This window comes from Domibacillus sp. F004 (genome assembly GCF_057814295.1).
The window spans coordinates 317,920-548,605 of sequence record NZ_JBVATB010000002.1; the positions used below are offsets into that span (position 1 = coordinate 317,920).

The following is a 230,686-nucleotide window of genomic DNA, read 5'->3' on the forward strand; positions in this document are numbered from 1 at the left end:
TTATATCAGCACGGCTTTATTATGTTTTGTTTCAATGGGAATACTATTCATCAAACCCTGGTGCTATCATTCAAATTTGGAACGGCGGCATTGCGATTCACGGGGCTCTTATCGGGTCCGTTATTACAACGATTATTTTTGCTCGAAAACGAAATATTTCATTTTGGAAAATTGTTGACATTGCGGCACCGTCCATCATTCTCGGTCAAGCCATTGGCCGGTGGGGCAACTTTATGAATCAGGAAGCACATGGTGGTGAAGTAACGAGAAGTTTTCTTGAAAACATGTATATGCCGGAATTTATTGTGAATCAAATGTACATTAACGGATCTTATTATCATCCGACCTTTTTATATGAATCGGTTTGGAACCTTATTGGCTTTGCGTTTCTCTTGCTTTTGCGAAAAGTGAACTTGAAACGCGGTGAACTGTTTTTAACATATGTCATCTGGTATTCAATCGGCCGCTTTTTCATTGAGGGACTGCGGACAGACAGCTTAATGTTGACGGACTTTTTGCGTATTGCGCAAGTGCTCTCGCTTATCTTAATTGTCCTCGCCGTAGCGCTGTTCATTTATCGCCGCTTTACATACCGTCTTCCCTCTTACAATGATCCATCGAATGAAGGGAAGATTGTATCTTGAAACAAACGATTCTAAAAGGACTAATGACGGGATTAAAGACAACATGGAAGCTCGGAAAAGTCATCTTTCCCGTTACATTGATCGTAACCGTTTTACAATTCACACCTTTTTTGCCGTGGATCATTCAAATGATCAGCCCGATCATGGGTATTTTCGGTTTGTCGGGCGATGCAGCTATCCCGCTTGTGCTCGGCAATATGCTGAACTTATATGCGGCGATTGGTGCCATTCTCTCGCTTGATTTAACCGTAAAAGAAGTCTTTATATTAGCAATGATGCTGTCATTTTCACACAATTTATTCATTGAATCGATCGTAGCATTAAAAGTTGGCGTGAAAATATGGATTGTATTGGCTGTTCGTCTCGGTCTGGCGTTCATGGCCGGTGTAATCATTAACCTGGTCTGGCACGGCGGAAGCGAACTGGCTCAGTATGGCATGGTGCCAGCAGCAGAAAGTCAGCCTGAAACATGGAGTTCGATTTTTCTTCTTGGAGTGGAGAAAGCCAGTTACGGTATCTTGCAGCTGGCGGTTATTGTTATTCCGTTAATGGTTATGATACAAATAGCAAAGGATTTAAAATGGCTTGATTCGTTTTCGCGGGCAATGGCACCTGTTACACGTTTTCTTGGCATGAAAGAGAATACGTCGATGACACTTGCATCCGGCTTGTTGTTTGGTCTTGCAATGGGCTCGGCTGTGATGATTCAAGCGGTGGAAGAAGATGGCGTCAGCCGGAAAGATGTGACGATTGCGTTTGTTTTTCTTGTCGCTTGCCACGCTGTAGTAGAAGATACTCTTATTTTTATTCCGCTTGGGATTCCAGTGCTGCCGCTCTTTTTTATCCGGATTGCGACAGCGGTAATGTTAACACTTGTCATCGTCCGGCTCTGGAATCGGACTGAAGCTGGGCGGAGAAAGGAAGCTACTTATATATGAAAAATATTACAACGCTTTTGTTTGATTTAGATGGGACGTTAATTAACACAAATGAATTAATCGTAGAGTCATTTTTACATACACTCAATCACTATTATCCGGGCCAGTACAAACGAGAAGATGTTTATCCGTTTATGGGTCCGCCGCTTATCGACACGTTTGAACAAATTGATAAAGAGCGGGTAATGGAGATGGTCGCACATTACCGGAAATTCAACTTGGAACAGCATGATTCCCTCGTTACGGAGTTTCAAGGTGTGTATGAAACGATTCGTATTCTGCACGAAAACAATTACAAACTGGCGATTGTGTCAACGAAAATACACGATACGGTTATTCAAGGCTTAAAGCTAACGCATCTTGATCCATTTTTTGATGTAATTATTGGACTTGATGATGTGGAGAACGCAAAGCCGCATCCAGAGCCTCTTGAAAAAGCCCTTGCCGCTCTTGGCTCAAAACCGGAAGAAGCGATTATGGTCGGTGACAACTACCATGATATTGAAGGCGGTCAAAATGCGGGAGTGATGACGGCAGGTGTTGCCTGGTCATTAAAAGGGCGCGACTTTTTAAACGAGTACAACCCGGATTTCATGCTTGAATCCATGGCGGACTTGCTTGAAATTTTGAAAATCGGAGCCGAAAATAAATGAGACGAACGAAGCGGTACAGACTGGAAGGCGACAAAAATCCGCTGTTCCATATATACGAAACCGTTTCGTTTTGGAAAACGTTTAAAAATACAGTCGTCATTGAAATCGGCCGTTTTACGCCAACGGCACGTCTGAAAAACGCGTTGTACCGCCGTTTGCTTAAGATAAATATTGGCGAAGGCAGTGCGCTTGCGTATAAAGTAGTGCCGGATATTATGTTTCCAGAGCACATTGTGATTGGCACTAATACGATTATCGGCTATAACACGACGATTCTCGCGCATGAATATTTAACGGATGAATATCGGATTGGTTCGGTTGTCATTGGAGACAATGTGATGATCGGCGCCAATTGCACGATATTGCCTGGTATCGAAATTGGCGATGGAGCGGTTGTGTCAGCGATGACACTTGTGAATCGCGATGTACCGGCCGGTGCGTTTGCTGGTGGAAATCCAATGATTGTTAAACCCGATTCAACGAAAAGTTGAAACGGGTTTTTTATACGTTTATTGTGTGCTTTCGAAACTTATGATGATTTAACTCGTATTGAAAAGGGATACTAAAAGGGAGGGATTGGTGTGGAAGGGAAATTGATTGAAGAAAATGTAAATATCTTGCGCAAAACGGCAGGAAAATGGATGGATAAGCGTCTTGTTTTACTGACAGCTGCCCAATTCGCAGCAAGAAAAGAACTCATTGACGGACAGGCATTTATGTTTTTATCCAATAAAATTAAAAAAACAGAATCTGTTTTTTCACCGCTTAGAACGATTCACTTTCCAATGACAGGTCTCCTGCTGACAAAAGAGGGGGATCCGAATGAAGCGTTGGAAAAGCTGCTTCTTCATTATAAAACACTCCGTTCAGTAGGTCTTCGTTCTTCTGCCTACACGTACATTGCTGCTTTTTTAGTAGAGGATTCGACGAAACCTGAACGCATAAAAGAGATTTTTGAGGAAATGAAACGATATCACCGTTTCTTAACGTCGTATGAAGATTATCCAGCGGCTGTTATTATGGCAAAGCGGCCGGAAAGCGCGGTGGAGCTCGTTGACGCAGCTGAAATGTATTACCGTTTTTTGAATGAAAAGGGTTTTTGGAAAGGGAATGACCTTCAGTTTTTAGCGAATATGCTCGTGATGGATGGACTGTTTCGCAAACCGTCGGCAGAAGCAGTCCTTCATGCAAAAAGAGAACTGGACATGCACGGATTGAAGGTAAAGGCCATGCATTATCCCGCAATAGGCATCATCGCGCTTTCAGGAAAAATAGAGGAGACCGTACAGATTGCTCGGGAATTAATCGATATGAAAGTATTTAAATGGTCCAAGGAAATGGCGATCATTGTGGCAGCGATTTTTGCTTCACAAGCATATATCGATTCATCAGCAGGGCTTACAACAGCCGTTCAAGCAATGATTCAGGCACAACAGGCAGCAATAGCGGCTGCCACAGCTGGAGCAGTTGCAGCATCTTCTTCTAGCAATTAAACAGGTTGAGAGAAATCCGTTTTTTTTGGCCTTGACGTGAATTATGAGAACCGTTAAAATACAAATAATAAGTCTTTAGTATATTAGCGAACTAAAGTGAAAATGGAAAATAATGATAGATTGGGTGATGAGATGTCGAAACTGTTAATGTTCGAAAAGCCAGTTGGAATGCGGGATACGCTGCCGCACATTTATGAAACAAGACGAAAATTAAAAGAAGCTGCGGAACAGGAAATGAGAAGCTGGGGCTATCGTTTTATTCAAACACCGGCGCTTGAATACCATGAAACAGTCGGCGATGCGTCGGCCATTTTAGACCGCCAGCTTTTTAAGCTGCTTGACCAGCAAGGCAATACGCTCGTACTGCGTCCGGATATGACGGCACCAATTGCACGTGTTGCCGCATCCAAACTGTTAAAAGAGCGTATTCCATTACGTCTTGCTTATTCAGCAAGTGTATACCGTGCGCAGCAGCGTGAAGGTGGCCGTGCCGCCGAGTTTGAGCAAATTGGTGTGGAATTGATTGGTGACAATACAATGAGCGCAGATGCGGAAGTGATCGCGTTGCTCGTATCGGTTATGAAAAAATCAGGCTTGGAAAATTTCCGGATTTCTCTTGGCCATATTCGTTTTATAGATGAATTATTTCGGCAAATTCTCGGGACAGAAGAGCGTTCTGAACAGCTTCGCCGCTTTCTTTATGAGAAAAATTATGTCGGTTATCGCGAGCACATCACAAGCTTGCCGCTGTCCTCGATTGATAAACAGCGACTTTTGCAATTTTTAAATTTGTCGGGTGATATTGACTGTCTTGATGAAGCCATGAAATTAGTCGAAGGAAGCGCGGGAGGCGCAGCGCTTAATGAATTAAAAACGGTGTATAACCGGCTAAAAGAATACAATGTTGATCAATATGTAACGTTTGATTTACCGCTCGTCAGCCATATGAGCTACTATACGGGACTTGTATTTGAAGTATATGCAGACGGAGTAGGCGCTCCTGTCGGAAACGGCGGCCGCTACGATAATTTATTAGAAAAGTTTGGTCAGCCAGCTGGTGCGACAGGGTTTGGCCTTCGTGTAGACTTTTTGCTTGAGGCACTGGAGCAATTGGAAGAAGAAGAAGGTGTTCATTGTATTTTATTCAGCAATGAACGACGCGTTGAAGCCATTGAAGAAGCACAAAAACGCCGTGCAAACGGAGAATATGTTCTTTTACAGGATGTTGCTGGTGTAAAAGATGTCGATACATTCACACAAACGAGTAAAAATGTAACGTTTTTTGTGGGGAAATCAAGTAATGGAGGTAAAGGTTAATGTCAATGTTAACGATTGCGATGCCAAAAGGCCGTATTTTTGAAGAAGCAGCGGCGCTTTTACAGGAAGCAGGCTATCAGCTTCCGCCAGAGCTTGATGAATCACGAAAACTGATTATTGAAGTACCAGAAGAAAATATGCGCTTTTTCCTTGCAAAGCCAATGGATGTGGCAACCTATGTCGAACATGGCGTCGCGGATGTCGGTATTGCCGGCAAAGATGTGCTATTGGAAGAAGAACGTGATGTATATGAGCTGCTTGATTTGAAAATCAGTCCGTGCTATTTAGCTGTTGCCGGTCTTCCCAATACATCGTTAAACGAAGTCGCGCCGAAAATTGCGACGAAATATCCGAATGTCGCCTCGACGTATTTTCGCGGAAAAGGCGAACAAGTTGAAATTATTAAGTTAAATGGTTCTATTGAATTAGCTCCATTAATTGGCTTATCAGACCGTATTGTCGATATTGTCTCAACCGGTCAAACGTTAAAAGAAAACGGCCTTGTTGAGTATGAAACGATTGTTGGCATTACGTCCCGTCTTATTGTGAATCCAGTCAGCTATCGGATGAAAAATGCCGACATTTCCAAACTGGTCACCCGTTTAGCGGATACGATTGCAGAAACGGCGGTGCAGTAACAGATGATTAAAGTGGAGCGGATCACAGCCGGATTGTCTATTAAACGATCCGTTGACGCGGGAACAGAAGAACAGCAGAAGATCGTTCATGCTATTATTAATGAAGTAAAAGAAAAGGGCGATCATGCACTTTTGGCGTATACGGAAAAATTTGATGGAGCAAAATTAGTCAGCTTAAAAGTAACACAGGAAGAAATTAACGAAGCATACGAGCTGCTTGATCAAGAGATGATTCCTATCATTCGTGAAGCAGCCGACAATATCGCGTCTTTTCATGCGAAGCAAAAAAGGGAGACATGGCTGTATACAAATGCAGACGGTTCCATTCTCGGACAGAAAATGACGCCGCTTGATTCAGCAGGTGTTTATGTCCCGGGCGGTACAGCCGCGTATCCGTCTTCTGTTTTAATGAATGTTATGCCAGCAAAAACAGCCGGTGTTGAGCGAATTGTCATGGTGTCTCCACCCGGACCGGACGGAAAACTGCCAGCAGGTGTGCTTGTGGCGGCGGACATTGCTGGCGTGAAAGAGATGTATAAAGTCGGTGGTGCGCAAGCAGTGGCTGCTCTTGCCTATGGAACAGAATCCATTAAGGCTGTTGATAAAATTACTGGACCAGGCAACATATTTGTCGCACTCGCAAAACGGGAAGTATTCGGTGATGTAGATATTGATATGATTGCAGGGCCCAGTGAAATTGCCGTGCTCGCTGATGAAACGGCTTCTGCGAAAGAAGTGGCAGCGGACATGCTGTCACAGGCAGAGCATGACAAGAGAGCATCTGCTGTACTCGTGACGACTTCACAAGGATTGGCACAGGCAGTCGCCAGTGAAATTGAGGAGCAGCTCCTATCGTTGCCGCGTTCTGAAATAGCCCGTGCGTCGATTGAAGATTACGGAGTGATATACGTAGCGGAAACAATGGAAGAAGCCATTCAAACAATTAATGAATTAGCTCCCGAACATCTTGAAATCATAACGGATGGGGCCCTTGGTCTCGTGAAGGATATTAAGCATGCAGGAGCGATTTTTGTCGGACGTTATTCATCGGAGCCGGTTGGCGATTATTTTGCAGGTCCGAATCATGTATTGCCGACGAATGGTACAGCCCGTTTTTCCAGCCCGTTATCTGTGGATGACTTTATGAAAAAATCGAGTATTATTATGTATAGCAAGCAGGCATTCGATCAACATGGAGCAAAAATTGCTGCATTTGCCCGGCTTGAAGGATTAGAAGCACATGCCCGCGCGATTGAAGCGCGTAACACTTAAAAAAGAAAGAGGGTTCATAATGGGGAATCGCTATGCAGAATTGCAGCGTTATACAGGTGAAACGAAAATTGATCTCGCATTTGAGGTGGACGGTGAAGGAAAGTCAACTATTGACACTGGTGTGCCATTCATGAATCATATGCTAGACCTTTTCACGAAGCACGGTCATTTTGATCTGACAGTGAAAGCAGATGGAGACGTTGATGTGGATGATCATCATACGACAGAAGATCTTGGTATTGTTCTTGGCACGGCACTTAAGAATGCGCTTGGAGATAAAAAAGGCATTAAACGATATGGCAGCTTTTTCGTGCCGATGGATGATGCACTTGCGCAAGTTGTAGTTGATCTTAGCAATCGTCCTCATTTTGAAATGCGTGGTGAGTTTCCGACGCAAAAAGTCGGTACGTTTGATACGGAACTTGTATATGAGTTTTTATGGAAATTTGCTTTGGAAGCACGCATGAACTTGCACGTCATTATTCATTATGGCCAAAATACGCACCATATGATTGAAGCGGTTTTTAAAGCAATGGCGCGCGCAATTGATGAAGCGACAACCCTTGATCCCCGTGTGAAAGGTGTTCCGTCAACGAAAGGGATGTTGTAAATGATAGGCATCATTGATTATGGAATGGGCAATTTATTCAGCGTCAGCAAAGCGCTTGAGCGAATTGGGGTTCCATATATAATCAGCGAATCACCAGAAGAATTGAATAATACGAAAGGGCTCCTGCTGCCAGGTGTTGGCGCTTTTAAAGATGCAATGGCCAGTCTGCAGGAAAAAAAGCTCGATCACTTTATTCATCGTTATGTGGACAGCGGCCGTCCATTTCTAGGTATTTGTCTCGGCATGCAGCTTTTATTTGAAGAAAGTGAAGAGAATGGCCTTTTTAAAGGGCTTGAATTGTTAAAAGGGCGCGTTGTGCGTATTCCGGATCGGGATGTCGATGGTGAAAGGCTAAAAGTGCCGCATATGGGCTGGAATAAGCTTCACTTTCATCAAGAAGCACCTGTGCTGCAAGACATAGAAGAAGGATTTGTTTACTTCGTCCACTCATACTATGTAGACAGCATCGATAAGGCTTCACTGCTCGCGAGCGCCGCTTATGGTGTTCAGGTGCCTGCAATTGTCGGCCGTGACAACGTATTTGGCATGCAGTTTCACCCGGAAAAAAGCAGTGAAACAGGCATGCAATTGCTTGCCAATTTTGCAAAAGCGATGGAACGATCGGAGGAAATAATATGAGTTTTACCATTTACCCGGCCATTGATATGCGCGGCGGAAAGTGTGTCCGTCTCGTACAGGGCGATTACAATCAGGAAACGATCTATGGGGATTCGCCGTTTGATATGGCAAAATCATTTGTAGAGCAAGGTGCAGAATGGATTCACATGGTCGATTTGGATGGGGCAAAAGATGGCCAGCGTGTGAATGACAAGTTCGTCATTGAAGCGGCACAAAAACTTTCTGCCCGTGTTCAAATTGGCGGTGGTATCCGCACAGAAGAAGATATCCGTCATTATCTGGATAACGGCGTCGACCGCGTTATTATTGGCAGTCTTGCTGTAAAAGAGCCGGAACTCGTAAAACAATGGCTCGGTACATATGGAAATAAAATTGCGATTGGTCTTGATGCAAAAAATGGCTATGTAGCAACACATGGATGGTTGGAAACGTCGACGATGAAAGCAGTGGATCTTGCAAAAGAATTTGCGGATGCAGGTGCAGAAACGTTTATTTTTACCGACATTGCCAATGATGGGATGCTCTCTGGTCCAAATACAGAAGCGACAGCAGAACTTGCGCGTGTGACAGGGAAAAGTGTTATAGCATCAGGTGGTGTTAGTTCACTTGAAGATTTGCGCGAACTGGCAAAATTTGAAGCAGATGGCTTATGTGGCGCTATTTGCGGAAAAGCCATTTACACGGGCCGTTTTAGTGTGAAGGAAGCACTGGAGGCAGCGAAATGATGACAAAACGTATTATCCCATGTCTCGATGTAAAAGAAGGCCGTGTCGTAAAAGGCATTCAATTTGTTGAATTACGTGATGCAGGCGACCCGGTTGAACTGGCTCGTGTTTATGATGAACAAGGGGCAGATGAACTTGTTTTCCTCGACATCTCTGCGTCAGTTGAAGGGCGGAAGACGATGGTGGACGTTGTGCAGGCTGTTGCGTCAGAACTGGCGATTCCATTTACAGTCGGCGGTGGAATTAACGCACTCGATGATATGAAAAGGATTTTACGTGCAGGAGCAGATAAAGTATCATTGAATACAGCGGCTGTAAACAATCCGGATTTAATCAATGAGGGGGCAGCCTTTTTCGGTTCACAATGTATCGTCCTTGCCATCGATGCAAAATACGACGATGAACTAGGCACATGGCGCGTATATACGCATGGCGGCCGGACACCAACAGAGCGAAACGTTATCGACTGGGCGAAAGAAGCGGTGGAACGGGGTGCTGGTGAAATTTTGCTGACGAGCATGGACGAAGATGGAAGCAAAAAAGGCTTTGATATTGCACTCACAAAAGCCGTTGGTGATGCCGTTTCTGTTCCGGTCATTGCATCAGGGGGCGCCGGTAATGCAGAGCACTTCTTAGATGTATTTAAAGAAGCGAAAGCAGATGCAGCGCTGGCCGCATCGATTTTCCATTATAAAGAAACAGGTGTCGGAGAAGTGAAACAATTTTTAAGAAACGCGGGGGTGAACGTCAGATGATTGAAGAAGTAAAATTTGATGAAAAAGGACTCGTGCCTGCGATTGTGCAGGATGCGACAACATACGAAGTATTGACGCTTGCCTATATGAATAAAGAGTCGCTTGAGAAAACGATGGAAACAGGCGAAACATGGTTTTATAGCCGTTCACGTGAGGAACTATGGAATAAAGGGGCAACAAGCGGCAATACGCAAAAAGTCGTGTCGATGCAATTTGACTGCGACAAAGATGCGATCGTTGTTAAAGTAGAGCCTGCAGGACCAGCATGCCACCGAGGCACGACAAGCTGCTTTGATGAACCATTTTATGGCGATGAAAGCGGATCATTGCCTTATTCGATTTTACAGCAGCTTGAGCAAGTAATTGCTGACCGCGAGCAAAATCGTCCAGAAGGTGCATATACGACGTATTTATTTGAAAAAGGCGTCGATAAAATATTGAAAAAAGTCGGTGAAGAAGCATCGGAAGTCATTATTGCGGCGAAAAACCGTGATAAAGAAGAGTTGCAGTGGGAAGCAGCGGATTTGATCTATCACTTGCTTGTTCTGCTCCGTGAGCAAGATCTGCCGCTTAATGATGTGCTATCTGTGCTGGCGCGTCGTCATGAGGGTAAAGGAAAAGAATAAATGAAGCCGGTCCGATTTAGGGCCGGCTTTTTCTCTCTATTCTTTCAGTGCGTACCTATGGTATAATACATAAGTTAATCATATAGAACGTACGGAGGATTTTCATGGGAAATGACTCAATTAGCTGGAAAGAAAGCGGGAAAGTTGTCCCCTTTTATCCAACGGGAGAGTTTTACTATTCAAAAGGAATGAAGGCACTTGAAAAAAGAGAGCTGGCAAAAGCGAAAAAATATTTTTCACGGGCAATCGATTTAGAACCACTTGAACCGATTATCGCCTGTCAGCTAGCTATTGTGGAAACAGAGCTTGGTCATTATGAACAGTCGATTGGGCTGCTTCATTTTGTGCTGGATGATCTAGATCCAAATATGAGCGAGTGCCACTATTTTTTGGCCAATAATTATGTGCATATCGGTTCGTTTAAAGATGCATTCCGCCATGCACAAGCTTATTTAGATGCAAATGAAGACGGCGAGTATAGCGACGACGCAGAAGATTTGCTAGATTTAATTACGTTTGACAGCGAAGAAGCTTTTGACGATTTGTATGAGCAGGATGAAATGATAGAGCTGCAAGAAGAGGCACGCTTTTTGCTTGAAAGCGGTCACTTTGCGAAAGCAGCTGCTCATCTTGAAGAATCGGTAAAAAAGTATCCTGATTTTTGGGCAGCATACAATAATTTAGCACTTGCTTATTTTTATCTGGGAAAGACTGAAAAAGCGCATCACATGTTGAATGATGTACTGAAGAAAAATCCGGGCAACTTACACGCGATCTGTAATAAAATCGTGTTTTATTTTTATGAAAAAAAGCAGGAACAACTTGATTTTGTAGCGGATCAGCTGGCAAAAGTCCAGCCGCTTCATCCGGACCAGCAGTTTAAACTTGGTGCAACGTTTGCCCTTATTGGCCGCTATCAAGAGGCTTACAGATGGCTGAAAAAGCTTTATAAAAGTGGATACGAGGGGGAAACGGAATTTTATTACTGGCTGGCATATGCTGCGCATTTTACTGGACGTAATGAAACAGCGCGCAAAGTATGGAAGAAAGTCATCCAAAGCAATCCGGAAAAAGAAGGGCTTGAACCATGGAATGGTCTTCAAGAAGAGGGCGAAATTCAGCGGAATCCAGAAGAGATTGTCCGGTATTTAAATGGAGAACGGGATGAAGAACGATTATTTGGTATTTTCTTATTATCACTTGCAGGTGACCAAAAAGAAGTGATGACGCATCCTGAATTTTGCGACATTGATTATTTGGAGCCGCATGAGAAAATTTATATGGCGGATGTGCTCGGTATGCCGGTGAACCATTCGCTCTTTAATCACATTAATACACGTTTAGCGCACGATACAGCTCTTATATTGTATCGGCATTTCCGGCCGCTCAAGAGCGAAAACGCAGGTTTATTTATGATCTGGTTTTCCATCTTTTTAGAGCTTCAAAATCATCCTACAAAGCTAACGAAGCCTGAAGCCTTGGCGGCGGCCGTAGAATATGTATGGCGGAAATTGCGCAGTGAACCCGTCAGCCAGTCAGAGATGGCTAAGCAGTATGGTGTCTCTGTTTCAACTGTACAGAAATACGCCAAATTTATTCGAGAACATCTTTTGTGAGCATAATAATAGACGGAAATGCTGAATTTAAGTACGATGAAGGTATAAATTGAACATACATTTACACGTATCGTTTAAAAAGCGAAGGAGAGTTGATGATGGCTGCTACTGAAGAAAAGATCTATGACGTAATCATTATCGGTGCCGGTCCAGCGGGAATGACGGCGGCTGTTTATACATCGCGTGCTAATCTTTCTACACTTATGATTGAGCGTGGTGTGCCAGGCGGACAGATGGCGAATACAGAAGAGGTCGAAAACTATCCGGGCTATGATCATATTCTAGGTCCTGAATTGTCGACAAAAATGTTTGATCATGCAAAGAAATTCGGTGCGGAATATGCATACGGCGATATTAAAAAAATTATCGATGGCAAAGAATATAAAACGATTGATGCGGGTTCAAAACAATATAAAGCACGGACCATTATTATTACAACAGGTGCACAATACAAAAAAATAGGTGTACCGGGTGAAAATGAGCTTGGCGGCCGCGGCGTATCTTATTGTGCAGTATGTGACGGTGCCTTTTTTAAAGAAAAGGAACTTGTTGTGATCGGCGGCGGAGACTCTGCTGTTGAAGAAGGCGTCTATTTGACGCGTTTTGCGAAAAAAGTGACAATCGTGCATCGCCGTAATGAATTGCGCGCACAAAAGATTTTACAAGACCGTGCCTTTGCAAATGAAAAAGTAGACTTTATTTGGAGTCATACGCTAAAAGAAATTCATGATAAGGACGGTAAAGTGGGCAGTGTGACACTTGTTTCGACAGAAAATGGAGAAGAGCAAGAACTCCAGGTTGATGGTGTCTTCGTATACATTGGGATGCTGCCGCTGACAAAGCCATTTCTTGACCTTGGCATTACAAATGAAGAAGGCTACATTGTAACCAATGAAAAAATGGAAACGAGCATTCCGGGTATTTATGCAGCAGGCGATGTTCGTGAAAAGATGCTTCGCCAAATTGTGACAGCAACAGGTGATGGAAGTATTGCGGCACAGTCGGCTCAGCACTATATTGAAGAATTGAAAGAAGAAATGGGCGTTAAAGCGTAATCTTTTTTTACACAAGCGTAATCCTTTTGAAATATGTAAGTGGTATAATGAAAGATGTAATTAGACTGCCCCCTGCAGATTTTTTTACATTGCGCTCGGTATTGCCCGAGCGCTTTTTGTATGCGTGAAAATACTTGAGGCACGATTCAGCTGCCTGTCGCCCCTGACCAGCCGCTCTCCGCTTTTCTTTGTGTCTAGCTGCGAGCGCCAGAGGCTCGGGGTCATAAGTCAGCCTGTCTGCGTGGCAAAGACTGCCACTTCGACAGTCAGCTTTATGCCTGTCGCCTCTAAACGGGCGCTCTCCGCTTTTCAAATAAACACCCGGCAGCGTTGCAGTTCTTACAGCATAACTATATAATAAAGGAAAGTAATGTTGGACTGACTTTGGGTGGGGGTGTTATTGTGCAACGAGTCACAAATTGTGTGTTAATGAAAGATGGACAAGTACTTTTAATGCAAAAACCGCGTCGGGGCTGGTGGGTGGCACCTGGCGGGAAAATGGAACCAGGTGAATCTGTCCGGGATGCGGTCATTCGAGAATATCGTGAAGAAACAGGACTTTATTTACGCAATCCAAACGTAAAAGGGATTTTCACCTTTATTATTAAAGACGGCGATAAGGTGCTGTCTGAATGGATGATGTTTACCTTTTTTGCTGAGCAGGCAGATGGTTTCGTGCTGTCAGAAACGAGAGAAGGAACCCTTCATTGGAAGTCGGTGGAGGAATTAAAAGAACTTCCAATGGCAGAAGGAGATCGCCACTTGCTGGAGTATATGGTACATGGAACGGGACTGTTATACGGCGCATTTACCTATACACCCGATTTCAAACTGATTTCATACCGTCTCGACCCGAGTTGATGAACAGAAAGGGGAATGATCATGGCAAAGGATGTACAACTCGTTATTATTACAGGAATGTCAGGTGCCGGTAAAACGGTGGCAGTCCAAAGTTTTGAAGACCTCGGTTTTTATTGTATGGATAACTTGCCGCCAACGCTTCTCCAGCCATTTTTAACATTAATAAAAGATTCCGGACAGCAGTTGAAAAAAGTAGCAATCGTTATGGATATGCGCGGCCGTGAATTTTTTGATCATTTATCGACGGCCCTTGAGGAAGCAGCAGAAACACTTAATGCAGCGCCAAAAGTGCTGTTTTTAGACGCCGAAGATGAAGTTCTTGTCAGCCGGTATAAGGAAACGCGCCGGACGCATCCCCTTTCACGTGATGACCGCCCGCTTGATGGCATTCATCAAGAGCGTGAACTGTTGAATGACTTGCGCGGCCGAGCCCACATGATTTTAAATACATCAAAGATGAAGCCGAAAGATTTACGCGAAACCATCATGCGTGAATTTTCGCCAGATAAGCAAGCGTCCTTTACAGTAAATGTGATGTCCTTTGGGTTTAAGCACGGTTTGCCGATTGATGCGGATCTTGTTTTCGATGTGCGTTTTTTACCTAATCCGCATTACATTGAACATATGAAACCACGGACAGGGCTTGATACAGATGTAGCAGAATATGTAATGAAATGGACAGATACGCAAAAGTTTCTTGAAAAAGTGTCCGATCTTCTCACATTTATGCTGCCCCATTATAAAATGGAAGGAAAGTCACAGCTCGTCATTGCGATAGGCTGTACGGGAGGTCAGCATCGTTCAGTTGCCCTTTCTGAATACTTGGCAAACTATTTTGCCGACGGGTACAAGACACGGGTTACTCATCGCGATATAGATAAGCGAAAGGCAGCGCAGTCATGATGAACGATCCGCAGCCAAAAGTTGTCATTATTGGCGGTGGAACCGGGCTATCTGTTTTACTTCGGGGATTGAAGCGTCATCCAATTGACTTGACTGCGATTGTTACGGTGGCTGATGATGGCGGGAGCTCTGGGCGACTGCGAAATGAGTTGAATATTCCGCCGCCAGGAGATATTCGAAATGTACTCGCAGCCTTATCGGATGTGGAGCCGCTTGTCGAATCCCTTTTCCAGCATCGGTTTTCAACAGAAAATGAACTGTATGGCCATGCGCTTGGCAATTTAATGATTGCAGCCCTGTCCTCCATTACCGGTGATTTCGGCCATGCGATTCAAGAAATGAGCCGTGTATTAAATGTGCGGGGCAAAGTGCTGCCAGCTGCGAATGAAAGTGTTATTCTCCATGCGGAAATGGATGATCAGTCGATTGTGTCAGGAGAATCACAAATACCTTATTCCAGAAAGAGAATTCGGCGTGTATTTTTAACTCCAGAGAAAATTAAACCCCTTCCAGAAACGATTCGTGCCATTCAGGAAGCCGATTTAATTATTATCGGTCCAGGCAGTCTGTACACAAGTATATTGCCGAATTTATTAGTACCGGAACTCGGTGAAGAAGTGTGTACAGCAAAGGCACAAAAAGTTTATATTTGCAATTTGATGACCCAAGCAGGAGAAACGCTCGATTTTACAGCAGCCGATCATGTTAAAGCAATTTACGATCATATGAAATGCTCGTTTATTGATACGATTCTTGTCAATAAAGAACCAATCCCGGATCGTATTCAAGAAATTTATAAAGAAGAAATGGCAAAACCAGTTGTGTACGATGTGACGAAACTGCAATCAATGGGACTTAATGCCATCATTGATGATATTGTCACGTATGATGGCAGTATTATTCGGCATGATACAGCGAAAGTAGCTGAAATATTAGTGCGTCTCATCCCAAAACGGTAAGCGGACATCACGAGAGGAGTGGTGATGTTGTCTTTTGCATCAGAAACGAAAAAAGAACTGACCACCATAGAAACGAGCGGATGTTGTGCGAAGTCAGAATTATCCGCGCTCATTCGTATGAATGGCTCGCTGTCATTTTCCAATAGGCAGCTTGTCGTTAATATACAAACAGAAAATGCGGCCATTGCCCGGCGTATTTATGTGTTAATTAAACGAAATTATGAAGCAGTAGTAGAGCTTCTTGTCCGTAAAAAAATGAAATTGAAGAAAAACAATGTCTATATTGTCCGGTTAAAGGAAGCGGCAAAAGAAATACTCGATGACCTTGCTATTGTTGAAAAAGGTTTTTCATTTGTTCATCATATTTCTGATAAAATTATTAACAAGGACTGCTGCCGGCGTGCCTATTTGCGAGGTGCCTTTTTGGCCGGCGGATCTGTCAATAACCCGGAAACATCCTCTTACCATTTAGAAGTGTCTTCTCTCTATCAAGAGCATAACGAAGCACTGTGCGAATTGATGAATCGATTTCATTTAAATGCCAAACCGCTTGAACGAAAAAAAGGGTTTATCACTTATTTGAAAGAAGCCGAAAAAATATCTGATTTCTTTAGCGTTATTGGAGCACATAATGCATTAATGCGTTTTGAAGACGTGCGTATTATTCGGGATATGCGCAATTCTGTAAATCGGCTTGTAAACTGTGAAACAGCGAATTTGAATAAAACGATTGGCGCGGCATTGCGCCAGGTTGAAAATATAAAATATATTGATAAAACGATCGGACTGGGTATATTGCCAGATCGGCTTCGTGAAATTGCAGAACTGCGCGTCCTTCATCAAGATGTGACGTTAAAAGAGCTTGGAGAAATGGTATCAGGAACAACGATTAGCAAATCAGGTATTAATCATCGTCTGCGCAAAATAGATGAAATTGCTAATAAAATTCGAGCTGGAGAGCTTACAGCAGCCGAAAAATAAAAAAAGGAGTGTATAAAATGGTTGAAAAAAAAGTAAGCGTTCAGTTAAAATCAGGACTGCAGGCAAGGCCAGCTGCCTTATTTGTACAGGAAGCAAATCGATTCAGCGCCGAAATTTTTCTTGAAAAAGACGGCAAAAAAATTAATGCTAAAAGCATTATGGGCATTATGAGTCTTGCGCTAGGACGTGGTGCAAGTGTTACGATCAGTGCTGAAGGACGGGAAGAAGCAGAAGCCATCGAAACATTGGCATCCCTTGTGGAACGGGAAGAGTGGGTATAGGAAGCTTAACATCTTTTCGATAGATGCGCATGAATGGACGTCTTCACATAGAAGGCGTCTTTTTTGTTTAATACGCACGTATAGGAGCTGTAAACGTATACGCATGTTCCGAAAGCTTTTTGGTTAAATTAAAAATGAATCTTATGACAAGAGGAGGGAAAATCGGTGGAAAAAGAGAGCACACATGATTTTATCGAAAAATTAAATGATACAAAGAAAAAAGACGAACGGAATAAAAAGAGGCAAGGTAACGGCCATCCCGAAAAAAAATTGCCGACCAAACAGCAATAACTAACCCTTATTGAACTACCCACCACTTAGTTAACGCTTGAAGTGGGGGATTCCTACGAACACCAGTGTATCCACCAGTTATTGAGTAGGCTCTACCCGTAGTCCCTACGGTGAAAGCAAAATATCTTGTACGTTGACTCACCACACGCCCTACTTTAGCTTGGTTTTCGCCACTTCGGTACGTGTGGATACGATTAGAACGTTGAAGATTTTACATGACAGATGAGTTTCCTGTCACCACCTCATATCTTCAGTTTTCAAAGAACAACTTGTACAGAAATACTATACCATACAAACAGGTGTTTCACTACGCAAAAAGGCGATTCATCTCCCACCTATTCATTGGGTCTATTGCCCTTCACATTCCTTGAGGTGGGAGTCTTCTCGCTTAAAATGATAAATAGTAAAAATAACCCCCTTTCATTTTCGTGAAAGGGGGCTGTTCTTTATTCGAATTTTACTTTTTTGGATATCGATTTTGATTTATTCGTTCTCGCTTTGGTCTTAGTTGAGCGAGTTCAGCTAATTCACGGGCATATTCTTCATTTACTGTATTTGATTTTATGTTTAAGTTTTTTGCTGTATGGGCTAAATGTTTTCCGTTGTTACTGCCTGTTTTATGATCGTTTCTTCTCATCATGATTAAGCCCTCCATTCAAATAGTTCGTTCTTTTTAATTGAAGAAGTACTTTTCTTTCTTTTCCTTACGTGTCCGTTGTTCTTTGGTTCGATGCTCTCATGCGTTCTTGAGGATGTGTATTAATGGTGCCGTCTGCTCGTTTGGAAGCAAATTCAGGCTTAGCTCGTGCTTTCCCTGCTTCCCCTTTCATCGATGTAATCGAGAAATTTTTCGCTTTATTCCTCATCATTTCCCCTCCAGACACGTATTAGATGCACGCGTTTCCGCGTATGACTAGTATGGGAAAAGGAAATAAAATTATCACAGGACTCTCCATAAAAATGATGGAAAAAACGCCGTGAATTAGGAACATTTATATAAAAGCGGACACAAAAAGACCATTGTGTCTTAAAAACACAATGGCCATCGTAAACATTGACGCCCTCGGCAGGAATCGAACCTGCATTTCAAGCTTCGGAGGCTTGCGTGCTATCCGTTGCACCACCGATTCATAACGATAAAGGATTCAGCTACTGTTCGTAGGCCTCCACGTTGTTTTATCCGCAGGCGTTTCGCGGTATTCGTTCCGAACGCCTCTTTTCGGTATCATAATAACTGATAAGGCGCATGCTGTCAATGAAGACATAAACGTTGCACGATAAAAAACTAAACAACAAAGAGGAAATTTACGACATGAAGATTTACTGAGGTCGAGAGCTACCGTCATACAGGCGATGAATGGACGCTGGAACACAATGCGACCGAGAGAATTAAGAAAGAAATCGCCGAATGGTCGGCCGACACGGAAAAGACTAAACTACGGCTTTAAAATGGGCAGAAGGCGATCACGCTTCATAAAGAGAGGTTTGCCGTCCTTACATCGGAGTAACAGTGCATAAAAAAAGGCCGCATGAGAGCCGCGGCAAAACAAAAATGTGTAGAAAGGTGTAGATAAGACCATGTATTAAACGTTACCCGCCACGGCGGAAATGTAAACCAATATTTCGAAATTTTTGGAATGGTTACGTAAATATGTAAGAGTTGGGCGCCATTTCAACGATTGAGAACTCCGGGGGGAAGTCGCTGAAATGGCGCTTGATCATTTAAATTAGTATTTCACGAATGAAGCACCAACAATGATTAAAAGAATAAACAACACTACAATCAGCACAAAAGAGCTGCCGTAACCGCCGCTGTAACCACTCATATCATCTCATCTCCTTTACAGAAAGGTAGCGAAGCAATTATATAAATCAATGTTTATTAATTGATCTATAATAATTGTTCTATGTTATAGAGTATGAACAGAGAATCGTATTGGATTAAGCATTTGTCCTCACTGATAATCTTTTTTGTGAAAGAGAATAATAGGTTGACTCGTTTCATTGGCATCACGAAGGTCCTGTCTCGGCCTTCTGCAGAATCAACGTCAGCAAAGGCGCAAGAATGCGCTGAAAGTCGACGCAATCTAACGACATCCAACACGTAACAAATGCAGTCGTGTCAAGGGTTCAAGGCATGTTTGCGTTTTGCGTGTACGTCATTCCTTTTGGTATGGTATGCGTATCGAACGTAAGGAGGAAGTTGCCATGAGCAAGAATAAGAAAAATAAGCTGAAGACACTCGATGAGAAGTTAGCGCAGAAATCGAAAAAGCCTGACTTATTGAACACTGTTCAGTTTAAATGATTCATCCAAGCAATTAACCCTTCCTTTGTAACAAAACCCAGTTCATTAATGTACGTTCATTAAGATCTTCATTATTACGTTTATAAACAATTGCCCTAATGTATTTTCCCGTCAGTCAATCTTGTTAAGTAATGAATACGATTGAATAACTTGTTGGAGTGAATCGAATAATTCCCCCAAGATAGGTCGGAATATATGCCATAACTGCTGTCAAAAACTTCTGAGCGTCATTCGCCAACTGCCGGGGTAAAAAATTCCACAATAATTTTTGAAATCACAGGGGTTAAACGTAGGCAGCTGCCCGTTCCATTACCGTAGAATCGACTGCGGTTATCCTACCGTGGTTTACAGCCATTCAACGTAGGCACAGCACCGTTTGTTGTATTTGTTTAATATAGGAGGAAATTAAAGTAGCCCGCCGGGGATTACTCCATGCGGGTTTCGGTCGCTTCAATACAATTAACGGGTATTGCCGTATTAGCCTTCGCAATTAATTTTATTAAATGGCTGCGATCGATGAGCTTCACGTTGGTTCTATCCGCCAAATTGCAGGCGTTTTTTGTAAACGTATTGTTTGTTATCACCCAAGCTTCGGTTGTACCATAGTAGCCTCTTGCACTGCTCACTTCCTGTATTGCGGACACGCCGACCGTACTTTTATATCTTTTAGCCTGGACAGCGATGGCCCTGCCTTCTTTCCGTAGTATTAAATCCGCGCCGTAATCGCCACTTGCTGGGGTGTATTGAACCTTGTAGCCCATTTTCTCAAACAATACCCCTAAGTAATTCTCGAAATCGGTTCCTTGCATGACATCAATTTCTTTAATACCTAATTCAAGTATTTTTTCCCTTGCTAATTCCTTTGCGTACCAACGGAAACCAAAATATAAAGCAACAATGGCAAGGATAAACATTATAGGCTTGATAAAAAATTCTATATATTCCAGAAGCACCAACGCCATCACTATAACAATAATAGATATTGCAGTTTTATCGTTAAATCCGAATCCCCGCCTTCTTGCCATCAGTGCCAGCTCCCTTATTTACGATTTAATTTCTATTTTTTACGATTACACAGGTATTTATTCAAACAAAAAACGCCGTAATCGCACTGAGCATGGCGTTTCTTTTCGTATTCTTATCGTCGTGGCGCCCAGTTGTTCATGTTACTTTCGAGCCGTAACGTCATTATCTCACTAATATCACTAATACCAAGAGCTGTAGCAATCCGTTCTATTCCTTCTCGTAATACTGAATTGTGTAAGGTGATAGCCCTTTAAGGCGGGAATGTTTATAAAACGACTCGGCAACGTCCCAATAATTCAACGGTTGCTTGGTCGCGCGGATGGGTTTTCGGAGTGCTGCGGTGGTCTTTTCATGGCGGAATGGCCTCCTCGCTGTTTTAGCGTAGGCGTATCGGGGGTAGTAGAATACCGGAGTGAAACGAAAAAAGTCCCTACGTTTAAATAACGTAGAGACTTACTATCCTTATCGTATGACGCCCTCGGCAGGAATCGAACCTGCATTTCAAGCTTCGGAGGCTTGCGTGCTATCCGTTGCACCACGAGGGCATTAACAGTACATTTCAAAATTATAGAGGAATGCAGCAATAAATGCAATCTTTAATTGAAAAAACATTCACAAATAGAAAAAAAACGTTGTTTAGCAGGAATTCTACAGGGAAAAGAAGAAAACGTACACAACAGCAGAGCATTATATTTGACCATCATTGACCTTAAATTGTATGATGATTGTACAGAACAACAATTAAAAGGAGGAACCATTTATGAATTTAATTCCTACAGTTATTGAACAAACGAACCGTGGCGAGCGTGCGTACGATATTTATTCTCGTCTGTTGAAAGACCGTATCATTATGCTTGGCAGCGGGATTGATGATAACGTGGCAAACTCAATTGTCGCGCAGCTTCTTTTCCTTGAAGCCGAAAACCCTGAAAAAGACATTTCAATATACATAAACAGTCCGGGCGGCAGTATTACAGCCGGTATGGCGATTTATGACACGATGCAATTTATTAAACCGGACGTACAGACAATCTGTATTGGTATGGCTGCATCAATGGGTGCGTTCCTGCTTGCAGCGGGTACGAAAGGAAAACGTTATGCGCTTCCGAACAGTGAAGTCATGATACATCAGCCGCTCGGCGGTGCACAAGGTCAGGCGACGGAAATTGAAATTGCGGCAAAACGCATTTTATTCCTTCGTGAAAAGTTGAATGGTATTTTGTCAGAGCGTACAGGTCAACCGCTCGAAGTCATTTCACGCGATACAGACCGCGATAACTTTATGACGGCCGAGCGTGCGAGAGAATATGGTCTCGTCGATCATATCGTGACACGCAGCGAAGCAGCAACTAAAAAGAACTAAGAGGAAGGCCTGCATCCAAGCAGGTCTTTTTTTTTTTTGCGTCTATCTGTATAATAGGCAGGAAGGGGGAGACACAGATGGATAGGCAGATGAAACCCGGTTTGTGGCAGCAGCAGTCAATTAAGCTTGCCATGACGCAGGAATTGACACAGGCGATTGCACTTCTTCGATATTCGACGCAAGAATTGACTGAATTTTTGGAATCGAAAGTAGTGGAAAATCCGTTCATTCAGCTTGAAGTGCCGGAATTGAAAGCGCTTAATAAAAAAAGTCGGTCACATAGTTTAAGAGACCGATCAGAAGATAGAAACTGGATTGAACATATTCCGGATTCTACTTATACAATTATTGATCATTTGAATACTCAATTTCAATTGATCAAATTAACAAAATTACAGAAACAAATTCTTGATTTTTTACTTCATAATATAGATGAAAACGGATACATGGAAATGAACGAGACGGATGCTGCTAGACAGCTTGCTGTAGAAAAGAAGGAAGTCACTCATATGATGAATATGATTAAGAGGATGGAACCTGTGGGTGTTGGTGCACGGGATTTGCGCGAGTGTTTATTAATGCAAATTGAAAACCGCCTAGATGGGCCATTCCTTGCCGAAGTCATACTACGTGATCATTTTATTGAATTTGCCAATAAAACGTGGAAACCGCTTGCTAAAAAACTAGGTGTGGAAATGAATGAAATCCAACAAGCAGCTGATTTCATTAAAACATTGAATCCGAAGCCTGCTGCCTGTTTTCACTGTGCTTCATCATCGTATGTTCATCCAGATCTAGCTGTCCAAGTGGCTGGTGAAAAGATTGAAGTTCATCTTTTGGAAGATGATTTACCAAAAGTCGTTTTTCAGCGGGACTATTTTGATAAAATGGCTGTCCATTCTGATAGAGATATGAAAAAGTTTATAAAGGACAAAGAGAAGGACTATCAATGGCTATTAAAAAGCTTGAAGCAGCGTCAGCAAACGATTCAGCGTGTTGGACTGAAGATTGTTGAAAAGCAACGGGCTTTTTTCTTTGAAGGGCCCGGCTCTTTACAGCCGCTGACAATGAAAGAAGTGGCAGAAGAGCTCCATATTCATGAGTCGACGGTTAGCCGGACGGTGAGGGAAAAATATATGCAGACGCCTTTTGGAACATACGAATTGAAATTTTTCTTTCCGTCTGGGCTGGCAGCTGCACAGTCAGATGGGGAAACAACGTCATCCAATCAAGTAAAAGCGCGTATGGAAGCACTTGTATTAACTGAAGATAAAAGAAAACCAATGTCTGATCAAGCGATTTGTACTATACTAGAAGAAGAAGGAATGACGGTTTCAAGACGAACGGTAGCTAAATACAGGGAACAGCTTCAAATCCCGTCATCGGCGAAGCGGAAAAGATATGATTGAGGTGAAGGACGTGGATGTTTATTTTTATACGCGGCCAAATTGTCATTTATGCGAAGAGGCAAAAGTGGTTATACAGCATGTGAAAGACGAAATGGATTTCACGCTGTATGAGCGGAATATCGATGAGCGCGATGAGTGGACAGCGGAGTATGGATTAATGATTCCCGTGATAGAATGCGGCGGGGAGATGATCCAATACGGACGCATTGACTATTTCACAGTCTTTACAAAACTAAAACAAAACCTTAACAAATAAATAAAAAATAAAAATGGTATCTTTCATTGATTTTTGAATAGCACCCTGCTACAATAATTTTGAAGGCAGGGAAATTTTTTTCGGGTAAGTGGGACGCATTAAGTTTTTGATGGGACGAAACAAAACCCGAAAACCGAAGAGGAGCGCCGAATATGAAACCGATCTTAAGTATTCAACAGCAGCTCGTACCGGACCTGCTTGACGTAATGCAAAAACGCTATCGACTTTTGCAAGCTGTCAGAATTGCGGGAACGGCGGGACGAAGAACATTAGCCCAGTCGCTTGGCATGACTGAGCGTGTTGTGAGAAGCGAAGCGGAGTTTTTGAAAGAACGTGGATTACTTGATTTTAGTGCAGCAGGCATGAAAATGACGGAAACAGGTATGGACATTGTGAGAGAGTTAGAAGAAATGATGCTCGAATTAAGGGGCATTGATGCGATGGCAGAAGAACTAAGGAACCGCTACAATTTGTCGAATGTCGTCATTCTTCCGGGCAACTGTGATGAATCAGCCTTTGTGAAGAAAGCAATTGGGGATGCATGTGCAAGCCGAATAAAGAGTCATCTTAGTGGGGAAACTATCATTGCTGTAACAGGTGGCTCAACGATGGCAGAAGTAGCACGGACAATGAAACCGGATTTCGCGGAAGGAAAGCAAGTATTGTTTGTGCCGGCACGGGGCGGAATTGGTGACGATGTCCGCAATGAAGCCAATACCGTTGCTGCTTTAATGGCACAAAATACGAACAGTTCGCACCGTGTCTTGTACGCACCAGAGCGAATCAGCCCCGATGTGCGAGAGTCACTTCTTCAAGAGCCGGCTATTAAAGAAGCGGTTAACATGATTCAATCAGCAGATATTGTCCTTCACGGTGTCGGTGATGCCCTTGCAATGGCTAAAAGGCGTAAAACACCAGATGCTGAATTAGCTAATTTGGAAGAGAAGGAAGCCATTGCAGAAGCATTTGGCTACTATTTCAACAAAGATGGCGATGTAATTCAGAAATTGTCGACAATCGGGTTGAAACTAGATGATTTACAACGTGCAAAAGTCGTCATTGCAGCAGCAGGCGGCGCTTCAAAGGGAAGTGCGATTCGTTCTTATTTAAACGGATCACCCAAACTGGATATACTTGTCACGGATGAAGCAGCAGCACGAGTGCTGCTGGAGCAATCATAACTTACATACATTTTAGGAGGAACTAACTCATGACAGTAAAAATTGGAATTAACGGATTTGGACGTATTGGACGCCTTGTTTTTCGCGCAGCTCTTAAAAACCCGGAAGTGAACGTAGTAGCAATCAATGACCTTACAGATGCAAACATGCTTGCGCATCTATTGAAATATGATTCCGTTCATGGAGCTCTTGATGCAGAGGTAACAGTTGACGGCGACACAATCGTGGTAAACGGAGAGCGTGTAAAAGTAACAGCTGAGCGTGAACCTGCGAAAATTCCTTGGGGTGCAGCTGGCGCTGACATCGTTGTAGAATCGACTGGCCGTTTCACAAAACGTGCAGACGCTGCGAAACATCTTGAAGGAGGAGCTAAAAAAGTCATCATCTCTGCTCCAGCATCCGGTGAAGATATTACAATCGTTATGGGTGTAAATGAAGATAAATACGATCCAGCAAATCATGATGTTCTTTCAAATGCATCTTGTACAACAAACGGTCTGGCTCCATTTGCAAAAGTATTAAATGACAAGTTTGGTATCGTACGCGGAATGATGACAACGATTCACTCGTACACGAATGATCAACAAGTTCTAGACTTGCCGCATGCAGACTACCGTCGCGCACGTGCAGCAGCTGTAAATGTTATTCCGACAACAACGGGTGCAGCGAAAGCCGTTGCTCTTGTAATCCCTGAGCTAAAAGGTAAATTAAACGGTATGTCTATGCGTGTTCCAACACCAAACGTATCTGTTGTCGACCTTGTTGCTGAACTTAAAACAGATGTTACGGCTGAACAAGTAAACGAAGTACTTAAAGCGGCATCTGAAGGTGAATTGAAAGGCATTTTAGCATACAATGAACTTCCGCTTGTATCTTCTGATTATAACGGCACGACTGCATCTTCTACAATCGATGCGCTTTCTACAATGATTATAGAAGGCAACATGGTGAAAGTGATCTCTTGGTACGATAATGAGAACGGCTACTCTAATCGCGTAGTAGATCTTGCTCAATACATTCATTCAAAAGGTCTTTAATAAAAAGATACTGTTTTTTCAGACTAATAGTTGGAAAATAACGGTTCACCGTCTATAATGAAGAAGTGAAACGGGGAGAGGGGTACAATCCCTGCTCCCCGTTTTTATTTAAATAACCCCTATTTACGCTTTTAATTACAACTGGAGGTCTTTTTAATGAACAAGAAAACGATTAAAGATCTGGATCTGAAAGGAAAGCGTGTCTTTTGCCGCGTTGATTTTAATGTGCCAATGAAAGACGGCGCAGTGACAGACGATACACGCATTCGCGCAGCTCTTCCAACGATTCAATATTTGTCAGAGAAAGGCGCAAAAGTGATTTTAGCAAGTCACCTGGGCCGTCCAAAAGGTGAAGTAAATGAAGAAATGCGTCTTACAGCTGCGGGTAAACGCCTGGAAGAATTGCTAGGACAATCAGTTACAAAAACAGACGAGGCGTATGGCGACAGCGTAAAAGAAGCTATTTCACGTTTGGATGAGGGTGATGTCCTTCTTCTTGAAAACGTCCGCTTCTACAAAGGGGAAGAAAAGAACGACGATGAGCTTGCAAAGCAATTTGCTGAACTTGCTGATGTATATGTCAATGATGCGTTTGGGGCAGCTCACCGCGCACATGCATCAACAGAAGGAATCGCGAAATATTTGCCATCTGCAACCGGTTTTTTAGTGCAAAAAGAATTGGATGTTCTTGGAAAAGCATTGTCTGAGCCTGAACGTCCTTTCACCGCGATTATCGGCGGTGCGAAAGTCAAAGATAAAATCGGTGTGATCGATCATCTGCTTGATAAAGTGGACAACTTGATTATCGGCGGCGGACTTGCGTATACATTTGTAAAAGCGCAAGGATATGAAGTTGGTAAATCACTACTTGAAGAAGATAAACTGGAGCTTGCGAAACAGTTTATGAAAAAAGCAGAAGAAAAAGGCGTGAAATTTTTAATGCCTGTTGATGTGACAGTTGCTGATGATTTTGGCGAACATGCGAATACGAAAATCGTTCCAATCAGTGAAATTCCGGCAGACTGGGAAGCGCTTGATATTGGTCCGAAAACAATTGAGCTTTACAAAGAAACCATTCAAGAGTCTAAACTTGTCATTTGGAATGGTCCGATGGGTGTATTTGAAATTGATAAGTTCGCAACAGGAACAAAAGGAGTTGCACAAGCGCTTGCAGATTCGGATGCTTATTCAATTATCGGCGGCGGTGATTCAGCAGCAGCTGTTGAAAAATTTGGTCTTGCAGGCGAAATGAGTCATATATCTACAGGCGGCGGAGCAAGCCTTGAATTTATGGAAGGAAAGGCTCTTCCAGGCGTAGAGGCAATTGACGAAAAATAAATCACGGATTTTAAGGGGGATTTTTTAACATGCGTAAACCTATCATTGCAGGAAACTGGAAAATGAATAAAACATTAGTCGAAGCACTTGAATTTGCAAATAGTGTAAAAGAAAAAGTACCGGCGTCCGCTACTGTTGACAGTGTTATCGGTGCACCAGCACTTTTCTTAGGACAGCTTGTTGAAGCGGTTGAAGGCACAGATGTGAAAATTAGCGCGCAAAATGCACATTTTGAAGAAAGCGGTGCATTCACAGGTGAAACAAGCTTGAAAGCGCTCGCTGATTTAGGCGTTTCTTACGTTATTATCGGCCACTCTGAGCGTCGTGAAATGTTCAATGAAACAGATGAATCCGTAAACAAAAAAGCACGTGCAGCATTTAAACACGGTATCGTTCCAATTGTATGCTGTGGTGAAACGCTTGAGCAGCGCGAAGCAGGCGAAACGAACGATTTTGTAGCCGGTCAAATTAAAGCAGCGCTTGAAGGTTTAACAGAAGAGCAAGTAAGCAATACCGTTATTGCATACGAGCCAATCTGGGCAATTGGTACAGGCAGATCTTCTTCTGCACAAGATGCCAACGAAGTATGTGCGCATATTCGTGAAACAGTGCGCGGTCTTTATTCAGAAAAATCTGCTGATTCAGTCCGCATTCAATACGGAGGCAGCGTAAAACCTGAAAACATTGCTGAGTATATGGCAGAGCCGGATATCGACGGAGCACTTGTTGGCGGCGCAAGCTTAGATGCAGCTTCTTATTTGGCACTATTGGAGGCTGTGAGCAATGGCTAAAGGACCGGTAGCGCTTATTATTCTCGACGGGTTTGCTTGTCGGGAAGAAACAAGCGGAAATGCGGTCGCACAGGCGGAAAAACCAAATTTCGACCGTTACTGGAATAAATTCCCGAATACACATTTAATAGCAAGCGGTGAAGCAGTCGGTCTTCCGGAAGGCCAGATGGGTAACTCGGAAGTCGGCCATATGAATATCGGTGCCGGCCGTATTGTCTATCAAAGCTTAACGCGTATTAACATCGCGATTCGCGATGGTGAGTTTTTTGATAACGAACAGTTTTTACAAGCAGCGGCATATGCAAAAGAAAATGGCACAGCTCTTCACTTATTTGGTTTGCTCTCAGATGGCGGAGTACATAGTCATATTGAACATTTAAAAGCATTGCTTGAATTTGCGAAGCGTCAAGACGTTAAAGATGTATACGTTCACGCCTTTTTAGATGGCCGTGACGTTGGACCTCAAACAGCAAAAGGCTATATTGAAGATGTACAAGCGAAAATGGATGAACTCGGTGTTGGCCAGTTTGCAACGATTTCCGGCCGCTACTATGCGATGGATCGCGACAATCGCTGGGATCGCGTTGAAAAAGTATATCAGGCCATTGTTTACAATGAAGCGCCAATGTTTGAAGACCCCATTGAAGCATTAGAGGCTTCCTATGCGGCAGGTATACACGATGAGTTTTTTGTACCTGTTGTTATTAAAGGAAAGAGCGGAGAAACGATTGCGAAAGTGAAAGACAAGGATGCGGTCATTTTCTTTAACTTCCGTCCAGACCGTGCGATTCAGCTCGCCAATGTATTTACAAATGAAATGTTTCGTGAGTTTAACCGGGGCGATAAACAGCCGAAAGACTTATTTTTTGTGTGCATGACACCGTACAGCGAATCCGTAAAAGGTGTGATTGCCTATAATAAAACGGACTTGTCGAATACAGTAGGTGAAGTTCTTTCAAAACATAAGCTCCGCCAACTCCGCATTGCGGAGACGGAAAAATATCCACATGTCACGTTCTTTATGAGCGGTGGCCGTGAAGGTGAATTTCCAGGTGAAACACGCATTTTGATCAATTCGCCAAAAGTGGCAACATACGATTTGAAACCGGAAATGAGTGCATATGAGTTGACGGACGCGTTGCTTGCAGAAATTGAAGGGGACAAACAGGATGTGATTATTTTAAACTTTGCCAACCCGGATATGGTCGGTCATTCCGGATTGCTGGAGCCGACAATTAAAGCCATTGAAACGGTTGATCAATGTTTAGGCCGAATAGTAGACTTAATCTTGTCAAAAGGCGGGACAGCGATTATTACGGCGGATCATGGGAATGCTGATGAAGTCGTGACGATCGAAGGCAAACCAATGACAGCCCATACAACAAATCCGGTGCCGGTGATCATCACAAAAGAAGGCATCGCTTTGCGAAACGGCGGTATTTTAGGCGACTTGGCACCGACAATGCTTGATTTATTAAATATCGAACAACCGGCTGAAATGACCGGAAAAACTATTATTGAAAATTAAAGGAGAGAAAAAACAATGCCAGTAATTACAGATGTGTATGCACGCGAAGTACTTGATTCACGCGGAAATCCAACAATTGAAGTAGAAGTATATACAGAGTCCGGTGCATTTGGCCGTGCGCTCGTTCCTTCAGGCGCTTCAACAGGTGAATATGAAGCTGTTGAACTTCGTGATGGCGACAAAAGCCGTTACCTTGGAAAAGGCGTTGAGCAAGCTGTTAAAAACGTAAATGAAACGATCGCTCCTGAAATCGTTGGCAGTTTCGTTGTAACGGATCAAATGGGCATTGATAAAGCGATGATTGAGCTTGACGGTACAGAAAACAAAGGGAAACTAGGCGCCAATGCCATTCTTGGTGTATCTATGGCCGTTGCACATGCAGCAGCAGATTATCATGGTGTATACCTTTATGAATACCTTGGCGGTGTAAACGGTAAGCAGCTCCCAGTTCCAATGATGAACATTGTGAATGGCGGGGAACATGCGGATAACAATGTGGACATTCAAGAGTTTATGGTTATGCCGGTTGGCGCACCAACATTTAAAGAAGCCCTTCGCATGGGTGCTGAAATTTTCCATAACTTGAAAGCTGTTTTACAAGAAAAAGGTTTGAACACAGCAGTAGGTGATGAAGGTGGATTTGCGCCAAACCTTGGCTCAAACGAAGAAGCTCTTCAAACGATTATCGAAGCAATTGAAAGAGCAGGCTATAAACCAGGTGAAGAAGTCAAACTAGCTATGGATGCTGCCTCTTCTGAGTTCTACAACAAAGACGACGGTAAATACCATCTTTCCGGTGAAGGTGTTGTGAAAACATCGGCTGAAATGGTTGATTGGTATGAAGAAATGGCAAACAAATATCCAATTATTTCAATTGAAGACGGTTTGGATGAAAACGACTGGGAAGGCCACAAGCTATTGACGGAGCGCCTTGGCGATCGTGTACAGCTTGTTGGGGATGATCTTTTCGTGACAAATACGAAAAAATTGTCTGAAGGTATTAAAAACGGTGTAGGAAACTCGATCCTCATTAAAGTAAATCAAATTGGTACCTTAACTGAAACATTTGATGCAATTGAAATGGCGAAACGTGCCGGCTACACAGCCGTTATCTCTCACCGTTCTGGTGAAACAGAAGATGCAACGATTGCGGACATCGCTGTTGCAACCAATGCTGGGCAAATTAAAACAGGTGCTCCATCACGTACGGATCGTGTGGCAAAATACAATCAGCTTCTTCGCATTGAAGACAACCTAGCGGATCTTGCACAGTATCTTGGAAATGACACATTCTACAATTTGAAAAAATCAGAGTAAACAGGAAGTCCGGGCGGCCGCCCGGACTTTTTGCTTAGACATTTTCAATAAAAGGCAGATTATGATATAATGCGGTTATCTACACGTTCGTTAATGGAGGTAAGTAAATACATGCATACATTGATTTTAGTGCTGCTCATCATTGTTTCAATCGCACTCATTGCTGTTGTTCTTTTGCAGTCAGGAAAAAGCGGGGGATTATCCGGTGCAATTTCCGGTGGTGCGGAGCAGTTGTTTGGCAAACAAAAAGCGCGCGGAATTGATCTTGTGTTTCATCGTCTAACCGTAGTCCTATCCGTGCTGTTTTTCGTTTTAACGATTGCGCTCTCTTATTTTGATTTGTAATAAAAAGGCGATTCAGCGGAATCGCCTTTTTTTTTTCGGGTTCACAAGACAAAAGAAAGGAAATTATTTATATGAGACTCTCCATACCTAAACCATTTACCTTTGAATCAGGAAAACGAGCGGTTCTTTTGCTGCACGGATTTACAGGTAATTCTGCTGATGTACGCATGATTGGGCGTTTTCTTGAGAAAAATGGATATACATCGCACGCGCCACACTACAAAGGACATGCGGTCCCGCCCGAAGAGTTAGTAAAAACAGGCCCTGCAGACTGGTGGCAGGATGTTGAAGCCGGTTACAATCACCTGTTGAATAGGGGCTATGAAGAAATTGCCGTCTGTGGGCTGTCGCTCGGCGGTGTTTTTGCCCTCAAACTCGGTTATACTAAACCTGTAAAGGGTATTATTTCAATGTGTGCGCCGATGTCGATGGAAGATGAGGCGACGATGTATAATGGTGTTGTCGAGTACGCGCGTGGCTTTAAAAAATTTGAAGGGAAATCAGCGCAGATCATTGAAGAAGAAATAGAAGCATTTAAACAAACACCAATGAAAACGCTGAATGCTTTACATGAGTTAGTTCAAGATGTCCGAAACCACATCGACCATATTTACGCACCGACATTTGTCGTACAGGCACGCTTGGATAAAATGATTGATACGAACAGTGCACATATCATTTTTGACAGTGTGGAAACAGATGAAAAGCAAATAAAATGGTATGAACAATCCGGTCACGTCATTACGCTTGATAAAGAAAAAGAGCAGCTGCATGAAGACATTCTCAACTTTCTTGACCGTCTTGACTGGACCGTGTAAACCGAAATGGAGGGGTCTCCCAAATGGATCAGCACATACAAGAAAATGTCGACCGCTTGTTGACATACATGAAAGAAGAATCGTATAAGCCGCTCACCGTGCAGGAACTGGAAGAAGTACTTGGTATTGAAGGATCAGACGGTTTCCGTGACTTTGTAAAGTCCCTTGTGTATATGGAAGAACGCGGCCTTGTTGTTAGAACACGTGCGAATCGGTATGGGCTGCCCGAGAAAATGAATCTTGTGCGCGGGAAAATTTCCGGCCATGCGAAAGGCTTTGCTTTTTTGATACCTGATGAGCAAGGTGTGGATGACGTCTTTATTCCGCCGCATGAAATAAATGGAGCGTTAAATGGCGACACCGCACTTGTGAGAGTAACGAAAGAAGATCAAAGTGGAACGCGGCGTGAAGGCACAGTCATCCGTATTTTAGAGCGCGGCAAGACAGATATCGTCGGGACGTTCATCGACAAAAAAAGCTTTGGTTTTGTGGAAACAGATGATAAAAAATTCAACGTTGATATTTTTATTCCGAAAGAAAAAACAGCGGGTGCAGTTGATGGACATAAAGTCGTTGTTCATATTACGCGCTGGCCTGAAGGCAGACAATCGGCTGAAGGGGAAGTGATCGAAATTATCGGTCATAAAAATGACCCGGGTGTCGATATTATGTCAATTATTTATAAACATGGATTGCCTCAGGAGTTTCCGGATGATGTAATAGAACAGGCAAATAGCGTACCGGAACAAATTGAGGAACAAGATATAAAAGGGCGGCGTGATCTTCGGGATGAGGTTATTGTAACGATTGACGGCGCTGATGCGAAAGACCTTGATGATGCCGTCAATGTCACGAAACTGGAAAACGGAAATTACAAGCTCGGTGTTCATATTGCTGACGTTAGTCATTACGTAACCGAAAATTCCCCCATTGACCGTGAAGGATATGAGCGAGGGACCAGTGTGTACTTGGTGGACCGTGTGATTCCGATGATCCCGCACCGTCTTTCAAATGGGATCTGTTCATTAAATCCAAAAGTGGACCGGTTGACATTATCATGTGAGATGGAAATTAATGCAGCAGGCGAAGTTGTCACCCATGAAATTTTTGACAGTGTGATTCGTACAACAGAGCGGATGACGTACTCGGATGTGAACGCGATTTTAGTGGACAAAGATGAAGAGCTGCGTGCAAAATATGAGCCGCTTGTCCCCTTATTTGAACGAATGGAAGAGTTAGCCGAAATTTTGCGGAATAAACGGACTGAGCGCGGTGCGATTGACTTTGATTTTAAAGAAGCGAAAGTCATTGTGGAGGAAGACGGACATCCAGTGGATGTTATTATACGTGAGCGTTCCGTCGGTGAAAAGCTCATTGAAGAGTTTATGCTGGCAGCCAATGAAACAGTCGCCGAGCATTTTCACTGGATGGATGTGCCATTCCTTTACCGGATTCATGAAGATCCGAAAGAAGAAAAATTGCAGCGCTTTTTTGAGTTTTTAACGAACTTTGGCTTAAATGTAAAAGGAACAGCTAATTCTGTTCATCCGCGTGCGCTGCAAGCCATTATTGAAGGGGTAAAAGGAACGCCAGAGGAAACCGTTATTTCAACCGTTATGCTTCGTTCTATGCAACAGGCAAAATATAATCCGAACAGTCTTGGCCATTTCGGTTTGGCAACGGAATTTTACACACATTTTACATCGCCGATTCGCCGTTATCCGGATTTGATTGTTCACCGCCTCATTCGAACGTATTTAATTAATGGGGATCTTACGCGGCAAACGAAGGAGAAATGGGATGCAAGGCTATCGGAAATTGCCGATCATACCTCCAGTATGGAACGCCGTGCGGTCGAAGCTGAGCGTGATACGGATGAGCTGAAAAAAGCGGAATACATGCTTGATAAAATTGGTGAAGAATACGATGGTGTTATTAGTTCTGTAACGAATTTCGGGATGTTTGTGGCGCTTGATAATACAATTGAAGGGCTCGTTCATGTGTCCTACATGACAGATGATTATTATCGTTATGATGAACGTCATTTTGCAATGATCGGTGAGCGGACTGGAAATGTATTCCGAATTGGTGATGAAATTACAGTGCGCGTTCGTGACGTGAATAAAGAAGAACAGTCCGTTGATTTTGAAATTGTCGGCATGAAAAAACAGCGTGAGCGTCCAAAGCGTGAAGATATGGCCCGTTCGAAAAAACCGCGCGGCCGTGGCAAAAAGGAACGGCCAGAAGGAAAAGAGATCAAACCAGAGAAAAAAACGGCGCGTTCTGATGGGAAAAACAGCGGCGGTGAATGGTCAACACAGTCATCTGTGAAAAAGAAAAGAAAACGCAAATTTTATGAAGGTGTACCAAAGAAAAAGAAGCAGAAGTAAAAAAGTGAGGGGAACGAACCAATGCCAAAGGGAGAAGGAAAAGTGATTGCGCAAAATAAAAAAGCGCGTCATGACTATTTTATTGAAGAAACATATGAAGCAGGCATGGTGCTGTTAGGAACTGAAATTAAAGCAATCCGTGCGGGACGAGTGAATTTAAAAGATTCATTCGCCCGCATTCGGAATGGCGAATTATTTGTTCACAACATGCACGTCAGCCCGTATGAGCAGGGGAATATTCATAATCATGACCCAATCCGTACGAGGAAGCTTCTTTTGCATCGAAAACAGATTAATACGCTGATCGGTGAAACGAAAGAAGCAGGGTATTCGATTGTGCCGCTTAAAATTTATTTGAAAGACGGCTATGCCAAAATGCTGATCGGCCTTGCAAAAGGGAAAAAGAAATATGATAAACGTGAAGACTTGAAGCAGAAAGAAGCGAAGCGCGATATTGACCGTGCATTCCGTGATCGTCAAAAAGGTTGATTAGATGATCATTCTATGTTAGAATGAATCTTGTCACAAAAAAAGCAGAACAATCAGCTGCAACTTTAATCCGGGGACGTTACGGATTCGACAGGGGTAGTTCGAGCCTGGGCTGCGGGTCAGAGGGTCGGCTCTGTCAAAACGCACTTGCCTATAATAACTGGCAAACAACAAACACAACTACAAGCTGCCTAATTAAATTTAGGTTAGCCTGTGCTCCTCCCGCTGTTGTCCGTGCAGTCGGATCAGGGGCCCACTTTAAGCGGACTACGCTCGATTCCTCCGTCTGGGGATGACAGAAGAGAACAATCAGACTGGCTGATCCAAAGGCCTGCCGTTCGGCAAATGGATCAGCGAGACATTAAATAGTACGGCTACACCCGTAGACGCTCAGGTGCCGTTATCTTTGGACGCGGGTTCGACTCCCGCCGTCTCCACCAAATACATACTAAATATGTCCTGGTGGATTCTTTTATAAAAGAAAGCATAACATGTCTTGTAAAAGGACAAGTTATGCTTTCTTTTTTTATTCTTCATTTTGTAAAACTGTTTCTTCTGTCTTGCCTGCAAGCTTTACATCCGAATGATAGGCTGCCCGGCAAATAAGGTGCCCCGCAACGGGTGCGGTTAAATATAAAAAGACAATGCCGAGCACAAGCCGAACACTTATATAATGTTCGGTAGACCAGAAAAAAAGAAATACGCCTGTTAGCGTGAGTAAAACGGCAAGTGTTGAACTTTTTGTTCCGGCGTGTGAACGAGTATACACATCAGGCAAAATGACCATCCCATAAGCACTGATGACAGCGGCAATACTTCCAAGTAACACCATCAAGGCAGCGATCAATTCAACGATCTCGTTTCCGGTCAATGATGACCCCCCTCTCAATATATTTTGAAAAGGCGATGGTGCTAATAAAAGCGAGAATCGCGATAATCAAAATAACTTCCAAATACGCTTTCGTCTGTAAAACGACACTTAGCACTGCGACAATAGAAATAAGATTAACACCGATCACATCGAACGCGACAATACGATCCGGCAGCGTCGGTCCTTTTAAAATGCGGAAAAGCACAAGCAGAATGGCGATGCAAAACAGAACGATTGCGGTTACGAATATGAGGTTAATCATGGACAAGACACCTCCAAAATCACTTTTTCATACATCTGAATCGATTTTAATAACATTGGTTTCGAATCTTTCACATCCATGGCGTGAATCGTAAGCACATTCCCTTCCGGTGAAATGCGCAGGACGACAGAGCCAGGCGTTAAGATGATGAGAAGAGCAAGTGCTGTTACTTCCCAATCACTCTGAAGTTTTGTTTTATACAATAAAACCCCCGGTTCAAACGTCTTGCTTGGAATTAAAATTTGTTTCATGATCAATAGGCTGGAAGTGAAAAGCTCATAGTTAAAAATGAAGATTAATTTTACTATGGAAAAGACACGCTTCAAATAAAAGGGTGTTCCGAAAAAACGATGCATCAAAAACAAAATGAAGATACCAATTAAAAAACCGGATAAAAAGGTGGGGACTTCAATTGCATCTTCATCTTTTAAGAAGACCCACAAAACGGCGATTAATAAGTTTAAAAGAAATTGCAAATACATCTTATTCCACCTCCTTTATGAACAAACCAATCAATCATTGTTTAGCGCCCCCTCGATGTAAAGATGCGGGTTCGTTAACACGTTTGCGGCTTCTGTTACATAAGGGGAAACAGCACCCATGCCTAAACCTAATCCTATTGTGAACAGGGCTAAAAGAAGACAAGGAGCTAACATTCCTTTTGATAAATACACTTCGTTCTTTTTAAGAATCGATGTTTCGCCCCAAAACATATGCAAAAAGATGCGCAGCAGCGAATACAGTACGAACAAACTTGATAAAAAGGCTATCGAAACCATTACATATTCACCGGCGACAAGGGCTCCTTTTCCAATTAAAAGCTTACCGACAAACCCGCTGAATGGAGGGACACCCCCTAAAGATAGAAGAGTGATGAGGAAAATCCACCCAAAAAGCGGGTAGTTTGTCATTAAACCGCTCGCTTCATTAAATCTTGTTTTCCCCGTCAAATAAATCACTGTTCCGATCATCAGAAATAATAATCCTTTCACGAGAATATCATGTACGAGGTAATAGATGGAGCCTTGAATCGATTCTACGTTATTGGAAGCCAGTCCGACTAAAATAAATCCAATGGCAATAATAACGTTGTACGCTGCGATTTTTCGCACATCTCTATACGCAATGGCCCCGATGCTGCCTCCAATCATCGTGATCATCGCCATCACGCCAATGATCGTATGGGTAATTGATGGCTCATGGTAAAACAATAAAGTGAAGGAGCGGAATAATGCATACACGCCTACTTTTGTCAGCAGCGCTGCAAATAGGGCGGAGACTGCTGTAGGCAATGCTCCATAAGAACCAGGGAGCCAGAAATAAAGAACTAACCCTGCTTTGAGGGAAAAAACGATCAAAAACAAAATGCTGATCGTTGTCAGCAGCGGAGGCTGTCCCGCTTCTGCAATACGCTGGGATAAATGAGCCATATTCAGCGTTCCGAGCGTACCGTATAAATAGGCAATCCCCAGCAAGAAGAGCCAGGAAGACAAAATGTTAATTAAAATGTATTTAATTCCTTCTGTCAGCTGCTTTTTCTCACTTCCAAGTGTCATTAATACGTAAGAGGCAAGAAGCATCACTTCAAAACAAACAAATAAATTAAATAAGTCCCCTGTTAAAAATGCCCCATTAACGCCGGCGATCAGCAATAATAAAAAGGGGTATAAAAAGAACTTTTCTCTTTTTTCATCTTTGGCAAAAGCAGCATACAATAAGCAAAGAATAGTCACAAGTGAAGATGTTGTGACGAGCAGCATCGCAAACGCATCCGCTACAAAGGTAATACCGAATGGCGGTGCCCATTCTCCGAAATTCAGACGTAAGATGCCTTCATCCATCACTTTTTCTAAAATCCAAAGACTGATTAGAAATACGACGGCCATTGTCACCACACTGCCCCATCGTTGAACGTTCGGACTTGAACGAAAGAAAAGCAATAAAACAGCAGCGATGATCGGGAGGATCATAGGAAATACTAAAATGTTATTCATCATTCGTCCCTCTCATTTCGTGCAAATTATCTGTTCCCGTGCTTTGGTACGTACGATACATAAGAGTAAGGAAAAACGCAGTGACGGCAAAACTGATGACAATGGCCGTTAAGATGAGGGCTTGTGGAAGTGCGTCCACATAAGTGTCAACTTTCCCCCCTAAAATAGGCACGCCTCCTTTTTTTAATCCGCCCATTGTCATGAGCAGCAGATGGATAGCATGAGAAAGAATGGCGCTGCCTAATACGACTCGAATCACATTTTTTGAGAGGAGCAAGTAAGTGGCAACAGAGACAAGTACACCGACTAAAAGAGTAATCATCGTTTCCATCTTACACATCCTCACTTATACTGACCATGATCGTGATGACGACACCAACAACACCTAATGCAACACCTGATTCAAATAATGTGACGGTTGCAAGCTCGGTCTTCCCGAAAACAGGGAGATCGAAGTAGGCAAAAGATTGGCTTAAAAACGAACTTCCGAATAGAAGGGAACCCATGCCAGTGAAGATCGCGATCAAAACACCTGCAGCTGCAACCAGTTTATAATCGAGTGGAATTCCTGCATTGACGGATTCCACATCAAAGGCTAAATACAAAAGGACGAAAGCGGATGATAAAGTAAGTCCGCCGATAAATCCGCCGCCTGGATTGTGATGTCCTGATAAAAATAAATAAACACCAAATGTTAAAATAATGAATACAGCGACTTTTGATACGGTTTGTAAAATGACATCATTTTCAATCAATTTTATCCCCTCCTTGTGGTGCTTTTAATTTGACGAGAGTGTAGACGCCGATGCCCGCTATAAACAGAACGACTACTTCTAGCATCGTATCGAAGGCACGGAAATCTCCTAAAATAGAATTGACGATATTTCGTCCACCTGCCAGTTCATATGAGTCTTTAAAATAGCTAGAGATCGATTCAAATAATTTGTTTCCCTGCACAGATAACGCAATCAATACCGTTAGCGCACCCATGCCGATGGAAATGACGATTTTAGGAAAACGGACTTTCCATGAACGATCCTCTTTTGACCACTCAGGCAAATGATGGAAGCAAAGGAGAAATAAGACGGTTGTAACGGTTTCAACGACAAGTTGCGTCAGTGCAAGGTCCGGTGCCCTAAATAGGACAAAGAACACGGCGATCGAATAACCAAGAACACCGTTTAATAACGTAGCGGTCATGCGGGACTTCGCAAAAAGAATGCCGATTGCTGCGATGCTCATGATCCCGACAAAGATCCCTTCATATAAAGTGACTGGCGCATCGTTAGAAGGATCAAAGACGATGCTCCCTGATAGAAAGAGTGTGCCGCCTGCCACGAGCAAGAGAAAACCAAAGATATAATAAAGATAGTTTGGCAAAAATCCTGTCATATAACGGTCTGTTGCTTTTTTTGCTCCGCTTTCGCTAGTCGCCAACATCCACTGATACCCGCGATCAAGACTCCGGTTCACAGGAAATAAATCATAAATAACATTCCAGAAGCGATAGGTTTTCAGGAGAATAATTCCAAGGATGACAACGCCTGCTGTCATCCATAACTCTGCGTTGAATCCATGCCAGGCAGAGATTTCAGGAATGAACCCTTCCATGTTGCGATACGTAGGAAGAATGCCGTTCATTGCGGGTGTGAGTAAGTATTTACTTAACAGGTTCGGGAAGAAAAACAAGAGAATGACGAACGTACACAGTATAGCCGGCGATAATAACATTCCTATCGATGCTTCGTGCGGATCTTTCTCCAGCCTTTCACGGCGATACGGTCCGAGGAAGGTCCGGAAGACGATCATCATGGAATAAATGAAAGTGAAAATACTTCCTACCCAGGCGATGATCGGAAATAAGAGACCCCATGTATCCATAGAAAAAATCGACATTTCATTGGCTGTTAATACAGCGGTAAAAAACATTTCTTTACTTAAAAAACCATTAAATGGCGGCAGTCCGGCCATTGAAAAACTGCCAATGACCGATAAGGTGAACGTAATCGGCATGAGGGAAAGTAAGCCGCCTAGTTTACGGACATCCCTTGTCCCTACTCCATGATCGACAATCCCGACCACCATGAAAAGCGCGCCTTTAAACATGGCGTGATTGACAAGGTGAAAAAGAGCCGCAAAGATCGCATAGGTATAAATGATGGAATCGGTAGAAGCGCCTCCCTGCAGCGCTGCAGATCCGAGGCCAAATAAAGACATCATTAACCCTAATTGGCTAATTGTCGAATAGGCGAGCAGTGCTTTTAAATCATTTTGTCTAACAGCTGTAAAGGAACCCCAAAACATCGTGAATATGCCTACACCGCTCACAAGCCAGAACCAGGTCGCTTCGCCGCCAAAAACAGGTGTAAAGCGGGCGACTAAAAATAATCCTGCTTTGACCATCGTTGCAGAGTGCAAATAGGCACTGACTGGAGTTGGTGCTTCCATTGCATCCGGCAGCCAGATATGGAATGGAAATTGGGCCGATTTCGTAAAGGCGCCAAGCAAGATTAACACTAAAGCTGGAACAAATAAGTCGTGATCTTGAACCAGGTCTCGCATTGCAATGATTTCTTGCACACTGTTTGTCGCGGTCATCACTTGCAGCATGATGAACCCGACAAGCATGGCAATACCGCCCCCGACCGTAATCAAAAAGGATTTTTGAGCACCATAACGGGATTTTTTCCGGCGGAACCAAAAGGCAATAAGTAAGAATGAAGAAATACTTGTTAATTCCCAGAATAGGTACAGCACCATTAAGTTATCAGATAACACAACTCCGAGCATTGCCCCCATGAAGAGCAGTAAGTAAGCGTAGAAATGGGAAAGGGATTCCTTTTCTTTCGATAAATAAAAAATGGAATACAGAACGACTAAGCTTCCAATCCCTGTAATTAATAAGGTGAAAATGAGACTGAGACCATCTAAATAAACAGCAAAATGGAGGTCTAATGCTCGAATCCAGGCGACAGAGCCTGTGATCGTTTTATTGGCGGAAATCACTGGGATTTTTGAAACGAAAAAACTAAATAATAGGATGGGGACGGCAAGTACTACCCATCCAAGATGCAGTTTTGGGAATTGTCTCCCGATGATCGGGATCAGAAAAGCGGTTAAAATAGGGATGAGAATAAAAGCATGAATCGAAATCAAACAAGTTCCTCCTTACTTTTTTGATATCATTTATGTCGTGAAAGAATGTAATCAGTTTTAAAACCGAACTTGATTAAAAAACAATTATTTCCTTGTAAGCAATGATAAATTGGGGAATATAAATAAAGTAAAATACCATTAAAAAATTTAGGGGTTGAAATTTCGAAAACTCCGTTATATTCTAATCATTTGGGACACAAAAATATCTTTTCGTATTTGTTTTCATTTCAGGACTTAAACATATATAAAGTGAACAAAAGTTATCAAAAATGATATATAGAGGTGTAATTGTTATGAAAAAATTGAGAGCTCGCATGGATGAGAGTATTTTAGTCTGTGTATATTATGGGCCGAATGGTGAGCGTCTAATTAAGCGCGGATGCAAACTGGCAAATATGCTTGATTGTCCGCTTTACATTCTGACGGTTGATTCGCTGCCTCAAGAAGAATTAAGTGCAGACAAAGCCGCTTATATTGATCGATGGAAAGCTCTCGCGGAAGAGCACGATGCGGAAGAGTTAATCATCCGCGACAATGAAAAGAGAGCACCTGTAAAAGTGATTGCTGAAGTTGCCCGTGAATTAAATATTACCCAAATTATTTTGGGGCAGTCCCCTCAAAGTCGTTGGGAAGAAATTAAAAAGGGATCTTTTGTCAACACTTTATTACGTGAAATCTCATTTGTCGATTTTCATATTGTGTCGATCGACCGCTCTGTTGAAGACGAGGACAATCTTTTTGATAACGGAACAAGAGCTTATTTAGTAAAATCCAATGAAGAATACCGCATTAGCTTTATCTATTCTGATGAAGTCATTCATGAAGGAATCTTTTACAAAGAAACCGGGACGGATTTTAATAATGGTGTATTCAAATTCATTAAAGACAATAAAACGTGTCAACTTCATGTAACTGACGATCGAATTACAGAGCCTACTTCTATTCACGCGTCTATTAAGGAAGAGATCTTTAAACATAAAGAATAAAAGAAAAGAACCATCTTGTTTTAAAAGCCTGCGAAGAAAGAAGCAATTTTCTCTGCAGGCTTTTTTTGTATGGGTTGTTAGAAGAAAGGCTATAAGTTTACATCTATTTTTTGGTCGGTAGCATCTATGCCGATATAACGAAATGTTTCTGAAGGAGTAGCATGATGAAACCGGGCTTGAATCAGGGAAATAGCCACCCCTTTTATATAGGCATGATAGCCAAAGGTTTTTCTCAGCGTATGAGTGCCAATCTGATCCTGTATCCCCGCTTTTCTTGCCGCATCGTTGATGACACGATAGGCGTGTTGACGCGAAATGGGCAATTCACTTTTGGGTGATTTGAAAAGATAATCATCCATCGTCGTTGTATGTTGTTGCAAATGAAACGTTAAAGCGGATTTCACTTGATCATTCAAATAAATTGTTTGATCGTCTACATGAAGAAATGAAAAGATTGTTCCCGACTCGTCTACCAATTGATTGATTTTTAAAGACAGAAGCGTGTTAATTTTAAGTCCAGTATTGATACCTAATACAAACAAGACAAAGTCCCGACTTGAGTGTTTTTTTAAACTTTCCTTCATTAATTGTATTTCATGTATGTTTTTTATCGGGTTCACATATTCCACTGTCTTCTCTCCTTGATGTTACTTAATATAATGATATCATCCCATTAAGTAACATTCAAATGATAAGTGGGGACAAACTGCCCGTAAAGGCCCGATTGGTTCGGCCCATGCTGAGCCTGGTCACTCAGGTATTGCCGCAGGACGTGGCGCTCCTGAGTTCCTGGGAGGTAGCGGAGCGCAGACTAAGAACGTCACTTCCTGTGAGGCTGAAACCTCCACTGATGGAAGATTCACTTTGTTATACTTAGCAAGCTAAAGTAACGAAAACAGACTTGCCGCTACGGGCAAGTCTGTTTTCGTTACTTTAATCTTTTTTGCAGACCAAATTGTGCGTTCAGTTGTCCTTTAATCATACTTCGTTTCAATTTATCTTTATCAGGTTTCTTTTTCATTTCTTGTCTAATTTCAAATGTACGTACACCGTCCTCCATTTGATTAGCAATATCCATCAATGTTTCTACGTCGTCGAATGAGTATTTGCGTGTGCCGCGGTCTGACCGCTCAGGGAAAATGAGCTTCCGTTCTTCGTAGTAGCGTATTTGCCGTTCGGACAACCCTGTTAGCTCGCTGACAATCCCGATCGTAATGACCTTTTTCGTTTTGTATGTTTTTTCTTCATCTGTCATACACTCACCTCGAATTGGATTGTAAATATAGTATATCGAGTTTAATCAATAAATGTAACGCTATTATGTTATATAATATAACTATTTTAAAAACAGTGTTAGATTATATGACATTTATCATGACGATCTCTTTTTCCTTTTCTATAATCAATTGTATCAACAGCCACTGAGGAGGATGTTTTATGAATCAAGAAAAAGTCGTTATGATTGGAAATGGAATGGCTGGTGTCCGTTCGATCGAAGAAATTTTAAGCGTCCGACCGGATCACTTTCATATAACAATTTTCGGAACAGAACCGTATCCAAACTACAACCGGATTCAACTGTCAAAGGTGCTGCAGGGAGATACGGCCATCTCAGATATTACATTGAATGACTGGAACTGGTATGAAGATCATAATATTACGTTTTATTCAGGCGAAACAGTCGTTCACATTAATACGAAAGAGAAATTTGTCCAAACAAACAAAGAACGCAGCGTTTCATACGATAAATTAATTATCGCAACAGGCTCACTCCCGTTTATCATTCCGGTGCCGGGATCAGATAAAGAAGGCGTAACTGCATTTCGTGATATTCAAGACTGTGAAAAAATGATTGAGTGTTCAAAAGTATATAAAAAGGCAGTTGTTATTGGCGGAGGGCTGCTCGGTCTCGAAGCGGCACGCGGGCTATTACATCTCGGAATGGATGTTCATGTTATTCATCTTTCGGATTGCTTAATGGAGCGGCAGTTGGATGAAACGGCCGGCAAAATGCTGCGAAAAGAGCTCGAAAAACAAGGAATGAAATTCTTAATGAATAAACAGACCGCAGAAATTATTGGCGGTGACCGTGTTGAAGCAATCCGTTTTGTTGATGGAGAAGTCATTGATGCAGATCTTGTTGTAATGGCAGCAGGCATTCGTCCAAATACAGGGCTTGCGAAAGAAAGCGGTATTGAAGTAAATAGGGGAATTCTTGTTAACGATTATATGGAAACGAGTACTCCGAATGTATATGCAGTGGGAGAATGTGCAGAACACAGAGGAGTTGTGTACGGCCTCGTTGCACCGCTCTATGAGCAAGGGAAAGCAATGGCTGCCCATATTTGCAGTGAACAGACGCGGGGATATGAAGGTTCTGTATTATCTACTCAATTAAAAGTATCCGGTGTCGATGTGTTTTCTGTTGGTGAAATTGTAGAAGACGAAGAGACAAAAACGATTAAAATGTTTGATGACTGGAAAGGTGTTTATAAAAAAATCATCATTCGTGACGGGAAAATGACCGGCGCCGTGCTATTTGGTGACACGAGTGAAGGATCAAAGTTGTTGAACCTTATTAACAAGCGGGCAAATGTAGAGGAATATATCGATACTGAAGAAGCAGCAGAAAGCATGACAGCGACGATGGCGGATAGTGAGCTTGTCTGCGGCTGTAATGGTGTAGCGAAAGGGACGATTAAAGAGGCGATCAAGAAGCTCGGTTTGACGACATTTGAAGAAGTAAAAGCATGTACGAGTGCATCCCGTTCATGCGGCGGCTGTAAACCGCTTGTTGTCGATATTCTGACGCATACACTCGGTGACAAGTTTGAAAAAGCGGATCAAAAAGAACCGGTTTGTGTTTGTACAACGTTGTCACGTGATGATGTCGTAAAAGCGATTCGTGAAAAAGGGCTGACATATACGCGCGAAGTGATGAATGTACTTGGCTGGAAAACAGAAGACGGCTGTTCGAAATGCCGGCCGGCACTTAATTATTATCTTGGCATGATCAACCCGACTGAATATGAAGACGAGAAAGAATCACGTTTCGTCAATGAAAGAATGCATGCAAATATTCAAAAAGACGGTACTTATTCAGTCGTTCCCCGTATGTACGGAGGTGTTACGTCAGCGGCCGATCTTCGGAAGATTGCGGATGTAGCCGACAAGTATAAAGTGCCGCTTATTAAAGTAACCGGCGGACAGCGGATTGATTTGTTCGGTGTGAAAAAAGAAGATTTGCCGAACGTATGGGCCGATCTTGATATGCCGTCGGGTTACGCGTACGGAAAAACATTACGTACCGTAAAAACATGTGTTGGTGAAAGCTTCTGCCGGTTCGGGACACAGGATTCAATCGCAATGGGGATCGCCATAGAGAAAAAATTTGAACGAATCGGTACGCCGCATAAAGTGAAAATGGCCGTTTCAGCTTGCCCGCGTAACTGTGCGGAATCCGGTATTAAAGACATTGGTGTCGTTGGTGTAGACGGCGCCTGGGAAATTTATGTCGGCGGCAACGGCGGTACGCATTTACGGGCAGCAGATTTATTCTGCAAAGTGACGACAAATGAAGAGGTAATGGAAATGATTGGGGCATTCATGCAATATTACCGTGAAGATGCTGCCTACCTTGAGCGTACATCAGTCTGGGTGGAGCGTGTCGGACTTGACCATATTAAAGAAGTACTGGCCGATAAAGAAACGCGCGACGCTCTAAATGCTCGAATTGATGAAGCGTTGTCCGTTACAAAAGAACCGTGGAAAGAAGTAATTGAAAGTAAGAAAATTCGCAAGGAACTATATGAGACAGTCCGTTTAACAAAATAAGGGGAAGGAGAAAGGACAATGAAAATAAAAAAAACACTTGAGCAGATAAAGGTAGCCGTTTTGGATGAAATGCCTGAAAAAATTGGGCGGACTGTTCAAGTGGGTTCACTTGAAATTGCTTTGTTTAAGCTGGCGGATGGCAATGTTCGTGCTATTGAAAACCGGTGTCCCCATAAAGGTGGTGTGCTTGCAGAAGGAATCGTCAGCGGCGAGCATGTTTTTTGCCCGATGCATGATTGGAAAATCTGTACGACGGATGGAAAAGTTCAGTCACCCGATATCGGCTGTGTGAAAACATTTGATGTAAAAATTGAAGATGGCAATGTGTTTATTTTAATTTGAATAAAAAGGGGGCAGAATAGATGGGTGAAGTGTATCTTGTTGGGGCGGGACCAGGGGATCCGGAATTAATCACGGTAAAAGCACTAAAAGCAATTCAAGAAGCAGATGTCATTCTTTATGATCGTCTTGTTAATAAACAGCTGCTCGATGCAGCAAAACCATCTGCTATCCGAACTTTTTGTGGAAAATATCCTCAATGCCATACAATGAAGCAGGACCGGATTAACCGGCTTATGGTGAAATACGCTGCGCAGGGGAAAGTGGTTGTACGCTTAAAAGGCGGAGACCCGTTCGTCTTTGGCAGAGGCGGGGAAGAAGCGGCGTATTTAACAAAGTTTGGTATCAAGTTCCACGTTATTCCGGGTATTACAGCGGGTATCGCTGCTCCTGCTTATGCCGGCATTCCGGTAACGCACCGTGAATTTGGAAATTCTTTTGCAGTAATCACAGGTCATCAGATGAGCGGGAAAACGGAAGTGAACTGGGCGCATTTAGCAACAGCAGTCGATACAATTATCATCTATATGGGCATGAAGAATTTATCGAATATTTGCGAGGCATTAATGAAAAATGGGCGGAACGGCAAGACGATGGCTGCGATTATTGAACAAGGGACGACGGCGAATCAACGTGTTATCACTGCTCCTCTGAATCTTATTGCAGAAGTGGCGGAAAAGAGTCCACTTGGAAACCCGGCGATTATTATTGTTGGCAATGTAGTAAAATGCCGGGAGTTACTGCAGCAGCAAGAAGGAAGAGTGGCGGCCTATTAAACAGTCAATAATGACCCCGGCAAAGCGAATTTGCTGGGGGTTTTTTTGTCTGAGCGCATATATAATTGACGGATTATCATTCATCCTGTAGAATTACCTTTAATTCGAGATAAAAATGGAGGGGTTTAAATGAAACATCTTTTTCACGAAGGGAAAAATGAGAACATATTACTTTTGCTGCACGGGACAGGCGGCACAGAACGGGATTTACTGCCGCTTGCACAGGCTGTTGATCCGGAAGCTTCTGTATTAAGTGTACGCGGCAACGTACTGGAAAATGGGATGCCCCGGTTTTTTCGACGTTTAGCGGAAGGGATTTTTGATGAAGAGGATTTAATTTTCCGTACGAAAGAACTGAATGAATTTCTTGATGATGCATCAAAACAATATGGGTTTAGCCGTGATTCAGTCATTGCGATCGGCTATTCAAATGGGGCGAACATTGCAGCAAGTTTGCTTTTCCATTATGAAAGATCATTAAAGGGAGCTATTTTACATCATCCAATGGTACCGCGCCGCGGGATAGAGCTGCCCGATTTAACCGGTGTCCCTGTTTTTATGGCAGCTGGAAAAAATGATCCGTTATGTTCGCCAGAGGAAACAGAAGAGCTTCAGCAGCTGCTCGAGCATGCAGGAGCAAGAACGGCTGTACATTGGGAGCAAAATGGCCATACGCTGACGGGAACAGAAGTACAAGCAGCTGCAGATTGGTATAAAAAGAATACTTAAAGAATGCGTGAATGACGCATTCTTTTTTATTTTGACATAAATGAAAAAGAATGTAATGTTAGTAGTACATATGGATCATGGGAGGCGAATGATGAAAGAAATAATCATAAGACATGTTGTCGATCAAGAAGGAAGAGTCACCATTCCAAAAGGAATCCGTAAAAAGCTGAACATTCAAGGATCAGACTGGGTTGCAATCGCTTATGAGCAAGAACGCATTATTATAAGAAAATATGAATCTCATTTTGATGGAGAGGAAAAAACGTGTCTAATGACAGGGACGATATCAAAAGACCATCGACATTTTAGCGGAGGGATTGTGCTTAGTAAAGAAGGAGCAATTTGGCTGATGGATGAAATTCAGTCTTATTGGATAAAAGTTGGCATATAATGCGAAACATGCTATTTTAAAGAGTGGAAATCACAAGAAGGAGCTATCATATGGAATTTATTACTCTTTTAAAAGCAATTATTCTTGGCTTGGTTGAAGGATTAACAGAGTTTGCGCCAGTATCATCAACAGGGCATATGATTATCGTTGATGATATGTGGCTGCAATCACAAGTATTTCTAGGGAAATATGCAGCAAACACGTTTAAAATCGTTATTCAACTCGGTTCTATTTTAGCGGTTGTTGTTGTATTTAGAAATCGATTTATTGACTTACTCGGGTTAAACAAAGAAACACGCGGACAAGGCGGAAGGCTTCGCTTAACACATGTGATCGTCGGCTTGCTTCCAGCGGGTGTGCTAGGCGTTCTGTTTGAAGATTATATTGATGAACACTTATTTACAACGGAAACGGTGTTAATCGGTCTTGTTGTCGGTGCGTTTTTAATGATTGCAGCAGATTTAATTGGCGGCCGTAAAAGAAAAATAGAAACTGTCGACCAAATTACGTATGGACAAGCGTTATCCGTCGGACTCATTCAATGTTTATCGCTGTGGCCGGGCTTCTCTCGTTCAGGCTCTACCATTTCAGGCGGCGTGCTGCTTGGCATGAGTCATAGAGCCGCAGCTGATTTTACGTTCATTATGGCCGTACCGATCATGTTTGGCGCCAGCTTTTTGTCCCTCTTGAAAAATTGGCAGTATTTTACGATGGACGCGATGCCATTTTTCGTGGTCGGCTTTATTAGTGCGTTCGTTTTTGCCCTTATATCCATTAAATTCTTCTTGAAATTAATTAACCGTATTAAGCTCGTTCCGTTTGCTATTTATCGGATTGTACTGGCTGCTGTTATTTATTTCGTTTTTCTTTAAGTGGCGCTGTTTGATTTGCGCCATTAGGGCATGATAAGATAATAGAACGAATTGAAACCGCAGGCAGTCGTCTGCGGTTTTTTTACAACGGAGGAAAATAGATGAATGAAACGAAACTGGATCAGTTAAAAGGAATCACTGCCGGTGTGAACCTCGACAACGGAGATGATTTTGCCTATTCAATGGAAGAATTGAAAAACCTTGCAGAAGCGTGCGGCATTGAGGTACGGGGTGAACTGACGCAAAACTTGCCGCGTATTCATTCGGCGCTTTACATGGGGACTGGCAAAGTAGAAGAACTGAAATCGCTTGCTGAATATAAGGAAGCAGACGTCGTCATTTTTGATGGGGAATTATCTCCGTCGCAAATTCGGAACTTGGAAAAAGAACTCGATTGTGAAGTAATTGACCGGACGATGCTCATTCTTGATATTTTCGGACGGCGGGCAAAAACGAAAGAAGCGCAGCTGCAAGTAGAGATGGCGCGTCTTCAATATATGCTGCCACGTCTTGTCGGTACGTACATTGCGCTCGGACGCCAAGGCGGCGGATCAGGTTTTAAAAACCGTGGGGCGGGTGAAACGAAGCTTGAGCTTGATCGGCGGAAAATTGAAACGAAAATTGCCTATCTCAGCAAAGAACTTGCGAAAATATCTGAACAGCGTACTGTGCAAAGGAAGCAGCGCGAGAAAAACAATATGCCGGTTGCCGCGCTTGTCGGGTATACGAATGCGGGCAAATCGACCGTCATGAATGCGATGCTGCAAACATATGTGGGCGGCGGGTCAGAAGTATTTGAAAAAGACATGCTGTTCGCCACACTCGATACGTCTGTCCGGAGCATTACATTGCCGGATAAAAAAGAGTTTTTACTGGCGGATACAGTTGGATTCGTTAATAAACTCCCCCATCATTTAGTAAAAGCATTCCGCTCGACGCTAGAAGAAGCAGCGGCTGCGGATTTGCTTATTCATGTTATTGATGTGTCTAGCCCGCAGTACCAAACGATGATTGATATTACGGAAAAAACACTTGTTGATATCGGTGCAAAAGATATGCCAGTTATTTATGCGTACAATAAAGCGGATCTTGCGGGCATTGATTATCCGGGAGCAGCCGGCAATTCAGTGTATTTATCCGCAAAAGAACGCGCAGGTATTTTGGAATTGACGGAAGTGATGAAAAGTCATTTGTTTAAAGATTACGTCCGCTGTGAATTGTTGATTCCATATGATGAAGGAGAAGTCGTCTCTTATTTCAACGAACAGGCCACGATTTTTGAAACGGCATATGAAGAAGAAGGAACGAAACTGGCTGTTGAGTGCCATCGATCGGATTATGAAAGATATAAGTCGTTTGTCGTAAAATAAACGATGAAAACAGACCTTTGTTGCAAAGGCTGTTTTTTTTGTTCACTTTATTTATAAGAAGAAATTTAGACTAAAAAAACCTTTTCCATCTAGGAAATGATTGCGATATCACATATGGAAAATTCGATCTTATTTCTTTTGGGAAAGGAGCTCATGAGACAGATCCTAAATAGCTTTCATCAGTTTGCAACACCGCGCATCTTCATTACGGAAAGAAAGAGCGGATGGAAAATGATTTCTATCGGAAAATATATTGACAATGAAAATCGTTATCATTTATAATAAGGTTATGAAAATAATTATCAATTGAATTGAAGGAGGAAGTCAATGCCTGTAGAGAGATAAAGACGCTTTTCATGCAACTATACATCGCAAAAAGCATTAAATCCATGAATGAGATGTTCACACTTGCGCCATTAAAAGAGCGTGTTTAACGGACAACTACTTGCATCGACAAGTTCTTTCCCTTAAAATAAATTGAGAAGCTGTCAAAGGAGAATGATGATGTATAAGCTGGATGACTCGCTTGGATATAAGCTGTTTCAAGGCTCGCGGAGTATGACAAACCGGCTGAACCATTATTTTCGCTTGAAAGGGTATCCGATTACGCATGAGCAGTGGCAGGTGTTAAGCCGGCTTTATGACCGTGATGGGCAGACACAGCAGTCGCTTGCCGTGTTAAACGAGAGAGATGAACCGAGCGTCTCACGGATTGTGGCGAATATGGAGCGGAACGGACATATTGTCAGAAAGCCCCATCCAACTGATAAGCGGGTAAACCTCGTGTTTTTATCAGATGAAAGCAAGCGGATGAAAGATGTTTATATTGCAATAGCAAAGCAGACAATTGCCGATGCCTCTGTCGGTATTGACCTTGAAGAATTTGGAAGAACACTAAGGATATTGGATCAAATTCGCCGAAACTTATCTTGAAAGTACATTGCCGGTTTGCAATCGGCAACTATATTTTTCCTTTCAATTGAGAATGAATTTCTCTATCGTTATTTCTTTGACAGCAATACGAAGGTTAGGACATGTTATGAAAAAACGTTATTTAGTCATAGTGCTCATTTTATTATCAATTGCCTCGTTATTCGTTGGTGTCACAAACATTTCACCCTTTGACTTGTTTCGCTTTGACGACCAACAAACGCAAATTTTCTGGCAAAGCCGTGTCCCAAGGCTGATCAGTATTTTAATTGCAGGTGTAACGCTCAGTATTAGCGGATTTATTATGCAGCAGTTAAGCCGCAATAAATTCGTATCCCCTACAACTGCAGGAACAATGGATTCAGCCCGATTCGGAATCTTAGTTTCGCTTATTATCTTCACGTCAGCGAGTCCGATTGAAAAAATGATTGTGGCTTTTGTTTTCTCGCTGGCCGGCACATTTTTATTTATGAAAATTCTTGACCGGATTAAAATGAAAGATCCGATCTTTATCCCGCTCGTCGGATTAATGTTTGGGAATATTATCAGCTCCATTACGATGTTTTTTGCGTATAAGTATGATTTAATTCAAAATATGTCCGCCTGGCTGCAGGGAGACTTTTCAATGATTACAGCTGGCCGCTATGAAATGCTTTATATAAGCATACCACTTGTCGTTCTTGCGTACATATTTGCAGACCGTTTTACGATTGCTGGCATGGGAGAAGATTTTGCCCGCAATCTTGGCTTAAATTATAAGCAAGCGGTGAACATTGGTCTTGTTATTGTGGCTTTATCCACGACCATTGTGGTGTTAACAGTAGGGCTTATTCCGTTCCTCGGACTTGTCGTACCTAACATTGTTTCTATTTATAGAGGAGACAATTTAAAAAATAGCCTGTTTGACACAGCGCTTCTCGGCGCAGTATTCATTTTGTTTTGTGACATTCTTGGCCGCATTCTCATCTATCCATATGAAATTCCGATCGGCCTTACAGTCGGCGTTATCGGAAGCGGATTATTTATTTACTTGTTGATGAGGAGACGGGATTATGCGTGAAAAAAGCAAACTGATACTGTTGTTGATTTTGGCAGGCGCTTCGATTGCCGGGTACATGTTCATTGAACTCGGACCTAATTGGGATTACGCGCTGCCGCGCCGTGCGGAAAAGATTGCGGCTATTGTATTGACCGGAACGGTTATTGCCATTGCCACATTGTTATTTCAAACTGTCACGAACAACCGGATTTTAACACCGAGTATTATAGGCCTCGACTCGCTTTACATGCTTGTTCAGACAACGCTCGTGTTTTTCCTCGGTTCTACAAGTTTGACGGTTATGAACAAACAAATAAACTTTGCGATTTCAATCGGTTTTATGGTTGTTTTCGCCCTGATTTTATACCGGCTATTGTTTCGCCGTGAAGGGCAAAACATTTACTTTTTACTGTTGCTTGGTTTAATTTTCGGTACATTCTTCGGCAGTTTTACATCGTTTATGCAAGTACTTATTGATCCGAATGAATTTCAAATTATTCAAGACCGGATGTTTGCGAGCTTTAATAATGTTCAGACGGAAGTACTCTTGATGGCTGCCGTTTTAACCGGTGTGACGCTGCTTTATTTACTAAAGTTTGTGAAGTATTTGGATGTGCTTTCGCTTGGAAAAGAAACAGCAATCAACCTTGGCGTTGAATACGATTACACAGTGAAACGGCTGCTCGTCATTGTAGCCATCCTTATTTCTGTCGCAACGGCTCTTGTTGGGCCCATTACATTTCTCGGATTGCTCGTCGTGAACGTCGCTTACGAAATGTTTAAAACATACAAGCATTCCACGTTAATTTTTGCATCTGCACTCGTGTCAATTGTTGCACTTGCAGGAGGACAAATGCTCGTTGAACATGTCTTTACATTTTCAACGCAGCTTAGTGTCATTATTAACTTTATCGGTGGCATCTATTTTATTTACTTACTACTAAGGGAGAGTCGGACATAATGGTTGAAGTACAATCGGTCTCGAAATCATACGGATTGAAAGCAGTTGTTGATAATGTGTCAGTCAATATTGAAAAAGGCAAAATCACATCATTTATCGGTCCAAACGGTGCGGGGAAGAGTACACTCCTTTCCATTATTAGTCGTCTTCTCTCTGCCGATACAGGGGAAGTGCTGATCGACGGGCAAAAAGTGAAAGAAACGAAAAGCCGCGATCTCGCCAAAAAAATAGCGATTTTAAAACAGTCCAATCATTTAAGTTTACGCCTTTCTGTCCGTGATCTTATTTCATTCGGCCGTTTCCCGTATTCACAGGGGAAACTGACGGAAGAAGATCAAGTGTTCATTGATGAAGCAATTCGCTACATGGAACTTGAAGATATGCAGGATAAATATTTAGATCAATTATCCGGCGGGCAAAAGCAGCGGGCATTCATCGCCATGACGATTGCTCAGGATACGGAATATATTTTGCTTGATGAGCCGCTGAATAACTTGGATATGAAGCACTCTGTTCAAATTATGAAAGTGCTCCGCCGTCTTGCAGATGAGCTTGGCAAAACGATTTTAATCGTTATTCATGACATTAATTTTGCCTCTGTGTATTCAGATTACATCGTTGCGCTTAAAGACGGCAAAATTGAAGCACAAGGAACAGTTAATGAAATTATTACAAGCCTTACATTAAAGCAGATTTACGGAATGGATATGCCAATTAAAGAAATTAATAACCAAAAAATTTGTGTGTATTTTAGCTAACAAGGAGACGAAATGAAAATGAAAAAGTATTTACTATTGATTGTTATGGCACTGTTTTCCATGATTGCGGCAGCCTGTAACGCCTCTACATCGAATGAAGAAAATGCAGAACCAGCTGAAAATGATGAAAAACCGACAGAAGTAACAGTTACTCATGAGCTTGGTGAGACGACCGTTCCTGTTAATCCTGAAAAAGTAGTCGTGTTTGACTTTGGTTCACTTGATACGATGGCGGAGCTTGGTATTGAGCCAGTTGGTCTTCCGAAAGAAAACATTCCTGATTATTTGTCAAAGTTTGAAGATGAAAAATACACAAACACAGGCAGCTTGAAAGAGCCTGACTTTGAAAAAATTAATGAATTGGCACCGGATTTAATCATCATTTCCGGCCGTCAAATGGACCTTTATGATCAATTTGCTGAAATCGCTCCGACGGTTTACCTTGCAGTGGATACAGCGAACTACATGGAGTCCTTTAAATCAAATGCTACGACGATTGGCGAAATCTTTGGCAAAGAAAAAGAAGTAGAAGAGAAATTAGCGACAATCGACGAAAAAGTAGCAGCATTGAACGAAAAAGCGTCAACGATGGAAGGAAATGGACTTGTCATTCTGGCAAATGAAGGAAAAATCAGTGCGTACGGTCCAGCATCACGTTTTGGTATCATTCATGATGTATTTGGCGTAAAACCGGCAGATGAAAACATTGAAGTATCGACTCATGGACAAAGTATCTCTTTTGAATACCTTGTTGAAACAGATCCGGATTACTTGTTTGTCGTTGACCGCGGTGCAGTCGTAACAGAAGGGGAAGGTGAATCTTCTGTGAAGCAAGTGGTTGAAAACGATCTTGTGAAAAATACGAAAGCAGTAGCGAACGACAATGTAGTCTATCTTGATCCTAATGTATGGTACTTGTCAGGCGGCGGACTTCAGTCTGTTCTTGAACAAGCTAATGAAATTGAAAAAGGAATTACAGAATGATGAAAACAGCGATGACAGAAATGTCATCGCTGTTTTTTTGCGGTTAACGTAAAAGTTGTCCCTAGTTGTGATGTTTCTTTCAATGTTAAGTCGCCTTCCATCGCCCGTGCGAGAAGTTGACTAAACGGAAGCCCAAGTCCGAGTCCGCGCACTTTAAACTTTTTGTTTTCACCGCGGTAAAAACGTTCGAAGATGAGCGTTTGCTCAGATGCTGGTATCCCGATTCCCGTATCAATGACATCAATGGAAGCAAATTCTTCATTATCGTGCACACGTATTGTCATCCCTCCGGCATCTTCAATCGCATGAGCTGCATTGTTCAGCAAATTCATCATAATTTGCCGGAAACGAACAGGATCAGTCAAAATGCGTATATCATGGTCCGACGGATAAAAATGGACAGGAATACCACCTGGATTACGCGCCAAATTCCATTCATGCACGATGTCGCGCGTCAATTTGTTTATTTCATGAGGTGAAGGTGAAACAGGAAGTACATCCGCTGCAAATGTATTAAATTCGAGCAGATCATTAATCATTGTCTGCAGCCGCTCTGTTTCATTTAATGAAATCGTAATAAACTCTTGTGCTTCATGATCCGTGACGACGCCATCTTTTACCGCCTGTAAAAGGCCGCTTATAGAAGTGACCGGTGTTTTTAGTTCATGCGTGACACCGGCAAGAAGTTCCGCTCGTATCGATTCAAGCTGCTCAAGGCGAATGGCCATATCGTTAAAGGATGTAACAAGATCATACACTTCCTGTTCTTTCGCTTTAGACGGCATGAGTGACACGCTGTAATTGCCATCACGAATTTCCTTCGCAGCAGCAGCAGCTTCACTAATGGGACGGGCGAGACGGCGCGATAAAATGTAAATCGCGGCCCAGCCGAGCAATCCGCTTCCTAAAATAAGTAAAGCAAGAAGCCGGTATTCTTCGTTTAAATCCGCGAATTCACCTTCAGGCTGAAGCATAACGACCCATCCGAATGTAACATTATTGACGGTAATTGGCTTTTTAATTAAATAAACAATGGTGTGATCGTCATTCATACCGGGAAAGGTCTGCACGTCCTGTTTCTTTTTTAAAATCAGATTTGGAAAAGAGTCTTTACTGTATAAGTCATGATCGCTTGCCGACAAAATGACGCCGGTTGCATCCGTAATATAGATAGAAGGGGGGGCCTCCATATTCATCAGTTCATCACGCGCCTCGATCATATCATCATCAATATACGTATTGGATCTATTGCCATCTTCCTGGCTTCCGGCAATCCGGATGGCAAGTTCCGCTGCAAGAAATTCTGATACATCAAGCCTGTTTTCGATCGTCGTATGCCGAATCCAGACGACAGAAAGCAAGGCAAGTATAAGCAAGCCAAGTGCCAGTGTGATGGCATAGCGTGTCGTCCAGTAGCGGAGGAGCGAAATACGCCGCTCTTTACTCTTCCACAACAAACTGATACCCCAATCCACGCAGCGTTTTAATTTCTCCCTCAGTTGATGGCCATTTCGCCAGCACTTTCCGAATCCGCTTTATCGATAAGTCAACAGCCCGGTCACTGCCTTCGTAATCGTGTCCCCACACTTCATCGAGCAGATGCTCCCGTGTAAATGTGCGGTTCGGTGCAGCGGCTAAAAATAAAAATAACGATAAATCACGCGGTGTGAATGTAACGTCTTTGCCAAAGAGCGTGATACGATGCGCTTTAAAATCGATCGTTAAGCTTCCATATGTATGGGGCGTTTCCTCCGTGGGCTTTCCTCCGTCATCAGCCCGGCGTAAAACAGCTCGTACACGTGCGACCACTTCATCTGCGATAAATGGCTTTGCAATGTAATCATCCGCACCGCCATCAAGCCCATCCAGCCGATAATTCACGTCATTCAGTGCTGTTAGCATAATGACTGGACACATACTCTCCATACGAATTTCTTTTAAAACGGCCCAGCCATCCTTTTTTGGCATCATCACGTCAAGCAGGACGAGAGACGGGGAGTGTGTATGAAATTTTTCGATTGCTTCTGTGCCACTGTAAGCCTGTATAACGTGAAAGCCCGCTTTCGCTAAATAGACTTTTAGCACTTGGCTAATCGCCGGTTCATCTTCAGCAACTAAAATCGTCTGCATTTTCAACACCTCATTTTGGTTAAATTATACAATGAAAATCATTTGAACGTGAACAAATAAGTACAAGTGTAATGAAATCTACTTGATCATAAATGATTTCACCCATACAAATTAAAAAACCGGTCATTAGCCGCCCGGTTTAATAAAATCCATTCAGTTGTACAGCCGCTTCGGGATTTACCTCTGAAATAGATGCAATAATGTCTCTCAATCGTTTTCCTTCTGTGTTAATACCAAGATGAGCTGCCGTACTGTAAACATTCCGTTCATGTGCTCTTTTTACTTCGAGGCGGATGGTTTTTTCATCTTTTCCGTCTGTTTGAATGTTAAGTGCTGCTGCCTGATTTTGCAGTTTGGCCAGCCGTACCTTTTTCGCTGCTATCTCTAGATTATCGCCTTTAATATTAATACCGAGTGCCAATGCTTGTTCCTCAATGACATCTGCAAAATTTTTCGTTCCGGTTCGTGTTACGGATGGTGCCACCTGTTCTTTTATAAGTTGTGGAGAAGCCGCTTGAGCTGGAGAAGAGGGAACACCGCTTAAAATCGTAATCGATAGGGCGCCGGTCATAACATATGACATGGTCTTCTTCTTCATGATTATTCCTCCTGATTTGTATGTACACTTTATTTAATACTTTCATTGTATAAAAGAAATGTGTCAGGTCAATGTCAAATAGGCAAATTTTCGATGTATTTCATCAACAATCTAAATATTTCGTATTAAAATGAGAAAAAATACATAAATTTACACGTTTTTTAAAGGAAAAAGGGGGAATAAGACGAATAAAAGAAAATGAGGAAAGGCTTATATACAGAAATCCCTTTATCCATATATAATTCAATTATATACATGTAAGGGATTTTATCTCATAAAAGGAGAGTTCATGGAACCTATGTCTAAAGAACAGTACATATTGCTTGAAGTAATGCAAGAAGCATGTTCACATGGCGAGCAGAAAGATATGGACCTTACAGCAATACTCAATTTGATTACAGAAAAGCTAGCGCCGGTTATGAAGCCGGAATAAAGCAGGAGACTTGTTCTCCTGCTTTTTATTTTGATTTCTACTGGCGGTGTCTTTACGCTAAAATAGGTAATAGGATGATAAATAGTAAGTATGATTGGTGGAAGGTGTGGCGAAATGAAAACAGATTTATTTATTATCGGCGGGTTTCTTGGAAGCGGAAAAACGACGCTGCTTGTACAGTTGCTCGAAAAAGAGAAGCAGGCGGGCCGTAAAGTGGCTGTATTAATGAATGAGATTGGTTCTATGTCTGTCGATTCAGCGCTGCTTGGAGAAGATACCGCGGTGCGCGATATGCTAAATGGCTGTATTTGCTGCACGATTAAAGATGAAATAGAAGTCGAATTGCTGACACTGTATAAAGAGCATCGCCCAGATGTGATCTATATCGAGGCGACAGGTGCTGCTCATCCGATGGAAGTATTGGATGCGTGCACTTCGCCAGTCATTGCGATGCAGATTGATGTGAAGGGGATCATTACGCTTGTTGACTGCGCACGATGGATGGAACGAAACCGTCTGCCGATTGCCCATCGTAAGCTGATGGAAGATCAGGCGCGATGGAGTGATGTAGTCGCGCTGACGAAAACTGACTTAGTATCGCTTGAAGCCCTCACTGAAATAAAAAAAGAGATTCAGTCATTAAATGAAAAAGTAGTTTTGCATGAAATGATATTTGGGAAAACGGATGAAGAAATGATATTTGGCAATGGCGGCAGTAATTCAGATGGCGGCCATCATGCTCACCATCATTTGCATGTCCGGACAATGGCGTATGAATTTACAAATCACGTGCCGCGCGCTGAATTTACAAAGTGGGTAGCTGGTTTGCCAGATTCGGTTCTGCGAATAAAAGGATTTATGAAATTTGAAGATTCAGGTGATCGTCCGGAATTGTTTCAATATGCGTACGGTGTGCCTTTTTTTCAGCCACAGCCGATTAAACGCCCGTCTGTTATCGTCGTGATTGGTGACGAGCTTGATACAGAACAGCTGAAGCAAGAGTTGGAGCGTTTAGACGGTAAGCTTTTTTAATCTGGATCTATACTGAAAACAAGATATTTGCATGTCAAACAAGCCGGTCTGCTTATGCGAACCGGCTTGTTTGTTTTTTATCGTGAATTAACGGGCAGGTTGATTTCACCAAAGTTATATCGAAACAATTATTAAGATTCGGGGATAATGGTCACGGCTATCGTGCGTGTAGGGGTATCAGAATTTTCAGTATTTCTTTGATAATATTTGAGCATTAAGTCATTTAATTCATTTTGGAAATTTTCGAAGAGCTGGTCGTCAATTTTTAATTCTAATAATGAAAAGGTTGACCGATCATCTGAATCATGTTTTTCTTCTAATAAGGAAAGATACGTTTGATACTGGGTCAGCAAGGAAAGTTGGTAATAAGAAATATAATTGAGTTTTTTCTCTATCGATAATTCTTTCCATTCTTCTGCATCCAAACGAGCAGCATCTTCGTTAAGAACATAATATTTTTCAAATACAGATCTGACTTTTTTTTCTTTAACAATCCTTAGTACGCCAGCGTCTAGCAGTACTTGGATGTGTCTATATAGCGTTGCCTGGGGTACATCTTTAATGATTTTCAGCATTTCAAGAGGCGTCAGCCCATTTTCTTTATTTCGCATAAGGGCTTGAGATATCTTCATTCTTACTGGGTGCATTAAAACATCAGCTTTATTGGTCATTTTATCTCCTTCTAGAATAAGAGCTTCTACAGCATTGGTTTATAAAATAGTATATCATTATTTGTAATGATAACATTATCAATATAAATAACAAATGCAAAAAATCCAATATTGTGTTATCGTTATCGATAATGATAATAAAATAAATTTACTCATAAAGGAGATGAACGTTTTGCAACTTCACTATGGATTGGACGAATTAAAAAGTATCGATTGGACAGCAATATTGCCGATTCTTTTGCCATTTATAGCGGTGGCCCTTATCCTCATCCTAATCGCACTCATTGATTTATACCGGCACCGCAAGACGAGAAGTAATGTTTTCATGTGGACACTGATCATTTTGTTTTTCAATACAATCGGTCCGATTTTATATCTCGCAGTAGGAAGAAAGGATGATGCAGTATCATGAAACTGGAAATTAAGAACGTTACTAAGAAGTTTAAGGAAAAATCGGCCGTCAGCCAATTTTCAATGGAGCTCGAAACGGGGCAATGTGTAGGTTTGATTGGGCCAAACGGAGCCGGTAAATCTACCTTAATTAAGATGATCGCAAATATCCTCCGTATAGATGAGGGGGAAGTTCTTCTTGATGGAAAAAACATTTCAAAAATGAAGCGCGAGATAGGTTATTTACCCCAGTATCCAAATTTTTTCCCATGGATGACAGCGAAAGAAACGCTTCTGTTTATGGGGAAGCTTTCGAATATCCCGAAAAAAGAATTACTGGAAAAGATTCCAGTCATTATGGCGAAAGTCGGGCTCGCCGGTGAAGAAAATGTGAAAGTTCGGACGTTTTCAGGAGGAATGAAGCAGAGACTTGGCATTGCACAGACACTTCTTCATCAACCTTCTTTTATTGTTATGGATGAACCGGTTTCGGCATTGGATCCGATCGGCCGAAGGGAAGTCCTGAATTTGATCCAGGAAATTAAAAAAGAAACGACTATTTTGTTGTCCACCCATATATTAAGCGATGCAGAGGAAATATGTGAACGGTTCGTCATTATCAAAAATGGCCAGAAAATAGAAGACACAACGATGGCAGAATTGTTAAGCCGGAACCGTGAACCGGCTGTCGTCATGGAAATCACTCCGAAAGACCAGCAGTGGGTTCAATTAGTTGAACGGCTTCCATTTGTGAAGAAAACAGAAATGATTGGAAATAAAGTAAAAATTACAGTCGACAGCATTGAGAAGCATAAAAATCTATTGCTGAAAAATGCACTGGATAACGATGTGGATCTCATTCGATTCGAAGTAGGCAGCAGCGATACGCTTGAAGAAATTTTCTTGAAATTGGTGGTGGGTGCATGAATGCCATGATTGTTTTAATAAATAAAGAGTATGTTCAAATGATTCGTGACTTTAAGATTATTTGGCTGCCGCTCGTGTTTATATTTATAGGTGCCACCCAGTCAGTAGTTACTTATTACCTCCCGTCTATTTTGGGAGCACTAGGCGGAGGCCAAGGCATTACAATTGACCCGGCGATGGTTCAACAGGAAGGCGGACAGGTGATGGCGGCAACACTTGGCTCCCAATTTGATCAGCTCGGTATTATGATCATTGCTATTTCTATGATGGGCGTTATTCAAGCAGATAAAGCCAATGGCATGCTTGCCTTTATTTTGACAAGACCTGTCACGGTTTGGTCCTACATCGGCGGGAAAATTGTCTCGAATTATTTGTTTGTAGCCGTGAGCGTGACCTTAGGCTATTTTATTTCGTACTTATATGTCAGCTATTTATTTACAAGTGTGCCGACCTCATATTTACTTAAAGCATTATTAATCTATCTAATCTGGGTACTTTTTATGGTCTCCTTTACAGCTATGATCAGTACCATATTCAACGGGCAAGGTATTATTGCTTTAATTAGCATTGTTTTCCTTCTGGTGAGCCGGATGATCACCGGGCTGCATCCGATGATTGATTTGCTGAATCCGGCTAGCATGAGTCAACACGCTGCGGAAACACTGATCACAGGGTCTACCCAATCTAGCTTGAACGGCAATCTGTTTATTACAATCATCTGGGCTGTGCTGGCAATGGCAGTCGCGTATTATTGGATTTCTCAAAAGAAATTTCATCAGGATTAAAAAGACGGGAGGGTGAAACCGTTGTTAACTATTGCGAAAAGGTAATCATTTTTATCTCAACGATCATCGCGATAACATTTTGCGCATTATTAAAACGACAATGCAAGTGGATATGTTGAATGAAAAAAACGTACGGCTAGTCTAGCTTGTTGTTCTTACGGCTGTAAGAAGGCTTTAACGATACAATTAAAAAGAGCTGTTTATCTAACAATCTTAGACAAACAGCCCTTTTATTCATGTTAAGCAGGCAAGCTTTTCAAATAGTCGCGTACTTCTTCGGGGGATTTTGCATTGGCGCTGTGAAGATGAGCCAATTTTTCGCCATCTTGGAACAATAAAAGACTTGGAATGCCCATTACATCGTACTTTTCTGCAATGTCTGAAAAATCGTCCCGGTTGATTTTCGCCCATTTATATTGTCCGTAATCTGCAATAATGTCGTCAATAAACATGTCCATACGTGTGCAGTCCGGACACCAGCCGGCATAAAATTTAACGATAACCGGTTCGCTGCTGGCAACCAGCTGCTCAAATTGATCGCTTGTTTTAATTTCTTCCATCTCAAACATCCTTTCTATTTTGCAATATCGTTATTGTAGCACGTCTATGTCTATTTCATGTAGAATTTTGCTTTTGAACCGTTTGACTGTTGTACAATGCCGCAATAACGTTATAATAATAGTTGGTCTATTTTGAGAAGAAAGAGGAAATTATATGAATACTGAACAACCATCCAGCCGCATTGATTACGGTTTGTTTTTAATATTGTTTATGCTGTTCGTTGTCAGCTGCGTCGCGATTTACAGTGCACAGACGACCGGACAATATGATACAAACTTTGTCGTCCGGCAAGTTGTCTGGTATATGGTCGGCCTCGGTATTATTGCGCTGTTTATCCGCTTTGATTCGGATCAATATCATGGCATGTCATGGTATTTATATGGTATCGGGATTATTCTATTGGTTTTTTTAATTATTGCACCATCATCCATTGCACCGACCATTAACGGAGCCAAAAGTTGGTATAGATTCCCGGGTATCGGACAAATTCAGCCATCCGAGTTTTTTAAAATATTTCTCATTTTGACGCTATCGCGCATCATGGTAAATCATCATGTGAAAAATCCGATTAAGACCATTCAAAGTGATTTTATGCTGCTCGTAAAGCTTGGAGCCACGACGGCTGTACCGCTCCTGCTCATTATGCAGCAGCCCGATCTTGGGACATCGCTTGTGTTGATTGCCATTTTGCTTGGTATGATTTTCGTCTCAGGCATTACGTGGCGTATTTTAGTACCGCTTTTTGGCAGTGCGACCGCCTTGATTACACTTATTTTTTATCTTATGCTTTGGCACCCGGCGATTTTGGAAAAATACCTTGGTGTCAAGCAGTATCAGTTCGGGCGCATTTATGCATGGCTTGACCCGTATAACTATGAAAGTTCCACTGGCTTCCATTTAACAAGATCATTGCTTGCAATTGGATCCGGTCAAACGATGGGAAAAGGATTTGGTTTCCGTGAAGTTTATTTGCCGGAAAGCCATACGGATTTTATTTTCAGTATTATTGGGGAAGAGTACGGTTTTATTGGCGCATCAATCGTTGTCAGCTTATTTTTCGTGCTCATTTACCATATTACAAAACTCGCTTTAACGACGAAAGTGCCGTATTATTCGTATATGTGTGCTGGCGTCATCGCGATGATTACATTTCATGCGTTTCAAAACATCGGCATGACGATTGGTTTACTGCCCATTACCGGTATTCCATTGCCGTTTATTAGTTACGGAGGCAGTTCCCTTATGGGAAATATGTTTGCCATTGCGCTCGTTTTTTCCATTACCTTTAATGAACGTCATTACATGTTTTCATCAGATAATCCGTAACCCGCCATTTGTGCGGGTTTTTTTGCTTTCCGGGGATACAGCAGAGGATTATAATGGAAGAAGAAACACGAATGGGGGAGTTAGGATGGACGTTTTGTCGGAGTCAGGTATTCGGCGTCGTTATGTGCGTATGGCGCTTTCAATGCTTTTCGTTTTCCTTGTTGTAGGAACGGGAGCCTATTTTTATATGCAAAATAAGCAAGATGAGATGATAGAAAAGCGTGAGCAACTCTATCATAAACAGCTGGTTTTAGAAGACTTACGCGATACGTTGAATGATCTGTTTTTCCGGGCACGCGGTTATTACGCTTTTCAGAATGAGCGTGAACGAACGCGTGTTTATGAGGATATCGAACAAGTAAAAGAAATACTAAATGAGTTAGAAAAGTGGAAACTTACATCGCAGGAAAAGCAGCTAACAAATGAATTAGCCGATTTTCTTGTCATTTACGAAAATAAGACATTTCCGGCGGCAGTTGCATTTGTGGAAACGCGTGATTACGAAGGACTGAGCGGGCTTTCAAACAGCGGATTGATGGATACGGTCAACCAGTTTATGGCCTATACAAAAGAGTATAAAGTAACGATTGATAATGAACTTGAACAGCTGTCATCACAGATGCTGAGACAATCCAATCAGTATACCGTTTCGATGATGGGCTTTGTTGTTTTATTATTTGCTCTTATTTCTTTTATTATTTGGCGTACGATCAATGACATTGTCAAGCCGCTTGAACATATGCGGAGTGTGGCAGATGACTTTGCTGCTGGAAAAATTTTTTCGCTGATCCCGTTCAATAGAAGGGACGAGATCGGAGTGTTATCTTCTTCTTTTGCGGAAATGATTCAAACCATTCAACATAAAGAAGAAGAGCTCACTGCTCAAAACGAAGAGTTAATGATGCAGCAAGATGAGCTAGAGGAGCGGCAGTTGAAAATGGAGGAGTCGCTTAGGGAAACAGAACGAACGAAAGAGCGGCTCGAGCATTACAACGAGCTTAATCACGTGCTGTCTTTTTCATTGGACAAGCAGGAACTGACGGATTCTGTCCTTCGTTATTTTGATGAGGTGTATGAAATAGATCTCGGCCTGTTCTGGCTGCGGGAAAGCGGCGAGCACGCACTAAAAGGCTTTACAGCTGTTATGTTCAACGACTTTAAGGAGAACCGTATCGACTATATAGATCGACGATTGGAAGAAACACCTTATTTTATAGTGAAAAGGGAAGCTGTACATGAAAAAGGACTTGCGAACGAGAGTGTGTATGTACACGATTATTTCTCATGTATAAGAAATCCAGCTGGCGGCGCTATCGCCTTATTTGGATGCTCAAGAATTGGCCGTTGTTTTTCCGATCAGGAGCAGGAAGATTTATACGGGCTGTTAAACCGTGTTTATTTGGCGATTGAACGTATTCAGCTTTATGAACAGGCGGTGCGGGAGCGGACATTGAATGAAAGTATCGTCAATAATATTCACGAAGGCATTCAGTTTATTTCCTACGAAGGAGACATGGTGCAGCATAACAAAGCTCTTGATGAATTAATGGACTTCGGTGTGATGTCGGAAGAGACGCTCGTTTTAAGAGAGGAATGGCTGGATACGTTTACGAAGAAAACAGAAAATCCAGAAGAGCTTAGGGGATTTTTTGAAGGTTGTTTGGCAGATCAATCAGATGAATTGCGTCACTTTTCTTATGTTATTCAAGGGAGTAAAGAGCGTGTGATGGATGTATACAGCACATCTATTATGTTAGATGGAGAGAAGAAAGGGACTATTTTCGTGCACCGGGACATTACGCAAGAACATGAAGTGGATAAGATGAAGACAGAGCTTGTCAGCACAGTAAGCCATGAACTGCGTACACCGTTATCGAGTGTGCTAGGGTTTACGGAATTACTGATGACAAAGGAACTAAAGCCGCTAAAGCAAAAGCGTTATTTGGAGACGATCTATAAAGAAGCACAGCGATTGACGAACTTAATTAATGATTTTCTCGATTTGCAGCGGATGGAATCAGGCAGCCAAGTGTATAACATGTCGGCAATAAAAATGAATGAAGTAGCTGTTGAAATAACCGCACAGTTCCGGTCCAAAACATCCCATGATTTTACGATTGTAGATGAAGCCACTGATGTAACGGTGTATGCAGACCGGGAACGGATCATCCAAGTGATGACAAATGTTATGAGCAACGCGGTGAAGTTTTCACCAGAAGGCGGGCAAGTGACCATTATGCTGAAAAATGAACAAGACCATTTAGCGGTATTGGTCTGCGATCAGGGGATCGGCATTCCGGCAGAGGAAATCTCGAAGCTATTCACAAAATTTCAGCGTATTGACAACAGTGCCAGCCGAAAAATTGGCGGAACGGGCCTCGGGCTTGCCATTTGCCGTGAAATTGTTGAAAAGCATGGCGGAAAAATATCGATCGAATCGGATGAAGGAAAAGGGACAACAGTCAAGTTTACGATACCGCTCGCTCATCCGAATAAAAATGAAGCCATTGCACAGGAAACACTAGAAGGGCGCGATACGGTGATGCTTGTAGAAGACGATACAAGTCTTGCCATGCTTCTTTCAGAGGAATTGAAAATGAAAGGGTTCGCGGTTATTTATCATTCAAGCCCCAAATCAGCATTTGAAGAAGCGAAGCAGAGGCCGCTTACCGGAATTGTGATTGATATTATGCTAGGGGAAGAACTGGATGGCTGGGATCTTGTTCACATGCTAAAAGAAGATGATCGAACGAAGAATCTACCGATTATCATCTCATCGGCGCTTGATCGGGCAGATGAAAAAATGCGCACATATGACATTGAACATTATTTGACGAAACCGTATCCGCCTAATCAACTTTCAGAAACGGTGTTAGGCTTTTTACATACACCGGTTCAAGACGGGAGAATTTTGTATCCTGACGAGGAACAAGGTGGTGCTGACCATTAAAAAATATCTTTTGATATTGATTGGGTTGCTTGTCATCGCGCTAATCCCACGCATCATTTGGGAGTTTCTTCCGGAACATGAAGGAGACATCGTCATACTTGATAAAACAGTACCGACAGTAGACCGTCGGGAGCATCGCGGTCTATCGTGGCTGCTGAATCATTACCGGTACACAGGTGCAGGCGATGAAAAGGATTATTACGGTTACGTGCCTGAAAAAAAAGAAGCAAGGCCGTTGCCAGATGATTTAGGCGATACAAAATACATTTATGTGGCAGATACGTATGGTGTTTATAACGAAAGTGGAGAGCGGCCGCGGTTAGTTTATGGCGGTCTGCAAGCAGAAGAATGGGATACGATTAAACAGCATCTATCAAAAAAAGAGACGACTCTTATCATGGAATTTAATACGCTCGCCTCGCCGACTTCAAAAGACGTGCAGAAAGATGCCACCGCATTTCTCCATGTGCAGCCAACCGGGTGGACAGGCCGTTGGTTTGATCAATTAAAAAAAGACAATCCAGAAATAAATGCGTCACTTATCGACCAATATGAATCAGGTGGACATGAGTGGACATTTGAAGGAAGCGGATTTGTTCTCGTTCATGAAGAGGATGAGAAAGTGATTGTTTTATCAGATGAAGCGGGTGATGTGTCAGGAGATGGGATTTCACTTTCCTTTACAGAGAACGGAGAAGCGATGACCGGATTAAAAGAAAGTGCTGCGTACAGATACTGGTTTGATATTACGGCACCTGTTTATCCGGAAGAAGTAATGGCGAATTACGAGTGGAGTTTGTCGACAGCCGGACGTGAGAAGCTGAATGAGGCGGGAATACCGGTTTCATTTCCAGCAGCTGTACATCATAGGAATGGGTCTTCTCATATTTTTTATTTTGCTGGTGATTATGCAGATATTCAAAGTGTTTCATCTGTTCACAGGTACGCCGGTTTTGCGAAAATGCGTGCAGCATTAACACCGGCATCTGTTTATCCAGATGAAGCGTTTTATTGGAAAACATATGTGCCAATGATGAAGGCGATTATGGAACTTGAAGCACCAGAGGCACTAGATAAACAGGAAACGGCTAAAGAAAATGGGCTTTCCTTAACATCATGAAAAAACGATTTGCAAAAGAAGACAAGTGAGACATCCGCCTAAGTGAAACACTTAGGCGGATGTTTTTCATGTTTCAAATATACTTTCAACGAGGTTTAGCAGCTCCATCGGGCTGAATGGTTTTGACATAAAGTATTGAGCACCATTTTGCATTGCCCGCTCGCGGTCCGTTTCTTGTGCTTTCGCTGTCAGCATGAGAACAGGGATCTGAATGGATGCGAGCTGCAGTTGTTCCAGCACTTCCATCCCGGTTAAATGAGGCATCATGTAATCAAGAATGACAAGATCGTATGAACCGTTTAATAGTTTATCCAGCGCTTCACGCCCGTCTTCTGCTTCATCGATTTCAAATCCTAAATCGGAGTCTTCCAGTGTATCTTCAATAAGCATCCGCAGTATGTCTTCATCATCTGCAATTAAAATCTTTTTCATTTTCTAACGCCCCCTTCGTTATTAGCTTGAAATTCCTTTTCGTTTCATATCGCCCCAGTGCTGCTTTTTACGCACTGTTGCGATTAATCCTTCTACACGCCAAATAATCATTAACGGCCGATACCAGAAAGTTTCGGACAGCGCCCATACATAAAGTGTAAGTAAATCTGAAACCTTTGGATATTTTCCAAGTGTTAATTCTTCAAGTAAAACGGCAAGTGCTGAAATGAGTGACCCGTAAGAAATCGTAACGAGAAACATAATTCCAGCCGTTTTCGGATCGACAAGAGAGAAGAACAAGCCGCCGACAATGATAAAGTAACCGGCCAATTCAAATGCAGCTCCTAAAAGTTCCACGAATAAAAAGTAAGGCATAGAGAGAAGGCCGATCGATCGATAGGCTGGATTAAACAACATTTTTTTATGAAGGAACAGTGTCTCTGTCAATCCGCGCTGCCAGCGAATCCGTTGGGAGCGTAGAACGGCGAGTGAATCGGGCGCTTCTGTCCAGCAGACAGGATCCGGAATGTATTCAATTCGCTGATTTGACTTTTCTTCCTGTAAAATGCGATGAAGGCGGACAACGAGTTCCATATCTTCACCGACTGTTTTTTTATTGTACCCTCCAGCATAGATAACTCTTTCTTTGTTAAAGAGGCCAAATGCTCCTGAAACAATGAGCAGCATATTCATTCGGCTAAAGCCAATTCGTCCAATTAAGAACGCCCGAAAATACTCAATGACTTGCATGAGGACAACCGGACTGCGCGGCAAAATAATTTGCTCTACTTTGCTGCGGGAAATAATAGAACCATTTGCAATACGAACGGAGCCACCGGTTACAATCACCTCACCATTTGAATCGATAATCGGCTTCATTGATTTTAAAAGGGCATCTTGTTCCAAGATGGAGTCACCATCAATAGCACAAAAGTATGGGTAGGTAGACAAATTAATACCTGCATTCAGTGCATCTGCTTTGCCGCCATTTGCTTTTTTAATAAGACGAATGTGTGGAAATAAATCAGATTGATAACTTGCTAACACTTTTTCGGTCTCCAAATATTTTCTAAGGGCAAAAGGCACTTCTTTCATTTGAAATTCTTGGATCATTTTTTCCGCTGTTGCATCTTTTGAACCGTCATCAATGACGATGATTTCAAACTGTGGGTATTCAAGCGCGAGCAGCGATCGAACGGTACTGACCACACCGACTTCTTCATTATAAGCCGGGACGAGCACGGAAACAGGAAAAGTCTGTTCATTTACAGCTAAATTTTTAACGGATTCTCTTTTATCAAGTTGGCCTTCGTACCATACTTTGCGCAGAGCGATGAAAAAAAGAACAACGTAACTTAAACTAGAGAGAAGCATATAAGCAATGACAAGCCATGAGAGCACAAGAAAAAAAGAAAGGTCAGCATTCATCAAGATTGTCCCCCCGACTGAATTGTAAGCCACTGCTTGGCCATGTCGCGTGCATATTGGTCTTCATGATTGTCTGAAAAATAAGTGAGCAGCAGTTCGCCGTCCCCAAAATGAGTAAAAGCTTCGGCAGCAGAATATCGAACCCACCAAACTGGATCGCCAAGCAAGCTGCGAAGCTTCGGTTTAAAGCGTTCAAGGGTCATTACACCGGCGATCCGGGATGCAAACATTCTTTCCGTCCAGTTGTCAGAATGAAAAAAAGGTTCTAACGCATCTGGTTTGTCCATATAATGTAGACGGAATAATGTTTTTAATGACTGAATTCGTATTTCGGCTATCGTACTCTGCAGTTCGTGCTCGACGTGAGGAAGGAAAGAAAAAAGTCTCGCACTCCCAATAAATGCAATAGCAGATAACTTGATTGGAATGAAGTCGTCTGCTAACGCCTTTTCTACTTCCTGTTCTATCAACTTTCGATCCAGACGGCTAAATAGATCAAGGTAAAGACGGATAGGAACATCTGGATATTGTTTTAAAAAGCCAAGTACACTTGTTTCATTTAGTGAAGCGAGTGTAAGAATCAGTTGCTGTGTTTCCGCATCCAGCTTTTTGACTGTACGTAAACGTTCCAGAAGCAGCGGGGTCAATGAATGCATATTAAACTCTTCAATATAATAAAGAGTGTTTATCCTTTTTGCCCGGTTGTTTTTTTTCAATACAGCTGTGTAAGGACCGCTTAAATAGGCTTCAGATAACACGTTTACTTCCTGAGAAAAAGAACCATCTTTTATAACCGCTACGTAATAAGTTAATAGTTTTTCAACAAGAATAGAAGGATAGCGGCTCGTCTCCAGTTGATCGATTAATCGATGTTGATCATGCCTCGTCATATAGGACGCAAAGCAGTCAAGAAGACTATTGTACAAATGATTAATTTCTTTTTCATATGAATTATTTCGCCATTTACGGATAGATAAAAAAGCGAGCAGCGCCATTTGCAAAAAAATCAATCCGACGATAGAGATGATGACGGATAAAATCATTTCATTAGTCTTTCTGTTAGCCGCTGTACGCGGGCAAGTACTTCTTGAGAATGAAAGGGTTTGACAATGTAGTCGTCCGCTCCTTTTTTTAACGCTAAAATAATATCAGATTCACTCGTTCTCCCGGTCAGCATAGAGACGATAATATTGTCATCGGGATATTGCTTCCGCAAAGTGGCAAGTACTTCAATTCCGTCCATTTTAGGCATAATGCCGTCAAGCAGAATCATATAGTTTTCATCCGGCTTGTACCAGTCGGATTCGAGGAAAGAATAACCATCCGGGTATTCATGGACGACGATATTCATATCACCAGATGTCCAGTTTGAAAACTGCTTGACAAGCATAGTCCGCACGAGGAGGTCATCATCAATAATGATGACGTTGAGATGGCGTTTTACATCGCTGTTGTTCAGCTGGTAAATCACGGTTTGGTTTCGTCCATTCCGCTTCGCTTGATAAAGCGCCTGATCTGCTTCATTTAAAAGCACCTCTTGATTCACGCGGTATTCAGAAGCACCGGCTGAAAAGGTGGCGAAAAAAGATTCGCCCGACGGTGCAGCAAAGGGTGTATTCGCCATTTTTTCATGAATTCGTTCCATTAAGGCCATGGCTTCATCTGTTGTGGTATCTATGAGTAACAGCGCAAACTCTTCGCCGCCGTAACGAAAAAAGAAATCCGTTTCCCGCTTCATCTTTAACACGATCCGGCTGAATGAACGCAATATATCGTCACCCGTTGGATGTCCGTAACGGTCATTCACCTTTTTGAAATGATCAAGGTCCATCATCACAAGTGTAAATGAACGGCGTGATCGCTCAGCGATGGCAGAAAGGTGTGAAAATGTGTCATTAAATTGGCGGCGGTTGCCTGCTCCTGTTAATTCGTCCATGGAAGCAGACTGCCAGATGGCTTTTTTATACTGCAGCCGGTTACGGATATAGGAGATAAAGACACTCATGTCAATAGGTTTAGTAATAAAATCCATCGCCCCCATGTTATAGGCACCAATGATGTTGTCTTTTGAATCGTCTACACTGACGATTGCAATTGGCACGTAGCGTGAACGGGCGATGTCGCCAATTTGTGCAAGAATGTCAAATCCTTTCATATCCGGCAGCTGAATATCAACAATCAACATATCCGGCAGGAGTGTATAAAATAATTCCAACCCTTTTTTTCCATCAAGTGCGACCATAACTTGTATACTATTTTTTTCTAAATTTTCTTTTACGTAAGAGACAAATTCCAAGTCATCATCAATAATGAGGACGAATGAATTGTGGTATTCAGCAGACGGCATACTGGCAGGTGCAGGCACTTGAATAGGCGGGAGATCTTGATCGAAAAATTTTCGCATGAGCGAAATAAAATTTTTTAAGGAACGGACAGGGATCGCTGTATCGCTCGTTTCTGTTAATGTTTCCATCTGGGAAGAACAAAAATGAGCCAGATCTGTCATGCCGATCGTACCCGAAGTCCCTTTCATTGTATGTAAAAAACGGTATAGTTCCTTTTCCATAATATGTTCATGGTCAGACCAATTGGAAAACGTTTTTTCCATACGCTGCATGAGCATGGAACGGTAATCATTTTGAGCCATTTTTATTTAACCCCTTGAAAGCAAAATAGTAAAATATGCATTATTCTCATAATTTTCATTATACTATATCAATCATGTGAAATTGAACTAGTTTCCTACTATCCATTTTTTGAAAAAAGGAGAGAATAAACGTCATGAAAGCAATTCAAACAGCGCTCATCGGTTACGGTCTGTCAGGTTTAACATTTCATGCACCATTCCTAAAGACAATGGACGATTTTTCAGTTGTGAAGATTCTGTCTACTAATGAAAAAAAGGTGAGAGAAGATTTTGAAGATGCAGAAGTGACAGCGGATTTTGAATCAGTCATCCGTGATGAGAAGGTAGAACTTGTCATTATTACGACGCCAAATGCACTTCATTTCGATATGGCAAAACGCAGTATTGAGGCAGGCAAACACGTTATTATTGAAAAGCCGATGGTCATTGAAGCGGCGAAAGGGGACGAGCTTGTCGAGCTTGCAAAGAAAAAAGGTGTCATTCTAAGCGTGTATCAAAATCGGCGTTATGATGGGAATTTTTTGACGGTGAAAAAATTAATAGACGACGGGACGCTTGGCGATGTAAATACATATGAAGCAAGGTTTGATCGTTTCAGCCCGTTGCTTGTCGGCGGCTGGCGCGAAAAAGCGGAGCCTGGAGCAGGGGTGCTGTATGATCTTGGCGCTCATTTAATCGATCAAGCACTCTATTTATTCGGTTGGCCAGATTCGGTGACAGCAGATGTGCAAATGCAGCGCGAAGGCGCAAAAACAGATGATTATTTTCATCTGGTTTTGGCATATGGGGAGAAACGTGCCATCTTACATTGCGGGCTGCTGGCATTTGAGCAGGGACCCAAGTATAAAGTACATGGCCATAAAGGGACGTTTATTAAATATGGGGAAGACAGTCAAGAGAGTGAGTTGAAAGAAGGCAGACTGCCGGAAGGAGCAGCCTTTGGAACGGACCGGGTAGAACTTTATGGCACGCTTTATACAGAAAAGGGTGAAGAAAAAATTGTGACGTTGCCTGGGGCGTATGCGAACTACTACAAAGAGATTTACGACTGCATTCGAAATGGAGCAGCCTGCCCGGTGCCGGGAGAAGACGGCGTAAAAACAATCCGTGTTATTGAAGCAGCGATGAAAAGCAGTGAAGAGAAGCGCACGGTGAATTTGTAGGGAATAATAAAATGCGCCGGCAGTTGTAGCGGCCGGCGTTTTATTATGCTTTTGGAAAGTCGAGATCCCAGATAACGCCGAACTTGTCCTGTACTTTGGCGAATTTCGAGTTCCAAAATGTATCTTGCAGTTCCATATGGGCGATTCCGCCTTCTTTAAGCACGTTATACACTGATTGAATGGCTTCTTCGCTTTCAAATGTGACAGCAAGGGATACATTATTGCCGATATTTACAGGGTGTTCTAAAAAGGAATCCGATACCATGATAAGGAAATCGCCTTTGCTAAATCGGGCGTGCATAATGCGTTCTGCCGCTTCAGGCGGCGTCGGAAAATCAGCTTCCCCGAATGTTTGAACACCTTGAACTTCGGCACCAAATGCTTTTGCATAAAAATCAATGGCTTCTTTTGCATTGCCGTCAAATGTTAAATAAGGGGTTACTTGACCTTTCAAAGAAATCGCTCCTTCCTAATATATACATTGACTATAATGGACTGTTTCTTCCTTGGTCAAATTTGAAACAAATTATTAAAGGAGTTTCTAGATCGTGCGGCAAAATAGTAAGGTAGAAAAAATAATGGATCAAGGCCCTAAAAGGATGAGTGATCTTCTTTATGATGGGGAATACAGTATATAAAGGACAGGCAGTAATACGTGTAAAAGCAGCCGCTGTTGCACATTGGTGAGCGCCAGTCATGAAAAAACAATAGAGAATGAGGCGATCAAATGAATGTGACCGTTTGGAACGAATACCGTCATGAAAAGACAAAGGCATCTGCAAAAGATATTTATCCAGAAGGCATTCATCAAGTCATTGCTGGTTTTTTAAAGACAGACGGTATGAACGTTAAAACAGCGACACTGGATGAAAGAGAACATGGATTAGCAGAAGAGGTGCTGAACAGTACAGACGTATTAATTTGGTGGGGACATGTGGCGCATGAGGAAGTGGGGGATGCGATCGTTGAAAAAGTAAAGCAGCGTGTACTGGATGGCATGGGGCTAATCGTTCTTCATTCTGGCCATTTTTCGAAAATTTTCAAAACATTAATGGGTACAACATGCGATTTGAAGTGGCGTGTAGCAGACGAGAAAGAACGGATTTGGGTGATCGATCCAGCACATCCTATCGCGGAAGGAATCGGCGAATATTTTGAACTTGAACAGGAAGAAATGTATGGGGAACATTTTGACATTCCCACACCGGACGAACTCATCTTTATGAGCTGGTTTGAAGGCGGAGAAGTGTTTAGAAGCGGCGTGACGTATAAGCGTGGCAACGGTAAAATCTTTTATTTCCGTCCGGGACATGAAACATACCCTACATACTATAACGAAAACGTCCAGACGGTCATTAAAAATGCAGTGAAATGGGCCGTGCCAGTGAAACGGAATCGCCCGGTTTACGGAAATGCAAAACCAATTGAAATGGTAAAAGGGGAATGAAGAGATGAAAAAGATTAAAGTAGGCGTAATCGGATGCGGAAGCATTGCAAGACATCGCCATATTCCAGAGTATGCGATGAACAAAAACGTGGAGCTCGTTGCCTTTTGTGACATTGTGAAAGAACGTGCTCAAGGATTTGCGGATGAATACAATGCAAAAGCATACACAGACTATAAAGAATTGCTGCAGAAAGCCGATGTGGACGCAATTAGTGTTTGCACACCAAATTCGCTTCATGCACCGATTTCCATTGCGGCGCTTGAAGCCTTCAAACATGTTCTTTGCGAAAAACCGATGGCAACATCCGCTGAAGAAGCAGAGGGGATGATTGCAGCGGCTGCATCGAGCGGAAAGAAATTGATGATCGGGCACAATCAGCGCTTTGTCCCGTCTCATTCAAAAGCACGCAGTATAATTGAAAGCGGGGCTCTCGGCAAAATTTATAGTTTCCGCACAACGTTTGGCCATGGCGGTCCGGAAAATTGGAGTGCAGACGGATCAAACAGCTGGTTTTTTGATAAAGACCGCGCGTTTATCGGTGCTATGGGCGATTTAGGCGTTCATAAAACAGACTTGCTCCGCTATTTGCTCGGTGAAGAATTTGTGGAAGCAGCAGCCTTTGTTGAAACATCTGCGAAACAAAACTCAACTGTGGATGATAATGCAGTTTGCATTTTGAAAACAGCAAATGGCATTATCGGTACACTTGCGGCAAGCTGGGCGTATAACGGCTCCGAAGACAACTCGACGGTATTGTATGCAGAAAACGGTATTGTACGTCTAGAAGATGATCCGAATTATTCGCTGATCGTTGAATATAAAAATGGCAACAGCGAGCGTCACAGTTTAGGCGCTATTCAATCAAACGCAGAAGGAAAACAGACGAAGACACAAGTGGTTGAACACTTTATTGAAAGCATTTTAAATGACAGCGAGCCCCTAGTGAATGGAGAGGAAGGAAAAAAATCACTAGCTGTTATTCTTGCGGCATTAGACTCATACGCAAAAAAACAAATTGTGCCCATTTAAGTAGAGGTGTAGAAGATGACAAAGTTGAAAATTGGGGTTCTGGGAACCGGCGAAATTGCGAAAGGACGACATATTCCAGCATTCCATCATGTAAAAGAAGCGTCCATCGTAGCTGCTATGGATATAAATGAAGAGCGGGCACGAGACGTAGCCAATACATTTAATATTGAACATGTATACACAGACCTTGATGACATGCTAGGAAAAATTGATGCGCTCCTCATTACAACACCGAATAAATTTCATGCACCAGCTGCGATTCAAGCACTGAATGCAGGTGTACATGTGTTATGTGAAAAACCAATGGCGTTGAATACAAAAGAATGTGAACAGATGATTGCAGCGGCAGAAAAGTCATGCAAAACGCTCACAATCGCTTATCACTATCGTTTTATGAAAGAAGCACGTGCAGCAAAACGAATTATAGAAAGCGGTGAAATCGGTGAACCACTCGTTATCCGTATTAAGGCCATGCGCCGCCGGAAAGTACCCGGATGGGGTGTATTTACAAACCGTGACTTGCAAGGCGGTGGCGCATTAATTGACTACGGCTGCCATTTGCTTGATCTAGCCTTATGGCTGACCGGCAGTTCAAAACCAACGGAAGTAAGCGGGACAACATACAATCATTTAAGTATGCAAAAGGATCAGGTAAACGAATGGGGCACGATTAATCCAGCCACATTTGAAGTGGAAGACCATGCGACAGCCTTTATTCGTCTCGAAAACGGTGCAACGGTTATGCTTGAAACATCATGGGCGGCAAATATTTTACAGGATGAGGAGACCGTTAGTATTTCCGGTACGAAAGGCGGGTTGGATGTGTTTCCACTGCGCGTTAATAAAGCGGAAAATGGTGTTTTGCTGAATAAGGACGTTACATGGATGCAGGACGATGGGCCATTTGAAATTTTGCAGGCGCAGCATTTTGTACAGTGCTGTCTTGGTGAATGTGTTCCACTTTTTGATGCATATGAGTCGATGTATGTTTCAAGAATCATGGAGTCCGTTTATGAAAGTGCAAAAATCGGACACAGTATTCAAATAAAGCGATAAACGAAGGAGCGATGGGCGTGAGACTTGGTGTATTTACTGTATTATTTGGAAACAAATCATTTGAAGAGATGCTCAATCATGTAAAAGCGTCAGGACTTGATGCTGTTGAGATTGGTACAGGCTGTTATCCAGGCAATGCACATTGCCCACTGGATGAACTGTTAGAAGACGAACAAAAACGTCACCACTATTTAGAATCAGTCACATCACGTGGCCTTTCGATCAGTGCATTTAGCTGCCATGGCAATCCGCTTACACCGGATAAAGCATTTGCAGAAGAGTCTGACAAGGTGCTCCGCAAAACGATTAAACTGGCTTCGCTTCTTGGCGTACCGGTCGTCAATGCGTTTTCCGGAACAGCTGGCGATTCAGAGGAAGCGAAACAGCCGAATTGGCCGGTCGTACCGTGGCCAGCGGAATATAATGATGTGTTAACATGGCAATGGGAAAACAAGCTTATTCCATATTGGAAAGAAATTGGAGAGCTAGCCGAACAACATAATGTAAAAATCGGTATAGAACTGCACGGCGGATTCCTCGTACATACACCGTATACGATGTTAAAATTGCGGGAAGCGACGAATGATGCGATCGGTGCAAACTTTGATCCGAGCCATATGTGGTGGCAGGGAATTGATCCGGTTGCCGCAATCAAAATTCTTGGTGAAGCGGGTGCGATCCATCATTTCCATGCAAAAGATACGTATATTGATCAAGATAACGTCAACATGTACGGATTAACGGACATGCAGCCATATGGAAATGTACGAACGCGCGCATGGACATTCCGGAGTGTTGGATGCGGCCATAGTTTACAAGAATGGTCGGATATGATGAGCACTCTTCGCATGTACAACTATGACTATGTTGTCAGCATTGAACATGAAGATCCGCTCATGTCGATTGAAGAAGGATTTGCCCGTGCTGTGAAAAACTTAAACGACGTTTTAATTCATAATTCTGCGGGCGAGATGTGGTGGGCATAAGCAAATAAATAAGAATAACAAAGTCACCTGCAAATTGCAGGTGACTTTCAGTGTGTAAAAAGAGGTGGCGGAATGGAGGAATCGCAGACGCTTTATAAGCAGGCATCTAGTTCTAGTCCATGGTTTTTATTTCACAATAGCGTGTGACAGCCGTAGGAACGGTGATTCTGCATCTTTTGGCATCAAAAACGATGCTTTCCAACCTGCTTGCAAGGCGCGAAAAAATAAAGACAATGTACATAAACGGGGCTGAGAGATATTTATACATGCCAGCCCATTTTCATATTAAGTGCAGACAGATACAATCAAATTAAGTAAAGGTTTGCAGGAGGCAACACAAAATGGCAGAACTTCAATTAAATAATATTTATAAAATTTATGACGGCAAAGTAACAGCGGTTGAGAATTTCAACCTTCATATTCACGATAAAGAGTTTATCGTTTTTGTCGGTCCGTCGGGCTGCGGTAAATCCACGACACTTCGTATGATTGCAGGTCTTGAAGAAATTTCAAAAGGGGATTTTTACATTGACGACCGCCGTGTCAATGACATAGCGCCGAAAGATCGCGACATTGCGATGGTCTTCCAAAACTACGCCCTTTATCCACATATGACTGTATATGATAATATGGCGTTCGCTTTGAAGCTTCGCAAAACGCCGAAAGATGAAATAAAACGGCGCGTGGAAAATGCGGCCCGCATTCTCGGACTTACAGATTATTTGAAGCGGAAACCGGAAGCATTGTCAGGCGGACAGCAGCAGCGTGTGGCACTTGGCCGCGCAATTGTTCGGGATGCGGAAGTATTTTTAATGGATGAGCCGCTTTCTAACCTCGATGCAAAACTTCGCGTTCAAATGCGTTCAGAAATTATTAAGCTTCATCAGCGTTTGCAGACGACAACGATTTATGTCACACATGATCAGACGGAAGCACTCACGATGGCGACCCGGATCGTGGTGATGAAAGACGGAAAAGTTATGCAGGTTGGTTCGCCGAAAGAAGTATATGAAAATCCGGAAAATGCATTCGTTGCCGGTTTTATCGGATCGCCTCCGATGAACTTTTTCAACGGAGAACTCGGTGAAGGTTTCATTAAAGTTGGATCAAAATCATTTGCGGTGCCGGAAGGGAAAATGAGCTATTTGCGTGATCAAGGCTACATGGGAAAGCGAATCATACTCGGCATTCGTCCAGAAAATATTCATGATGAATCGACTTTTAACGAAACATCTCAACATACAGCGTTTCCGGCGAAAGTAGCAGTATCAGAGCTTCTTGGTGCTGAAGTCATAGTATATTCAGACATCGAAGGACAGACATTTGTGGCGCGGATTAACTCCCATCTGGATATTGAGGCTGGTGAAGAATTGCAGCTCGCCTTCGATATGAACAAAGCACATTTCTTTGATGCAGCATCTGAAGTACGGATTAAAAAATAGCAGGAGTAATTAAAAGCTGATCGATGTTTTAATGATGGATCATTATAGGTCCTTTCATTTTAGGGTACATTATAAAAAAATGGAGGGGTGTTAATGTGGAGAATAAAAAAGAGTATAAAGAGTTATCAAACGTGGAAAAACAAAGAAATTTCTTAACGGCAGAAGAATTACCCGAAGGAGCCTATGGTGCGCCGCAAGGTAAAAACGAACCGGTTGAAAACAAGAGCACGCCATGGAAAGATGACCAGCAATATATAAGTGCCTTTACGTATGAAAACCGAAATCTTCATGAAAACCTCCCGAGACAGTACCCTGGAGCACACCCGACACACGATAAAAAAGGCAAAGATGAAGAGAAACTATAGCATCAGCTCGAAAGAAAAGCCCTGGACACATCCAAGGGCTTTTGCTTTATGTTTAAGTGTTATTAATTTAACAAATGAAGCTTTAATCCTTGTGGTTTATTCATTTATACGTGTTCACGCCAGAACGTTGCATCCCGGCGGTATTTTCTCGTTATTATTGGTTTGTTCCTTTATTCTTGTCTTTTCGGGCTGCATCTGCTTTTTTAAATTCATGACTATACAAAACCTCTTGTGTAGCTGTCAGTCCACTATTTTTGTCCGTCATCCGATCTTTCGGCGCTTTTTTCCCGTCCATTTTTACATTCTCCTTTCCTGTTTAAATCCTCACGAGACCCTTTTCATTTGTACGATATTACTATTTGTCTTAGGGAAAGTAATCATTCAAAAAAAGCAGTAGCAAATGCTGTTGATGCTGGTGTGAATTACCGTGAAAATTATGTTCTTTGTTAGTGAATAATACCGGGAAGGAGGAGTTGAAAAATTCCTTGAATTGAGAGGTATTCCTATGTTAAAAGAAGCAATTTATCATCGACCGAAGAATAATTTTGCTTATTTGTATGATAAGGATACGGTACATATTCGAATAAGATCCAAAAAGAACGATCTGAGGAAGGTCATTTTAATCTATGGGGATCCTTATCATTGGAAAGAAGAAGCATGGCAATATGAAACAAAAGAGATGAAACATGCAGGATCGGATGAGTTGTTTGATTATTGGTTCGCATCATTTAATCCCACTTGCCGCCGTCTTCGTTACGGTTTTAAATGCGTAGATGATGAACGTGCTGTCTTCTATACGGAAAGAGGATTTTATAATGAAGAACCTAAAGATTGCGCCATCTATTTCAGTTTTCCATTTTTGCATGCTGTCGACCTATTTAAAGCGCCGGATTGGGTAAAAAAAACAGTCTGGTATCAAATTTTCCCGGAGCGTTTTGAAGATGGTGAGTCACGGACAAATCAACGAGATACACAGCCGTGGGGAGAAGAACCTGAAAAAGAAAGCTATTTTGGCGGAGATTTTCAAGGGATTCTTAAACGTCTTGACTACTTGGAAGACCTCGGAATAAATGGTATTTATTTTACCCCTATTTTTAGAGCAGAAACCAATCATAAATATGACACAACGAATTATATGGAAATTGATCCCCAATTTGGCGATAAGAAGCTGTTGAAAAAACTCATTCAAGAATGCCATAAAAGAGGAATAAAGGTTATGCTCGATGCAGTATTTAATCACAGCGGCTACTGCTTTGCGCCCTTTCAAGATGTGGTGAAAAATCAAGAAAAATCAGTCTATAAAGAGTGGTTTCACATTCATAAATTTCCGCTTAAGGAAGAGGGGAAATTAAATTATGATACCTTTGGTTTTGAGGAAAAAATGCCAAAGCTAAATACAGAACATCCGGAAGTGAAAAAATATTTGCTCAAGGTAGCCACGTATTGGATAGAAGAATTTGATATTGATGCGTGGCGTCTTGACGTTGCGAATGAGGTAAGTCATCATTTTTGGCGAGAATTTAGGCAAACAGTGAAAACGTTGAAGCCTGATGTTTATCTATTAGGCGAAATTTGGCATGATTCAATGCCATGGCTTGAAGGAGATCAATTTGATGCGGTAATGAATTATCGATTTTCTAATACGATGATCGATTTTTTTGCAAGAGAAAATCAGACAATTGAGCAATTCAAAGATGAAGTCGTACACATTATGCAGTCTTATCCATTATCCGTTAATGAAGTGGCCTTCAATTTATTGGGCAGCCATGACACACCAAGAATTCTTACAATCGCAAATGAAAACAAGGAACGATTAAAATTAACATATCTGTTCCAATTTTCTGTATCAGGAACACCGTGTATTTATTACGGAGATGAAATTGGAATGACAGGGGAACAAGATCCTGATTGCCGTAAATGCATGATTTGGAATAAGGAAGATCAAGACCTTGACTTATTAAACTTTGTCAAAAAGCTAATCACATTCCGGAAAGAAATACGTGCGTTTGGCAATGAAGGAGATTTTACGTTTATCACTATTCATCCATCTGTTATTAGTTATGTCAGAAAAAATGAAACCGAACAGCTGTTATTTATGATTAACCCTACAGATCAACCAATTGAAGTGTCTGTCCCGATAGAATTCCAGGGAGCGGCTGATATTTGGACAAATTCACTCTTAAAAGAACATACAGCAACGATCCACCGAAAAGGCTTTATTATTCTTTCTTCCAGCTTACGCAACTAAATTCGATTCATTATTCGCTGAATATAGTATTTAGCCACTTTATTTTTTCGGCATGATCGAAAAAATAGTGAAACAACGTTCATGAAAGCGATTTCGTCGTTTACCTGGCGTACAGATATACACAAAAGAAATGAGTAATTATTTCAATACTGTATGAACGGGGAAGGAAGAATGATTTAATTGAACGGACGAAGAACATGTCGTCGATTAATATATTTAGCGGCGGGCTGCTGAATCAGGAAGAGTAGAACTGCTGGATATAAAGAGCAGATCTACTCCACGAAGTCCAGCCATATGTGAAATGAAGAAGCCTATACCGAAGCTTGGGAAGGCTTTTTTTACATGTTTTTTTCTTGAAAAATAAAGCGTGCTATCCCGCTACAAATAGTAGAAGTAAAATGATCTTTCGTATGAGATAATAGTCACGAACTCTTATATAGGGGGGATGAGATACGTGTATTCTTATAAGAAGATCGGGGCTATTGTCCTTTTTCTTTTCTTCGCAGTACTCGGTATCAATATGTATGCGACACAGGATCAAAAAACTCAAACTGTACAAGTAGCAGAGAAAGAGAAAAAAGAACCGGAACAAAAACTAGAAGCGGTTCAAATGAAGAAGAAAGAACAAGCACTTTTGGACGTGCCGATAATCGAGCAACTGCCGGAGCTTCCGAGAGGATGTGAAGTGACGAGCCTGTCAATGCTTTTACAGTATGCAGGTGTCACCGCAGATAAAATGGAGCTTGCCGAGCGGGTTAAACGAGATCCAACTGCATACGAAAAGAAAAATGGACAAGTCTTTTTCGGTCACCCGAATGAAGGGTTTGTCGGTGATATGTATAGTTTTGATCATCCGGGTTTAGGTGTGTATCATGCTCCGATTAAAGAGTTAGCTGAACAATATTTACCAGGCCGGATCATCGATATGACCGGTGGAGAGTTCAATGAAATTGAGGAGTCCATTTCCAATGGGAAGCCCGTCTGGATCATTACGAACTCACGATATAAAACATTGCCAGCGGAAGAATTTGAAACGTGGCAAACCCCGTCAGGAGAAGTTGACATTACGTACCGGGAACATTCTGTCGTCGTGACGGGCTATGATGCGGACTATGTTTTCTTTAACGATCCATTAACTGGAGCGAAAAATAAAAAAGTGGCGAAACAAGATTTCATCGATGCCTGGGTACAGATGGGCAGACAAATGATTGCGTATTTATAATAAAATGCGAATAGTAATGTAATATGGCCAAGTACGTATAAGGCATGCAGAGGAATATGATAAAAGCCTATTTATGAACAATTCGTTCAAAAATAGGCTTTTTTTCATTCACTTTACAATCGTTTGTTCGGATCGTCTATTGAAAGGTGATAAGGTGGACAAAATGTGAAAGAGGATGTAAAAGGCGGGAAAATTCGCTTCTTGGAACGAGTATTTTTCATTCGTATCTATTATAATAAATAGACATTGTGAAGTTATTCACTATTATCATTATGAATAAGGTGGGAGCATTTACATGGATATGCTTCGAAAATGGGCATTTGAGCAAAAGGCGATGACGGCCTTTTTATTCGTTTCATCTGTTTTAACAGGTGCGATGATGATTGGTCAAGCTTACTTATTTGTCACGATCGTCGATGGCGTGTTTTTGAAAGAACAGTCTTTTGAGGATATTATGCCGCTTCTATGGGGCTTGCTTGCGATCATGCTGCTGCGCACAGTATTTACCTATTTAAACGGACGAACCGGCGTGAAAATGGCCTCGCACGTAAAACGGAAAGTGCGAAGGTTGCTTCTGGAAAAGATGACACGAAATCCGCTTCAGACAGCACTTGCGGGACAGTCTGGCGGCAAAGTGAGTGTCATGATGGATGCAGTTGATGAGATCGATAGCTATTACAGCAAATACATTCCACAAGTGATTCAAACGTCCATTGTGCCGCTTATGATTTTAGCGGTCGTGCTATATGAGCATGTATACAGCGGATTAATTATGATCATTACAGCACCGTTTATCCCTCTTTTTTTTATTATTGTAGGGATGAAAACAAAGGTGAAATCAGAAGAACAGCTCGATAAATTAGCTGTGTTTTCAGGCCGCTTTTTAGATACATTGCAAGGGTTGACAACATTGAAATTGTTTGGGCGTGCTGAAAAACAGCGTCGCTTAATTGAACAGAGCAGCCTTGACTTTCGTGATGCCACGATGACTATTTTGAAAATTGCTTTCGTTTCGACGTTAATGCTTGAGTTTATTTCCACATTGAGCATCGGCTTAATTGCGCTTGAAGTAGGGCTCCGGCTTGTTGTTTTTGAAAGCATTGCTTTTTCAAGCGCTTTTTTTGTGCTTGTGCTGGCGCCGGAGTTTTATTTGTCGCTGAAAGAACTTGGCAGTGCGTTTCATACTGGCCGAGGCAGTATGGGTGCAGCGAAAAAAGTATTAGATGAGCTGGAAGAAAAAGATCAGCCCGTGCATTGGGGAACGGAACCGGTTGTCAATCCTTCGATTGAACTGCGTCAAGCTACTTTTCAATATGGAGATGGTTTTTCATTGAAAAATGTAAATGCGATCATTCCGCCAAATGCACAAGTGGCGATTATCGGACGGACTGGTTCCGGGAAAACGACCCTTCTTCATTTAATTGCGGGTTTGTTTGATCCATCCGAAGGCAGCGTTCTTGTGAATGGGCGCCCGCGGTCAGACTACAGTGAAACGTCGTGGTTTGATCAGTTAAGCTACATTTCACAGAACCCCTATTTGTTTTCCGGAACAATTGCGGAGAATATTGCCATTGGCGGCGCAGAGGAGGCGTCACGCGTCAACATTGAAATGGCCGCAAAAAAAGCGGGCATTTCAGATTTAATAGAGTCATTTGAACATGGTTATGATACACCGATTGGTGAAGCGGGACGCGGTCTATCCGGCGGGGAAAAACAGCGGATTGCGCTTGCTCGCGCTTTTTATAAACAGCCGACCATCATTTTATTTGATGAACCAACGACGGGTTTAGATTTAAAAACGGAGCGCATTTTGCAGCAGTCAATGGAAGAACTGGCAAAAACATCGACCGTTATCACGGTGGCACACAGGCTGCATACAATTAAAAACGCTGACCAGATTCTTTTCTTGACAAAGGGAGAAATCGTCGCTTCAGGATCACACCTAAAATTGATGGAGACGAGCGCCAGCTATCGGGAAATGGTCCTTCAGCAAGGGGGTGCTGCAGGATGAAAGAGATAATGATCGTTGTCAAGCTGATGATGGCAGAGAAACGGGATATTCTGTATTCAATCTTATTTGGCGTCCTTGCTGGGCTGACCTCTGTCGGGTTGTTCGCCATGAGCGGGTATATGATTTCCAAATCCGCCCTTGCTCCGCCGCTTTATATTATTACGATCATGACGGCAACACTAAAAATGTTCGGAGTGGCGAAGTCCATTAGCCGCTATACGGAGCGCTATTTTTCCCACCGGGCGACTTTTACGATTTTAAGTAATCTACGGGTATCGTTTTATGATAAACTGGTGCCTCTTGCACCGGGCATTTTTCAAAAATACCGGAGCGGCGACTTGCTTTCGCGTATTGTCGGTGATGTGGAAAGTTTACAAAATTTCTTTTTACGTGTTTTTTATCCGCCCATTGTGCTCGTTATCGTCTTTTTAAGCACAATTTTCTTTACAACGTTTTATTCGGTTTACGTAGCATTGACATTGTTTATAGGACTCCTATTAACCGGTTTTATTGTGCCAGCTCTCTTTGCGTTAAGACAGAGGAAAATAGATAATCAAATGCGTGAAGACCGAGGTGCCCTGTCAACAGACGTGACGGAGCTTTTGTACGGATTTCGTGATTTGAAAATTTATCAGAAACTTGAGGGGAAAGAAAAACAATTAGCAAAGACAGCCGATTTGTATGTGGACGGGCAGGAAAGAGAAGGTGTTCATGCTGCGTTTAATCAATCGGTTCATACACTGGTGGCGCTTATGATTGCCTGGTTTGTACTCGCTCTTGGCGCCAATCTTGTCATAGAAGGAGAGCTTGACGGACTGTTTTTAGCGATGCTTGTGATGATCTCGCTTACTGTATTTGAAAATGCGACACCAATGGCGATATTTCCAGCCCATTTAGAAGAGAGCAGACATGCGGCATCGCGGCTGTTCTCGGTCGTAGAAAGCGAATCCGAGAGAGAAAAGAAAGGGTCTCTGGATCAGCTGCCTAAAGGAAAAGCGTATTCGATGGAAATGGATGGAGTTTCCTTCGCTTTTCCAGGAGAAAAAAGGCGGACACTTGAAAACATTCAGTTGAATATTAAGGCCGGAACGAAAACAGCGATTGTCGGGCCAAGCGGATCGGGAAAATCAACGGTGCTGCAGCTTTTGTTAAACACATACGAGGCTGATTTTGGAGAAATTCGTTTGGATGGAAAACGGGTTGATTCATTGGCTCAGGAAAATATATGGGAACGAGCGAATGTTGTTTTGCAAGAAAATCACTTTTTCTTCGGTACCATCCGGGAAAATTTAATGGTCGCCAAAGATGGATTGACTGATCCGGAAATGGAAAGGATGCTTCTGAATGTAAAGCTTGACTCTTTTTCATTAGATGATCCGGTCTTTGAAAAAGGAGAGAATCTATCTGGCGGTGAGAAGCAGCGGCTGGCCATTGCTCGAGCGATGCTGAAAGGCGCACGTGTCTGGCTGCTTGACGAACCGACTTCTTCCATTGATGCATTAACAGAGAAACACCTATATGAACAACTTTTTGAGGCCGCCAAAGAAGATACACTTATTCTCGTCAGCCACCGATTAACCGGGCTTGAGAGAATGGATCAAATTATTGTCATGGAAAAGGGAACAGTGATTGAATCGGGAACGTTTGAAGAATTAATGAATAAAAAAGGCTATTTTTATGAGATGAAGCAAATTGAAAAAAGTGTGTTCATGTAATTCGTTTACGAAAAGCAGAACGGAGGCGTATAGAAGCGCTCTCGTTCTGCCTTTTTGTTTGAATTCAGAGGGATCAACCGCATGGAATTTTTGAAAAAAAGAAAGGTTACGTACACCATGACGAGGTGTTTTGAATAAGGTATGAGGGAAGTGAAAAATCTTAGGGAGGCTTTTATTTTGGACGATCACCATGTAAACCCTGAAGACGAGTTCGCGCTGCCAGCCCAACAGGACTATCCAGACTATAGCGATTTTGAAGAGTACGCCATCGAAACGCAACAGCCGTATTATCGTCAACCAAGACCACCCTATTCGCAATATCCGTATCCATACCCGTATCCATACCCAAGACCAAGACCGCCATATTCACCGTACTTTCCGTTTTTCCCTTATCCGCCGTACTATCCATATTACCCGAGATATAGGGATGGAAGACGGGATGATCGGCACGATGATCGGCACGATGATCGGCATGATGGAAGAGACAGATATTAGGATAACGATTAATGAATAACAGGCTTTAGTGAAAGGGCTGCCGGCATTTTGCTGGCAGTCTGAAATATACTAAGATTAGGATGTTTTTTGCCCGTAACTTTTTAGGGTTTCTTTTGGATGATTTTAAATATAGGAGAGACCCATGCCAAGAGTGAAAACAACATCTACGTAGAAACACATATATAGCTCAATGTAAAGCTATGAGTGTATTTCAAATTCTAGACAAAAAGTGCCTATCTGAAAATCAGTTAGGCACTTTTTGATGTATCTCAAATATAAGGTAAATAATCTCTTCCCTATAAATTAAGGGAGATTAGTTTCCTATAGATGATCATGTAAAAACATCTTGGGATAACGGTTATATGTGGAAAAATCGAGTAAGGAGAGGAGAAAATGCTCATACTACATTTAAAATAATTCAGAATTAGGTGTTTAGATTATTTTTTAAAATTTGTAGATATTGCTTTTGCTTTTTTATAAGCAAGCTGCTCTCTTTTCTTAACATAATCTCACGTATACTTACACACCACAGATTACTTCATCTTATTAAGGAGAGAAAAAATGAAGAGACACTACTTGGGACTCCTTTGTCTGGCGTTGGTTATAGGAACCACTGTGTTTAATTTATACAGTGACAAAGAAGTAGCCAAAAATGAAAATGCCGAGGTAGCTGCTAATAGTCAAAATTATGTTATTAAAGAGGGGAAAAAGGCGCCGGATTTCACGGTTCAGACGATGAGTGGCAAAGAAGTAAAGCTGTCTGACTATAAAGGAAAAAAAGTGTTTTTAAACTTTTGGACAACATGGTGTCCGCCTTGTAAAGAGGAAATACCGCATATGCAGTCTTTTTACAATGGAAAACCAGTAAATGTAGAAATTCTCGCGGTGAATATCGAAGAAAGCAGTAGCAGGGTAAGCAACTTTGCGAAAGAGTATAAATTAACTTTTCCCATTTTATTGGACAAAGATGGCGCCATTTCAAAAACATATGATATATATACGATACCGACAACATTCGTGTTGAACGAAGATGGTACTATCCATCAACAAGTAATCGGGCCAATGAATGAACAGATGATGAACAATATGATTAAAGAGTAAGTCTGTGATCTTCAGAAAGAAAACTTATATACAGTGAAGGCATCTTCTTTTTCGAAGATGTCTAACGTCTTAATTACGTACTCCACATTTGATTAATGTCCTTTGGCACAGTTAATCTACATTACGTCAAATAAACCCGGACAGTACTGCCTCGCTCCAAGTATACTCCAGCAGCAGGGGACTGCTAAATCACTGTAATACCTGTACCATCTGACACTACGTTCATAGAAATCATCTGATCTTTTAACTCTTTTTTCTGCAAATTGATTAAATTCGGTACTTCCACAATAGAGGGATCTCCATCTATACTTTCTCTTTCTCAATCTGTTTGTCAGGCTAATTCGCATTAAGAAGGGGAGGATATCTGTTAACATTCGCCCGACGATCAGTGCGGCAATAGTGCCGCCAAATTGAACAGTGCCTGTTTGATTTTCGGAATAAGCTTTCATTATTGAAGTTGATCGCCGGGCAAAAGGGATCTTCTAAATTATTTTTATATAAACAGGATAGATATAAGGTTCTTTTGGTTCTTTAATTACGTTCCATGACTTTACTTTTAATACCGGTATTTCTAAACCGTCATAAGTAGTCAGCTCGAGTGTTCCTTCTACCTCTATCCAGGTGTCCTGTTGTAGCGTTTGAGCTTTATCGAACTCTGTTAAAAATCCGATACTTGTTGCATCCGCTACACAGTGTGTAATTAAAAATCGCGTCAAGGCGAGCTGATTCGATTGAAACCCGTTCTCCTTATAAACAAATCCCGCCATTTTAATCGTTCTTCCTAAATATTTTTCAGGCTCCTCACTTATCTGACCATAGTACGGATCAAACACCTCTTCATTCATATCAATGACTTTCGCCTTTTCAAGATGTTTCATTTTTTCATCATATACTTCTTTCTCTATTTCTTTTCGATCAACCACAACTTCGTGATTAACCGTCATCATTTCCTCCTGATCATAAAGGGGAGAAGTGGTTTCCATTTCGCTCTCTCCCTGTTTTTGAAGGCTTGTTTCTCCTGTTAAAACGATTCCTTTTTTCGATGCGGTAGAAGCATTCAGTATTTTGGCGGGCAGAAAAAAACCGGTGAGCAGGGGGAAAATCAAAATGGAATAGGCAATTCTCTTTTTAATGGGCGAGTCTGAAGCACCGTGATCATGACTGCATTTATGATAACAATGCTCCCCGTACTTATGGGTACGTGCCCATATCCGCGTGCACTGAATAAAAAACAGAAACAAAAACAGATAAGCCGCCGTCTGACTAAGCTGAGTATATTTTGGATTCACATATTTAAGAATATCTCCATTTAGATGAATCTTTATTAAGAAAGCAAAAAAGGCAAACAAAATCATTGCCCGAAAGGCTTGCTGAAATTGGAATCTCATCCTATCGTCCCCCTGTTAAAGTCCGCTTAAGAAGCTGACGCACATAAATACCGTAATGGTGGTCAGTACGATTAAACTAAGAACGAACTTTACGTTAAAGACACTTAAAAGCATCATGGTATTTTTCAAGTCCATCATCGGCCCATAAATCAAAAAAGCCAGAATAGAAGATGTGGGAAACATATTTCGGAAAGAAGCCCCGATAAAGGCGTCCGCCTCTGAACAAAGTGACAAAATGTAGGCGAGGCCCATCATAACCAGTGTAGAAGAAGCCCAGCCTTCCCCGACTTGCAGCAAGGATTGAGTGGATACATAGGTTTGAACAAACGCCGCAAAAAAAGCCCCCATCACTAAATATTTTCCCATATCAAAAAATTCATCGATGGAATGTTTAAGCATGTTCCAAAAACGTGAAAAAAAGGAATGATTCCGATTTAGTCCTTGGAACCTTTCTATTTTTGGTGTCACTTTGAGCTGGCTTCCTTTAAAAATCAAGCTGATCATAATCGCAATAATCATAGCCGCAGCAAAACCGATTCCCATTCGTAATGCAGCAATCGTGAGATCATTGCCAAAAGCCATATAGGTGGAAAAGATAACAATAGGGTTAATCAGTGGTCCCGTTAACAAAAAACCGATACCGGCGTATATGGGAACACCTTTTGAGACAAGCCGCCGAACAATGGGAACAATGCCGCATTCACAAGCTGGAAAGCAAGCCCCTATCACGCAGCTCATCGTCACAGCTAAAAACTTATTTTTAGGAATCCATTTTTCGATCTGCTCTTCACTGACAAAAATCTGTATAAATCCTGCAATTAAAACACCTACTAAAACAAAAGGCACCGCTTCAATTAAGATACTCAAAAAAATGGTGTTTAACTGTAGAAAGGATGGAGGCAGCTGAAAGGAGGTATTTTGGTTGATCATCCCTTCACCAAAAAAGCCAAAATAGATGATGGCTGCCCCCGCTATAAGTATCGTAAACTCAAGAAAAAAATGCCGAATCCCACGATCCATATGAGCCTCCATTCTTTAACCCTTTTCTATATCCTTAAAAGGAAATTGAATCAAACTTATGTTATTTTATGCTGGCAGTAATTTTATTAGAAGAACCTTTGGACACAGCAGTTATACAATAACCAATTCTACTTTTGAGAAGTAAAGAAACTAATTTGATGATAATTAAAAGTACTCACTTAGTGTGTAAAACTTGGGCCGAGCAGTTTTCCTGCTGAAGGTAACGCTATAGTAGGCAAAGGGAAGAGTTGTCTCATTTCTTATATAAAATTATACCGATAGTGGAAACTCAATGAATGTATATGAAAAAACCTCGAAAATTATTTCTGCTCTACATGCATTAATCTACATGTCATTATTACTACTGATATTTAACATTTATAATAAAAAACAGGATCTACTCTTTAATCAACGAATAAATCCTGTTTTTCTAAAATAGATGAAGGCAGTTTGATTCTATAAAAATAGCATTATTCTTTCCTCGTTCCTTATAAAGTTTCATCTTGACTTTCTTTGGTTGTTAAAACAGCCATAGGGTCATACTTAATAAGATTGTAGAGCAGATACTCGTTATAACCTGCTTTCCGGCTAATTCTCCCGCTTCTTTCCATGATAATTCTTTTGCGATTTTTAGTAACGTTACGAGGCAAGATGAGAACGTGCTGCATAAATAAACAGCTATTAGAAGCTCCGGCATTGTTAAACTTGCCAGTAATTCTCCTCCACCTTCGTTTAATAACAAAATACCATCTTTTCTGAAAATACTTGCTGCAAAAGCGGGCGCTGCTGCTTCTGAAAGACCCATCATACGAAGAAAGGGCCCTATCCATTCATGGATTTCTCTTAGAATCCCAGCTAATGAAAACAGAGAAGCAATCAAACAAATGATTAGGAAAATAGGCATGGCTTGAAGAAAAAACTGTTTGATAACCGGCTTTATTCGGTACCATAATGTACGTCCTGAAGGAAACTGCAGATACGTTTTATGTTCCTTAAAAACAGGAATTACCCTGTTTCTATTCCACATTCTCACATGAACAAGAGAGAAAAACGCTAATAGAAGGAGGTACGGCAAAATAAGCTCTATATGTCCTGCTGCAGCAAAGACGGAAAGAGTTGCTCCCATCTGATAGCTGCAGGCTGATCCAAATGAAATAACCGATATACAACTTTTACGAGAGCAAACATGACAGCTTCTGCTTCCTTGAACAGCGACCACATTACACCCAAATCCGCTAATAATCGGAACGAGGTCATGGCCGGTCAGTTTCCATTTTCGCAAAAAAGGATCGAGTGAATCGGTTATTCGATCCTTTAAACCACTTTCGTCTGTTAAAGCAACCATCAAACTGAATAAAAGGACAACGGGAAACGCCCATATAAAAGAATACATACCTAGAGAAAGAAGCCCATAATCCCCAACAAGTAAAGTAGAAAACCAATTTGGAAATCCGTTAACGAGATTCAAAATGTGGCTTATCATCCCCTGTTCCACAACTGACTCAAGATAAGAGGAGAGCCGATAAGAAATGAAAACAGGGAGTGCAAATGTACCGATTAACAGCAAAAGAGAAAAAGCAGTTCCGATCCATTTATGAGTAAAAAGGGGGTTGGGCACTTGCGTTTCTTTTATTGGAATTGACTGTAAATATTTTATATCCGTCGCCGATAGAGGACGTCCTTCCAAGTGCAAGGCTTCTGCCTCTTCTATTGAAAACTCGCGTGCATTAACGAGGACAATAGGAAGAGCATATTTCGTTTTAAAAGAGTCGATTATCTTTTTAGACATCCCATCAAGCTTATCTTTAAAGGTTACAACAATCTTTACTCGTTTGTTTTCTGGCGGGAACATAGAGAGCAGCAGCTTCATCTCTTTCACAAAATGGGTTCCCCGCACGACATACCATAAAATGTTTGCTTTTTCTATCGTTTTTCTAGTAGATAAGCTGGTGACTAATTCACTCTCTTCGCGAACTCCTGGTGTGTCTATATATTGATGATTATTTATGTTGTACTCATAAACAGAGGAAGTCGATCCGCGAACATTTGAACCAGGTACAGGAATGGCTTTCTTTGAAAGAGAGGACAAAACACTCGTTTTTCCGGATGACTCCAATCCCACTAGCGCAATTTTCATTTTCTCACTCCCTAGCACTCACAGCCTGCTTCACAACAAGCCAGATCATCTAAATACATATTCGATTGTTTGTATTCTTCCAGCGCATATTTGTCATAAGGAATATTGTGTTGAAGCAGAAGATGTTCCACGAGAATGGCAAAGCGCTGGCGAAACTTATAAATAAAGCAGAAAATGGTCTCTCTTTGCCGAAGACTTGGCCCTGTTAAATAAACGGATGGAGCCAAAGTAGATTCATCATAGTTATTCACAATGGGCAAGCCATCATTTGTCCAATCAAACAGCGAATAGAATTGGGATGCGCCGCTGTGAAATCCGGTGCAAAGAAGCGGTTCCTGTTTTGTTTCAATTGTTGAACCGTCTTCTAGCGCAACGACATAGGCAGAGAGCTGTTTAGAGTACGTAATCGAGATAACGGATGAATGGGGATGTTCATGGAGGAAACGGGGATCCACCATTTTCAAACGGTCTCGTGTAAACGGAGAAACGGATCTGCTTGGGTCGGCATCAAACGCAAGCCAGTCTTTCTTCGGATGATAAACATCGACTTTCCATCCGTTGGTTGATAGGTGGAAAGCAGCATCGGCTGCACTTTCTCCGCCCCCTATGATCATTCTGTCCCCTTTAAAATCACTCCAAGATTCCACATCCGCATAGTGAATGCCATGCTGAAAAGGCCGTTTCGGGAATGAGTACTCTCCGCAAGCTAAAATAACAGCGTTAACTTTGTAGGCGTTTTGATTTGTTTGAACAATGTATTCATTGTCCTCTTTTCGAATACTCGTAACCTCTGTTTTTTCTAAAACAGGCAACTTAAAATACGTTGCGATCCCTTTTAAATACTGGCCATACATCCTGCCAGTCAGATGCTCGGTTCCCACTGTATAGCCCGGCGAACTATTTGGAAAAACAGCATTTAAATCCAGCAATCCAAATCCATGCCCCGTAAAGGAGGGGGTAATAAATCGAGTTTCCTTTGCCCAGTTTAAAAAAGAAGCGCCAATCTCATCTTTTTCAATAATAAGAAACTCTTCCACTCCCAATTTTGTCAGCAATATGCCTACACCGATGCCTGCAGCTCCTCCGCCTATAATAGTAATCAATTAGGTCATCCTTTCTTTTTCATGGTAAAAACAAATCAAACTGGTCCGCTATTAGCACTCTGATCAAAAAAATTATCTTTAAACAAATCAGAACGTTTACGATTTAGAGACAATAAATTTGGATAAGCAAACGAACGATCACGGAAATGCTAAATCACAAAAAGATAAAGCGACGTCTTACGGCTTGTTTTTTCTCTCTTTTTCGCTATAATCTCGGTGCAGTCAATCCATTTTGCTTTTCTGATTTTCAACTGAAGCTTTTCATCAATTTCTTTTTCGATTTCTTTCATCAGCTTGATGGTTTCACCATATGGCAGATTGAAGCGTTTAGCTGCCTGGTCATGCGGTGCGTGCTTAACAAGCAATGATAAAAAGTGGTCTGATGTATCTGCTTGTTGAGCCAGTTCATCTTCTAAATGAACGATAAACTGATAAAGCTGCCGCCGTTCTGCGGATAAAGAAGCTACAATTTCTCTCGTCAATATTTCTAATAAATGTTCGTTCATTTTTTATCCCTCCGAATAAATCTCTAAAGAAAACTAGCTTATCGTGACAGGATCTCATGGTCACTATAAGCACATTCCCCGCATTTCATGACTTTTTATAGACCTATTCAGCCATTACCAGCTAGATTTTTTCACACCTGGAAGTTGTCCTTTATGGGCAAATTCCCTAAAAGCAATACGGGACATTTTAAATTTACGCAAGTAGCCACGTGGTCTGCCGGTTACCTCGCAGCGATTTTTAAGACGAGTAGGGGAAGAATCCCTCGGAAGTTTTTTAAGCGCTTTATAATCTCCTTTTTCTTTTAGTTCCTTTCTCAGCTCGGCATATTTCGCCACAAGCTCTTGCCGTTTTTTTTCTTTTACTACTTTTGATTTTTTAGCCAATCGTATTCGCCCCTTTTAATAATCGTAATCATTACGTTTTGAGAGTTATTAAACCATACTTTTTTTCTTTTGACAATAAAAAGTATGAAAGGAGGCTTCCTTTATTAAAAACCGGCTTCTAGCAGATTTTATCGAAAGAGAGAGTTTCACAAAGAATGAATAGTCTCATCAAATACAACTGTTTCGTTCATTCTTGTGAGTGAAATTCTCGGGTGAATCATGTTTTGGATCTTTGTGATCGAGAACAGACGTTATGTTAATTATGCTTAAATTTCATAAAGTCTTTTCGACTCAAATAAAACAGACTTTCTGGGTTAGCCGATTTTAAAATTCAAAAAACTCTTGCAAATAGGAATCATTACGTTTTATTATTAGTAAATGAATTTAAAAGGAGTATACTACATGGAAAATTTCAAACTTCCCCCCAAAAATGAACGATTAAAGCTGTTCGGTTCCATAGAACCAGGAAGAAAAACAAAGCCAAGTGAAAAAGAAAAGATGCCTGATTTACAAAATGTAAGAGAGGATTTCTTGTTTGAAATTGATGCTGTTGGTATTACAAACGTTAAAATGCCCGTTTCCATTACTTCAGCGTTACATCCACTAACACAAACGACAATCGCTTCTTTTACCCTGACGTCTACGATTCCGCGTGATGTAAAGGGAACAAATATGAGCCGTTTTACTGAACAATTGGAGCTATATCGCAGACAAGGTTTCACTTTAGACTTTTCACAGCTTTCCGATTTTGTAAAAGAATTAGCAGAGCGTTTAGGCCAAAGAGATGCAAGTCTTGAAGTAAAGTTCCCTTGGTTTTACGAACAAACAGCACCAGCCTCTTCTCTAGCGGGTTTGAACCATGCGGACGCCAAAATGTCGGTATCTTATCAGCGCGGAAAGATAGCAGAAAGAATGGTTGAATTAACCTGTGCTGTAACGACTTTATGCCCTTGTTCCAAAGAAATTAGTGAATACAGTGCGCATAACCAACGGGGTTATATTAAAATGACGGCATTGTTACTGGATGAGCTTAAAGAATCTAGTGATTGGAAGGCTGTGCTTTTAGATGCTGCTCAGTCAAATGCCAGCGCCTTGATTTACCCAATTTTAAAACGGCCCGATGAAAAAATAGTGACGGAACAAGCATATGAAAATCCTCGCTTTGTCGAAGATATGGTCCGTCTTGTAGCTGCTGATTTATACGAAATACCATTTATTCAATCTTTTACAGTAGAATGCCGGAATGAAGAATCCATTCATCTACATGATGCTTATGCCTCTGTAACGTTCAACAAAAGGCATAAATAAGCTTTTACATATTTAAAGATTGCAGGTGGAAAGGAAAATTGAGAGAGAATGAAATCAGTAACAGAATCTTATTGAAATACATTTCACCATTACTGATTCATTATTTATTTGCAGTGCTATCATTCAACAATTGATGTCCTTGGTCATTTTCGGAAAAAATGAGCATTTTCTTGCATTTTTGTAAATAAGAATAATTACGATTTAAAAAGGAGATTGGGCCTATGTATAAATGGATCATTGTTGGCGGAGGCATCCAGGGGATCACGATGGCTTCATTCTTGCGGAAACAGCATAAAGCCTCTATTGACGAGGTTGCTATTGTGGATCCTCACGCAGAACCATTAGAAAACTGGAAACGGTGCACAAATCTTATTGCGATGCCTTATTTACGTTCGCCGGTTGTTCATCATCTTGACGTTCATCCGCTTAGTTTACAAGCCTTTGTGAAAAACAATGCAACGGATGAATCTGCTGCTTTTTACGGAAGGTTCAAGCGTCCGGCTCTCTCCATGTTTAATGAGCATTGTGATCACCTGGTTGACGATTTACAGTTAAAAAAAGGATGGGTGCAAGGACGCGTTCGAACTGCCGAGCGAATTGAAAACAAATGGCGTGTCGAACTGCAAGATGGAAAAGAGCTGATAGGGGAGAATCTGGTACTGGCTATTGGCATTAGTGAACAGCCAGTTTGGCCCGACTGGGCAAAGGTATTAAAGAAAGAAGCCCATGCTTCTGTACACCATATTTTTGAGGCTAATCTTCCAAAATTTGAAGAGATGGCACGTCCTTTTACCATTATTGGCGGCGGGATTACTTCCGTTCATTTAGCCTTAAAATTGACTGCTATGTTTCCGGGCGAAGTGACATTGCTGAAGCGGCACCCGTTTCGCCTGCATGATTTTGACAGTGATCCTGCTTGGCTTGGTCCTAAAAATCAGCTTCCTTTCAGAAAAATTGGCTGCTATCAAACACGCCGGGAGCAAATTAAACAAGCCCGCCACAAAGGATCCTTGCCTCGTGACTTGTATATAAAACTACGGCGCAGTGTTCGGCAAGATGAGCTGCTGATAATGGATGGACAGGTTCAACAGGCTTTCGTAAAAAATGGTAATGTTCAGCTGGGTGATGGGCAAGGCCGTCTGATTCACCAAACGGGCACCGTTTTATTAGCAACAGGCTTTCAACCATCTTTGCCAGGGAAGCAGTGGCTGACGCCAATCGTTGAAAAACATGAGCTTCCATGCGCAGAATGCGGATATCCCATCGTTTCAAAATCACTGCAATGGGGACCAGGTCTATACGTAACCGGAGCTTTAGCAGAGCTTGAAATGGGACCGATCGCCCGTAATATTTCTGGAGCCCGTCAAGCAGCGGAACGGATTGTTAGCAGCTTATAACCAATTACTAATTCATTGCCTATATAGTTGGAATAAATGGGTTTCTCCAAAGGCTGTCCATTTTCACTATGAAACCGGATAACATCTCGATAGTAAGAAAAAGAGCGATTTTATCATCAATAAATCGTAATAATTATGATTTGGAAAGAGGTTTAGTTTATGAAAAAAGTACCCGTAACAGTACTAAGTGGTTATTTAGGTTCTGGAAAGACGACCTTATTAAATCGCATTCTACAAAATCGTGAAGGATTAAAAATCGCCGTCATTGTCAATGACATGAGTGAGGTGAACATTGATGCGACGTTACTTAAGCAAGGTGGGTTTACACGAACAGAAGAAAAGCTGATAGAAATGCAAAATGGGTGTATTTGCTGTACGCTGCGTGATGATTTGATGAAAGAAGTGGAGAAATTAGTGGACCAAGGCAATATTGATTACATTGTCATTGAATCATCAGGTATTAGTGAGCCAGTACCGGTTGCGCAAACGTTTACGTATATCGATGAAGAGTTAGGAATTGATTTGACCGAGAAAACCCGCCTCGATACTCTTGTGACCGTTGTGGATGGAAATCGTTTCTGGCATGATTTTTCCTCCGGCGAAAATTTAGTGGATCGAAAACAAGGAACAGATGAAAAGGATACACGTGAAGTGGTGGATTTATTGATTGACCAAATTGAATTTGCCAATGTGATTATTTTGAACAAAGTTGATTTATTGGATGATGAAAGTGCCCTGGAATTAGAAGCCGTGTTACAAAAGTTAAATCCAGAAGCCAAAGTATTGAAAACAACATTTAGTGATGTGTGGCTGTCAAACATTATCAATACCAAACTATTTGATTTCGAAAAAATGAGTCAAGCAGCCGGCTGGATTAAAGAGTTAAATGAAGAACACACACCGGAAACGGAAAGTTTGGGCATTTCCTCGTTCGTCTATCGTCGCCGCCGTCCTTTCCATCCAGAACGTTTCATGAGTTGGCTTGAAAATTGGCCGGTGGATGTCATCCGTGCAAAAGGCTTTTTCTGGCTGGCAAGCCGGAATGACATGACGGGTCTACTGTCTCAGGCAGGCACGTCCATTATGATTCAAGGGGCTGGTGAATGGATCGCCGCCTATCCTGAAGCGGAAAAACAAGCAATCTTACAAGAAGAGCCTGAATTACTCCAAAAATGGGATGATACATTCGGAGACCGTATGATAGAGCTTGTATTGATTGGCTTAGACATGGACCAAGCTGAAATTGAGGCATCCCTTGAGTCTTGTTTACTTTCAGATGATGAAATGACAATGGACTGGACTACATTTTCTGATCCAATCCCAGCTTTCACCATCGTCTAACTACTAGCTAGGAAGATATGTTGAAGTAGTTAAAGCACAATCATGACGGTCAAAATCATGCTTTTTATAGAAAGAGGAGAATAAAATGAAAAAATTAGCCCTATTTTTCACTGCTGTACTCGTAACAGCCTTGTTTTTAGCCGGATGCGGCAGTACCAAAACAGCAGAAAATACGAATAATCAAGCAGAAAAAGATCAACTCACCATTTATACAACGATTTTCCCTTTAGAGGACTTTGCAAAAAAAATTGGCGGTGACTCTGTCAAAGTAGAAAGTATTTATCCTCCTAACATCGATGCTCACACATTTGAGCCGTCACAAAAAACAATGGTGAATATCGCTAAATCAGACGGTTTTATCTACACCGGTGCTGGTCTGGAAGGGTTTGTTGATAAAGCCATAGAAGCTTTGAAAAATGAAAACGTAAAATTAATTGAAGCAGCAGATGGGGTCACGTTTATTAAAGGCAGCGATGAACATGAAGACGAAGAAGGCCATGAAGATGAACATGTTAATAGTGAACATCCGGACAAACACGCCAGCGAAGAAAATCATGAAGATGAGCATGCTAACGAGGATGTTCATAATCATACAGCAGGTGAAGAAAACCACAATCATGGCGATCTAGATTCGCATATTTGGTTAGACCCAATCCGTGCCATTACAATGGCTGAAAATATTAAAAATGCATTAGTTGAGTTAAAGCCAGAACAAAAAGAAGCGTTTGAGGGGAATTTTGAAGAATTAAAAAGCGAATTAGAACAACTTGATAAAGAATTCAATAACACCATTCAAAACGGAAAAACAAAGGAAATCATTGTATCACATGCGGCATACGGATATTGGAATGACCGCTATGGTTTAAAACAAATAAGCATTGCGGGTCTTTCTCCAACCGACGAGCCCTCACAAAAGGAGCTGCAAACTATTATTAAAGATGCCCGTGCAAAGAATGTAAAGTATGTTATTTTTGAGCAAAATGTTGCGTCTAAAATAACGGATGTTGTAAAAAATGAGATTAAAGCCGAACCATTAACCCTTCATAATTTAGAGTCTATCACAGATCAAGAGGTTAAAAATCAGGAAGACTACGTAAGTTTAATGAAACGGAATATAGAAACGTTGAAAAAAGCATTAAATTAAATGATAAGGTCGTTAGATGAATCTTAACATCCTTGTCTTAATGGTAAAATTTTGAATAGAATAAATAGGATGAACTGCAGATCAGGCACCGCAGGAAGTGAAAGATTGATATAATGATCATCAACATATAGCGAAAAAAGGGGTTGTTCGAATGAAGAAACAGTTTAATGCGTTAATGGTGGATAAAACGGAAAATGACTTTTCGATTAACGTCAAAAAGCTGACGGTAGATGAGCTGCCGCATGCGGATGTACTTATTAAAGTGGCTTATTCAGGTGTTAACTATAAAGATGGACTAGCCAGTATTCCTCATGGAAAAGTTGTTCAATCTTATCCAATGATTCCGGGAATTGATTTAGCGGGCGTCGTTGTCTCATCGGAAGACCCTCGTTTTCATAAAGGCGACGAAGTGATTGCGACAAGCTATGAAATCGGCGTCTCTCATTTTGGAGGATACAGTGAATATGCCCGAATTCCTGCTGACTGGATCGTTCCTTTGCCAGAAGGGCTGTCATTAAAAGAAGCCATGATTTTTGGTACAGCCGGGTTTACAGCGGCTTTATCTGTGCAGCGGTTAGAAGATAATGGATTAACACCTGATCAAGGAAAGGTGCTAGTGACGGGCGCTACTGGCGGAGTAGGCAGTTTTGCTGTATCTATGTTAGCAGGCAGGGGCTATGACGTTGTGGCCAGTACGGGAAAAGAATCTGAAAAAGAGTATTTATTTAAACTTGGAGCAAAAGAAATCATCTCTCGCGATGATGTGTACAATGGAAATATGAAAGCGCTTGATAAAAAACAATGGGCCGGTGCAGTCGATCCGGTTGGCGGCGATCCGTTAGCGGCTATTTTAAGCAAAATAAGTGAGCAAGGGTCTGTTGCTGTGAGCGGATTAACAGGCGGAACGAGTGTCCCAACGAGCGTCTTTCCGTTTATTCTTCGCGGTGTTAATTTACTCGGAATTGATTCAGTGCATTGCAGGATGGATACACGTCAGGCGATTTGGAGCCGTCTGGCGACAGATTTAAAACCGGATGGTCTTTCAATGTTTATTCATAAAGAGATTTCGTTAGAAGAATTGCCCGACATTTTGCCGACGATCTTAAAAGGGAAAATACGGGGGCGGATTCTTGTCCAGTTATAAAATAGTTTAACCTATAAAGGGTTGTCCGGGTCATATATTCTCTGACTTTTGGACAGCCCTTTTTTACATCAAAACAGTTGAATATTTTCATTTTTTATATTATTATTATAAATGATAATAATGAATAAAGAGGTGATGTGGATGAAACATTCGAAGGTGAAACTTATTTTACATCCGGTGCGGATGAAGATTATTCAGTCACTTGTGAACGGCCGGAAATTAACCGTCCAGCAATTAACAGAACGGATAAAAGATGTTCCGCAGGCGACGCTCTATCGGCATATAAACATGCTGCTTGAAGCAGATGTCATTGAAGTTGTGCAGGAAAATCAAATACGGGGAACAGTGGAAAAAGTATTTGCGTTAAAAGAACAGACACTAGAGGCACAAGATGAATTGTTGAATTTGTCGAAAGAAGAACATCTCGAATTGTTCTTTACGTTCACAACACAGCTTCTCGCATTGTATGAAACGTATTTAAATAAAGGTGATATCGATTTAGTGAAAGATGGAGTGGGGTACCGGGTTGCCAATCTGCACGTAACGGACGAAGAATATGGAGAGCTCATTCAAAAAATCGGTGCGCTTATTGGAGAAGTATCATTGAATGAACCCTCTTCTGAGCGAAAAGTAAAAAATATAGCCACGATTATTATTCCGGAATAGGAGGTTTTCGTATGATTGAAAAAGAGATGCTGATCGATTCAGCGATTTCGGGCACACTTGCTCTTCCAGACAATCAAGGAACGTACCCAGCTATCCTTCTATTGGCAGGATCAGGACCGGTGGATCGCGATGGGAACGATCGAAAAGGGAAATATCAAACGAATTTGTATAAAGAACTTGCTCATTTTATGACGGGGTTAGGGTTTGTAACATTGCGGTATGATAAATGGGGCACCGGCAAACGAGACGGCGATTGGATGGAAGCGGGATTGTCTAATTTAGCGGATGATGCGAAAAGCGCGCTGCTATTTTTGCGTGACCATCCGAATGTTGATCCGGAAAAAGTGATCGTGTGCGGTCATAGTGAAGGAACGATTTTAGCGACGATCCTTGCTGAAACGATGAATCCGGCCGGCTGCATGTTTCTTTCCGGCGGTGTGGATAATTTAATGGAAGCACTTCACCATCAGCGCTGGCTCGCTTACAAAGAATTGTTTGCGCAGCCTGGGTTAAAAGGATGGATCAACCGGACATTAAAAGTAGACGTAAAAAATGAAAAGCAGTACGTAAAATTACTAGAGAAAATGAAGCGGTCAGACCGGGACATAATTAAAATCCAATGGTTTTTTAAACAGCCGGCGAAATGGTTTCGTGAGCATGACGCTTATGATACGAGGCGTGCATTAAAAAATGTCACGTGTCCCGTGTTTGCGCTGCACGGCGATAAAGATCCTCTTTTAGAAAGTCACGTGCTACAGGAGCTTGACGGCCTTGTTCAAGGAAAAAGTGAATACCACATTATTCACAACATGGAACACGGTCTGCGCGTGCAAACCGAACCGAGAAGCATTTTAAGCGTGAAAAAGAATTTCAAAGACATACTAAAGCGCACTCTTCATGAAGAGGGGCTTGAGAAAATCGAGGCATGGCTCATCGCTCATTTTAAAACAGACCATTCACAGGACGAATAAAACGTCATGAAAAAGATGGAGAAGTTATTTTTCTCCATCTTTCATGAAACTAACATTTACCGTGAAAAGCGCATGTTACTCATTCCCGGAATAGCCGTTTTTCCGATCAGCCGCTTCATCCTGGATTTCACTGCGGAAATTTTCAATGCTTTTTTGACGACGGTCGTTTTTCGCTTTAATCGCCGCTCGTTCTTTCCCTTCCGCAAACACCATTGTTTCTTCAGCCGCTTCGATATTTCCAATCGTATTTTGCACCATGTCCCGAAGCTTTTCCACGTTATCTGACCGATCATCCGGTTTTGGGTTCTTATGCGTCACTTTTGTACCTCCCTCATTTTTAATGACAACAAGTGATAACTTCTCCATTTAACCGCCTCGTTATTCAACCTTTTTTTGAAAGACAGGCAGGAAGAGTGCGATAATGAAAGGAGTCACAAAAGGCCCGCTGATTCTCTGGGGAACGCTCTTTTTGGGAGGTGTTTTGTTTCCATAAGAGCGAAAAAGACGGTACTTCCCTTTCATTGCTTACGGTTGCGCGAAGAACGTGTGTGCATTAAAGTAAAAGCAATACATATTGGAGGAGAATTGATGCAATTATTAGAGTATGCGCTTGTCTTTATTGCGGCAGCGATCCCGTGGATGGAGATCGCGCTCGTTATTCCAGTCGGGATTGTGCGTGGCTTGTCGCCATACTGGGTTATGTTTCTCGGGTTCACGGGCAATATGTTAACGGTGCTGCTGCTCATTGTCGGCTACAAGAAAGTGGAAGAATGGGTCAAAAAGAAGCTTCAAAAAACCGGGAAAACCCAGTTGAAGCAGACGGAACGGGCACGGAACATTATGAATAAATATGGTTTTCCGGGACTAGCGCTGCTCGGACCCATTTTTATCGGTACTCATATCGCGGCCTTTATCGGACTGTCGTTCGGAGCTAGTAAAAAATGGACAGTGCTCTGGCTGACGATCAGCATCGGCCTTTGGACGCTGATTTTTGGTATTGGAACGATGGTTGGATTTGATTTTTTCTTAAAACAAACGGAAGGATGATGAACATGTTAAAGTTGCTTCAATCTCATGCGTCTGTGCGCAAATATAAAAACGAACCGATTTCAGATGAAACACTTTACGAGTTAATTGGAACTGCACAACACGCGGCCACCTCCCATTTTGTGCAAGCATATTCGATTATTGATGTGACTGATCAAGATAAGCGGGACAAGCTAGCCGAGTTTTCAAAAAATCCGGTGCAAATAGTAGGAGCAGCACGTGCACTCGTTTTTTGCGCGGACTTGAAACGTCTTGATTACGCAGCGAAAAAACACGGAAAGGCCATTGAAGCGGGCACGACGGAAAATTTCATCGTTTCGGTTATCGATACAGCGCTTCTTGCTCAAAATTTCGTCATCGCGGCAGAATCAGAGGGCTATGGCATTTGTTACATTGGCGGCGTGCGCAATAACCCTGAGCCGATTAGTGAATTGTTAGGACTGCCAGATCACGTTATTCCGCTATTTGGGTTAACGCTCGGGGTGCCAGATGAAGCAAACGAAGTGAAACCGCGTCTTCCGGTTGAAGCCATTTTGCATACGAATGAATATAATGAAACGAAATACGACGGAATTCTATCGGAGTACGACGACGTTATTCGTGCCTACTATGCGAATCGTTCGACGAATAACAAGTCGGCCGGCTGGACAGAAGGAATGGCAGATTATTTATCTAAACCGCGCCGCGCGTACATGATGGATTTCGTGAAATCAAAAGGCTTTTTGCAAAAGTGACCGGAGGAATCAAGATGAATGAACAAATTCAGCAGTGGATTGACATGGTGCAGGAGAAATTTGGTCTCGCCTCTTTTACCCGATCCATCACAACGACAGTGTACGAAAAAAATGAACTGAATGAGACCGATTATACGCTTACGATGGAATGGCTGCCGCCGGGTTTCGAAGATCGGATGGAAGACGACTTGAATCCCGAAGGTACTGGGGTAATTGAAATAGATGTGAAAACAGGCCGGCTCAAAACCGCGGTTTTTTCTGGTGGAAAAGCGCCGCAGCGGGGTCTTTCTTTTTTAACGGGTGATAAAGAGGAAATCGTCCGCTGGGTGGAACAGGAAACAGGCTGGACGTACGGCGAACAGTTTATTGACGCTGAATCGGCACACACCTTTTCCTTTCGAGCAGCATATAAAGGGACGCCCCTTTCTCCTGAGGGTGCGATTCATGTGTCGCTTGATGATGAGAAAAAACTTACGTTTTACTCCGCGCAAGTCTTCGAAAATAGACCGGTGCAAGAAGAAACATTCACCTTGACACTTGAAAATGTGAAAACGATGGCATTTAATCGTTTGATCTTCTGTGAGGTACCGTCAAAAGACGAAAAAAAATGGCTGCCGGTTTACATGATCGATGAGCAGTTTATTTCAAATGCAACGGGAGAACCGATTCGGGAAAACAGTGAAGTGCTGGAGTGGAAAACGAAGAAGAACATGAATGTGAAACGAAAACTGATCCAATTCGCACCCGCACCAATTGACGAAGAGACTCTATTTCACTTTCCACCTCATCCAGATACAAAACCGATTACGAAAAAAGGACGCCGCAAAGTGATTGAAAATAGCATCAAATTTCTTCAAAGCTATTCCCCGAGAGAAAGCGGGCAGTGGGCTATGACGGATATGAAGCGGACAAATGGCATGATCGAGGCAGGACTGATGAACAAAGAGGATGTAACCGTTATTCCTCGGACGTGGAAGCTCTTTTTTAATAAAGATTCATATGAGGTGATCCACTATCAGGATAACAAGTGGATGCATGATCAGTTTGCGGAGTATCAAAAAGCCGAAAAAGCAGCCCTTTCCAAACAAGAAGCGTTTAAAAAAATCAAGCCTTATTTACAATTGAATCCGGTGTATGTATACGATGGTGAAATGTATCGATTATGTGGACAAATGGACTGCCGCTCAGCGGTTCATGCAGCAAACGGAGAGGTTATTCACTTCGATTGATGCTTTGTATGAATTAGAAAGAAAAGGGTATTCTATATACAGTTTGATCACTTTCATGACATTGAAGTGATTAACATTGCAAAAGGACGGCAGTTGATCCCAAACGAAGCCTTCCTTTCTTTCTTTTCGAAGTCTTGAAGTTGGGGTTTTACTGCTCGTTAATGTAATGAGAAACAATAAGGTTGTTTCATTTTGATTAACAAATGACCAAAACTGTTGAGTAAAAGGCTGTTTTGGACCTTTAATCAGTTAATCGAGTCACTGTTTTGATAATTATGAACTACATTTAATCTATGAAACTACTGCATAAATTATAGTGGAAAAAAATTTCTATCCCTTGATATAAAAGGGGTTGTGGCATGTTTCGTTGGGATTTTCCCTATTATTATTTGAATTTATATTCATTCTTTGTTACGGTTATTATAGACTTTCAGAGTTTTGGAGGAATATTAAATAGTCTCGAAAGTAAAAAATAATACCCGTGATATCGTATTTTATATGCTACGCTTATTAAGTTCTCCAGTATCCTTTTACTCCCATATCCTACTTTAAACATCTGTTTAATTGGAATTTCATTTTTAAGCAAAGTATTCGCACAGGCGAATTTTTTTATGCGTTCTGGTGATATTAGTACCAGTAAAGGCGTGCTCTTGCTTGTTCTTGGAGATCTGAAAGAAGTCTTTTTAAAACGATCTTCCTGACTTTTTAGTATAAAGATTGGATCTCGAAAAAGAAGCAGAAGAACCTGTGACATAGTGAATACGATATGACGATGAAACGAATGGGGTGGCATCATGGAACCATGTGTAGAAGTCAAAAATGTTTCAAAGATTTTTGGTAATAACCCGAAAGCAGCAATTGAATTATTGAAGCAAGGTAAGTCAAAGAAAGAGATTTTAAAAGCAACCGGACAGACGGTTGGTGTCAATAAAGTTTCTTTTGACATTTATGACGGCGAAATTTTTGTCATTATGGGGTTATCGGGAAGTGGGAAATCGACGTTAATTCGCATGTTTAACCGATTAATTAACCCAACATTGGGCGAAATTTTAATTAGAAATGAAGATATTGTCAAGATGAACGATGCACGACTACGAGAAGTTCGTCAAAAGAAAATCAGTATGGTCTTTCAACACTTTGCTTTATTCCCGCATAAAACGATCGTGGAAAACACGGAATATGGTCTTGAAATCCAGAAAATTCCGTCTAATGAACGCCGGGAAAAAGCGATGCGTGCCTTAGAAATCGTTGGATTAAAAGGGTATGAACATCAGCTGCCATCTCAATTGAGTGGGGGGATGCAGCAAAGGGTTGGACTGGCCCGTGCTCTTGCCAGTGACACCGATATTATTTTGATGGACGAAGCATTCAGCGCACTCGATCCATTAATCCGAAAAGATATGCAAGATGAATTAATTGAAATTCAAGAGCGTTTGAAGAAAACCATTATTTTTATCACTCATGACCTGGATGAAGCCTTACGAATTGGGGACCGAATTGCGTTGATGAAAGACGGTAGTATCATTCAACTCGGGACACCGGAACAAATTTTAATGAATCCGGCCAATGAATTTGTTGAGAAATTCGTAGAAGATGTGAATTTATCGAAAGTCTTAACGGCTGCTCATGTAATGAAACGGGCGGAAAAAATCAGCGTCGACCGTGGTCCGAGGGTGGCACTCGAAATTATGCGGAAGCAAGGATATTCCAGTATTTTTGTTGTGGATCGAAAACAGAAGTTGCTTGGTGCGCTCACAGCTGAACAAGCACGTGAGGCGATTGATCAAAATGTAGCGATTTCGGAAGTGATGACAACCGATATTCCAATCGTTTCAGAGGATACTTTGCTTACTGATCTGATGGATGATATGGCCACAGCGAATTTGCCGTTGTCTGTCGTCGACACAGAAAAGAGATTAAAAGGAATTGTGATACGGGGCGCTGTTGTTGGTGCTCTAGCTGGAAATAAAGATTCCTTGAACGATTTGGAGAGTGAGTGATGTCATGAATATACCGAAAATCCCATTAGGGGAATGGATAGATGTTTTGGTTGACTGGATAACGATTACATTTGCTGGATTTTTTAACTTTTTAACAATTACGATTGAAGGTCTATTAGATCTCATGGTAAATGTATTAAGTGTTGGTCCGCCGATCGTGTTCATTCTTGTGTTAACTCTTTTAGTCGCCTATACAAGCAGGTGGCCGTTAGGGATTTTTGCCTTCGTCAGTTTATTGTTAATTGATAATCTTGGCTATTGGGATTCTAGTATTCAAACCCTTGCCATTGTTTTATTATCAGGATTATTGACGATTATTATTGGGGTTCCTATTGGAATATGGTGTGCGCAAAGAAAAACAGTGCGAAACATTGTTACACCGATTTTAGACTTCATGCAGACAATGCCTGCGTTTGTTTATTTGATTCCATCTATTTTATTCTTTGGGATTGGTGTCGTACCTGGTATTATTGCTTCCTTTATTTTTGCGATTGCTCCAACGATTCGAATGACGAATTTGGGGATTCAAGAACTACCGAAAGATTTAATCGAAGCGGCTAATGCGTTCGGTTCTAGTAAAAGTCAAAAATTGTTTAAGATTCAAATTCCATTAGCGATGCCAACGATTATGGCCGGAATTAACCAAAGTATTATGCTCGCATTATCCATGGTTGTAACAGCTTCGTTAGTTGGGGCGCCGGGACTTGGAGCCGATGTATACCGAGCGGTCAGTCAAATCGACGTCGGAGCAGGCTTTGAAGCGGGTTTATCAATTGTTATTATTGCTATTATTCTTGATCGGATTACGCAAAATTTACGCGATCCCGCTTATAAACATATTGTGAAGTCGAAATTGATTTTTTCTATTCTGGCAGCGCTTGTGATTATTGCAGCTGTTGTGATGGCCATTCCAGAAAAAGAGGAGACAGGAAGTCAGAATGCAAGTCATATTGGTAACCAAACCGACTATAAGATTGTTGGGATTGAACCAGGTGCAGGGTTAATGGCTCTTACGAATACAGCTATGGAAGACTACGGTCTAGATAACTGGGAGTTGTTAGAAGGTTCTAGTGCTGCGATGGTGGCAGAATTAAAGAAAGCGTATGATGCAAAAGAACCGATCATTGTTACTGGGTGGTCACCGCATTGGATGTTTTCTACGTTTGATTTGAAATATCTTGAGGACCCAAAAGGCTCTTTTGGCGGAGAGGAAGATATTAATACGATTGTCAGAAAAGGTCTTGAACAGGATGCACCAGGTGCGTATACGATTCTTGATCAATTCTCCTGGGAAGCAAGTGACATGGAAAGTGTGATGGTCGATATTTCAGAAGGAATGGGTACGGCTGAAGCGGCAGAAAAATGGATTGCCGAGAATCCTGATAAAGTAGATCAGTGGACAAACGGTGCCGAGGCAGGAAATGGCGAAAGCATCAAGCTCGTCTTTGTCGCTTGGGATACCGAAATCGCCAGTACGAATGTCATTGGGAAGGTTCTTGAGCAAAACGGCTATAACGTAACATTAAGCCAGGTAGAAGTTGGCCCAATGTTTGCTGGTGTAGCGAACGGAAGTGCTGATGGTATGGTAGGGGCATGGATGCCAGGTACCCATATAAAATACTATAATACGTATAAAGAAGATTTCGTTGATCTAGGGCCAAATCTTCAAGGTCCAGGCACAAAAAACGGATTAGTTGTACCAGAGTATGTCGATATTGATTCACTTGAAGATTTGCAGTAAATTTAACAAAGCGATAAGAACTATTTTAAATAAAAGAAATCTCTTCTTGCTTTGTAGTGTGTTATTCCAGAAAAGGGTGCTATAGAGGAATAAGATAAATTATTTAGGGACTGATTGGTAAAAACCGATCAGTCCCTTTTTTATCAATAGGGTACACCCTGAGAAAGTAGGTGATGACAGGTCAAGCTGCCTCAGTTAGAGTGGCTAAATTAGCGGATAGCGGTATTATTGAAGGGTATACTATAAAAATCAATCAAGTGAAAAAATGAACTATTAGATAAATTTTTAGTACACTTAAACAAGCATGTAAATTATCGATTATTATTAATAAGTAGTTCCATTAATATAGATGAAAATAATAAAATTTTTTCAACAACTTGATTGTTCGTGAACAAATGCGGGATAAAGGACCAAAAAAGCGCTTGTTTTTTCTGAATGACCCATCTATAGTTAAAAAGTGTTAACAACTGTAAAGACAGGAGCATGGATATGGCAGAAAAGACTATTTCACAGAAGAAACTGCTCGGTGTGGCAGGTCTCGGCTGGATGTTTGATGCGATGGATGTCGGAATGCTTTCGTTTGTCATAGCGGCACTAAAAGCAGACTGGGGTTTGACGCCGCAGCAGATGGGCTGGATCGGCAGTGTGAATTCAATTGGGATGGCAGTCGGTGCGCTTGTGTTTGGGGTATTCGCGGACCGCGTGGGCCGGAAAAATATATTCATTATTACGTTGCTTATGTTTTCACTTGCGAGCGGTTTCTCCGCCCTTACGACAACGCTTGCTGCTTTTTTAATTTTACGTTTTTTTGTCGGAATGGGACTTGGAGGCGAGCTGCCGGTAGCGTCAACACTTGTATCGGAAAGTGTGCCGGCGAAAGATCGCGGGAGAATCGTTGTGCTGCTTGAAAGTTTCTGGGCATTCGGCTGGCTGCTCGCAGCGGTTATTTCCTATTTTGTCATTCCGTCATACGGATGGCAAGCAGCGCTTGTTATTGGAGCCGTGCCAGCACTTTATGCATTGTATTTGCGCTTAAAGCTGCCGGATTCCCCCGCATTTTCACCGTCTAAAGCAGAAAAGCGGACCATTGGACAAAATATGCGCGATGTTTGGTCAAAAAAGTATTCTCGTCCGACGCTCGTCTTATGGGTCGTCTGGTTTACAGTCGTGTTTTCCTATTATGGCATGTTTCTCTGGCTGCCGAGTGTCATGGTCATAAAAGGGTTTAGCATGATTCAAAGCTTTGAATATGTACTCATCATGACATTAGCGCAGTTGCCAGGTTATTTTAGTGCTGCCTGGCTCATTGAACGAGCGGGGCGGAAGTTTGTCTTAGTGGTGTATTTGCTCGGAACAGCCGCTTCAGCACTCGTGTTCGGAAATGCCGAGTCGACGTCCATGTTGATGGGGTCAGGGATCTTGTTGTCCTTCTTTAACCTCGGTGCATGGGGCGCGTTATATGCGTATACGCCGGAGCAATACCCGGCGGTCATTCGTGGGACAGGCACAGGAATGGCTGCAGCGGTCGGCCGAATCGGTGGCATTTTAGGTCCGCTTCTTGTCGGAACGCTCGTTGCATCCGGTCAGTCGATCGGCTTTATTTTCAGTTTATTTTGCGCCAGTATTGTCATTGGAGTTATCGTACTCGCGGCACTCGGCCGGGAAACGAAGCAAGTGGAACTGGAGTAGAATGTGTGAAAGCGGAGTAAATCGCACACAAACTGAATAAACGGACAAATACCCTGCTGTAAGCAGGGTATTTGTCAATTTAGATGGAACGCTTTCCGAAAAAGAAGTACAATGATGGAGAGAAAAAGGCAGAAAGAAGGCGGTACCGTGTTTACCATTATTGGAATGATTGTTTTGCTGGTTGTTCTTACGGTCACCATCATGAATCGGAAAAAAAACAGGTAAATTCACGAGGAATTTGCCTGTTTTTAATCAACCTAACCAACGACGTTATATGGCAAGCTTTAATCGAAATGTAATGTGATTTAATCCATCTGTCATACGCATGTAATCAGAGGCGGGTATACTTGGCTTCAAGAGAAATGCGAAAGGGGCATATGCTGAAAATGGAATTCTTTCTCATCATGTTTGTCACATTCATTCTTGCGATCGCGATAGCCAGCGGTGGACTTCACCTTTTATTTAAACAAATCAATGATTACTTAAATCAACAGAGATAAACAAAACCCGCCCGGATGCGACAATCCGGGCGGGTTTTATGTTGCGAGAAAAGTGAAATAAAAGGTCGTAAGGAAAGCGAGTGCGAAAACAATGATGAAAGCGATACGCTGCTGTTTTTTTGCTTTTTTCATCCATACATCTTCAAATGTCATAAAGATCGCGATGACAGCGATTAAAAGCGCAAACCGGCTCCAACCGTCAGGATACGCCGTAATACCATAAACAAGCGCAAAGATAATGAGTACAATCCGGTACATAAGCCGGAATTTTGATGAAGTCAAATGATCACGTCCTTTTGTTCATCGTAATCGATACTTATGTAATTGTACATAAGAAAAGAGAGATTGCCATCTATATACGAAAAAAGATGGCCGTGATAAAATGAAGTAAAACGGTAAGAATGAGGGATCAAACATGGAAAGTACGAATCATATCGTGCATCCGAGAGTGGCGTTAACAAAAAATATGGAGCTCATGAATGGCTCGCATTTATTATACATCTATTCCAATCAAGAGAACTATATTGAAAATGCTGTCTCTTTTCTTACAACGGGTCTAGAACTGGGACATGGCGTTGTCGTCATTGAACATCCTCTTACGCATGAGGCGCTCAAATCGTCTCTCACTCTAAAAGGATTCAGCCGGGAGCAGCTGGATACGATTATTTTTGTGAATAATGAAGAATTTTATGGCACACATCAATCATTTGATATACCTACAATTGTAAGTACCTTTTCAGTATTGATTGAGCCGTATCTTGATCAGGATATACCTGTTCGTACATGGGCAAAGGTAAGATGGGGAGAGGATCAAAGCTGTTTACAGGAGCAACTTTCATCTTTTGAAAAACAGGCAGATCAATTAATTGAGCCGCTTCGTTTATTTTCAGTCTGCGCGTATAACGGAGCTGAGTTGTCGGCAAATCTTTATATAAAAATGATGGAAAACCATCCGTATCTCATGACCGATACAGCGCTGATGCCATCTATGTTTTATAAGATGCCTGATCAGGCACCGTCCCTCTGGATGGAAGAACAGCTGGAGGAAAAATTTAACCATTTAAATGAAGAGTTTCAACTTGTCAACTCCTCGTATAAAAATTTAATTGAAGAAATGCCCGATGCGATGTTTATTATATCCGGTTTTCAGATTGTTGATTGCAATCGAGCTGCTGCTCAGTTGTTTGAATGTGAAAAAGATCAATTACAAGGTGAATCGATTTTAAACCTGTTTCATTCATCGTATCATGAGCTTATTCGAAACCGGTTAAAACGTGTAAGTAATGGTGAGAAATTGTCGGTTACAGAAATGAAAGCAAAAACATATAAAAACAAACTTATCGATTTGGAGACGATCAGCTTTCCCTTCGCGTACAGCATATCGAATACAAAAATGGCTATTGTCCATTTACGCAATATTCAAGAACGAAAAGAGCTTCAAAAACTGGCTCTAAAATCGGGAAAGTTAGGCATTGCGGGGCAGCTTGCTGCAAGCATCGCCCATGAAATACGTAACCCGCTTACTTCTATTAAAGGATTTATAAAACTTGCTAAAGAAGGCTCATTGGATCCTGAACATTACAGCATTATTGAAGAGGAAATTGATCGGATTGAAACGATTTCCAGTGAACTATTAGTGCTGGGAAAACCTCTTTCTGTTGAAATTCAAATGTGCGATGCAGGTAAACTGCTGCGCGATGTTTGTATACTCCTTCAGTCACAAGCTGTCATGAAACGAATTGAAATAAAATATGATGCAGAGCAAAATTGTCTCATTCGCTGCAATGAAGGACAAATGAAGCAAGTTTTCATTAATATTATTAAAAATGCGATTGAAGCGATGAATGATGGCGGCGTGATTTATACATCCGTACGTGCACAAGATGGGCAAATTGTGATGGCTGTTCAAGATGAAGGGAAAGGAATTCCGGAAAGTGTGATGGAGAAAATTGGTGAGCCGTTTTATTCGACAAAAGAGAGCGGCACGGGTCTCGGATTGATGGTGTGCTTTAATATTGTGGAGCAATACGGAGGAAAAATCGACGTGTGCTCGCAAATCGATAAAGGGACGACCATTACCACTCGTTTTCCGGCAGCAGGGGAATAAATGTTTAACGGTTGGACATCATGCTAAGGAATCCAATTGAAAGGGAGGACGAAGCATGAAAAAAGGATGGTTTATTGTTGTTGGTTTTTTATCCTTTGTCATAATGAGTGGTTGTCAATCGCTTCCGGTGGGGAGTACAGCAAAGCCGGCGCTGAGTGCTGACATGATAAATTCAGACGGTGAAACCATTGGAAAAGCGGTTTTTACTGAAACAAAAAAAGGAGTAGAAATTCATGTAAAAGCTGAAAAGTTAAAACCGGGGACGAAAGCTATTCACATTCATGAAACCGGTAAGTGTGACCCGCCTAAATTTGAAACAGCGGGCGCGCATTTTAATCCAGCAGGCAAAGAACATGGTTTCCATAACCCAAAAGGTTTTCACGCAGGCGATTTGCCGAATATAAAGATAGCAGAATCAGGAAAAGTCGATGTGAAGGTGGTAGCACCGGGTGTGACGCTCGGGACGGATTCATTGCTTGATGCAGATGGCAGCGCGCTCATTATTCACGAAAAAGCAGACGACTACAAAACGGATCCAGCAGGGAACGCAGGAAACCGAATTGCCTGTGCATCCATTCAAGAAGCTTGAAGAGAGCATTTCTCTTCAAGCTTTTTTACTCTCATTTCACTTGCCTATATAAGTTGAACGACTTGGTTTCATCTTCTTTCATAATCAAAATGATTGCGAAGCAAATAGGAGATCCATTTACAATGAGGATGATTTCGAATATTTTCCATTAAACCTTTCACAATAGCAGGGCTTAAAGTTGGTTTAAGCAACTGTTGCTTTAGCAGGATTAACGATTCATTTTCAATCGGCTCTTCAATTTCTTCTATTTTTTGATCGATGATTTTAAGGATCTGTTCCTTCAATTCTTCCTCATTCGCTGGTTCCTGAAACAGTTGGATAAGCTCATGTGAAATAAACGGGGTGGTAATATGGATCGCTAGTAGATTTGTTTTTTCTACTAATGACTGAGACAGTAAGTTCAAATCTAACGGCACGTTATAAAATAAAAATAACTCTGAATAAGTTTTCATAAAGCCTTTAATGCAATAAATTAAATCATATTTTGTATGTTTGATCTCTTCATCATATAATCGCTCAATCATTGATAAGATAATGTTTTCCATTAATTTGTCATAATAATGAATTTTTAAAATGAATTCTTCATTAAAGGATTGCGTTTGCTCTTTGATGAGAATTTTGGCGAAATCGGAATGCTTATGAAAAGAATTAAACGTTGTGTAATAAAATTCGTATAAAAGTACTTCATCATCCTTTGTATTTTTGACTACATAGTCAATATCAGAGGTGAATTGCATCATGAAATGATCAATTAAAGCTGAAATCAATTCGTCCTTTGACTTGAAAGATAAGTAAAAAGCGCCTTTAGAAATACCGCAATGCTCTGTTATCTGTTGAATAGAAGTGGATTCAAAACCTTGCTTTGCAAAAAGTTCTAATGCCTTTTCCATAATTAATTGTTTTTTTATCATTTTATTCGCTCCTAGGTAATATCATTGACAATTGACCAATTAGTCATTATTATAAATAATTGAGTTTAATAGGTCAATTAAGGGCAGGTGTATAAGTGAAAGGTTTAGTCAATTTTGTCTTAAAGAATAAATTAGCAGTGTGGTTGCTTACCATTATCATTACGGCATCTGGTATTTATTCAGGTACACAAATGAAAACAGAGACGATTCCCGATATTTCGATTCCCTACTTAATGGTAATGGGCGTATATCCTGGAGCAACTCCTGAACAAGTTATGGAGGATATTTCCATACCGTTGGAAGAAGCGGTAGAAAATCTTGAAGATGTGAAATCTGTTTATTCAAATTCCTATTCTAACATGTCCAGTATTCAGGTGGAATATGATTATGGTGTAGATATGGACGAGGCGAAACGTGCTTTAGATTCTGCGTTAGATGGGATTACGTTACCGGAAGAAGCAGAAGAGCCAACCATTACAGCAATTAGCATGAATATGATGCCGGTTGTTGCGTTAAGTGTAAGTAGTGAGGAAGAGGATATTGTTGAATTAACATCGACAGTAGAGGACATTTTACTTCCGAAAATCGAGAAAATCGAGGGTGTTGCATCTGCAACGATTACAGGTCAACATATTGAAGAAGTGCAGCTTACATATAACAAAGAAAAGCTGGCCCAATATGACTTAACAGAAGAGAAAGTAAAAGAAATGATTCAAGCAAGTGACCTTGCTGTTTCATTAGGGCTTTACGAGTTTGAAGAAGGTGAACAAGCTGTATCGGTGGATGGCAAGTTTATGACAGCTAATGAATTGAAGGAAATGCTTATTCCTGTCACACCAACAGCCGCAAATCCATCGCCATTTGTGAAACTTAGTGAGATCGCTACAATTGAAGTCGTTGGTAAAGTACAATCGGTTTCACGCACAAACGGTGAAAATGCCATTGCCATTCAAATTGTCAAAGGACAGCAAGCAAACACGGTTGATGTTGTAAACAAGGTGAAGGAGTTAGTGAAGGAGCAAAAGGAAAAAATCGATGGTCTTGTCATCGATATATCCATTGACCAAGGAGAACCAATTGAAGAATCGGTTTCAACGATGATTGAAAAAGCGGTATTTGGCGGTTTAATTGCCGTCTTAATTATCCTTCTGTTCTTACGGGATTTCAAATCAACCATTATTTCAATCATATCAATTCCAGTTTCAATTTTTATGGCATTATTGCTGCTAAACTGGCTGGATATTACGCTAAATATTATGACGCTTGGTGCGATTACGGTTGCTATCGGTCGTGTCATCGATGACTCCATTGTAGTAGTTGAAAATATTTATCGCCGTCTGCATTTAAGAAAAGAGAAATTAACAGGACGTGCTCTTATACGTGAAGCGACAATTGAAATGTTTAAACCAATCATGTCATCAACATTAGTGACGGTTGCGGTATTCGCACCACTGATCTTCGTTGGCGGTATGGTCGGGGAGCTGTTCATGCCGTTCGCATTAACGATGACGTTTGCGCTTGGTGCTTCGTTAATTGTTGCCATTACCATCGTCCCTGCATTATCTCACTTCTTATTTAAGAAAAAGCTATACAGTGAAAAGACAGAAAGCAGTCATAAAGAGACGGGAAAATTAGCTAAATGGTATAAAGGTATCCTGGAATGGACGCTTAATCATAAAATTGTTACCTCCCTCACTGCTGTTGTTTTGTTAGCTGGTAGTTTGGCATTGACCCCATTAATCGGTTTTAGTTTCATGGGTAGTGAAGAAGAAAAAGTGATGTACTTAACGTATACACCAGCAGCAGGCGAGTTAATGGAAGATACGTTAAAAAATGTTGAAGTGGTCGAAGAAGAGTTACTAAAACGCAATGAAATCGATATCGTTCAATTATCGGTAACGGAAAGTGGAGATCCGACGACAGCAATGATGGGTGGCGGAGCAGGCGGGGTATTAATGTACCTAATCTTTGACCCGGAAATGGAGGATTTTCCAGAGTCACGTGAGGAAATTGAAGAGTATGTATTTAACATTGGCCAAACGGGTGAATGGAAGAGCCAGAACTTCACTTCTATGTCGATGGCTACAAATGAAGTCAGCTACACATTCTACAGTGAAGATTTAGACAAACTAAATGAATCTGTGAAAATGGTAGAAGACATCATGAGTAAAAATGACGGCTTAGAAGACGTTACTTCAAGTGCAGAGGATGCATATGTGGAATATACATTCAAAGTAGCACAAGATGAATTACTGCAGTATGGATTAACAACAGGTCAAATTGTCATGATGTTAAACCCAATAACAACACAGGAAGTCCTAACAACGGTTGAAAAAGACGGTGACACATTAGAAGTAGTCGTTCAGCAGGAACAAGCTGCACAACCAAAATCGATTGATGAAATGTTAGAAAAAGAAGTACCGACAGCACAGGGCGTGTCAATGCCGCTTTCGGAGCTTGTAACCGTTGAGGAAGGCACGACATTAAATACACTTGCACGTAGTCAAGGGGAGTATTATGCAACAGTTTCAGGGACAATTCTTGATGAAGATATTTCAAAAGCAACATCAGAAGTAGATGAAGAAATTGAACAATTAGATTTGCCTAAAGGTGTTACAATGGGCGTTGCGGGTGTAGCTGCAGATATGACAGAAACATTTACACAGCTTGGCGTAGCCATGCTTGCAGCAATCGCCATTGTGTACTTCATCCTTGTTGTAACATTCGGTGAGGGTGTCGCACCATTTGCGATCCTATTCTCATTACCATTTGCGGTAATTGGTTCATTTGTTGGTTTATTAATCGCGGATGAAACCATTTCTGTATCGGTCATGATGGGTCTCCTTATGTTAATCGGTATTGTTGTAACAAACGCGATCGTACTCGTAGACCGCATTATTCATATGGAACGTGATGGTATGACGATGCGTGAAGCCATTCTAGAAGCTGGTGCCACGCGTCTGCGTCCAATCCTAATGACAGCGATCGCAACGATCGGGGCGTTAATTCCATTGGCAATCGGCTCAGGCGGTGGCGGTTTAATCTCGAAAGGCCTTGGTATTACGGTCATTGGCGGTTTAATAAGTTCGACGTTATTAACATTAATTGTTGTACCAATTGCTTATGAACTATTATCGAAGCTATTCAAGAAAAACCGTAAAGAAGTAGAAGAAAACTAAGTCATTTAGCCCTGCAAGGTGATTGTCATCTTGTAGGGCTTTTTGTTTTAAAGGAAATCCTAGGAGGCTTCTGTTCTCTCATTAAGGAGGGTGGAGTCTTCTCGCTTAAAACTGGTAAGATAGAAAGGGAAAGGAAGTGGACTAAGGTGAACATTTTGCTTGCGGAAGATGATGTGCAGCTTGGCGAATTAATCTGTTTCATGTTAAAAAAGAAAGGCGGATATAAAGTGGATTGGGTAAAAGAAGGGGAAGAGGCGTATGATTATGCGTGTTCGGCGCACTATGATGTGCTTATTCTGGACTGGATGATGCCCAACGGCGATGGGGTCGATGTGTGCCGCGATTTGCGCCGTGATGGGTATTCAGGTGCGATCTTAATGCTGACAGCAAAAGATGCGGTGGAAGACCGGATTACAGGACTTGATTCAGGAGCGGACGATTACCTCGTCAAGCCGTTTGAAATCGATGAATTGCTCGCCCGGCTTCGTGCATTGACGCGCCGAAATTATGCACCGATCATTGAAGAAACGGTGTCGATTCAAGGAATTGAACTGAACCGAAATAGCCAGACCATACATAAAAGTGAGAAGTCCATTCAGCTAAGTCCGCGCGAATTTCAGCTTCTTGATTTGCTCGTACAAAATAAAGGGCAAGTATTGACGCGTGATGTGATGCTGGACCGGATATGGGGATATGACACGGATGTGACGACGAAAACGATCGATGCGACCGTGAAACTTTTGCGTAAAAAACTGGATATATTTGAGTCGCAGAATATCATTCAAAGTGTAAGAGGGGTCGGGTATAAAGTTGAGGATTCCGTTCTTTAAACGCATCGATCAAGACTTATTTAAAGGCACACAAACGAAATTAACATTGAAATATAGCGGCTTGCTCATGCTGTTTCTTCTGTTGTTTATTGTTGTCGTTTATTCTCTTCTTTACGTGGTGATTTTGCGTGATCAGCATCGTGAATTAGAAGATTTGACTCGTCAGGAAACACGGATTATTCGTGATTATTTAGCCGAAAGTGCCCGCAATGAATTACGGGGGCTCAGCAGCCAGGAGCTCGTACTCGCTGGTGTGGACCAGTTTTTTTACTATGTGGTCGATTCAAAAGGGAATCTTGTGATGGGCAGTGAAACAATGCCGCACATGCGTGAAGAACTTCTCGACCTCGTCGTAGGATGGGTGCCACAGAGGAATCAAATTCGCGAAGAAACGCTGAAAGTAACGTTTCAAGAACGTAGGCTTGGCGGCGAACAGATTGAAAACCCGCCTGCTGCCGTTCAGGTTCGGCTCATGATTGACGGCAGCCCGCTTTTTTATAACAATCAGTTTATTGGCATGATTTATATTGGAAAAGACATTTCGTTTGCGTATCAGTTGTTTGACTGGCTGTTGATTGTGCTTATCGGTCTCGCGGTTTTATTCGCCGGTGTGGCCATCTTGATGAGCTACCTGATGTCGAAAAAAGCGATGGAGCCGATTTCAACGGCTTTTAACCGGCAAAAAGAATTTGTCGGTGATGCATCGCATGAATTGCGTACGCCTCTTAGTGTCATGCTGTCATCGATTAATGCGATGGAAATGACCGACGGTGCCCTAGAAGATCCATTTGCTAGGAAACTATTGAAAAACATGAAGTCGGAAGTGAAACGGATGACCGGTCTTGTGAGTGATTTGCTCCTACTGGCACGGGCGGATTCTGGGGCGGATAAACGACCACATGAACGAATGGATTTACAGGTGGAAGCGAGAAATGTAATTGAATCGTTAAAGCCTCATGCCGAAGCCAATCACATTACGCTTCATTTACATGCACCAGATGAAATGATTGTGATGGGCGACCGCGAGAAAATAAAGCAGCTTATCTATCTATTCCTTGATAATGCAGTGAAATATTCACCAGAAGGAGGTCACGTGACACTGACGTTGACGAAACAAGAGCGGGAGTGGAGAATATCTGTAAAAGATGAAGGAATCGGCATTCATCCTGATGAGCAGGCCCGTATTTTTGACCGTTTTTACCGTGCTGATAAATCTAGAACACGAGCACTTGGCGGACATGGGCTCGGTTTATCGATTGCGAAGTGGATTGTGGATAGTCATAAGGGCACGATCAGCGTCGAAAGTGAACTAAATAAAGGAAGTACCTTTACGGTAAACATTCCATTGGAGCAAGCGGTCTCAAAAGCGAGGAAGTAACGGGCTTTTGAGACTGCTTTTTGTTATGGCAAGAATCAATGTCAAATTATCTTTTCCTTTCACCTTGTTTTCACTTTTCTTTTTTACAATGAAGTCAAATCAAATATAGTCAAATAAAAAAGGAGCGAATACAGATGGAAACAGAAGAATGGTCTAGCAAACCGGACAAAAAAGAAAGAGGATTTATGAAAATAGCAGCGGCATCGTTTACAGGAGTTTTAGCGGGTGGAACCATGATGTTTTATCTTTCCCCGGCACTTATGAGTATCTCAACACAAGAGACTGAAACAGCCGCAAATGAGTCAGCAAGCAGTATAAACGTTCAGCCGACATCGACCGCCGCATCGTCTACTAACCTTGTTAGCGCGATTGATGCAATTGATGAAGCGGTCGTCGGGGTGGTCAATTTGCAGGCACAGGAACAGATGAATATGTTCGGAGGTCCCGCTATGGACATGTCGAACGGGGAGGCTGAACAGACGGAAAGCGGCACAGGATCTGGCGTGATTTTTAAAAAGGGAGAAAAGACAAGCTACATCGTCACGAATAATCATGTCATTGAAGGAGCGGATACAGTAGAAGTGGCGCTTGCAGATGGTGAGCGCGTGGACGCTAACATCGTTGGAGCAGATCCGTTAACAGATTTGGCTGTTCTTGAAATTTCCAGCTCGTACATAACGGAAGTAGCCAGTTTTGGGGATTCAAGTGTGTTGAAATTAGGTGAACAAGTCGCTGCCATCGGCAATCCGCTCGGTCTTGATTTATCAAGCACGGTGACAGAAGGCATTGTCAGCGGGATCGATCGGGCAGTACCTGTGACGACATCTGCCGGAGAATGGGAACTAAACGTGATTCAAACGGATGCGGCGATCAACCCGGGGAACAGCGGGGGCGCCTTAATCAATAGCGCAGGTCAAGTGATTGGCATTAATAGCTTAAAAATTGCCGAATCGGGCGTAGAAGGACTCGGATTTGCGATTCCATCGGAAGAGGCGATTCCGGTCATTGAAGAATTGATGAAAACAGGGGAAGTGCAGCGTGCGTATCTTGGTGTCGGCCTTGAAGATGTGAATGCGTTATCGAGAAATGTTTTAGAGCAACAGTTAAGCCTGCCTGCAACTGTAACGGAAGGAACAGTGATTACGCAAGTAGAAACAGGATCAACGGCTGATACAGCTGGGTTTGAAGAGGGCGATGTGATCGTTTCAGTAAACGATACAGCCGTGAGCGGGACAGCTGGGTTTCGCAAATATTTATATAATAAAGCATCAATTGGCGACAAAGTAACGATTGAGGTTTATCGTAACGGCAAACAACAAAAAATCAGCTTAACGTTACAGGCACAAGCGAAGTAATTTTCACCGTACTTTCACCAAATCTGGTTAAAGTAGGTAGTGCAACAATCCAATACACATGTAGGAGGAAAGTAAATGAAGAAAAACAAGTTAGTTCATTATGTTATGACAGGTACCTTATCACTCGGTGTATTAAGTGCTGCTGGTTTACCGGCACTAGCCGCGAGTGATACGACAGCAGGCAGCGCGACACAGGAAAAAGTAGAAACCATCATGGATACACTTCGCACAAAACTCGCCGATCTCGGTGTGGATTTGCCGGAGAAGGGCGCAAAGGGTAATCTGTTTGCCGGTTTAGATGATGAAACGAGGGCAAAAGCCGAAGCGATTATGGAACAGAAAAAAGCAGGCACGATCACAGAAGATGAAGCGAAAACACAGCTGAAGGCACTTGGCGTAACATTTCCGGAACGTGGAGAGAAAGGCGATCCGTTCGCTAATTTAGATGATGAAACGAAAGCAAAAGCGGAAGCGATTATGGAAAAACAGCGTGCCGGTACCATCACACATGATGAAGCTGAAGAACAGCTGGCAGCGTTAGGCGTTGAACGTCCTGAACGTGGCGGCAAAGGCGATCCATTCGCTAATTTAGATGATGAAACGAAAGCAAAAGCGGAAGCGATTATGGAAAAACAGCATGCCGGTACTATCACACATGATGAATCTGAAGAACAGCTGGCAGCGTTAGGAATTAAACGCCCTGAACGTGGCGGCAAAAGTGGTCAAGAAAAGGTATTAGAAGGATTAGATGATGAAACAAAAGCAGAAGCGGAAGCATTGATGGAAGACGCAAAAGAAAAGCTTTCTGAACTTGGTGTTGACAAAGTTCCTTTTCATTAATAATGATCAAAAAGTCCCGGCTGACGGGGCTTTTTTTCGTTATGGTGAAGAAATTCGGTAACAATCACTATCTTAAAATCAGGTTGATAGAATACTTTAATAAAATGTAAAAACTATTTTTGAATATGGTTAGATAAACTATACCAAAAATACAAGCATTCATAGTATGAAGTATACCAATTATATTAGTTGGTTGTTTCAAAAAATAAAATTAAAGGAAGGGGAAGATTGATTTGAGTGAAAAGCATTGGAAATGTGATCACTGCAAGCACGACAACGGCCATCAACGCAAGAACTGTGCACGCTGCAACGGCCATCATCGTTGTGAGCATGATAAAAAGGAAGAGGAGGATAAACGTAAAAAAATGCACAATGGAGATGATTTGAAAGAATTTCGTTATGACGAGCCTCGTAGCATGCCGATGCAAGACCCATTAAAAGTGGTTCATAAAGGCGAGGAAGACGTATTAGCGAAAATTAAGTTTTGTCCGAAAGATGACAAAGATCATGATGATAAAGACAAATGTAACGGGCATCATGTAGTGTGGTTGGCTGCTACAGTAGGGTGGAAATCAGACAACTTTATTCCAGTGGAACAATTTGGTGATATTATTGTACTGTTCCGAATTAGAAAAGGATCCAAAAATGGAGAAGTTATTTTTGCGACAAAACAGGGGATTGGTGAAGATGAACTCGAGCAAAGAGCGGAAACAACAAGCTTTATTCATGTAGATCCGTTGTTTAAAAACAAATTTACTTCTTGTGACGACGATGACGATGAAACAAAATACTTCTTAACAGCAGAAGTTGTTGAAGATAGCGTTTTTGATAGAGCGTTAATTGTTGGTCCAGTCGTGTTTACAGCAGCTAAAATCGGCTAACATTCATTTTAAAAAGTAGATGAGGCAGACTCAATCTCTTTCATTTTAAGAGATTGAGTGTTTTTTTGTTTCAACAAAAATTTTTTTAGGAAGCTGCTTTTAGTTTTGAATCAGTGGAATAAGGTGTTTTGCCTGTAAGTACGAGATGGATCGAAACGGCCAGTAACATAAGATTGAGTTCGAATCCATCGTTTGTGAACAATCGCTATCTTAAAATCAGGTTGATAGAATATTTTAATAAAATGTAAAAACTATTTTCTAAAGATGGTTAGATGAACTATACCGTCAATTCAAGCATTCATACTATGAAGTATACCAATTATGTTAGTTGGTTGTTTAAAAAAAATAGAACTAAGGGAAGGGAGAAGATTGTATTGAGTGAAAAGCATTGGAAATGTGATCACTGCAAGCACGACAACGACAATCACCGCAAGAACTGTGGACGCTGCAACAGCTATCATCGTTGTGAGCAGGACAAACATGAAGAGGAGGATAAACGCAAAAAAATGCACGATCAAGATGATTTGAAAAAATTTCGTTATGATGAGCCTCGTAGCATGCCGATGCAAGATCCGTTGAAAGTAGTTCATAAAGGCGAGGAAGACGTATTAGCGAAAATTAAATTCTGTCCGGAAGATGACAAAGACCATGATGATAAAGACAAATGTAACGGGCATCATGTAGTGTGGTTAGCTGCGACAGTAGGGTGGAAATCAGACAACGTTATTCCAGTGGAACAATTTGGCGATATTGTCGTACTGTTCCGAATTAGAAAAGGATCAAAAAATGGCGAGGTCATTTTTGCGACAAAACAGGGAATTGGTGTGGATGAACTCGAGCAAAAAGCGGAAACAACAACGTTTATTCATGTAGATCCTATGTATAAAAATAAATTTACTTCTTGTGACGACGATGACGATGAAACAAAATACTTCTTAACAGCAGAAGTCGTTAAAGATAGCGTTTTTGATAGAGCGTTAATTGTTGGCCCGGTTGTCTTTACAGCAGCTAAAATTGGCTAAGACTTTTTAAAAAATAACAAAGCAGGCTTCTTCTCTTATTGTTAGGGGAGGGGGCCTTCTTTTTTTATCATTAAAACCAAAATTCGGCACAGTGCAGATGGAAATTTAAAAACGAAAAAAGGGGGTAAAGAAAGAGAAGAAAGGTGGGTTTTTATGAGTGAGTTAAAAATTAAAAAAGTATCACAGACACCGGACCGCATTTCCTTTAGTTGGACGGGGAATGGACAAGCTTTCCGAGTGTTTAAAGAAGGCAAGGAAGTATACAACGGGCCCAATACTGAATTTACCGATAGGGGGTTAACGGGGGGCACGCTTTATTCTTATTTGATCGAAACAGACAACGAGTCGCTGAAAATACAGACGGCTACAGCTGTAGAGAGGGAAGAGAAAAATAAGGATATTCCACTTCAGGAGCTCATTCTAACGACTGTTATAAAAGAAAGCGAAGTGGCGATCGCCTGGGAAGGGATTAGAGGGGTCGAGGAATACGAAATTTACCGGAATGGTGATTATGCCGGGACGGTCAAGGAAGCGGGGTTTTATGATCATGGACTGAATGAGGATGAATGGTACACCTACCGCATAAAAGCAACACGTTTTATGCAAATGGCAGATGAAGAGGAGACAGAGGAACCGTCGCTTATTTCGAAAATAATTGAATTTATCAAGTTTACAGAAAATGAAGACGATGCGCTCGTTGAAACATTTTTTATCGACAAAGAAATCGGCCGGCTGTCGTCCCATTTGAACCGTGAGCCTGTGGATCGCGAAAAAGACTGGTTTATTCGGTATATGACGTTTTTGAAAGAAAAGTGGGTGTTGAATCCAAATCTGTTTTCAAAGACGCGGTTTTTTGCGGGGGATGACCGTGCGTTTAATCCGGGTTCCAGCAAGTACAGGACGCGTGCAGATGTAAAAGTAAGCGGCAGTGAAGTGTCGCTTGCGCGGGATGTGGGCGAGTCGAAAGGGTACTCGTGGAACAAGCAGCTGCTGGAGCAGGATAAGGCGTCTAATGAAGGAATTGAAGTGAAAACGGTGCAGGAGGACTCAGAGAAAGTGTCGTTTTTATTGACCCATTCGGTTAGCAATCCGCTTATGATGGCACCGTCGATCGTATATGAAGTGTACATGACCTTTTACAAAAATGGAGTGTTTGACTTGAGCGGGGAGCATGACGAAGCGCCGCATCATGAAGTGTATATAAAGCAAAACGGTACTTCATGGAAGCCGCTACATCAATCGAAAAGCTGCGGATTGGGACGACTCGCTCCACCAACAGCCAACCGGTTTTGGCGTTTTTCAACTGTTTAAAATGGGCTGATTGGAAAATGGGTGAGCGCTGCTATTGAATAAACAGGTTATCTAGTAGCAAGGAAGGGCGGGTGTAATAAATAAAGTGAAGATAGAGCAGATGGGGCTTAAAACAATAGGACTCACTCCCTTTATTTATAAGGGAATGAGTCTTTTTTCATTTCCTTTTCAGGAAGCTGCTTTTAGTTTTGAATCAATAGAATATGGTGTTTTGTCTGTGAGTACGAGATGGATCGAAACGGCCAGTAATATAAGGTCGAGTTCGTATCCACCGTTTAAGAATCCGGCAGATAGTTTGACGGTGAAAATGGCGCCGAGTAAAATAAGAGCGAACAGGGCGGCAATGATCCGGGTACCGAGACCAATCATCATTGCAATGCCACCGATCAGTTCAATGCCGCCAACGATATACGCCATAAAACCAGGAATGCCGACGCTGTCAAAAAATCCGGCCATGTTGCCGATGCCGCCTTGAAATTTGACGAGTCCGTGGATGAAGAAAATAAGGCCAAGAACAACTCGTAAAATGACTGTGCCAATTTGCATAAATATGCCCCTTTCCAATGTAAACTACAGGTTGTAGTGAATGAATACTACAATTCGTAGTATACATGAAATATATGGGAAAGATTGTTAAGATTTTGTTTCAAACATGTTACAGATTTGGAAGGCTGCATTTCTCTCAAGAGTTGTTCGCTAAAAGTTCCGCCCTTTCTCTTCTTTTAGGAGATGTAAGTGGGATGTTTTGCGAAAAAGAACCCTAAAGCTTCAGCCGCGGGAGCGGTCAGATAAACGATTCTTGACTCAGAACCGTTCTCACACTACAATGAGTAATGTGAGGTGGCCATCGAATGAAAATACAAAAGTTTAACATGAACGAAAGCGGTTTGAAGCGTTTTTTCGGTCCCCTTGAAGCGAAAATAATGGACATACTCTGGAGCGGCGAAGAGCGGACCATTAAAGAGGTGCAGCTTGAGCTCGAAAAAGAGAAAGCAACGAATTTCAATACAGTTATGACCGTGATGAACCGGCTCGTCGAAAAAGGTCTTTTACAGAAACGGGCGGAAGGCAGAACGACGATGTATAAGCCGGTATTAACGAGAGAAGAGTTTGTCAATACGCAGTCAAAAGAGATGACGCATGAATTGATGGATGAATTCGGAAGCGTTGTCGTCAGTCATATGATTGACGCGCTCGATGATGCGGATGATGATCTCGTCGCCCGGCTCGAGCAAAAAATAAAAGAATTGAAGAAGGAACGATAACGTATGTCCAAACGTCAGACGAAAACGATGTTTATCGCGTGTCTCATCATTGCGGGAACAATTTTTACGCAAATGGGGCTGTATGTTTTGTCCATGTTCGCCGGCCTAGATATGCGGTTTAATCTTATTGTTGTCTGTCATAATGCGATGAAGGCATTCGGGCTGTCTTTTCTTAAATACGCACTCGATGCGCTCGTGTTCAGTACGTTGCTGCTGTCGATCTGGAAATTGGGAACGCAGTGGTATTATGCAGCCCGCATGAAAAGATTTTTTAATCCGTATATAGATTACTCACTTACGCGGGAAATGAATGAAACATATGGAAGAGACATTCACATCATTTCGTATCCCGTGCCGATTGCAGTGACGATGGGGTTTTTTCGCCCGAAAATTGTGCTCTCAACAGGCCTTCGGGAAATGTTGAGTAACGATGAATTTGAGGCAGTCGTGCATCATGAAATCCATCATCAACAAAACCATGATCCGCTGAAGGTTTTCATCGTGTCATTTTTCGCGTCGATTATGTGGTACATGCCCATTTTAAGATGGGTACGGGAGCAGTATAAGATTGCGAAAGAGCTGCTTGCTGATGAATATACGATTCATCAGCAAGGGTCATCGGTTGATCTTGGCAGTGCGCTCCTTAAAATGTTAAAAGCAGGCAGGCAGATGAAGATGCCGTTTTCGTACGTTTCATTTGCGGATACGTCCGTTAATTATCGCATTCATTATATACTGGATCCGTTAACCGAATTCTCTTTGAATGTGCCGCTGAAGTCAGCTGTTACATCGTTGTCTATTTTTACGATCATTTGTGTATTATTCATTTACGCCTTGTCGTAAATGATCTTTTTTCATCAATTACACTACATCATGTAGTATTTAGGAGTGAAAGGTTTTGGCCAAAGGAATATTTTGGGTTGTTGGGTTATTTGCTGTTTGTATGGCTGGTGTTATTTTTTTATCAAACGCAGCAGAAAAGGCGGCACATATTGAATACGCGAGCCAGCCGTTTGTCGGAGAAAAATCAGCACCGGTCAATATTGTGGAGTTCGGGGATTATAAATGCCCGGTATGTAAAGATTTCAACGATTCGTTTTTTCCGTTGATCGATCAAGAACTTGTGCAGACAGGAAAAGCGAAGTTTTATTTTATGAATTATTCGTTCATTAATGTCGATTCAAATCGTTCAGCGCAGTTTGCAGAAGCCGTGTATCAGGAACTGGGAAATGAGAAGTTCTGGAAGTTCCATGAATTGATGTACAGCAAACAGCCGGCGGATTTATCGTTTGAAAAGGTTGATTTATATACAAATGAGTTTTTAGAAGAAACATTGGCTGAAATCGCGACGAAGGAAGAAGTCGCAAGCGTCATGAGTATTGTCGAGAACGGCGGATCAATGGGTGCGTGGGAAAAAGATACAGAGACGGCGAAACAACTCGGTGTATCTGGCACACCTACTTTGTTTGTAGATGGAAAAGAGTTTACAGGAAACTCTTTTGATGATCTGGTTGAAATGGTGGAAGAGGCCGCAGCAGATGGTGAATAAACCCCTTCTCGCTGCTTGGCTGGCAGCGATTATAGCGACGCTCGGCAGTTTGTTTTTCAGTGAGCGGATGGAGTTTGTGCCGTGTACCCTTTGCTGGTATCAGCGCATTTTAATGTACCCGCTCGTCGTGCTGCTCGGCATTGCGTTTTACCGGAATGACCGTCATATCTATCGGTACATTTTGCCGCTGTCCGTTTCTGGAATGGGCATGTCAGGGTATCATTATGCCCTTCAAAAAGTGCCAGCCGTGCAGAAATTTGAAATGTGCACGAGCGGTGTGCCGTGTTCAGGAGAATATATTAATGTATTCGGCTTTATCACCATTCCGTTTCTCGCACTGATCGCATTTACGATTGTGACGGTGATGATGGTCGTCTTATGGAAAAAGACGGAAGCGTAATGTTAAATAAAAATAAAAGGATAGATAAAAGCAGATTGATATTATCCGCTTTGTCTATCTTTTTTTGTGCTGCATATGATCTTATGAAGGTTTACCAATAGATTTTTGTGTTTAGTACCAGTTGTTCAAATTTGAAGAAATTTTTTAGTTCAGCATGAGAGCTCATTATAAATGAACAAATGGTATAAAGCTCCAAACCAATTCTTACTTCATAAATGCATTGTGGACCGGTGATATTCCTTTAATCTTTTATCTTTTTATATAGATTTTCGGTGTATAAAATCTCAATATATGTATGAGTTGATCTCCCATATACGAAGATGATTGTATAAAATCATTGTCAATCCATTCTAGTATCAATCCAATAATACCATGTATCCGATACGTGCTAAAAAGATTTATATCAATATTAGGATCTATCTCAGTAAACGAGAATTCAAACTCTTCTCTGAATAACTGATCTAATCTTTTTCTCATTTTTTCATGAAAATTATAGTTTGTAGTTGGACTCAGCATAAGCTTGTAAAATTTTTTATTTTCTAAGAAATGATCAAATAAGACAATTGAATTAGAAGGTATTTCATTGAAATCTACAACTGATAAATTGAGATATGGTTTCCTATAAGCTTCGGTCATTTTTTCAAACATCTCATCAATTATCTCATCCAATAAATCTTCCTTTTTTTCAAAGTGGGCATAAAAAGTTCCTCGATTGTAATCCGCAGCTTTTACGATTTCTGTAATCGTAATGTTATGAAAACATTTTTCTTCCATCAACGATAATAAGACAGTTTTGAACTTCTCTTTTGTTCTTTTTACACGTTTATCGGGATGTGGTATAGGCATATGAAAGCTCCTTTTTACACTTTTAACGTACAAAATTAATTCATCTGTTGATTATCATACATTTCTCTTATTATTGCATATTGAAGCCCTTTCATATATGTTTTATGCTTGAATTGTTTCAGATATCTCGCATTCGAGATAAATTCCAATTAATTATTTAGTCATTTTCAGCATAAGGGAGAAGATCAATATGACAAGATTAGCAGGAAAAGTAGCAATCGTAACAGGTGCCGGTTCTGGTATGGGGCGTGCAACTGCAAAATTATATGCAAAAGAAGGCGCTAAAGTTGTTTTAGCTGAGTTTAACGAAGCTTCAATGAATGAGACGCTCGAAGATATTAAAGCAGCTGGTGGTACAGCTGTTGCAATTAAAACAGATGTATCAAAAGAAGTAGATGTAGAAGCAATGATTCAAAAAGCTTTAGATGAGTACGGTAAATTAGATATCTTAGCAAATATTGCTGGAATTTTTGATAATATGGCATCAGTTGAAAACACTTCAAACGAATTATTTGAACGTGTAATGGGTGTTAACTTAAACGGTCAATTTTATGCATGCCGTTCTGCAATCAAAGTATTTAAAGAACAAGAATCTGGCGGAACAATCGTAAATGTTGCATCAATTGCTGGTTACCTAGGTGCTCGTGGTGGAGCAGTTTACACAATGTCAAAACACGCTGTAATCGGGCTTACAAAAAATATAGCAGCATTTTATGGTCGAGAAAACGGTAAGATCCGTGCAAATGTAATTGCACCAGGTTCAATTGCAACTGGTATGACGGCTGCTATAACAAATTTAGATCCACTTGGTGCAGAAACATTTGGAGATCTTGGACCGTTTAACGGAGGGGAAGCTGAAGATATCGCAGCAACTGCATTATTCCTCGGTTCAGACGAATCTAAATTCATCAATGGTGAAGTCGTTACAGTTGATGGTGCTTGGACAGCACGCTGATAATTCCAATTATTACTAAATAGTAAATAATATTCATTGAAGAAGGAAAATATATAAAGGATTTTCAAAAACACGCAATCTAAGTGTAGATGAAAAACTGCAATCTGAGAGGATGAGTGATTGAAATGACGTTTCCAGTATTAGAGGGTAAAGTAGCAATTATAACAGGTGCAGCAATGGGTATGGGACTTGCTACAGCAAAACTTTTTGCAGAAGCAAAAGCGAAAGTAGTAGTTGCCGACTTTAACGAAGAAAAAGGACAAGCAGCAGTTTCTGAAATTGAAGCTAATGGAGGAACTGCATATTTTGTAAAAGTTGATATTTCTAAAGCAGATCAAGTTAAAAAAATGATTGATGCTACCGTAGAAAAATATGGTCGTCTTGATGTAGCTGTTAATAACGCAGCTTTAACTCCAGATGATAAACCAGCTGCAGAGTTTGATGAAGATTACTGGAACAAGTTAATCTCTGTTGATCTTACAGGAACGGCACTATGTTTGAAATATGAACTACAACAAATGATTAAACAAGGTCAGGGTGGATCTATTGTTAACATTTCATCTGTTAGTGGCTTCCGACCTCAACCAAACAATATTGCTTATGTTGCTGCTAAACATGGTGTAGTAGGAATGACAAAGGTTGCCGCATTAGAAAATGGCGACAAAAATATTCGTGTAAATTCCGTGGCGCCAGGTGCAATTGATACACCAATGCTTCGCGGAGCTTTAGAACAGTTTGGATTAAACGAAGCAGACTATGCTCCACAGCTTAGTCTGTTGAATCGATTTGGAAAAGCCGAAGAAGTTGCCCAAGCTAGCCTTTGGTTAGCATCAGACCAGTCATCTTATGTAACTGGAACAACTATACATGCTGATGCTGGTTACACTAGTCGTTAATCAAAAACTAAATTGTCCACAATGAAGAAACCCAGCTAATCTTCTAATGTGAAGGTAGCTGGGTTTTAAAGTTGGATGTGCAAAATAGCACTTAAAATAAGCGCAAATTATCTCCTAAAGTGACAATTTTAAAGTAAACGTAAGATTTGTCTCAAAATGCTTATCGTTAAGGAGACACAGGTTTTCGCACAGCCTAATTGTGTAATCAACGCAGATTAAATAGTGACAATCAAAAGAGCTATCCGATACGTCGTTACAATTTTGACGTATCGGACAGCTCTTTTTTGTTACGTTCTATCTTACAACCGGCTATCTTCGGAGTGGACGGCAATGAGTAAGACCGCCTCTTCTTCTCCGATATTTTTTACGAAGTGGGGCACGCTCGCATTCCAACTGAATGAATCGCCTTCCTTCGCAATGATAGAATCTTCGCCTTGTTCGGCAAGAACCGTGCCTTTTAGGACGAGATGACTTTCTTCTCCTTCGTGGGCGATGGCTTCACCGGTTGAGGCACCAGGCGGTACTTCGACGTGCATCATTCGCAGGCCGCTCCTTGAAGTGAGATGTTCTATTTTAATGTCATTAAACGTTGTGTATACTCTTTCTTCTTTCCTCACAACCTTCATATGCTGTTTTTTTTCAAGAAGCAAGTAGGGCAGCGGAACGTCTAGAAAGGTTGCAATCGCTTGCAGCGTATTAAGAGAGGGAGACGTATTGTCGTTTTCGATGTTGCTGATAAATCCTTTAGACAGCCCTATTTGTTCGCTCATTTGTGCAATCGTTATTTTCTTTCGTTTCCGAATATCCCGTATTTTTGAGCCGATCTCCACGTTCATTCCTCCAAAAATAGTGGTATGTAGACTACATCGTAACATAAGTGTATTGACAGTATCTATAGAATAATGTTATTTTATAAAAAACAAATATTCATATTAGAATACAATATTCATCAAGCGAAAGGAGAAAAAGATGCCGATTATACACATAACGATGCTGGAAGGCAGAGAGGATGAAACAATTAAGCAGTGTATACGTGATGTAACGCATACGGTCCAGAAATCATTGGATATTCCATTGGAAAGCATTCGTATAGTCGTCGAGGAAGTGCCGAAAAATCGATTTGCTGTTGGAGGCACGTTAAAAAGCGAAGTTTGATGAAAAATAAAGAATATTTGGCTTTTTTTTACCGAAATTGTTCACTAATAAGAATATTATATTTCTAAATAGATATAAAAGGAGGGTGTTGAAAAGATGGAAACCGAGCTTGTTTATGAACTTCGCCGTCCGGAACACATGGAACAGGGAAAGAAATATCCAGCCATTTTCATAATGCACGGAATGGGAAGCAATGAACAGAATATGTTGCCTCTCGTCTCAGGAATGGATAAAAATCAGTTTGTTTTCAGTATAAGAGGTCCTATCGAACAGCCGCCCGGTTATGCTTTTTTCACGATTCAAGGATTCGGAAATCCGCATAGAGACGCATTTGACAGCGCAATAAATAAACTTGAGAATTTCATTGAATATGCGGTGGAAGAGTACCCGGTTAATACCGATGAGCTCTTTTTAATGGGGTTTAGCCAAGGAGCGATTCTTTCGATGACACTTGGACTAAAGCTCGGAAACCGTATAAAAGGGATTATAGCGCTAAGCGGTTATATTCCTGCTTTCGTAAAAGAAGAGTACGACATTCAACCGATGGATCAAGTGGCGGCATTCATTTCACATGGCGAGCATGATCAAGTCCTTCCTTATGAATGGGGTGTGAATGCAGAAGCATTTTACAAACAGCATGGAGCTGCTTCAACATTTATGGCCTATCCGGAAGGTCATACCGTATCCAACGAAAACTACGATGATTTTACGGCGTGGTTCAAAAATGTATCTAATCAATAATAAAAACTTAGGAGGAAATAAATATGAATAAATTAGGAGTAAGTATATTCTTATTAAGAATGGTGTTAGGAATTAGTTTCTTCGTACACGGGCTCGTCAAATTTCAAGGCGGTATTGGCAATACGGCTGGGTGGTTTGAAAGTATCGGGATCCCTGGATTTTTAGCCTATGTTGTGGGAACAATCGAATTGGTGGGCGGAATTGCACTTATTTTGGGCCTTGGCACACAAATTGTATCTGCATTGCTCGCAATCGTGATGATTGGGGCTATACTAAAAGTGAAACTCGCCATCGGTTTCTTAGGAACAGCGGAAATGGCCGGTTACGAACTTGATCTTGCCTTTTTGGTTATCGCTCTATTCTTAGCGGTAAATGGAAGTAAGCTTTGGTCAGTGGATGGGGCTTTATTTCATAAAAATGCAAATGAGTAAGCTGTAGAAGGGAGACGTCTATGGAATTAGGGTTAAAAGGCAAAGTCGCACTGATTACGGGTGCAAGTAAAGGGATTGGACTAGAAACCGCTCTGCAATTAGTAAAGGAAGGCGTAAAGGTCACGATATGTGCACGAAACAGTGCCAATCTACAGGCTGCTGCGAATCGTATTTTTGAAGAAACAGGTGTGCATGTGTTTCATAGCGAAGCGGATGTGACGAACGAAGAAGATTGCAAACGAATTGTCGCGTCGACTGTAGAGAAATATGGACGATTGGACATTGTCGTCAATAATGCGGGCACTTCCTCAGCTAACTCATTTGAACAAGTGGGGACGGAACTTTGGCACCAAGACCTTGATTTGAAATTATTCGGTGCTATCCATTGTTCTCGCTATGCGATTCCCTACATGCGGCAAGTTGGCGGCGGCGCGATTGTGAACGTGACAGCGGCTGTTGCCAAAACACCGCCAGCCTCTTCCTTGCCGACTACGGTGAGCCGAGCGGCAGGCATGGCCCTTACAAAAGCGATGAGCAAAGATCTCGGTCCGGACAACATCCGGGTGAACACTGTCTGCATCGGTTTGATTCGAAGTGATCAAATCGAAAAAAAGTGGAAACAACAAGCACCGGAGCTTACATGGGAACAATATGCAATGAAAAAAGATCATCACATTCCTCTTGGCCGAATCGGGAACACAGACGAGGCAGCGAACGTCATCACCTTCCTCGTTTCAGATGCTGCCTCCTACGTAACAGGGACCGCTGTGAATATAGACGGTGGACTAGCGGGCGCATTGTAGGGAACGGTCATCCAGCAAAATGGATAGATAAAAACGAAGAAAGGAAGATCATAAAAATGGAAGATTTTCATCGCGAACCAAATACATTTGTCGGACCGCTTAGTATAAACGTCATGAATGTAGAGGCCGCACTCGCTTTTTATCAAGAAGTAATCGGTTTTCAAGTGTTGGAACAAACAGACCGTAAAGCGGTCTTAACAACAGATGGAAAAACAGCGTTATTAACGCTTGAGCAGCCTATTGATGTTACACCGAAAGAAGGAAGAACATCCGGTTTATATCACTTTGCCATCTTACTGCCTAATCGTGCGGACTTGTCTATCTTTTTACGGCATTTGCTTCAGACAGGCTACCGTTTTGGCGCGTCGGATCATCTTGTAAGTGAAGCACTCTACATTACGGATCCAGACGGAAATGGCATTGAAGTGTACAGAGACCGGCCTTCTTCTGAATGGACGTGGGCCAATGGGGAAGTCTCGATGGTAACGGACCCTTTGAATGGAGAAAGCCTTCTTGCCGAAAGCGATTCAGAATGGAACGGGCTGCCGGCTGATACGATTATGGGTCATATTCATTTGCACGTATCCGATCTGCAAAAAGCAGAAGAATTTTATATAAAAGGACTCGGTTTTACGGTCGTCAGTCATTATCCTCAAGCTGTTTTTATGGCTACTGGCGGGTACCATCATCATATTGCGATTAATACATGGCAAGGTGCAGGTGCCCCCGCTCCGCAGAAAAGCAGCGTTGGGTTAAACTGGTATACGATCGTCTTTCCACATGAAGAGGCGAGAGGAAAAGCGATCGAACAATTGCAGGGAATAGGTGCTTCCGTGATAGCTGAAGATGATTTTTTTGTGACGGAAGATCCAGCAGGAAATCACATTCGATTAGTCGTTTGAAAAATACTCAAGGGGCAAAACAACATATAATAAAGCGGCTGTCTTCCTTCTAAAAGGGGCAGCCGCTTTATTTTGTTCAAACCGGAGCATTACGCTTTTTGTGATGTAAGGTGAGCATCAAACGCATCAATAATATCAAGAAAGTGGTCTGCTTCCCGGTAGACGTGATCAGCAAGAAGCGCGGGAATGTTGCTCTTAATTTTACAAGCTTCAATTAAATCCCGTGCTGTTTTCTTAAAGTCCCGCAGCGACACAACAGACACCCGATTCTGATCAAGAAACTGCTCCAATAGTGGTTTTGTTTCAGATTGTGGACGCATGCTGTCCAAATCTTGTGCTTGGAAAAGAAGTTGATCGAAATCATTGCTGAACTCTTGGGCTTGGTCAACGAGTTTCCGCTCGGAAGGATCTAACAAATGGCCGATAAACTTCGCGTGGTCTGCCATGATCTTTAAGAAAAAGACATTTTCTTTAATAATGGCTTCAGGTAAAGGTTTCAGTTTTCCTTCATTCAATTCCTTCAATCGTTTCGCAAAATAATACGCTTCCCGGCTTACATGGTCAACTAATAATGGATAATTATTTGAAGTGATTTTACAACTTAATATGAGTCCGAGTACTTTTCGTTTATAAGCCCAAATAGAAGCAACTGCTTGATACACTTGAATGTTTAGTTTTCGAATGACCTCGGGATCCGTTTTTTCATTATACTGGCTAACTTGTTCTTCAATCCGTTCAAATATCACAATAAATTGTTTGGCTTCTTTAATAAGTTCTGTCTGATCAGCGGTAAATCCGAGACTTAAAAAGAAAGCGTGTTCTTTCATAATCCGTGACCAAAATCGAATTTCCTCCAATGATTGTGTCACAAATGTAGGAATCGCCCACTCACCTCTCTCGTTGTATTTCCCACGCCTATTGTATTCGAAGAGAGAGGACTTCATGTTGGTTTCTCTTGAAATAAGTTTCCATCAGAAAAAGAGCCAGAACATGACAGATAAAGTGGAGAAATCATGGTAAATATGCCTCGTATTTATTCAAATCTGTCTATGGTATATTATGAGGACATGATCGTAGGAGGCTTTATGTTGATTAACGATATACTGAAAGAGGCAGAGGACTTTATTCGTTCTCGTTACAGAGAACTACATAAAACGGATCAGGAACTAGAAAATAGGCTAAGTTATATTAAGAAAGAGTTAGGAAGCAAAGGGTATTATGAACATACAGCAGAAGAATTGGAATATGGAGCAAAAATGGCTTGGCGAAATAGTAATCGTTGTATAGGAAGATTATTTTGGGATCATTTACATGTAATAGATAAGAGACATGTAAACACAGAAGAAGAAATCATTGAGGCTTTATTTGAGCATATAGAGACGGCAACGAATAAAGGCCGTATACGCCCTGCCATCACGATTTTCCCGCAGAAAACGACTCGTAAAACGGTACGTATATGGAATCACCAATTAATTCGTTACGCAGGTTATCAGATGGAACAAGGTGTTATAGGAGACCCGGCCTCCTTGGCTTTTACGGAGGTATGCCTAAAGCTCGGATGGGAACCAAAATTTGGTCAATTTGATGTTTTACCGTTAGTCATTCAAATGAATGAGCAACGTCCACGTTTAGTTGATATTCCAGATAAACTCCTTCTTGAAGTTCCTATTCGTCACCCTGATTATCAATGGTTTGAAGATTTACAACTTAAATGGTATGCCGTCCCCATGGTCTCGGATATGAAGCTTGAAATAGGAGGCATTACGTATACAGCAGCCCCTTTTAATGGGTGGTACATGGGCACGGAAATAGGGGCGCGAAATTTGGCTGACGAAGGGCGATATAATATGCTTCCTCAAATAGGATCTTTAATGGAATTGGATGTAAAAAGCAATAGGTCTTTATGGAAGGATCGGGCATTGCTGGAATTGAATACAGCTGTGTTACATTCTTTTAAGGAAGATGGGGTTAGTATCGTTGACCATCATACGGCGGCCCAACAGTTTAAAAAATTTGAAGAAAAAGAAACGGGTATGGGTAGATCCGTTACAGGTAATTGGGCCTGGCTCATCCCGCCAATATCACCAGCTGCCACACATATTTATCATAAAACCTATAAAAATGAGATTCAAAAGCCGAATTATTTTTATCAAACTTCACCGTATTAATTTATTAGTAAAGCCAACAATTCAGCATTTTTATACCCTGCGTCTTGTTATGTGATTAAAGACGAACGAAAAAATAATCGAATAAAATTGGAGAGGAAAGGCTTACTTTGTCTGTTTTTTTACAATTAAATACAATATTTATTAGTATTTTAATAGAAGCATTTCCGTTTGTGTTAATTGGGGTTTTTGTCGCAGGATTTATCCAGATGTTTGTTAGTGAAGAAATGGTGGCAAAAGTAGTGCCGAAAAACCGCTTTCTGGCCGTTTTATATGGAACCATGATTGGGGCTTTATTTCCGGCTTGTGAATGTGGAATTGTTCCGATTGTCCGCAGGTTATTGTTAAAAGGGGTCCCTCTTCATACAGCCATTCCTTTTATGTTAACAGGACCCATTATTAATCCTATCGTATTATTTTCTACTTATATCGCTTTTGGAAATCAGTGGAATATGGTGCTGTATCGGGGTGGATTGTCTTTGATTGTTGCCCTTTTAATTGGTATTCTTTTATCTTATCAATTTAAAGGCAATGAACTCTTGAAAAAAGCAGCTCATACACACAGTCATCAGTCTGCTTCTCAAACATTCTCAAAGAAGTTTATCAATATGCTTCGTCATGCGGTGGATGAATTTTTTTCTGTTGGTAAATATTTAATTATGGGCGCTTTTATCGCCGCATCGATGCAGACCTTTTTGAAAACGTCTACATTGATTGAACTTGGTCAAACAGAGGTAACATCTTCACTGGTCATGATGGGATTGGCCTATATTTTATCGCTATGCTCAGAGGCGGATGCTTTTATCGCCTCGTCCTTTAGAGGAACATTTTCAACGGGTGCATTGGTGGCCTTTCTCGTTTTTGGACCGATGGTTGATATTAAAAATATGTTAATGATGCTTAGTGTATTTAACAAACGATTTGTTTTTAATTTAATTGGTCTTATTGCGTTGTTTGTTTTCCTGGGCTCATTACTGTTGTAAGGAAGGAGAAAACAAATGTTTCGTGCATTGGTTTTAATGGTCTTTACGTATTTCTTTTGGCATCTTCATACATCAGGTAACATATCGAAATATATTAATATGAAATATGAGTATATTTCGTATATCGCTATTTTTACGTTTGCTATTCTCACGATTGTGCAAATATATAACGTTGCCACAACTTCTGAAGAGGAGCCTTGCTGTGATCATTCACATGAGCATGAAAAAGATAAGCCGCTGTTTTGGAGATGGATACATTATGGGATTTTTATTTTTCCATTGGCGACAGGACTTTTTTTGCCAATTGCAACGCTTGATTCAACTCTTGTAAAATCGAAGGGGTTTTCTTTCCAAGCAATTGAAGAGGTTGAAGCATCCGATCAATATGCCCAGACTCAATATTTACGGCCTGATACAAGTGTGTATTATGGAAAAGAAGGATACGATGAATTGATGGAAGAAGAGCTGAAGGAATTCACCTCTAAAAAGAGCGTTGTTTTAAAGGATGATAACTACTTAAAAGGAATGGAAACCATTTATAACTTCCCTGGTGAATTTATGAACAAAACGATTGAGTTTGATGGTTTTTCTTTTAAAGGAGAATCGGTGAATGATCATCAACTCTTTGTACTACGCTTTGGTGTTATTCATTGCGTAGCAGATTCAGGAGCCTTTGGCATGTTAGTAGAATTTCCCGAAGAAATGGATCTTCAGGATGACGAATGGATCCATGTAAAAGGGACGTTATCATCCGTATATTATCAGCCATTTAAAGCAACAATTCCGTTTCTCTTAGTAGAGGAGTGGAATACGATTGAAGAGCCTGAAGATCCTTACACTTATCGAATGTCCTAGATTTGTAATAGCGATGGAAATTAAAGAAATATAAAAAGTGAGGCCCCAAACTTACAGTGTCAATCCCAGAATGGGAATCCAAGAAAGCACTTATTCCGGGGGGGGGGGGGGATGAATGAAACCACGGGTTCAACAATCAGCTGATCGATGAGACATTAGCGACGTTTAACATCGATCGTTCGCCTGGTAATCGCAGGAATCCCCCGTCTTAACAAAGTAAGAGGGGGAGTTTAAGTATTGCGCGCAAGATATTGCCGTCTTATGTGGAGGGTGTCCAGGTTCTGTTCAAAGCATTACAGCACGGCTGCCTGCCAATTGAAAAATAATCAATCTTATATTCCGATACATTGTCTAAAGAGTAACAGTTTCGGCCATCAAATAGAACCGGTCTCTTCATCAACTTTTCGTATTGACCGAGAGAGAATGTTTTAATTTCATCCCAATCCGTATTGATAAAGACCATATCTGTATCCATCAGTGTTTCTTCAATAGACGATGCATACTGAATTTTTTCTCCCATCATTTTTTTTGTATTTTCCATTGCTTTTGGGTCATAAGCCGTAACGGATACACCATTTGCTAGTAACTCGTTTATGATCATGATGGACGGTGATTCACGAATATCATCGGTATTAGGCTTAAATGCGAGGCCTAATACCGATGCTTTTTTTTCGTTTAAGTTCCCAAAGTAATTTTTTGCTTTTTCCACCAATACATAGCGTTGACGGCTATTCACTTTCATCACGGCCTTTAAAATGTCCGCTCTCTCTCCGGCTTCTTCGCTCATTTTCAGCATTGCCCGGGTGTCTTTCGGAAAGCAAGAACCTCCGTATCCAATTCCAGCCTTCAGGAACTCACGGCCAATTCGGGAATCAAGCCCCATTCCGGCCGCCACCTCTTCAATGTCAGCTCCCACTTTTTCACATAGATTCGCGAGTTCGTTTATAAAGCTGATTTTCATGGCCAAAAAAGCATTGGAACTGTATTTAATCATTTCTGCACTATGAAGATCTGTTTTAAAAACAGGAACATTAAATGGTTTATTTATTTCTTCAATGATTGCGGCAGACTCCGGACAATCCGAACCGATAACGATTCGGTCTGCGCAAAAAACATCCCGGATTGCGGAACCTTCTCTTAAAAACTCAGGGTTTGACACCATGGTGATGTTTCGTGTTTTTCGTGCATTTCTTTGGATGACTTGCTTGATATTCGTATTTGTCCCCACAGGAACCGTGCTTTTCGTTACAACAATGATATTATTTTTGTTCGTATATTCACCGATTGTAGCAGCCGCATTGTGAATATACGTAAGGTCAATATCGCCGTTTCGCCGTTTTGGTGTCCCTACCGCAATGTAAATGATGTCCGCGTCTGATAAGGCTTCTTCTGGGCTGTCTGTAAAAAATAAACGCCGGTTGTTCACATTCTTTTTCAATAATTTATCGAGCCCAGGTTCATAAAAAGGGGAGGTACCTGTATGTAAGAGGTTCACTTTTTTTTTATCAACATCGTAGCATATCACTTGGTGGCCTATCTCTGATAAACAGACACCCGTTATCAGGCCCACGTGCCCTGCGCCTATGATTGTAATGTTATTCATAATAATTCCTCTCACTGCATAATAGTATAACTTAGCTGCCTTCTTATTTTGTACAAAAAAACAAAGTACATGAATCGATACTGTAAGTCAAATAAAAAGAGTTCGTTATTTTTAAAATTTTGTTGACATTGAAAATCATTCTCTCTATAATTCGAAATGTAAATGAAAATCATTATCAAAATATATAAAATTAATGGGACAGGGGATAGTTTTATGAAGAAAAGAGAATTAAAACGAATTTTTGCAAAATTTTTAATAGTAGGTGCCAGCGCAACGCTTTTAACGGCTTGTAGCGGCGGTGGAGAAACAAAGGAACCTGCAGAAACGACTGAAGAAACAGCAGCACCAGAAGAAGAAACGAATAAAGCGGAAACGGATGATGCAGCAACAGAAGAAGTAAACTACGCTCAAGTATTTGACGAAGCAAAGACGGAACTCGATAAAGCAAAAGAAGGAAAAGAAGTAGATTATGACAAAGTGACGGAACTTTATACAGCTAACTTGCAAGGTTTAGTTCAGGAGCGCGATGCAGAAAATGAAAGCAAGCATGACGAGCAAATTACAGCGGCACTGGCAGCTGGTAAAGACGGTTCAATGGACAAAGTGGTTGTAAAGCAAATTTTTGATAAATTAATGCAAAAAGTGTTCTACACAACGATGAAGCATGAATTTACGGAAGTGGAAGAAAACTGGAAAGATAAAGAAGCAGTCAAAGCGGAAGTTGAGGAAGCAAAAGAATTTTACGCGATCCTTAAATCAACCGTTGAAAAGCGCGATGCTGCGAATGAAACATTAATGGTAGATGCGATTGCCGGTGGGTTTGATGAAATCGATAAAGCGGTTGAAGCCGATGATTTGCTTGCTTTCAAACTAGGTAAACAAGTAGTAGATAAAACGTTAATGAAAACATTTTATTTGGCAACAGGTGCGATTCCAAACGGCTACGCAACAAAAGCGGCTGAAGAAGCGACAAAAGATGAGCAGCTGGCAAAAGTGGAACAAGCAGAAGGATGGGCTTTTTATCAGTCACTTTCAAAATATTTAACAAACCATGCGCCGGAAGATGCGGCTTTTATTGAAAAACAATTTGATTTGCAGACAGATGTTAAAACATTGGATGCGGCTCAAGTAAACAAAGCATTTGTACGTGGATTTGCTCAAACGGCGATTGACGAGTACACAGAAAGCATTGAATTGTGGGGAGAAGACAAATCGGTTATTACGGCTTTAGAAGGTGCCCTGTTCATTGATGTAATTGGACAAGACATTAAAACATTGCTTGGCGAGGAAGCTTATACACAATTAACAGAACAAGCACAGCAGTATCTTGAAGCAGCAAAAGCAAAAGATAAAGCAGCAGGCGAGCCTGTATTAAAGGAATTGGAAGCCACATTGCAAACCGTTATTGAAAAAGCAAAGTAAAATTTCTTTTTCCGGAAAAAACCTTGTTTATTTCACAAGGTTTTTTCCTTTTTTCCTGAAGGATTGATAAGATGGTGAAGAAGCGTTTAATTGAATACATGACTGAGGTGGTAGGCTTGAAAATCATTGTAACAGGTGGAGCCGGATTTATCGGCAGTCATCTGGCCAAAAAACTGATAAAAGAAGGCCATGAAGTGTACATAATAGATTGTCTTCATCCTTATTACTCTATTGAAAGAAAAAGAAAACATGTAACGACGATTGAATCACACGGTGCTTTTCATTATCGTGACCTTAATTTATTGAATTCGGACGAAACAAAGGCTGAATTTATCCGAATCCGGCCAGATGCAATTGTTCATTTAGCTGCCTTGCCCGGAGTAGCCTATTCCATTGAAAAGCCGCTTGAGTATGTAGACGCTGATATTAAAGCGACGATCAATGTGTTAGAAGCCGCAGGCAAAGCCGGAGCTTCAAACGTTGTGTTTGCTTCGTCATCTTCTGTATACGGAAATCAAGAAGGGCCTTTTACCGAGGACATGGCAAACGGAAAAGTCATTTCACCTTATGCGGCTTCCAAATTTTCAGCAGAGTCTTTTTGCCATGTGTATGAAGATTTGTACGGTTTTCAGATGAATATTTTACGGTTTTTCACGGTGTATGGTCCATGGGGCCGACCCGATATGGCGATCGGCCAGTTTATCAAGCAGTTAATGCGAGGGGAAGAAATCACTGTATTTGGTGAGGGAAGAGCTCGTGATTTTACCTATATAGAGGATATCATCGAAGGTATTTATCTGACTTTGACGGTCCAAAAGAATAGTGACATTTTAAATATTGGCTCGGGAAGGCCAATTACGATGGATACGTTATTGCAAGAACTAAAACAGCATTTTCCAGATATGCAAATAAACAAGGAAACGTCCCGCGCCGGAGATGTATTAAAAACATGGGCGGATATTGCTAAAGCAAAGCGGCAGCTTGGCTATGAGCCGAAGACGGAGTTTAAAAAGGGGCTCGCTGAAACGGTAAAATGGGCGAAAGAGAATGAAGCATTCCTTTAAAACGGTGCTTTCCATTATAATACTCGCTGGTTTTGCTTATTTAACGCTTTATTTCTTCGATGGAAACCATTTGGAGAACAGTATAAAAAAAATCTTTCAGCAGCCTATCTTGCTCGTGGCGGTTCTAATGGTATATTTTCTTTCCTTTTGCTTAAAGGCGGTTGCATGGAAGCTTTATTTAAATGGAAAAGCCCGCTTTTCAACTTGTCTTATCGGCATTTTATACAGTTTATTGATCAATCACTTGCTTCCTATCAAAGTGGGAGACCTGGCGCGGGCGAAAATAGCCAGCGCAAGAGAGCCCATGTTGAAGGATGATGAAGCTTTTCATTCTGTGTTTGTACTTAGATTGCTGGATCTGTTTTGCTTGGTTGGCATGGCAATGATTGGCTTATGGGCTTTGAAGGTTCAATTCCGCTTCCCGCTTTGGCTCGTTATCGTTAGCACCCTTATTAGTCTGCTTGTTTTATTCGCCGTTCACCATTATGCGCCCGTTTTTTTGAACAAGCATATTCAATTGTTCAAAAAAGCGTTCTCCGGGAAAAAGGGGTTTTTCATTATTGCCTTCACCTTTTTTAGCTGGGTGCTTGAAGCTGGAATTCTATATGGGACGGTGAGGATGCTGAATGGAGATTTGTCTTTTATAGCATCGGTATTTGCCAATAGTGTCACCATTGCCGGGCAGGTTCTTCAAATCACACCAGGCGGCATTGGCAATTATGAAAGCTTTCTTGTGTTTGCTTTAACTTTATTTGGCTTTCCGGTTAAGGAAGGCTACACGATCGCTATTGTCACTCATGCGTTGAAATTTGCGGTTTCTTATATAGCGGGAGCCGCTGTATTACTGCTGTATCCGATCTCGCTTCACACATTGAAAGAATGGATCAAGGTAAGGAGAGTGAGAGAAAAATGAAAAGTGCATCTAAATTTGAGAAAGTGGCTGCACGCTGTTGGAATTTGTTAAATGAAGGGAAACCCTTTACACCGATTTTTGTAGTTGGAACCATGCTGCTGTATCATCTGGCGGCTCTCGGATCGATGGAAGCGTTGGATCTTTTTGGCGCGTTTTTCTACGTGGTCCCTTTGTTAATCCTTTTTTATTTGTTTGATTTTCCGCTGTTTTTAAGAAATTATTTATGGGTCCCGTTTATCGTGTATTTAATTGTATGGAACAAAGTAGAAGTAGAGCTTTTGTTTTTAGCGATCGGTCTTTATTTCTTTTTTACTGTGTTTTTCTGGGGGACGTTTTACTATCATCTGCGAATCGGAACGTCATGGTTGAATTTTACCCGTTTTTGGAAGCTTGTTATGAAAAACAGTGATTCAACGAGTGGGAATGCACAGGAACAGATTCCAAAGTTTTTATTAGTTTTATCCATATGGGAATGGGTTTTTGATGAAAATCGAGTCGGCGGAGAAGTCGATATGATGAACTTGGGTTTGTTTTATGGATTTGTTTTACTAATTGCCTACATCCTGCACCGCAATCTTTTTGACTGGAAACCGGCTATGTATAAACGTTACACGAAAGAAGAGTTTCCGGATCCTCGAAAAAGTCTCACTGAAAAAGTAATTGTGATCGTCATTGATGGCATGAGAAAAGAACGTTTTTATGAAGCAAACACACCGTTTTTAGATTCGTTAAAAGAAAATGGCACGGAATATACGAATATGGAAACCGTCTATCCTGCGAGAACAGTCGTCTGCTTTTCCTCGATGTTCACCGGCACCTATCCGATGGAGCACGGCATTAAGTCCAATATGGTCTGGAAGCTTGGGATCAAGGTGGAAAGTATTTTTGATTCCTTACGAAAAGTAGGCAAAACAGGCAGGCTGCTCGGAATTGCCCATTTGGTGGATTCTATGGGAAGTGATGTCGAAACCGTGACCGCTGTGATGCATAACGACAAAGCAGATCCAAACATTATGGAAAGAGCGAAAAAAATCATGAAAGAACAGGACCCGGACTTATTTATCGTCCAGATGATCGCGACGGACCAAACGGGCCACAGCCGAGGCGTATTATATGATGAATATATACAAAAAATACAAGAAGCCGATGCGTTAGTAGAAGACTTTGTTTCCTGGCTGAAGCAAGAAGGCAAAATGAATGACACAACGCTTTTCATTTGTGCGGATCACGGACAGGCGGATGGAATCGGCGGGCATGGCCATTTAGATGAAGGCGAGCGCTTCGTTCCATTCTTTGTGCATGGACCGAATATTGCCAAAGGGAAAAAAGTAGAAGAAAAACAAAGCCTCGTTTCATTAGCGCCAACCTTATCTTATTTATTGGGAGCTCCTTATCCGAGCCATAGCCGTGGAAAAGTGTTAATGGACGCCATCGTGCAGAAAGAAGAGAAGAAACGATGAAAAAACAGCAAGTGATTGTTTTTCTGCCGGCATATAATGAGGAACAGTCAATCGGGGAAGTGATTCAGCGCATTCCGAGACAATTTCATCATCAGGTGGACGTAAAAGTGCTCGTTATTGATGATGGGTCAACAGACAACACGGTAAACATAGCCAAATCTGCAGGAGCCGATTTCATCGTTAGCTTTGAAAAAAACTGCGGTTTAGGCGCGGCGGTGCGGGCGGGGTTAAAGGAATGCTTTGACCGGGGAGCGGATATCGGGGTCATGATTGATGCAGACGGCGAATACCCGGCCAATCAGATTCCAGACCTGTTGCAGCCAATCTTTGCAGGAGAAGCCGATTATACGATGGGCTCCCGTTTTTTAGGGACGATTAAAGGCATGAAGCTTCACCGCCGTCTCGGAAATTATGTGTTTACTCTTCTCCAAAGCATCGTATTGAAAAAGTGGATTTTTGACGGACAATCAGGGATGAGAGCCTTTACGCGTCAAGCACTCAAGCATGGAGAAATCATCCATGATTACAATTATGCACAAGTCTTGACGTTTAACCTTGTCAGACAAGGCTTTCGAGTAAAGGAAGTACCGATTCAATACCAGGTGCGCATGAAAGGAGAATCCTTTATTACATTTAGAGGGTACTTACGGTCTGTTATACCTGCGATCTGGAAAGAATTAAGGCGACCTGTTCGAAAAGTGAAAATAAATGTTAGCGCCCATAAGATAGACCTTAAAGATAACCATACATTAAAAGCTCAAAAGCAAAAAATTATGTAATGGATGCAAAATAAAAATTGACTTTTTCAGTGATAATCATTATCATTTATATAGGAGGATTTACTATGAAAAAATCGTTGTTTTTATCCTTTTTGTTTGTCTTTATTTTAAGTAATATAAATGTGTTATCTGCAGATGCCTATACATATGGGGATCCAAATGAAGAAGCCTTAGCAGAAGCATACAAAGCAATGATGCTTGAATTAGATAAAAATCCAGCCGATTATGCGACGGCAAAAAAGCATTTTGAGACTGTAAAAGAAGAAGTGGACATGCATATGGGGCCGGAACCGGCAAAAATCATTCTTCAAAATCTTGAAGATGAAGAGAAAGAACAAGTGATTGAGAATATGGATCAACTTCTTGTTTTAAATATAGCTAGACGATTGGAAAACATAGAAAAAAACTTCTCAGAATATGATACGAGTAAGCGATTGCTGGCAAAAGGCCATGCGACATATGAAGCGCTGTCTCCTAAAGTTGAATCACGTAATCCAGAGCTGGATAAAGAAGTAAAAGCAGAATTTGATCAAGCGTTAAAGGCTTTAGGAAACCCGGGACTTTTTGGTGTTGGGAAACAAGAAGCGGATTTAGATCAGTTTAATGCGAGCAAGGAAAAGGTTTTAACGTCACTTCAAAAAGAGTTTGACTTGAAAAGTTTAGAAATTGGACATTTTTCAGAAAGTGCGACAGAAACAGATAACGGAAAAAATGAATGGACGGATGTTTCAAATATACGAAATTGGATTCCGCTTTTACTGATTGTTGGACTTCTCATTGCCGTTATTGTTGTGGCAAGACGTAAACGGAAAAAATGATCGTAGACGTTCATCTTTCATATTTCCTATGTGAGGAGAGGAAAAGGTTTTGGAAGTACAAGCGTTATTAATCATGTTCCGTGAGGTGTTGGAAGCCTTATTGATTGTCGGCATCATCACCACGTATTTAAAACGAATGGACAACAAACAATATACAAAGTACGTATGGCTGGGAGCGGGGCTTGCTGTACTGGCAAGTGCCGGCGTCGCTATGCTGTTCCAAGTTGTTTTTACCGGCTTTACGTCAATGGGCAGCGAAATGTATTTAAAGATCGGCATTATGCTGGTCTCCGCTCTCCTGCTAACCCAGATGGTGTTTTGGATGGCGAGCCACAGCAAAGACTTAAAAGGGGAGATGGAAGGGAAAATGAATGGTTTTATCTCAACGGGCAACATCGTTGGCATGGTCATTCATTCCTTTTTAGTCGTCTTGCGTGAAGGAGTCGAAACAGTCTTTTTCTTTGCTGCGATAACAGGGGGCAACATCGGTGCTGGGATACAGGGCTGGGGAGCGATAACAGGGGTTCTCATTGCAGCTGTTGTTTCCTACTTCTTCTTTAAAGGCACGATGAAAGTCCAGCTTAAAACGTTCTTTAAAATTACCAGTGTGTTTATTATTTTGATTGCCGCTGGTCTTTTCGTGCAAGCCATTTCAATGATGCAGGATTTAAGTATGATTGGAAGCGTGATTCCGCATCTGTATGACCTTACTTGGTTCCTTCCAGAGCATTCCATTGATTATGATCACTATTTGCGGGATCATGGTGTTGCTCCTATCTTATCAGGAGATATCGGCATTTTTCTGAAGGCGTTATTCGGATATTCCTCTATGCCGTCCATTGAAGAAGTCATTGCCTACATTGGCTATTTTGTTGGAATTTACTTGTTAACGTCCAATAAAGGGATGGAGAAGAAAGAACGATCAACCCAGATCAGCGATATAAAAACACAAGCATAATAGAACGTTATTTTCTACAAGGAGTACAAGGCAGATGCCTTGTACTTTTTTCCTTGTGAAGAAGATTATTTTAAGCTCTATCTAACATTAGGAAGAGGGTGACGACATGGGGAAGAAAGAACGGTTGGTTAAACAATGGCATGTGTCAAACAGCGTCGTTATGATGATAAGCATTCTATCCATCGTTTTTTTATTGTGGACCCAGTTAACGTACATTAATTCTTTTGCGGCTACTTGGGACCAGGTTGATTTTTCGCTGGCTTTGGATCGATATGATTTAATGGCCATGCAGCCGCATTTTCCCGGCTATCCTTATTTCATCTTAGGGGGAAAAGTAGTTCATACATGGGTAGAAAATCAAACAGCGGCCTTAACGGTTTTTAATAGTTTATTTTACGTTAGTGCTTTATTTCCGATGTATCAACTGGCAAGAAAGTCTCTTGCCCGTTCATCGAGCTTGCTTATGGTCTCTCTGTTATACTCTTCTAGCTATATGCTGATTATGGTCAACCAGCCAATATCAGAAGGAGCTGCAATGGCTTGCTTATGGTGGTATTTTTGGAGCATCGAAAAAGCACTAAAGGAAAACAATCGTATGGCTCAGATTTTACCGCTATTTTTGTTTAGTGTCTTGCTAGGAATTCGATTGTCTTACTTGCCATTCGCTGTAGGCCTGTTTTACTTGTTTTATCAAAAATGGTCATTAAAAAAGTACACCGTGAAACAAATTGTGTTTCATTTAAGCGTAGCTGTGCTGTTTCAATTCTTCTGGGTAGGGGCTCTTATTTTCTCAGAAGGCAGTTTAAAAGGATTTATAAAACTGTCCCTTGCCTTTACAAGCGGCCATTTCAATAGCTGGGGCAATACAGCGGCAGCAAGCAGCACACCCTTCTCCGAAAGGGCAAAAACACTTATGATCGATAACGTAATATGGACCGGAGTCTCTTCCCAATCGCTCTTTTTATTTGTGCTATATGTTTTATTGATTGGCTTATTTCTCTATCGTTTTAGATGGAGTGTCTTAAAACAACATTCCGGAGGGCCATTAGCTGTCATAATGGGGATTTCTTATTTTTTCTGGGCTCTTTTTGCTCAAAATATTGACAAGCCTAGACACATACTTCCTATAGTGATGTTCCTTCTTTTTCTCCTGTTGTTAAATGTGTTAAAGAGGTTTGGCCATTCCCTTATTTTGGTTCTTTTTATGATGCTCTTAATCGGGCAATCTGTTCAGACCTTTCTTCTTCTAAAAGAACAAGCCACCCGGGAGCCAGCGACTTATCAGCTGGCAAGCTACTTAAAAGAGCTTGATGAGCCTGCAGTCATCTATGCGTGGGAAGAAACGAGAGTACTCGAGTACTTACATGTTCCTGTCTCCTACAATCAAGTTGAAACGTATTCTATTTTTCTTCATGACCAATCGTATTATAAAAACAGCCAAATCTTATTAACCGATAAAGTGCTGAAAGGATTTGAAACCGAGGAACAAAACCTTACGGACAAAGTTGAAAAAGTAAAAGAATTTAAATCGAACGCGCTTTTTGATCCTGTGTATGATCGCATCATATTGTATGAATGGAAGTAGCCGGGAAATGAAACAACTTATTTCTATATTAAACGTTCGTAAAAGTACACGTTTCCCTACAGTTTGTTGGACAACAAAAAAGGTTTAAGCACGATTTGATAATCGATGCTTAAACCTTTGCAATCAATTTTACAAGCACTCTAGTTCCTTCATCTGGCTTACTATGAACCTCAATTGTTCCTTCGTGAGCTTCAACAATCCATTTGCATAAAGACAATCCCAATCCAGTTCCCCCTTGACTTCTTGTACGTGAATCGTCCACACGATAGAATCGATGAAAAATAAAAGGTAAATGTTCTTCAGGAATCCCGATCCCATGATCAATGACTTCAATATGAACGAACGTTCCTTTACTGTACGCCTTGATTTCCACTGTTCCGTCTTCAGGCGTATACTTAATAGCATTTTCGATTAGATTGATAAATAATCTTCGCAAGAGATCTTCATCCCCATTTAGGATAAATGGATCTGGTAGGTGAAAATATAATTCAATCTGTTTTTTCTGGATTAAAGATAATAAGTGCTTGCTAACATATTGAAATAAGAGGGTTCCGTCTATTATTTTTCGCTCTATCCGACCTGGATTAGAGGTATTTTTCGATAAATATAAGAATTTTTCCGCCATATCAGACAAATAAATAACCTCTTCTAAAACAGCATGAAGCACACGTCTATATTCCTCTTCTGGTCTGTTTCTATGTAAGGCAACTTCTAATTCTCCCCGAATAATCGTTAAGGATGTTCGAAGTTCATGAGAAACATCGGATGTAAACTGCTGAATTTCGGTGAAGGAACTTTCCAATCGGTTAATCATGTCATTAAGAGTTTTAGCTAAGATCTGCAATTCATCTTCTGGTCCTTCAATTGGCAGCCTGTCATGCAAATTAGTGGCCGTAATTTTATTTGTAGCCGTAATGATTTTGTGAATCGGCTGCAGTGTTTTTCTTGAAATAAGCCATCCCATTACTAATGAAATTCCTACGGCACCGAAATTGCAGATGATAATAATGTTCCATAACTGATCGATGGCAAAATGCCGTATCCTGTCATACGTGGCAACCGTAATGGTATACGTCCATTTATTTTGTGATAGCTGTCGAAGAGACATCGCACGAAGCGGTATTCCATTCAGCTCAGGATCGGAGCTGAAGATATTTTCGTCAATCTTCTTCAAAGTTCCTGAGACGTTGATGCGTTGACCCTGCAGATTTTGTGAGGCTGCGATGACCTTGCCCTGGTCGTTTTCGATTTGCCAGTATAATTCTTCTTTTTGAACTCCTGCTGAAACAGGCAGCCCATTCATATAATTTTCTATTTCGGAAGACGGATAGCCCTCCTCAATAGAATAGGCAATCATGCCTCCCTCTCTGGCCAGCATCGAATCAATTTTGTTAGTTAACATATTGGTAAATGTAATAAATAAGAATAGGCTAAACAGGAATAAAATGAACATAAACATAAATGAATGCCAAATCGTAATTCTCCATCCGATACTGTTTACAAACTTCATGAGGCCTTATTCTTCTCCTTTGATCATATAACCTACACTATAAATCGTTTGGATGAGTTTTAAATCAAAGTTTTTATCGATCTTATTTCTTAAGTGATTAATATGAACATCCACTACGTTCGTTCCTATATTGTAAGCATCCATCCAAACGTGCTCCAGAATTAGAGTTCGAGGCAAAATCTTACGAGCATTTCTAATCATAAATTCCAAAATCGTATATTCCTTATTGGAAAGAAAAATAGGCAGCTCTCCTCGAGTCACTTCTCTCGTTGAGGGATTTAACCTTAGGTCTGCTATTTGTAAAAAAGGTGATGCCTTTTCTTGTTTTCGCCTTAACAGACTACGTATACGTGCTAATAATTCCGTAAAAGCAAAAGGCTTTGTCATATAATCGTCCGCCCCTAAATCGAGTCCCTCTACTTTATCAGCTACAGAATCTTTGGCACTGAGGATAAGAATAGGAAGATTTTTTCCGTTCAACCTCAATTCCTTGATTAATCGAGCCCCATTTTTCTTTGGAATCATAAGGTCGACAATTAAAAGATCATAATCTTCAGCATAAGCCAGCTCACAGGCCATTTCACCATCGTGCGCCACATCTACAACATAATGATGCTCTTTTAATCCTTGTGATATAAAACGAGCCACTTTTATTTCATCTTCGACCAATAGCAATCTCATTCCATTTCCCCCAACAAATACACCGATTTTATATTTTAATAATGATAATCATTATCATTATTATTATAACTATATCTTAGATTAATAGGACCGGTCAATCCACTAATAGTTTCCATTTAAAAGCTAATAACACACACAATTTAACAGGTAGCAATGTTATTGCTCTGTCAAAATTATTACAAGGCTGATAAATAACAATGATTAATAATCTAATCTCGGTATACGAGCATCCTATAAAATTTAATAGATAATACCTATCTTTATAATCATTTGACTTGAACAAGACAATTTAAAACTTAGATGGAAGGTAAAAAATAAGCCATCAGCGAAACACCTCGGAACATTAAGACAAAAAATTAATTTTTTTTAATTTTATTTTAAAGAATAGTTAATTTTTTTTTTGTAGTATAACGACATTGCCTAATTTATTGATAATGATTATCATTATTGGTTTTGGCATTTCCCTACTATTTAGGAGGAATTTATAATGTGACAGAAAATAGTCGTTAAACGAGAAGTACATCTATAGATGAAATAAATATGAAAATAGCCATGTTGAAAAAGAAAATAAATGAAAGTCATTAGCCGTCAAAAAGGAAATCATTTTTTACACACTTTAGAACATATATGGAGGTATAGCTTATGAAAAAATCATTATTATTTTTGGTATTAGTCGTAATTCTTGTATTATCGGTTGGTTGCACTAACCAAAAAGATAAGGTTCCTGAAAAACATGAAGAACAACATGAAGAGCAACATGAAGAAGCTGGAGATGATGTAATAATTGGTCAGGTAAATAAAAACGGAATGGAGATTAATGCTGTTTATATGCCTCATTCAGTTGAAGTAGCACCTGTTGAACATGGGGGTAAAAAAGGTAACATCCATTTAGAAGCAGATATTCATGCAACGGAGGATAATACTTTTGGATTTCATGAAGGTGAATGGATTCCATATCTAACAATTAAGTATGAAATACATGATTTAGATACAAATAAAGTGGTAGAAGAAGGACAACTTTATCCAATGGTGGCGGGTGATCCACATTATGCCTCAAATGTTTATATTCCAAAATCAGGTAATTATGAATTGACTTATAAGATCAGCGCACCTGATTTAGGTCGTCACGTTGAAGATGTTAAAGGTTTCTATGAACCCATGGAATTTAAATGGGAATTTAAGTATGAAGGGTCTAAAGAATTGTAAAATTATTAATGGAGATTTTATATAACTTTGAAATTCAAAGTTGATAAGAAAAAGTTCATTTATTAAGAGGTGATGATATGGAAAAATCAATTGATAATACTATAATCAAATCTCTAGTAGTGCTCATGAGGGTATTATTTGGAGCAGGGTGGTTTTTGGCAGGATTAACCAAAATCACAGGCAAAACAGGGGAAGTATCATGGTACGACCAACCGATGGTGTTCCTTACAGAATATTTGAAAGAAGCATTGGACAAGCCAAATGTCCCCGAATTTTACAAAAGCTTTATTGATGGGATCGCTTTGAATCATGTGTTCTTTTTAAATTACACAATACCCATTACCCAAATAATTATAGGCATATGCTTAATAGTTGGCTTTATGACGCTACCAGCTATTTTTATCTGCTTATTTATGCAAATTAATTTTATCCTTTCCGGTAATATGAATTTGCTTAGCTTAACTCTCTATACGTCTGCGTTCGGATTATTATTCTTTAGGAAAGATGCATTGATTTTAAGTTTAGACCGATATTTTAAAGTGGAAGATTTCTTCAAAGTAAAGAAACCTAGCTATGTGAGATGGAATGAAACAGAATAAAGTTAGTATAGTTTCAAAGTATGGATGGAAGTAGCTAGGGAAGGAAACTGAACAATTCCGCTTCAATATATGAAGCGGAATTGTTATTTATCACCAAATTTAACAAACGTCATTTCATCTTCAATTAATCCGCAGGGGGACAGTTCAAGGTAGCATAGGTGTTTTAGTCACATTTCCTAAGGCTAGTTCAACTTATATAGAATGCTTTTTTACTGATTTCGCTAGGTAGCCACCTCTAAACTTTCTTGCTTCGTAAGAAATTAAAAATGCGGAAGGCTCATATTCTTGTATGATCGAAAATACCTCTTTTTCTCTGCTTCGTAATGTTAAGATTTCAAGTTGAAAGCGTTGACTGTCTTTCCCTTCACCTACAAATAATGTGACACCGAAACCTTCTTGGCGTAATGTTGAGATGAAATCATCATTTCTATTCGTAATATTTGCGACAATTGTAGTATACCCAATGGCAAGTTTCCCCTCTACATATCCGCCAATGGCAATACCTAAGGCAAAACCAATCGCATATACAAGCATGGCCCAAATACTTTGTTCACCGGTAAAGATAATGGCTAAACCAAATACATATACTAACGCTTCTATAAATCCTAAAATGGAAGCAAGGAACTTTTTTTCCTTTACTAAAAAAATAATCCGCAGCGTATAGATCGGTACATAAATTAATTGAAGTAAAAAGATCAATAATATATCCATGGGTGGGCTCCTTCTCACTTATAAGTGCAAAGTTTAGTTACATAAAAAAACAAAAAAGCTTACAGAAAAGATGAAGGCTTCTTCTGTAAGCCGAGAAAACAATAACCTGTAGCAAGTTTGGTTTATAACTATCCTTTAATGTTTATTTTCGGTATTACTTGCCTCACTCAGCGTAAGTGATTTCGTTTCAGGAGCCCAAGCGATTGATACAATTGCGCCAATAACAAGTACAGCTGTGAGACAGAGCATTGTATATTGAATCCCTATACTTGCAATCCCCATTGGAAGCAAGAACGTACCAACTGCCGCACCTAATCTACTTGCAGCTGTTGCAAGTCCTACGCCAGAAGAGCGGATTTCTGTTGGAAAGCTCTCGGCAGGAAATACCCCAACCAAGTTACTGACAGCAGACATGATCAAGGTGAAGATGGCAAAAGAAAGAATCATGAATACTGTTGCGCTGTTAGGTAAAATACTGAGAAGAGTGAGCGAAATGATTAACACGATAAAAGAGCTGATCAAAAATCCTCGACGAGAAAATTTAATCGTAAACAAAATACCTAAAACGGCACCTATAATGAGAAGTCCATTTAACAGAAAATCCGTTCCATACCCTTGACTCAGTCCGATTGCATCCAGAATGTTTGGTAAAAACGTGTAAATAGCGAAGTAAGGGATAACGAGACAAACAAAGAATATACAGTTGAAAGCAGTCCGTTTTCTTATCTCTTTACTGAATAAAGTTGCAAAACTGCTGTTCGTTTGTACAGGTGTTTCATCATCAAGTACGATATTCGATCCGACATGTTTCTTGACAATTTCCCGAGCTTCTTCCACCCGGCCTTTACTAATCAGCCATCTAGGTGACTCAGGTGTACCCATTCGCAAAACCAAAATAATGACAGCTGGAATCGCTGATGAAGCTAACATCCACCGCCAAGCGTCTGGAGAGGTATCGATTGCAAGAATACCGATCAAGTTTGCCGCTACATAACCAAATGTCCAGATAACACTAAATGATCCTAATAATACCCCACGATGTTTACGCGGTGAAAACTCAGCTAACATCGTGTGCCCTACGCTATAGTCGCCGCCCAGTCCAATCCCAATCAAGATTCTATATAACGCAAGTTCTGTAGGACTATCTGCGAAAAACTGTAAAATGGATGCAGCAGTAATGAGGATAAAACTAAAGACAAATATTTTTTGTCTTCCTACATAATCAGATATCCAGCCTAAAACTAAACTGCCTAAGAAAAGACCTATTAAAGCAGAACTTCCGATTAACCCAACCCAAAATGGCGTTAAATCCATTTGAGGGGTCAGTAAGGCAAGTGCAAATCCGACAATACCTAAAATATATCCGTCAGTGAAATGAGCCCCGAACGTCAGACCTGCAATTTTAATATGAAATTTATTTAGTGGCGCATCATCTAATTTAATTGTATTTCCATTAAGTGCTTCATTGTGGTTTCCCATTGAATCTCCTCCTGCTTCATTTTTCAAACCTCGACGGTTACTTGTAGAATGAAAAAACATGTATGAAATCACTTATAGAGGGAAGCGTTTTCATTTGTGGATAAAAAGTTCGCAATACGAACATTAAGTGCGTTATATGAATATAATTGCATTATAATCTTGTACTTAAGTTGTTGTCAAACTTTTTCGGGAATAAAAAATGACCAGATTTATTTTGAGAAATAGCAGGAGATGCAAACAAAAAAGAACGAGGCCGGCATTTACAATTCGTAAAATGTCGGCCTCGTTCTTTTATTTCAAATGCAATTGTTTATTTTTTATTAGCTCAATCCAACTGTTCTTCGATTTTTTGTGCGGCTTCCAGCATTCGATCATTTAATAGTAAAAGTGCTTCCTTTGATAGACGGAAACTCGGTCCACCTAGCGTAATAAATGCGACTAAACTGTTTTTCTTGTCAAAGATAGGAGCTGAAATCGCGTTTTCATTTTCATCTAGTTCACCAATCGATAATCCAACCTTTTGAACACGAATTTTATCTAGTTCTTTACGCAGTTCTTCTGGGTCCGTAATTGTATATTTGGAAAATGGTTTAAGGGGCTGCTCTAATAAAATGTTCAACTCCTTTTTTGGCAGTAAACTTAATAAAATCTTCCCGTTAGATGTGCAGTGTAAAGGTGAAATGGTATGAGTATAGTCAACTAGTCTAACGCTATGGTCGGTGTCTATTTGATCAATAGTCAGAGTTCCATCATGCTTAGGAACACTGAGTAAAACAGTTTCACCTACTTCTTCTTTTAATTCTTCTAGCGTCCTGCGAGCTCTTCGTATGAGGGAACCGTATGGATCATGTTGAGAAGTTAATTGATGAAGGGCATACCCAAGCTGATACCCTTTTGAAACAGGATCCTTTTCTACAAAACCTTGACTTTCAAGGGTTCCAATCAAACGCCAGGCCGTGGTACGGTTCAGCTCAGCCTGTTTGGCCAGATCACCGACTGAAATGGGTGATGAACTTTCTCCAATAAACTTCAAAAGCACTAAAGCGCGTTCAACGGCTTGTACAGAAGAACTTTCTTTATTAACGGCTTGTTTTGTTGTGATTTGATTATTATTTTCCATCTTTTCATTATAGCGTAAGAGAATAAAAGAATGTCAATCAATTCACTCTGATCAAAAAAATTAATTAATTCATTGACTCATAAATTATTCGGTCATATAATAGCTGTAAGTTCTTAATGTGAACTTAAAGTTCGTTATATGAACACAAAATGAAGGGTGTCAGCTTTGTAGAATAGAGGCTATGTGGATGACATTGCTTTTAACGAATGAAAAAGTTTTGTAGGAGGGATTTCAATCAGTCAGAATGATGAGTTTGAAAAACGGACAGAGAGAGATTACTTCGGCAAAGTGGATATTCCCAAAAATGCTTTATATGGCATTCAAACGATGAGAACGGTGCAAAATCTTTCTTTCTCGGGTCAACTATTAAAAAATTATCCGGAATATATTGTGTCATTAGCTATGGTGAAAAAAGCGGCTGCGTTAGCTAATCAGGAGACTGGTATTTTAACTGCTTCTATTGGTAGCGCAATATTAAATGCTTGTGATCAATTAATTCAAGGAAATTATCAAGACCACTTCATTGTAGATATTTTGCATGGAGGCGGTGGGATTGGTACGAATATGAATGTAAATGAAGTGTTAGCCAATTTGGCCAATGAATCTTTCGGAGAATCTTTCGGTATATATGCACCTGTTCATCCTGTAGACCATGTAAACGCTTCCCAGTCCACATCGGATGTATGTCATACATCTATTCGTCTGGCGATTGTGCGTTGTTTTGAACAATTGGATCATGAGTTAACAAAGATGCACGACATGATGGAGCAAAAATCACAACAGTTTATGGACGTTACAACAATCTCCCGGACTTGTTTACAGGATGCGATGCGCGTTCAGCTAGGAGAGGTTTTCAGTGGTTACGCATCTGTGCTGAAAAGACGTCACAGTGCTTTAAAAGAAGCCATCGAGTCATTACTTACTGTTAATCTTGGAGCGACTGTTATTGGAAATGGCGTAGGGGCACCGGAAAAATATAAAGAAGTGGTCATCGGGAAATTGCGTGAAGTATCGAATATGAATGTGACAATACGGGATAATTTATTTGATGCTGCGCAAAACATCGACGACTTAGCTCATATGTCAAAGCAGTTGAGTTTATTAGCAACAACATTAATCAAAGTTGCGAAAGATTTAAGATTACTTTCATCGGGACCCGAAGCGGGATTTTCAGAAATCACCTTGCCATCGGTTCAAGCCGGTTCTTCCTTTTTTCCAGGAAAAGTGAATCCGGTCATCCCCGAAACGATGATTCAAAGCTGTTTTCAAGTCCTCGGGTGTGACCGGGTTGTTCAAGCTGCATTGGAACATGGTGAACTTGACTTAAATGTTTTTGAAGGAATGGCAGGCGCCAATATACTGAATGGGTTACGTATGTTGACAAACTCAGCTCATTCCTTTACAGAGCGATGCCTAAAGGACATAGCATCTAATAAAGAAAGATGTACAGAACTTTCAAATACATTTATTCCAGTTATCGTGGAATTGAAGGAACAATTGGGTTATTCGGCCGTTTCCAATTTAATGAAAGAACATGATCGTGAATTTATAAAAAACTTACTAAAATAATGGAGGTATGGACCATGACACAAGAAAACAAACAGTTTGAAGGAATTGAACAGCCAAAACTAGAGTGGGCTTATGAATGGCTTAAAACAACGAAAAAGCTTTACATCAATGGAGAATGGGCAGACAGCTCAGGCGAAAAAGTGATCGAATCGATCAATCCAGCGAATGGAGAAGTTTTAGGTCATTTTCAACGTGCTGAAATGCAGGACGTAGATAAAGCAATTCAATCAGCAAGAGCTGCGCTAGAACAAGGTTCATGGAAAGACATGAGCCGAAAGGATAGAGGAAAAGCATTACGCAAAATCAGCGCACTTATTCATGAGCATCATGCGGAGCTTGCAACATTGGAAGCACTTGATAACGGAAAATTATATACAGAAGCGTACAACGATGATGTACAAGAAGCAGCGGACTTATTTGAGTATTACGCAGGATGGACAGATAAATATTATGGTGAAAACAATCCGGTAGAAGGTAATTTCTTAAGTGTCACAACGAGAGATCCGATCGGTGTATGCGGACAAATTGTGCCGTTTAATTTTCCAATTCAAATGGCTGTCTTAAAACTATCACCTGCCTTATCGATGGGGAACACCGTTATTTTAAAACCAGCTGATAAAACCTCTTACTCTGCTATTCGATTGTTTGAAATTATTGACGAGGCAGGCGTATTGCCGAAGGGTGTTATTAACTTAGTCCTCGGTGACGGTGAGGTTGGTTCTTACATTAGTCGTCATATGGATATTGATAAACTATCATTTACAGGTAGTACACATATCGGAAAACAATTAATCCATGACTCGGCTGATAGCAATTTAAAACCAGTAACGTTAGAACTTGGCGGTAAGTCACCTAACATTATATTTAGTGATGTTTCGGATTTAGATGCAGCGATCGAACGCTCGTTTTACGGGTTATTTACACATAAAGGTGAAAAGTGTTCTGCGCCGACCCGCTTATTTGCGCAACGTGAAATTTATGATGAGGTTGTAGAGAAAATGGCTGAGTACGCTGAAAATTACAAATGCGGTGATCCGTTCGATCCAGCAAGCGATCAAGGTGCACAAGTGTCCAAACAGCATATGGAATCCATTTTAAATTACATTAAGAGCGGCAAAGAGCAAGGGGCACGAATTGTAGCCGGAGGAGAACGGGATACGATTGGAACAAACGCAAAAGGCTGTTTTGTTCAACCAACTATTTTTGCAGATGTTAATAATAAAATGAAAATTGCACAGGAAGAGATTTTTGGACCTGTCCTCTGCATTATCCCATTCGATACAGAAGAAGAGGTTGTCAAAATGGCAAATGATACGATTTACGGCCTTGGTGCAGGGCTCTGGACAGGCGATACTTCCCGTGCTCATCGCGTAGCTAATCAGCTTGATGCGGGTATGGTTTTCGTTAATAGATATGGATGCTATGACTTTGCTAGTCCATTTGGTGGAGTGAAACAAAGTGGATGGGGCAAAGAGTATGCCATTCATTCATTACAAGCCTTTACAAAAACAAGAGCGATTTGGTTCGCGTATTGAAAATTTACTTGAAAGAGGGAATCTTACGATGAAAATAAAAGCAGCTATTATGACTGAAGTAGGCAAACCATTATCCATTCAACAAGTCGAACTTAGTGAACCAAAATCGAATGAAGTTCTTGTGAAAATAAAAGCAACGGGTGTTTGCCATAGTGATTTAAATGCTTTAAATGATCCAACGACGCCAACGCCGACTATTCTTGGACATGAAGGTTCGGGAATTGTTGAAGCAGTTGGTCCAAGTGTAACAAGTGTCAAAGCTGGCGATAAAGTAGCTCTAAGTTGGGTTCCATATTGCGGGACATGTGAATTTTGTGTAACAGGAGCTGTGCATTTATGTGAGTCTGCATTTGGTCCAATGTTTGAAGGAACACTCCTTGATGGCACTTCAAGACTGAGTCAAGACGGAAAACAAGTATACCACAACTCTTTATTATCTACTTTTGCAGAATATGCGGTTGTTCCGGAAATGTCATGTATAAAGCTGCCGGATGAAATGCCTTTAGCACAAGCTTCCTTAATCGGATGCGGAGTGGCAACAGGTTATGGAGCCGCTGTGAACGCAGCCGGTGTGACACCGGGGTCTACAGTCGCCATCTTTGGAATTGGCGGAGTGGGCGTAAATGCGATTCAAGGAGCAGATATTGCCGGTGCTTCTAAAATTATTGCTTGTGATGTAAAACCGGCTAATTTGGACATTGCTAAACAGTTTGGCGCAACGCATACGATTAATTCAGCGGAAGTTGATGTAGAAGCAGCGTTAAAAGAACTGACAAATGGTTTAGGTGTTCACTATGCTATTGATTGTTCAGGTCATACTGCAGCGACTGAAAGTGCTTGGAAAGGTACAAGAAAAGGTGGTACGGTCGTTGTTGTTGGCGCATTTAATCCTGAGAAAACGTTAAATATTCCAGCCGGGGGATTCCACAGAGTTGGAAAAGTATTAAAAGGAAGTTTTTACGGGGATACGCAGCCATTCCGTGATTTCCCTATGATTGCGCAAATGTATTTAGATGGAAAATTCAAGTTGGATGAGCTTGTGTTAGATCGGATTGAATTAGACAATATTAATCAAGCATTTGATTCTTTCCATGACTGCAGTTGTGTCAATGTAGGAAGAGCAGTTATTGAATTTAATAATTAATTGCCAAACTAAATTACTTACTAAATTCCATTAAAGTGAAGGGTGTTTAAATTGATCAATGATGGCAATTTAAACACCCTTCTTATTCTTCTAACAGAACATAAAAGGAGTGTTAGAAAATGCGTGTAGAAAAAGATTTAATTGGAGAATTGGAAATTGATCACGATGTTTATTATGGAATACAAACAGCTCGATCTTGTCAGAATTTCCCGATTTCTGGTCGGACGATCGAATTATACCCTCATTTAATAAAAAGCATCGCCTATATTAAAAAAGCAGCAGCCATGTCTAATCACAGTGTCGGCGCTCTAGACGAAGAGAAGAAAGAGGCAATTTGCCAAGCGGCAGATGAAATCATCATTGGAAAAATGAAAAATCAATTTCCTGTCGATATTTATCAAGGTGGCGGTGGAACGTCAACGAATATGAACGTCAACGAAGTGATCGCCAACCGGGCAAATGAACGATTAACAGGTCATAAAGGATATGACTCTATACATCCAAATGAGCATGTAAATATGTCCCAATCAACGAACGATGTGCTTCCAAGTGCAATGAAAATGGCCTGCTTTTTCTATATAGATGATTTATTAATTAGTTTGAATAAGATTGAATGCTCGTTGGCAAAGAAAACAGAGGAATTTTCCGATGTTGTGAAAATATCAAGAACATGTCTCCAGGATGCTGTACCTATTACTCTTGGTCAACAATTTAGCGGGTATCATTCCTTTGTCAAAAGACAAATAGAAGACATGAAGAACCTGCAAAAAGATTGCTTGTCTATTGTAATGGGTGCAACGGCAGTTGGCACAGGGATCGGAGCTGCTCCTGGTTACATAGAAAAGATGTATGAATATTTGCCAGAGGTATCAAATTTAGCTGTCATCAAAGAGGATAATTTTTTCGATGGGCTGCAAAATGCAGATATTTATTTGAAAATCTCTTCATCCTTAAAAGGATTATCGAGTGGATTATCGAAAATGTCCAGCGATTTAAGATTGCTTTCATCAGGTCCAAGGGCAGGTTTTGCCGAGATCACTTTGCCGGCGGTCCAGCTAGGTTCTTCCATTATGCCAGGGAAAATTAATCCATGTATACCCGAAATGGTGATGCAAGTTTGTTTTGAGGTATATGGGAATGATCAGACGATTACATTCGCTGTCGATCGAGGTGAACTGGATTTGAACATCTGGGAACCGATTATTTTGAAAAACATATTTGAATCTTTTTCTATTTTAACGAATAGTATTACGCTGCTTACTGAAAAGTGCCTAGACGGTATTGAAGCGAATAAAACGGTTTGCTTGAACAATGCTGAGAACTCGTTATCTTTGTCCGTCGTTATTTCATCCCTATTCGGGTATCGAGTAGCTAACGAGGTAGCTTTAGAAGCATACGAAAAAAATGTATCAATAAAAGAAGTAGCAGTCGAAAAAGGACTTTTAAATGAAGTGGAAGCGGCTGAGTTACTAAATCCTGTAAACTTAACTGATTCTGTAAAAATGCATCATTTCTTACATTCAAGAACTCATTTATAGGCTGCAAAAAAATTTGAAGGTTAATAGGAAAGTAAAATAAATCTCTGCTAATTTGTAACGTTTTGTTTAAAAGGGGAAAGAAAATTCGCAACGTTAGGAGAAAGAGAATATGTCAAATTTGCGAGAAGAAGCGCTCAACATGCACAAAGAAAAGAAAGGAAAGCTTGGTGTTTATTCAAAGGTTCCTATACACGACGCAAAAGATTTAAGTCTTGCTTACTCTCCAGGTGTAGCCGAACCTTGCCTGGACATTCAGCAAGATGAGGGGAAAGTTTATGATTATACAATGAAAGGGAATCTTGTGGCGGTTGTATCAAATGGAACAGCTGTACTTGGTCTTGGGAATATTGGTCCGAAAGCAGCTATGCCTGTTATGGAAGGAAAAGCAGTATTATTCAAATCATTTGCAGATATCGATGCATTCCCTCTTTGTCTAAATACAGAAGATCCTGATAAAGTGGTTGAAACAGTTCGATTGTTGGAACCCACTTTTGGTGGCGTGAATTTAGAAGACATTGCGGCCCCCCAATGCTTCGAAATAGAAGAGCGTTTAAAAGAAGTTTGTCAAATTCCTGTTTTTCATGATGATCAACATGGAACAGCGATTGTCACGGTTGCTGGGCTAATCAATGCGTTGAAACTAGCAGACAAAAAAATAGAAGAAATTCGTGTTGTGATAAATGGGGCAGGCGCTGCAGGGGTTGCGATTATTCATCTTCTTCTTCGTATGGGGGTAAAGGAAGTCCTATTATGCGACACAAAAGGAATTATATATGAGGGTCGTCCTGATGGGATGAACCTATTTAAGGAAAGATTAGCTCGTCTTACGAATAAGGAATTAAAACAAGGAACATTGGCGGAAGCTCTTTTAGGAGCAGATGTGTTTATCGGCGTATCCGCTGCAGGAGCCGTCACGGAAGAGATGGTTCGATCTATGAATCATCATCCGATTGTTTTCGCGATGGCTAACCCTACACCGGAAATTTTTCCAGATAAGGCGAAAGCAGCCGGTGCATTCGTTGTAGGGACGGGCCGTTCTGATTTCCCGAACCAAGTCAATAATGTTCTTGCATTTCCAGGCATTTTCCGCGGAGCTTTAGACGTTCAGGCAAAAGAAATTAACGAAGAAATGAAGCTTGCTGCTGTTTATGCGATTGCTGAATTAGTCACTGGAGACCTCCATACAGATTATGTGATTCCAGATCCATTCGATCGAAGAGTAGCCGCATATGTAGCTGCCGCTGTTGCAAAAGCAGCAATGGAAACGGGCGTTGCCCAAAAGATTGTCAATCCGGCAGAAATACAATATCGATTGCTTATGCTCTCTAAAGAAAAAGAATACGTATAAAAAGCACAGAGGGAGATTCCACATAGCCGTCAAGTTAAGCAAAGTGTTGAGAAAAAAGATGTTTTACAGAGAAGTTTTGGTGTAACCTTCCATTAGAAATCAATGGGAGGTTTTTTATAACATTTAATCGGATTTTCCGACTAACGAAAAAACGCCAACGATCACACTCGATAGGTAAATGAGGAAGAATGTATAAACATTGAAAAATAGACTGTCTGTATATTGATTAAACCAGCCGAAGCGATAAATTTGTGAGTTTTCATTGGCTATTGAACCGCCTAGTGCAGCTACAAGTTCATTCGTATAATTCATTATTGCAAATAGTAATAAGAACCAGCTTACAAAACAAAGATTTAAGATGATCCTGTTTAGTTTCTTACTGTTTTGATCCGCAAGTATCGTCCTTGTCATCTTCATTGTAAGGAAATAGGCGACAATAAAAAATGGTGATAAACCCATTATCGCTAAAATACCAAGATTTCCATTTCCAGAGATTGTATCGGGCTGGATAGTAAATAACCTTTCGACTACAAGAAATCCAACAAATGAGAAAACAAGTAAACCCCAAGTTAAATATCTCATTTTTAAAATGGACCACTCCTTTTAGATGGATATCATTGGTTATAATATAACAAGTTCCTATTTCGCCGTAAAATTTAAACACGAAAGTATAAATTAGTTGAAATCTATATTCGACAGTAAAGCGTCATCATCCTGCCAATTGAGTTATGACAGGTAATTTGTCTAGTATTATCTGCCTTTTTTGGTTTTTTTATAGTATAATAGTAAAAAAGAATCAGGGGGCATATGTTTACATGACAGGGCAAAGAAGTGGGAGAATACGGAAAAAGCGTCGGCTGAAACGGTCAATACGGCTCACGGTAGCCGCGTTTTTTTTATTGATTATCGGGGCACTGATGGTGAATGTGGTGACAACAACCGAGCAAAAAGTAAGCAATGTAGAAAATGAGCAGGAGCCGAAACAAGTAGCGGAACCGAAAGAACCGGAGAAAACAACGATTACGATTAGTGCAGCCGGCGATTTTACACTCGGTACGGATGAGTCGTTCACATATGAAGGATCATTTCCACATGAAGCAGAAAAAAATGGATTGTCCCACTTTGTCGGCGGACTCGGTGGTGTGTTTGAAAAAGATGATCTGTCGACTGTTAATTTAGAAACAACCTTAACAGAAGCAACGGAAAAAGCAGTGAAAAAGTTCCGCTTTAAAGGAGATCCGGCGTATGCGCAAATTTTGACAATGGGCGGGATTGAAGCGGTCAACTTGGCGAATAACCACATTTATGATTATTTGCAGCAAGGCTATGATGATACAAGGAAGAACCTCGAAAAAGAAAAAGTAGGGTATTTTGGCTATGAACATCAATTTGAAACGGAGATTAAAGGTGAAAAAGTCGGCGTGCTCGGCTATGAAGGCTGGCAGGATACCACCGAAATCCGTGAACAAGTTGAAGGTGATATTCAGAAATTGCGTCAGGATGGAGTAGAAATCATTGTTGTTCATTTTCACTGGGGCGTTGAACGAAGCTATGTGCCGGAAGAATCACAAAAAACATTGGCCCGCTTTACAGTAGACACGGGAGCGGATCTCGTTGTCGGTCATCACCCGCATGTTGTACAGGGAATTGAAGAATACAACGACAAATTTATTGTCTACAGCTTAGGAAACTTTATGTTCGGCGGCAACCGAAATCCAGCTGATAAAGACACTTATGTGTTCCAGCAGACGTTTCATTTAGAAGATGGAAAGCTGACGGATGAAAAAGAAGTAAACGTTGTCCCGTTTTCTATTTCATCATTAAGCGAGCGGAATGACTACCAGCCGACTCGTTTAGAAGGCACAGAAAAAGAACGGGTAATGGATAAAATTATTGACGTGTCAAACCAGATCAATGGAACCGACGTTGACTGGATGAAATATGAAACAAAACCGTCCAACTAAGGGCGGTTTTGTTGTTGCATATAGGTGAAAGAAAAGGGCCTTTTATCACCGTTTACTTAATTATGCAGCTATTCACACCCTTACCCATTCTAAAAGAAAGAGAAACGCTATTTAAAAAATAAAAATAATGTTCAACACGTTTTATTCCTTTTAAAGAGAGGTATATTAATTTTACCAACTGAGGAAGGGACAGAGGAAATGAAAGGAAAATCAGATCAATTCATTATATCCGCATACCATAAAGCAGTAGAAATCCAACTTGAAGAAGCGTTTATCAAAATTTTAGAAGCTGAACTCGAACGACGAGGGATTAAATATAAATTTTACTGCGCACAACGTGTGTGACTGCTTTATGTGGAAGTTCCCCAAACTTCTTGAAGTGTATGCCGAAAAAGCTGATCGAGCCGGTTTGTTGGATCCGGAATATGAACATGGACGCTTTTGGCATATGCTTCAAGCCTGCTCAATTCTTCTGTCAAAAAAGAATTGAGCAAGCTGACTTTCGGCTCGAGCACCAAGTGATCACCAGCCGTTTTTCGTAGAAGGATTGTTTCAATATCTGTTTTTAACGGTCCGTTCGGTATGATGTGATCAAGCTGTGTATGAAATTCGTTCGGCGGAAATTCATTGTACTCCATAATCCATTTTGCGGCCAGCACGGAACGTAAAACATACATGTACTTCTTCACGTTTACTTGATCCTCTTGAAAAACGTCACGCCTGTTTTTGTTCGCTATATTTAAGTAGTGATACAAACAGGGCGACGGCGAAAAAATGCTCTCCCTTAACATGTTCAGCCGATCAATCGTCGAAAAGGCCTCATAATACACAATGCTGGACTGAAGCCATTCAAGCAGCGTCGGATTTGATTTGCGGAACAATTTTAATGCTTTCGTTAGCTCCCATCCGCTTATATCAAGAAAGTCATGGATCGGCAGCTCAATAACATCCCGTTTTTTACCGACACCGATTGGGTCAATGCTTAAATAGTAATTGGTTGGATGCACGTAAATAAACCGGGCATCATAATCACTGGCTGTGGACGGAAACCCCCACGCACGACTTCCGGCTTCGCATGCGTACAATATTTTTATATTGTAATCTTCTTCGGCTTTTTTCAGTGCATCAAGGATCGTTTCGTGCATAATAAACCCCTCCATTTTATAATGAACCCCCACTAGCTATTTATTCTCTCCCTTCATGTGCATGATCAGACAGCTTTTCGAGTGTAATACATACTAATAGGAAGTGCGCGTTGGTTTACTCCTATGTTTTCCTTTCTCACGATGCAAATAAGAATGAAAAAAACGGTTAAAATCATAGAAAAAGTCTTATTAACTGAGGAAGAAGGATTGAATTGTAAACCATCATGCTATAATAATATGGAAATATAAAAAATAAAAGGATGTGCGCGTATGGAGCAGAAGTCGATGAGAGCGGAGATGTTGTCATGGATAAAAGCGATCGTGCTGGCGATTGTCGTGACGGCTGCATCGAAGTATTTTTTCTTTGAGGGCGTTGTTGTGCACGGGGAGTCGATGTCGCCGACGTTTGAGGATAACGATAAAGTGATTGTAAGCAAGATGACGGAGATCGAGCGGTTTGATCAAATTGTGTTTCATGCGCCAGATTCCGAAGATAATTACATAAAACGTGTTGTTGGCGTGCCGGGTGATGCGATCGAAATGAAAGATGATGTTTTATATATAAATGGAAAACCGACAGCAGAGCCTTATGTAGATGAAAACAAGAAAAACCTGATGATCGGGCAGAAGCTGACTGGGGATTTTACGTTAGCGGAATTGACAGCTCATGATACGGTGCCAGAAGGGTATTTGTTTGTGCTCGGTGATAACCGGACAGTGAGCAGAGACAGCCGGATTTTTGGATTCATTCGCGAGGATTCGGTCATTGGTGAAGTACAGATGCGGTTTTATCCGTTCAGTACGATTGAGACTTATTAATGCAATGGGGCACAGGGAATTGTTTGATTATTAGGAGGCGCATCGTGTGATATACTACACCTAAACATATAGAAAAGAGGCACACTATGCTCACATTTGAAGAAAAAAAAGCGATTATTGAGACATTCCCGCAGTTGACGGCGAAAGGTGTTTCGATGAATCGTGTGAACTATCATTTTGAAGATAGCTTGTACGAAAAAACAGTGGTCGTTCATCACCTTCATCCGAACGGAAATGGGTTCGTTTTCGTCGCTGATTTGCCAGGCTATGATGTAAACGACAAAGGACTCGTTAATATTCGCGAGGCGAGTGAAGCAGAACTGCGGGCAGCCATCGCGGATTCGATTCGCTATCTTTCGGATAAACCGGAAGATGAAGTAATCGAGCAAACCCCTCTGCCTGAAGAACAGGAATGGCGGAGTCGGGAAGGGCAAACGCTGCTCCTCGTACATGAGGATTTATTGTGGAATGTGTATACAGGACTGAATTTAGAAGAAAGTTTTGAATCATTTAAAGAAGCGGAACGATATTTGTTAGAAGAAGGATTCCGCCCTTATACGAAGTAAAGGAACAAGCCGCTCCTAAGAGGAGACGGCTTCTTTTATTAGGCAATATTCTGTAACGGCATACATAGACACATGATGAAGTTCTGTTTCGTCTTACAAACATCATAATAGGAATAAACGGCTGCTGAATGCCTGCAGGGCAATGGATACAAATTGGATTGTCAACACTAAATCAGACAACATTTTAAGGGACGACCCTTTGTATTCAATCGGATTACATTAGTCTAGAGTTCCGTGAATTCGTAGCTTGTTAAGCCAGTCGACATAGTTAGGACTAAATTCAAGTATAAGACGCTCCAGATTAAAGGTAGAATCTGTTAAGGCATAGGTCGGTGTTTACAGGAATTTTCCACTTTAACAAGCATTAGTGAAGTAAGTCAGAGTAGTTCGTTGAAGGTCCAAGTCTACCTCCTCCTTGTAAAACTTGTATTTGTATGTAGTCTTCTACTCTACACTTATTGAATCAATTCTTCATCTCCCGCTATAAGATTACTAGAGAGTGGTAAGGCCTAATAAAAAAGGATGCCCCTCGTTAAAATGGGGCATCCTTTTTATAATGAATGGCGTTCTTTTGATTGGCCAATTCGTTCTTGCACTTCGCCTTTGATTTTGTCTTTTTTACCGTCTGCTTGAAGGGTGGTATTGTTTATTGCGATTCCAACTTGATCTTTCACTTCGCCCTTTGCTTTGTTGACGGCTCCTTTGATTTTGTCGCCGAGTCCTTTTTTGTCGAGAGCCATATGACTAAACATCTCCTTTATTGTTATACAGCAGATGTTTACCCGGCTCAAAATCAATTAAACCTCATCATCGTTTTCAACAATGGCATAGCGGTCGTTTTCATTTTCAGAAAATCGGTTATATCGTTGTTTATAAAGGGCAAACATGTATTGAATAAATACTTTAATGAGTGCGTATGTCGGCAGTCCAATGAGCACCCCAACGACACCATATAAATGAGCAGCTGTCAGCAAGACAAAAATGATCGTAACCGGATGAATTTGCAGTGATTTCCCCATAATTTGCGGAGAAATAAATTTACCTTCAAGCAGCTGCACAATCGTCCAGACAATGACAAGCTTAAGCACCATAAAGGGCGATGTAACGATGGCAATGATGATGGCTGGTGTGATCGCGATGACCGGTCCGAGATAAGGGACGACACTTGTGACACTGGCGATAGCGGCCAGCAGCAGGGCGTAATCTAAGCCGATGATGACAAATCCGATGTACATCATAATCCCAATGCAAAGACTGACAAGCATTTGTCCTTGAATGTAGGAACGAAGCTGCTCATCCATTTCAATCAGCATCGCACCGGTCCGTCCGCGCATTTTTGGCGGCAATACGTGCAAGAATCCATTGTACAATTTCGTACCGTCTTTCAATAAATAAAATAAAATGAACGGAACGGTAACGAGTGAGACGATGAAATTAGTCAGCGTGGCAATTAAGCCTGTGACGCTGTCTAGTGTTTGACCGGCAACATCGGAAAAATTTTGCGTGAGCGAGCCTAGAAACTCTTCCGCATTCGTCTGCATGTTTTTAGAAATTTCCATATATTGCGTTTCGAGTGGTGAATTGCGTGCCCACATATCAATATCCATGCCGAGCTGACGAGCATATACCGGGAATGAAGCGATTAAAGCTTCTGTTTGATCGCGTAAAAAGGGAAGGATGGTTAATAAGAGTACCGTAATTAAACCGGATAGGACAACGAATACAATTAAAATGCCCCAGCCGCGTTTAATTTTATACCGCTGTAATGTATTCACGAGCGGACTTAATAAATAGTAACCGACAATGGATAAAATAACGGGCAGGGCCACCGTTCCGATAAAACCGCTCAGCGGGTCAAAAATGAACGATATTTGAGCAAAAACCATAATAATGAGCCCAATTAAGAGCAACATACCTAAAACGAAAATCGAGGTGCGCCCGCCTAAAAAGCGGACGAGCGGTGGCCGTTGCGGCTCGTTTTCTTTCATGACGCCAACTCCTCATACTGTCTTTTGTTAATTATAACGCACTAACCAAAAAAACACGCATTTTCCGCATTTCTTAAAACACTATTTTTTAAGTGAATGATAAACTCTCTCTTAAAATAAAGAAAAAGGGAGGCCGCCCTATGAATGTGGTCCTGATTATGGCTGGTGCAATACTTGTTGCATTCGCTTACAATTTCTTTTTCATTCCACATGAAATTTTGAGCAGCGGATTAAGCGGTATAGCGATTATGCTTGGTATTATTACACCGCTTAACACCGGTTTGCTCAATTTACTGCTCAATTTACCGCTTCTCATTCTTGGGATGATGAAATTGGGTAAACGCTTTATTGCCTACACGATCTTGTCCGTTGTCGCCTTGTCTATCAGTCTTTACGTTGTACCGGTCGTTCAGGTTTCAACTGAACCGATTTTGTCCTCCTTATTTGGCGGGGTGCTGACCGGTATAGGGGCAGGCATCACATTCCGTGCCTCTGCGTCAACGGGCGGCCTGGATATTATCGCCATGCTATTAGCACGAAAAAGAGATTTTCCAATCGGTTTATTATTGTCGATGATGAATGCGGTGATTGTCGTGTTTGCTGGACTTTTGTTTAGCTGGGATACGGCCCTTAACACACTGATTGGCATTTATGCGACAGGAAAAGTCATTGATGCGATTCATACGAAACATATTAAACTAACACTTAATATCGTCACCTCTAAAGGAGACGAAATATGTGAAAGTCTGCTTAAGAGTTTGTACCGCGGCATTACCGTGATAGAGGCGAAAGGGGCATACTCGGGGGAAAAGAGGATGGTACTCATGACCGTTATTACGCGTTATCAACTAAATGATGTGAAGCAAATCATTCATGATGTGGACCCGACTGCATTTGTAAATATAACGCAAACGGTCGAAGTCTTCGGATTATTTCATCGTGAATAAGAAAAGCCGATCCGAGGAGTGGATCGGCTTCGTTTTGATTACAAAATATCTGTGACTTCGCGATCGATTAAACTTGCTTTTTTGGCTGAAAGAAACGGGCCGGTTGTCGAGATAAATGCGCCGGATGCAATAATCGCATCCATTGCCTGTTGAACGGTTGCAGCATTGACTGGTTCGAGCGGTGCATCAATCGTGACACTTGCGCTTCCGCCTTCTGATGTGTTGAAATACAGCTGTAATGTTTTAGCCATAATAAAATTCCTCCTTTTTTAGTTAATAATAGACGTGTCACTGCGTTCGACGGATGAAAGCGGTAAAGATGAAAGTGTGGCAATGGCTGTAGCCGCTGCTTGGAACTGATCCGCTGTTGAGGCTGGATCGACGTTTGCATATGATTTCGTTTTAAATGCTGCTTTGCCTGCTTCGTCAATCCCGTTATCAAACACGAGACGAAGCGTCGATTTGTTTAATGTTGCTTGCGCCATGTTATATCCCTCCTTTCATTTGTTATGTACAGCGAGAACGTGAAAATCGATACCTTTGTTTAAAAAAGTTTGTTTGCTCGATGTAAATGAGTTGAAGCAGGCACCTATTGACACGCGTTACGGTTTCATTTTATCCGGAAGGGTCTGAATGGATTGGATGACGCCATCGAGCTTCGTTTCGATCCGGTACAGTAAGTAAAATGTAACGGCGATCGGAAATCCGACGTCTTGAATAAGCGGCAAAAACATGTCCATCGTGGCATTCCTCCTTTCTTCTTTTTATGTACAGGAAAAGGATCAAAATCGAAACGGCCTTTGCGGAACTTCTTTCATCTTAAAGTGGGATATTACTGCCCGTTAATCTGCGATAAAAAAACCGCGAAGCAATGATTCACGGAGTGATGGATTCATATATAGTTGTCCGGGCGCGGCCATTCCGTTTTGAATAATACAGTGCCTCATCGGCTTGCTGAATAAGCAGTTCTGGTTTTTGGTCAGAGCGCGGCCATATGGTAGCGGTGCCGATGCTGACGGAAACAATGCCATCTGGCGAATCTGCGTGTGGAATGCGCAGCCTTTTAACTGATTGCCGGGTGAGTTCGGCGAGTTCATAACTTTTAAAGGGCACATCTGGCGGGATAATGATTGCTATTTCTTCGCCGCCATATCGTGCTGCAAAGACACCTAACGTTTGGACTGTATCGTGAATGGTTCTCGCAATCCGGCGCAATGCTTTATCACCGGCATCATGTCCGTACCGGTCATTATATTTTTTGAAAAAGTCGATGTCCAGCAGTAAAAGTGAAAGCGGTCTTTCTTTTTGTACGGATTCTTTAAAGGATCGTTCAAGCATTTCATCGAAATAACGGCGGTTGCTGATACCGGTCAAACTGTCACTGAATGAGAGATGCTTTAGTCGTTTATTCGTTTGCTGAAGTTCGCTTTCTGCTTGTTGCCTTAGTAAAAATTCTTGTTCGAGTGAACGCGCCATTTCGTTGTAGGCACTGTGCAGCGCTTTAAATTCATCGAGCGATTGATCAAGGACTTGATCGGAAATCCGGTGATTGTAATCGCCAAGACGGAGGAGAATCGTTCCTTCGAGCAGTTTATCAATAGAGAAAATAATGGGTTGCATAAGAAGTCGGATCAAAACAAATGCGCCAAGAGTAAAGAACCATAAAATCCCGCCACTCATAAACAACGAGCGCCAAAATTCGGGGTTCATTCCCTGTTCTCGCTGATCATACACAAATAGAGCGAGCGGTATGATCGCGAGCACCCCGCCTAGTAGCAGCAAAAAGATAGCGCTTACCAAAAACCGGCCACGAATCGTATGGAATGACCAGTAATGAAACCGTCTTAACAGCTTCATTTTTATCCTCCTTTATACATATTTCACCATATTATAATGAAATGTGATGAAATAGCCGTTAAGCGTTCAAATTTTTGAAAAAGGGGTATCGATTTTCTCTCTTTCTGTGTACTTAAAAAATAAAAGGAGAAATTCATATGTCTAAGTTGTTAAGAAATGAACGGCCGCTAATTCTTTTACCGGCTCTTGCAAATAGAATTGGCTTAAATGAAGCAATTATCCTGCAACAAATTTATTATTGGATGGAAAAAAAGCGTCACATCATTGAAGGGAAGAGCTGGGTATATAACACATACGAAGATTGGCAGAAACAGTTTCCATTCTGGTCTGTGACGACGATTCGCCGCACATTAAAAGGAATGGAGAAACAAGGATTGCTGCTCACCGGCAACTTTAGCGTGATGGCATTTGACCGGACGAAATGGTATACGATTAATTACGAGAGAATGGAATCGATGATGAGCCCATGTGCTCACGTTGATAGCATGAACGTGCCGGATCAGACAGGCGACATGACCACATTGACCACACCTATAACAGAGAGTAACAAACAAAAGACTTCAACAGGAGATCATTCTTTATCAGAACGCGAATTATTTGAGAGATCCCTAGGGAAAGAACGTGTGATAGAAGCGGTAGAACTTGCCCACTCAAAAGGCATTACGACATGGTCCTATATACGTGCTATTTTACGTAATTGGGAGAAAGAGAAGACAAAGTCGAAAAAACCAATCCGGAAAGAGATGCTGCCAGACTGGTTTAATAAAGAGGAGACAGTCATGGAACGTGACGATAATTTTGAAAAAGACCGCACATCTTTTCTAGAAGAGCCCCATGGCATAAAGTAACAAGTAAGCCCGTGGTAAGTGATCAGAAACGGCTGCAAGTGGCCAATAATCGCCGCAAATGTTCATAAACGTATCTAACAAAGGGAAAAGCCCTCACTTCTTAATAGAAGTGAGGACTTGAATGTTCAAAGCAAAAAAGTGAATTGCTATTATTCCGTTTCTTCTTCCGTTGTGCCTTCTTCAGTCGTGCCTTCTTCTGTTTCTTCTTCTACTTGATCCTCTTGTTGTTCATCTTCAACACCAGTATCTTGATCTTCTCCTTCGGCACAGCCCGTTAATACACCAAGTGATAAAGCCGCTGCCATTCCACCAACTAGAAATTTTTTCTTCCAATTAGAATCCATGAATAACTCCTCCTCTTAAACGGATTTGATGAAGCAAGCCGCTCCCTTTACAAAGTAAAAGAAGCAAAAAGGTAAAGCATAGTGAATATAGCATGAATTAAAATAGAAAACTCGGAATTTACAAAAAATTAACTATAGTCTATAAATAATTAACAAAAAATTTGTAATAATAGGGTACTATTTACAAAGTTTATAAGAATTCAGTCAACAGTAACCAGGATATTCCATATTAAATCAATCTGCGTTTTTCTGAAAAAAAAAGGGAAAAGTATATGGATACTACTAATCAAACTCGAACTACGGGGATAAGGAGATGCAACCATGAAAATACGGTTAATGAAAATGCTGGAAGCGCGAAAAGAGGAAATGATTCAAATACGCCGCTATTTACATGAAAACCCCGAGCTGTCGTTTCAAGAATAAAAAACGGCTCAATACATCGAGGAATTTTACAAAGGAAAAGACGTGGACGTTCAAACGAATGCCGGAAATGGCTTTGGTATCATCGTAACAATTAAGGGAGGCAAACCGGGGAAAACGATTGGTCTCCGGGCTGATTTTGATGCGCTGCCGATTTTTGAAGAAGCGGATGTGCCATTCAAATCGAAAAATGAAGGCGTCATGCATGCGTGCGCACACGATGCCCATATGGCATACATGTTCGTTTTAGCCGATTGTCTTATTCAGTTAAAGTCGTCGATTGCAGGTTCGATCAAAATCATTCACCAGCATGCGGAAGAAACACCGCCAGGCGGCGCAAAAAGCATTGTCGATTCCGGTGTGCTTGATGATCTGGATTCGATTTACGGCATTCACTTGTTCCCGACTGAACCGGCGGGGGTGTTGGCTACCGGAGCGGCAATGCAATGGTCGGCAGATCGTATTGTAAACTCGTTATTCAAGGTACAGGCGGCCACGGATCCTCTCCTCATACGGCCAATGATGCCATTATCGCAGGCGCTCATTTTGTCACCGCTGTTCAAACGGTCGTCAGCCGACGGTTAAATCCATTTGAGGCGGGTGTCGTGACAATCGGTTCTTTCGATGGAAAAGGCACGTTTAATGTGATCAAAGACAGCGTGGAGCTTGAAGGGGATGTGCGCTACATGGGCGGCGAGACACAGCAGCTGATCGACAAAGAAATTCATCGCATTACAAGCGGGATCGAAGTGGAATTTGGCGTCAAAGGCGAGTTGACGTATACAGCTGATTATCCGCCGCTTTACAACGATCCGCAAGTGACCGAAATGGTTGTTGCCAGCCTTGAAAACATGAATGACCCGGATATTTAGAAAGTCATGGAATTTCCGATGATTTCAGCATCAGAAGACTTTGCATACTACTTAACAAAAATTCCGGGCACCTTCTTTTTCATAGGCTGCAAACCAAAAGGAGTCGAGATACCGTATTTTAACCATCATCCGAAATTCGATATTGATGAAGACGCTCTCTTCGTCGCTGCAAAATCAGTCGGCCAAGTCGTTTGCGATTATTTTAAAGTCGATTAATTCACCTACTTGCATAAAAAAAACATCTCCTTGGTACATTCCAAGGAGATGCTACCTCTCACATGCGACGATTTTCTACCGTTTTCATCCGGTTTTGCTGATCGGGGACGCCCGCAATTTCTTCGAGTTTTTGATTTTTTTCCACTTGAATCTGCTTGACATTCTTTTCGAACACTTCATCGTATTTTTTTTCTTTTTCGTTCATTCCACTCACTCCTTTCAAATCAATTCACGTTAGTTTTTCCAGGAGTTTGCGATTGTATCCGCGATGTTTTTGCCATTGGCGATACAGGCACCGATGCCGACACCATAATACGAACAGCCGGCGAGCAGCACATTTGGGAAAAGATCCGCCATTTTTTGTGATAAACACGAGACGGCTTGACTATGCTGCAAATGGTAATTAGGCATTACATTTGTCCAAGGGGTCACGTTAACAGAATGCGGTTTTTCGGTTATGCCAAGACTGTTCTGAATGTCAGAAAGCGCCGCCATCGTTAATTCCTCATCATTCATTTGTTCCAACGTTTTATAATGTGGATTCGAGCTTTTGTAAAATAATCGGACTAATAAATGCTGATGCTGAGATGTATGCGCCCATTTTCGACTTGTCCATGTACAGGCATCACACATTAAATCGCTGTCTTCTGTCACAATAAATCCAGTTCCGTCAGCGGGAAGGCGGTCATCGGAAATATCAAATCCGATATAGACGCTTATCAGCGATGAATTCGTCAGTTCGTTAAAATCGGTGTCAAGTTCCATTGTATTCAATATGCGCTGTGCAGCGTTATGCGGGGTGGTTAACACGACAAAATCAGCTTGAATATTGTCCACGTTGTCAAATGAAAGTTCATACGTACCGCCCGTTTTTTCAATACTGGTTACACGAGCGCCTTTTAAAATATGCGCATCACCGGAACATTCAACAAGGCGATCAATAAGTGTAGACAGGCCATTTTTAAAGGAAATAAACTTTTTATTGCCAGCAGCTTGAAAGGTTTTTTTATTTTCTGAAAACCCTTTAATAATACTGCCATATTTATTTTTGTACTCAAGTAAGTAAGGCAGTGTGGACTTCATCGTCAGTGTCTCGAGTTTTCCTGAATACACACCGGATAAAATCGGGGAAATTTGTTTTTCGACGATTTCTTTTCCTAAAAAGTACTCCAAAAACGAGCCGACGGAGCTGTCGATTGTAAAGGGATTCTCTGTTTTTTCAAAGTCGAGCATCGCTTCCTGCTTGCCTTTTTCTGAAATTAACGTGCTGCTAAACAAGGATTCAACACTTGTGGGAATACCGAAAATAGTGTCTTCAGGGATTTTATGCAGGGTGCTGCCGGTATAAAGATACGACGTCCCTGTTTCGTTATAGACGAGTTCATCAAGCAGGTCAAGCTCCCGGATGAGCGGCATCACGCCTTCGTTTCGGGCGACAATAGAATCGGCACCCGCTTCCATAATGAATTCCTCATTTTTCACGGTGCGGATTTTGCCGCCGAGTTCCTCGCTTTGTTCAACAAGAATAACATTTAGGTCCAGTTGTTTTTTTTGTAAATGATACAAGGCGGACAGGCCAGTAATGCCGCCTCCAATAATGACAGCTGTTTTCATAGACGTTCACTCCTTGTCGTTATCATAGCACTTTTTCAATAGCGGCCTGCACATCAATTTCGACATTTCCTTTAATTGCACGGCTGATCATGCACGATCTTTCCGCTTTTTCCGTTAGTTTATACGCAAGCTGAATATCTTTTTCTGTTGCCTTCGCTGTTAATACAATATGGGGCCGGTGAATCATTTTTTTATACGTGATAATGCCGTTTGTCACATCGACAATGCCTTCTGATTTCATCGTAAGTGCAGCCTTTTCCAGCTTATTGTGCTCTAGCATCGCAGCAAGCGTAATAATGTAGCACGTTGCGGCCGCTCCGAGCAGCAGCTCATCAGGATTTGTGCCAACCCCAGGACCATTCATTTCCGGGGGGATCGACACGTTCATTTTTAAATTTCCCGCTTCAATAAACCCGACACTATTGCGTGTACCAGGCCATACGGCTTTTAAATGAAAGACATGTTCCGCCATGCCATCAACTCCTTCCATACAGTGTAACGGATTTTGCTGAAAAGAACCCGGATTCTGTTCACCTTATCTTTTCCTTTAGAAAAGAAACTTGAGCAGTGATCAGAATGGGAAGTATATCACATTGCATTACTGTTGTTTAAAGATTTATAATATTCTTATAATTGGAAAGGGGGATGATCAGTGAAAAAGTCATTTGGTGGTGCCATTGTCTTGACCCTCGTTCTCAGCCTTGTTGGCTCCGTTGCGAGTGCCGCTATGTTCAGAGATGTTTCAGAAACAAATCGCTTCTATGAAGAGATTGATCTGTTATCGGATCTTGAGATTATTTCAGGGTTTAGAGACGGTACGTTTAGGCCGAAAGAAAACGTTACCCGTGCACAAGCTGCCATCTTAATCGGAAAAACATTTGAGCTGGACGGGACAAAGAGAGGAACCTCTTTTTCAGACGTTCATTCCTCTAATACAGCGTCAGGGTACATTGAATCAGCTGTGGAAGAAGGCATTCTGTCCGGATTTCCAGATGGCACGTACAGACCCAATCAAACCGTCACGCGTGCGCAATTAGCGATTATTCTTGGGCGTGCATTTGACATTACAGAAGCGGTAGATATTGACTTTCCAGATGTATCTAAAACATCTGCTGCGTATCCCTATATTGAAAATATGGTAGCGGCGGAGATTGCGTATGGATACGAAGACGGTTATTACAGGCCGAATCGAGCTGTGACAAGGGAGCAGTTTGCGGCATTTCTTGCACGTGCCTATGTTTATACACCTCGGGACCCTGAGGAAGCAACTCTTTCTTCTTTTTTTCTAGAAAACGGTCAAACGGCCTCATTTGAAGGAGAGGGAAATGAGTATGCGACGTACACGACACGCACAGTATGGCACAATCCTAAACATGTGACGGTGTACCATGACAATGGCGGTACAGTCGTGGCGCGGACCTTTCGGATAGAAGATGATCGGGTGAGCGTTGTGCGCGAAGAGGCTGAATCGTACGAAGAATACACGCCAACTGCAAGCGAATTACTGGCGCTTGTGCCGCTCTATACGTATTTAAAGCTTCCGCTTGAAACCGGTGCTTCATTTGACGGATGGACAGTCATAAGTGATTCGGCGGTCTTGACAACGCCACTTCGAACATTTAATCATGTCATCGTCCTTGAGAAAAGGCATGGCGGCAGCGAGGTGAGCCGTAAATACTTTGTAAAAGGATATGGGGAAGTAAAAGCCGAATATGAAATAATGGCAGACGATGAAACCATTGTGATTACATCGGAGATTGATCATATAGAGTGATGCAGCATTGTGCAGAAAATAGCCTTCTTTCCTGCTAAAGGAAGGCGGGTTATTTTTTATGCAGATGAAGGAGGAAATAAGAGAGTGAAAACAGAAAGATAGAATGTTAGTGGGAAATTATTAAGGTGAAACGGATTCAAAATGAGAAAAAGAACGGTTTTTTTAGAGATTTTTTTGCACAAAAAACCGATTCTCTTTTTTATAGTTGAGAACCGGTTGTTGGTGGGTCACTATGAGTGAGTTGGCTGTATAAAATGATGAACTTCATCTTTTATGACCAAACTTTTTTTGTTCCATAAGGATTCCGTATTCTTGTGCTTTGACAATTTTTTTCCCGTAAGCATTGATTGCCGTTTTCACTGCTTTAATAAAATTCATGTTCATTCCCCTGTTCTTTAATTATTTTGTTTTTTCAATAACAACGCCATATTGCTGTGCTTTTAAAAGCCCGTATTCTTGTGCTTTAGCCATATGTTTCCCGTAAGCATTCATCGCTGTTTTCACTGTTTTCACGAAGTTCATGTATGTTCACCTGCTTCCTGTTTGGTATGACTTTATTATCGGTCATAACGTCCTTTTTATCAAAGTGAATGTAAACGGCAACAACCGGGGTGTAAACGATAACATTGGCAATGAAAGCGAGTAACATGCCCCTTTTTCTCACTTATTCATTCTTTTTCTTTAATTATCATTCTTTTCCACCATTATTAACATTTATAAAGGAAATTTTGTTTCAATTAAGGGAAGAAGAAGTAAAAATAATTGGTTTGTTGTGTTAAAATATATAAAAAAAGGAAATGGAGAAGGCGGTGTCACAATGATTGTTGATTAATTCATTTAAATATACGTTACTTGATAAATTTAACTGTCATGTATTCTTCCAAAAAGGATTGAAAGCGCTTTTATATTTTGATAATCTTTGTTAAGAAGTACATGAATTTCTTATCAAGTCCGCCGCTATATTTCAGAAAATTAAAAAAAGAGTTGTTATAAATGGAGGCAGATAAACTTGGATGAAATTTTAATAGTTGAGGACGATGTAGATATCCAGAAGATTATATCGATGAATCTATCCCTTGAAGGGTATGGCTATACAATTGCCGGAACGGGAATGGAAGCGATTAAAAAAGTTCGGGAAAACGAACCCGATCTTATTCTTTTAGACATTGAATTACCTGATATGAACGGAATTGATTTATGTCAGCAGCTGCGTGAAATAACGGCTGTCCCTATTTTATATGTAACTTGCAACAATGAGGATAGGGAAAAGATTTTAGCTTTTGCAATGGGAGGCGATGATTATATTGAAAAGCCCTTTAATTCAAGAGTGTTAATCGCCCGCATTAAAGCGCACTTAAGAAGAAATTCAATCAATCATAATCAAAACTCTATTAAGAAGCGAATTTCTTTTGATGACATAGTGATCGATCTGTCTGCCAGGGAGGTCACACGAAATGGAAAAGTCATTGAATTAACCGCGAAGGAATTTGAATTGCTTACTTTTTTTGCCCAACATCCAAACCAAGTATTCTCGGCAGAGCAGCTGCTCGACCAAATTTGGGGATATGACTCGTTTAGCGAGAAGAGTACCATTATTGTTCATATTTCGAATTTGAGGAAGAAGATTGAAGATTATCCCGTAAATCCTTCCTATATCGTGACAATGAGGGGGGTAGGCTACAAGTTTGTTCAAACGTCCATTTAAATTTAGAAAATCCTATTATTTTAAAGTTTTACTCTTTACAACGATGATCTCTTTTATTCCGTTTGTGATGATTGCGGCCTACAGCATGTATCAAGGAAGCAATTTATCGAATCAAATTATGAAAGATCATATAGCAGAGACAAAAAAAGCCGTTTTATCTCAAAAGATGTTATATCTTCAAAAAGAAACGCAAAATTTGAATACTGATTTGCACAATCTTGAAAATACGTTAAGGCTCATTCAAAAACAAGCAGAAACGCTGTACAGCAATCCTAATACAGCTCCTACAGACGAATTAGATTTGACAAGAGGAAAAGAAGGATACTTATGGGAAACATTTGAAGACAAACATGAAAAAACAAATGTGTTTATTAGTTCCCTATCAAGTGATTCGCCAGACGAGACCATTCATGACTTGGAAATAGCCAAGCAGCTTGAACCATTGTTTGTTCAAACGATGAAAAATGAAACGATGATCAATGCTGTTTACTTATCGCTGCCGACCTCATCTTGGCTGTATTATCCTTTTCTTGATGTAGAATCAGCCATTGCGGCGAAGACATTTTCACCGGATATCCGTTTTCAAGATTACGAATTTTATACAGTTGCGTTGAATCCCGAGCGCAAAGTGAAATGGACGGCCCCTTATGTATGGTCGGCTAAACCGATTGGTGATGTAACGAAAGAGGACTGGCTTATTTCTGTTGGAGCACCGGTTTATTTATCGAATGGTGCGTTTAAAGGGATGGTTGGTTTAGATGTACCGATTGAAAACATCACAAACAAATTAATGAATGTGACATTCAGTGAACCAAATGCCTTTGCCTTTTTAATGGATGATAAAGGAAACTTTATCTCCGGACAAACAAAAGCGGAAGGGATCCATAAAAACGAGTTCATTATGAAGAGTGCGGTAGAAAATAAAGAAGCGATCCTGCCCATTACGTATTCGAATTCAGATGCTTATCTGTTAACGTCGTCATTAAATAACGGATGGAGTCTTAATTTTATTATTTCAGAGTCTGATATTGTCGAACCAATTGTAAAAAGTACAAAGGCTCAAACAAACAAGCACATGCTTCTTTTTTTGTCCCATCTTTCTGTATTTTTAATTTTCGGAATTGCCATTCTATTGTACATGACGTATCGTTTTTCGCGTACGATTACCCAGCCGATTGATCGGTTAACAAATGCACTAAGAGAAAGTGCTGATGGCAACTTTGTAGAAGAACTTCCGATTAAACAAGAAGATGAAATTGGAAACTTGGCCGTAGCATTTAATTTTATGAACCGAAAAATTCAAGAATTAATTGGTGAATTAAATTTAAAAGCTCATCAATTAGAAGACAAAGTGTTAGAACGGACGAAAGCGCTGGAAAGTGCCAATGAACGGTTAGTGAACACGAATCAGCAACTTCAAGAATCGGAGAAACGGCGAAAAGAATTTATGTCACAAATTTCTCATGATTTAAAAACGCCGTTAACATCTGTCAGGGAGTACACGGAAATTTTAGTGAATCATCCGCAGCTTCCTGAAGGACAAAAAAAAGAGATTATGAATTCCATCTTGCTGCGCAGCAACCACATTATCCAATTAATTAATGATCTATTTGAAATGAACACAGATGATGATGGAGACTACGTAAAAGAAGTCATTCCATTTGATTTCTTACTAGAGCAATCATTAGATATGATTGCACTTCGATCAGAAGGATGCGATATAGAAATTAAGAAAGACTATGAAATCGGTACAAACTTTATTTTCGTTGACCCGAAAAAAATGAATCGCGTATTTATTAATATATTGGAGAATGCCGTTAAATATTCCAAACCAAGTAATAAAAAAATAAAAATCGATATTTCCGCCTATCAACAAGATGGAAATCTGATCATTAAGTTTAAAGATTATGGAATTGGTATATCGGAAAACAGCAAAGAAAAAATCTTTCTTCCATTCTTTCGGGAGAAAAGGACAAAAACTGAGAAAATTAAAGGAAATGGGTTAGGTTTGTCAATTGTACAAAAGATTATTGCCGCACATGAAGGACAAATTTTAGTAGAAAGCAAAGTAAGTGTAGGAACGACCATTACGATTGTGCTCCCTTTAATGGAAATCGGGGAATTTTGAGAATGGATCCGAGTAAAGACAGATAAACTGGAAGGAGTATAATAAAAAAGAAGAGGCTGTCCCACAAGTCCATGAATCACGGATTTGTGGGACAGCCTTGTTTTTAATTTTAGCGGGGGAAAGATTGATACTTGTTCAATGATACTACTACTAAAACGCACGATACAGTTCTTGTTAATTCTTTTATAAAGTAAATAGGGGAAGTGACCTAATCGGTGCGAACTTAAGAGACGCTAATCTAATAGGAAGTATTTTTTTACTCAAGCACAAGTAAATTCGGCAAATGGCGATAATCAGACTAAATTACCGCCTTCTTTAAGCATTCCTGCCCATTGGTTAGTTTAAGGTTCGGGTTCGGTATAAATTAAGGCATTAAGTAGTGAAACATTTCTGTTATAACAGAGGTGCTTTCTATTTTTAACGGTCTATCGGAATGACAAAGGTCGCTGCACTGGAAAATGGCGACAAGAATATTCGTGTCAACTCAGTGGCTCCGGGGGGGCCATTGATACTCCGATGCTGCGCGGGGCTCTAGAACAGTTTGGCTACACAGAAGCCGAATATGCACCTCAACTTAGTCTATGAACCGATTTGGTCAGGCGGGAGAAGTGACACAAGCTAGCCTTTGGTTAGCTCCTGATCAGTAACGGGGACTACACTCCATGTCGATGCTGGTTATACGAGTCGTTAATGATCAAGAACAGGTAATGCTGTCTTCAAACCCATGATAGCGTGAGCGGATACTATTTATTAGTATCTGCTCTTTTTTATGTGAGAGTGTTCATAATTCTGCATCAAGATAATAGAAAGCAACTCATAGATACATATATTAATTGAATATTTATTATTTTTAGAATTTATCGAAAGTTTATCATTAGTTTATTTTGACTTTAGGATAACTTTATAAATAAATAATATGATACATGTATAGAAAAGATAAACACACCAAAGAGAACTAAACAACCTAAAAGGATGAAAGCGTTGCCAGATAGAAACAAACGAATAAAAAATGGGAGTGAAAGAAATGAGTGCAGAAACAGCATGGTTAGAAGAATTAACATATTTAAATGATAAGCCAGGTGTCAAGCTCATTAAAGCTGGAACGTATAACAAAAAGGAACTAAATGATATTCTAGGCATTCCAACTCTTGAAAGCCAAATTATCGACGTTCCAGTTTGCACAGATAAACACGCTCTTCAAATGGGCTACTTCTCAATGCAGCCTTCCGAAGACTTTGAATTTACGTACACATTCTTGGAAATCAAAATTGTGTTCAGAGGAAAAATTATTGTCCGCGATGATCAAGGCAAAAAATATATAGCAGAAGAAGGCGACGTATTCGTTTTCTGCCCGACAACAACGGTTATCTTTGATGGCGAAAGTGATGGAGATGCTTTTTATACAGCACATCGCCTGCCTGAATCTTCATTTCTTTAAACTAATGAGTAGGAGGCGGAACAATGGAAGTCATCTATGTAAATAAAAGTAACCGCCATACGTTTCTTGCAGAAAATGAACCCAGTGTGATCGCCTTAGGATTTTTTGATGGCGTTCATTTAGGCCATCAGCAAGTTATCAACGAAGCTAAAAAGATAGCGGATGAAAAGCAGCTGCAGCTCGCCTGTATGAGCTTTTTCCCGCACCCTAAAGAAGTGCTTAAAAGAGACAAGAAAAAAATTCAATATTTAATGCCGATGATCGTTAAACAACGAATTTTGAAAAAGTTAGGCGTAAAGAAGTTTTACATTGTGCAATTCGATGAAGCTTTTGCTTCTTTAACACCTGAACAATTTGTCCAAAACTATCTTCTCGACTTTGGTGTAAAGTATGCAGTGGCAGGATTTGACTTTACGTACGGGCAATTTGGAAAGGGAAATATGGATCGAATAAAAGAGGACTCCAATCACTTGATTGAAGGAATAAAAGTAGAAAAAGTAGAGTTTGAAGGGGAAAAGATCAGTTCTACTTTAATAAGAAAATTAATTTCTTCAGGAAGAATGGATATCGTTCACCGTTACTTAGGAGAACATTATCATATAAAAGGAAAGATCTTTTCAACTAAAAATAGTGTCGAAGTAGTAGCGAGCCCTTATTATCTTCTTCCTCCTCCAGGAGTATATGAAGTAACCGTTTCAAATGGGGATGAAACAGATAATCAAGTCGTTTTAGTCACACAGGAAGCGCCTAAAATTATCTTTTCTGCTCATAACAATCGTTTATTAGTGGATCAAGAAGACATTCACATCGGGTGGATCAAACGTTTGTCACCTGGAATGTTTACTATATTGGAAGAACAGCCTTCCTTATCCCAGGAAGCATAATAGAAGAAATAAACCGGTTATACGGCCGGATTTATTATAAAAAATAAACATAGTGGAGGTACAAAAATGAGTACAGAAACAGCATGGTTAGAAGAATTAACATATTTAAATGATAAGCCAGGTGTCAAGCTCATTAAAGCTGGAACGTATAACAAAAAGGAACTAAATGATATTCTAGGCATTCCAACTCTTGAAAGCCAAATTATCGACGTTCCGGTTTGCACAGATAAACATGCTCTTCAAATGGGCTACTTCTCAATGCAGCCTTCCGAAGACTTTGAATTTACGTACACATTCTTGGAAATCAAAATTGTGTTCAGAGGAAAAATTATTGTCCGCGATGATCAAGGCAAAAAATATATAGCAGAAGAAGGCGACGTATTCGTTTTCTGCCCGACAACAACGGTTATCTTTGATGGCGAAAGTGATGGAGATGCTTTTTACACAGCGCACCGTCTGCCTGAATCTTCATTTTTGTAAAATATAAAAGTGAAGAAAGAGATAGATATTGTTTTTAAAGACTGAATTTTATAAATAATAAAACTAAACATAGAGGAGTGTTTATACATGAGCCAATCTACAACAGAATCAACAAACTACAACTATTTGAGTAAAGAGCCAAGCATCCAAATTATTAAAGCAGGTACTTACCAGAAGAAAGAGTTGAATGATGTTCTAGGAATTCCGGCACTAAAAAGCCAAATCATTGATGTTCCAGTTACGTCAAAAGAAAATGCGATTACGATGGGCTACTTCGATATGCAGCCAGGTGAAGAATTTGAATTCGTATATGAATTTTTAGAAGTGAAGTTCGTCATTAAAGGAAAATTTGTCTTGCGTGACAGAGAAGGAAACAAATATATAGCAGAAGCAGGAGATGTTGTGATCTTCACTCCAAACAAGCCGGTCATTTTTGACGCTGAAAGTGACGGAGAAGCTTTCTACACAGCTCACCGTATCCCTGAAAAACCGTTTTTGTAAACCGGACATAAACGTTTGATCTACAGGAATAGGCAGTAAGAAAAAAATAATAAAATTATTGGAGTGGTAAAAATGAGCAGAGCAGCAACGAAAGATAACTATACGTACTTAAGTCAAAAACCAGGTTTGCAATTAATTAAAGCAGGAAGCTATGAATTGAAAGAGTTAAATACAATCTTGGGAATTCCAGAAGTTAAAAGCCAAATCCTTGATATCCCGATTACTGCAAATGAAAATGCAGCAACAGTAGGATTATATGCAATGCAAGAAGCTGACAAAGGGTTCGATTTTAAATATGATTTCTTAGAAATGAAAACAGTTGTTACTGGGAAATTTGTTTTAAGCGATGATCAAGGAAATAGTTTTACAGCAGAAGCAGGCGATGTTGTGATCATCAACGCTGGCACAACGGTTACGTTCCATGGTGAGAGCGATGGCACAGCGGTTTATGTAGCGCACAGATTGCCAGAACCTACATTTGCATAATTGATCGTTTAACTAGATTTTAAAGTCAAATTATAGATACTCCCGTTTGCATAAATGAAAGTGCCATGAAAACGGATCAATGGGGATGGGAACGCAGACGAAGATCGTCATTTTCTGTGGGCCTCCCCCGCTGAATGAAGTTTCATATTATTTATTAGATTTGGCCCTTATATATTCTATTAATCCATGAAACAAAGGAGGTACCGAGCCATGCATACGGTTAATACGATGAGTTACCAGGATTTTGATTTTGAGCTGAATGGTCAAAAAGCACTGTTAGAAGATATTTTTCCTGGATTTAACGAATACGACCGGATTGGGGTCGTCGTAAGAGAAACAGGCGGCGGAATGGGTGCAAGCGCCTTGCTAATGTCAGCGCTTACACGATTCTATGACTTTTTCCGCCCGAATCTGGGCCCCGAGCCAGGTCAGCAGTTTATTTATCCGGAATTCTTTGTCTTCCATGTTGGCAAAAAACATATGACGCATTACTGGATGGACATTTGGCCGCCGCATAAAGAAGTGTTGATAGCAGAGGATGATCCGGAACAAATTTTGGAAGCGATTAATGATCGTGGCATTACACGTCTGCTCGTTGAAGATATTGACCCGTCACACCCTATTTTTTTAAGGGAAACGTTCAATGCAGCCAAACATCGTATCGTCAGTGCCTTGGCTTATTCTCCGACGGGGCGCGTTGAAAACAGTGATGTGAAGATCACAAGTTGTGAAGCCGCTGAAAAAAATGTGGTGGGTTCCATCAAGATTTCAGAAGAACTTCCTAAAGAAGTACTGGATCAGCTGCAGGAAAGACGCGAATCTCTTAAAGTGAACGGCCGTGTTACGGAAACATACCGACAAATTGGCGTTGTAGAGGCTTTGCATATGCTTACGGAGAACACTGAACCAGGTGAAACGACACGCAGCTACTTTGCCTTGCTCGAGATGGAAGAAGAGATGGAAGTGTGATTGTGTTCAGGTGAAGAGAAGAGGAAGAGACTCTCTCTCATCACAATTTTTTAACTTTTATTTACAGAATATTGGGAATATTAAATATATATATATAAGGTTTATGTAAATAAACTTAACAGAGGAGTGGGGAACAGTGACAGTCAATAGCACAATGGTAGTAAACGAAGGTATTATGCAAATTCCAACTTGGTGGAGTTGCCCGCCAGGATATGAAGAACTACAAGCAAAGGCACATGCGCTAGGGAAAAGTGAATTGCTTGCAAGAGCTTCGATCTCGGATCAAGAAAGCATGTATCCCCGTGAAAGTTTAACAAAGGTTGCGCAATCAGGATTTGGGGCAGTTACCCTTCCAGTTGAGTATGGCGGTCTTGGCATGGGGCTTACAGGCTTTGCCGTATTAGCTGAAAGTTTTGCTCACTATTGTGCTTCTACAACGATGTGCTGGGTTATGCATACAGCAGCAACACAAGTCGTATTTTCAGCAGGTAATGAAGAACAGCGTCAACGTATCATCCCTGAAGTGCTTCAAGGAAAAGTGGGCGGCTTAGCTTTCAGTGAACCAGCAACAGGAAGTCACTTTTGGAATGTTGTAAGTACAGCACCGCGCAGCGGCAATGGATACTTATTGAATGCAGATAAATCGTTCGTTACAAGTGCCGGGGAAGCAGACTGGTATGTAGTTGCAACAACGTATCCGGATACGACAGAAGAAGATAAATTAATGTTCCTGCTCGTAGAAAATGGACAAGAGGGTATCACACAATATCCTTATAATGCAATGGGGCTTCGCGGAAACTCTAGTGGTCCAATGAAATTTAGAGATGTGTATGTTCCGGGTGAAAATCGTTTAGGTACGGAAGGCGGAATGAACTACCATAATGATAATACGATCGATCCTTTGTTCTTATTAGGAACGGCTGGCTGCTGGATCGGTATTGCGCAAGGTGCTCTTAATGCAGCGATTGACGGTGCGAAGAAAAAAGTACATGCGGATACTGGAAAATCAGTTGCTGGTTACCAAGTCATTCGTCATGAACTGGCGAAAGCGCAAATTACGATTGACGGTGCAAGAAGTATGCTGTACCGCACAGCGGAAGGTTTAGACAAGGCGATTGCAGAAGGTAAACCGCTAGGAGAATGCCTATTCCCAATTTGGCAATTAAAAACGCATGCTGCTGACATTGTTATTCAAGTAACAAACCAAGCATTGCAAGTTTCAGGCGGAAGAGGCTATTTGACAGGTCAAGTGGAAAAATTCTTGCGTGATGGCCGTGCGGGTGCGGTTATGGGCCCAACTAATGAAATTTTACGTGAATGGATTGGTAAAACGTTAATCGATGTTCCTTGGTTCGAGTAAACGTATAAAAGATAAAATTCAATAAAATTTACTGAGGAGTGAACAAAATGACAGCTAATAACACAACAGTAGTAAACGAAGGTATTATGCAAATTCCAACTTGGTGGAGTTGCCCGCCAGGATATGAAGAGTTACAAGCAAAGGCACATGCGCTAGGGAAAAGTGAATTGCTTGCAAGAGCTGCGATCTCAGATCAAGAAAGCCGTTATCCTCGTGAAAGTTTAACAAAGGTTGCGCAATCAGGATTTGGGGCAGTTACCCTTCCGGTTGAGTATGGCGGTCTTGGCATGGGACTTACAGGCTTTGCCGTGTTAGCTGAAAGTTTTGCCCACTATTGTGCTTCTACAACGATGTGCTGGGTGATGCATACAGCAGCAACGCAAGTCGTATTTTCAGCAGGTAATGAAGAACAGCGTCAACGTATCATCCCTGAAGTGCTTCAAGGAAAAGTGGGCGGTTTAGCTTTCAGTGAACCAGCAACAGGAAGTCACTTTTGGAATGTTGTAAGTACAGCACCGCGCAGCGGCAATGGATACTTATTGAATGCAGATAAATCGTTCGTTACAAGTGCTGGAGAAGCAGATTGGTATGTAGTTGCAACAACGTATCCGGATACGACAGAAGAAGATAAATTAATGTTCCTGCTCGTAGAAAATGGACAAGAGGGTATCACACAATATCCTTATAATGCAATGGGGCTTCGCGGAAACTCTAGTGGTCCAATGAAATTTAGAGATGTGTATGTTCCGGGTGAAAATCGTTTAGGTACGGAAGGCGGAATGAACTACCATAATGATAATACGATCGATCCTTTGTTCTTATTAGGAACGGCTGGCTGCTGGATCGGTATTGCGCAAGGTGCTCTTAATGCAGCGATTGACGGTGCGAAGAAAAAGGTACATGCGGATACTGGAAAATCGGTTGCTGGTTACCAAGTCATTCGTCATGAACTGGCGAAAGCGCAAATTACGATTGACAGTGCAAGAAGTATGCTGTACCGCACAGCGGAAGGTTTAGACAAGGCGATTGCAGAAGGTAAACCGCTAGGAGAATGCCTATTCCCAATTTGGCAATTAAAAACGCATGCTGCTGACATTGTTATTCAAGTAACAAACCAAGCGCTGCAAGTTTCAGGCGGAAGAGGCTATTTAACAGGTCAAGTGGAAAAATTCTTGCGTGATGGCCGTGCGGGTGCGGTTATGGGCCCAACTAATGAAATTTTACGTGAATGGATTGGTAAAACGTTAATCGATGTTCCTTGGTTCGAGTAAAAAACGGATCTCATTGATTTTACGAAAAGAACGTCTAATTATATACCGGAACTGAAGAATGCTGGTTCCGGTATATGCTTCATTATAACAAATGTTTATCGTCATAAGCTGTTCGCATAAGGAGGATTATAAATATGAAATTACTAGGCATATCAGGAACAATTACAGGAATAAAACCATTCATTGTTGTTCAAAAAATATTGGACGAAGTAAAGAAAAACCATCCGGAAATCGAAGTTGAAATGCTTAATTTAAGAGATTATGATATTCAGTTCTGTGATGGGCGTGATCCGTCAACGTATACAGGAGATACGAAGAAAGTGATCGATATCGTTTCCTCAGCAGACTTTTACATTATCGGTACACCGATTTTCCAAGGCTCCATTACAGGTTCTCTTAAAAACTTGTTTGATTTAATTCATCCAAAAGCTCTGCGCAACAAAGTAATGGGCTTTATTGCGACTGGCGGAACGTATCAGCACTATTTAGTTATTGAAAATCAATTGAATCCAATTGCAGGATATTTCCGCGCTTACGTTGCACCGGGATTTGTGTATCTGCATAATGATCATTTCAATCGCCAAAATGAGATCATTGATGAAGACGTGTTACAGCGTTTGACGGCTTTAGGCGAGGAAGTTGTCTTTATGCAAAAAGCATTAAAAGCGCCAAAGAACGATCCTCAGTATACGGTATAAAAAAGAGAATAATAAACGGTACGTCGAATAACCTCTTTTTCTTATCATTCACCTGGGAAAAAGAGTGTTTTTCTTATAGCTCTATAAAAGAAACGCAGATTCGTTACTAAATGAAAACGTTTTAGTGAAGAGAATTTTTCGGTACGCAGCCATTAGAGGAAGTTGGATTTATATATATGTTGTTAGATAGGAGCAAGGGCTTCATTACATGGAAAACCATTGGATCAAATCTAGCAAACTCATATAAAGAGAAATAGAATGAAACGTTCATCAGCAGGAGGGTAGGCCCGCAGGATGTGGGTCATGCAGATGTTGTTAGTCTGTGTTCCTCAATCCCTCAATCCCTCACTTACTAAAGAGGAACTCAGATGAAAAGCGCCGCGTCCTGCGATAAAATTAAAACGATTTCATTTAGGAGGGCAATTAGTTTATGAATTCATTGGCAGCTGCAAAAAAGAAACACGGAGAAAAGACAGTACGTTGGGGCTTTATGTGGGCATTATGGACAGCCGTCTTATGGGGAGCGTGGTATATACCTGGATCCGCAATCTGGTATGAATTCCCTTTCGGTTCGATGGCGATGGCAACCAATGAAGAGTATATCACGGTCGCAGCCGTCATTGCCGGTTTAAATGCCGTCGCAGTTTTACTGTTTATGTTTGTATGGCTTGGCGTTTTAGGAAAGCTGAAGGATTATGGCCGGACTATTGTTCATTTTAGAAAAGTAACCAAATGGTACTTTATCGCTGCGATTTTCGGCGGACTGATGGCGATTTTCGGCAGCTTCTTGGCCATCGGTTTTGTTGGTGGTGTTTTTGCAGCTGTTGCAGGGCTAATGTACCCGATTGTAGGCTCTATATTAGCGAATCGATGGTACGGTGAAAAGATATCGCGCAGAGCGGCAATTGGTATTGGCCTTATTGTAGTCGGAGGAATTGCTGTATTTGCTCCGGGTATTTCGGAAGAGATTCAAAACAGTTCAGGTGCTTGGTTAGGGTACTTCGGCGGTTTAATGGCAGCTATTGGCTGGGGAGTGGAAGGAGCGATCGCTGGACGGGCGCTAGATGTTACCGATCCGGATGTAGGCTTAACACTTCGTTTTACAGGGGAAGTTTTCTGGTGGGTAGCTGTCGTATTACCGCTTTTCCTCCTATTTGGAGATGTGCCGATTTTGCCGATGATTGCTCAAACAGTGACGTCAGGAGCCGCGGTCATCTGGCTGCTTTTAGCAGGGATTACGTTTGGTTTCTGTTATGTGTCATGGTACAAATCTTTCCCATTGATTGGTGTGGGAAGAGGGCAAGCAATTGGTGACTTATATGGGATTTTCTCCATTATTTTCATCAGTATTTTCACACTAACGATGCCAGAATGGAATTTCATTTTAGGTGCATTGGTTGTTATTACCGGCGGGTTTGTCATGTTTACTGAAAAGCGGGATGAGATGGAAGTCCTGCGTGCCGTTCCTACAGATAGGAAAGATAACAAGGAGGCGATGTAAATGGCTAAAATGCATCTTAAAGGGAAAATATTACAAGTTATACGAGACAATACTAACGGGCAATCAGAAAATGGCATATGGGATTATGATATAGCCAAACAAGTTGCTGCAGAGTACGAGCTGAATGGGCCCTATGCGATGGGCACAGTCCGGGTGGCACTAACCGATCTATATTCAGGTGCGTTGATTGAAACGAAGGATGAAAAGTTAGATAATGGCGAGCATTTTAGCAACGGTAAAGTATTATTTAAATATTCCCTTACAAGCTTTGGTGAAGAAAGAATGAAAGATGCTGGAATCATTTAAAGAAATATATATAAAAGGAGTGTTTATATGCTAGAAGGAAATGAATTTTGGGGTTTTGCTGCTGCTCCCTATGTAGCGATCATCGGAATAACAGTCATATCTATCATCTGTCTTGTTATCGCTCGGCTGTTTGTAACTAAAGTATAAATCATAGTTCGTTGAATAAGTAAAAAAAGATAAAGTCGTCTTAAGGAAAAAATTCTTTAGGCGGCTTTTTCTTATTTGTGGGAAGTTGTTTAAATTTTCGAAAAATAATAGAATGGAAAGGGAGGTGAATAGCATGGGATGGATTTTGCTTACGTTAGGTATTTTTGCGGAAATTATTGGAACGATATCGATGAAGTTATCAGCAGGCTTTACAAAACTAGTTCCTTCAATTTCTATTTTTGTTTTCTACGGACTTAGTTTGACGCTCGTGACATTATCACTTAAAAAGATTGATATAAGTGTAGCTTACTCACTTTGGGCCGGAATCGGAACAGCGACAGTGGCGGTAATCGGCTTTATTTATTTTAAAGAGCACCTGTCTCTCTTAAAAGTTTGCTCCATTGTTTTGATTGTATTAGGTGTTGTCGGATTGAATTTAGGAGAAAGTGATCAAGGAAAGGAATCTGAAATGGGGATGCCTGTTGAAAAAGTAAAATAAGGAAGAGAAGGAGAGAGAGAGGATGACTCCTAACGAAAAGATGATACCGCCGATTGAAGCAGAGTGGCAGTCAAAATTAGGAAAAATCGAAACAGCCACATTTGGCATGGGCTGTTTCTGGGGTCCAGATGCACGATTTGGGCAATTACCCGGTATCATCCGGACACGTGTTGGCTTTGCAGGCGGCACGAAAGAAGATCCGACGTATCGCAGCATGGGGGATCATACGGAAACCATTGAAGTGGATTTTAATCCAGAAGTACTTTCGTTTGAAAAGATTTTACATATATTTTGGTCCCATCATACGTCAACGAATAGAGTGAGTTATAAAGAGCGGCAATATATGTCGATTTTGTTTTATCACGATGAACAACAGAAAAAAACCATTCTGAACGTGAAAAAAGAGCTGGAAGACGAGCGAAAAGAAACGATCGAAACAGAAATCGTCCCATATTCAGGCTTTACGATGGCGGAAGAGCACCATCAAAAATATTATTTAAAACGGTTTTCTATCGCCGTTGATCTGCTGAATAGTCATTATCCATCGGTGGATGCGTTTACTCATTCTACATTAACCGCCCGATTAAATGGGTTTGTGAGAGAATTTGGCACATTGAATGACATTAAAAACGAAGTGACGGAGTGGGACATACGTGAAGATTCTCGTCAGATTGTGCTGGAGATATTGAAAAGAATCCGATGGTAGAGAGACAAACATAAAGGAAAGCGGCTTGCGCGGGAGCAGGTCGCTTTTCTTTATGGAGAAGATTTCCTGGGAGGGGAGAGACAGATAAAAGGGATGAGTGAATACGCCTTGAGGCTTAGTTAGAAATATGGCTCTGGCTCATTACGAAACGTTCCGTTCCCCGATAAGATGAATGTAAGTTAACCGAGGAGGTGGAGGAAATGAAAAAGTTTCTATTACTCATTGTTGGATTGATCGCGTTTAGTGTGCTATTGGCAACAATTGGGCCGATGATGTTATTGGGTATAGGCGTTTTATTGCTGTATATCATCTTTAAGCAGTTCGTGAAAAGTGAATCGACTGCAGGAAAAATAGGCTGGGTGATTGTCGGTGTGCTGCTTCTTAGCACCGTCGTGGCATCTAATAGTTATGCAGTGATCGGTTTTGGAGCAGCATATGCTTTGTATGTCGTGATCTTAAAGTGGAGAAATAACGATTCTGTGTTGGAAGAAAAAACAGTAGAAGAAGACCCGTTTATTAATTTTGAACGGCAGTGGGCAGAACTGAATAAATAAGGAAGAGGAGATTTTTTAAAATGAATTTATTTACACGTATTAAACAATCGATTTCGGCGGACCTTCATCATCTGTTAGACCGAAAAGAACAACAGAACCCGATTGCAGCATTAAATCATTATTTGCGTCAAAGTGAGCAAGAAAAGGACAAGGTAAGAATGCTGATCGAACGACAGTACCGACTGAAGGAAGAATTTGCAAGAGAATATCATCACGCACAGGAGCTTGCGGATAAGCGTCTCCGGCAAGCAGGTATCGCCAAAAAAGCGGGCGAAGAGGAACTGCATACATTTGCGATGAAAGAGTATGAAGACTATCAATCACGGGCAGAAAGAATGAAGACGCTTCTTGAAGAGTCTGTGCAGCAGCTGGAAACGTTGGAACAAAAATATGAAGAAATGAAACATAAGTTAAAGGATATGCATTTGCGGCGCATGGAACTGATGGGGCGTGAGAACGTAGCACGCACGAATCATCGGCTCAATAAAGTGATCGCAGATGAATCGGACAAACGATCTTCTCGTTTCACGGAAATGGAACAATACATTGACGGGTTAGAGAGAAAAGTGAATCATTCTTATACGCAGCATACATTTGACAGCAAAATAGCCCTTCTTGAAAAAGACATGCAGGTAGATGATCAAGCTGAGGCTTACTAACACATACCTTCACAGGTACGTTTACGTGATGATAGGTAGGTTAAAAAAGGGATAAATGTTATACTGAACAGACATTGTGTACAATGTCTGTTCAAATATTTGATACCCTCCACTTCACCCTCTTGTGAGCTGTTTGAAGTGGGGGTGCTCTTTCGGTAAAATATGATAGAAGGGGGGTCACTTCCATGTTTCAGCGATTGACGACAAATATGTTTAATTGGATCCTGATTTTTGGGGTGATCCTTTTTATTATTGAAATTGTTTTTTTTGATGGAGGCGTTCTTTTTTCCGCTTTCTTTTTTAGTGTGCCAACGTATATTGGCTGGAAGAAAATAAATCGGTTATGGGGAAAATGTTTTTTCTGGGGCGGACTTCTCAGTATCCTCATTGCCATTTTGAACATGATCGCTGTGCGCTTTCTTTTTGTAATTGGCCTTGTTTTATTTCTCATTCATTATACGAAAACGAAAAAAGAAGCGGAACGGATCGAGCCGATGTTTCCTGTCCAAGAGGAAGCGGCCGTGGAGCCGATCGTTCAACTAAACCCGTTATTTACTCATAAAATTTTTGATGATCAGAAAACGGAAAATACAGCCTATCAGTGGCGGGATATAAATATACATGGAGGTTTCGGTGACCGAGTCATTGATCTGAGCAACACCGTTCTTCCTGAAGACACGGCCGTTATTTCCATTCGTCATATTATGGGGAACATCGAAATTTACGTCCCTTATGAAGTAGAAGTAAGCATCCATCACAGTTCTATTTTTGGACGTGTGCATTTATTTGGAAACCGCCATGAGAATTTAATGAATCAGTCTCTCCTCTATCAGACAGAAAACTATCATTCAACCTATCCGAGGATTAAAATTATTACTTCTTTACTATCAGGGGATATCGAGGTAAAACGGATATGAGCATTATGATCCGTCACATCATTACAGGCGCTTTGTTTAGCCTGTTCCTTTCACTTGTGATCATTAGTGTGACACTGGCTGCTTTTCCGCTGGAAGATTGGTCAATCCTTTTCGAACAAAAAATAGCCGATGTCTCTTTTTTAATCGTCATTTTTGTTCTCCCTATTTTAGCAGGGTTAGTTGTTGGGATTTCGACGGGTTGGTATTGGCGGCAAAGGCTTCATCGGATTGATCGGCAGCTGGATGAACTGGTAAAAGGCCAAACGTATACAACAAATGATGAACGGTATAAGGAATTAAAAGACATTCAACAACGGATGGAAGAAGTGCAGGAGAAGTTTAGAAGCCAGGCGGAATATGCGCAGCGTTTAGTAACAGAACGGGCAATCGAGCGGGAAAAAAGCCTGCAGGAAATTGTCGTCCAGGAAAGAAATCGCCTTGCACGAGAATTACATGATTCGGTTAGTCAGCAATTGTTCGCCGCATCGATGATGATGTCAGCTATTAATGAAACCGAGAGTCCAGAAAACTCCTCCATTCATCGGCAGCTGCACATGGTCGAAACGATGATTCATCAGTCACAACTTGAAATGCGGGCGTTGTTGCTTCATTTAAGACCGGTCGCATTAAAAGGAAAATCCCTGCAAGAAGGCATCGAAGAGCTGTTAGGGGAACTCACTCAAAAAGTACCGATGGAAGTAGATTGGAAGATTGAAACATTCTCGATTGAAAAAGGCATTGAAGATCACTTATTTCGAATTTTGCAAGAGTCTGTATCGAATACGCTTAGACATGCGAAAGCAGCAGCTCTTCAAGTGATGCTGATAGAACGAGATGATACGGTCATTTTAAGAGTGATTGATGATGGAAAAGGGTTTAATGTAGAAAACGTTCGCTCAGGTTCGTACGGGCTTCAAAATATGCGCGAACGTGCCTATGAAGTAGGAGGAACGTTTAAAATCATCAGTTTGCCAAACGAAGGAACACGGTTGGAAGTGAAAATTCCACGATTGAAAAAAGAAGGTGAAAATCATCATTAAAATCGTATTTGCCGATGATCATGAAATGGTCCGAATCGGTGTATCTGCCTATCTGTCTTCACAGCCTGATATGGAAGTCATCGCCGAAGCAGACGATGGAGGAGAGGCTATTCAGCTCGCGTTATCGTTAAAGCCAGATATCATCTTAATGGATCTTGTCATGGAGAAAATGGATGGAATTGAAGCAACGAGACAAATTATTGAAAAATGGCCTGAAGCCAAAATCATTATCGTGACGAGTTTTCTTGATGATGAAAAAGTGTATCCCGCTCTCGAAGCGGGTGCAACAAGCTATATGTTGAAAACATCAAAAGCGAGTGACATAGCAAACGCCATCCGAGCCACTCATGAAGGACAATCTGTACTAGAACCGGAAGTAACAGGGAAAATCATGACACGAATGCGTGAAAAGCCGATGGAACAATTGCATGATCACTTAACCGGCCGGGAAATGGAAATTTTGCTGCTTGTCGCACAAGGGAAAACGAATCAGGAAATTGCGGATCAGTTATATATCGCATTAAAAACAGTCAAAGTTCATGTCAGTAACATGTTAGGAAAACTGGATGTACAAGATCGAACGCAGGCCGTTATTTACGCCTTCAAGCATAATTTAATCCGATAAACATCCTGTTCCCCAAGATTAATCTCCTCTAATGGTTACACCAGTTGAAAAAATGAAATTATGATGATCTATATTTTGATGGCTTCTAGTTCATAACTTGAAGCTCTTTTCTCTTTCTTCCAAAATAATCCATTGTATCCATTAAGTTGAAGAGAAAAATGGAGAGAATAAGGTTTTAACAGGGGACTTAAACAGGGTATGAATAAAAGTACAACTAAGATAGGAAGAAGAGGAAAGAGATATGAAGAAACTCGTTGTGTCAATGGTAGGGCTGGTTCTATGTTTGAGCCCGGTAATGAATGCAGTAAAAGCGGAATCCCCGAAAAAGAATGATGTCATTGTCATCTCCTTTGATGGAATGAGACAAGATTTAACGAAAAAGTATGTACATGAAGGCAAGCTTCCGCATATAAAAGCGCTCATTGAGAGTGGTGTGTGGGCAAAAAAACCATCGACGATTACGCCCTCTCTGACGGCTCCTTCTCATGCGGCCATTTCAACGGGTGCTACACCTAAAAAAACAGGGGTTGTTAGCAACCAGTGGCATGACCCGAAGAAAAAGTTTCAAAATAAGGATGATGCCTTTCATACGAAAGTGGAGGTGCCGCCCATTTGGGCAGAAGCACGGCAGCAGGGCAAAACAACCGCAGCTGTTGCATTCCCGGGAGCGAATCCTGATGATGGCAACAAAGCCGATTATTCGATTTACTACGGGGAAACTTGGTCGCCAAGCAGCCTGGAATCGCTCGTTTTTAAAGCGGCAACGGATTGGACGAATTCTCCGAAAAGTTTTAGCCCTTTAAAAGAAACCGTTATACCGCTTAAGATAGAAAAAGAAAAAAATAAAGTGATTCACATGTTAGCCATTGATACGAAAGACGATAAAGAACGAAAATACGATACCTTTATTTTATCGGAAGACAAAAAGGTAAGTGATACGGATGCGGTGACAAAAGGGAACAAGTGGGGTTCTCTTAGCATGCAAGTCAATGACGGTGAAACAGCCGGCTTCTCGTTTAAACTAAAAGCGAACGATCCGGGGTTGAAAAAAGCGGTGCCATTCTACAAAACGGCGGTCACATCTGGATTAATCAGCGGACCGGCCGGTTTTAAAGAAAATATTACGGATCAATTTGGTTTTTTTCCGATGCAGGATGACGATAAAGCCCTTCAGGAGAATTGGATTACCCGTGAAGAATATGAAGAGATCAGCGCGCGGTTTGTCACTTGGATTACCGATGTTTCGCTTTACATAAAAGAAACATATGAGCCGGATTTGCTTATGTTTTATGCTCCTCAAATCGATCATGAAGAGCATCAATATTTATTAACGGACCCAAGACAGCCCGGTTATTCGGTAGAAAAGTCAGAACAATATTTGGATTATGTAGAATGGGCATACTTGCTGGCAGATGACGTCGTAGGCAGGACGATGGACACGATGGAAGCAAATGATCACTTATTTGTTCTATCCGATCATGGCATGGAACCGGCCCACTCGATACTCGAGCCAAACAAACGATTAAAAGATGCCGGCCTTTTGTCGATCGATGATGAAGGCAAAATCGATTATAAGAAAACAAAAGCGTACGCGATACCGAGCGGCTCCACAGCGCATGTGTATATTAATCTAGCATCAAGAGAAAAAAACGGCATCGTTTCGGAAGGAGAGTATGAAGACGTTCAAAAAGAAGTAATTCAATTGTTCAAAGAAACAACCGTTAAACCGGCTGGAAGAGATAAGCTGATTGAATATACACTTGAGGCCATGTTAAACGGAAATAAAGAGGCGCTTCGTCTTATGCTGCCGGAAGAAAATAGAGATGAGATCTGGAAAAGTATAGTTGAAAAAACCATTCATCCATATAAAACGGTGCTTGCCATTTCAGAAAAAGATAAAAAGCCGCTTGGACATGCCCATTCAGGTGATATTTTGCTTATCGGGGCACCGGGATACATGATAGGCAACGGAACGTCCGATACAGTTAAACCTGCGATAGAATTAGGGACACACGGCGGCGATTCAACAAACAGTGTTCTTCGCCCTGTCTTTATGGCAAAAGGGTCCACAATCAAACAAGGAAAAACAATTGAAGAGATGACAACACTTGACATCGCTCCGACATTATACGAATTATTAGGGATAGAAGCGCCTCTGTTTGTGGAAAGCAAACAGCGAATAGAATTATGGAGAGAATAACAGAACAGCGGTCTGCATGGAGCAGACCGCTGTTCTATTTAGAAAATCCAGATGAATAAAAAGACAGATAAAAGGGAATAGATTGTAACATTATTGATGCGCCTTAGGAGCCTCTATCGTTTTTCTAACATGCTCCAATTTGCTTAATTATTGACAGATGGAATAAAAGGTTATATAAGGAAAGTATCGTTCATTTAATAGTAAAGATACAAAAAATGGAGGGATAGAGGATGAAAAGAGTGAAAGTTGCCGGTCTTTTTACGGATAAAAGCAGAATCATTGAATTTTTCATACTCAAACATAACGGCCGGCATATTGCTGCACTTCCAGAAATGTATGTCTCCTTTTATGTTGGCGACGGACGTGAAGCGGCGTTGAAGGTGTTAACGGGACCGCTGTCTGCCGAAGAGGCAGACAAAGTGTATACCACTATTTTCGACTATGTTTGCACACATGGGAAAGAGGAGATGGGCTTTGTCAGTTGGTTTGAAGAAAAATATGGTCTCCCCTGGCACGTATTTAATGAGGGAATGCAAAAATCAGGAGTGACATTACGTGAACGGGATGAGGCCTTTAATCATGCCGTGTCTAGATACTATAAAGAAAAAAAGCTGGAAGATAAACGTCAGCCTGATTTAAGCAAATAAGAGCAGGCAGGGCACGCTTTTTTTGTATAAAATAAAAGCGGTCATATAAAAAATAAAAACGTATTTAATTTGCTGCATCAAGGGTTACTCTTATTAACAGGAAAATAGTCCTGATTATTTATTTCGAAAAGCCATTCTGCCGTTTAATATTTGATTAGGACTTTTCAGCTGGAACATACCGGCCTCTACCGAATAATCGATTTTTACTTTTTCATCATAAAAAACCATTTTCGGTTTTTCAACAAGAATAGGCATGTTATTCGTTTCAAGTAATACGTCATGCTCTTCATCAGGTGCATCCACATACCATAGCGTTGGGACCCCATTCAGCACACAGCCGTTTCCTTCTGTGTCCCATTTTAATTTTAAAAAACCATCCTCTCGATTTTGCAATGCACGTATTTTTTCAGCAGCAGTTGATGTGATTGTAATCTCCATCTGTTCTCCACCTTTTTTCTTTTCAGTATATCAAATCATTTTTTCCGATCCAATAGAAAAAGCCTTCCTGTTTATTTTTAAAACGGAAGGGCTTTTATTATGCAGTATTCTAGTTCCTCAATCAGCGATATATTTTTCAATGTCATCGAGCATATCATGAGCGGCTATGACGCCGCCTGCTGTATTCCAAATGGCATCGTTCACTTTGTACACATTTCCAGTTTTCACAGCTTCAAGATTTTGGAACAGGGGATCGTTTACCCATTCTTCTTCTGCTTTTACTGCTTCACCGTCGCCTGTGTCATAGGTAAAATAAAAGATGACATCGCCATCCATTGCCGGAATTCGTTCTTTTGTAGCGTTCGTTTCAGCAAAATCGTCTTTGTCCTGTTCAGCAGGACGTGCGAAACCAAGCTGCTCGAGAATTACGCCGGAAAACGAATCTTTATGATAAATGCGTGTATCACCAGCCATAAAGCGGACCATAGATATTTCCTGGTTTAACTTGTCCCCAAATGTTTCTTTTAGTTCCTTAATGCGATCGTTATACTCTGCCAGTACTTTTTCACCTTCTGCTTCCTTATTTACTGCTTTCGCGTAAAGCTGGAAATTTTCTTGCCAGTTGCCGCGTAATGTTTCCGAAAAAACGGTTGGCGCAATTGCTGTCAGCTGCTCATAAATCGCTTCTTGACGCATTTTGTTGCCGATAATTAAATCAGGCTGCAACTTCGCGATCGCTTCTACATTCACGGGATCTTCCATTCCAACGACTTCGACACCTTCCATATCGGTTGCAATATGATCGTACCACGGATCGCCTGTCCATGACTGAACGGCTCCAACCGGTGTGATGCCAAGAGCGAGAAGAGCTTCTGTTCCTTCATTTGTTAAAATAACGACACGTTCTGGTGTTCCTTTGATTTCGGTTGAGCCCATTGCGTGCTCGACCGTATATGTATCTGCATCTGGTTTGGCTGCCGTATCTTCATTTTCTTCTTTGTTTCCGCATGCTGCTAAGAAGAATATTAGCACAGCTAGATTAAGTAAAAACCATCTTTTCATTCTCGTTCCTCCTGAAAAATAATATGTATTTGAGCAGAATAATCTGTCTACATCCAAAAAGGGGACGATCCGGATGGGCATTCGGATCGTCTAAACTTTACAATGAATCGGTGGGATGAGAAACCTTTGATAATGATTATCATTACCACTTACCATCATTATCATAAACAGTATTGCTCAATCTGTCAATACTTAATTGAAATTGATTTTCAAAGTCATTGACGGCAGACAAAGGTCTTTTTACAATAAAGAAGTGAAAAACTTTGATAGATAGGAAGCGTTTACGATGACAATAGGAAAAAATGCGTCCCTGCTGTTTGGCGGAACGGTTGTAGTGGCTGTTTTAATGGCGGCGAGCGTCGTGTACGGCTATACAGATACAACATGGAGAGGGGTATACGATTCCTTTACGGCTTTTAATGGATCCAATGAACATTTAGTCATTCAAAACGTCCGCATGCCGCGAGCGCTTATTGCGGCATGTGTCGGAGCAAGTCTGGCGATGGCGGGAGTGATCATGCAGACGTTGATGAAAAATCCGCTTGCGTCACCGGATATTCTCGGTATCAATGCAGGCGCTGGCTTTTTCGTTGTCGCAGGACTGGTATTGTTCGGTATAAGCAGCAACCAGTCGATTACATGGCTTGCTTTTATAGGTGCGGCGATCGCCCAGCTGCTCGTATTTGTGCTCGGTTCAGCTGGGCGGGAAGGGCTGACACCGATAAAAATGACACTTGCCGGTGCGGCGATTGGAGCAATGTTTTCGTCGATAACGCAAGGCTTTCTCGTTTTTAATGAAGCAATGCTTGATCAAGCATTGTTTTGGCTTGCAGGTTCTGTACAAGGAAGAAGTCTTCCTTTGCTTCTGTCTGTTTTGCCATATCTTGCAGCTGGCATGATCGGAGCCCTCGTGATAGCGGGAAAATTAAACGTGTTGTCGATGGGGGAAGAGGTTGCCCGGGGACTTGGTCTCCATATCGGTTTTACAAAAATCGCTGCATCGATTTTCATCGTTTTACTAGCGGGTGGAGCAGTAGCAGTTGCTGGTCCAATCGGATTTATTGGGATTATCATTCCATCTATTGCACGGGGCTGGATTGGCCTGGATCATCGCTGGTTATTGCCTTTTTCGGGTCTTCTTGGAGCGGGTCTGCTTCTTGCATCCGACATTGCGGCCCGTTACATAATCATGCCGCAGGAAGTACCGGTTGGTGTGATGACAGCGGCTATTGGGGTCCCCTTTTTTATTTACATTGCCCGTAAAGGAGAGAAAAACTGATGAAAGCTTTTCGTCCTTTACATGGAACTGTTTCTTTCTTAATGGATCAAAGAACGATAGGTACACTTATCATTTTATCAGCTTGTCTGCTACTTGTGTTTATTGCAAGCGCGGCTCTCGGTGATATTAAATTCAGTCCAATTGCTGCCTTTCAAACCATTTTCGGTTTTGGCGATCCGTTTCAGCATATGGTTGTTTATTCATTTCGGATGCCGCGTATTTTAGTGGCACTTTTCGCCGGTGCGGCGCTGGCAGTGGCCGGTGCGGTTTTGCAGGGGCTCGTCCGCAATCCGCTCGCATCACCTGATTTAATCGGAATGACGGCAGGTGGAAGTGCGGCGGTTACCGCATTTCTCGCCATATTCAGTGATCAAAACAATGCGCTAACTGTTAGCATCGGCTGGTTGCCGCTCGCCGCGTTTATCGGGGCAGCCGTAACAGCGCTGCTCGTCTATCTGTTCGCCTGGAGAAAGGGTCTATCGCCCGTCCGTCTTATTTTAATCGGGATCGGTTTGACCGCTGCAATGAAAGCGGTGACGACGATGATGATGATCATTGGACCGATTTATCAAGCGTCCAAAGCGAATATGTGGATGACGGGTTCAGTGAACGGGTCATCATGGAGTGATGTTTCCATCATCGCACCGTGGACGATGATGGGTCTTGCTGCTGTGATGATGGCCGGCCGTCATTTAAATATGCAGCAGTTTGGTGATGAACTTGCGACTGGCGCAGGCGCACGGGTTGAACGGCAACGTATTTTTTTTCTTGTTCTTGCCACGGCACTCGTTGGCGGTGCGGTCGCCTTTGCAGGAGGCATCGGCTTTGTCGGGTTAATGGCCCCGCACATCGCCCGCCGCCTCGTCGGCTCTCACGCAGGGGGACTTATTCCAGCGACGGCATTGCTTGGTGCGATTCTTGTCATGCTCGCTGATCTTGCCGGCCGCACACTCTTTTTGCCACTTGAAGTTCCAGCCGGTGTGTTCACTGCAGCAATTGGTGCACCGTATTTCATTTACTTATTATTTCGGACGAAAGGATAGATGAAGATGAGTGCCATTACAATGGACAGCGTTACACTCCGTTATGGAAAAGAAAACATTATTGAAGAGCTTGACTGGACTGTGCCGAAAGGAAAAATAACGGTGCTGATCGGTGGCAATGGCTGCGGGAAGTCGACGCTTTTCCGATCCGCTGCCCGTCTTTTGAAGCCGTCGTCTGGTCACGTATCGTTAGATCATATCCTTCTAGAAAAGATGTCGACAAAAGAAGTGGCACGCAAAATGGCGATTTTGCCGCAGTCGCCGGCTGCTCCGGAAGGATTGACGGTCTTACAGCTTGTAAAGCAAGGCCGCTATCCGCATCAGACGTGGTTAAAACAATGGAGTGAGGCCGACGAACAAGCGGTTCAAAAGGCTTTGCGGGCAACGTTAATGACGGAACTTTCAGACCGTCTCGTTGATGAATTATCCGGCGGCCAGCGCCAGCGCGCATGGCTTGCGATGGCGCTCGCACAAAATACGGACATCCTTTTGCTTGATGAACCGACGACTTATCTTGATATGACCCACCAAATTGAGATTTTGGATTTGCTGTTTGAATTGAATGAGCAGGAGGGCCGCACGATCGTAATGGTGCTGCACGACCTAAATCTCGCCTGCCGCTACGCTCATCATATCGTCGCTGTCAAAGATAAAACGATATATGCAGAAGGCGCACCGGAACAGATTATCACTACTGCTCTCGTTAAACATGTTTTCGGTCTTGACTGCTTGATTGAACGTGATCCGCTCTTCGGGACACCGCTTTGTATTCCGTTTGGAAAAGGAAGAAAAGTCGTTTCCGAATGAACGGCCGATGCAAAAAAATGGATTTTCATAAAAAAGCGAGGACAAGCAACAAAAAGGTCGATTGAAACCGGGATGGGGAATCCGCAGTCTACATGCTGCGGATTTTTTTGTTAGAATAATAAGAAAGTGGGATGGAGCTCTGCAAGAGGAGCAACGGTGAAAAGGAGAGGGACGTGAGATGAAGGAAGAAAAATCACTCATTGACACGCTGCTGAATGATACACCGCCAGACGATTATTTAAAACAGGAAGTGCACCAATTAAAGAAAATAGACGTGAGTATACATCCAGAAAAAGAAGAGTCAAAGAGGCCGTTACTGCCGCCTGAAATAATCACTGTGGCGATGGTAGCAGGATTAATCGGCGGTATGATGGTCCTTGGGTATACGCTTATCTTTTGGGTTTTTTGATCGGGAATGGAAAGGAGTAGGTTCTTTTGAAAGAGTCGATTATATCCTTAACAAGGCGATTAATTGAATTTGAAACGGTTGAAAAAGAACAGATTAATATGTCCGCTGATTATTGTGCAGAGTGGCTGACCAAACGGGAGATAAATACGCAAATTATTGAGCATGAAGGACTGAAAAATGTCGTTGCTATGATTGGTGAGAGCGGTCCAACCGTTGTGCTAAACGGTCATCTTGATGTTGTGCCGGCTGGAAGTGAGCAGTTTATTCCGTATGTGGAAGACGGGAAAATTATCGTACGGGGCAGTTTTGATATGCTTGGTGCCGTGGCGGTGATGATGCATGTGACGGCTGAACTTGCGAAGCAGCCGCTTTCGTGTAAAGTGATGCTTGTGCTCGTTCCGGATGAAGAAACGGGCGGTCAAAAAGGAACGGGCTTTTTAGTTAGCCAAGGTTTGGCAGGCGATGTCGTGATTTGCGGCGAAACGACTAATTTGGATATTGCGGTTGAAGCGAAAGGCGTGCTGCAGCTTCGAATTGAAACAACGGGTGTATCTGCTCATGGAAGCCGGCCGTGGCTCGGTGACAATGCGATTTTAAATGCAGTGAACGCATATAAAAAAATTGAAATGCTTCCAATGTTTCAGATGAGCACGGCGTATTTTAAACAGCCATCGTTAAATCTAGCCCGAATTCAGGCAGGACAAGCCATTAATCAAGTACCAGACTGCTGTACGATGGATCTGGATATTCGTTATCTGCCAGGACAGAATCCGGACGTGATCGTGAACGAAATAGAGCAGCTAGTAAAAGGAACAGTGACGGTTTTAAGCGAAGGGCCGCCTGTTCAAACAAACCCGCAAGATGCAGCGATTCGTCAGCTGAAAGCATCGGCTGAAAAAGTGCTCGGGCGAGATGTTTTGTTTTTCGGCCAGGACGGGGCAGCCGATACGCGGTTTTATGCAGAACATGGCATTCCAGCCGTTGAATTTGGCCCGCGCGGTGCGAATCATCATGGCAAGGATGAATATGTTGAAATAGATTCGCTTATGGAGTTCTCCGCTATTTTACAACACTATATTCTTCATTTTTCATAAAAATCAAAACGATCAGCACCACGCAGAAAAGCCGCTTCCTAAGGAGAAGCGGCTTTTTTTATAAAATAGGTGAGAGCAGCCGGGCGAGTGATTCGCCAATTCTTTTTGGAAAGGTGCGGTGTTCATAACGCTCTCGGCTAATCGGAACAGAATCAGAAAAATCCTTCAAAAAATCCACTTCGACTTTTTCGACAGCAGGCGTCCGGTTATATAAAAAGGTCATTAGTTCATGATTGAGCCGGAAGCTGCGGACATCGAAGTTAGCGGTGCCAACGATGGCATGCATTCCATCAATCAGCAGTACTTTTGAATGAAGAAATGAATCATCACGGTATGCAAACACTTTGACACCGGCACTTAATAAATCCTGAAAATAAGAATTTGTGCCATAAAATGAAATGGCGCGGTCGCCTTTGCCTGGTACGATGACGCGCACATCTTTTCCACTGCGGGCAGCAACTCGTACAGCAGTGAGTGATTCATCGTCAGGCACAAAATAAGGAGACGCAATCCAAATCGACTTTTCTGCGGATAAAATCATTTCCAGCATTGCATCGCGCACGTCGCGTTCTTCGTTATAAGGCCCGCCATATACGGTTTGAACCATTTCATCCGCTTCGTGCGATTCAGATGGGAAATACGCTTCAAATCGAAAATCTTCTTTTAATTCATCAAGCAACGACGTTTTTGCACTAGTCGCATGAATCCAATCGGCTATAAAGGCTTCTTGCAGCTGGCGTACAGCCGGGCCTTTCATTCTCAAATGGGTATCACGCCACACTTCAAATTGTGGTGTGTTGCTTCGGTATTCTTCTCCGACGTTCAATCCGCCAGTGAAGCCGGTATGTCCGTCGACGATGACCATTTTGCGGTGATTGCGCAAATTAGCGGTGCGTGTAAACCATGGCGACACAATGGGATCGAAAGCATAGGCTTCGCCGCCCGCTTCTTTTAAAGGGCTTAAAAAAGATGCAGATAATCCAGATGAACCGAGCCCATCATATAAAAAGCGGACATGTACATTCGCTTCAGCCCGTTCTACAAGCGCATCACGTATGCTTGTGGAAATTTCATCTTCCCGGAAAATATAATATTGAATATGAATGTGGTGTTCCGCATGGCGGATTGTATCTAAAATGGCAGGAAATGTTTCATCACCGTTTGTTAAAATATCGACTTTATTGCCGGCAAGTGCTTCAAAACCAGTCATATTTTGAATGTTTTTCGCCTGAGGAATATTGGATGATACATCCCACTTTTCTCCGTGAAACCGCATGGATGTAATAAACTTTGTCGTCTCAGCAATGACAGATTTAGGAAGCATCCGGTTGCGGGGATCTCGTCCGAAAACGGAATAGACAATCGCACCTGCGAGTGGAAAAACGAGCACAATCGCAATCCAAGCCACTTTTGAATTGGTACCGCGTGAATCAAATAAAAGCAAATTAAATACAACAAAAATGGAAATGATTCCAGCAAGATAGGTAAACGCGACGGACAATTCATTTGAAAAATAACGGAGTCCGAAATAGATGAGCGCAACAACGCTAATTAATACGATAAGCTGCACCGCTTTTTCTCTCATGGCCGAATACACTCCTCTCAACTACCACTCAGTTTACCCTTTTTTTTTCAAAAGAGACAGTTGAAATTTTAAAAAAGGTGCGATATAGTGAAGGAGAATAAATGAATGAGTATTCATTCAAAGGAGGACGTAAACGTGGTTCAGCACATTCGAAAAGCAGCGATTATCGGGTCTGGCGTGATGGGTTCGGGCATCGCCGCGCATTTGGCGAACGTGGGTATTCCTTCTATTTTACTTGACATCGTCCCGAAAAATGCTGAAAACCGAAATGTTCTATCGGAAAGCGCGATCCAAAGGTTAGTGAATCAAAAACCAGCACCACTTGCGTCCAAACAGAATACGGCTTTGATAACAGGCGGCAATTTAGAAGATGATCTCACGCAATTAGCAGAAGCAGACTGGATTATTGAAGTGGTTTTAGAAAATTTAGATGTAAAAAAGAAAGTGTTTGAAGCAGTAGACCATTATCGAAAGCCAGGCAGCATTATATCCTCCAATACATCAGGTATTTCTGTTGAAGCGATGAAAGAAGGCCGGAGCGATGATTTTAAAAAGCATTTTCTCGGCACACACTTTTTCAATCCACCGCGCTATTTGAAGCTGCTTGAACTCATTCCAACGGCCCATACGTTACCAGAAGTAGTCGATTACATGAAAACATTTGGTGAAAATGTTCTCGGAAAAGGGGTCGTGCTTGCGAAAGATACACCAAACTTTATCGCCAATCGGATCGGCACATATGGATTGCTTCACACGATGCACCTTATGACTGAAATGAAACTGTCACCCGGGGAAGTCGATTCCATCACAGGACCACTTATCGGCCGGCCGAAAAGTGCTACATTCCGGACACTTGACGTCGTTGGGCTTGATACATTCATTCATGTGGCGAAAAATGTATATGACCAAGTGGACGGCGAAGAAAAAAAAGTCTTTTATATACCAGATGCGCTCTTAAAAATGCGTGACAACGGCTGGATCGGTGCAAAAGCGGGGCAGGGCTTTTTTAAAAAGGATGGGCAGACGATTCTTGAATTAGATCCACAGTCAATGGAATATGTGAAACGCAAAAAAATGAAAGCGGATTCAATAGATCAAGCAAAAAAACAAAAAGGATCAGCGAAATGGAAAACACTTGCTTATGCAACGGACGGGGCCGGCCAGTTTATTTGGAAGATGATTGCTCCAATGCTTCTCTATTCTGCCAGGTTAACCGGTGAAATTGCCGATGATATCGTCTCGATTGACCGGGCAATGAGATGGGGATTCGGCTGGAATGAAGGCCCATTTGAAATATGGGATCAGCTTGGGGTCAGAGAAGCCCTTCAAAAAATGGAAGCAGAAGGCCTGATCGTTCCAGGCTGGGTAAAAGAGATGCCAGGTCCTTTTTATCAAGACGGTTCCTATTATGATCCTGCAACAAAATCATATAAACCGATGGACAGACAGAAAAAAGGGCTGAATTTAAAACAGCTGAAAAAAGAAGGGAACATCATTAAACAAAACAGCGGGGCCCACTTACTTGATATCGGGGACGGTGTGGCGCTTTTAGAATTTACATCACCGAACAATGCGATTGGCATGGACATCATACACATGATCGATGCTGCTGTTGAGGAAGTAGAGAAAAATTATAAAGGGCTTGTTATCGGAAATCAGGGCAAAAATTTCTGTGTCGGAGCGAATCTCGCGATGATTTTAATGGCTGCCGGGGATGATGACATGTGGGAAATTGACATGGTCGTTAAAGGGTTCCAGCAGGCCATGATGAAAATAAAATACAGCACTAAACCGGTCGTCGCAGCACCATTTGGGATGACGCTCGGCGGCGGAACAGAAGTATGTTTGCCAGCTGCACACATTCAAGCCTCGATGGAAACGTATATGGGACTCGTGGAAACAGGAGTCGGTCTTATCCCGGGCGGAGGCGGCAATAAAGAGCTGTACATTCGTCACCTTGAACAAATGCCAACCGGTGTACCGGTCGATTTACAGGCCGTTGCGAACAGCGTATTTGAAACAGTTGCGATGGCCAAAGTGTCCACATCCGCAGTAGACGCACGTGAAAACAACTTTTTATGCCAGGCAGATGGCATTAGCATAAATAGCGATCATCTTTTATATGATGCTAAACAGACAGCGATCTATTTATATGAAAAGGGCTATACAGCACCGATCCGCAAAAAAGTACCGGTCACGGGTGAAACGGGTTATGCGGCATTATTGCTTGGCGCCCAGTCGATGCACGCATCTGGCTTTATTTCCGATCATGATTTGACCATTGCTAAAAAGCTTGCCTGGGTTATTGCAGGAGGAAATGTACCGTTTGGATCGGAAGTGGATGAACAGTATTTGCTTGATCTGGAGCGAGAGGCATTTTTACAGCTTGTCGCCATGCCAAAAACGCAGCAGCGTATGCAGCATATGCTTCTGAAAGGAAAACCACTTCGGAACTAAAGGGGGGAAAGGAATGAAGGAAGCGGTTATTGTCGCCGGTGCGCGTACACCTGTCGGCCGGGCAAAAAAAGGAACGCTCCGCCATACGCGTCCAGATGACCTTGGCGCACTTGTTGTGAAAGAAACGTTAAAACGAGCCGGAAACTATGAAGGGAACATTGACGATCTTATTATCGGATGTGCGATGCCAGAAGCGGAGCAAGGGATGAACATGGCACGAAACATCGGTGCTCTTGCCGGCCTTTCACACGATGTGCCGGCTGTGACAATCAATCGGTACTGCTCGTCAGGCTTGCAGTCCATTGCGTATGCTTCAGAACGGATTATGATTGGGCACGCCGATACCATTATCGCCGGTGGAGCCGAATCGATGAGTTTAGTGCCGATGATGGGCCACGTCGTTCGGCCGAACGTACGGATTGCAGAAACGATGCCGGGTTATTACATGTCAATGGGGCATACGGCGGAAGAAGTGGCGAAAAAATACAGCATTTCGCGCGAAGATCAAGATGCGTTTGCGGTGCGCAGTCATGAACGGGCAGCAGGCGCCATTTCAGAAGGGAAATTTGTAGATGAAATTGTGCCGGTAGACGTGACCAATAGACATGTCGGGGCGGATCATAAAGTGAGAGAAGAACATGTCTTGTTTTCGATGGATGAAGGAGTACGACACGGAACGACGGTCGACATATTGGCAAAGCTGCGTCCGGCCTTTTCTTTATCAGGAACCGTGACAGCAGGCAATGCATCGCAAACGTCAGACGGTGCCGCAGCAGTCCTCGTGATGGAACGAGAAAAAGCTGCATCGCTCGGTTTGAAACCTATTGCCAAGCTGCGTTCCTTTGCGGTCGGAGGGGTACCGCCGGAAGTCATGGGTGTTGGCCCGGTTGTTGCTGTTCCTAAAGCGCTGAAACTGGCAGGCCTTGAATTATCACATATTGATTTGTTTGAATTAAATGAAGCCTTTTCATCACAGTCGATTCAAGTCATTCGCGAGCTTGGATTGAATGAAGACATTGTCAACGTAAATGGCGGGGCAATCGCACTCGGTCATCCACTTGGCTGTACAGGGACCAAATTGACGTTATCGCTTCTTCATGAATTGAAACGGCGCAACAAACAGTTCGGGATCGTGACGATGTGTATCGGTGGCGGAATGGGCGCTGCTGGTGTCTTTGAAATGATGTAACAAAGGGGGAAATGACTTATGGCAGCAAGAGGCGGTTCCTTTTTAATAGAAGATGTGGCGTATCACTCGATTTTTACACCGGAAGATTTTTCGGATGAACAGAAAATGATTGCGAAAATGACAGAAGATTATGTAGCAGGCAGCGTTTTGCCGGAGTTGCCTTATCTTGAAAAGCATGAATTTGACCGAACAGTAAAACTATTGCAAGAAGCAGGCGAACTCGGATTGCTTGCTGCAGATGTGCCAGAAGAATACGGCGGATTGAACCTGGATAAAGTGAGTTCAGCGCTCATTGCGGAAAAAATGGCAGTGGCCGGCGGTTTTTCCCTTTCACATGGGGCGCATGTCGGCATAGGCACATTGCCGATTGTGTTATTTGGAAATGACGAACAAAGACAGACGTATTTGCCGGATCTGGCTATGGGAAAACGATTCGCCGCGTATGCTTTGACGGAGCCTGGTTCTGGTTCTGATGCGCTTGGCGCGAAAACGACGGCTCGTTTGAACGAAGCGGGAACACATTACGTGTTAAACGGGGAAAAACAGTGGATTACGAACTCGGCCTTTGCGGACGTGTTCATCGTTTATGCGAAAATTGATTCGGAACAATTTTCAGCGTTTATTGTAGAGAAAGGCTATCCGGGTGTATCGACTGGTGTGGAAGAGGAAAAAATGGGCATTAAAAGTTCATCGACGAGGACGCTCATTTTGTCCGATGCACAGGTACCGGTGGGAAATTTACTGGGCGAAGCGGGCCGAGGTCATGTCATTGCATTCAATATTTTGAACATTGGCCGTTATAAATTAGGTGTCGGTACGGTCGGCAGTGCGAAGCGGGCACTCGATATATCCTTGAAATACGCGAACGAACGCCAGCAGTTTAAAACGAAGATTGCACATTTTAATTTAATAAAAGAAAAGTTTGGCACAATGTCATCAAAATTATATGCAGCAGAAAGCGCCATTTACCGAACGGTCGGCTACTTTGAAGAGCAAATGAGTGCACTGTCTGAAGAGGAACGAAAAGATGGGAAGAAGGTTGCCTCATCGATTGCGGAATATGCGATTGAATGTTCATTGTGTAAATTTTTTGGCACAGAAGTGCTCGATTACGTTGTAGACGAAGGAGTCCAAATTCATGGCGGATACGGCTTTATGGATGAATACGAAATTTCAAGAATGTACCGTGATTCACGCATTAACCGTATTTTTGAAGGAACCAATGAAATTAACCGCTTGCTTGTGCCAGGTACGTTTGTGAAAAAAGCGTTTAAAGGCGAGCTTCCGCTGTTTGAGAAAGCCCAGGCGCTGCAAGATGAGCTGATGATGCTGATGCCGGAAGAACCGGGAGAAAGCGTGCTTGCACAGGAAAAAATGCTCGTGGAAAATGCGAAGAAAATAGCGCTTCTTGCAGCAGGATTAGCCGTTCAAAAATATGGAAAAACGCTTGAAGGTGAACAAGAAGTGCTGGCGAACATCGCTGATCTTGTGAACTGTGTATACGCAATGGAATCGACTGTTCTTCGTACAGAAAAAGCGATTAAAAAAGTCGGCGAAGAGAAAAGCCGTCAGAAAGTCTTGTACACCCAAATTTTCTGCCAGGAAGCATTTTATGAAGTCGAAGCGCATGCGAAAGAAACTCTCGTGGCGATTGAGTCTGGCGATAGCTTGCGTATTATGCTATCGGCCTTACGAAAACTTAGCCGCCACACACCGATTAACGTCATTGCTAAAAAAAGGGAAGCGGCCGATAAATTAAACGATTCGTTAAAATATGTCGTCTAACATAAGAAAAGACAGCCGAGGCCATCTTCTCCTCGGCTGTCTTTTCATTTTTTCATCTGATCAAGCATCGAAATCGTATCAACAAGATGATTGTTAAAGATTTGCTTCGCTACGGAAAGCAATTCAACAATCATTGGATCACGAAGCGAATAAATGACCCGATTTCCATCTTTTGTGCCTGTCACAATGTTTTTTCCGCGTAGAATGGTTAACTGCTGAGAAACAGCGGAACCTTCACTGCTGGCAAGGCTTTGAAGTTCATTCACGCTTTTGTCGCCCTCAGCCAGCAGCTCCAGAATTTTAATCCGCAATGGATGAGCGAGCGCTTTAAAAAAATCGGCTTTAAATTGTTGCATCTCAAGATTCAATCGTTACGTCCTCCTTATCACAAACAGGTTGTTGCCCTTTAGAAAAGGCTTCACACTCTCTAAAGGCAAATTGCCGGCAGCCGAGACATTTCTCATTATTTAAATGTAACAGAGCAGCGTTAATCGCGTCACCTGTATGAATGAAAAAATGATCCTTGCCAATCCGTTTGTCCAAACCTGTTTTCCTTAAAACACTTTCAGGCTGAGGATTTAAGCCGGAGATGAAAACTGTTCCATGTTTTGAAAAATCTCTGACAATACTGGATAAATGCGCTTCTCCAGTCGTATCCATAAAAGGCACTTTCCCCATTCGAAGCAGCAGCACCTCTGGCTTGTAATTGACGGTCTTCATGATGGATTGCTGAAACGTTTGCGCAGCCCCGAAAAAAAGCGGTCCTTCAATATTGTATATACTAATTTGCGGACAGTCGTGAGAATCGGTTACCATATGGCTTGCCACTTTCTCATGCTTGTCGAACGGATTAGGCAATGCTTTTTCTGTCACGATTATATCACTCATTCGTTTCGTAAAGATGATGACAGCGAGAAGAAGGCCAACTTCAACCGCGACAGTTAAATCCATAAAGATGGTTAATAAAAACGTGACAACTAATACGAGTGAATCCTCTGTTTTCGTTTTGACTAGATGAATAAAGACATGCCGCTCACTCATATTCCAAGCGACGATCATTAAGATAGGTGCCAAACTCGCTAATGGAATTTTGGATGCGTACGGCGCGAAAAGCAATAAAATGATCAAAACAACGAGTCCATGGACAACACCGGACACGGGTGAAACAGCCCCGTTTTTAATGTTGGTTGCTGTTCTTGCAATGGCCCCTGTTGCCGGGATACCGCCAAATAAAGGCGTGACCATGTTGGCAATACCTTGCCCGACCAATTCTCTGTTGCTGTTATGTTTGCTATTTGTCATTCCATCGGCTACGACAGCCGATAAAAGCGATTCAATCGCGCCCAGGATGGCAATGACAAAAGCAGGTCTAATCATCTGCTTCACTTTTTCAAATGTAATCTCTGGCATATGAAACTGCGGTAGTGTACTAGAAATGTTGCCATACGTTGAACCAATGGTAGCCACCTCACCAGGATATAAAAACGTGGCCAGCAAGGTGGAAAAAACAAGCGCAATGAGTGGTCCCGGTATTTTTGGGAATAATATTGGTGTATAAATGACCGTTAGCAAACAAATAACAGCTGTTAGGATACTATATCCATTTATAGTATGAATATTAAGCATGAGTTCTTTCATATTATCAATGAACGCCTCATGCTTTTCAACACCAGTTAAACCAAGAAAATTCGGAATTTGTCCGGTAAAGATAATAACGGCGATTCCAGACGTAAAACCGATTGTGACCGGACGAGGGATAAATGTAATGAGCGAACCTAATTTAAAGAGGCCCATCAAGACTAAAAGAATCCCGGCTAAAAAACCGGCAATGAGTAAATTTTCAAATCCATATGTCATAACAATGCTGAATAAAATAGGGATAAATGCACCAGTGGGCCCGCCAATTTGAAAACGGGAGCCGCCGAACAATGAAATAAGGATGCCGGCGACGATGGTCGTATAAATCCCGTATTCAGGCTTCACACCGGATGCTATTGCAAAGGCCATCCCTAAAGGAATCGCGATGATTCCGACAATGAGCCCTGATAAAAGATCTTTTTGAAAAGCTTGCATAGAGTACGGTTTATATCTACCGGTAAAATACCATTGCCGCATACGAATCATCCTTTTTATATTTGTATATTTGATTATTTGAATATAAATAAGATAAGCTTCTTTTTATAGATTGTCAAAGGGTTTTTTGCAAAAGTTGTCGAACTTCATGTCGAGGTGATAAAAAGTGAAGAGTGCCAGTCCCTTTATCTTAGTAAAAAACGTAAGAGAATCTGTTGATTATTACCAGTCTCTCTTTGGGGGAGACATTCATATTTTAAACGAGCATGCGGGCAAATTGCTGCACGCAGAGCTCCATCTGGGCAGCAGTCTGATTCATTTTGCCGACACATATGGACGGGGAAATGAGACGAAAGATGCAAATGTCATTATGCAGTTTGACAGTGAAGACGAAATTCGAAGAGTGTACGATAACCTAACAGCAGATGGCGGGAAAATCCAGGTAGAGCTAGCCGATACGTTTTTCGGTGCATTGCACGCACAAGTGAAAGACAGCAAGAACGGCATTAACTGGGTACTCAATCAAATGAAATAACAAAATAGACAACTAAAAACGAAATTGATTCTTGAGGTGTAATCATGAAATTTTACTGGTATCCGAAATGCGGGACGTGCCGCAACGCAAAAAAGTGGCTCGATGAAAAAGGTATTACGTACGAAGCCATTCATATCGTCGAAGCACCGCCTTCAAAAGAAGAATTAGAACAGGCATATGAAAAAAGCGGTCTTCCGCTGAAGAAATTTTTCAATACAAGCGGACAAAAATACCGGGAGCTTGGATTGAAGGATCAGATAGCCTCTAAAACGGAAGACGAACTGCTGACCATTCTTGCATCAGACGGCATGCTAATCAAGCGTCCGCTTGCCATTAGCGATGAAATGGCAACGGTTGGCTTTAAAGAAGAGGAATATAACGCAAAGTGGCAGTGATGGTCTTGCATTCTGTCTAACGAATCAGTAAAGTATAGAGTATACTTAATTTAATCTGGAGGTATAAACAAATGAATGTGCCTAAAGAGCTGCGTTATTCACAGGAACATGAATGGGTAAAGCAAGAAGACGGGAATGTGCGCATTGGCATTACGGATTTTGCGCAATCTGAACTAGGTGATATCGTGTTTGTTGAGTTGCCAGCTGTTGGGGATGAAATTAAGGTTGACGAGCCGTTTGGAAGTGTGGAATCAGTTAAAACTGTTTCAGAGTTGTATGCACCGATCAGCGGAAAAGTCATTGAAATCAACGAAGAGCTTGAAGACAGCCCTGAATTTGTAAATGAATCGGCTTATGATAAGGCATGGATGATTGTCATTGAACCGTCTGATGCTTCGCAAATAGACAATTTGATGACGGCAGAGCAGTACGAAGAAAGAATAAAAGAAGATTAATTGACGGGGCCGGCCGATTGCCGGTCTTTTTTTACTTTGCTTTTTTCGCGGAAACGAGTGAAAATAGAGTTAACAACGTGCAGCGGGGTGATGGTGATGATTCTGGAAAAAGCAATTATCGTCGAAGGTTCATCAGATCGTAAGCGGGTGGCTGAAATTGTGAAAGAACCGGTAGACATCATTTGTACGAATGGGACGATTGGCGTAGCGCGCTTAGACGAATTGGTAGATGAATTATTCGAGCGGGATGTGTATATTTTAGTCGATGCAGATGCATCAGGCGAAAAGCTGCGGCGCCAGTTTAAACGCGAGCTGCCCAATGCCCGCCATCTTTATATTGATCGAAAGTATAAAGAAGTCGCTGCTGTCCCTTACCGCTCTCTTGCATCGGTTTTAATGGCAGCGAATATTGATGTGCGCAGGGAATTTTTACAGAAAGAAGGATTGTAAGGACAATGAAAACCACTCAATCAATTGATGATTTTATAGCCGCCCCGAAAGCGGCTTTATATGCATATACGCCCATGTGCGGCACATGCCAGGTAGCGGGGAAAATGCTTGATGTTGTGGAAGCAATGAACATCGATTTGCCGCTTGAACGGATTAATTTAAATTATCATGAAGATATTGCCCGCCAATTTGAGGTTGAAAGCGTGCCTTGTTTGCTTTTAATATCAGAAGGAACACTTAAAAAGAAAATTTACGCTTTTCAGTCAGTTCCGTACATATATGAGGAAATGATTTCTCATATATAATTCTAGTAGAATTTGTAAAAAATATACATTTTTTGTCGTTGACATAATGGCCATTTCGGTGGTAGAATCCATTCATATTCATAGTAACTCTTATCAAGAGAGGCTGAAGGATGTGCCTGATGAAGCCCGGCAACCATTTTTTTAGAAAAGGTGCCAAATCACACAAAGCAATGTGCTTCGAGAGATGAGAGAAAGGGAATTTTATGCACTGCCTTTCTGCTATTATCCGCAGACAGGCTTTTTTTTGTGAAAAGGAGTTAACAACATGATTTTAATTGAACAGGCAAAAAAAATATATGAAACGAAAAACGGTCCCGTTACAGCCGTTGACGATATAAATCTTTCTATTTTAAAAGGCGAGATTTTTGGTATGATCGGCTACAGCGGTGCGGGGAAAAGTACGCTCATTCGCATGTTAAACGGACTTGAGACGCCGACGGAAGGATCTGTCACTGTTGGAGGACGGACAATATCAACAATTAAAGGCAGCGAACTGCGGAAAGCCCGTCAGGAAATCGGAATGATTTTTCAACACTTTAATTTACTCTGGTCTCGCACTGTGCGTGATAATATTGCGTTTCCGCTTGAAATTGCGGGCGTCTCAAAAGCGGACCGGGAAAAACGTGTGAATGAATTAATCGAACTGGTTGGTCTAAATGGGCGCGGAGACTCTTATCCTTCGCAGCTGTCAGGCGGTCAAAAGCAGCGTGTAGGCATTGCTCGGGCACTCGCCAATAACCCGAAAGTACTATTATGCGATGAAGCCACATCAGCACTTGACCCGCAGACGACGGACTCTATATTAGAATTGCTCGTTGATATTAATGAACGCCTCGGCTTGACGATTGTGCTGATTACACATGAGATGCATGTCATCCGCAAAATTTGTCATCGCGTGGCGGTGATGGAAGCAGGCAAGATCGTTGAAATGGGGCCAGTGCTTGATGTATTCCGTCATCCAGAACAGCCTATTACAAAACGATTCGTCCAGCAGGTGACGGAACCGGAAGAGTCGAAAGAAACGATTCGTCATTTAGTAGAAGCACATCCGGATGGGCAAATTGTTAAGTTGACGTTCGTCGGTGTATCAGCTGAACAGCCGGTCATGACCGAAATTATTCGCCGCTTTCAGGTCGCAGTCAATATTTTACAAGGGAAAATTTCGCAGACGCAAAACGGTGCATACGGCACATTGTTCGTTCATATCACAGGTCCTTCGTCTGAAGTCAACAATGCGGTCGCATTTTTAGAGGCGCAGCAAGTGGATTCGGAGGTGATCACTTATGAGTGAACAGTGGTTTCCGAATGTTGATTGGGACAAAATGTGGGAAGCGACACTTCAGACGCTTTATATGACGAGCATTTCCGTCGTCATTACGTTCGTTCTCGGCCTAATGCTTGGATTATTGCTCTTTTTAACATCGAAAGGACAGCTATGGGAAAATAAAGCGGTCTACAGCATAACCGCCATCATCGTCAATGTTTTCCGCTCGATTCCATTTATCATTTTAATTGTTCTGCTCATTCCCTTTACGAAAGCGATCGTCGGCACGATTATCGGTGAAAATGCAGCTTTGCCGGCCCTTATCATTGGCGCTGCTCCGTTTTATGCCCGTATGGTTGAAATTGCGCTGCGTGAAATTGATAAAGGGGTGATCGAAGCGGCACGAGCGATGGGGGCATCAACAGGAACAATTATCCGGAAAGTATTCATTCCGGAATCATTGCCGGCCCTCGTTTCAGGACTCACTGTTACCGCGATTGCCCTTGTCGGCTATACAGCGATGGCGGGGGTTATTGGGGCAGGCGGACTCGGCAATCTTGCTTTCTTGGATGGATTTCAGCGCAGCCGTAATGATGTGACACTGATGGCAACAATCGTTATACTTATTATTGTATTTATCATTCAGTTTATCGGGGATACGTTCACACGCAGACTTGATAAACGATAAAATATTTTTTAGGAGGAATTACATCATGAAAAAATGGCTAATCGGGTTTTTAACAGCCGCGATTGTGCTCGTTCTTGCAGCGTGTGGCGGCGGGGAAGAAACAACAGATAAAGAAGAATCAGGTTCATCGGAAGAAGATAAGACAATTGTTGTAGGCGCTTCTAACTCACCACACGCAATTATTTTGGAAGAAGTAAAACCGCTACTTGAAGAGCAAGGGTATGATCTTCAAATCGAAACGTTCCAGGATTATGTATTGCCAAACACAGCGCTTGAAGAAGGCGAACTTGATGCAAACTATTTCCAGCACATTCCATACCTTGAAGCACAGAAAAAAGAGCATGGCTATGATTTCGTTAACGCGGGCGGTATTCACATTGAACCAATTGGCGTTTATTCAAAAAAATATAAAAGTCTTGAAGAACTTCCAGAAGGCGCAACGATTCTTATGAGTTCATCTGTTCCAGACCACGGCCGAATTTTGACAATGCTTGAAAAAGAGGGATTAATCACACTGAAAGACGACGTTGTAAAAGAAGAAGCAACACTTGATGATATTGCTGAAAACAAAAAGAATTACAAATTTGACTACCAGTACGAAGCAGCACTGCTTCCGCAAGTATACAACAACGATGAAGGCGACGCGGTGTTGATCAACTCCAACTACGCGATCGATGCCGGTTTGAATCCGATAGAAGATTCAATTGCGATTGAGGATAAAGAATCACCATATGTGAACGTGATTGCGGTACGTTCTGGTGATGAAGAAAAAGAAAAAATTAAAGCGCTCGTCGAAGTGCTTCACTCTAAAGAAATTCAAGACTTCATTTTGAAAGAATGGAGCGGATCGGTCGTCCCGGTTACGGAATAATATGAACACCGTCTGGCATTATGCGGACGGTTTTTTTGATGTAAAGTTTTTAGATAATTTAGAATTTTAGAGGATATGGTTTATATATTGCGTATGCGGCTATATAAAAGAGTATATTGGATCTCACCACATGTGAGAGGGACTGAGTCTGCCTCATGGCTTTTGCGTGTTCCGTCTGCCTCCTGTTATGATTAATAACGGAGCAGGGCTCCAAAAAAAACGAAAAGGATTGATTCCCTATTAGTAACTCACTGAATATGAAGTACACAGACGGCATGGAAAAAGCAATGCATGCATCTCACGGCGTAGGCTACGCGGTGTACAGTCAAAAGCATGAAGTGAGGATTGACGTCGAGCAGCAACGTGAAGAAGACTATCTGTTAAGCAGACGTATCGTTGCCGATTATAACAACAAATTTACCAATCACTTATCATAACAACAAGGAAAAAAAGCCGGCTTAAAAAGCCGGTTTTTTTCCATTTAGTTGTGAATACTAATGATGGTCAATAACAACGGTTGAATATAAATACGATTTGTTATAAGATTGTAATGAGAATAAAGTGAGAATAGAAACAATCGGTTATTAAAGCCGATGAATATGGAGGGTAAATTATGTCACAATCAACATTAACAGTTAAAGATCTTCACGTCTCCATTGACGGGAAAGAAATTTTAAAGGGTGTAAACCTAGAAGTTAAAGGCGGAGAATTCCATGCGATTATGGGACCGAATGGAACGGGGAAATCAACCCTTTCTTCTGCGATTATGGGCCATCCTAAATATGAAGTTACACAAGGGACCATTACACTAGATGGTGAAGATGTTCTTGAAATGGAAGTAGACGAGCGCGCGCGTGCAGGTCTATTTCTTGCAATGCAGTATCCAAGCGAAATTACAGGCGTAACAAATGCCGAATTCCTTCGTTCAGCTGTGAATGCACGACGCGAAGAAGGCGATGAAATTTCACTGATGAAATTTATTCGCCAAATGGACAGCAACATGGATATTCTTGAAATGGATCAAGATATGGCACAGCGTTATTTAAACGAAGGCTTCTCCGGCGGTGAGAAAAAACGCAATGAAATTCTTCAATTAATGACCATTAAACCGCAAATCGCGATTCTTGATGAGATTGATTCAGGTCTAGATATTGACGCATTAAAAGTTGTTTCAGAAGGAATCAACCAAATGCGCAATGAAAATTTTGGCTGTCTGATTATTACTCATTACCAGCGTCTGCTTGATTACATTACACCTGACCATGTCCATGTTATGATGCAAGGCCGCGTCGTTAAATCTGGTGGACCGGAGCTAGCGCATCGCCTTGAAGCAGAAGGATATGACTGGATTAAACAGGAACTTGGCATCGAAGACGAAACGGTACAGTAATCGGAAGGGGCAGGAGGATAATTATGACTGAAACAAAATGGGTAGTTGATGAGTCGGTAATCCGTGACTTCTCAGCTGCAAACAACGAACCTGAATGGCTGTTAAATGCTCGTCTTGATGCGTTTAATAAAGCGGAGCAATTGCCGCTTCCAAAGCCGGACAAAACGAAAATCGACAAATGGAATTTTACACAATTCGGTACTCATCGTACAGAAAGTACACCGTACGTATCGATTGCCGACCTTCCTGAAGAGGCGAAAGCCGTCATTGGCGAAGAGCATACGGCGCAAAACGTGTATGTTCAACGAAATGGTGTACCATCTATATTAAATATATCTGATGAATTGAAAGAAGCAGGCGTTATTTTCACTGATTTTGCGACCGCAGCGAAAGAACATAGCGATCTCGTTCAAAAGTATTTCATGACAAAAGTGGTTAAAGCCGATGAGCATCAGCTTACTGCTTTGCATGCAGCACTTGTGAACGGCGGCGTGTTTTTATACGTACCGAAAAATGTCGAAATTAAAGAACCGGTGCAGGCTGTATTTATTCAAGATGATAAAAATGCGGCGATTTTTAACCACGTTATCGTAGTAGCGGAAGCAAACAGCACCGTCACATATGTAGAAAACTACATTTCCACAGTGGAAACAGAACAAGGTGTTGCGAACATCATCACAGAAGTAATTGCAGGTGATAATGCCCGCGTTTCATACGGAGCGGTTGATACGCTTGCGGAAAACGTCACAGTCTATGTAAACCGTCGCGGTGTGACAGCTCCTCATGCGCACATCGAATGGTCGCTTGGAAGCATGAATGACGGCAATACTATTTCTGAAAATGTCACGAATTTAATTGGTGACGGTTCTTATGCGGATACGAAAATGGTTGTTGTAGGCACTGGCAAGCAATCCATGAACTTTACAACGAAAGTCGTTCATTTCGGCAAACATACAGAAGGTTACATTCTGAAGCATGGCGTCATGAAAGACGAAGCGAAGGCGATCTTTAATGGAATTGGTAAAATTGAGCATGGTGCTTCGAAATCAAATGCGGAGCAAGAATCGCGTATTTTAATGTTAAGCGAAAAAGCACGCGGCGATGCGAACCCAATTTTGCTTATTGATGAAGATGATGTAACGGCAGGACACGCCGCTTCTGTTGGCCGTGTCGATCCGCTTCAGCTGTACTATTTGATGAGCCGTGGTATTACGAAACGGGAAGCAGAACGTCTGGTTATTCACGGGTTTTTAGCGCCGGTTGTCAACAAACTGCCAATCGAAAACGTGAAGAAACAATTGAAAGGCATTATTGAAAGGAAAGTTCGCCAATGAATGCGAAAGAACTAAAAAAGTACTTTCCCATTCTTGATCAAGAAGTAAACGGTCAGCCCCTCGTTTATCTTGACAGTGCGGCAACATCTCAAAAACCGATCCAAGTCATTGATGCAATCAGTGACTATTACCGGACGTCGAATGCGAATGTCCATCGCGGCGTTCATACGCTTGGCAACCGGGCAACAGATTTGTATGAAGGCGCGCGTGATAAAGTACGCCGCTTCATCAATGCGGGATCAACGAAAGAAATCGTCTTTTTGCGTGGAACAACGACGGCCCTTAACCTCGTTGCCCAGAGCTATGGACGTGCCAATGTAGGAGAAGGCGATGAAATCGTCATCACCCACATGGAGCATCATTCGAATATTATTCCGTGGCAGCAGCTGGCGAAGTATACAGGTGCCACATTGAAGTATATACCGTTACAAGAAGATGGCACGATTTCATTGGAAGACGTACGGGCAACCGTCACGTCCAACACGAAAATTGTTTCTGTCATGATGGTATCAAACGTACTTGGTACGATTAATCCGATTGCGGACATTACGAAAATTGCCCATGAACATGGTGCTGTTATGGTTGTAGATGCAGCACAGGCTGCGCCGCATATTCTTATTGATGTACAAAAGCTCGATTGTGATTTCCTTGCTTTTTCAGGCCATAAAATGTGCGGACCGACTGGTATAGGCGTATTATATGGGAAAGAGCAGTTGCTGGATCAAATGGAGCCGATCGAATTTGGCGGCGAAATGATTGATTTCGTTGGTCTTTATGAATCAACATGGAAAGAACTACCGTGGAAGTTTGAAGGTGGCACACCTATTATTGCCGGTGCGATCGGTCTTGGTGCAGCGATCGATTTCTTAAATGAAATCGGCATTGAAGCCATTGAGCAGCACGAGCATACACTAGCTTCATACGCACTTGACGTATTGGCGAAAATTCCGGATCTGACGGTTTTTGGTCCGAAAAATGGCCAAAACCGTGCTGGTGTGGTCACGTTTAATTTAGGTGATGTTCATCCACATGACGTGGCGACCGTTCTCGACGCAGAAGGCATCGCTGTTCGTGCCGGCCATCATTGTGCACAGCCGCTGATGAAATGGTGTGAAGTTTCCTCTACAGCACGCGCAAGCTTTTATTTGTATAATACAGAAGAAGATATCGACAGACTTGCCGCCGGTTTGTTAAAAACGAAGGAGTATTTCTCAGATGTCTTTTAATAATTTAGACCAACTATACCGTCAAGTGATTATGGATCATTACAAGAACCCCCGTAACAAGGGATCGATTGAAGATGGAAGCGTCACAGTGGATATGAATAATCCAACGTGCGGGGACCGGATTCATTTGACGATTAATGTAGAAGACGGGATTGTCACGGATGCGAAATTTGACGGAGAAGGATGCTCCATTTCGATGTCTTCTGCGTCGATGATGACGCAGGCGATTAAAGGAAAAGAGATTGATGAAGCACTTCGTCTGGCAAACGTTTTTTCAGATATGATGCTTGGCAAGGACTATCCAGAAGACTTGGACCTTGGCGATATCGAAGCACTGCAAGGCGTTGCAAAATTTCCTGCGCGTATCAAATGTGCAACATTATCGTGGAAAGCGATGGAAAAAGGTCTTCAACAAGAGAAGTAAAATTGACAGGAGGAATACAACATGGCAAAAAAAGCCCCTGAAATAGGCGATTACAAGTATGGTTTTCATGACCGTGACGTATCACTATTCCGTTCAGAACGTGGTTTAACGCCGGAAATTGTGAAAGAAATTTCAAAAATGAAAGAAGAACCAGAGTGGATGCTTGATTTCCGTTTGAAATCATTGGACCATTTTTATAAAATGCCGATGCCGCAATGGGGCGGCGATATGGCCTCTTTGAATTTTGATGAAATTACGTACTATGTAAAGCCATCTGAAAAATCAGAGCGTTCATGGGATGAGGTACCGGAAGAAATCAAGCAAACGTTTGATAAACTTGGTATTCCAGAAGCAGAGCAAAAGTATCTGGCAGGTGTATCGGCTCAGTACGAATCAGAAGTTGTGTACCACAACATGAAAGAAGATCTGGAAGACATGGGGATCGTCTTTAAAGACACAGATTCTGCTATGAAAGAAAACGAAGATATTTTTCGCAAGTATTGGGCGAAGCTTATTCCGCCAACAGATAACAAGTTCGCCGCGTTAAATTCAGCTGTTTGGTCCGGCGGATCATTTATTTACGTACCGCCAGGCGTCAAAGTGGATACGCCGCTTCAAGCGTACTTCCGCATTAACTCAGAAAACATGGGGCAGTTCGAACGGACGCTTATTATCGTTGATAAAGACGCAAGCGTGCATTACGTAGAAGGATGTACGGCACCGGTTTATACAACGAATTCACTTCACTCGGCCGTTGTTGAGATTTTCGTTGAAGCAGGCGGATACTGCCGCTATACAACGATTCAAAACTGGGCAAATAATGTATATAATCTTGTAACGAAACGTGCGATATGTGAAGCGAATGCAACAATGGAATGGGTTGATGGAAACATCGGATCAAAATTAACGATGAAATATCCAGCTGTTATTCTAAAAGGTGAAGGTGCACGCGGTATGACATTATCTATTGCCCTAGCCGGTAAAGGACAGCATCAGGATGCCGGTGCGAAAATGACTCATTTAGCGCCAAATACATCGTCAACAATCGTTTCAAAATCAATCTCGAAACAAGGCGGAAAAGTAACGTACCGCGGAATCGTTCACTTTGGACGTAAAGCGGACGGTGCACGCTCAAACATCGAGTGTGATACGTTGATTATGGATAACAAATCAACCTCTGATACAATTCCGTACAACGAAATTTTGAATGATAACATTTCACTTGAGCATGAAGCGAAAGTATCAAAAGTATCCGAAGAGCAGCTATTCTACTTGATGAGCCGCGGTCTTTCAGAAGAAGAAGCGACTGAAATGATCGTCATGGGCTTTATCGAGCCATTCACAAAAGAATTGCCAATGGAATACGCAGTTGAAATGAATCGTCTAATCAAGTTTGAAATGGAAGGTTCAATCGGTTAATCCAACAAAAAATCCCCTTACAAGGGGATTTTTTGTTGGAAAAAAAGTGTGCATCATACTTAATAGACATCGTTTTGGCTGACAAATATCCGGGGTTTAGCCTTTAAGCAGGGGTGAGTTGGTCGCTCGCTTCATCTTCATCTTCATTGGCAATTGATACATCTTCGATAAAGGGTGTATGTATGTTTATCATATCATCTTGAATGCTGGCGAGCTGCTCGTCTACGATACGCGCATCTTCTATGTGTCTTGTAATTGTGGTCGCAACGTCGTTGAAATAGCTGCTTGTATTTTCGATGAGGTGAATTGTATCATGACTCAATTGCTTCTGATTGTTCATACCATTCAGTGAGACATGAGCGTTTTCGCTCACCTCGTTTGAAATATTCGCCATCTCAGCCATCATGGACATAATCTGACTACTGATTTTTGTGGCCATTTTCAGTACATCTTGGTTGCTGTAGGTCGCTTTTTCGGCATCTTCAATTTTCGCTTGAATGGTGGTCGTCACGTCTTCAATATGTTTCGTGCTCTCCGCTGTACTTTCAGCTAGTTTCCGCACTTCCGCTGCGACAACGGCAAAGCCTTTCCCATGTTCACCGGCGCGGGCAGCTTCAATGGACGCATTTAGTGCGAGGAGATTTGTTTGGTTGGCGATTGAACTGATCACTTGGACGATGTCTTTAATCGTTTTTGAATGTTCGCCGAGTTCTTTCATGCTTTCCGCTGTACCATTCATTTGATGTTCTAAGCTGTTAACAAGCTGAGTGTTTTCATTCATCATTTTTTCATGTTCGGTCGTTTTTTGAGATAGTGTATTAGATGAATCGATCAATAATTGACCGGTACTGACAAGTTGGTAAGAATTATTGCTTGTTTTTTCCTCAAGCTCTTTTATTTCGTCAAACTGTTTTCGAATGTGCATGATAAGTTCTTCAAGATCATAATGCTGTTGATTCACCTGTTGGTGCTGTCCAATTGTGCTTAGCACTGTCTCTTCAAACTGCTGGCAGAATTGAGCATGCGCTTCTTGGAGCTGTTTATTTTCCTGTTCCAGTTGTTTAATACGTTCGTTAGCTTCCTGTAATTCGATAGACAAATGTGTTTTTTTAGTTGATTTCCACCAGGACATGATGCTTCCTCCTCATTTTGTTACCATTAGTGTAACAGAACTTTTGTATAATAGGTGAAAAGTCTTGGTTGATTTTTCAAAATTAACATAAGGTTAATAATTATGCTACACTCTTTATATGAGGTGATACGTATGATTTATACGGGTGTAACAGGGTGGGGAGATCATGATACGCTTTATACACAAGGCATAAGGTCTCGCGATAAATTAACAGAATACGCGGCTCATTTTCCGACAGTGGAAGTGGATGCGAGTTTTTATGCCGTACAGCCAGAACGGAATATGCGTAAATGGACCGATGAAACGCCTGAGGGTTTCCGTTTCGTCGTAAAAGCCTATCAAGGAATGACTGGACACGAACGCGGTGAGATTCCATTTGATTCAAAAAAAGAGATGTTTCACGCGTTTCATTTGTCGCTCACACCAATGATTGAATCAAATAAGCTAGCAATGGTTTTGTTTCAATTTCCGCCCTGGTTTGACTGTACACGTAAAAATGTCACATATCTTCGGTATTGTAAAGAAAAAATGGGCGACGTGCCGCTAGCGATTGAATTTCGTAATCAAACGTGGTACAAAGCCGTCTTTATCGATAAAACACTAACCTTTTTAGAACAGGAAAACTGGATTCATACAGTATGCGATGAACCACAGGCCGGTGACGGGTCGATTCCAATTGTGCTTCACGCTACCCATAAAGAAAAAACACTAATCCGTATGCATGGGCGTAATCGAATTGGATGGCAGAAAAATGGAAATAAAAATTGGCGGGAAGTACGCTATTTATATCGCTATAATGAACATGAACTAAGGCAGTGGGTTTACTT

General features: G+C 41.5%; 239 protein-coding genes, 1 tRNA gene, 1 other RNA gene, 2 pseudogenes and 1 riboswitch (2 of these 244 running past the window's edge). Of the genes and pseudogenes, 180 read left to right on the plus strand and 63 right to left on the minus strand.

Annotation, left to right across the window (positions count from 1 at the left end; all coding sequences use genetic code 11):
- The 21 genes from lgt to ACZYRN_RS07170 all read left to right on the plus strand — a co-directional run.
- Window positions 1–644, plus strand: the 3' portion of a protein-coding gene (lgt, locus tag ACZYRN_RS07070) for a prolipoprotein diacylglyceryl transferase (protein ID WP_488910825.1). It extends 184 nt beyond the left edge of the window; only the last 644 of its 828 coding nucleotides appear in the window; its start codon lies off the left edge, out of view; the stop codon is at window positions 642–644.
- A complete protein-coding gene (locus ACZYRN_RS07075) occupies window positions 638–1,582 on the plus strand; it encodes a nucleoside recognition domain-containing protein (RefSeq protein WP_488911127.1) in 945 nt (314 codons plus the stop codon). The genes lgt and ACZYRN_RS07075 overlap by 7 nt, the downstream gene beginning before the upstream one ends.
- The gene (gene ppaX / locus ACZYRN_RS07080) at window positions 1,579–2,235 is read left to right on the plus strand and encodes a pyrophosphatase PpaX (protein WP_488910826.1); all 657 of its coding nucleotides are present in this window, start codon (window positions 1,579–1,581) and stop codon (window positions 2,233–2,235) included. Before ACZYRN_RS07075 ends, ppaX begins: the two co-directional genes overlap by 4 nt.
- Complete coding sequence (locus ACZYRN_RS07085; RefSeq protein WP_488910827.1) at window positions 2,232–2,726, plus strand: acyltransferase; 495 nt, start codon at window positions 2,232–2,234, stop codon at window positions 2,724–2,726. Before ppaX ends, ACZYRN_RS07085 begins: the two co-directional genes overlap by 4 nt.
- A gap of 90 nt (window positions 2,727–2,816) precedes the next feature.
- Complete coding sequence (locus ACZYRN_RS07090) at window positions 2,817–3,728, plus strand: DUF4003 family protein (protein WP_488910828.1); 912 nt, start codon at window positions 2,817–2,819, stop codon at window positions 3,726–3,728.
- 132 nt (window positions 3,729–3,860) lie between these two features.
- A complete protein-coding gene (locus tag ACZYRN_RS07095; RefSeq protein ID WP_488910829.1) occupies window positions 3,861–5,045 on the plus strand; it encodes an ATP phosphoribosyltransferase regulatory subunit in 1,185 nt (394 codons plus the stop codon).
- Window positions 5,045–5,683 carry an ATP phosphoribosyltransferase gene (gene hisG, locus ACZYRN_RS07100; RefSeq protein ID WP_488910830.1) on the plus strand — a complete coding sequence of 213 codons (639 nt, stop codon included), beginning with the start codon at window positions 5,045–5,047 and terminating at the stop codon, window positions 5,681–5,683. Before ACZYRN_RS07095 ends, hisG begins: the two co-directional genes overlap by 1 nt.
- Before the next feature lie 6 nt (window positions 5,684–5,689).
- The gene (hisD, locus tag ACZYRN_RS07105; RefSeq protein ID WP_488911128.1) at window positions 5,690–6,955 is read left to right on the plus strand and encodes a histidinol dehydrogenase; all 1,266 of its coding nucleotides are present in this window, start codon (window positions 5,690–5,692) and stop codon (window positions 6,953–6,955) included.
- 19 nt (window positions 6,956–6,974) lie between these two features.
- Entirely contained in the window at window positions 6,975–7,565 is a 591-nt protein-coding gene (gene hisB, locus ACZYRN_RS07110) for an imidazoleglycerol-phosphate dehydratase HisB (RefSeq protein ID WP_488910831.1), read from the plus strand.
- Window positions 7,566–8,204 (plus strand): imidazole glycerol phosphate synthase subunit HisH, encoded by a 639-nt coding sequence (hisH, locus tag ACZYRN_RS07115; protein WP_488910832.1) that lies wholly within the window; start codon window positions 7,566–7,568, stop codon window positions 8,202–8,204. It begins immediately after the preceding gene.
- The gene (gene hisA / locus ACZYRN_RS07120) at window positions 8,201–8,929 is read left to right on the plus strand and encodes a 1-(5-phosphoribosyl)-5-[(5-phosphoribosylamino)methylideneamino]imidazole-4-carboxamide isomerase (protein ID WP_488910833.1); all 729 of its coding nucleotides are present in this window, start codon (window positions 8,201–8,203) and stop codon (window positions 8,927–8,929) included. The genes hisH and hisA overlap by 4 nt, the downstream gene beginning before the upstream one ends.
- Window positions 8,926–9,684, plus strand: coding sequence for an imidazole glycerol phosphate synthase subunit HisF (hisF, locus tag ACZYRN_RS07125; protein ID WP_488910834.1), 759 nt, complete (start codon window positions 8,926–8,928; stop codon window positions 9,682–9,684). The genes hisA and hisF overlap by 4 nt, the downstream gene beginning before the upstream one ends.
- Window positions 9,681–10,310 (plus strand): bifunctional phosphoribosyl-AMP cyclohydrolase/phosphoribosyl-ATP diphosphatase HisIE, encoded by a 630-nt coding sequence (gene hisIE, locus ACZYRN_RS07130; protein WP_488910835.1) that lies wholly within the window; start codon window positions 9,681–9,683, stop codon window positions 10,308–10,310. Before hisF ends, hisIE begins: the two co-directional genes overlap by 4 nt.
- A gap of 104 nt (window positions 10,311–10,414) precedes the next feature.
- Window positions 10,415–11,926, plus strand: a complete 1,512-nt coding sequence (locus ACZYRN_RS07135) for a tetratricopeptide repeat protein (RefSeq protein ID WP_488910836.1) — start codon at window positions 10,415–10,417, stop codon at window positions 11,924–11,926.
- A gap of 98 nt (window positions 11,927–12,024) precedes the next feature.
- Entirely contained in the window at window positions 12,025–12,981 is a 957-nt protein-coding gene (trxB, locus tag ACZYRN_RS07140; protein WP_488910837.1) for a thioredoxin-disulfide reductase, read from the plus strand.
- A 402-nt stretch (window positions 12,982–13,383) separates the two neighbouring features.
- Window positions 13,384–13,842: an NUDIX hydrolase gene (locus ACZYRN_RS07145; RefSeq protein ID WP_488910838.1), complete on the plus strand. Its 459-nt coding sequence runs from the start codon at window positions 13,384–13,386 to the stop codon at window positions 13,840–13,842.
- A gap of 21 nt (window positions 13,843–13,863) precedes the next feature.
- Window positions 13,864–14,745, plus strand: coding sequence for an RNase adapter RapZ (rapZ, locus tag ACZYRN_RS07150; protein WP_488910839.1), 882 nt, complete (start codon window positions 13,864–13,866; stop codon window positions 14,743–14,745).
- Window positions 14,742–15,704 (plus strand): gluconeogenesis factor YvcK family protein, encoded by a 963-nt coding sequence (locus ACZYRN_RS07155; RefSeq protein WP_488910840.1) that lies wholly within the window; start codon window positions 14,742–14,744, stop codon window positions 15,702–15,704. Before rapZ ends, ACZYRN_RS07155 begins: the two co-directional genes overlap by 4 nt.
- A 27-nt stretch (window positions 15,705–15,731) precedes the next feature.
- Complete coding sequence (whiA, locus tag ACZYRN_RS07160) at window positions 15,732–16,685, plus strand: DNA-binding protein WhiA (RefSeq protein ID WP_488910841.1); 954 nt, start codon at window positions 15,732–15,734, stop codon at window positions 16,683–16,685.
- A gap of 17 nt (window positions 16,686–16,702) precedes the next feature.
- Entirely contained in the window at window positions 16,703–16,966 is a 264-nt protein-coding gene (locus ACZYRN_RS07165) for an HPr family phosphocarrier protein (protein ID WP_488910842.1), read from the plus strand.
- A 165-nt stretch (window positions 16,967–17,131) separates the two neighbouring features.
- On the plus strand, window positions 17,132–17,257 hold the full coding sequence (locus tag ACZYRN_RS07170; RefSeq protein WP_488910843.1) for a DUF4023 domain-containing protein: 126 nt from the start codon (window positions 17,132–17,134) through the stop codon (window positions 17,255–17,257).
- Between the two features lie 457 nt (window positions 17,258–17,714).
- Here the strand turns inward: ACZYRN_RS07170 and ACZYRN_RS07175 are convergent, their stop codons facing one another.
- The 5 genes from ACZYRN_RS07175 to ACZYRN_RS07195 form a co-directional block, all read right to left on the minus strand.
- On the minus strand, window positions 17,715–17,897 hold the full coding sequence (locus ACZYRN_RS07175; RefSeq protein ID WP_488910844.1) for a hypothetical protein: 183 nt from the start codon (window positions 17,895–17,897) through the stop codon (window positions 17,715–17,717).
- A gap of 64 nt (window positions 17,898–17,961) precedes the next feature.
- Window positions 17,962–18,123, minus strand: a complete 162-nt coding sequence (gene sspK, locus ACZYRN_RS07180; RefSeq protein WP_488910845.1) for a small, acid-soluble spore protein K — start codon at window positions 18,121–18,123, stop codon at window positions 17,962–17,964.
- A gap of 861 nt (window positions 18,124–18,984) precedes the next feature.
- Window positions 18,985–19,083: a YjcZ family sporulation protein gene (locus ACZYRN_RS07185; RefSeq protein WP_488910846.1), complete on the minus strand. Its 99-nt coding sequence runs from the start codon at window positions 19,081–19,083 to the stop codon at window positions 18,985–18,987.
- Between the two features lie 906 nt (window positions 19,084–19,989).
- The gene (locus ACZYRN_RS07190) at window positions 19,990–20,589 is read right to left on the minus strand and encodes a restriction endonuclease (RefSeq protein WP_488910847.1); all 600 of its coding nucleotides are present in this window, start codon (window positions 20,587–20,589) and stop codon (window positions 19,990–19,992) included.
- Window positions 20,590–21,063: 474 nt separating this feature from the next.
- Window positions 21,064–21,135 (minus strand) — tRNA-Arg (locus ACZYRN_RS07195).
- A 215-nt stretch (window positions 21,136–21,350) separates the two neighbouring features.
- On the opposite strand from ACZYRN_RS07195, the gene clpP reads away from it, so the two are divergent.
- The 14 genes from clpP (at window position 21,351) to ssrA (ending at window position 35,292) form a co-directional block, all read left to right on the plus strand.
- Window positions 21,351–21,953, plus strand: coding sequence for an ATP-dependent Clp endopeptidase proteolytic subunit ClpP (gene clpP, locus ACZYRN_RS07200; protein ID WP_488910848.1), 603 nt, complete (start codon window positions 21,351–21,353; stop codon window positions 21,951–21,953).
- 77 nt (window positions 21,954–22,030) lie between these two features.
- Entirely contained in the window at window positions 22,031–23,362 is a 1,332-nt protein-coding gene (gene rpoN, locus ACZYRN_RS07205) for an RNA polymerase factor sigma-54 (RefSeq protein ID WP_488910849.1), read from the plus strand.
- Complete coding sequence (locus ACZYRN_RS07210; RefSeq protein ID WP_488910850.1) at window positions 23,355–23,618, plus strand: glutaredoxin family protein; 264 nt, start codon at window positions 23,355–23,357, stop codon at window positions 23,616–23,618. The genes rpoN and ACZYRN_RS07210 overlap by 8 nt, the downstream gene beginning before the upstream one ends.
- Before the next feature lie 152 nt (window positions 23,619–23,770).
- Complete coding sequence (locus ACZYRN_RS07215) at window positions 23,771–24,799, plus strand: sugar-binding transcriptional regulator (RefSeq protein WP_488910851.1); 1,029 nt, start codon at window positions 23,771–23,773, stop codon at window positions 24,797–24,799.
- 29 nt (window positions 24,800–24,828) lie between these two features.
- Window positions 24,829–25,836 (plus strand): type I glyceraldehyde-3-phosphate dehydrogenase, encoded by a 1,008-nt coding sequence (gene gap, locus ACZYRN_RS07220; protein WP_488910852.1) that lies wholly within the window; start codon window positions 24,829–24,831, stop codon window positions 25,834–25,836.
- Window positions 25,837–25,992: 156 nt separating this feature from the next.
- Complete coding sequence (locus ACZYRN_RS07225; protein ID WP_488910853.1) at window positions 25,993–27,174, plus strand: phosphoglycerate kinase; 1,182 nt, start codon at window positions 25,993–25,995, stop codon at window positions 27,172–27,174.
- Window positions 27,175–27,203: 29 nt separating this feature from the next.
- A complete protein-coding gene (gene tpiA / locus ACZYRN_RS07230; protein WP_488910854.1) occupies window positions 27,204–27,965 on the plus strand; it encodes a triose-phosphate isomerase in 762 nt (253 codons plus the stop codon).
- Window positions 27,958–29,493 carry a 2,3-bisphosphoglycerate-independent phosphoglycerate mutase gene (gene gpmI / locus ACZYRN_RS07235; RefSeq protein ID WP_488910855.1) on the plus strand — a complete coding sequence of 512 codons (1,536 nt, stop codon included), beginning with the start codon at window positions 27,958–27,960 and terminating at the stop codon, window positions 29,491–29,493. Before tpiA ends, gpmI begins: the two co-directional genes overlap by 8 nt.
- Window positions 29,494–29,508: 15 nt before the next feature.
- Window positions 29,509–30,810, plus strand: coding sequence for a phosphopyruvate hydratase (eno, locus tag ACZYRN_RS07240; RefSeq protein ID WP_488910856.1), 1,302 nt, complete (start codon window positions 29,509–29,511; stop codon window positions 30,808–30,810).
- 111 nt (window positions 30,811–30,921) lie between these two features.
- Complete coding sequence (gene secG / locus ACZYRN_RS07245) at window positions 30,922–31,155, plus strand: preprotein translocase subunit SecG (protein ID WP_488910857.1); 234 nt, start codon at window positions 30,922–30,924, stop codon at window positions 31,153–31,155.
- Window positions 31,156–31,226: 71 nt separating this feature from the next.
- Complete coding sequence (locus tag ACZYRN_RS07250; RefSeq protein WP_488910858.1) at window positions 31,227–31,973, plus strand: alpha/beta hydrolase; 747 nt, start codon at window positions 31,227–31,229, stop codon at window positions 31,971–31,973.
- Window positions 31,974–31,996: 23 nt separating this feature from the next.
- Window positions 31,997–34,363 (plus strand): ribonuclease R, encoded by a 2,367-nt coding sequence (gene rnr, locus ACZYRN_RS07255; RefSeq protein ID WP_488910859.1) that lies wholly within the window; start codon window positions 31,997–31,999, stop codon window positions 34,361–34,363.
- 21 nt (window positions 34,364–34,384) lie between these two features.
- Entirely contained in the window at window positions 34,385–34,852 is a 468-nt protein-coding gene (gene smpB / locus ACZYRN_RS07260; RefSeq protein WP_488910860.1) for an SsrA-binding protein SmpB, read from the plus strand.
- Window positions 34,853–34,924: 72 nt separating this feature from the next.
- Window positions 34,925–35,292: a transfer-messenger RNA gene (ssrA, locus tag ACZYRN_RS07265) on the plus strand.
- A gap of 86 nt (window positions 35,293–35,378) precedes the next feature.
- Here the strand turns inward: ssrA and ACZYRN_RS07270 are convergent.
- The 7 genes from ACZYRN_RS07270 to ACZYRN_RS07300 are packed head-to-tail and all read right to left on the minus strand — an operon-like array spanning window position 35,379 to window position 41,135.
- A complete protein-coding gene (locus ACZYRN_RS07270; RefSeq protein WP_488910861.1) occupies window positions 35,379–35,723 on the minus strand; it encodes a Na+/H+ antiporter subunit G in 345 nt (114 codons plus the stop codon).
- On the minus strand, window positions 35,701–35,985 hold the full coding sequence (locus ACZYRN_RS07275; RefSeq protein WP_488910862.1) for a Na(+)/H(+) antiporter subunit F1: 285 nt from the start codon (window positions 35,983–35,985) through the stop codon (window positions 35,701–35,703). Before ACZYRN_RS07275 ends, ACZYRN_RS07270 begins: the two co-directional genes overlap by 23 nt.
- Window positions 35,982–36,467 carry a Na+/H+ antiporter subunit E gene (locus tag ACZYRN_RS07280; protein WP_488910863.1) on the minus strand — a complete coding sequence of 162 codons (486 nt, stop codon included), beginning with the start codon at window positions 36,465–36,467 and terminating at the stop codon, window positions 35,982–35,984. Before ACZYRN_RS07280 ends, ACZYRN_RS07275 begins: the two co-directional genes overlap by 4 nt.
- A gap of 30 nt (window positions 36,468–36,497) precedes the next feature.
- A complete protein-coding gene (locus ACZYRN_RS07285; RefSeq protein WP_488910864.1) occupies window positions 36,498–37,979 on the minus strand; it encodes a Na+/H+ antiporter subunit D in 1,482 nt (493 codons plus the stop codon).
- Window positions 37,972–38,310 carry a Na(+)/H(+) antiporter subunit C gene (locus tag ACZYRN_RS07290; protein ID WP_488910865.1) on the minus strand — a complete coding sequence of 113 codons (339 nt, stop codon included), beginning with the start codon at window positions 38,308–38,310 and terminating at the stop codon, window positions 37,972–37,974. Before ACZYRN_RS07290 ends, ACZYRN_RS07285 begins: the two co-directional genes overlap by 8 nt.
- 1 nt (window position 38,311) lies before the next feature.
- Window positions 38,312–38,734, minus strand: coding sequence for a Na(+)/H(+) antiporter subunit B (locus ACZYRN_RS07295; protein ID WP_488910866.1), 423 nt, complete (start codon window positions 38,732–38,734; stop codon window positions 38,312–38,314).
- On the minus strand, window positions 38,727–41,135 hold the full coding sequence (locus tag ACZYRN_RS07300; RefSeq protein ID WP_488910867.1) for a Na+/H+ antiporter subunit A: 2,409 nt from the start codon (window positions 41,133–41,135) through the stop codon (window positions 38,727–38,729). The genes ACZYRN_RS07295 and ACZYRN_RS07300 overlap by 8 nt, the downstream gene beginning before the upstream one ends.
- A 293-nt stretch (window positions 41,136–41,428) precedes the next feature.
- Here ACZYRN_RS07300 and ACZYRN_RS07305 point away from each other — a divergent pair, with 293 nt between their 5' ends.
- Window positions 41,429–42,121, plus strand: a complete 693-nt coding sequence (locus tag ACZYRN_RS07305; protein ID WP_488910868.1) for a universal stress protein — start codon at window positions 41,429–41,431, stop codon at window positions 42,119–42,121.
- Window positions 42,122–42,210: 89 nt separating this feature from the next.
- On the opposite strand, the gene ACZYRN_RS07310 is transcribed toward ACZYRN_RS07305, so the two are convergent.
- Together ACZYRN_RS07310 and ACZYRN_RS07315 are read right to left on the minus strand one after the other, a co-directional pair.
- On the minus strand, window positions 42,211–42,750 hold the full coding sequence (locus ACZYRN_RS07310; RefSeq protein ID WP_488910869.1) for a tyrosine-type recombinase/integrase: 540 nt from the start codon (window positions 42,748–42,750) through the stop codon (window positions 42,211–42,213).
- A 299-nt stretch (window positions 42,751–43,049) separates the two neighbouring features.
- Window positions 43,050–43,376 (minus strand): MerR family transcriptional regulator, encoded by a 327-nt coding sequence (locus ACZYRN_RS07315; protein ID WP_488910870.1) that lies wholly within the window; start codon window positions 43,374–43,376, stop codon window positions 43,050–43,052.
- A gap of 182 nt (window positions 43,377–43,558) precedes the next feature.
- Between ACZYRN_RS07315 and nirB the strand changes: the two genes are divergently transcribed.
- The 13 genes from nirB to ACZYRN_RS07380 all read left to right on the plus strand — a co-directional run bounded on the left by nirB (window position 43,559) and on the right by ACZYRN_RS07380 (window position 55,104).
- Window positions 43,559–45,955 (plus strand): nitrite reductase large subunit NirB, encoded by a 2,397-nt coding sequence (nirB, locus tag ACZYRN_RS07320; protein WP_488910871.1) that lies wholly within the window; start codon window positions 43,559–43,561, stop codon window positions 45,953–45,955.
- 18 nt (window positions 45,956–45,973) lie between these two features.
- Window positions 45,974–46,297, plus strand: coding sequence for a nitrite reductase small subunit NirD (gene nirD / locus ACZYRN_RS07325; protein ID WP_488910872.1), 324 nt, complete (start codon window positions 45,974–45,976; stop codon window positions 46,295–46,297).
- Window positions 46,298–46,317: 20 nt separating this feature from the next.
- Window positions 46,318–47,070, plus strand: a complete 753-nt coding sequence (gene cobA / locus ACZYRN_RS07330) for a uroporphyrinogen-III C-methyltransferase (protein WP_488910873.1) — start codon at window positions 46,318–46,320, stop codon at window positions 47,068–47,070.
- Between the two features lie 129 nt (window positions 47,071–47,199).
- Complete coding sequence (locus ACZYRN_RS07335) at window positions 47,200–47,799, plus strand: alpha/beta hydrolase (RefSeq protein ID WP_488910874.1); 600 nt, start codon at window positions 47,200–47,202, stop codon at window positions 47,797–47,799.
- Between the two features lie 91 nt (window positions 47,800–47,890).
- Window positions 47,891–48,190: an AbrB/MazE/SpoVT family DNA-binding domain-containing protein gene (locus ACZYRN_RS07340; RefSeq protein ID WP_488910875.1), complete on the plus strand. Its 300-nt coding sequence runs from the start codon at window positions 47,891–47,893 to the stop codon at window positions 48,188–48,190.
- A 50-nt stretch (window positions 48,191–48,240) separates the two neighbouring features.
- Window positions 48,241–49,062, plus strand: a complete 822-nt coding sequence (locus tag ACZYRN_RS07345) for an undecaprenyl-diphosphate phosphatase (RefSeq protein ID WP_488910876.1) — start codon at window positions 48,241–48,243, stop codon at window positions 49,060–49,062.
- 101 nt (window positions 49,063–49,163) lie between these two features.
- Entirely contained in the window at window positions 49,164–50,432 is a 1,269-nt protein-coding gene (gene hflX, locus ACZYRN_RS07350; RefSeq protein WP_488910877.1) for a GTPase HflX, read from the plus strand.
- Window positions 50,433–50,585: 153 nt separating this feature from the next.
- Window positions 50,586–50,714, plus strand: coding sequence for a hypothetical protein (locus tag ACZYRN_RS07355; protein WP_488910878.1), 129 nt, complete (start codon window positions 50,586–50,588; stop codon window positions 50,712–50,714).
- 222 nt (window positions 50,715–50,936) lie between these two features.
- Window positions 50,937–51,365 (plus strand): MarR family winged helix-turn-helix transcriptional regulator, encoded by a 429-nt coding sequence (locus tag ACZYRN_RS07360; RefSeq protein ID WP_488910879.1) that lies wholly within the window; start codon window positions 50,937–50,939, stop codon window positions 51,363–51,365.
- 106 nt (window positions 51,366–51,471) lie between these two features.
- The gene (locus ACZYRN_RS07365) at window positions 51,472–52,422 is read left to right on the plus strand and encodes an ABC transporter permease (protein ID WP_488910880.1); all 951 of its coding nucleotides are present in this window, start codon (window positions 51,472–51,474) and stop codon (window positions 52,420–52,422) included.
- Window positions 52,415–53,362 (plus strand): iron chelate uptake ABC transporter family permease subunit, encoded by a 948-nt coding sequence (locus ACZYRN_RS07370; RefSeq protein ID WP_488910881.1) that lies wholly within the window; start codon window positions 52,415–52,417, stop codon window positions 53,360–53,362. The genes ACZYRN_RS07365 and ACZYRN_RS07370 overlap by 8 nt, the downstream gene beginning before the upstream one ends.
- The gene (locus ACZYRN_RS07375; protein WP_488910882.1) at window positions 53,362–54,120 is read left to right on the plus strand and encodes an iron ABC transporter ATP-binding protein; all 759 of its coding nucleotides are present in this window, start codon (window positions 53,362–53,364) and stop codon (window positions 54,118–54,120) included. The genes ACZYRN_RS07370 and ACZYRN_RS07375 overlap by 1 nt, the downstream gene beginning before the upstream one ends.
- A gap of 18 nt (window positions 54,121–54,138) precedes the next feature.
- The gene (locus ACZYRN_RS07380) at window positions 54,139–55,104 is read left to right on the plus strand and encodes a siderophore ABC transporter substrate-binding protein (protein WP_488910883.1); all 966 of its coding nucleotides are present in this window, start codon (window positions 54,139–54,141) and stop codon (window positions 55,102–55,104) included.
- A 23-nt stretch (window positions 55,105–55,127) separates the two neighbouring features.
- Here the strand turns inward: ACZYRN_RS07380 and ACZYRN_RS07385 are convergent, their stop codons facing one another.
- From ACZYRN_RS07385 to ACZYRN_RS07395, 3 genes are all read right to left on the minus strand, one after another.
- A complete protein-coding gene (locus ACZYRN_RS07385; RefSeq protein ID WP_488910884.1) occupies window positions 55,128–56,558 on the minus strand; it encodes a HAMP domain-containing sensor histidine kinase in 1,431 nt (476 codons plus the stop codon).
- The gene (locus ACZYRN_RS07390) at window positions 56,545–57,234 is read right to left on the minus strand and encodes a response regulator transcription factor (RefSeq protein WP_488910885.1); all 690 of its coding nucleotides are present in this window, start codon (window positions 57,232–57,234) and stop codon (window positions 56,545–56,547) included. Before ACZYRN_RS07390 ends, ACZYRN_RS07385 begins: the two co-directional genes overlap by 14 nt.
- A gap of 139 nt (window positions 57,235–57,373) precedes the next feature.
- On the minus strand, window positions 57,374–57,832 hold the full coding sequence (locus ACZYRN_RS07395) for a hypothetical protein (RefSeq protein WP_488910886.1): 459 nt from the start codon (window positions 57,830–57,832) through the stop codon (window positions 57,374–57,376).
- Between the two features lie 289 nt (window positions 57,833–58,121).
- Between ACZYRN_RS07395 and ACZYRN_RS07400 the strand changes: the two genes are divergently transcribed.
- Both ACZYRN_RS07400 and ACZYRN_RS07405 read left to right on the plus strand, forming a co-directional pair.
- The gene (locus ACZYRN_RS07400; protein ID WP_488910887.1) at window positions 58,122–58,265 is read left to right on the plus strand and encodes a hypothetical protein; all 144 of its coding nucleotides are present in this window, start codon (window positions 58,122–58,124) and stop codon (window positions 58,263–58,265) included.
- 114 nt (window positions 58,266–58,379) lie between these two features.
- On the plus strand, window positions 58,380–59,297 hold the full coding sequence (locus ACZYRN_RS07405) for a CobW family GTP-binding protein (protein ID WP_488910888.1): 918 nt from the start codon (window positions 58,380–58,382) through the stop codon (window positions 59,295–59,297).
- 131 nt (window positions 59,298–59,428) lie between these two features.
- Here the strand turns inward: ACZYRN_RS07405 and ACZYRN_RS07410 are convergent, their stop codons facing one another.
- Window positions 59,429–59,968, minus strand: a complete 540-nt coding sequence (locus tag ACZYRN_RS07410) for a helix-turn-helix domain-containing protein (protein ID WP_488910889.1) — start codon at window positions 59,966–59,968, stop codon at window positions 59,429–59,431.
- 172 nt (window positions 59,969–60,140) lie between these two features.
- On the opposite strand from ACZYRN_RS07410, the gene ACZYRN_RS07415 reads away from it, so the two are divergent.
- From ACZYRN_RS07415 to ACZYRN_RS07425, 3 genes are read left to right on the plus strand one after another with little or no spacing between them, the layout of a single operon-like run.
- Entirely contained in the window at window positions 60,141–60,380 is a 240-nt protein-coding gene (locus ACZYRN_RS07415; protein ID WP_488910890.1) for a PLD nuclease N-terminal domain-containing protein, read from the plus strand.
- Window positions 60,377–61,285 (plus strand): ABC transporter ATP-binding protein, encoded by a 909-nt coding sequence (locus tag ACZYRN_RS07420; RefSeq protein WP_488910891.1) that lies wholly within the window; start codon window positions 60,377–60,379, stop codon window positions 61,283–61,285. The genes ACZYRN_RS07415 and ACZYRN_RS07420 overlap by 4 nt, the downstream gene beginning before the upstream one ends.
- Window positions 61,282–62,070, plus strand: a complete 789-nt coding sequence (locus tag ACZYRN_RS07425; protein WP_488910892.1) for an ABC transporter permease — start codon at window positions 61,282–61,284, stop codon at window positions 62,068–62,070. Before ACZYRN_RS07420 ends, ACZYRN_RS07425 begins: the two co-directional genes overlap by 4 nt.
- A gap of 239 nt (window positions 62,071–62,309) precedes the next feature.
- On the opposite strand, the gene ACZYRN_RS07430 is transcribed toward ACZYRN_RS07425, so the two are convergent.
- On the minus strand, window positions 62,310–62,630 hold the full coding sequence (locus ACZYRN_RS07430) for a thioredoxin family protein (protein ID WP_488910893.1): 321 nt from the start codon (window positions 62,628–62,630) through the stop codon (window positions 62,310–62,312).
- 154 nt (window positions 62,631–62,784) lie between these two features.
- Here ACZYRN_RS07430 and ACZYRN_RS07435 point away from each other — a divergent pair, with 154 nt between their 5' ends.
- From ACZYRN_RS07435 to ACZYRN_RS07445, 3 genes are all read left to right on the plus strand, one after another.
- Complete coding sequence (locus ACZYRN_RS07435; RefSeq protein WP_488910894.1) at window positions 62,785–63,957, plus strand: FtsW/RodA/SpoVE family cell cycle protein; 1,173 nt, start codon at window positions 62,785–62,787, stop codon at window positions 63,955–63,957.
- Window positions 63,958–64,042: 85 nt separating this feature from the next.
- Window positions 64,043–66,907: an ATP-binding protein gene (locus ACZYRN_RS07440; protein WP_488910895.1), complete on the plus strand. Its 2,865-nt coding sequence runs from the start codon at window positions 64,043–64,045 to the stop codon at window positions 66,905–66,907.
- Window positions 66,894–68,027, plus strand: a complete 1,134-nt coding sequence (locus ACZYRN_RS07445; protein ID WP_488910896.1) for a hypothetical protein — start codon at window positions 66,894–66,896, stop codon at window positions 68,025–68,027. Before ACZYRN_RS07440 ends, ACZYRN_RS07445 begins: the two co-directional genes overlap by 14 nt.
- A gap of 66 nt (window positions 68,028–68,093) precedes the next feature.
- Here the strand turns inward: ACZYRN_RS07445 and ACZYRN_RS07450 are convergent, their stop codons facing one another.
- The 4 genes from ACZYRN_RS07450 to ACZYRN_RS07465 are packed head-to-tail and all read right to left on the minus strand — an operon-like array spanning window position 68,094 to window position 72,534.
- Window positions 68,094–68,459 (minus strand): response regulator transcription factor, encoded by a 366-nt coding sequence (locus ACZYRN_RS07450; RefSeq protein WP_488910897.1) that lies wholly within the window; start codon window positions 68,457–68,459, stop codon window positions 68,094–68,096.
- Window positions 68,460–68,480: 21 nt separating this feature from the next.
- The gene (locus tag ACZYRN_RS07455) at window positions 68,481–69,887 is read right to left on the minus strand and encodes a glycosyltransferase family 2 protein (RefSeq protein ID WP_488911129.1); all 1,407 of its coding nucleotides are present in this window, start codon (window positions 69,885–69,887) and stop codon (window positions 68,481–68,483) included.
- Window positions 69,887–70,930, minus strand: a complete 1,044-nt coding sequence (locus ACZYRN_RS07460; protein ID WP_488910898.1) for a HEAT repeat domain-containing protein — start codon at window positions 70,928–70,930, stop codon at window positions 69,887–69,889. The genes ACZYRN_RS07455 and ACZYRN_RS07460 overlap by 1 nt, the downstream gene beginning before the upstream one ends.
- A complete protein-coding gene (locus ACZYRN_RS07465; RefSeq protein WP_488910899.1) occupies window positions 70,927–72,534 on the minus strand; it encodes a diguanylate cyclase in 1,608 nt (535 codons plus the stop codon). Before ACZYRN_RS07465 ends, ACZYRN_RS07460 begins: the two co-directional genes overlap by 4 nt.
- Window positions 72,535–72,668: 134 nt before the next feature.
- Here ACZYRN_RS07465 and ACZYRN_RS07470 point away from each other — a divergent pair, with 134 nt between their 5' ends.
- A complete protein-coding gene (locus tag ACZYRN_RS07470) occupies window positions 72,669–73,697 on the plus strand; it encodes an oxidoreductase (RefSeq protein ID WP_488910900.1) in 1,029 nt (342 codons plus the stop codon).
- A 43-nt stretch (window positions 73,698–73,740) separates the two neighbouring features.
- On the opposite strand, the gene ACZYRN_RS07475 is transcribed toward ACZYRN_RS07470, so the two are convergent.
- Window positions 73,741–74,151: a VOC family protein gene (locus tag ACZYRN_RS07475; protein WP_488910901.1), complete on the minus strand. Its 411-nt coding sequence runs from the start codon at window positions 74,149–74,151 to the stop codon at window positions 73,741–73,743.
- A gap of 273 nt (window positions 74,152–74,424) precedes the next feature.
- Here ACZYRN_RS07475 and ACZYRN_RS07480 point away from each other — a divergent pair, with 273 nt between their 5' ends.
- The 6 genes from ACZYRN_RS07480 (at window position 74,425) to ACZYRN_RS07505 (ending at window position 80,023) form a co-directional block, all read left to right on the plus strand.
- On the plus strand, window positions 74,425–75,144 hold the full coding sequence (locus tag ACZYRN_RS07480; RefSeq protein ID WP_488910902.1) for a ThuA domain-containing protein: 720 nt from the start codon (window positions 74,425–74,427) through the stop codon (window positions 75,142–75,144).
- 4 nt (window positions 75,145–75,148) lie between these two features.
- Window positions 75,149–76,174, plus strand: coding sequence for a Gfo/Idh/MocA family protein (locus ACZYRN_RS07485; protein ID WP_488910903.1), 1,026 nt, complete (start codon window positions 75,149–75,151; stop codon window positions 76,172–76,174).
- Between the two features lie 15 nt (window positions 76,175–76,189).
- Window positions 76,190–77,230, plus strand: coding sequence for a Gfo/Idh/MocA family protein (locus ACZYRN_RS07490; RefSeq protein ID WP_488910904.1), 1,041 nt, complete (start codon window positions 76,190–76,192; stop codon window positions 77,228–77,230).
- Between the two features lie 17 nt (window positions 77,231–77,247).
- The gene (locus ACZYRN_RS07495; protein ID WP_488910905.1) at window positions 77,248–78,216 is read left to right on the plus strand and encodes a sugar phosphate isomerase/epimerase family protein; all 969 of its coding nucleotides are present in this window, start codon (window positions 77,248–77,250) and stop codon (window positions 78,214–78,216) included.
- A 341-nt stretch (window positions 78,217–78,557) separates the two neighbouring features.
- On the plus strand, window positions 78,558–79,658 hold the full coding sequence (locus ACZYRN_RS07500; protein ID WP_488910906.1) for an ABC transporter ATP-binding protein: 1,101 nt from the start codon (window positions 78,558–78,560) through the stop codon (window positions 79,656–79,658).
- A gap of 95 nt (window positions 79,659–79,753) precedes the next feature.
- Complete coding sequence (locus tag ACZYRN_RS07505; protein ID WP_488910907.1) at window positions 79,754–80,023, plus strand: hypothetical protein; 270 nt, start codon at window positions 79,754–79,756, stop codon at window positions 80,021–80,023.
- Between the two features lie 154 nt (window positions 80,024–80,177).
- On the opposite strand, the gene ACZYRN_RS07510 is transcribed toward ACZYRN_RS07505, so the two are convergent.
- Entirely contained in the window at window positions 80,178–80,318 is a 141-nt protein-coding gene (locus tag ACZYRN_RS07510; RefSeq protein ID WP_488910908.1) for a YfhE family protein, read from the minus strand.
- A 210-nt stretch (window positions 80,319–80,528) separates the two neighbouring features.
- Here ACZYRN_RS07510 and ACZYRN_RS07515 point away from each other — a divergent pair, with 210 nt between their 5' ends.
- From ACZYRN_RS07515 to ACZYRN_RS07540, 6 genes are all read left to right on the plus strand, one after another.
- Complete coding sequence (locus ACZYRN_RS07515) at window positions 80,529–82,271, plus strand: alpha-glycosidase (RefSeq protein ID WP_488910909.1); 1,743 nt, start codon at window positions 80,529–80,531, stop codon at window positions 82,269–82,271.
- Between the two features lie 445 nt (window positions 82,272–82,716).
- The gene (locus ACZYRN_RS07520; protein WP_488910910.1) at window positions 82,717–83,493 is read left to right on the plus strand and encodes a C39 family peptidase; all 777 of its coding nucleotides are present in this window, start codon (window positions 82,717–82,719) and stop codon (window positions 83,491–83,493) included.
- Between the two features lie 295 nt (window positions 83,494–83,788).
- A complete protein-coding gene (cydD, locus tag ACZYRN_RS07525; protein WP_488910911.1) occupies window positions 83,789–85,504 on the plus strand; it encodes a thiol reductant ABC exporter subunit CydD in 1,716 nt (571 codons plus the stop codon).
- Entirely contained in the window at window positions 85,501–87,219 is a 1,719-nt protein-coding gene (gene cydC, locus ACZYRN_RS07530; protein ID WP_488910912.1) for a thiol reductant ABC exporter subunit CydC, read from the plus strand. The genes cydD and cydC overlap by 4 nt, the downstream gene beginning before the upstream one ends.
- Window positions 87,220–87,472: 253 nt before the next feature.
- On the plus strand, window positions 87,473–87,733 hold the full coding sequence (locus ACZYRN_RS07535) for a hypothetical protein (RefSeq protein WP_488910913.1): 261 nt from the start codon (window positions 87,473–87,475) through the stop codon (window positions 87,731–87,733).
- 542 nt (window positions 87,734–88,275) lie between these two features.
- On the plus strand, window positions 88,276–88,815 hold the full coding sequence (locus ACZYRN_RS07540) for a redoxin domain-containing protein (protein WP_488910914.1): 540 nt from the start codon (window positions 88,276–88,278) through the stop codon (window positions 88,813–88,815).
- A 482-nt stretch (window positions 88,816–89,297) separates the two neighbouring features.
- Here ACZYRN_RS07540 and ACZYRN_RS07545 read toward each other — a convergent pair whose 3' ends face one another.
- The 6 genes from ACZYRN_RS07545 to rpsN form a co-directional block, all read right to left on the minus strand.
- Window positions 89,298–90,203, minus strand: coding sequence for a TIGR03943 family putative permease subunit (locus tag ACZYRN_RS07545; RefSeq protein ID WP_488910915.1), 906 nt, complete (start codon window positions 90,201–90,203; stop codon window positions 89,298–89,300).
- Between the two features lie 15 nt (window positions 90,204–90,218).
- Window positions 90,219–91,223 carry a permease gene (locus ACZYRN_RS07550; RefSeq protein ID WP_488910916.1) on the minus strand — a complete coding sequence of 335 codons (1,005 nt, stop codon included), beginning with the start codon at window positions 91,221–91,223 and terminating at the stop codon, window positions 90,219–90,221.
- Between the two features lie 520 nt (window positions 91,224–91,743).
- Window positions 91,744–93,360, minus strand: a complete 1,617-nt coding sequence (locus ACZYRN_RS07555) for a nucleoside recognition domain-containing protein (protein WP_488910917.1) — start codon at window positions 93,358–93,360, stop codon at window positions 91,744–91,746.
- An 11-nt stretch (window positions 93,361–93,371) separates the two neighbouring features.
- Entirely contained in the window at window positions 93,372–94,463 is a 1,092-nt protein-coding gene (locus ACZYRN_RS07560) for an NAD(P)/FAD-dependent oxidoreductase (protein WP_488910918.1), read from the minus strand.
- A 149-nt stretch (window positions 94,464–94,612) separates the two neighbouring features.
- Entirely contained in the window at window positions 94,613–94,969 is a 357-nt protein-coding gene (locus ACZYRN_RS07565; RefSeq protein WP_488910919.1) for a hypothetical protein, read from the minus strand.
- A gap of 114 nt (window positions 94,970–95,083) precedes the next feature.
- The gene (rpsN, locus tag ACZYRN_RS07570) at window positions 95,084–95,353 is read right to left on the minus strand and encodes a 30S ribosomal protein S14 (RefSeq protein WP_488910920.1); all 270 of its coding nucleotides are present in this window, start codon (window positions 95,351–95,353) and stop codon (window positions 95,084–95,086) included.
- Between the two features lie 402 nt (window positions 95,354–95,755).
- Here rpsN and folE2 point away from each other — a divergent pair, with 402 nt between their 5' ends.
- The 7 genes from folE2 (at window position 95,756) to ACZYRN_RS07605 (ending at window position 103,324) form a co-directional block, all read left to right on the plus strand.
- Entirely contained in the window at window positions 95,756–96,661 is a 906-nt protein-coding gene (gene folE2, locus ACZYRN_RS07575; protein WP_488910921.1) for a GTP cyclohydrolase FolE2, read from the plus strand.
- Window positions 96,662–96,882: 221 nt separating this feature from the next.
- The gene (locus tag ACZYRN_RS07580) at window positions 96,883–98,058 is read left to right on the plus strand and encodes an FAD-dependent oxidoreductase (protein ID WP_488910922.1); all 1,176 of its coding nucleotides are present in this window, start codon (window positions 96,883–96,885) and stop codon (window positions 98,056–98,058) included.
- 159 nt (window positions 98,059–98,217) lie between these two features.
- Window positions 98,218–99,399 (plus strand): GTP-binding protein, encoded by a 1,182-nt coding sequence (locus ACZYRN_RS07585; RefSeq protein WP_488910923.1) that lies wholly within the window; start codon window positions 98,218–98,220, stop codon window positions 99,397–99,399.
- 85 nt (window positions 99,400–99,484) lie between these two features.
- Window positions 99,485–100,543, plus strand: a complete 1,059-nt coding sequence (locus ACZYRN_RS07590; protein ID WP_488910924.1) for a metal ABC transporter solute-binding protein, Zn/Mn family — start codon at window positions 99,485–99,487, stop codon at window positions 100,541–100,543.
- Between the two features lie 151 nt (window positions 100,544–100,694).
- Window positions 100,695–101,687: an NADPH:quinone oxidoreductase family protein gene (locus ACZYRN_RS07595; protein WP_488910925.1), complete on the plus strand. Its 993-nt coding sequence runs from the start codon at window positions 100,695–100,697 to the stop codon at window positions 101,685–101,687.
- A gap of 141 nt (window positions 101,688–101,828) precedes the next feature.
- Window positions 101,829–102,353 carry a helix-turn-helix domain-containing protein gene (locus ACZYRN_RS07600; RefSeq protein ID WP_488910926.1) on the plus strand — a complete coding sequence of 175 codons (525 nt, stop codon included), beginning with the start codon at window positions 101,829–101,831 and terminating at the stop codon, window positions 102,351–102,353.
- Window positions 102,354–102,364: 11 nt separating this feature from the next.
- A complete protein-coding gene (locus ACZYRN_RS07605; protein ID WP_488910927.1) occupies window positions 102,365–103,324 on the plus strand; it encodes an alpha/beta hydrolase family protein in 960 nt (319 codons plus the stop codon).
- A 75-nt stretch (window positions 103,325–103,399) separates the two neighbouring features.
- Here ACZYRN_RS07605 and tlp read toward each other — a convergent pair whose 3' ends face one another.
- The gene (gene tlp, locus ACZYRN_RS07610) at window positions 103,400–103,690 is read right to left on the minus strand and encodes a small acid-soluble spore protein Tlp (RefSeq protein WP_488910928.1); all 291 of its coding nucleotides are present in this window, start codon (window positions 103,688–103,690) and stop codon (window positions 103,400–103,402) included.
- A gap of 222 nt (window positions 103,691–103,912) precedes the next feature.
- Here tlp and ACZYRN_RS07615 point away from each other — a divergent pair, with 222 nt between their 5' ends.
- From ACZYRN_RS07615 to ACZYRN_RS07650, 8 genes and pseudogenes are all read left to right on the plus strand, one after another.
- A complete protein-coding gene (locus ACZYRN_RS07615) occupies window positions 103,913–104,371 on the plus strand; it encodes a small multi-drug export protein (RefSeq protein ID WP_488910929.1) in 459 nt (152 codons plus the stop codon).
- Between the two features lie 5 nt (window positions 104,372–104,376).
- A complete protein-coding gene (gene nfsA, locus ACZYRN_RS07620) occupies window positions 104,377–105,105 on the plus strand; it encodes an oxygen-insensitive NADPH nitroreductase (RefSeq protein WP_488910930.1) in 729 nt (242 codons plus the stop codon).
- A 14-nt stretch (window positions 105,106–105,119) separates the two neighbouring features.
- A complete protein-coding gene (locus ACZYRN_RS07625) occupies window positions 105,120–106,334 on the plus strand; it encodes a hypothetical protein (RefSeq protein WP_488910931.1) in 1,215 nt (404 codons plus the stop codon).
- 794 nt (window positions 106,335–107,128) lie between these two features.
- Window positions 107,129–108,334 carry a quaternary amine ABC transporter ATP-binding protein gene (locus tag ACZYRN_RS07630; protein ID WP_488910932.1) on the plus strand — a complete coding sequence of 402 codons (1,206 nt, stop codon included), beginning with the start codon at window positions 107,129–107,131 and terminating at the stop codon, window positions 108,332–108,334.
- A 4-nt stretch (window positions 108,335–108,338) separates the two neighbouring features.
- The gene (locus tag ACZYRN_RS07635; protein WP_488910933.1) at window positions 108,339–110,075 is read left to right on the plus strand and encodes a glycine betaine ABC transporter substrate-binding protein; all 1,737 of its coding nucleotides are present in this window, start codon (window positions 108,339–108,341) and stop codon (window positions 110,073–110,075) included.
- A gap of 173 nt (window positions 110,076–110,248) precedes the next feature.
- Window positions 110,249–110,338: pseudogene (locus tag ACZYRN_RS07640) on the plus strand (Lrp/AsnC family transcriptional regulator); the annotation flags it as partial.
- 226 nt (window positions 110,339–110,564) lie between these two features.
- Window positions 110,565–111,764: an MFS transporter gene (locus ACZYRN_RS07645; RefSeq protein WP_488910934.1), complete on the plus strand. Its 1,200-nt coding sequence runs from the start codon at window positions 110,565–110,567 to the stop codon at window positions 111,762–111,764.
- 347 nt (window positions 111,765–112,111) lie between these two features.
- A complete protein-coding gene (locus tag ACZYRN_RS07650) occupies window positions 112,112–112,264 on the plus strand; it encodes a hypothetical protein (protein WP_488910935.1) in 153 nt (50 codons plus the stop codon).
- A gap of 36 nt (window positions 112,265–112,300) precedes the next feature.
- Here the strand turns inward: ACZYRN_RS07650 and ACZYRN_RS07655 are convergent, their stop codons facing one another.
- A complete protein-coding gene (locus tag ACZYRN_RS07655; protein ID WP_488910936.1) occupies window positions 112,301–112,546 on the minus strand; it encodes a hypothetical protein in 246 nt (81 codons plus the stop codon).
- Between the two features lie 133 nt (window positions 112,547–112,679).
- Here ACZYRN_RS07655 and ACZYRN_RS07660 point away from each other — a divergent pair, with 133 nt between their 5' ends.
- A complete protein-coding gene (locus ACZYRN_RS07660; protein WP_488910937.1) occupies window positions 112,680–114,371 on the plus strand; it encodes an ATP-binding protein in 1,692 nt (563 codons plus the stop codon).
- A 55-nt stretch (window positions 114,372–114,426) separates the two neighbouring features.
- On the plus strand, window positions 114,427–114,960 hold the full coding sequence (locus ACZYRN_RS07665) for a superoxide dismutase family protein (RefSeq protein WP_488910938.1): 534 nt from the start codon (window positions 114,427–114,429) through the stop codon (window positions 114,958–114,960).
- A gap of 68 nt (window positions 114,961–115,028) precedes the next feature.
- Here ACZYRN_RS07665 and ACZYRN_RS07670 read toward each other — a convergent pair whose 3' ends face one another.
- Complete coding sequence (locus ACZYRN_RS07670) at window positions 115,029–115,871, minus strand: TetR/AcrR family transcriptional regulator (RefSeq protein WP_488910939.1); 843 nt, start codon at window positions 115,869–115,871, stop codon at window positions 115,029–115,031.
- A 95-nt stretch (window positions 115,872–115,966) separates the two neighbouring features.
- On the opposite strand from ACZYRN_RS07670, the gene ACZYRN_RS07675 reads away from it, so the two are divergent.
- The 8 genes from ACZYRN_RS07675 (at window position 115,967) to ACZYRN_RS07710 (ending at window position 126,667) form a co-directional block, all read left to right on the plus strand.
- Window positions 115,967–119,050, plus strand: a complete 3,084-nt coding sequence (locus tag ACZYRN_RS07675; RefSeq protein WP_488910940.1) for an efflux RND transporter permease subunit — start codon at window positions 115,967–115,969, stop codon at window positions 119,048–119,050.
- Between the two features lie 146 nt (window positions 119,051–119,196).
- The gene (locus ACZYRN_RS07680; RefSeq protein WP_488910941.1) at window positions 119,197–119,880 is read left to right on the plus strand and encodes a response regulator transcription factor; all 684 of its coding nucleotides are present in this window, start codon (window positions 119,197–119,199) and stop codon (window positions 119,878–119,880) included.
- Window positions 119,861–121,258: a sensor histidine kinase gene (locus ACZYRN_RS07685; protein ID WP_488910942.1), complete on the plus strand. Its 1,398-nt coding sequence runs from the start codon at window positions 119,861–119,863 to the stop codon at window positions 121,256–121,258. The genes ACZYRN_RS07680 and ACZYRN_RS07685 overlap by 20 nt, the downstream gene beginning before the upstream one ends.
- A gap of 128 nt (window positions 121,259–121,386) precedes the next feature.
- Window positions 121,387–122,613 (plus strand): S1C family serine protease, encoded by a 1,227-nt coding sequence (locus ACZYRN_RS07690; RefSeq protein ID WP_488911130.1) that lies wholly within the window; start codon window positions 121,387–121,389, stop codon window positions 122,611–122,613.
- A 75-nt stretch (window positions 122,614–122,688) separates the two neighbouring features.
- Entirely contained in the window at window positions 122,689–123,453 is a 765-nt protein-coding gene (locus ACZYRN_RS07695) for a hypothetical protein (RefSeq protein WP_488910943.1), read from the plus strand.
- A 233-nt stretch (window positions 123,454–123,686) separates the two neighbouring features.
- Window positions 123,687–124,334 (plus strand): hypothetical protein, encoded by a 648-nt coding sequence (locus ACZYRN_RS07700; protein ID WP_488910944.1) that lies wholly within the window; start codon window positions 123,687–123,689, stop codon window positions 124,332–124,334.
- A 374-nt stretch (window positions 124,335–124,708) separates the two neighbouring features.
- Window positions 124,709–125,356, plus strand: coding sequence for a hypothetical protein (locus tag ACZYRN_RS07705; RefSeq protein WP_488910945.1), 648 nt, complete (start codon window positions 124,709–124,711; stop codon window positions 125,354–125,356).
- A gap of 153 nt (window positions 125,357–125,509) precedes the next feature.
- Window positions 125,510–126,667 carry a DUF3238 domain-containing protein gene (locus ACZYRN_RS07710; RefSeq protein WP_488910946.1) on the plus strand — a complete coding sequence of 386 codons (1,158 nt, stop codon included), beginning with the start codon at window positions 125,510–125,512 and terminating at the stop codon, window positions 126,665–126,667.
- Between the two features lie 168 nt (window positions 126,668–126,835).
- Here ACZYRN_RS07710 and ACZYRN_RS07715 read toward each other — a convergent pair whose 3' ends face one another.
- Window positions 126,836–127,213: a DoxX family protein gene (locus ACZYRN_RS07715; protein ID WP_488910947.1), complete on the minus strand. Its 378-nt coding sequence runs from the start codon at window positions 127,211–127,213 to the stop codon at window positions 126,836–126,838.
- A gap of 305 nt (window positions 127,214–127,518) precedes the next feature.
- Here ACZYRN_RS07715 and ACZYRN_RS07720 point away from each other — a divergent pair, with 305 nt between their 5' ends.
- From ACZYRN_RS07720 to ACZYRN_RS07735, 4 genes are read left to right on the plus strand one after another with little or no spacing between them, the layout of a single operon-like run.
- Window positions 127,519–127,932 carry a BlaI/MecI/CopY family transcriptional regulator gene (locus ACZYRN_RS07720; RefSeq protein WP_488910948.1) on the plus strand — a complete coding sequence of 138 codons (414 nt, stop codon included), beginning with the start codon at window positions 127,519–127,521 and terminating at the stop codon, window positions 127,930–127,932.
- A 3-nt stretch (window positions 127,933–127,935) separates the two neighbouring features.
- Window positions 127,936–128,775 carry a M56 family metallopeptidase gene (locus ACZYRN_RS07725; RefSeq protein ID WP_488910949.1) on the plus strand — a complete coding sequence of 280 codons (840 nt, stop codon included), beginning with the start codon at window positions 127,936–127,938 and terminating at the stop codon, window positions 128,773–128,775.
- Window positions 128,776–128,830: 55 nt separating this feature from the next.
- Window positions 128,831–129,481, plus strand: coding sequence for a DsbA family protein (locus tag ACZYRN_RS07730; RefSeq protein WP_488910950.1), 651 nt, complete (start codon window positions 128,831–128,833; stop codon window positions 129,479–129,481).
- Window positions 129,474–129,881, plus strand: a complete 408-nt coding sequence (locus ACZYRN_RS07735) for a disulfide oxidoreductase (protein WP_488911131.1) — start codon at window positions 129,474–129,476, stop codon at window positions 129,879–129,881. Before ACZYRN_RS07730 ends, ACZYRN_RS07735 begins: the two co-directional genes overlap by 8 nt.
- Before the next feature lie 249 nt (window positions 129,882–130,130).
- Here ACZYRN_RS07735 and ACZYRN_RS07740 read toward each other — a convergent pair whose 3' ends face one another.
- Entirely contained in the window at window positions 130,131–130,727 is a 597-nt protein-coding gene (locus tag ACZYRN_RS07740) for a TetR/AcrR family transcriptional regulator (protein ID WP_488910951.1), read from the minus strand.
- A 190-nt stretch (window positions 130,728–130,917) separates the two neighbouring features.
- On the opposite strand from ACZYRN_RS07740, the gene ACZYRN_RS07745 reads away from it, so the two are divergent.
- A complete protein-coding gene (locus tag ACZYRN_RS07745; RefSeq protein ID WP_488910952.1) occupies window positions 130,918–131,682 on the plus strand; it encodes an SDR family NAD(P)-dependent oxidoreductase in 765 nt (254 codons plus the stop codon).
- 125 nt (window positions 131,683–131,807) lie between these two features.
- Complete coding sequence (locus ACZYRN_RS07750; protein WP_488910953.1) at window positions 131,808–132,578, plus strand: SDR family NAD(P)-dependent oxidoreductase; 771 nt, start codon at window positions 131,808–131,810, stop codon at window positions 132,576–132,578.
- 299 nt (window positions 132,579–132,877) lie between these two features.
- On the opposite strand, the gene ACZYRN_RS07755 is transcribed toward ACZYRN_RS07750, so the two are convergent.
- Entirely contained in the window at window positions 132,878–133,408 is a 531-nt protein-coding gene (locus ACZYRN_RS07755; protein WP_488910954.1) for a helix-turn-helix domain-containing protein, read from the minus strand.
- Between the two features lie 118 nt (window positions 133,409–133,526).
- Here ACZYRN_RS07755 and thmT point away from each other — a divergent pair, with 118 nt between their 5' ends.
- From thmT to ACZYRN_RS07780, 5 genes are all read left to right on the plus strand, one after another.
- Entirely contained in the window at window positions 133,527–133,733 is a 207-nt protein-coding gene (gene thmT, locus ACZYRN_RS07760; RefSeq protein ID WP_488911132.1) for a 2-hydroxymuconate tautomerase, read from the plus strand.
- A gap of 96 nt (window positions 133,734–133,829) precedes the next feature.
- Window positions 133,830–134,474, plus strand: a complete 645-nt coding sequence (locus tag ACZYRN_RS07765) for an alpha/beta hydrolase (RefSeq protein WP_488910955.1) — start codon at window positions 133,830–133,832, stop codon at window positions 134,472–134,474.
- A 23-nt stretch (window positions 134,475–134,497) separates the two neighbouring features.
- The gene (locus ACZYRN_RS07770) at window positions 134,498–134,905 is read left to right on the plus strand and encodes a DoxX family protein (protein ID WP_488910956.1); all 408 of its coding nucleotides are present in this window, start codon (window positions 134,498–134,500) and stop codon (window positions 134,903–134,905) included.
- Between the two features lie 20 nt (window positions 134,906–134,925).
- Window positions 134,926–135,708, plus strand: coding sequence for an SDR family NAD(P)-dependent oxidoreductase (locus ACZYRN_RS07775; RefSeq protein WP_488910957.1), 783 nt, complete (start codon window positions 134,926–134,928; stop codon window positions 135,706–135,708).
- A 56-nt stretch (window positions 135,709–135,764) separates the two neighbouring features.
- A complete protein-coding gene (locus ACZYRN_RS07780) occupies window positions 135,765–136,610 on the plus strand; it encodes a VOC family protein (protein WP_488910958.1) in 846 nt (281 codons plus the stop codon).
- Window positions 136,611–136,699: 89 nt separating this feature from the next.
- Here the strand turns inward: ACZYRN_RS07780 and ACZYRN_RS07785 are convergent, their stop codons facing one another.
- On the minus strand, window positions 136,700–137,554 hold the full coding sequence (locus ACZYRN_RS07785; RefSeq protein WP_488910959.1) for a DUF2935 domain-containing protein: 855 nt from the start codon (window positions 137,552–137,554) through the stop codon (window positions 136,700–136,702).
- Window positions 137,555–137,695: 141 nt separating this feature from the next.
- On the opposite strand from ACZYRN_RS07785, the gene ACZYRN_RS07790 reads away from it, so the two are divergent.
- The 3 genes from ACZYRN_RS07790 (at window position 137,696) to ACZYRN_RS07800 (ending at window position 140,613) form a co-directional block, all read left to right on the plus strand.
- Window positions 137,696–138,778 carry a nitric oxide synthase oxygenase gene (locus tag ACZYRN_RS07790; RefSeq protein WP_488911133.1) on the plus strand — a complete coding sequence of 361 codons (1,083 nt, stop codon included), beginning with the start codon at window positions 137,696–137,698 and terminating at the stop codon, window positions 138,776–138,778.
- Between the two features lie 107 nt (window positions 138,779–138,885).
- Window positions 138,886–139,758, plus strand: coding sequence for a permease (locus tag ACZYRN_RS07795; protein ID WP_488910960.1), 873 nt, complete (start codon window positions 138,886–138,888; stop codon window positions 139,756–139,758).
- A 15-nt stretch (window positions 139,759–139,773) separates the two neighbouring features.
- Window positions 139,774–140,613: a TIGR03943 family putative permease subunit gene (locus tag ACZYRN_RS07800; RefSeq protein ID WP_488910961.1), complete on the plus strand. Its 840-nt coding sequence runs from the start codon at window positions 139,774–139,776 to the stop codon at window positions 140,611–140,613.
- A gap of 259 nt (window positions 140,614–140,872) precedes the next feature.
- Here the strand turns inward: ACZYRN_RS07800 and ACZYRN_RS07805 are convergent, their stop codons facing one another.
- Window positions 140,873–142,216 (minus strand): UDP-glucose dehydrogenase family protein, encoded by a 1,344-nt coding sequence (locus tag ACZYRN_RS07805; protein WP_488910962.1) that lies wholly within the window; start codon window positions 142,214–142,216, stop codon window positions 140,873–140,875.
- A gap of 213 nt (window positions 142,217–142,429) precedes the next feature.
- On the opposite strand from ACZYRN_RS07805, the gene ACZYRN_RS07810 reads away from it, so the two are divergent.
- From ACZYRN_RS07810 to ACZYRN_RS07845, 8 genes are all read left to right on the plus strand, one after another.
- Complete coding sequence (locus ACZYRN_RS07810; RefSeq protein WP_488910963.1) at window positions 142,430–143,638, plus strand: hypothetical protein; 1,209 nt, start codon at window positions 142,430–142,432, stop codon at window positions 143,636–143,638.
- A 71-nt stretch (window positions 143,639–143,709) separates the two neighbouring features.
- Window positions 143,710–144,702, plus strand: coding sequence for an NAD-dependent epimerase/dehydratase family protein (locus ACZYRN_RS07815; protein WP_488910964.1), 993 nt, complete (start codon window positions 143,710–143,712; stop codon window positions 144,700–144,702).
- A complete protein-coding gene (locus ACZYRN_RS07820) occupies window positions 144,686–145,615 on the plus strand; it encodes a lysylphosphatidylglycerol synthase transmembrane domain-containing protein (protein WP_488910965.1) in 930 nt (309 codons plus the stop codon). The genes ACZYRN_RS07815 and ACZYRN_RS07820 overlap by 17 nt, the downstream gene beginning before the upstream one ends.
- On the plus strand, window positions 145,612–147,075 hold the full coding sequence (locus tag ACZYRN_RS07825; RefSeq protein ID WP_488910966.1) for an alkaline phosphatase family protein: 1,464 nt from the start codon (window positions 145,612–145,614) through the stop codon (window positions 147,073–147,075). Before ACZYRN_RS07820 ends, ACZYRN_RS07825 begins: the two co-directional genes overlap by 4 nt.
- Window positions 147,072–147,854 (plus strand): glycosyltransferase family 2 protein, encoded by a 783-nt coding sequence (locus tag ACZYRN_RS07830; protein WP_488910967.1) that lies wholly within the window; start codon window positions 147,072–147,074, stop codon window positions 147,852–147,854. The genes ACZYRN_RS07825 and ACZYRN_RS07830 overlap by 4 nt, the downstream gene beginning before the upstream one ends.
- A gap of 65 nt (window positions 147,855–147,919) precedes the next feature.
- Window positions 147,920–148,672: a hypothetical protein gene (locus ACZYRN_RS07835; RefSeq protein WP_488910968.1), complete on the plus strand. Its 753-nt coding sequence runs from the start codon at window positions 147,920–147,922 to the stop codon at window positions 148,670–148,672.
- A gap of 49 nt (window positions 148,673–148,721) precedes the next feature.
- Entirely contained in the window at window positions 148,722–149,630 is a 909-nt protein-coding gene (locus ACZYRN_RS07840) for an FTR1 family iron permease (RefSeq protein ID WP_488910969.1), read from the plus strand.
- Window positions 149,631–149,736: 106 nt separating this feature from the next.
- Window positions 149,737–151,215: a hypothetical protein gene (locus ACZYRN_RS07845; RefSeq protein WP_488910970.1), complete on the plus strand. Its 1,479-nt coding sequence runs from the start codon at window positions 149,737–149,739 to the stop codon at window positions 151,213–151,215.
- A gap of 109 nt (window positions 151,216–151,324) precedes the next feature.
- On the opposite strand, the gene ACZYRN_RS07850 is transcribed toward ACZYRN_RS07845, so the two are convergent.
- Both ACZYRN_RS07850 and ACZYRN_RS07855 read right to left on the minus strand, forming a co-directional pair.
- Window positions 151,325–152,725: a sensor histidine kinase gene (locus ACZYRN_RS07850; protein ID WP_488910971.1), complete on the minus strand. Its 1,401-nt coding sequence runs from the start codon at window positions 152,723–152,725 to the stop codon at window positions 151,325–151,327.
- A 6-nt stretch (window positions 152,726–152,731) separates the two neighbouring features.
- Entirely contained in the window at window positions 152,732–153,406 is a 675-nt protein-coding gene (locus tag ACZYRN_RS07855; protein WP_488910972.1) for a response regulator, read from the minus strand.
- Window positions 153,407–154,048: 642 nt separating this feature from the next.
- Between ACZYRN_RS07855 and ACZYRN_RS07860 the strand changes: the two genes are divergently transcribed.
- On the plus strand, window positions 154,049–154,612 hold the full coding sequence (locus tag ACZYRN_RS07860) for an iron transporter (protein WP_488910973.1): 564 nt from the start codon (window positions 154,049–154,051) through the stop codon (window positions 154,610–154,612).
- 77 nt (window positions 154,613–154,689) lie between these two features.
- The gene (locus tag ACZYRN_RS07865) at window positions 154,690–155,211 is read left to right on the plus strand and encodes a hypothetical protein (RefSeq protein ID WP_488910974.1); all 522 of its coding nucleotides are present in this window, start codon (window positions 154,690–154,692) and stop codon (window positions 155,209–155,211) included.
- Between the two features lie 192 nt (window positions 155,212–155,403).
- Here ACZYRN_RS07865 and ACZYRN_RS07870 read toward each other — a convergent pair whose 3' ends face one another.
- From ACZYRN_RS07870 to ACZYRN_RS07880, 3 genes are all read right to left on the minus strand, one after another.
- Entirely contained in the window at window positions 155,404–155,922 is a 519-nt protein-coding gene (locus ACZYRN_RS07870) for a DUF2179 domain-containing protein (RefSeq protein WP_488910975.1), read from the minus strand.
- A gap of 135 nt (window positions 155,923–156,057) precedes the next feature.
- A complete protein-coding gene (locus ACZYRN_RS07875; RefSeq protein WP_488910976.1) occupies window positions 156,058–157,401 on the minus strand; it encodes an MFS transporter in 1,344 nt (447 codons plus the stop codon).
- A 325-nt stretch (window positions 157,402–157,726) separates the two neighbouring features.
- Window positions 157,727–158,521 carry an IclR family transcriptional regulator gene (locus ACZYRN_RS07880; RefSeq protein ID WP_488910977.1) on the minus strand — a complete coding sequence of 265 codons (795 nt, stop codon included), beginning with the start codon at window positions 158,519–158,521 and terminating at the stop codon, window positions 157,727–157,729.
- A gap of 288 nt (window positions 158,522–158,809) precedes the next feature.
- Between ACZYRN_RS07880 and ACZYRN_RS07885 the strand changes: the two genes are divergently transcribed.
- From ACZYRN_RS07885 to ystJ, 5 genes are all read left to right on the plus strand, one after another.
- Window positions 158,810–160,090 (plus strand): lyase family protein, encoded by a 1,281-nt coding sequence (locus ACZYRN_RS07885; protein ID WP_488910978.1) that lies wholly within the window; start codon window positions 158,810–158,812, stop codon window positions 160,088–160,090.
- A gap of 14 nt (window positions 160,091–160,104) precedes the next feature.
- Complete coding sequence (locus ACZYRN_RS07890) at window positions 160,105–161,625, plus strand: aldehyde dehydrogenase family protein (RefSeq protein ID WP_488910979.1); 1,521 nt, start codon at window positions 160,105–160,107, stop codon at window positions 161,623–161,625.
- Window positions 161,567–162,769, plus strand: coding sequence for a Zn-dependent alcohol dehydrogenase (locus ACZYRN_RS07895; protein ID WP_488910980.1), 1,203 nt, complete (start codon window positions 161,567–161,569; stop codon window positions 162,767–162,769). Before ACZYRN_RS07890 ends, ACZYRN_RS07895 begins: the two co-directional genes overlap by 59 nt.
- Before the next feature lie 119 nt (window positions 162,770–162,888).
- Window positions 162,889–164,307, plus strand: coding sequence for an aspartate ammonia-lyase (locus tag ACZYRN_RS07900; RefSeq protein WP_488910981.1), 1,419 nt, complete (start codon window positions 162,889–162,891; stop codon window positions 164,305–164,307).
- Between the two features lie 109 nt (window positions 164,308–164,416).
- Window positions 164,417–165,655: an NADP-dependent malic enzyme gene (gene ystJ / locus ACZYRN_RS07905; protein ID WP_488910982.1), complete on the plus strand. Its 1,239-nt coding sequence runs from the start codon at window positions 164,417–164,419 to the stop codon at window positions 165,653–165,655.
- A 123-nt stretch (window positions 165,656–165,778) separates the two neighbouring features.
- Here ystJ and ACZYRN_RS07910 read toward each other — a convergent pair whose 3' ends face one another.
- On the minus strand, window positions 165,779–166,237 hold the full coding sequence (locus ACZYRN_RS07910) for a hypothetical protein (protein ID WP_488910983.1): 459 nt from the start codon (window positions 166,235–166,237) through the stop codon (window positions 165,779–165,781).
- 233 nt (window positions 166,238–166,470) lie between these two features.
- Here ACZYRN_RS07910 and ACZYRN_RS07915 point away from each other — a divergent pair, with 233 nt between their 5' ends.
- Together ACZYRN_RS07915 and sda are read left to right on the plus strand one after the other, a co-directional pair.
- On the plus strand, window positions 166,471–167,619 hold the full coding sequence (locus tag ACZYRN_RS07915) for a CapA family protein (protein ID WP_488910984.1): 1,149 nt from the start codon (window positions 166,471–166,473) through the stop codon (window positions 167,617–167,619).
- Between the two features lie 198 nt (window positions 167,620–167,817).
- The gene (sda, locus tag ACZYRN_RS07920; protein WP_488910985.1) at window positions 167,818–167,964 is read left to right on the plus strand and encodes a sporulation histidine kinase inhibitor Sda; all 147 of its coding nucleotides are present in this window, start codon (window positions 167,818–167,820) and stop codon (window positions 167,962–167,964) included.
- 5 nt (window positions 167,965–167,969) lie between these two features.
- Here the strand turns inward: sda and ACZYRN_RS07925 are convergent, their stop codons facing one another.
- Complete coding sequence (locus ACZYRN_RS07925; RefSeq protein WP_488910986.1) at window positions 167,970–168,764, minus strand: nucleotidyltransferase domain-containing protein; 795 nt, start codon at window positions 168,762–168,764, stop codon at window positions 167,970–167,972.
- Between the two features lie 270 nt (window positions 168,765–169,034).
- On the opposite strand from ACZYRN_RS07925, the gene lepB reads away from it, so the two are divergent.
- Window positions 169,035–169,583 carry a signal peptidase I gene (gene lepB, locus ACZYRN_RS07930; protein ID WP_488910987.1) on the plus strand — a complete coding sequence of 183 codons (549 nt, stop codon included), beginning with the start codon at window positions 169,035–169,037 and terminating at the stop codon, window positions 169,581–169,583.
- Between the two features lie 86 nt (window positions 169,584–169,669).
- The gene (locus ACZYRN_RS07935) at window positions 169,670–170,149 is read left to right on the plus strand and encodes a hypothetical protein (RefSeq protein ID WP_488910988.1); all 480 of its coding nucleotides are present in this window, start codon (window positions 169,670–169,672) and stop codon (window positions 170,147–170,149) included.
- Between the two features lie 551 nt (window positions 170,150–170,700).
- Here the strand turns inward: ACZYRN_RS07935 and ACZYRN_RS07940 are convergent.
- A complete protein-coding gene (locus tag ACZYRN_RS07940; protein ID WP_488910989.1) occupies window positions 170,701–170,889 on the minus strand; it encodes a CsbD family protein in 189 nt (62 codons plus the stop codon).
- Window positions 170,890–170,946: 57 nt separating this feature from the next.
- Window positions 170,947–172,137 (minus strand): AI-2E family transporter, encoded by a 1,191-nt coding sequence (locus ACZYRN_RS07945; protein WP_488910990.1) that lies wholly within the window; start codon window positions 172,135–172,137, stop codon window positions 170,947–170,949.
- Between the two features lie 140 nt (window positions 172,138–172,277).
- Between ACZYRN_RS07945 and ACZYRN_RS07950 the strand changes: the two genes are divergently transcribed.
- Complete coding sequence (locus ACZYRN_RS07950; RefSeq protein ID WP_488910991.1) at window positions 172,278–173,084, plus strand: YitT family protein; 807 nt, start codon at window positions 172,278–172,280, stop codon at window positions 173,082–173,084.
- Between the two features lie 38 nt (window positions 173,085–173,122).
- Here ACZYRN_RS07950 and ACZYRN_RS07955 read toward each other — a convergent pair whose 3' ends face one another.
- The 4 genes from ACZYRN_RS07955 to ACZYRN_RS07970 form a co-directional block, all read right to left on the minus strand.
- Window positions 173,123–173,335 (minus strand): DUF2922 domain-containing protein, encoded by a 213-nt coding sequence (locus ACZYRN_RS07955; RefSeq protein ID WP_488910992.1) that lies wholly within the window; start codon window positions 173,333–173,335, stop codon window positions 173,123–173,125.
- A gap of 18 nt (window positions 173,336–173,353) precedes the next feature.
- Window positions 173,354–173,569, minus strand: a complete 216-nt coding sequence (locus ACZYRN_RS07960) for a DUF1659 domain-containing protein (protein WP_488910993.1) — start codon at window positions 173,567–173,569, stop codon at window positions 173,354–173,356.
- 117 nt (window positions 173,570–173,686) lie between these two features.
- A complete protein-coding gene (locus tag ACZYRN_RS07965; protein ID WP_488910994.1) occupies window positions 173,687–173,824 on the minus strand; it encodes a YvrJ family protein in 138 nt (45 codons plus the stop codon).
- Between the two features lie 136 nt (window positions 173,825–173,960).
- The gene (locus ACZYRN_RS07970; RefSeq protein WP_488910995.1) at window positions 173,961–174,941 is read right to left on the minus strand and encodes a GGDEF domain-containing protein; all 981 of its coding nucleotides are present in this window, start codon (window positions 174,939–174,941) and stop codon (window positions 173,961–173,963) included.
- A 137-nt stretch (window positions 174,942–175,078) separates the two neighbouring features.
- On the opposite strand from ACZYRN_RS07970, the gene ACZYRN_RS07975 reads away from it, so the two are divergent.
- Window positions 175,079–175,789, plus strand: coding sequence for a DnaD domain protein (locus ACZYRN_RS07975; RefSeq protein ID WP_488910996.1), 711 nt, complete (start codon window positions 175,079–175,081; stop codon window positions 175,787–175,789).
- Between the two features lie 149 nt (window positions 175,790–175,938).
- On the opposite strand, the gene ACZYRN_RS07980 is transcribed toward ACZYRN_RS07975, so the two are convergent.
- Window positions 175,939–176,133: a hypothetical protein gene (locus ACZYRN_RS07980; protein WP_488910997.1), complete on the minus strand. Its 195-nt coding sequence runs from the start codon at window positions 176,131–176,133 to the stop codon at window positions 175,939–175,941.
- A 465-nt stretch (window positions 176,134–176,598) separates the two neighbouring features.
- Between ACZYRN_RS07980 and ACZYRN_RS07985 the strand changes: the two genes are divergently transcribed.
- From ACZYRN_RS07985 to ACZYRN_RS07995, 3 genes are read left to right on the plus strand one after another with little or no spacing between them, the layout of a single operon-like run.
- On the plus strand, window positions 176,599–177,138 hold the full coding sequence (locus ACZYRN_RS07985; RefSeq protein ID WP_488910998.1) for a M20/M25/M40 family metallo-hydrolase: 540 nt from the start codon (window positions 176,599–176,601) through the stop codon (window positions 177,136–177,138).
- Window positions 177,030–177,425: a peptidase dimerization domain-containing protein gene (locus ACZYRN_RS07990; RefSeq protein WP_488911134.1), complete on the plus strand. Its 396-nt coding sequence runs from the start codon at window positions 177,030–177,032 to the stop codon at window positions 177,423–177,425. Before ACZYRN_RS07985 ends, ACZYRN_RS07990 begins: the two co-directional genes overlap by 109 nt.
- 6 nt (window positions 177,426–177,431) lie before the next feature.
- Entirely contained in the window at window positions 177,432–177,641 is a 210-nt protein-coding gene (locus ACZYRN_RS07995; RefSeq protein WP_488910999.1) for a hypothetical protein, read from the plus strand.
- A gap of 58 nt (window positions 177,642–177,699) precedes the next feature.
- Here the strand turns inward: ACZYRN_RS07995 and ACZYRN_RS08000 are convergent, their stop codons facing one another.
- From ACZYRN_RS08000 to ACZYRN_RS08010, 3 genes are read right to left on the minus strand one after another with little or no spacing between them, the layout of a single operon-like run.
- Entirely contained in the window at window positions 177,700–177,846 is a 147-nt protein-coding gene (locus tag ACZYRN_RS08000; protein WP_488911000.1) for a hypothetical protein, read from the minus strand.
- Window positions 177,847–177,875: 29 nt separating this feature from the next.
- Complete coding sequence (locus tag ACZYRN_RS08005) at window positions 177,876–179,255, minus strand: protoporphyrinogen oxidase (RefSeq protein WP_488911001.1); 1,380 nt, start codon at window positions 179,253–179,255, stop codon at window positions 177,876–177,878.
- A gap of 22 nt (window positions 179,256–179,277) precedes the next feature.
- Complete coding sequence (locus ACZYRN_RS08010) at window positions 179,278–179,727, minus strand: OsmC family protein (RefSeq protein WP_488911002.1); 450 nt, start codon at window positions 179,725–179,727, stop codon at window positions 179,278–179,280.
- Between the two features lie 180 nt (window positions 179,728–179,907).
- Between ACZYRN_RS08010 and ACZYRN_RS08015 the strand changes: the two genes are divergently transcribed.
- Entirely contained in the window at window positions 179,908–181,029 is a 1,122-nt protein-coding gene (locus ACZYRN_RS08015) for an S-layer homology domain-containing protein (RefSeq protein ID WP_488911003.1), read from the plus strand.
- A gap of 399 nt (window positions 181,030–181,428) precedes the next feature.
- Here ACZYRN_RS08015 and ACZYRN_RS08020 read toward each other — a convergent pair whose 3' ends face one another.
- Window positions 181,429–181,551 (minus strand): hypothetical protein, encoded by a 123-nt coding sequence (locus tag ACZYRN_RS08020; RefSeq protein WP_488911004.1) that lies wholly within the window; start codon window positions 181,549–181,551, stop codon window positions 181,429–181,431.
- A gap of 487 nt (window positions 181,552–182,038) precedes the next feature.
- On the opposite strand from ACZYRN_RS08020, the gene ACZYRN_RS08025 reads away from it, so the two are divergent.
- The 23 genes and pseudogenes from ACZYRN_RS08025 to ACZYRN_RS08135 all read left to right on the plus strand — a co-directional run bounded on the left by ACZYRN_RS08025 (window position 182,039) and on the right by ACZYRN_RS08135 (window position 202,750).
- Window positions 182,039–182,734 carry a response regulator transcription factor gene (locus ACZYRN_RS08025; protein ID WP_488911005.1) on the plus strand — a complete coding sequence of 232 codons (696 nt, stop codon included), beginning with the start codon at window positions 182,039–182,041 and terminating at the stop codon, window positions 182,732–182,734.
- Complete coding sequence (locus tag ACZYRN_RS08030; RefSeq protein WP_488911006.1) at window positions 182,715–184,862, plus strand: ATP-binding protein; 2,148 nt, start codon at window positions 182,715–182,717, stop codon at window positions 184,860–184,862. The genes ACZYRN_RS08025 and ACZYRN_RS08030 overlap by 20 nt, the downstream gene beginning before the upstream one ends.
- A gap of 196 nt (window positions 184,863–185,058) precedes the next feature.
- Window positions 185,059–185,207 (plus strand): annotated as a pseudogene (locus ACZYRN_RS08035) (pentapeptide repeat-containing protein); the annotation flags it as partial.
- Between the two features lie 679 nt (window positions 185,208–185,886).
- On the plus strand, window positions 185,887–186,300 hold the full coding sequence (locus ACZYRN_RS08040; protein ID WP_488911007.1) for a cupin domain-containing protein: 414 nt from the start codon (window positions 185,887–185,889) through the stop codon (window positions 186,298–186,300).
- Window positions 186,301–186,323: 23 nt separating this feature from the next.
- Entirely contained in the window at window positions 186,324–187,184 is an 861-nt protein-coding gene (locus tag ACZYRN_RS08045; protein WP_488911008.1) for an adenylyltransferase/cytidyltransferase family protein, read from the plus strand.
- Window positions 187,185–187,250: 66 nt separating this feature from the next.
- Complete coding sequence (locus ACZYRN_RS08050) at window positions 187,251–187,664, plus strand: cupin domain-containing protein (RefSeq protein WP_488911009.1); 414 nt, start codon at window positions 187,251–187,253, stop codon at window positions 187,662–187,664.
- A gap of 87 nt (window positions 187,665–187,751) precedes the next feature.
- Window positions 187,752–188,165: a cupin domain-containing protein gene (locus ACZYRN_RS08055; RefSeq protein ID WP_488911010.1), complete on the plus strand. Its 414-nt coding sequence runs from the start codon at window positions 187,752–187,754 to the stop codon at window positions 188,163–188,165.
- Between the two features lie 72 nt (window positions 188,166–188,237).
- Window positions 188,238–188,651 (plus strand): cupin domain-containing protein, encoded by a 414-nt coding sequence (locus ACZYRN_RS08060; RefSeq protein ID WP_488911011.1) that lies wholly within the window; start codon window positions 188,238–188,240, stop codon window positions 188,649–188,651.
- Between the two features lie 210 nt (window positions 188,652–188,861).
- Window positions 188,862–189,620 carry a hypothetical protein gene (locus tag ACZYRN_RS08065; protein WP_488911012.1) on the plus strand — a complete coding sequence of 253 codons (759 nt, stop codon included), beginning with the start codon at window positions 188,862–188,864 and terminating at the stop codon, window positions 189,618–189,620.
- 136 nt (window positions 189,621–189,756) lie between these two features.
- Window positions 189,757–190,980 carry an acyl-CoA dehydrogenase family protein gene (locus tag ACZYRN_RS08070; protein WP_488911013.1) on the plus strand — a complete coding sequence of 408 codons (1,224 nt, stop codon included), beginning with the start codon at window positions 189,757–189,759 and terminating at the stop codon, window positions 190,978–190,980.
- Window positions 190,981–191,027: 47 nt separating this feature from the next.
- Window positions 191,028–192,251: an acyl-CoA dehydrogenase family protein gene (locus tag ACZYRN_RS08075; RefSeq protein ID WP_488911014.1), complete on the plus strand. Its 1,224-nt coding sequence runs from the start codon at window positions 191,028–191,030 to the stop codon at window positions 192,249–192,251.
- Between the two features lie 134 nt (window positions 192,252–192,385).
- Window positions 192,386–192,949, plus strand: a complete 564-nt coding sequence (locus ACZYRN_RS08080; protein WP_488911015.1) for an NADPH-dependent FMN reductase — start codon at window positions 192,386–192,388, stop codon at window positions 192,947–192,949.
- A gap of 430 nt (window positions 192,950–193,379) precedes the next feature.
- A complete protein-coding gene (locus tag ACZYRN_RS08085) occupies window positions 193,380–194,450 on the plus strand; it encodes a DMT family transporter (protein ID WP_488911016.1) in 1,071 nt (356 codons plus the stop codon).
- A complete protein-coding gene (locus ACZYRN_RS08090) occupies window positions 194,451–194,756 on the plus strand; it encodes a hypothetical protein (protein WP_488911017.1) in 306 nt (101 codons plus the stop codon).
- 280 nt (window positions 194,757–195,036) lie between these two features.
- On the plus strand, window positions 195,037–195,402 hold the full coding sequence (locus tag ACZYRN_RS08095; protein ID WP_488911018.1) for a DMT family transporter: 366 nt from the start codon (window positions 195,037–195,039) through the stop codon (window positions 195,400–195,402).
- A gap of 22 nt (window positions 195,403–195,424) precedes the next feature.
- A complete protein-coding gene (gene msrA, locus ACZYRN_RS08100; protein WP_488911019.1) occupies window positions 195,425–196,108 on the plus strand; it encodes a peptide-methionine (S)-S-oxide reductase MsrA in 684 nt (227 codons plus the stop codon).
- A 200-nt stretch (window positions 196,109–196,308) separates the two neighbouring features.
- Window positions 196,309–196,662, plus strand: coding sequence for a lmo0954 family membrane protein (locus ACZYRN_RS08105; protein ID WP_488911020.1), 354 nt, complete (start codon window positions 196,309–196,311; stop codon window positions 196,660–196,662).
- A gap of 20 nt (window positions 196,663–196,682) precedes the next feature.
- Window positions 196,683–197,321, plus strand: coding sequence for a PspA/IM30 family protein (locus tag ACZYRN_RS08110; protein WP_488911021.1), 639 nt, complete (start codon window positions 196,683–196,685; stop codon window positions 197,319–197,321).
- Between the two features lie 185 nt (window positions 197,322–197,506).
- The gene (liaF, locus tag ACZYRN_RS08115; protein WP_488911022.1) at window positions 197,507–198,238 is read left to right on the plus strand and encodes a cell wall-active antibiotics response protein LiaF; all 732 of its coding nucleotides are present in this window, start codon (window positions 197,507–197,509) and stop codon (window positions 198,236–198,238) included.
- On the plus strand, window positions 198,235–199,278 hold the full coding sequence (locus ACZYRN_RS08120; protein ID WP_488911023.1) for a sensor histidine kinase: 1,044 nt from the start codon (window positions 198,235–198,237) through the stop codon (window positions 199,276–199,278). Before liaF ends, ACZYRN_RS08120 begins: the two co-directional genes overlap by 4 nt.
- Window positions 199,271–199,903 (plus strand): response regulator transcription factor, encoded by a 633-nt coding sequence (locus ACZYRN_RS08125; protein WP_488911135.1) that lies wholly within the window; start codon window positions 199,271–199,273, stop codon window positions 199,901–199,903. The genes ACZYRN_RS08120 and ACZYRN_RS08125 overlap by 8 nt, the downstream gene beginning before the upstream one ends.
- 241 nt (window positions 199,904–200,144) lie before the next feature.
- Window positions 200,145–202,103: an alkaline phosphatase family protein gene (locus ACZYRN_RS08130; RefSeq protein WP_488911024.1), complete on the plus strand. Its 1,959-nt coding sequence runs from the start codon at window positions 200,145–200,147 to the stop codon at window positions 202,101–202,103.
- Window positions 202,104–202,333: 230 nt separating this feature from the next.
- On the plus strand, window positions 202,334–202,750 hold the full coding sequence (locus ACZYRN_RS08135; RefSeq protein WP_488911025.1) for a hypothetical protein: 417 nt from the start codon (window positions 202,334–202,336) through the stop codon (window positions 202,748–202,750).
- Window positions 202,751–202,864: 114 nt separating this feature from the next.
- Here the strand turns inward: ACZYRN_RS08135 and ACZYRN_RS08140 are convergent, their stop codons facing one another.
- Together ACZYRN_RS08140 and ACZYRN_RS08145 are read right to left on the minus strand one after the other, a co-directional pair.
- The gene (locus ACZYRN_RS08140) at window positions 202,865–203,188 is read right to left on the minus strand and encodes an iron-sulfur cluster biosynthesis family protein (protein ID WP_488911026.1); all 324 of its coding nucleotides are present in this window, start codon (window positions 203,186–203,188) and stop codon (window positions 202,865–202,867) included.
- Window positions 203,189–203,305: 117 nt separating this feature from the next.
- Window positions 203,306–204,250, minus strand: a complete 945-nt coding sequence (locus tag ACZYRN_RS08145) for an ABC transporter substrate-binding protein (protein WP_488911027.1) — start codon at window positions 204,248–204,250, stop codon at window positions 203,306–203,308.
- Window positions 204,251–204,536: 286 nt separating this feature from the next.
- Here ACZYRN_RS08145 and ACZYRN_RS08150 point away from each other — a divergent pair, with 286 nt between their 5' ends.
- The 5 genes from ACZYRN_RS08150 to ACZYRN_RS08170 all read left to right on the plus strand — a co-directional run bounded on the left by ACZYRN_RS08150 (window position 204,537) and on the right by ACZYRN_RS08170 (window position 208,882).
- Window positions 204,537–205,529, plus strand: coding sequence for a FecCD family ABC transporter permease (locus tag ACZYRN_RS08150; RefSeq protein ID WP_488911028.1), 993 nt, complete (start codon window positions 204,537–204,539; stop codon window positions 205,527–205,529).
- Entirely contained in the window at window positions 205,529–206,572 is a 1,044-nt protein-coding gene (locus ACZYRN_RS08155) for a FecCD family ABC transporter permease (RefSeq protein ID WP_488911029.1), read from the plus strand. Before ACZYRN_RS08150 ends, ACZYRN_RS08155 begins: the two co-directional genes overlap by 1 nt.
- A 6-nt stretch (window positions 206,573–206,578) precedes the next feature.
- Window positions 206,579–207,379 carry an ABC transporter ATP-binding protein gene (locus tag ACZYRN_RS08160; protein ID WP_488911030.1) on the plus strand — a complete coding sequence of 267 codons (801 nt, stop codon included), beginning with the start codon at window positions 206,579–206,581 and terminating at the stop codon, window positions 207,377–207,379.
- A gap of 178 nt (window positions 207,380–207,557) precedes the next feature.
- The gene (locus tag ACZYRN_RS08165; RefSeq protein ID WP_488911031.1) at window positions 207,558–207,788 is read left to right on the plus strand and encodes a hypothetical protein; all 231 of its coding nucleotides are present in this window, start codon (window positions 207,558–207,560) and stop codon (window positions 207,786–207,788) included.
- Between the two features lie 26 nt (window positions 207,789–207,814).
- Window positions 207,815–208,882 (plus strand): M20 family metallopeptidase, encoded by a 1,068-nt coding sequence (locus tag ACZYRN_RS08170; protein WP_488911032.1) that lies wholly within the window; start codon window positions 207,815–207,817, stop codon window positions 208,880–208,882.
- Between the two features lie 58 nt (window positions 208,883–208,940).
- Here ACZYRN_RS08170 and cls read toward each other — a convergent pair whose 3' ends face one another.
- Window positions 208,941–210,452, minus strand: a complete 1,512-nt coding sequence (cls, locus tag ACZYRN_RS08175) for a cardiolipin synthase (protein ID WP_488911136.1) — start codon at window positions 210,450–210,452, stop codon at window positions 208,941–208,943.
- 120 nt (window positions 210,453–210,572) lie between these two features.
- Between cls and ACZYRN_RS08180 the strand changes: the two genes are divergently transcribed.
- Genes ACZYRN_RS08180 through ACZYRN_RS08190 form a run of 3 tightly spaced genes read left to right on the plus strand, consistent with a single transcriptional unit; the run spans window position 210,573 to window position 215,898 of the window.
- Window positions 210,573–212,924: a 3-hydroxyacyl-CoA dehydrogenase/enoyl-CoA hydratase family protein gene (locus ACZYRN_RS08180; RefSeq protein WP_488911033.1), complete on the plus strand. Its 2,352-nt coding sequence runs from the start codon at window positions 210,573–210,575 to the stop codon at window positions 212,922–212,924.
- 13 nt (window positions 212,925–212,937) lie between these two features.
- Window positions 212,938–214,113 carry an acetyl-CoA C-acetyltransferase gene (locus ACZYRN_RS08185; RefSeq protein WP_488911034.1) on the plus strand — a complete coding sequence of 392 codons (1,176 nt, stop codon included), beginning with the start codon at window positions 212,938–212,940 and terminating at the stop codon, window positions 214,111–214,113.
- An 18-nt stretch (window positions 214,114–214,131) separates the two neighbouring features.
- Window positions 214,132–215,898: an acyl-CoA dehydrogenase FadE gene (locus tag ACZYRN_RS08190; RefSeq protein ID WP_488911035.1), complete on the plus strand. Its 1,767-nt coding sequence runs from the start codon at window positions 214,132–214,134 to the stop codon at window positions 215,896–215,898.
- Window positions 215,899–215,942: 44 nt separating this feature from the next.
- On the opposite strand, the gene ACZYRN_RS08195 is transcribed toward ACZYRN_RS08190, so the two are convergent.
- Both ACZYRN_RS08195 and ACZYRN_RS08200 read right to left on the minus strand, forming a co-directional pair.
- Window positions 215,943–216,266: an ArsR/SmtB family transcription factor gene (locus ACZYRN_RS08195; protein WP_488911036.1), complete on the minus strand. Its 324-nt coding sequence runs from the start codon at window positions 216,264–216,266 to the stop codon at window positions 215,943–215,945.
- Entirely contained in the window at window positions 216,256–218,013 is a 1,758-nt protein-coding gene (locus ACZYRN_RS08200) for a SulP family inorganic anion transporter (RefSeq protein WP_488911037.1), read from the minus strand. Before ACZYRN_RS08200 ends, ACZYRN_RS08195 begins: the two co-directional genes overlap by 11 nt.
- Before the next feature lie 124 nt (window positions 218,014–218,137).
- On the opposite strand from ACZYRN_RS08200, the gene ACZYRN_RS08205 reads away from it, so the two are divergent.
- The 14 genes from ACZYRN_RS08205 (at window position 218,138) to sufB (ending at window position 228,727) form a co-directional block, all read left to right on the plus strand.
- Window positions 218,138–218,506 carry a VOC family protein gene (locus tag ACZYRN_RS08205; protein ID WP_488911038.1) on the plus strand — a complete coding sequence of 123 codons (369 nt, stop codon included), beginning with the start codon at window positions 218,138–218,140 and terminating at the stop codon, window positions 218,504–218,506.
- A gap of 44 nt (window positions 218,507–218,550) precedes the next feature.
- A complete protein-coding gene (locus ACZYRN_RS08210; RefSeq protein WP_488911039.1) occupies window positions 218,551–218,901 on the plus strand; it encodes an arsenate reductase family protein in 351 nt (116 codons plus the stop codon).
- A 71-nt stretch (window positions 218,902–218,972) separates the two neighbouring features.
- Window positions 218,973–219,356 (plus strand): glycine cleavage system protein GcvH, encoded by a 384-nt coding sequence (gcvH, locus tag ACZYRN_RS08215; protein ID WP_488911040.1) that lies wholly within the window; start codon window positions 218,973–218,975, stop codon window positions 219,354–219,356.
- A 96-nt stretch (window positions 219,357–219,452) separates the two neighbouring features.
- On the plus strand, window positions 219,453–219,806 hold the full coding sequence (locus ACZYRN_RS08220; RefSeq protein ID WP_488911041.1) for a toprim domain-containing protein: 354 nt from the start codon (window positions 219,453–219,455) through the stop codon (window positions 219,804–219,806).
- Between the two features lie 5 nt (window positions 219,807–219,811).
- The gene (locus ACZYRN_RS08225; RefSeq protein ID WP_488911042.1) at window positions 219,812–220,111 is read left to right on the plus strand and encodes a thioredoxin family protein; all 300 of its coding nucleotides are present in this window, start codon (window positions 219,812–219,814) and stop codon (window positions 220,109–220,111) included.
- Between the two features lie 87 nt (window positions 220,112–220,198).
- Window positions 220,199–220,302: riboswitch (SAM riboswitch) on the plus strand.
- 74 nt (window positions 220,303–220,376) lie between these two features.
- Window positions 220,377–221,402, plus strand: coding sequence for a methionine ABC transporter ATP-binding protein (locus ACZYRN_RS08230; protein WP_488911043.1), 1,026 nt, complete (start codon window positions 220,377–220,379; stop codon window positions 221,400–221,402).
- Window positions 221,395–222,063, plus strand: a complete 669-nt coding sequence (locus ACZYRN_RS08235) for a methionine ABC transporter permease (protein WP_488911044.1) — start codon at window positions 221,395–221,397, stop codon at window positions 222,061–222,063. The genes ACZYRN_RS08230 and ACZYRN_RS08235 overlap by 8 nt, the downstream gene beginning before the upstream one ends.
- 25 nt (window positions 222,064–222,088) lie before the next feature.
- A complete protein-coding gene (locus tag ACZYRN_RS08240; protein ID WP_488911045.1) occupies window positions 222,089–222,934 on the plus strand; it encodes a MetQ/NlpA family ABC transporter substrate-binding protein in 846 nt (281 codons plus the stop codon).
- A gap of 287 nt (window positions 222,935–223,221) precedes the next feature.
- Window positions 223,222–223,371 (plus strand): YuzK family famiily protein, encoded by a 150-nt coding sequence (locus ACZYRN_RS08245; protein ID WP_488911046.1) that lies wholly within the window; start codon window positions 223,222–223,224, stop codon window positions 223,369–223,371.
- 176 nt (window positions 223,372–223,547) lie between these two features.
- Window positions 223,548–224,324, plus strand: a complete 777-nt coding sequence (gene sufC / locus ACZYRN_RS08250) for a Fe-S cluster assembly ATPase SufC (RefSeq protein ID WP_488911047.1) — start codon at window positions 223,548–223,550, stop codon at window positions 224,322–224,324.
- A 20-nt stretch (window positions 224,325–224,344) separates the two neighbouring features.
- Window positions 224,345–225,658 (plus strand): Fe-S cluster assembly protein SufD, encoded by a 1,314-nt coding sequence (gene sufD, locus ACZYRN_RS08255; RefSeq protein ID WP_488911137.1) that lies wholly within the window; start codon window positions 224,345–224,347, stop codon window positions 225,656–225,658.
- Window positions 225,655–226,884 carry a cysteine desulfurase gene (locus tag ACZYRN_RS08260; protein WP_488911048.1) on the plus strand — a complete coding sequence of 410 codons (1,230 nt, stop codon included), beginning with the start codon at window positions 225,655–225,657 and terminating at the stop codon, window positions 226,882–226,884. The genes sufD and ACZYRN_RS08260 overlap by 4 nt, the downstream gene beginning before the upstream one ends.
- The gene (gene sufU / locus ACZYRN_RS08265) at window positions 226,874–227,308 is read left to right on the plus strand and encodes a Fe-S cluster assembly sulfur transfer protein SufU (protein WP_018394327.1); all 435 of its coding nucleotides are present in this window, start codon (window positions 226,874–226,876) and stop codon (window positions 227,306–227,308) included. The genes ACZYRN_RS08260 and sufU overlap by 11 nt, the downstream gene beginning before the upstream one ends.
- Window positions 227,309–227,329: 21 nt before the next feature.
- Entirely contained in the window at window positions 227,330–228,727 is a 1,398-nt protein-coding gene (gene sufB / locus ACZYRN_RS08270; protein ID WP_488911049.1) for a Fe-S cluster assembly protein SufB, read from the plus strand.
- Window positions 228,728–228,830: 103 nt separating this feature from the next.
- On the opposite strand, the gene ACZYRN_RS08275 is transcribed toward sufB, so the two are convergent.
- Window positions 228,831–229,859: a methyl-accepting chemotaxis protein gene (locus ACZYRN_RS08275; protein ID WP_488911050.1), complete on the minus strand. Its 1,029-nt coding sequence runs from the start codon at window positions 229,857–229,859 to the stop codon at window positions 228,831–228,833.
- A gap of 132 nt (window positions 229,860–229,991) precedes the next feature.
- Between ACZYRN_RS08275 and ACZYRN_RS08280 the strand changes: the two genes are divergently transcribed.
- Window positions 229,992–230,686, plus strand: the 5' portion of a protein-coding gene (locus ACZYRN_RS08280; protein ID WP_488911051.1) for a DUF72 domain-containing protein. The gene runs 151 nt beyond the window's last position; the window shows 695 of its 846 coding nt (coding positions 1–695); its start codon is at window positions 229,992–229,994; its stop codon lies off the right edge, out of view.

Bases quoted from the DNA above. Each gene is read 5' to 3' on its own strand.
- ppaX (WP_488910826.1), top strand. From the start codon at position 1,579: ATGAAAAATATTACAACGCTTTTGTTTGATTTAGATGGGACGTTAATT.
- ACZYRN_RS07085 (WP_488910827.1), top strand. From the start codon at position 2,232: ATGAGACGAACGAAGCGGTACAGACTGGAAGGCGACAAAAATCCGCTG.
- ACZYRN_RS07095 (WP_488910829.1), top strand. From the start codon at position 3,861: ATGTCGAAACTGTTAATGTTCGAAAAGCCAGTTGGAATGCGGGATACG.
- hisG (WP_488910830.1), top strand. From the start codon at position 5,045: ATGTCAATGTTAACGATTGCGATGCCAAAAGGCCGTATTTTTGAAGAA.
- hisB (WP_488910831.1), top strand. From the start codon at position 6,975: ATGGGGAATCGCTATGCAGAATTGCAGCGTTATACAGGTGAAACGAAA.
- hisH (WP_488910832.1), top strand. From the start codon at position 7,566: ATGATAGGCATCATTGATTATGGAATGGGCAATTTATTCAGCGTCAGC.
- hisA (WP_488910833.1), top strand. From the start codon at position 8,201: ATGAGTTTTACCATTTACCCGGCCATTGATATGCGCGGCGGAAAGTGT.
- hisF (WP_488910834.1), top strand. From the start codon at position 8,926: ATGATGACAAAACGTATTATCCCATGTCTCGATGTAAAAGAAGGCCGT.
- hisIE (WP_488910835.1), top strand. From the start codon at position 9,681: ATGATTGAAGAAGTAAAATTTGATGAAAAAGGACTCGTGCCTGCGATT.
- ACZYRN_RS07135 (WP_488910836.1), top strand. From the start codon at position 10,415: ATGGGAAATGACTCAATTAGCTGGAAAGAAAGCGGGAAAGTTGTCCCC.
- trxB (WP_488910837.1), top strand. From the start codon at position 12,025: ATGGCTGCTACTGAAGAAAAGATCTATGACGTAATCATTATCGGTGCC.
- rapZ (WP_488910839.1), top strand. From the start codon at position 13,864: ATGGCAAAGGATGTACAACTCGTTATTATTACAGGAATGTCAGGTGCC.
- ACZYRN_RS07155 (WP_488910840.1), top strand. From the start codon at position 14,742: ATGATGAACGATCCGCAGCCAAAAGTTGTCATTATTGGCGGTGGAACC.
- ACZYRN_RS07165 (WP_488910842.1), top strand. From the start codon at position 16,703: ATGGTTGAAAAAAAAGTAAGCGTTCAGTTAAAATCAGGACTGCAGGCA.
- ACZYRN_RS07175 (WP_488910844.1), bottom strand. From the start codon at position 17,897: ATGATGAGAAGAAACGATCATAAAACAGGCAGTAACAACGGAAAACAT.
- sspK (WP_488910845.1), bottom strand. From the start codon at position 18,123: ATGAGGAATAAAGCGAAAAATTTCTCGATTACATCGATGAAAGGGGAA.
- ACZYRN_RS07185 (WP_488910846.1), bottom strand. From the start codon at position 19,083: ATGAGTGGTTACAGCGGCGGTTACGGCAGCTCTTTTGTGCTGATTGTA.
- ACZYRN_RS07190 (WP_488910847.1), bottom strand. From the start codon at position 20,589: ATGGCAAGAAGGCGGGGATTCGGATTTAACGATAAAACTGCAATATCT.
- clpP (WP_488910848.1), top strand. From the start codon at position 21,351: ATGAATTTAATTCCTACAGTTATTGAACAAACGAACCGTGGCGAGCGT.
- rpoN (WP_488910849.1), top strand. From the start codon at position 22,031: ATGGATAGGCAGATGAAACCCGGTTTGTGGCAGCAGCAGTCAATTAAG.
- ACZYRN_RS07210 (WP_488910850.1), top strand. From the start codon at position 23,355: ATGATTGAGGTGAAGGACGTGGATGTTTATTTTTATACGCGGCCAAAT.
- ACZYRN_RS07215 (WP_488910851.1), top strand. From the start codon at position 23,771: ATGAAACCGATCTTAAGTATTCAACAGCAGCTCGTACCGGACCTGCTT.
- gap (WP_488910852.1), top strand. From the start codon at position 24,829: ATGACAGTAAAAATTGGAATTAACGGATTTGGACGTATTGGACGCCTT.
- ACZYRN_RS07225 (WP_488910853.1), top strand. From the start codon at position 25,993: ATGAACAAGAAAACGATTAAAGATCTGGATCTGAAAGGAAAGCGTGTC.
- tpiA (WP_488910854.1), top strand. From the start codon at position 27,204: ATGCGTAAACCTATCATTGCAGGAAACTGGAAAATGAATAAAACATTA.
- gpmI (WP_488910855.1), top strand. From the start codon at position 27,958: ATGGCTAAAGGACCGGTAGCGCTTATTATTCTCGACGGGTTTGCTTGT.
- eno (WP_488910856.1), top strand. From the start codon at position 29,509: ATGCCAGTAATTACAGATGTGTATGCACGCGAAGTACTTGATTCACGC.
- secG (WP_488910857.1), top strand. From the start codon at position 30,922: ATGCATACATTGATTTTAGTGCTGCTCATCATTGTTTCAATCGCACTC.
- ACZYRN_RS07250 (WP_488910858.1), top strand. From the start codon at position 31,227: ATGAGACTCTCCATACCTAAACCATTTACCTTTGAATCAGGAAAACGA.
- rnr (WP_488910859.1), top strand. From the start codon at position 31,997: ATGGATCAGCACATACAAGAAAATGTCGACCGCTTGTTGACATACATG.
- smpB (WP_488910860.1), top strand. From the start codon at position 34,385: ATGCCAAAGGGAGAAGGAAAAGTGATTGCGCAAAATAAAAAAGCGCGT.
- ACZYRN_RS07275 (WP_488910862.1), bottom strand. From the start codon at position 35,985: ATGATTAACCTCATATTCGTAACCGCAATCGTTCTGTTTTGCATCGCC.
- ACZYRN_RS07280 (WP_488910863.1), bottom strand. From the start codon at position 36,467: ATGTATTTGCAATTTCTTTTAAACTTATTAATCGCCGTTTTGTGGGTC.
- ACZYRN_RS07285 (WP_488910864.1), bottom strand. From the start codon at position 37,979: ATGAATAACATTTTAGTATTTCCTATGATCCTCCCGATCATCGCTGCT.
- ACZYRN_RS07290 (WP_488910865.1), bottom strand. From the start codon at position 38,310: ATGGAAACGATGATTACTCTTTTAGTCGGTGTACTTGTCTCTGTTGCC.
- ACZYRN_RS07305 (WP_488910868.1), top strand. From the start codon at position 41,429: ATGAAAAAATTGAGAGCTCGCATGGATGAGAGTATTTTAGTCTGTGTA.
- ACZYRN_RS07315 (WP_488910870.1), bottom strand. From the start codon at position 43,376: ATGACAGATGAAGAAAAAACATACAAAACGAAAAAGGTCATTACGATC.
- nirB (WP_488910871.1), top strand. From the start codon at position 43,559: ATGAATCAAGAAAAAGTCGTTATGATTGGAAATGGAATGGCTGGTGTC.
- nirD (WP_488910872.1), top strand. From the start codon at position 45,974: ATGAAAATAAAAAAAACACTTGAGCAGATAAAGGTAGCCGTTTTGGAT.
- cobA (WP_488910873.1), top strand. From the start codon at position 46,318: ATGGGTGAAGTGTATCTTGTTGGGGCGGGACCAGGGGATCCGGAATTA.
- ACZYRN_RS07335 (WP_488910874.1), top strand. From the start codon at position 47,200: ATGAAACATCTTTTTCACGAAGGGAAAAATGAGAACATATTACTTTTG.
- ACZYRN_RS07340 (WP_488910875.1), top strand. From the start codon at position 47,891: ATGAAAGAAATAATCATAAGACATGTTGTCGATCAAGAAGGAAGAGTC.
- ACZYRN_RS07345 (WP_488910876.1), top strand. From the start codon at position 48,241: ATGGAATTTATTACTCTTTTAAAAGCAATTATTCTTGGCTTGGTTGAA.
- hflX (WP_488910877.1), top strand. From the start codon at position 49,164: ATGAATGAAACGAAACTGGATCAGTTAAAAGGAATCACTGCCGGTGTG.
- ACZYRN_RS07355 (WP_488910878.1), top strand. From the start codon at position 50,586: ATGAGACAGATCCTAAATAGCTTTCATCAGTTTGCAACACCGCGCATC.
- ACZYRN_RS07360 (WP_488910879.1), top strand. From the start codon at position 50,937: ATGTATAAGCTGGATGACTCGCTTGGATATAAGCTGTTTCAAGGCTCG.
- ACZYRN_RS07365 (WP_488910880.1), top strand. From the start codon at position 51,472: ATGAAAAAACGTTATTTAGTCATAGTGCTCATTTTATTATCAATTGCC.
- ACZYRN_RS07370 (WP_488910881.1), top strand. From the start codon at position 52,415: ATGCGTGAAAAAAGCAAACTGATACTGTTGTTGATTTTGGCAGGCGCT.
- ACZYRN_RS07375 (WP_488910882.1), top strand. From the start codon at position 53,362: ATGGTTGAAGTACAATCGGTCTCGAAATCATACGGATTGAAAGCAGTT.
- ACZYRN_RS07380 (WP_488910883.1), top strand. From the start codon at position 54,139: ATGAAAAAGTATTTACTATTGATTGTTATGGCACTGTTTTCCATGATT.
- ACZYRN_RS07390 (WP_488910885.1), bottom strand. From the start codon at position 57,234: ATGCAGACGATTTTAGTTGCTGAAGATGAACCGGCGATTAGCCAAGTG.
- ACZYRN_RS07395 (WP_488910886.1), bottom strand. From the start codon at position 57,832: ATGAAGAAGAAGACCATGTCATATGTTATGACCGGCGCCCTATCGATT.
- ACZYRN_RS07400 (WP_488910887.1), top strand. From the start codon at position 58,122: ATGGAACCTATGTCTAAAGAACAGTACATATTGCTTGAAGTAATGCAA.
- ACZYRN_RS07405 (WP_488910888.1), top strand. From the start codon at position 58,380: ATGAAAACAGATTTATTTATTATCGGCGGGTTTCTTGGAAGCGGAAAA.
- ACZYRN_RS07410 (WP_488910889.1), bottom strand. From the start codon at position 59,968: ATGACCAATAAAGCTGATGTTTTAATGCACCCAGTAAGAATGAAGATA.
- ACZYRN_RS07420 (WP_488910891.1), top strand. From the start codon at position 60,377: ATGAAACTGGAAATTAAGAACGTTACTAAGAAGTTTAAGGAAAAATCG.
- ACZYRN_RS07425 (WP_488910892.1), top strand. From the start codon at position 61,282: ATGAATGCCATGATTGTTTTAATAAATAAAGAGTATGTTCAAATGATT.
- ACZYRN_RS07430 (WP_488910893.1), bottom strand. From the start codon at position 62,630: ATGGAAGAAATTAAAACAAGCGATCAATTTGAGCAGCTGGTTGCCAGC.
- ACZYRN_RS07435 (WP_488910894.1), top strand. From the start codon at position 62,785: ATGAATACTGAACAACCATCCAGCCGCATTGATTACGGTTTGTTTTTA.
- ACZYRN_RS07440 (WP_488910895.1), top strand. From the start codon at position 64,043: ATGGACGTTTTGTCGGAGTCAGGTATTCGGCGTCGTTATGTGCGTATG.
- ACZYRN_RS07450 (WP_488910897.1), bottom strand. From the start codon at position 68,459: ATGAAAAAGATTTTAATTGCAGATGATGAAGACATACTGCGGATGCTT.
- ACZYRN_RS07455 (WP_488911129.1), bottom strand. From the start codon at position 69,887: ATGAATGCTGACCTTTCTTTTTTTCTTGTGCTCTCATGGCTTGTCATT.
- ACZYRN_RS07460 (WP_488910898.1), bottom strand. From the start codon at position 70,930: ATGATTTTATCCGTCATCATCTCTATCGTCGGATTGATTTTTTTGCAA.
- ACZYRN_RS07465 (WP_488910899.1), bottom strand. From the start codon at position 72,534: ATGGCTCAAAATGATTACCGTTCCATGCTCATGCAGCGTATGGAAAAA.
- ACZYRN_RS07470 (WP_488910900.1), top strand. From the start codon at position 72,669: ATGAAAGCAATTCAAACAGCGCTCATCGGTTACGGTCTGTCAGGTTTA.
- ACZYRN_RS07480 (WP_488910902.1), top strand. From the start codon at position 74,425: ATGAATGTGACCGTTTGGAACGAATACCGTCATGAAAAGACAAAGGCA.
- ACZYRN_RS07485 (WP_488910903.1), top strand. From the start codon at position 75,149: ATGAAAAAGATTAAAGTAGGCGTAATCGGATGCGGAAGCATTGCAAGA.
- ACZYRN_RS07490 (WP_488910904.1), top strand. From the start codon at position 76,190: ATGACAAAGTTGAAAATTGGGGTTCTGGGAACCGGCGAAATTGCGAAA.
- ACZYRN_RS07500 (WP_488910906.1), top strand. From the start codon at position 78,558: ATGGCAGAACTTCAATTAAATAATATTTATAAAATTTATGACGGCAAA.
- ACZYRN_RS07510 (WP_488910908.1), bottom strand. From the start codon at position 80,318: ATGGACGGGAAAAAAGCGCCGAAAGATCGGATGACGGACAAAAATAGT.
- ACZYRN_RS07515 (WP_488910909.1), top strand. From the start codon at position 80,529: ATGTTAAAAGAAGCAATTTATCATCGACCGAAGAATAATTTTGCTTAT.
- ACZYRN_RS07520 (WP_488910910.1), top strand. From the start codon at position 82,717: ATGAGATACGTGTATTCTTATAAGAAGATCGGGGCTATTGTCCTTTTT.
- cydD (WP_488910911.1), top strand. From the start codon at position 83,789: ATGGATATGCTTCGAAAATGGGCATTTGAGCAAAAGGCGATGACGGCC.
- cydC (WP_488910912.1), top strand. From the start codon at position 85,501: ATGAAAGAGATAATGATCGTTGTCAAGCTGATGATGGCAGAGAAACGG.
- ACZYRN_RS07540 (WP_488910914.1), top strand. From the start codon at position 88,276: ATGAAGAGACACTACTTGGGACTCCTTTGTCTGGCGTTGGTTATAGGA.
- ACZYRN_RS07545 (WP_488910915.1), bottom strand. From the start codon at position 90,203: ATGAGATTCCAATTTCAGCAAGCCTTTCGGGCAATGATTTTGTTTGCC.
- ACZYRN_RS07550 (WP_488910916.1), bottom strand. From the start codon at position 91,223: ATGGATCGTGGGATTCGGCATTTTTTTCTTGAGTTTACGATACTTATA.
- ACZYRN_RS07555 (WP_488910917.1), bottom strand. From the start codon at position 93,360: ATGAAAATTGCGCTAGTGGGATTGGAGTCATCCGGAAAAACGAGTGTT.
- ACZYRN_RS07565 (WP_488910919.1), bottom strand. From the start codon at position 94,969: ATGAACGAACATTTATTAGAAATATTGACGAGAGAAATTGTAGCTTCT.
- folE2 (WP_488910921.1), top strand. From the start codon at position 95,756: ATGGAAAATTTCAAACTTCCCCCCAAAAATGAACGATTAAAGCTGTTC.
- ACZYRN_RS07580 (WP_488910922.1), top strand. From the start codon at position 96,883: ATGTATAAATGGATCATTGTTGGCGGAGGCATCCAGGGGATCACGATG.
- ACZYRN_RS07585 (WP_488910923.1), top strand. From the start codon at position 98,218: ATGAAAAAAGTACCCGTAACAGTACTAAGTGGTTATTTAGGTTCTGGA.
- ACZYRN_RS07590 (WP_488910924.1), top strand. From the start codon at position 99,485: ATGAAAAAATTAGCCCTATTTTTCACTGCTGTACTCGTAACAGCCTTG.
- ACZYRN_RS07595 (WP_488910925.1), top strand. From the start codon at position 100,695: ATGAAGAAACAGTTTAATGCGTTAATGGTGGATAAAACGGAAAATGAC.
- ACZYRN_RS07600 (WP_488910926.1), top strand. From the start codon at position 101,829: ATGAAACATTCGAAGGTGAAACTTATTTTACATCCGGTGCGGATGAAG.
- ACZYRN_RS07605 (WP_488910927.1), top strand. From the start codon at position 102,365: ATGATTGAAAAAGAGATGCTGATCGATTCAGCGATTTCGGGCACACTT.
- tlp (WP_488910928.1), bottom strand. From the start codon at position 103,690: ATGGAGAAGTTATCACTTGTTGTCATTAAAAATGAGGGAGGTACAAAA.
- ACZYRN_RS07615 (WP_488910929.1), top strand. From the start codon at position 103,913: ATGCAATTATTAGAGTATGCGCTTGTCTTTATTGCGGCAGCGATCCCG.
- nfsA (WP_488910930.1), top strand. From the start codon at position 104,377: ATGTTAAAGTTGCTTCAATCTCATGCGTCTGTGCGCAAATATAAAAAC.
- ACZYRN_RS07625 (WP_488910931.1), top strand. From the start codon at position 105,120: ATGAATGAACAAATTCAGCAGTGGATTGACATGGTGCAGGAGAAATTT.
- ACZYRN_RS07630 (WP_488910932.1), top strand. From the start codon at position 107,129: ATGGAACCATGTGTAGAAGTCAAAAATGTTTCAAAGATTTTTGGTAAT.
- ACZYRN_RS07635 (WP_488910933.1), top strand. From the start codon at position 108,339: ATGAATATACCGAAAATCCCATTAGGGGAATGGATAGATGTTTTGGTT.
- ACZYRN_RS07645 (WP_488910934.1), top strand. From the start codon at position 110,565: ATGGCAGAAAAGACTATTTCACAGAAGAAACTGCTCGGTGTGGCAGGT.
- ACZYRN_RS07660 (WP_488910937.1), top strand. From the start codon at position 112,680: ATGGAAAGTACGAATCATATCGTGCATCCGAGAGTGGCGTTAACAAAA.
- ACZYRN_RS07665 (WP_488910938.1), top strand. From the start codon at position 114,427: ATGAAAAAAGGATGGTTTATTGTTGTTGGTTTTTTATCCTTTGTCATA.
- ACZYRN_RS07670 (WP_488910939.1), bottom strand. From the start codon at position 115,871: ATGATAAAAAAACAATTAATTATGGAAAAGGCATTAGAACTTTTTGCA.
- ACZYRN_RS07695 (WP_488910943.1), top strand. From the start codon at position 122,689: ATGAAGAAAAACAAGTTAGTTCATTATGTTATGACAGGTACCTTATCA.
- ACZYRN_RS07710 (WP_488910946.1), top strand. From the start codon at position 125,510: ATGAGTGAGTTAAAAATTAAAAAAGTATCACAGACACCGGACCGCATT.
- ACZYRN_RS07715 (WP_488910947.1), bottom strand. From the start codon at position 127,213: ATGCAAATTGGCACAGTCATTTTACGAGTTGTTCTTGGCCTTATTTTC.
- ACZYRN_RS07720 (WP_488910948.1), top strand. From the start codon at position 127,519: ATGAAAATACAAAAGTTTAACATGAACGAAAGCGGTTTGAAGCGTTTT.
- ACZYRN_RS07725 (WP_488910949.1), top strand. From the start codon at position 127,936: ATGTCCAAACGTCAGACGAAAACGATGTTTATCGCGTGTCTCATCATT.
- ACZYRN_RS07740 (WP_488910951.1), bottom strand. From the start codon at position 130,727: ATGCCTATACCACATCCCGATAAACGTGTAAAAAGAACAAAAGAGAAG.
- ACZYRN_RS07745 (WP_488910952.1), top strand. From the start codon at position 130,918: ATGACAAGATTAGCAGGAAAAGTAGCAATCGTAACAGGTGCCGGTTCT.
- ACZYRN_RS07750 (WP_488910953.1), top strand. From the start codon at position 131,808: ATGACGTTTCCAGTATTAGAGGGTAAAGTAGCAATTATAACAGGTGCA.
- ACZYRN_RS07765 (WP_488910955.1), top strand. From the start codon at position 133,830: ATGGAAACCGAGCTTGTTTATGAACTTCGCCGTCCGGAACACATGGAA.
- ACZYRN_RS07770 (WP_488910956.1), top strand. From the start codon at position 134,498: ATGAATAAATTAGGAGTAAGTATATTCTTATTAAGAATGGTGTTAGGA.
- ACZYRN_RS07775 (WP_488910957.1), top strand. From the start codon at position 134,926: ATGGAATTAGGGTTAAAAGGCAAAGTCGCACTGATTACGGGTGCAAGT.
- ACZYRN_RS07780 (WP_488910958.1), top strand. From the start codon at position 135,765: ATGGAAGATTTTCATCGCGAACCAAATACATTTGTCGGACCGCTTAGT.
- ACZYRN_RS07785 (WP_488910959.1), bottom strand. From the start codon at position 137,554: ATGAAGTCCTCTCTCTTCGAATACAATAGGCGTGGGAAATACAACGAG.
- ACZYRN_RS07790 (WP_488911133.1), top strand. From the start codon at position 137,696: ATGTTGATTAACGATATACTGAAAGAGGCAGAGGACTTTATTCGTTCT.
- ACZYRN_RS07800 (WP_488910961.1), top strand. From the start codon at position 139,774: ATGTTTCGTGCATTGGTTTTAATGGTCTTTACGTATTTCTTTTGGCAT.
- ACZYRN_RS07805 (WP_488910962.1), bottom strand. From the start codon at position 142,216: ATGAATAACATTACAATCATAGGCGCAGGGCACGTGGGCCTGATAACG.
- ACZYRN_RS07810 (WP_488910963.1), top strand. From the start codon at position 142,430: ATGAAGAAAAGAGAATTAAAACGAATTTTTGCAAAATTTTTAATAGTA.
- ACZYRN_RS07815 (WP_488910964.1), top strand. From the start codon at position 143,710: ATGGTGAAGAAGCGTTTAATTGAATACATGACTGAGGTGGTAGGCTTG.
- ACZYRN_RS07820 (WP_488910965.1), top strand. From the start codon at position 144,686: ATGAAGCATTCCTTTAAAACGGTGCTTTCCATTATAATACTCGCTGGT.
- ACZYRN_RS07825 (WP_488910966.1), top strand. From the start codon at position 145,612: ATGAAAAGTGCATCTAAATTTGAGAAAGTGGCTGCACGCTGTTGGAAT.
- ACZYRN_RS07830 (WP_488910967.1), top strand. From the start codon at position 147,072: ATGAAAAAACAGCAAGTGATTGTTTTTCTGCCGGCATATAATGAGGAA.
- ACZYRN_RS07835 (WP_488910968.1), top strand. From the start codon at position 147,920: ATGAAAAAATCGTTGTTTTTATCCTTTTTGTTTGTCTTTATTTTAAGT.
- ACZYRN_RS07845 (WP_488910970.1), top strand. From the start codon at position 149,737: ATGGGGAAGAAAGAACGGTTGGTTAAACAATGGCATGTGTCAAACAGC.
- ACZYRN_RS07850 (WP_488910971.1), bottom strand. From the start codon at position 152,725: ATGAAGTTTGTAAACAGTATCGGATGGAGAATTACGATTTGGCATTCA.
- ACZYRN_RS07855 (WP_488910972.1), bottom strand. From the start codon at position 153,406: ATGAGATTGCTATTGGTCGAAGATGAAATAAAAGTGGCTCGTTTTATA.
- ACZYRN_RS07860 (WP_488910973.1), top strand. From the start codon at position 154,049: ATGAAAAAATCATTATTATTTTTGGTATTAGTCGTAATTCTTGTATTA.
- ACZYRN_RS07865 (WP_488910974.1), top strand. From the start codon at position 154,690: ATGGAAAAATCAATTGATAATACTATAATCAAATCTCTAGTAGTGCTC.
- ACZYRN_RS07870 (WP_488910975.1), bottom strand. From the start codon at position 155,922: ATGGATATATTATTGATCTTTTTACTTCAATTAATTTATGTACCGATC.
- ACZYRN_RS07875 (WP_488910976.1), bottom strand. From the start codon at position 157,401: ATGGGAAACCACAATGAAGCACTTAATGGAAATACAATTAAATTAGAT.
- ACZYRN_RS07880 (WP_488910977.1), bottom strand. From the start codon at position 158,521: ATGGAAAATAATAATCAAATCACAACAAAACAAGCCGTTAATAAAGAA.
- ACZYRN_RS07890 (WP_488910979.1), top strand. From the start codon at position 160,105: ATGACACAAGAAAACAAACAGTTTGAAGGAATTGAACAGCCAAAACTA.
- ACZYRN_RS07895 (WP_488910980.1), top strand. From the start codon at position 161,567: ATGCCATTCATTCATTACAAGCCTTTACAAAAACAAGAGCGATTTGGT.
- ACZYRN_RS07900 (WP_488910981.1), top strand. From the start codon at position 162,889: ATGCGTGTAGAAAAAGATTTAATTGGAGAATTGGAAATTGATCACGAT.
- ystJ (WP_488910982.1), top strand. From the start codon at position 164,417: ATGTCAAATTTGCGAGAAGAAGCGCTCAACATGCACAAAGAAAAGAAA.
- ACZYRN_RS07910 (WP_488910983.1), bottom strand. From the start codon at position 166,237: ATGAGATATTTAACTTGGGGTTTACTTGTTTTCTCATTTGTTGGATTT.
- ACZYRN_RS07915 (WP_488910984.1), top strand. From the start codon at position 166,471: ATGACAGGGCAAAGAAGTGGGAGAATACGGAAAAAGCGTCGGCTGAAA.
- sda (WP_488910985.1), top strand. From the start codon at position 167,818: ATGAAAGGAAAATCAGATCAATTCATTATATCCGCATACCATAAAGCA.
- ACZYRN_RS07925 (WP_488910986.1), bottom strand. From the start codon at position 168,764: ATGCACGAAACGATCCTTGATGCACTGAAAAAAGCCGAAGAAGATTAC.
- lepB (WP_488910987.1), top strand. From the start codon at position 169,035: ATGGAGCAGAAGTCGATGAGAGCGGAGATGTTGTCATGGATAAAAGCG.
- ACZYRN_RS07935 (WP_488910988.1), top strand. From the start codon at position 169,670: ATGCTCACATTTGAAGAAAAAAAAGCGATTATTGAGACATTCCCGCAG.
- ACZYRN_RS07940 (WP_488910989.1), bottom strand. From the start codon at position 170,889: ATGGCTCTCGACAAAAAAGGACTCGGCGACAAAATCAAAGGAGCCGTC.
- ACZYRN_RS07945 (WP_488910990.1), bottom strand. From the start codon at position 172,137: ATGAAAGAAAACGAGCCGCAACGGCCACCGCTCGTCCGCTTTTTAGGC.
- ACZYRN_RS07950 (WP_488910991.1), top strand. From the start codon at position 172,278: ATGAATGTGGTCCTGATTATGGCTGGTGCAATACTTGTTGCATTCGCT.
- ACZYRN_RS07955 (WP_488910992.1), bottom strand. From the start codon at position 173,335: ATGGCTAAAACATTACAGCTGTATTTCAACACATCAGAAGGCGGAAGC.
- ACZYRN_RS07960 (WP_488910993.1), bottom strand. From the start codon at position 173,569: ATGGCGCAAGCAACATTAAACAAATCGACGCTTCGTCTCGTGTTTGAT.
- ACZYRN_RS07965 (WP_488910994.1), bottom strand. From the start codon at position 173,824: ATGGACATGTTTTTGCCGCTTATTCAAGACGTCGGATTTCCGATCGCC.
- ACZYRN_RS07970 (WP_488910995.1), bottom strand. From the start codon at position 174,941: ATGAAGCTGTTAAGACGGTTTCATTACTGGTCATTCCATACGATTCGT.
- ACZYRN_RS07975 (WP_488910996.1), top strand. From the start codon at position 175,079: ATGTCTAAGTTGTTAAGAAATGAACGGCCGCTAATTCTTTTACCGGCT.
- ACZYRN_RS07980 (WP_488910997.1), bottom strand. From the start codon at position 176,133: ATGGATTCTAATTGGAAGAAAAAATTTCTAGTTGGTGGAATGGCAGCG.
- ACZYRN_RS07995 (WP_488910999.1), top strand. From the start codon at position 177,432: ATGGAATTTCCGATGATTTCAGCATCAGAAGACTTTGCATACTACTTA.
- ACZYRN_RS08000 (WP_488911000.1), bottom strand. From the start codon at position 177,846: ATGAACGAAAAAGAAAAAAAATACGATGAAGTGTTCGAAAAGAATGTC.
- ACZYRN_RS08005 (WP_488911001.1), bottom strand. From the start codon at position 179,255: ATGAAAACAGCTGTCATTATTGGAGGCGGCATTACTGGCCTGTCCGCC.
- ACZYRN_RS08010 (WP_488911002.1), bottom strand. From the start codon at position 179,727: ATGGCGGAACATGTCTTTCATTTAAAAGCCGTATGGCCTGGTACACGC.
- ACZYRN_RS08020 (WP_488911004.1), bottom strand. From the start codon at position 181,551: ATGAACTTCGTGAAAACAGTGAAAACAGCGATGAATGCTTACGGGAAA.
- ACZYRN_RS08040 (WP_488911007.1), top strand. From the start codon at position 185,887: ATGAGTGCAGAAACAGCATGGTTAGAAGAATTAACATATTTAAATGAT.
- ACZYRN_RS08045 (WP_488911008.1), top strand. From the start codon at position 186,324: ATGGAAGTCATCTATGTAAATAAAAGTAACCGCCATACGTTTCTTGCA.
- ACZYRN_RS08050 (WP_488911009.1), top strand. From the start codon at position 187,251: ATGAGTACAGAAACAGCATGGTTAGAAGAATTAACATATTTAAATGAT.
- ACZYRN_RS08055 (WP_488911010.1), top strand. From the start codon at position 187,752: ATGAGCCAATCTACAACAGAATCAACAAACTACAACTATTTGAGTAAA.
- ACZYRN_RS08060 (WP_488911011.1), top strand. From the start codon at position 188,238: ATGAGCAGAGCAGCAACGAAAGATAACTATACGTACTTAAGTCAAAAA.
- ACZYRN_RS08065 (WP_488911012.1), top strand. From the start codon at position 188,862: ATGCATACGGTTAATACGATGAGTTACCAGGATTTTGATTTTGAGCTG.
- ACZYRN_RS08075 (WP_488911014.1), top strand. From the start codon at position 191,028: ATGACAGCTAATAACACAACAGTAGTAAACGAAGGTATTATGCAAATT.
- ACZYRN_RS08080 (WP_488911015.1), top strand. From the start codon at position 192,386: ATGAAATTACTAGGCATATCAGGAACAATTACAGGAATAAAACCATTC.
- ACZYRN_RS08085 (WP_488911016.1), top strand. From the start codon at position 193,380: ATGAATTCATTGGCAGCTGCAAAAAAGAAACACGGAGAAAAGACAGTA.
- ACZYRN_RS08090 (WP_488911017.1), top strand. From the start codon at position 194,451: ATGGCTAAAATGCATCTTAAAGGGAAAATATTACAAGTTATACGAGAC.
- ACZYRN_RS08095 (WP_488911018.1), top strand. From the start codon at position 195,037: ATGGGATGGATTTTGCTTACGTTAGGTATTTTTGCGGAAATTATTGGA.
- msrA (WP_488911019.1), top strand. From the start codon at position 195,425: ATGACTCCTAACGAAAAGATGATACCGCCGATTGAAGCAGAGTGGCAG.
- ACZYRN_RS08105 (WP_488911020.1), top strand. From the start codon at position 196,309: ATGAAAAAGTTTCTATTACTCATTGTTGGATTGATCGCGTTTAGTGTG.
- ACZYRN_RS08110 (WP_488911021.1), top strand. From the start codon at position 196,683: ATGAATTTATTTACACGTATTAAACAATCGATTTCGGCGGACCTTCAT.
- liaF (WP_488911022.1), top strand. From the start codon at position 197,507: ATGTTTCAGCGATTGACGACAAATATGTTTAATTGGATCCTGATTTTT.
- ACZYRN_RS08120 (WP_488911023.1), top strand. From the start codon at position 198,235: ATGAGCATTATGATCCGTCACATCATTACAGGCGCTTTGTTTAGCCTG.
- ACZYRN_RS08130 (WP_488911024.1), top strand. From the start codon at position 200,145: ATGAAGAAACTCGTTGTGTCAATGGTAGGGCTGGTTCTATGTTTGAGC.
- ACZYRN_RS08135 (WP_488911025.1), top strand. From the start codon at position 202,334: ATGAAAAGAGTGAAAGTTGCCGGTCTTTTTACGGATAAAAGCAGAATC.
- ACZYRN_RS08140 (WP_488911026.1), bottom strand. From the start codon at position 203,188: ATGGAGATTACAATCACATCAACTGCTGCTGAAAAAATACGTGCATTG.
- ACZYRN_RS08145 (WP_488911027.1), bottom strand. From the start codon at position 204,250: ATGAAAAGATGGTTTTTACTTAATCTAGCTGTGCTAATATTCTTCTTA.
- ACZYRN_RS08150 (WP_488911028.1), top strand. From the start codon at position 204,537: ATGACAATAGGAAAAAATGCGTCCCTGCTGTTTGGCGGAACGGTTGTA.
- ACZYRN_RS08155 (WP_488911029.1), top strand. From the start codon at position 205,529: ATGAAAGCTTTTCGTCCTTTACATGGAACTGTTTCTTTCTTAATGGAT.
- ACZYRN_RS08160 (WP_488911030.1), top strand. From the start codon at position 206,579: ATGAGTGCCATTACAATGGACAGCGTTACACTCCGTTATGGAAAAGAA.
- ACZYRN_RS08165 (WP_488911031.1), top strand. From the start codon at position 207,558: ATGAAGGAAGAAAAATCACTCATTGACACGCTGCTGAATGATACACCG.
- ACZYRN_RS08180 (WP_488911033.1), top strand. From the start codon at position 210,573: ATGAGTATTCATTCAAAGGAGGACGTAAACGTGGTTCAGCACATTCGA.
- ACZYRN_RS08185 (WP_488911034.1), top strand. From the start codon at position 212,938: ATGAAGGAAGCGGTTATTGTCGCCGGTGCGCGTACACCTGTCGGCCGG.
- ACZYRN_RS08190 (WP_488911035.1), top strand. From the start codon at position 214,132: ATGGCAGCAAGAGGCGGTTCCTTTTTAATAGAAGATGTGGCGTATCAC.
- ACZYRN_RS08200 (WP_488911037.1), bottom strand. From the start codon at position 218,013: ATGCGGCAATGGTATTTTACCGGTAGATATAAACCGTACTCTATGCAA.
- ACZYRN_RS08210 (WP_488911039.1), top strand. From the start codon at position 218,551: ATGAAATTTTACTGGTATCCGAAATGCGGGACGTGCCGCAACGCAAAA.
- gcvH (WP_488911040.1), top strand. From the start codon at position 218,973: ATGAATGTGCCTAAAGAGCTGCGTTATTCACAGGAACATGAATGGGTA.
- ACZYRN_RS08220 (WP_488911041.1), top strand. From the start codon at position 219,453: ATGATTCTGGAAAAAGCAATTATCGTCGAAGGTTCATCAGATCGTAAG.
- ACZYRN_RS08225 (WP_488911042.1), top strand. From the start codon at position 219,812: ATGAAAACCACTCAATCAATTGATGATTTTATAGCCGCCCCGAAAGCG.
- ACZYRN_RS08230 (WP_488911043.1), top strand. From the start codon at position 220,377: ATGATTTTAATTGAACAGGCAAAAAAAATATATGAAACGAAAAACGGT.
- ACZYRN_RS08235 (WP_488911044.1), top strand. From the start codon at position 221,395: ATGAGTGAACAGTGGTTTCCGAATGTTGATTGGGACAAAATGTGGGAA.
- ACZYRN_RS08240 (WP_488911045.1), top strand. From the start codon at position 222,089: ATGAAAAAATGGCTAATCGGGTTTTTAACAGCCGCGATTGTGCTCGTT.
- ACZYRN_RS08245 (WP_488911046.1), top strand. From the start codon at position 223,222: ATGCATGCATCTCACGGCGTAGGCTACGCGGTGTACAGTCAAAAGCAT.
- sufC (WP_488911047.1), top strand. From the start codon at position 223,548: ATGTCACAATCAACATTAACAGTTAAAGATCTTCACGTCTCCATTGAC.
- ACZYRN_RS08260 (WP_488911048.1), top strand. From the start codon at position 225,655: ATGAATGCGAAAGAACTAAAAAAGTACTTTCCCATTCTTGATCAAGAA.
- sufU (WP_018394327.1), top strand. From the start codon at position 226,874: ATGTCTTTTAATAATTTAGACCAACTATACCGTCAAGTGATTATGGAT.
- sufB (WP_488911049.1), top strand. From the start codon at position 227,330: ATGGCAAAAAAAGCCCCTGAAATAGGCGATTACAAGTATGGTTTTCAT.
- ACZYRN_RS08275 (WP_488911050.1), bottom strand. From the start codon at position 229,859: ATGTCCTGGTGGAAATCAACTAAAAAAACACATTTGTCTATCGAATTA.